This window comes from Streptococcus sp. SCPM-O-B-15304 (M98) (assembly GCF_058200215.1).
In genome coordinates this window covers 1-180,373 of sequence record NZ_JBYQGQ010000004.1, presented here as the reverse complement: position 1 = coordinate 180,373, position 180,373 = coordinate 1, and the positions used below count along the sequence as shown (strand labels likewise).

General features: G+C 40.5%; 171 protein-coding genes, 1 tRNA gene, 1 rRNA gene, 1 other RNA gene, 8 pseudogenes and 1 riboswitch. Of the genes and pseudogenes, 137 read left to right on the top strand and 45 right to left on the bottom strand.

Annotated elements, in window-relative coordinates; all coding sequences use genetic code 11:
• The first annotated feature begins 58 nt into the window (after positions 1-58).
• Both rrf and AC3E7H_RS04085 read left to right on the top strand, forming a co-directional pair.
• A 5S ribosomal RNA gene (gene rrf / locus AC3E7H_RS04090) occupies positions 59-174 on the top strand.
• 5 nt (positions 175-179) lie between these two features.
• Positions 180-253: transfer RNA gene (locus AC3E7H_RS04085), tRNA-Asn, on the top strand.
• 142 nt (positions 254-395) lie between these two features.
• On the opposite strand, the pseudogene AC3E7H_RS04080 reads toward AC3E7H_RS04085, so the two are convergent.
• A pseudogene (locus AC3E7H_RS04080) lies at positions 396-1,284 on the bottom strand (IS30 family transposase).
• A gap of 303 nt (positions 1,285-1,587) precedes the next feature.
• Here AC3E7H_RS04080 and comW point away from each other — a divergent pair.
• The 16 genes and pseudogenes from comW to AC3E7H_RS04000 all read left to right on the top strand — a co-directional run bounded on the left by comW (position 1,588) and on the right by AC3E7H_RS04000 (position 12,885).
• A complete protein-coding gene (gene comW / locus AC3E7H_RS04075; protein ID WP_000572525.1) occupies positions 1,588-1,824 on the top strand; it encodes a sigma(X)-activator ComW in 237 nt (78 codons plus the stop codon).
• Between the two features lie 231 nt (positions 1,825-2,055).
• Complete coding sequence (locus AC3E7H_RS04070; protein ID WP_490676148.1) at positions 2,056-3,342, top strand: adenylosuccinate synthase; 1,287 nt, start codon at positions 2,056-2,058, stop codon at positions 3,340-3,342.
• A gap of 332 nt (positions 3,343-3,674) precedes the next feature.
• The gene (gene tadA, locus AC3E7H_RS04065; RefSeq protein WP_049509164.1) at positions 3,675-4,142 is read left to right on the top strand and encodes a tRNA adenosine(34) deaminase TadA; all 468 of its coding nucleotides are present in this window, start codon (positions 3,675-3,677) and stop codon (positions 4,140-4,142) included.
• Between the two features lie 32 nt (positions 4,143-4,174).
• An RNA gene (gene ffs / locus AC3E7H_RS04060) (signal recognition particle sRNA small type) lies at positions 4,175-4,272 on the top strand.
• Positions 4,273-4,485: 213 nt separating this feature from the next.
• On the top strand, positions 4,486-4,929 hold the full coding sequence (locus AC3E7H_RS04055; RefSeq protein WP_490676146.1) for a dUTP diphosphatase: 444 nt from the start codon (positions 4,486-4,488) through the stop codon (positions 4,927-4,929).
• Position 4,930: 1 nt separating this feature from the next.
• Positions 4,931-5,470: a histidine phosphatase family protein gene (locus AC3E7H_RS04050; protein ID WP_049509165.1), complete on the top strand. Its 540-nt coding sequence runs from the start codon at positions 4,931-4,933 to the stop codon at positions 5,468-5,470.
• Between the two features lie 10 nt (positions 5,471-5,480).
• A pseudogene (locus tag AC3E7H_RS04045) lies at positions 5,481-5,642 on the top strand (DNA repair protein RadA); the annotation flags it as partial.
• A pseudogene (locus tag AC3E7H_RS04040) lies at positions 5,638-5,940 on the top strand (isochorismatase family protein); the annotation flags it as partial. The pseudogenes AC3E7H_RS04045 and AC3E7H_RS04040, both read left to right, overlap by 5 nt.
• An 18-nt stretch (positions 5,941-5,958) precedes the next feature.
• Positions 5,959-6,474: a histidine phosphatase family protein gene (locus tag AC3E7H_RS04035; RefSeq protein ID WP_049503832.1), complete on the top strand. Its 516-nt coding sequence runs from the start codon at positions 5,959-5,961 to the stop codon at positions 6,472-6,474.
• Between the two features lie 10 nt (positions 6,475-6,484).
• Positions 6,485-7,849: a DNA repair protein RadA gene (gene radA / locus AC3E7H_RS04030; RefSeq protein WP_414261317.1), complete on the top strand. Its 1,365-nt coding sequence runs from the start codon at positions 6,485-6,487 to the stop codon at positions 7,847-7,849.
• A 71-nt stretch (positions 7,850-7,920) separates the two neighbouring features.
• A complete protein-coding gene (locus AC3E7H_RS04025) occupies positions 7,921-8,616 on the top strand; it encodes a TIGR00266 family protein (protein WP_490676145.1) in 696 nt (231 codons plus the stop codon).
• A gap of 162 nt (positions 8,617-8,778) precedes the next feature.
• Positions 8,779-9,273 (top strand): beta-class carbonic anhydrase, encoded by a 495-nt coding sequence (locus AC3E7H_RS04020; RefSeq protein ID WP_490676144.1) that lies wholly within the window; start codon positions 8,779-8,781, stop codon positions 9,271-9,273.
• Positions 9,274-9,489: 216 nt separating this feature from the next.
• Positions 9,490-10,458: a ribose-phosphate diphosphokinase gene (locus AC3E7H_RS04015; RefSeq protein ID WP_000010179.1), complete on the top strand. Its 969-nt coding sequence runs from the start codon at positions 9,490-9,492 to the stop codon at positions 10,456-10,458.
• A gap of 300 nt (positions 10,459-10,758) precedes the next feature.
• The gene (abpA, locus tag AC3E7H_RS04010) at positions 10,759-11,391 is read left to right on the top strand and encodes an amylase-binding adhesin AbpA (RefSeq protein ID WP_490676143.1); all 633 of its coding nucleotides are present in this window, start codon (positions 10,759-10,761) and stop codon (positions 11,389-11,391) included.
• Between the two features lie 74 nt (positions 11,392-11,465).
• Positions 11,466-12,305: a class B sortase, LPKTxAVK-specific gene (gene srtB, locus AC3E7H_RS04005; protein WP_049509171.1), complete on the top strand. Its 840-nt coding sequence runs from the start codon at positions 11,466-11,468 to the stop codon at positions 12,303-12,305.
• A gap of 142 nt (positions 12,306-12,447) precedes the next feature.
• Complete coding sequence (locus AC3E7H_RS04000; RefSeq protein ID WP_000191085.1) at positions 12,448-12,885, top strand: CoA-binding protein; 438 nt, start codon at positions 12,448-12,450, stop codon at positions 12,883-12,885.
• A 134-nt stretch (positions 12,886-13,019) separates the two neighbouring features.
• On the opposite strand, the gene AC3E7H_RS03995 is transcribed toward AC3E7H_RS04000, so the two are convergent.
• The 4 genes from AC3E7H_RS03995 to mobC all read right to left on the bottom strand — a co-directional run bounded on the left by AC3E7H_RS03995 (position 13,020) and on the right by mobC (position 15,570).
• Positions 13,020-14,030 (bottom strand): YeiH family protein, encoded by a 1,011-nt coding sequence (locus AC3E7H_RS03995; RefSeq protein ID WP_490676142.1) that lies wholly within the window; start codon positions 14,028-14,030, stop codon positions 13,020-13,022.
• Positions 14,031-14,505: 475 nt separating this feature from the next.
• Entirely contained in the window at positions 14,506-14,859 is a 354-nt protein-coding gene (locus tag AC3E7H_RS03990) for a type II toxin-antitoxin system RelE/ParE family toxin (RefSeq protein WP_049526778.1), read from the bottom strand.
• A complete protein-coding gene (relB, locus tag AC3E7H_RS03985; RefSeq protein WP_000213598.1) occupies positions 14,849-15,133 on the bottom strand; it encodes a type II toxin-antitoxin system RelB/ParD family antitoxin in 285 nt (94 codons plus the stop codon). The genes AC3E7H_RS03990 and relB overlap by 11 nt, the downstream gene beginning before the upstream one ends.
• Positions 15,134-15,402: 269 nt before the next feature.
• Positions 15,403-15,570, bottom strand: a complete 168-nt coding sequence (mobC, locus tag AC3E7H_RS03980; protein ID WP_490676147.1) for a plasmid mobilization relaxosome protein MobC — start codon at positions 15,568-15,570, stop codon at positions 15,403-15,405.
• A 256-nt stretch (positions 15,571-15,826) separates the two neighbouring features.
• Here mobC and AC3E7H_RS03975 point away from each other — a divergent pair, with 256 nt between their 5' ends.
• From AC3E7H_RS03975 to purB, 22 genes and pseudogenes are all read left to right on the top strand, one after another.
• On the top strand, positions 15,827-16,996 hold the full coding sequence (locus AC3E7H_RS03975; RefSeq protein WP_375555449.1) for a pyridoxal phosphate-dependent aminotransferase: 1,170 nt from the start codon (positions 15,827-15,829) through the stop codon (positions 16,994-16,996).
• A complete protein-coding gene (gene recO, locus AC3E7H_RS03970; protein ID WP_490676141.1) occupies positions 16,993-17,763 on the top strand; it encodes a DNA repair protein RecO in 771 nt (256 codons plus the stop codon). The genes AC3E7H_RS03975 and recO overlap by 4 nt, the downstream gene beginning before the upstream one ends.
• Positions 17,760-18,752 carry a phosphate acyltransferase PlsX gene (gene plsX / locus AC3E7H_RS03965; RefSeq protein WP_320692676.1) on the top strand — a complete coding sequence of 331 codons (993 nt, stop codon included), beginning with the start codon at positions 17,760-17,762 and terminating at the stop codon, positions 18,750-18,752. The genes recO and plsX overlap by 4 nt, the downstream gene beginning before the upstream one ends.
• A 5-nt stretch (positions 18,753-18,757) precedes the next feature.
• Positions 18,758-18,994 (top strand): acyl carrier protein, encoded by a 237-nt coding sequence (locus AC3E7H_RS03960; RefSeq protein ID WP_000130002.1) that lies wholly within the window; start codon positions 18,758-18,760, stop codon positions 18,992-18,994.
• A gap of 457 nt (positions 18,995-19,451) precedes the next feature.
• A complete protein-coding gene (locus tag AC3E7H_RS03955; protein ID WP_049504573.1) occupies positions 19,452-19,595 on the top strand; it encodes a class IIb bacteriocin, lactobin A/cerein 7B family in 144 nt (47 codons plus the stop codon).
• Between the two features lie 17 nt (positions 19,596-19,612).
• Positions 19,613-19,762, top strand: a complete 150-nt coding sequence (locus AC3E7H_RS03950; RefSeq protein WP_001052545.1) for a class IIb bacteriocin, lactobin A/cerein 7B family — start codon at positions 19,613-19,615, stop codon at positions 19,760-19,762.
• A 12-nt stretch (positions 19,763-19,774) separates the two neighbouring features.
• A complete protein-coding gene (locus AC3E7H_RS03945; RefSeq protein WP_000793176.1) occupies positions 19,775-19,951 on the top strand; it encodes a hypothetical protein in 177 nt (58 codons plus the stop codon).
• 208 nt (positions 19,952-20,159) lie between these two features.
• Complete coding sequence (locus AC3E7H_RS03940; RefSeq protein ID WP_000735877.1) at positions 20,160-20,315, top strand: hypothetical protein; 156 nt, start codon at positions 20,160-20,162, stop codon at positions 20,313-20,315.
• Between the two features lie 223 nt (positions 20,316-20,538).
• Positions 20,539-22,692: pseudogene (gene comA, locus AC3E7H_RS03935) on the top strand (peptide cleavage/export ABC transporter ComA).
• 12 nt (positions 22,693-22,704) lie between these two features.
• The gene (locus AC3E7H_RS03930) at positions 22,705-24,054 is read left to right on the top strand and encodes a bacteriocin secretion accessory protein (protein WP_490676140.1); all 1,350 of its coding nucleotides are present in this window, start codon (positions 22,705-22,707) and stop codon (positions 24,052-24,054) included.
• 168 nt (positions 24,055-24,222) lie between these two features.
• Entirely contained in the window at positions 24,223-24,930 is a 708-nt protein-coding gene (gene purC, locus AC3E7H_RS03925; RefSeq protein ID WP_490676139.1) for a phosphoribosylaminoimidazolesuccinocarboxamide synthase, read from the top strand.
• Between the two features lie 63 nt (positions 24,931-24,993).
• Positions 24,994-28,719, top strand: coding sequence for a phosphoribosylformylglycinamidine synthase (locus AC3E7H_RS03920; RefSeq protein WP_490676138.1), 3,726 nt, complete (start codon positions 24,994-24,996; stop codon positions 28,717-28,719).
• Positions 28,720-28,887: 168 nt separating this feature from the next.
• Complete coding sequence (purF, locus tag AC3E7H_RS03915; RefSeq protein ID WP_490676137.1) at positions 28,888-30,330, top strand: amidophosphoribosyltransferase; 1,443 nt, start codon at positions 28,888-28,890, stop codon at positions 30,328-30,330.
• Positions 30,331-30,366: 36 nt separating this feature from the next.
• The gene (purM, locus tag AC3E7H_RS03910) at positions 30,367-31,389 is read left to right on the top strand and encodes a phosphoribosylformylglycinamidine cyclo-ligase (protein ID WP_490676136.1); all 1,023 of its coding nucleotides are present in this window, start codon (positions 30,367-30,369) and stop codon (positions 31,387-31,389) included.
• Positions 31,389-31,943 (top strand): phosphoribosylglycinamide formyltransferase, encoded by a 555-nt coding sequence (gene purN, locus AC3E7H_RS03905; protein ID WP_490676135.1) that lies wholly within the window; start codon positions 31,389-31,391, stop codon positions 31,941-31,943. The genes purM and purN overlap by 1 nt, the downstream gene beginning before the upstream one ends.
• A gap of 82 nt (positions 31,944-32,025) precedes the next feature.
• Positions 32,026-33,573, top strand: coding sequence for a bifunctional phosphoribosylaminoimidazolecarboxamide formyltransferase/IMP cyclohydrolase (purH, locus tag AC3E7H_RS03900; protein ID WP_075227942.1), 1,548 nt, complete (start codon positions 32,026-32,028; stop codon positions 33,571-33,573).
• 121 nt (positions 33,574-33,694) lie between these two features.
• Complete coding sequence (gene purD / locus AC3E7H_RS03895; protein WP_075227941.1) at positions 33,695-34,960, top strand: phosphoribosylamine--glycine ligase; 1,266 nt, start codon at positions 33,695-33,697, stop codon at positions 34,958-34,960.
• A gap of 199 nt (positions 34,961-35,159) precedes the next feature.
• Positions 35,160-35,651 carry a 5-(carboxyamino)imidazole ribonucleotide mutase gene (gene purE, locus AC3E7H_RS03890; protein WP_075227940.1) on the top strand — a complete coding sequence of 164 codons (492 nt, stop codon included), beginning with the start codon at positions 35,160-35,162 and terminating at the stop codon, positions 35,649-35,651.
• Positions 35,638-36,729: a 5-(carboxyamino)imidazole ribonucleotide synthase gene (gene purK / locus AC3E7H_RS03885; protein ID WP_075227939.1), complete on the top strand. Its 1,092-nt coding sequence runs from the start codon at positions 35,638-35,640 to the stop codon at positions 36,727-36,729. The genes purE and purK overlap by 14 nt, the downstream gene beginning before the upstream one ends.
• Positions 36,730-37,680, top strand: coding sequence for a ketopantoate reductase family protein (locus AC3E7H_RS03880; RefSeq protein ID WP_075227938.1), 951 nt, complete (start codon positions 36,730-36,732; stop codon positions 37,678-37,680).
• Between the two features lie 9 nt (positions 37,681-37,689).
• Positions 37,690-37,917 carry a phosphoribosylaminoimidazole carboxylase gene (locus AC3E7H_RS03875; RefSeq protein WP_075227937.1) on the top strand — a complete coding sequence of 76 codons (228 nt, stop codon included), beginning with the start codon at positions 37,690-37,692 and terminating at the stop codon, positions 37,915-37,917.
• Between the two features lie 55 nt (positions 37,918-37,972).
• Entirely contained in the window at positions 37,973-39,271 is a 1,299-nt protein-coding gene (purB, locus tag AC3E7H_RS03870; protein WP_075227936.1) for an adenylosuccinate lyase, read from the top strand.
• A 46-nt stretch (positions 39,272-39,317) separates the two neighbouring features.
• Here the strand turns inward: purB and strH are convergent, their stop codons facing one another.
• Together strH and AC3E7H_RS03860 are read right to left on the bottom strand one after the other, a co-directional pair.
• Positions 39,318-43,139, bottom strand: coding sequence for an LPXTG-anchored beta-N-acetylhexosaminidase StrH (strH, locus tag AC3E7H_RS03865; protein ID WP_490676134.1), 3,822 nt, complete (start codon positions 43,137-43,139; stop codon positions 39,318-39,320).
• Between the two features lie 271 nt (positions 43,140-43,410).
• A complete protein-coding gene (locus AC3E7H_RS03860) occupies positions 43,411-44,127 on the bottom strand; it encodes a GntR family transcriptional regulator (RefSeq protein WP_045762517.1) in 717 nt (238 codons plus the stop codon).
• A gap of 324 nt (positions 44,128-44,451) precedes the next feature.
• Between AC3E7H_RS03860 and AC3E7H_RS03855 the strand changes: the two genes are divergently transcribed.
• The 8 genes from AC3E7H_RS03855 (at position 44,452) to AC3E7H_RS03820 (ending at position 52,338) form a co-directional block, all read left to right on the top strand.
• Positions 44,452-46,239, top strand: coding sequence for a glycoside hydrolase family 35 protein (locus tag AC3E7H_RS03855; RefSeq protein WP_490676133.1), 1,788 nt, complete (start codon positions 44,452-44,454; stop codon positions 46,237-46,239).
• Complete coding sequence (locus AC3E7H_RS03850) at positions 46,236-46,712, top strand: PTS sugar transporter subunit IIB (protein ID WP_070458000.1); 477 nt, start codon at positions 46,236-46,238, stop codon at positions 46,710-46,712. Before AC3E7H_RS03855 ends, AC3E7H_RS03850 begins: the two co-directional genes overlap by 4 nt.
• Before the next feature lie 26 nt (positions 46,713-46,738).
• Positions 46,739-47,644, top strand: coding sequence for a PTS mannose/fructose/sorbose/N-acetylgalactosamine transporter subunit IIC (locus AC3E7H_RS03845; protein WP_373094634.1), 906 nt, complete (start codon positions 46,739-46,741; stop codon positions 47,642-47,644).
• Positions 47,631-48,452, top strand: coding sequence for a PTS system mannose/fructose/sorbose family transporter subunit IID (locus AC3E7H_RS03840; RefSeq protein ID WP_000185292.1), 822 nt, complete (start codon positions 47,631-47,633; stop codon positions 48,450-48,452). The genes AC3E7H_RS03845 and AC3E7H_RS03840 overlap by 14 nt, the downstream gene beginning before the upstream one ends.
• A gap of 3 nt (positions 48,453-48,455) precedes the next feature.
• Positions 48,456-48,863, top strand: a complete 408-nt coding sequence (locus tag AC3E7H_RS03835) for a PTS sugar transporter subunit IIA (RefSeq protein ID WP_000045704.1) — start codon at positions 48,456-48,458, stop codon at positions 48,861-48,863.
• Positions 48,864-48,981: 118 nt separating this feature from the next.
• Positions 48,982-50,148, top strand: a complete 1,167-nt coding sequence (locus tag AC3E7H_RS03830; RefSeq protein WP_000888261.1) for an SIS domain-containing protein — start codon at positions 48,982-48,984, stop codon at positions 50,146-50,148.
• A gap of 10 nt (positions 50,149-50,158) precedes the next feature.
• Positions 50,159-51,154: a tagatose-bisphosphate aldolase gene (gene lacD / locus AC3E7H_RS03825; protein WP_490676132.1), complete on the top strand. Its 996-nt coding sequence runs from the start codon at positions 50,159-50,161 to the stop codon at positions 51,152-51,154.
• 146 nt (positions 51,155-51,300) lie between these two features.
• The gene (locus AC3E7H_RS03820) at positions 51,301-52,338 is read left to right on the top strand and encodes an aldose epimerase family protein (RefSeq protein ID WP_320692669.1); all 1,038 of its coding nucleotides are present in this window, start codon (positions 51,301-51,303) and stop codon (positions 52,336-52,338) included.
• 41 nt (positions 52,339-52,379) lie between these two features.
• On the opposite strand, the gene rnjA is transcribed toward AC3E7H_RS03820, so the two are convergent.
• Both rnjA and AC3E7H_RS03810 read right to left on the bottom strand, forming a co-directional pair.
• Positions 52,380-54,059 carry a ribonuclease J1 gene (rnjA, locus tag AC3E7H_RS03815; RefSeq protein WP_000331998.1) on the bottom strand — a complete coding sequence of 560 codons (1,680 nt, stop codon included), beginning with the start codon at positions 54,057-54,059 and terminating at the stop codon, positions 52,380-52,382.
• A gap of 1 nt (position 54,060) precedes the next feature.
• Positions 54,061-54,294: a DNA-dependent RNA polymerase subunit epsilon gene (locus AC3E7H_RS03810; RefSeq protein ID WP_000639568.1), complete on the bottom strand. Its 234-nt coding sequence runs from the start codon at positions 54,292-54,294 to the stop codon at positions 54,061-54,063.
• A 399-nt stretch (positions 54,295-54,693) separates the two neighbouring features.
• On the opposite strand from AC3E7H_RS03810, the gene AC3E7H_RS03805 reads away from it, so the two are divergent.
• The 14 genes from AC3E7H_RS03805 (at position 54,694) to dltD (ending at position 66,828) form a co-directional block, all read left to right on the top strand.
• Positions 54,694-54,900, top strand: a complete 207-nt coding sequence (locus AC3E7H_RS03805; protein ID WP_000487063.1) for a hypothetical protein — start codon at positions 54,694-54,696, stop codon at positions 54,898-54,900.
• A 111-nt stretch (positions 54,901-55,011) separates the two neighbouring features.
• Entirely contained in the window at positions 55,012-55,695 is a 684-nt protein-coding gene (gene tsaB / locus AC3E7H_RS03800; protein WP_490676131.1) for a tRNA (adenosine(37)-N6)-threonylcarbamoyltransferase complex dimerization subunit type 1 TsaB, read from the top strand.
• Positions 55,692-56,129 carry a ribosomal protein S18-alanine N-acetyltransferase gene (rimI, locus tag AC3E7H_RS03795; protein WP_000569843.1) on the top strand — a complete coding sequence of 146 codons (438 nt, stop codon included), beginning with the start codon at positions 55,692-55,694 and terminating at the stop codon, positions 56,127-56,129. The genes tsaB and rimI overlap by 4 nt, the downstream gene beginning before the upstream one ends.
• Positions 56,119-57,129 carry a tRNA (adenosine(37)-N6)-threonylcarbamoyltransferase complex transferase subunit TsaD gene (gene tsaD, locus AC3E7H_RS03790; protein ID WP_000655065.1) on the top strand — a complete coding sequence of 337 codons (1,011 nt, stop codon included), beginning with the start codon at positions 56,119-56,121 and terminating at the stop codon, positions 57,127-57,129. Before rimI ends, tsaD begins: the two co-directional genes overlap by 11 nt.
• Positions 57,130-57,195: 66 nt before the next feature.
• On the top strand, positions 57,196-57,807 hold the full coding sequence (locus AC3E7H_RS03785; RefSeq protein ID WP_007554427.1) for a hypothetical protein: 612 nt from the start codon (positions 57,196-57,198) through the stop codon (positions 57,805-57,807).
• 117 nt (positions 57,808-57,924) lie between these two features.
• Complete coding sequence (locus AC3E7H_RS03780) at positions 57,925-58,620, top strand: AzlC family ABC transporter permease (protein ID WP_000659759.1); 696 nt, start codon at positions 57,925-57,927, stop codon at positions 58,618-58,620.
• Positions 58,610-58,933 carry an AzlD domain-containing protein gene (locus AC3E7H_RS03775; protein WP_000253953.1) on the top strand — a complete coding sequence of 108 codons (324 nt, stop codon included), beginning with the start codon at positions 58,610-58,612 and terminating at the stop codon, positions 58,931-58,933. Before AC3E7H_RS03780 ends, AC3E7H_RS03775 begins: the two co-directional genes overlap by 11 nt.
• 102 nt (positions 58,934-59,035) lie before the next feature.
• Positions 59,036-59,878: an amino acid ABC transporter substrate-binding protein gene (locus AC3E7H_RS03770; RefSeq protein WP_000720340.1), complete on the top strand. Its 843-nt coding sequence runs from the start codon at positions 59,036-59,038 to the stop codon at positions 59,876-59,878.
• 153 nt (positions 59,879-60,031) lie between these two features.
• A complete protein-coding gene (locus AC3E7H_RS03765) occupies positions 60,032-60,886 on the top strand; it encodes a MetQ/NlpA family ABC transporter substrate-binding protein (protein ID WP_000694516.1) in 855 nt (284 codons plus the stop codon).
• Between the two features lie 122 nt (positions 60,887-61,008).
• Positions 61,009-62,382, top strand: coding sequence for a M20 family metallopeptidase (locus AC3E7H_RS03760; protein WP_000231835.1), 1,374 nt, complete (start codon positions 61,009-61,011; stop codon positions 62,380-62,382).
• Positions 62,375-63,436, top strand: coding sequence for a methionine ABC transporter ATP-binding protein (locus AC3E7H_RS03755; protein ID WP_000085697.1), 1,062 nt, complete (start codon positions 62,375-62,377; stop codon positions 63,434-63,436). The genes AC3E7H_RS03760 and AC3E7H_RS03755 overlap by 8 nt, the downstream gene beginning before the upstream one ends.
• 1 nt (position 63,437) lies before the next feature.
• Positions 63,438-64,130 carry a methionine ABC transporter permease gene (locus tag AC3E7H_RS03750; protein WP_000818851.1) on the top strand — a complete coding sequence of 231 codons (693 nt, stop codon included), beginning with the start codon at positions 63,438-63,440 and terminating at the stop codon, positions 64,128-64,130.
• Positions 64,131-64,453: 323 nt separating this feature from the next.
• Positions 64,454-65,608: a D-alanyl-lipoteichoic acid biosynthesis protein DltB gene (gene dltB, locus AC3E7H_RS03745; protein ID WP_001105735.1), complete on the top strand. Its 1,155-nt coding sequence runs from the start codon at positions 64,454-64,456 to the stop codon at positions 65,606-65,608.
• A gap of 47 nt (positions 65,609-65,655) precedes the next feature.
• Entirely contained in the window at positions 65,656-66,828 is a 1,173-nt protein-coding gene (dltD, locus tag AC3E7H_RS03740) for a D-alanyl-lipoteichoic acid biosynthesis protein DltD (protein WP_000593506.1), read from the top strand.
• Positions 66,829-67,007: 179 nt separating this feature from the next.
• On the opposite strand, the gene AC3E7H_RS03735 is transcribed toward dltD, so the two are convergent.
• Positions 67,008-67,577: an MptD family putative ECF transporter S component gene (locus tag AC3E7H_RS03735; RefSeq protein WP_000739521.1), complete on the bottom strand. Its 570-nt coding sequence runs from the start codon at positions 67,575-67,577 to the stop codon at positions 67,008-67,010.
• Positions 67,578-67,708: 131 nt separating this feature from the next.
• On the opposite strand from AC3E7H_RS03735, the gene AC3E7H_RS03730 reads away from it, so the two are divergent.
• The 14 genes and pseudogenes from AC3E7H_RS03730 (at position 67,709) to AC3E7H_RS03665 (ending at position 78,119) form a co-directional block, all read left to right on the top strand.
• On the top strand, positions 67,709-68,560 hold the full coding sequence (locus AC3E7H_RS03730) for an Rgg/GadR/MutR family transcriptional regulator (RefSeq protein WP_490676130.1): 852 nt from the start codon (positions 67,709-67,711) through the stop codon (positions 68,558-68,560).
• 189 nt (positions 68,561-68,749) lie between these two features.
• Positions 68,750-69,997 carry an MFS transporter gene (locus AC3E7H_RS03725; protein ID WP_000771486.1) on the top strand — a complete coding sequence of 416 codons (1,248 nt, stop codon included), beginning with the start codon at positions 68,750-68,752 and terminating at the stop codon, positions 69,995-69,997.
• Between the two features lie 80 nt (positions 69,998-70,077).
• Positions 70,078-71,367, top strand: a complete 1,290-nt coding sequence (gene hisS / locus AC3E7H_RS03720; protein ID WP_000775837.1) for a histidine--tRNA ligase — start codon at positions 70,078-70,080, stop codon at positions 71,365-71,367.
• Positions 71,368-71,463: 96 nt separating this feature from the next.
• A pseudogene (locus tag AC3E7H_RS03715) lies at positions 71,464-71,931 on the top strand (hypothetical protein).
• A gap of 9 nt (positions 71,932-71,940) precedes the next feature.
• Positions 71,941-72,147: a helix-turn-helix transcriptional regulator gene (locus tag AC3E7H_RS03710; protein WP_001176235.1), complete on the top strand. Its 207-nt coding sequence runs from the start codon at positions 71,941-71,943 to the stop codon at positions 72,145-72,147.
• On the top strand, positions 72,147-72,347 hold the full coding sequence (locus tag AC3E7H_RS03705; protein ID WP_001046147.1) for a hypothetical protein: 201 nt from the start codon (positions 72,147-72,149) through the stop codon (positions 72,345-72,347). The genes AC3E7H_RS03710 and AC3E7H_RS03705 overlap by 1 nt, the downstream gene beginning before the upstream one ends.
• The gene (locus AC3E7H_RS03700; RefSeq protein ID WP_000947004.1) at positions 72,347-72,544 is read left to right on the top strand and encodes a hypothetical protein; all 198 of its coding nucleotides are present in this window, start codon (positions 72,347-72,349) and stop codon (positions 72,542-72,544) included. Before AC3E7H_RS03705 ends, AC3E7H_RS03700 begins: the two co-directional genes overlap by 1 nt.
• A gap of 2 nt (positions 72,545-72,546) precedes the next feature.
• Complete coding sequence (locus AC3E7H_RS03695; protein WP_000657663.1) at positions 72,547-72,897, top strand: PspC domain-containing protein; 351 nt, start codon at positions 72,547-72,549, stop codon at positions 72,895-72,897.
• A gap of 14 nt (positions 72,898-72,911) precedes the next feature.
• Positions 72,912-73,634, top strand: coding sequence for a DUF3169 family protein (locus AC3E7H_RS03690; RefSeq protein WP_485716652.1), 723 nt, complete (start codon positions 72,912-72,914; stop codon positions 73,632-73,634).
• 55 nt (positions 73,635-73,689) lie between these two features.
• Positions 73,690-74,256, top strand: a complete 567-nt coding sequence (locus AC3E7H_RS03685; protein WP_490676129.1) for a DUF3169 family protein — start codon at positions 73,690-73,692, stop codon at positions 74,254-74,256.
• A 156-nt stretch (positions 74,257-74,412) separates the two neighbouring features.
• A complete protein-coding gene (locus AC3E7H_RS03680) occupies positions 74,413-75,054 on the top strand; it encodes a CPBP family intramembrane glutamic endopeptidase (RefSeq protein WP_490676128.1) in 642 nt (213 codons plus the stop codon).
• 18 nt (positions 75,055-75,072) lie between these two features.
• Positions 75,073-75,288: a hypothetical protein gene (locus AC3E7H_RS03675; RefSeq protein ID WP_490676127.1), complete on the top strand. Its 216-nt coding sequence runs from the start codon at positions 75,073-75,075 to the stop codon at positions 75,286-75,288.
• A 148-nt stretch (positions 75,289-75,436) separates the two neighbouring features.
• Positions 75,437-77,200 carry an aspartate--tRNA ligase gene (aspS, locus tag AC3E7H_RS03670; RefSeq protein ID WP_060955103.1) on the top strand — a complete coding sequence of 588 codons (1,764 nt, stop codon included), beginning with the start codon at positions 75,437-75,439 and terminating at the stop codon, positions 77,198-77,200.
• On the top strand, positions 77,178-78,119 hold the full coding sequence (locus AC3E7H_RS03665) for a YitT family protein (RefSeq protein ID WP_075232323.1): 942 nt from the start codon (positions 77,178-77,180) through the stop codon (positions 78,117-78,119). The genes aspS and AC3E7H_RS03665 overlap by 23 nt, the downstream gene beginning before the upstream one ends.
• 63 nt (positions 78,120-78,182) lie before the next feature.
• Here the strand turns inward: AC3E7H_RS03665 and AC3E7H_RS03660 are convergent, their stop codons facing one another.
• From AC3E7H_RS03660 to AC3E7H_RS03640, 5 genes are all read right to left on the bottom strand, one after another.
• Positions 78,183-79,169, bottom strand: coding sequence for a LacI family DNA-binding transcriptional regulator (locus tag AC3E7H_RS03660; RefSeq protein ID WP_490676126.1), 987 nt, complete (start codon positions 79,167-79,169; stop codon positions 78,183-78,185).
• 9 nt (positions 79,170-79,178) lie between these two features.
• Positions 79,179-79,979 (bottom strand): DUF1189 domain-containing protein, encoded by an 801-nt coding sequence (locus AC3E7H_RS03655; RefSeq protein WP_371620685.1) that lies wholly within the window; start codon positions 79,977-79,979, stop codon positions 79,179-79,181.
• 208 nt (positions 79,980-80,187) lie between these two features.
• Entirely contained in the window at positions 80,188-81,030 is an 843-nt protein-coding gene (locus AC3E7H_RS03650; RefSeq protein ID WP_049531176.1) for a sugar ABC transporter permease, read from the bottom strand.
• Between the two features lies 1 nt (position 81,031).
• Positions 81,032-82,321 carry a sugar ABC transporter permease gene (locus AC3E7H_RS03645; protein WP_320692643.1) on the bottom strand — a complete coding sequence of 430 codons (1,290 nt, stop codon included), beginning with the start codon at positions 82,319-82,321 and terminating at the stop codon, positions 81,032-81,034.
• A gap of 123 nt (positions 82,322-82,444) precedes the next feature.
• Positions 82,445-83,716: an extracellular solute-binding protein gene (locus tag AC3E7H_RS03640; RefSeq protein ID WP_320692642.1), complete on the bottom strand. Its 1,272-nt coding sequence runs from the start codon at positions 83,714-83,716 to the stop codon at positions 82,445-82,447.
• A 416-nt stretch (positions 83,717-84,132) separates the two neighbouring features.
• Between AC3E7H_RS03640 and malQ the strand changes: the two genes are divergently transcribed.
• The 3 genes from malQ to AC3E7H_RS03625 all read left to right on the top strand — a co-directional run bounded on the left by malQ (position 84,133) and on the right by AC3E7H_RS03625 (position 88,418).
• The gene (malQ, locus tag AC3E7H_RS03635; RefSeq protein ID WP_490676125.1) at positions 84,133-85,650 is read left to right on the top strand and encodes a 4-alpha-glucanotransferase; all 1,518 of its coding nucleotides are present in this window, start codon (positions 84,133-84,135) and stop codon (positions 85,648-85,650) included.
• Positions 85,651-85,672: 22 nt separating this feature from the next.
• Positions 85,673-87,931: a glycogen/starch/alpha-glucan family phosphorylase gene (glgP, locus tag AC3E7H_RS03630; protein WP_490676124.1), complete on the top strand. Its 2,259-nt coding sequence runs from the start codon at positions 85,673-85,675 to the stop codon at positions 87,929-87,931.
• Positions 87,932-88,211: 280 nt separating this feature from the next.
• Entirely contained in the window at positions 88,212-88,418 is a 207-nt protein-coding gene (locus tag AC3E7H_RS03625) for a hypothetical protein (RefSeq protein WP_083280541.1), read from the top strand.
• A 108-nt stretch (positions 88,419-88,526) separates the two neighbouring features.
• On the opposite strand, the gene AC3E7H_RS03620 is transcribed toward AC3E7H_RS03625, so the two are convergent.
• Positions 88,527-89,375 carry a putative RNA methyltransferase gene (locus tag AC3E7H_RS03620; protein WP_490676123.1) on the bottom strand — a complete coding sequence of 283 codons (849 nt, stop codon included), beginning with the start codon at positions 89,373-89,375 and terminating at the stop codon, positions 88,527-88,529.
• Between the two features lie 150 nt (positions 89,376-89,525).
• On the opposite strand from AC3E7H_RS03620, the gene AC3E7H_RS03615 reads away from it, so the two are divergent.
• Positions 89,526-89,804, top strand: a complete 279-nt coding sequence (locus AC3E7H_RS03615; RefSeq protein ID WP_000910910.1) for a DUF6110 family protein — start codon at positions 89,526-89,528, stop codon at positions 89,802-89,804.
• A gap of 1 nt (position 89,805) precedes the next feature.
• Positions 89,806-91,869, top strand: coding sequence for a heavy metal translocating P-type ATPase (locus tag AC3E7H_RS03610; protein WP_490676122.1), 2,064 nt, complete (start codon positions 89,806-89,808; stop codon positions 91,867-91,869).
• A 77-nt stretch (positions 91,870-91,946) separates the two neighbouring features.
• Here AC3E7H_RS03610 and tyrS read toward each other — a convergent pair whose 3' ends face one another.
• Positions 91,947-93,203 (bottom strand): tyrosine--tRNA ligase, encoded by a 1,257-nt coding sequence (gene tyrS, locus AC3E7H_RS03605; protein WP_414339551.1) that lies wholly within the window; start codon positions 93,201-93,203, stop codon positions 91,947-91,949.
• A 335-nt stretch (positions 93,204-93,538) separates the two neighbouring features.
• On the opposite strand from tyrS, the gene mutL reads away from it, so the two are divergent.
• The 4 genes from mutL to AC3E7H_RS03585 all read left to right on the top strand — a co-directional run bounded on the left by mutL (position 93,539) and on the right by AC3E7H_RS03585 (position 97,447).
• Entirely contained in the window at positions 93,539-95,488 is a 1,950-nt protein-coding gene (gene mutL / locus AC3E7H_RS03600; protein WP_490676121.1) for a DNA mismatch repair endonuclease MutL, read from the top strand.
• A 120-nt stretch (positions 95,489-95,608) separates the two neighbouring features.
• Positions 95,609-96,202, top strand: a complete 594-nt coding sequence (ruvA, locus tag AC3E7H_RS03595; RefSeq protein ID WP_490676120.1) for a Holliday junction branch migration protein RuvA — start codon at positions 95,609-95,611, stop codon at positions 96,200-96,202.
• A gap of 9 nt (positions 96,203-96,211) precedes the next feature.
• Positions 96,212-96,772 carry a DNA-3-methyladenine glycosylase I gene (locus AC3E7H_RS03590; RefSeq protein ID WP_490676119.1) on the top strand — a complete coding sequence of 187 codons (561 nt, stop codon included), beginning with the start codon at positions 96,212-96,214 and terminating at the stop codon, positions 96,770-96,772.
• Positions 96,773-97,447: a CPBP family intramembrane glutamic endopeptidase gene (locus AC3E7H_RS03585; protein WP_049526445.1), complete on the top strand. Its 675-nt coding sequence runs from the start codon at positions 96,773-96,775 to the stop codon at positions 97,445-97,447. It begins immediately after the preceding gene.
• A 44-nt stretch (positions 97,448-97,491) separates the two neighbouring features.
• Here AC3E7H_RS03585 and AC3E7H_RS03580 read toward each other — a convergent pair whose 3' ends face one another.
• From AC3E7H_RS03580 to AC3E7H_RS03565, 4 genes are all read right to left on the bottom strand, one after another.
• Entirely contained in the window at positions 97,492-98,529 is a 1,038-nt protein-coding gene (locus tag AC3E7H_RS03580) for a S66 family peptidase (protein ID WP_490676118.1), read from the bottom strand.
• 149 nt (positions 98,530-98,678) lie between these two features.
• The gene (locus AC3E7H_RS03575) at positions 98,679-98,942 is read right to left on the bottom strand and encodes a SemiSWEET family transporter (protein WP_049496815.1); all 264 of its coding nucleotides are present in this window, start codon (positions 98,940-98,942) and stop codon (positions 98,679-98,681) included.
• A 200-nt stretch (positions 98,943-99,142) separates the two neighbouring features.
• On the bottom strand, positions 99,143-99,817 hold the full coding sequence (locus AC3E7H_RS03570; RefSeq protein ID WP_006153110.1) for a DUF1129 domain-containing protein: 675 nt from the start codon (positions 99,815-99,817) through the stop codon (positions 99,143-99,145).
• Positions 99,818-99,829: 12 nt separating this feature from the next.
• On the bottom strand, positions 99,830-100,774 hold the full coding sequence (locus AC3E7H_RS03565) for a magnesium transporter CorA family protein (RefSeq protein ID WP_000815631.1): 945 nt from the start codon (positions 100,772-100,774) through the stop codon (positions 99,830-99,832).
• Positions 100,775-100,916: 142 nt separating this feature from the next.
• Here AC3E7H_RS03565 and uvrA point away from each other — a divergent pair, with 142 nt between their 5' ends.
• The 10 genes from uvrA to AC3E7H_RS03515 all read left to right on the top strand — a co-directional run bounded on the left by uvrA (position 100,917) and on the right by AC3E7H_RS03515 (position 112,379).
• Positions 100,917-103,748, top strand: a complete 2,832-nt coding sequence (uvrA, locus tag AC3E7H_RS03560; RefSeq protein ID WP_490676117.1) for an excinuclease ABC subunit UvrA — start codon at positions 100,917-100,919, stop codon at positions 103,746-103,748.
• Positions 103,741-104,802, top strand: coding sequence for a M24 family metallopeptidase (locus tag AC3E7H_RS03555; protein WP_490676116.1), 1,062 nt, complete (start codon positions 103,741-103,743; stop codon positions 104,800-104,802). The genes uvrA and AC3E7H_RS03555 overlap by 8 nt, the downstream gene beginning before the upstream one ends.
• Before the next feature lie 52 nt (positions 104,803-104,854).
• Positions 104,855-105,008: riboswitch (M-box (ykoK) riboswitch) on the top strand.
• 298 nt (positions 105,009-105,306) lie between these two features.
• Positions 105,307-107,967, top strand: coding sequence for a magnesium-translocating P-type ATPase (mgtA, locus tag AC3E7H_RS03550; RefSeq protein WP_490676115.1), 2,661 nt, complete (start codon positions 105,307-105,309; stop codon positions 107,965-107,967).
• A 135-nt stretch (positions 107,968-108,102) separates the two neighbouring features.
• Complete coding sequence (gene spx / locus AC3E7H_RS03545) at positions 108,103-108,501, top strand: transcriptional regulator Spx (RefSeq protein WP_000591165.1); 399 nt, start codon at positions 108,103-108,105, stop codon at positions 108,499-108,501.
• A 66-nt stretch (positions 108,502-108,567) separates the two neighbouring features.
• Complete coding sequence (locus tag AC3E7H_RS03540; RefSeq protein WP_000737513.1) at positions 108,568-109,140, top strand: SP0191 family lipoprotein; 573 nt, start codon at positions 108,568-108,570, stop codon at positions 109,138-109,140.
• Positions 109,141-109,236: 96 nt separating this feature from the next.
• Positions 109,237-109,503: an IreB family regulatory phosphoprotein gene (locus AC3E7H_RS03535; RefSeq protein WP_000507060.1), complete on the top strand. Its 267-nt coding sequence runs from the start codon at positions 109,237-109,239 to the stop codon at positions 109,501-109,503.
• Between the two features lie 3 nt (positions 109,504-109,506).
• Positions 109,507-109,926: a Holliday junction resolvase RuvX gene (gene ruvX / locus AC3E7H_RS03530; protein WP_007555486.1), complete on the top strand. Its 420-nt coding sequence runs from the start codon at positions 109,507-109,509 to the stop codon at positions 109,924-109,926.
• A 15-nt stretch (positions 109,927-109,941) separates the two neighbouring features.
• Positions 109,942-110,247, top strand: a complete 306-nt coding sequence (locus AC3E7H_RS03525) for a DUF1292 domain-containing protein (protein ID WP_000017624.1) — start codon at positions 109,942-109,944, stop codon at positions 110,245-110,247.
• Positions 110,248-110,604: 357 nt separating this feature from the next.
• Positions 110,605-111,846: a bifunctional folylpolyglutamate synthase/dihydrofolate synthase gene (locus tag AC3E7H_RS03520; protein WP_490676114.1), complete on the top strand. Its 1,242-nt coding sequence runs from the start codon at positions 110,605-110,607 to the stop codon at positions 111,844-111,846.
• A 95-nt stretch (positions 111,847-111,941) separates the two neighbouring features.
• On the top strand, positions 111,942-112,379 hold the full coding sequence (locus AC3E7H_RS03515) for an SP_0198 family lipoprotein (protein WP_490676113.1): 438 nt from the start codon (positions 111,942-111,944) through the stop codon (positions 112,377-112,379).
• A 129-nt stretch (positions 112,380-112,508) separates the two neighbouring features.
• On the opposite strand, the gene AC3E7H_RS03510 is transcribed toward AC3E7H_RS03515, so the two are convergent.
• Complete coding sequence (locus AC3E7H_RS03510; protein ID WP_000162891.1) at positions 112,509-113,321, bottom strand: Cof-type HAD-IIB family hydrolase; 813 nt, start codon at positions 113,319-113,321, stop codon at positions 112,509-112,511.
• Positions 113,322-113,517: 196 nt separating this feature from the next.
• Between AC3E7H_RS03510 and AC3E7H_RS03505 the strand changes: the two genes are divergently transcribed.
• From AC3E7H_RS03505 to AC3E7H_RS03475, 7 genes are all read left to right on the top strand, one after another.
• On the top strand, positions 113,518-114,939 hold the full coding sequence (locus AC3E7H_RS03505; RefSeq protein WP_315640334.1) for an NCS2 family permease: 1,422 nt from the start codon (positions 113,518-113,520) through the stop codon (positions 114,937-114,939).
• Positions 114,940-115,025: 86 nt separating this feature from the next.
• Positions 115,026-115,469 carry a tRNA (adenosine(37)-N6)-threonylcarbamoyltransferase complex ATPase subunit type 1 TsaE gene (tsaE, locus tag AC3E7H_RS03500; protein ID WP_490676112.1) on the top strand — a complete coding sequence of 148 codons (444 nt, stop codon included), beginning with the start codon at positions 115,026-115,028 and terminating at the stop codon, positions 115,467-115,469.
• Positions 115,459-115,980, top strand: coding sequence for a GNAT family N-acetyltransferase (locus tag AC3E7H_RS03495; protein WP_000455485.1), 522 nt, complete (start codon positions 115,459-115,461; stop codon positions 115,978-115,980). The genes tsaE and AC3E7H_RS03495 overlap by 11 nt, the downstream gene beginning before the upstream one ends.
• A 4-nt stretch (positions 115,981-115,984) precedes the next feature.
• Positions 115,985-117,022, top strand: a complete 1,038-nt coding sequence (gene lytR, locus AC3E7H_RS03490; RefSeq protein ID WP_045762589.1) for a glycopolymer--peptidoglycan transferase LytR — start codon at positions 115,985-115,987, stop codon at positions 117,020-117,022.
• Between the two features lie 79 nt (positions 117,023-117,101).
• Positions 117,102-118,370, top strand: a complete 1,269-nt coding sequence (locus tag AC3E7H_RS03485; RefSeq protein ID WP_490676111.1) for a competence/damage-inducible protein A — start codon at positions 117,102-117,104, stop codon at positions 118,368-118,370.
• Between the two features lie 41 nt (positions 118,371-118,411).
• A complete protein-coding gene (recA, locus tag AC3E7H_RS03480; protein WP_045762591.1) occupies positions 118,412-119,566 on the top strand; it encodes a recombinase RecA in 1,155 nt (384 codons plus the stop codon).
• A gap of 286 nt (positions 119,567-119,852) precedes the next feature.
• Positions 119,853-120,047 (top strand): PspC domain-containing protein, encoded by a 195-nt coding sequence (locus tag AC3E7H_RS03475; RefSeq protein WP_049502854.1) that lies wholly within the window; start codon positions 119,853-119,855, stop codon positions 120,045-120,047.
• A gap of 201 nt (positions 120,048-120,248) precedes the next feature.
• Here AC3E7H_RS03475 and AC3E7H_RS03470 read toward each other — a convergent pair whose 3' ends face one another.
• Positions 120,249-120,803 (bottom strand): GNAT family N-acetyltransferase, encoded by a 555-nt coding sequence (locus AC3E7H_RS03470; protein ID WP_049528497.1) that lies wholly within the window; start codon positions 120,801-120,803, stop codon positions 120,249-120,251.
• A 108-nt stretch (positions 120,804-120,911) separates the two neighbouring features.
• Between AC3E7H_RS03470 and AC3E7H_RS03465 the strand changes: the two genes are divergently transcribed.
• Positions 120,912-122,282, top strand: a complete 1,371-nt coding sequence (locus tag AC3E7H_RS03465) for an MATE family efflux transporter (protein WP_490676110.1) — start codon at positions 120,912-120,914, stop codon at positions 122,280-122,282.
• A 97-nt stretch (positions 122,283-122,379) separates the two neighbouring features.
• The gene (locus tag AC3E7H_RS03460) at positions 122,380-123,096 is read left to right on the top strand and encodes a YebC/PmpR family DNA-binding transcriptional regulator (RefSeq protein WP_000532896.1); all 717 of its coding nucleotides are present in this window, start codon (positions 122,380-122,382) and stop codon (positions 123,094-123,096) included.
• Between the two features lie 221 nt (positions 123,097-123,317).
• On the opposite strand, the gene AC3E7H_RS03455 is transcribed toward AC3E7H_RS03460, so the two are convergent.
• Complete coding sequence (locus AC3E7H_RS03455; protein ID WP_000810312.1) at positions 123,318-123,992, bottom strand: CD20-like domain-containing protein; 675 nt, start codon at positions 123,990-123,992, stop codon at positions 123,318-123,320.
• Positions 123,993-124,203: 211 nt separating this feature from the next.
• On the opposite strand from AC3E7H_RS03455, the gene AC3E7H_RS03450 reads away from it, so the two are divergent.
• The 16 genes from AC3E7H_RS03450 to AC3E7H_RS03375 all read left to right on the top strand — a co-directional run bounded on the left by AC3E7H_RS03450 (position 124,204) and on the right by AC3E7H_RS03375 (position 136,737).
• A complete protein-coding gene (locus AC3E7H_RS03450; RefSeq protein WP_414320171.1) occupies positions 124,204-124,665 on the top strand; it encodes a MarR family winged helix-turn-helix transcriptional regulator in 462 nt (153 codons plus the stop codon).
• Entirely contained in the window at positions 124,649-126,418 is a 1,770-nt protein-coding gene (locus AC3E7H_RS03445) for an ABC transporter ATP-binding protein (protein ID WP_490676109.1), read from the top strand. The genes AC3E7H_RS03450 and AC3E7H_RS03445 overlap by 17 nt, the downstream gene beginning before the upstream one ends.
• On the top strand, positions 126,408-128,168 hold the full coding sequence (locus AC3E7H_RS03440) for an ABC transporter ATP-binding protein (protein WP_490676108.1): 1,761 nt from the start codon (positions 126,408-126,410) through the stop codon (positions 128,166-128,168). Before AC3E7H_RS03445 ends, AC3E7H_RS03440 begins: the two co-directional genes overlap by 11 nt.
• A gap of 67 nt (positions 128,169-128,235) precedes the next feature.
• Entirely contained in the window at positions 128,236-128,592 is a 357-nt protein-coding gene (locus AC3E7H_RS03435; RefSeq protein WP_490676107.1) for a DUF2200 domain-containing protein, read from the top strand.
• Positions 128,593-128,594: 2 nt separating this feature from the next.
• On the top strand, positions 128,595-129,098 hold the full coding sequence (locus tag AC3E7H_RS03430; RefSeq protein ID WP_490676106.1) for a phosphatase PAP2 family protein: 504 nt from the start codon (positions 128,595-128,597) through the stop codon (positions 129,096-129,098).
• A 118-nt stretch (positions 129,099-129,216) separates the two neighbouring features.
• The gene (locus AC3E7H_RS03425) at positions 129,217-129,663 is read left to right on the top strand and encodes a LytTR family DNA-binding domain-containing protein (RefSeq protein WP_004250544.1); all 447 of its coding nucleotides are present in this window, start codon (positions 129,217-129,219) and stop codon (positions 129,661-129,663) included.
• A 4-nt stretch (positions 129,664-129,667) separates the two neighbouring features.
• Entirely contained in the window at positions 129,668-130,342 is a 675-nt protein-coding gene (locus AC3E7H_RS03420) for a LiaF transmembrane domain-containing protein (RefSeq protein ID WP_490676105.1), read from the top strand.
• Between the two features lie 106 nt (positions 130,343-130,448).
• On the top strand, positions 130,449-130,637 hold the full coding sequence (gene rpmB, locus AC3E7H_RS03415) for a 50S ribosomal protein L28 (protein WP_001140948.1): 189 nt from the start codon (positions 130,449-130,451) through the stop codon (positions 130,635-130,637).
• Positions 130,638-130,787: 150 nt separating this feature from the next.
• Positions 130,788-131,153: an Asp23/Gls24 family envelope stress response protein gene (locus tag AC3E7H_RS03410; RefSeq protein WP_000216431.1), complete on the top strand. Its 366-nt coding sequence runs from the start codon at positions 130,788-130,790 to the stop codon at positions 131,151-131,153.
• Between the two features lie 2 nt (positions 131,154-131,155).
• The gene (locus AC3E7H_RS03405; RefSeq protein WP_490676104.1) at positions 131,156-132,823 is read left to right on the top strand and encodes a DAK2 domain-containing protein; all 1,668 of its coding nucleotides are present in this window, start codon (positions 131,156-131,158) and stop codon (positions 132,821-132,823) included.
• A gap of 224 nt (positions 132,824-133,047) precedes the next feature.
• On the top strand, positions 133,048-133,239 hold the full coding sequence (locus AC3E7H_RS03400) for a hypothetical protein (RefSeq protein WP_490676103.1): 192 nt from the start codon (positions 133,048-133,050) through the stop codon (positions 133,237-133,239).
• A complete protein-coding gene (locus tag AC3E7H_RS03395; RefSeq protein ID WP_004250555.1) occupies positions 133,236-133,430 on the top strand; it encodes a hypothetical protein in 195 nt (64 codons plus the stop codon). The genes AC3E7H_RS03400 and AC3E7H_RS03395 overlap by 4 nt, the downstream gene beginning before the upstream one ends.
• A complete protein-coding gene (locus tag AC3E7H_RS03390; RefSeq protein WP_490676102.1) occupies positions 133,417-134,301 on the top strand; it encodes an ABC transporter ATP-binding protein in 885 nt (294 codons plus the stop codon). The genes AC3E7H_RS03395 and AC3E7H_RS03390 overlap by 14 nt, the downstream gene beginning before the upstream one ends.
• Position 134,302: 1 nt before the next feature.
• Positions 134,303-135,040: an ABC transporter permease gene (locus AC3E7H_RS03385; RefSeq protein WP_490676101.1), complete on the top strand. Its 738-nt coding sequence runs from the start codon at positions 134,303-134,305 to the stop codon at positions 135,038-135,040.
• The gene (locus tag AC3E7H_RS03380; protein WP_490676100.1) at positions 135,040-136,137 is read left to right on the top strand and encodes a sensor histidine kinase; all 1,098 of its coding nucleotides are present in this window, start codon (positions 135,040-135,042) and stop codon (positions 136,135-136,137) included. Before AC3E7H_RS03385 ends, AC3E7H_RS03380 begins: the two co-directional genes overlap by 1 nt.
• Positions 136,138-136,737 (top strand): response regulator transcription factor, encoded by a 600-nt coding sequence (locus tag AC3E7H_RS03375; RefSeq protein ID WP_006154868.1) that lies wholly within the window; start codon positions 136,138-136,140, stop codon positions 136,735-136,737. It abuts the gene before it with no gap.
• A gap of 134 nt (positions 136,738-136,871) precedes the next feature.
• On the opposite strand, the gene AC3E7H_RS03370 is transcribed toward AC3E7H_RS03375, so the two are convergent.
• From AC3E7H_RS03370 to AC3E7H_RS03325, 10 genes are all read right to left on the bottom strand, one after another.
• Positions 136,872-139,532, bottom strand: coding sequence for an SNF2-related protein (locus tag AC3E7H_RS03370; RefSeq protein ID WP_075227871.1), 2,661 nt, complete (start codon positions 139,530-139,532; stop codon positions 136,872-136,874).
• A gap of 17 nt (positions 139,533-139,549) precedes the next feature.
• On the bottom strand, positions 139,550-140,800 hold the full coding sequence (locus AC3E7H_RS03365; RefSeq protein ID WP_075227870.1) for a ParB N-terminal domain-containing protein: 1,251 nt from the start codon (positions 140,798-140,800) through the stop codon (positions 139,550-139,552).
• A 16-nt stretch (positions 140,801-140,816) separates the two neighbouring features.
• Entirely contained in the window at positions 140,817-142,478 is a 1,662-nt protein-coding gene (locus AC3E7H_RS03360) for a DNA cytosine methyltransferase (RefSeq protein ID WP_075227869.1), read from the bottom strand.
• 260 nt (positions 142,479-142,738) lie between these two features.
• Entirely contained in the window at positions 142,739-144,889 is a 2,151-nt protein-coding gene (locus tag AC3E7H_RS03355) for a hypothetical protein (protein ID WP_075227868.1), read from the bottom strand.
• Positions 144,890-144,899: 10 nt separating this feature from the next.
• Entirely contained in the window at positions 144,900-145,859 is a 960-nt protein-coding gene (locus AC3E7H_RS03350) for an FRG domain-containing protein (RefSeq protein WP_075227867.1), read from the bottom strand.
• A 115-nt stretch (positions 145,860-145,974) separates the two neighbouring features.
• Positions 145,975-148,626 carry a valine--tRNA ligase gene (locus AC3E7H_RS03345; protein WP_490676099.1) on the bottom strand — a complete coding sequence of 884 codons (2,652 nt, stop codon included), beginning with the start codon at positions 148,624-148,626 and terminating at the stop codon, positions 145,975-145,977.
• Positions 148,619-149,197: an AAA family ATPase gene (locus tag AC3E7H_RS03340; protein WP_075227865.1), complete on the bottom strand. Its 579-nt coding sequence runs from the start codon at positions 149,195-149,197 to the stop codon at positions 148,619-148,621. Before AC3E7H_RS03340 ends, AC3E7H_RS03345 begins: the two co-directional genes overlap by 8 nt.
• Positions 149,197-149,757 carry a GNAT family N-acetyltransferase gene (locus AC3E7H_RS03335; protein WP_075227864.1) on the bottom strand — a complete coding sequence of 187 codons (561 nt, stop codon included), beginning with the start codon at positions 149,755-149,757 and terminating at the stop codon, positions 149,197-149,199. Before AC3E7H_RS03335 ends, AC3E7H_RS03340 begins: the two co-directional genes overlap by 1 nt.
• Positions 149,735-150,322, bottom strand: a complete 588-nt coding sequence (locus AC3E7H_RS03330) for a flavin reductase family protein (protein ID WP_075227863.1) — start codon at positions 150,320-150,322, stop codon at positions 149,735-149,737. The genes AC3E7H_RS03335 and AC3E7H_RS03330 overlap by 23 nt, the downstream gene beginning before the upstream one ends.
• A gap of 337 nt (positions 150,323-150,659) precedes the next feature.
• Positions 150,660-151,055 carry a helix-hairpin-helix domain-containing protein gene (locus tag AC3E7H_RS03325; RefSeq protein ID WP_000047728.1) on the bottom strand — a complete coding sequence of 132 codons (396 nt, stop codon included), beginning with the start codon at positions 151,053-151,055 and terminating at the stop codon, positions 150,660-150,662.
• Between the two features lie 215 nt (positions 151,056-151,270).
• Here AC3E7H_RS03325 and uppS point away from each other — a divergent pair, with 215 nt between their 5' ends.
• The 5 genes from uppS to AC3E7H_RS03300 all read left to right on the top strand — a co-directional run bounded on the left by uppS (position 151,271) and on the right by AC3E7H_RS03300 (position 157,474).
• Positions 151,271-152,023 carry an undecaprenyl pyrophosphate synthase gene (uppS, locus tag AC3E7H_RS03320; protein WP_000466754.1) on the top strand — a complete coding sequence of 251 codons (753 nt, stop codon included), beginning with the start codon at positions 151,271-151,273 and terminating at the stop codon, positions 152,021-152,023.
• A gap of 8 nt (positions 152,024-152,031) precedes the next feature.
• Positions 152,032-152,835 carry a phosphatidate cytidylyltransferase gene (locus tag AC3E7H_RS03315; protein WP_000613843.1) on the top strand — a complete coding sequence of 268 codons (804 nt, stop codon included), beginning with the start codon at positions 152,032-152,034 and terminating at the stop codon, positions 152,833-152,835.
• A gap of 21 nt (positions 152,836-152,856) precedes the next feature.
• On the top strand, positions 152,857-154,113 hold the full coding sequence (rseP, locus tag AC3E7H_RS03310) for an RIP metalloprotease RseP (protein WP_000579736.1): 1,257 nt from the start codon (positions 152,857-152,859) through the stop codon (positions 154,111-154,113).
• 17 nt (positions 154,114-154,130) lie between these two features.
• Entirely contained in the window at positions 154,131-155,984 is a 1,854-nt protein-coding gene (locus AC3E7H_RS03305) for a proline--tRNA ligase (protein ID WP_000814014.1), read from the top strand.
• Between the two features lie 110 nt (positions 155,985-156,094).
• Positions 156,095-157,474 carry a glycoside hydrolase family 1 protein gene (locus tag AC3E7H_RS03300; RefSeq protein ID WP_485680937.1) on the top strand — a complete coding sequence of 460 codons (1,380 nt, stop codon included), beginning with the start codon at positions 156,095-156,097 and terminating at the stop codon, positions 157,472-157,474.
• A 74-nt stretch (positions 157,475-157,548) separates the two neighbouring features.
• Here AC3E7H_RS03300 and AC3E7H_RS03295 read toward each other — a convergent pair whose 3' ends face one another.
• The 8 genes from AC3E7H_RS03295 to AC3E7H_RS03260 all read right to left on the bottom strand — a co-directional run bounded on the left by AC3E7H_RS03295 (position 157,549) and on the right by AC3E7H_RS03260 (position 166,348).
• Positions 157,549-158,223, bottom strand: a complete 675-nt coding sequence (locus AC3E7H_RS03295) for a rhomboid family intramembrane serine protease (protein WP_485680936.1) — start codon at positions 158,221-158,223, stop codon at positions 157,549-157,551.
• Positions 158,207-158,746, bottom strand: coding sequence for a 5-formyltetrahydrofolate cyclo-ligase (locus AC3E7H_RS03290; RefSeq protein ID WP_490676098.1), 540 nt, complete (start codon positions 158,744-158,746; stop codon positions 158,207-158,209). The genes AC3E7H_RS03295 and AC3E7H_RS03290 overlap by 17 nt, the downstream gene beginning before the upstream one ends.
• Positions 158,747-158,749: 3 nt before the next feature.
• Positions 158,750-159,880 carry an N-acetyldiaminopimelate deacetylase gene (locus tag AC3E7H_RS03285; protein WP_485680934.1) on the bottom strand — a complete coding sequence of 377 codons (1,131 nt, stop codon included), beginning with the start codon at positions 159,878-159,880 and terminating at the stop codon, positions 158,750-158,752.
• A 61-nt stretch (positions 159,881-159,941) separates the two neighbouring features.
• Complete coding sequence (dapD, locus tag AC3E7H_RS03280) at positions 159,942-160,640, bottom strand: 2,3,4,5-tetrahydropyridine-2,6-dicarboxylate N-acetyltransferase (RefSeq protein WP_000127452.1); 699 nt, start codon at positions 160,638-160,640, stop codon at positions 159,942-159,944.
• A 63-nt stretch (positions 160,641-160,703) separates the two neighbouring features.
• On the bottom strand, positions 160,704-161,636 hold the full coding sequence (locus AC3E7H_RS03275) for a DMT family transporter (protein WP_490676097.1): 933 nt from the start codon (positions 161,634-161,636) through the stop codon (positions 160,704-160,706).
• An 87-nt stretch (positions 161,637-161,723) separates the two neighbouring features.
• Positions 161,724-164,261: a penicillin-binding protein PBP1B gene (gene pbp1b, locus AC3E7H_RS03270; protein ID WP_490676096.1), complete on the bottom strand. Its 2,538-nt coding sequence runs from the start codon at positions 164,259-164,261 to the stop codon at positions 161,724-161,726.
• A gap of 148 nt (positions 164,262-164,409) precedes the next feature.
• Positions 164,410-165,306: a UTP--glucose-1-phosphate uridylyltransferase GalU gene (galU, locus tag AC3E7H_RS03265; protein WP_001174607.1), complete on the bottom strand. Its 897-nt coding sequence runs from the start codon at positions 165,304-165,306 to the stop codon at positions 164,410-164,412.
• Between the two features lie 25 nt (positions 165,307-165,331).
• Positions 165,332-166,348: an NAD(P)H-dependent glycerol-3-phosphate dehydrogenase gene (locus tag AC3E7H_RS03260; protein ID WP_490676095.1), complete on the bottom strand. Its 1,017-nt coding sequence runs from the start codon at positions 166,346-166,348 to the stop codon at positions 165,332-165,334.
• Between the two features lie 239 nt (positions 166,349-166,587).
• Between AC3E7H_RS03260 and leuS the strand changes: the two genes are divergently transcribed.
• From leuS to AC3E7H_RS03205, 11 genes and pseudogenes are all read left to right on the top strand, one after another.
• Positions 166,588-169,089 carry a leucine--tRNA ligase gene (leuS, locus tag AC3E7H_RS03255; protein ID WP_490676094.1) on the top strand — a complete coding sequence of 834 codons (2,502 nt, stop codon included), beginning with the start codon at positions 166,588-166,590 and terminating at the stop codon, positions 169,087-169,089.
• Positions 169,090-169,272: 183 nt separating this feature from the next.
• Positions 169,273-169,728 carry a MarR family winged helix-turn-helix transcriptional regulator gene (locus AC3E7H_RS03250; RefSeq protein WP_075227850.1) on the top strand — a complete coding sequence of 152 codons (456 nt, stop codon included), beginning with the start codon at positions 169,273-169,275 and terminating at the stop codon, positions 169,726-169,728.
• A 56-nt stretch (positions 169,729-169,784) separates the two neighbouring features.
• Positions 169,785-171,017 (top strand): acyl-CoA thioesterase/BAAT N-terminal domain-containing protein, encoded by a 1,233-nt coding sequence (locus AC3E7H_RS03245; RefSeq protein ID WP_485739536.1) that lies wholly within the window; start codon positions 169,785-169,787, stop codon positions 171,015-171,017.
• A 141-nt stretch (positions 171,018-171,158) separates the two neighbouring features.
• The gene (locus AC3E7H_RS03240; RefSeq protein WP_490676093.1) at positions 171,159-171,572 is read left to right on the top strand and encodes a YjdF family protein; all 414 of its coding nucleotides are present in this window, start codon (positions 171,159-171,161) and stop codon (positions 171,570-171,572) included.
• Positions 171,573-171,693: 121 nt separating this feature from the next.
• The gene (locus AC3E7H_RS03235; RefSeq protein ID WP_049528384.1) at positions 171,694-172,386 is read left to right on the top strand and encodes a GNAT family N-acetyltransferase; all 693 of its coding nucleotides are present in this window, start codon (positions 171,694-171,696) and stop codon (positions 172,384-172,386) included.
• Positions 172,387-172,397: 11 nt separating this feature from the next.
• Positions 172,398-172,820, top strand: coding sequence for a GNAT family N-acetyltransferase (locus AC3E7H_RS03230; protein ID WP_049528502.1), 423 nt, complete (start codon positions 172,398-172,400; stop codon positions 172,818-172,820).
• Positions 172,821-173,096: 276 nt separating this feature from the next.
• Entirely contained in the window at positions 173,097-173,960 is an 864-nt protein-coding gene (locus tag AC3E7H_RS03225) for an ABC transporter ATP-binding protein (RefSeq protein ID WP_490676092.1), read from the top strand.
• A complete protein-coding gene (locus tag AC3E7H_RS03220; protein WP_485773962.1) occupies positions 173,960-174,814 on the top strand; it encodes an ABC transporter permease in 855 nt (284 codons plus the stop codon). Before AC3E7H_RS03225 ends, AC3E7H_RS03220 begins: the two co-directional genes overlap by 1 nt.
• Positions 174,815-174,980: 166 nt before the next feature.
• Positions 174,981-175,979, top strand: a complete 999-nt coding sequence (gene ruvB, locus AC3E7H_RS03215) for a Holliday junction branch migration DNA helicase RuvB (RefSeq protein ID WP_006151318.1) — start codon at positions 174,981-174,983, stop codon at positions 175,977-175,979.
• Complete coding sequence (locus tag AC3E7H_RS03210; protein ID WP_490676091.1) at positions 175,960-176,532, top strand: nucleotidyltransferase family protein; 573 nt, start codon at positions 175,960-175,962, stop codon at positions 176,530-176,532. Before ruvB ends, AC3E7H_RS03210 begins: the two co-directional genes overlap by 20 nt.
• 472 nt (positions 176,533-177,004) lie before the next feature.
• Positions 177,005-177,268 (top strand): annotated as a pseudogene (locus AC3E7H_RS03205) (accessory Sec-dependent serine-rich glycoprotein adhesin); the annotation flags it as partial.
• Positions 177,269-177,282: 14 nt separating this feature from the next.
• On the opposite strand, the gene AC3E7H_RS03200 reads toward AC3E7H_RS03205, so the two are convergent.
• Complete coding sequence (locus tag AC3E7H_RS03200; protein WP_490676150.1) at positions 177,283-177,714, bottom strand: hypothetical protein; 432 nt, start codon at positions 177,712-177,714, stop codon at positions 177,283-177,285.
• A 66-nt stretch (positions 177,715-177,780) separates the two neighbouring features.
• Positions 177,781-178,062 carry a hypothetical protein gene (locus AC3E7H_RS03195; RefSeq protein WP_490676149.1) on the bottom strand — a complete coding sequence of 94 codons (282 nt, stop codon included), beginning with the start codon at positions 178,060-178,062 and terminating at the stop codon, positions 177,781-177,783.
• 52 nt (positions 178,063-178,114) lie between these two features.
• Here AC3E7H_RS03195 and AC3E7H_RS03190 point away from each other — a divergent pair.
• Positions 178,115-179,191, top strand: a pseudogene (locus AC3E7H_RS03190) (hypothetical protein); the annotation flags it as partial.
• Between the two features lie 74 nt (positions 179,192-179,265).
• Here AC3E7H_RS03190 and AC3E7H_RS03185 read toward each other — a convergent pair.
• Positions 179,266-180,373, bottom strand: a pseudogene (locus AC3E7H_RS03185) (adhesive domain-containing protein); the annotation flags it as partial.

Sequence of the window (180,373 nt, the reverse complement as noted above, 5' to 3'; positions counted from 1 at the left end):
TGTGAAGGTTTTCTTGAAATTTGATAGATATTCAATTTTGAGTATGTATTACTCAAAGTTAAGTGACGATAGCCTAGGAGATACACCTGTACCCATGCCGAACACAGAAGTTAAGCCCTAGAACGCCGGAAGTAGTTGGGGGTTGCCCCCTGTGAGATAAGGAAGTCGCTTAGCTTTAATCCGCCATAGCTCAGTTGGTAGTAGCGCATGACTGTTAATCATGATGTCGTAGGTTCGAGTCCTACTGGCGGAGTATGTAGACGTTCCGAGGGACGTCTTTTTTTATCTTTCAGGGGTCATCTTGATCCTTTTTAATTTTGCTTTTTATTAATATTTAATATCTTTTATAAGTTTGTTAGATTTGAGTGTTTTATTTTAAGTAATTTTTATTCCTTTTAATAGGTCTTAAAAGACTTTCTAGGCATTCTATTTCTTTTATCAGCGATAGCTGATAAATAATGTTCAGAAATATTAGTAAAATCCGTTTGTTTCGGTTTTCCATTTTTTCTTAATAAGCCATTAGAATGTTCATTGAGCCCCCGTTGACCAGGACAGTCTGGACCCGCAAAGAAAATATCAATGTCATGCGCATTGGAAATAGATTTCCAATTAGAAAATTCTTTCCCACAATCAAAAGTTATAGACCTAAAAAGGTGGCTAGGGACTTGAGACAACCATTGATTAATAGAAGTCTCAATATCACTTGCTCTCCGTCCATTGGTTTTCAGTGCGATGATGATTTTGAGCAGCGTTCTACTAAGGTAATAACTGCACTTTTGTGCTTTTCTCCCACAATTGTATCCCCTTCTAGATGACCGAATTCCGTCTTAAAATCGGGATAACTGTCTGCTCTCTCACGTAAATCTCTACGAACGCTTGTTTTCCTTATTTTTCGCTATGATCATTTGCTTTTCTGGAGGTCCTCTTTCTTAAAAATACCGCGGTCTGCTAGTCGATAGAGAGTTCTCATAGAATAAGAAATCCTATCTAGATGAGCTCTGTTAATGATATCAAGGCTCCAGCTTCTACTTCTAAATGAGTTTGAATAAAGTTTTTTTCTGCTTGCGAAAGACTTGTTTTATTCTTGCCACAGCGATTCTTATTGACTTTATATCGCTTATAGTAATCATAAGCAGAGTGCCCCTCTTTCAGATAGTTGATGACATTGTAGATTGTCTGTTTTGATCTTCCTAGTGAGTTCGCAATATCTAAAACTTTTATGTTTTCTTGAAAGTAAGCCTTTATCATTACGAGTTCGTTTGTGGTAAGATGTATATAGGTTATTTATGTTAGTTCCTATCAGACAAATGTGGTAGTTTATCTGAGCCTAACAAAAATGGCTTTTTCTGTCTAGTTTAATTTTACAAATTGGAATTATAAAGTATACTAGCATAATTCCTACAGTATTTTTTTCATTACAGAAATTTTAGATCTTTTTTTGAAATGTAGGATTGTCCACCTGATTTGTTAATTTTTTTATCTGTTATTTATTTGAATATTCATTATAGTACATGATAGAAGTATCTTCCCTGGTTCTTCTATTTTTTTGTTATACTCATTTTATCAATAGAAATGGAGTCAAATAAAATGATTGAACAGATTTATGAACAATATCTTGATTTTTATGATGTTATTGAAAAGGAATATAGTTATTTAGTAGATAATGATTTAGAATGGGAAGTTTTTCATCTTCGATTTTTACTCTATTATTTAGTTCGGTACAAGCTTGATACTATGCATCCTTTATTTTCTTACCACTATAGAGCTTGCTACCGTTTGTACATTGAACAGTTATTGATTTCAAATGATTGGGTTGGGAGATAATTTATAAATTCCATATTTCCGAACGATTTCATAGTTTTTTCTTTTCAAAATATAAATTTACAATATTTTTTTAATATTAATTTTCTAGTTTTCTCTAGTTCCCTAATGTTTCTGGTCTTTGGTCTTGAAAAAATAGAGAATCTTTATTATAATAAATTGTAAGATATAATTGCAGGTGAGATTCCTGCCATGTATGTGAGAAAGGAAGAGCCTAAGGGCTCAGACAAGATTATGACTTCAGTTGTTGTTGTAGGTACCCAGTGGGGTGATGAAGGTAAAGGGAAGATTACAGACTTCCTTTCAGCTAATGCAGAAGTGATTGCACGTTACCAAGGTGGCGATAATGCTGGTCACACAATTGTGATTGATGGAAAGAAATTTAAGTTGCACTTGATTCCTTCTGGAATTTTCTTCCCTGAAAAAATTTCTGTCATTGGGAATGGGATGGTTGTAAATCCTAAGTCACTTGTGAAAGAGTTGAGCTATCTTCATGATGAAGGTGTTACAACAGATAATCTACGTATTTCTGATCGTGCGCATGTTATTTTGCCGTACCACATCGAGTTAGACCGTCTGCAAGAAGAAGCTAAGGGTGAAAATAAAATTGGTACTACTATCAAGGGTATCGGACCAGCTTATATGGATAAGGCTGCTCGTGTTGGAATCCGTATTGCAGATCTTTTGGATAAAGAGATTTTCCGTGAACGTTTAGAACGCAATCTTGCTGAGAAAAATCGTCAATTTGTAAAATTGTATGATAGCGAACCTATTTCATTTGATGATATTTTTGAAGAATATTATGAGTATGGCCAACAAATCAAGCAATATGTAACAGATACTTCTGTTATCTTGAATGATGCACTTGATAATGGCAAACGTGTTCTCTTTGAAGGTGCACAAGGGGTCATGTTAGATATTGACCAAGGAACTTATCCGTTTGTTACTTCTTCAAACCCTGTTGCTGGTGGTGTGACAATTGGTTCTGGTGTTGGTCCAAGCAAGATTGACAAGGTTGTAGGTGTATGTAAAGCTTATACAAGTCGTGTTGGTGATGGTCCATTCCCAACTGAATTGTTTGATGAAGTGGGAGAACGCATTCGTGAAGTAGGTCATGAGTATGGTACTACAACAGGTCGTCCACGTCGTGTAGGTTGGTTTGACTCAGTTGTGATGCGTCATAGTCGCCGTGTTTCTGGCATTACAAATTTATCTTTGAACTCTATCGATGTTTTGAGTGGTTTGGATACAGTTAAAATCTGTGTTGCTTATGATCTTGACGGTCAACTCATTGACTACTATCCAGCTAGTCTTGAACAATTGAAACGTTGTAAACCTATTTATGAAGAATTACCAGGTTGGTCAGAAGATATCACTGGAGTACGTACTTTGGAAGATCTTCCTGAAAATGCACGTAACTATGTTCGTCGTGTTAGCGAATTGGTTGGCGTTCGTATCTCTACTTTCTCAGTAGGTCCTGGTCGTGAACAAACAAATATTTTAGAAAGTGTTTGGTCATAAGAGATTTTTTAAGATTTGTTTAAGATAGTTCAGCTATACTATAGACAGTTACAAGAAGACCTCCTAACTTGTTGTAACAAATATCCTAAACTTTTCTTTTTCATAATAATCTCCCTATAAAGTCACCGCATTCGGTGGCTTTTTTTATGTAGTGAAACATGGTATAATGATAAAATTGATGATAGTCAGTGAAAATTAAAGAGTAAATTAGTTATGAATCGATAAAAATATTATTTTGAAGTTGCAGATGTTAGTATTACATTAATGCTAAGGGAATTCTGATATATTTGGAAGAGATTTTAAAAGATAATAAGCAGGAAAAGAGAGAAGCTATGGATTATACAGTTGAAGAAAAAGAAGCATTTATGAGAGAGGCCTTAAAGGAGGCAGAGATTGCTTTAGAGAATGATGAAATCCCGATTGGTTGTGTGATTGTCAAGGATGGGAAAATCATCGGGAGAGGTCATAATGCGCGCGAGGAATTGCAACGTGCAGTCATGCATGCGGAAATTATGGCCATAGAGAATGCTAATTTGAGGGAAGAGAGTTGGCGTTTACTCGACTGCACACTTTTTGTGACTATTGAGCCTTGTGTGATGTGCAGCGGGGCGATTGGGCTTGCTCGTATCCCTAAGGTAGTTTATGGGGCTAAAAATCAGAAATTTGGTGCAGCTGGAAGTCTGTATGATATCTTGACAGACGAGCGTCTTAATCATCGTGTGGATGTTGAGACGGGGATTTTAGAGAGTGAATGTGCAGGTATTATGCAGGAATTTTTTAGAAATCGACGGAAAAAATAATTTCTCTTTTAAAATCTTTGGGAATGTGGTATAATAACTAATGGAGCAACAGTTCTGCGTGAAGCGGGTCAGGGGAGGAATCCAGCAGCCCTAAGCGAAGTGAATTGTGTGCTCTTTTTTTGTGCTTTAAAGAAAATAGTTTAAGTGTGGCTAAATAGGAATGAGTTTGTTAATAAAAGGGAAAATAAGGGACATTTGAAATATCTTTAAATTTTTTTGTATGATTTTATTGTTTGCTTTTTGATAGGACACTTTTCTTTATTTTATATAGAAGATTTTTCGTGCTTTTTTCGAATAAATAAGATAAAATAGCCTAGAATAAAAGATTAAAAAGAGGGAAAATATGAAAATTCGTGGTTTTGAATTAGTTTCTAGTTTTACAGATGAAAATTTATTGCCGAAGCGCGAGACAGCGCATGCGGCTGGGTATGACTTAAAGGTCGCAGAGCGAACAGTGATTGCACCAGGAGAGATTATTCTCGTCCCAACTGGGGTCAAGGCCTATATGCAAGCGAGTGAGGTGCTTTATCTCTACGACCGTTCCTCTAATCCTCGCAAAAAAGGTCTGGTCTTGATCAACTCTGTGGGGGTTATTGATGGAGACTACTATGGCAATCCAGGAAATGAAGGCCATATCTTTGCTCAGATGAAAAACATTACCGACCAGGAAGTCGTTCTTGAAGTTGGGGAACGTGTGGTTCAGGCTGTCTTTGCTCCATTTTTGATTGCGGATGGCGATGCGGCAGATGGCGTGCGGACTGGTGGATTTGGATCAACTGGGCACTAAGATGAAGATTATCTTTGTACGTCATGGGGAGCCAGATTATAGTATGCTTGATAAACTTGAAAATCCGCAACTCTATAGTGGTTTTGGTCGTGATTTAGCACCATTGACAGGAAAAGGTCGCAGTCTGGCAAAAGAAGCTGCTAAAACTGCATGTTTTGGAAAGGCAGAGATTATTATTTCATCGTCTGTGACGAGGGCTTTAGAAACAGCACATTATATAGCAGTTGAAACAGGATTGGACTTATTTGTGGAGCCGTTTTTTCATGAGTGGCGTCCAGACTTAGATGGCACTAACTCTGATTTAACTAGTGTATTGGTAGCTCATGAATATTATCTAAAACATCAAGGAGGTTTATCTGAAGATTCTCCCTATCGCTATGAAACTGATCTAGAGATGCGTCATCGTTTTTTAAGAGCTTTGGAAAAGTATAAAAATTATAAAACTATTATCATTGTAACTCACGGAATGCTCATGCGCCAGTTTGTGCCAAATGATAAGATTGATTTTTGCCAAGTGATTGAATGTGAGATAGAGATATAGAAAGAGGTTTATTATCGCAAAGAAAAAGGCGACATTTGTGTGTCAAAATTGTGAGTATAATTCCCCTAAGTATTTAGGGCGCTGTCCAAACTGTGGGTCTTGGTCTTCTTTTGTTGAGGAGGTTGAGGTTGCAGAGGTCAAGAATGCGCGTGTGTCCTTGACGGGGGAGAAAAGACAGAAAGAAGAAATTTGCGACCGGCTTGCTGCTTGTATCTTCTCGTATCTTTGAGAAGCGTCGGGCTTCTTGCTTTACTAATCTAGATTTAAAAGATTTTTTAGAGGAAAACGGTGCTAAAAGCATAGAGTTTATAGGGGTAGATGGCAATGGCTGTGTTAAGGCTTCCGTTTTGGCAGCTACCAAGGAGAATTATCAGGTTTCTGTCGATTTGTCTGCTGTCGGAGTTGCCAACCAGAAGAAATTCTCTAAAACACTGAAGCAGTGGCAAGATTGCGGAATCAAGATTGGATAGTTTTATGGGGATCTTAATATGAAAATTATTTTTATCCGTCACGGGGAGCCAAATTACCGTGAGTTAGAGGAGCGTTCCTATACTGGATTCGGGATAGATTTGGCACCCTTATCTGAGAAAGGAAAACAACAAGCTCAGGAGCTTTGCAAAAATCCTTTGTTTGGCTCAGCTGATATCCTGGTGTCTTCTGCAGTGACGCGAGCTTTAGAAACGGCTTTTTATGTATCCTGTGCTACTGGCCTTCCTTTGAGGGTAGAGCCATTATTGCATGAATGGCAGGTTTATGAAACAGGTATAGAGAACTTTGAAACAGCTAGATGTCTGTTTTTAGAAAACAAGGGGGAGTTGCTCCCAAATTCTCCTGTTCAATATGAGACAGCTGTAGAGATGAAGTCTCGTTTTCTAGAATGCATGGCTAAGTATCGGGAACATCAAACTGTGGTAGTTGTAGCCCATCGCATGCTCATGAGCCAATTTGTACCAGATGAGAAGGTTGATTTTTGCCAAGTGATTGAGTGTGAGATAGAGATATAGAAAGAGGTTTATCATCGCAAAGAAAAAAGCGACATTTGTATGTCAAAATTGTGGATATAATTCACCCAAGTATCTAGGGCGCTGTCCAAACTGTGGGTCTTGGTCTTCTTTTGTAGAAGAGGTTGAGGTTGCCGAGGTCAAAAATGCGCGTGTGTCCTTGACAGGGGAGAAAACCAAGCCTATGAAACTGGCTGAAGTGACCTCCATCAATGTCAATCGAACAAAGACCGAAATGGAGGAGTTCAACCGTGTGCTTGGAGGCGGAGTGGTACCAGGAAGTCTTGTCCTTATCGGTGGGGATCCAGGGATTGGGAAATCAACCCTGCTCTTACAAGTCTCAACCCAGCTGTCTCAAGTAGGGACAGTTCTCTATGTCAGTGGGGAGGAGTCTGCTCAGCAAATCAAACTCCGTGCAGAGCGTTTAGGTGATATTGATAGCGAGTTTTATCTCTATGCAGAGACCAATATGCAGAGCGTGCGGGCAGAAATAGAGAGAATTCAGCCAGATTTTCTCATCATCGACTCTATACAGACCATCATGTCTCCTGAGATTTCTGGAGTTCAAGGTTCTGTGTCTCAGGTGCGTGAGGTGACTGCAGAACTCATGCAGCTGGCCAAAACCAATAACATTGCCATCTTTATTGTAGGGCATGTGACCAAGGAAGGAACCTTGGCGGGTCCTCGTATGTTGGAGCATATGGTGGATACGGTTCTTTACTTTGAAGGGGAACGCCACCATACCTTCCGTATCTTGAGAGCAGTCAAGAACCGTTTTGGCTCGACAAATGAAATTGGGATTTTTGAGATGCAATCAGGTGGCTTGGTTGAGGTGCTCAATCCTAGTCAAGTTTTCCTAGAAGAACGTTTAGATGGAGCAACTGGTTCGTCCATCGTGGTGACTATGGAAGGGACGCGTCCGATTTTAGCAGAGGTACAGGCCTTGGTGACACCGACTATGTTTGGAAATGCCAAGCGGACTACAACAGGCCTTGATTTCAATCGTGCTAGCTTGATTATGGCTGTTTTGGAGAAACGGGCAGGTTTGCTTCTCCAAAATCAGGATGCTTATCTCAAATCTGCTGGTGGTGTCAAATTGGATGAGCCTGCTATTGATTTGGCAGTTGCGGTTGCTATAGCTTCGAGCTATAAGGACAAGCCAACCAATCCTCAGGAATGTTTTGTAGGAGAATTAGGTTTGACTGGAGAAATTCGGCGCGTGAATCGTATCGAGCAACGCATCAATGAAGCTGCTAAACTTGGATTTACAAAAATCTATGTACCTAAGAATTCCTTGACAGGTATTAAGCCACCTAAGGAAATTCAGGTGATTGGAGTGACGACTATCGGAGAAGTCTTGAAAAAAGTATTTTCCTAATAGTCTTACTCAGTTTTAGATTGCAAAACACTTTATAGCCAATATTTATTAAAAACAAGGAGGAATTTCTGATGAAATTTTCTATGGACAGTCATATGCAATTTCCTTTGGTAGAGTTATCGCTCAACCAAGGAGAAACAGTCTTTATCCAGCGCGGTAGCATGGTTTACCACACACCTAATGTCAGCCTCAATACCCAACTTAATGCCAGCGGTTCTGGTTTGGGACGTTTTGTCAAAGCTGTGGGACGTTCTATGGTTTCTGGTGAAAGTACTTTCATTACTCAAGCTATTGCAGAGTCTGACAACGGACATCTTGCTTTAGCACCAGATACTCCTGGTCAAGTGATTGCTCTTGAGCTAGGTGAAAAGCAGTATCGATTGAATGATGGGGCTTTTCTGGCTCTTGATGGGACGGCTTTCTATACAATGGAGCACCAATCTATTGGGAAAGCACTTTTCGGAGGTCAAGGTGGTCTTTTCGTAATGACTACTCAAGGTCAGGGAACTCTTTTGGCCAATGCTTTTGGCTCTATTAAGAAAATTGAGCTACAAAACCAAGAAATAACCATCGACAATGCCCATGTGGTAGCTTGGAGTCAATCTTTGGACTATAATATCCACTTAGAAAATGGCTTCTGGCAGTCTATTGGTACAGGCGAAGGAGTGGTGAATACCTTCCGAGGTACCGGTGAGGTCTATGTACAAAGTCTCAATCTTCAAAGCTTTGCAGGCTCTCTTAACAAGTATATCCAAAAAGGTTCATAATAATAAAAAAACTAGGGCAGAAACCCAAGCTAGAAGCTGGATGTCTCTGTCCTGGTTTTTTAATAAGGAGGTTGACAGCTGACAAGACAAAGAAAAGATGGTAAGATAGAAGATAAATAATTTGGTGTTCAAATTATCTTAAAAGTAAGAAAGTGTGTTGTCATGTCGTATTTTGAACAGTTTATGCAAGCCAACCAGGCTTATGTTTCCCTACATGGACAGTTAAATCTGCCAATCAAGCCGAAAACAAGAGTAGCCATTGTGACTTGTATGGACTCACGTCTGCACGTTGCACAAACTTTGGGATTAGCACTTGGAGATGCTCACATTTTACGGAATGCGGGAGGTCGAGTGACAGACGATATGATTCGCTCACTCGTGATTTCTCAGCAACAAATGGGAACAAGAGAGATTGTGGTTCTTCATCATACAGACTGTGGTGCTCAGACATTTCAAAACGAAGAGTTTCAAGAACATTTAAAAACTGAATTAGGGGTTGATGTCTCGGGTCAAGATTTTCTCCCTTTTCAAGACGTTGAGGAGAGTGTTCGTGAGGATATGCAGTTACTTCGGGAATGCCCATTGATTCCAGATGATGTCGTTATTTCAGGGGCTGTTTATGATGTGGATACAGGCAGTATGAGAGAGGTATACTAACTTTTCCTTTGTGAGTTCCTATCTCCCTATGAGATAGAATGTCTAAGTTGTCACATTTCAGCTTGAATATAAGGAATATAAATGAGCACAAGACAAGGGGATAAATGTCCATTCTTGTCTTATTTTTTATTGAAAAATCAAGAAAAAAGCGCTACAATGGTAGTTGGAAAAATGTTGTGAAAAAACACAAGCGATACATAAATATTGGAGGAAATCATGTCTTTTTCTGATTTAAAGCTGTTTGCCCTTTCTTCAAATAGAGAATTGGCAGAGCGTGTGGCGCAAGAGATTGGGATAGAGTTGGGAAAATCGACTGTACGTCAATTTTCAGATGGAGAAATTCAAGTTAATATCGAAGAATCGATCCGTGGGAAACACGTCTTTATCCTACAATCAACTAGCTCACCTGTAAATGACAATCTGCTAGAAATTTTGATTATGGTAGATGCTTTGAAACGCGCCAGTGCAGAATCTGTCAACGTTGTTATGCCTTACTATGGCTATGCACGTCAGGATAGAAAGGCGAGAGCGCGTGAGCCAATCACTTCAAAACTTGTGGCAAATATGCTGGAAGTAGCTGGAGTGGATCGTTTGTTGACGATTGACTTGCATGCTGCACAGATTCAGGGATTCTTTGATATTCCTGTCGATCACTTGATGGGTGCTCCTTTAATTGCAGACTACTTTGAGCGTCGTGGCATGGTTGGTTCTGACTATGTGGTTGTCAGTCCAGACCATGGTGGTGTGACTCGTGCTCGTAAATTGGCAGAGTTTTTGAAAACTCCGATTGCCATTATTGACAAACGTCGTAGCGTGGACAAGATGAATACCAGTGAAGTGATGAACATCATTGGTAAGGTAGAAGGCAAGACTTGTATCTTGATTGACGATATGATCGATACAGCTGGAACTATTTGCCATGCGGCGGATGCTCTTGCAGAAGCTGGTGCTGTCGAAGTTTACGCAAGCTGTACGCATCCAGTTCTTTCAGGGCCTGCTATGGATAATATCCAAAAATCAGCTATTAAAAAATTAGTTGTTTTGGATACTATCTACCTACCAGAAGAGCGTTTAATTGATAAGATTGAGCAAATCTCTATTGCACATCTCTTGGCAGATGCTATCATCCGTATCCATGAAAAACGTCCTCTATCTCCATTATTTAGTATTGAGAAAAAAATCTAACGAATTCGTTGGATAAGACACAACTCCTAACAAAGTGATAGACCTTGTTGGGAGTTTTCTTAATTAGATCAGAAAAATGTGAAAATTTCACTAATTGTTCGTTTTTTAGTCCATTTTTTTCCTTAATCTTTCGAGAATATTGCTTGTTTTTTAAGAATATAATAAATTTTACTCGTTTTTTACCAGAAATTTTAAAAATAGTTTAAGAAAAAGCTTGACAACTCTAATATATGTGATATAATTTGAGGTAATAAGGATTATCCTTATAATTAAATTTTAAAATTAAAGAGGAGATAAAACATGAAGAAAGTTTTATTATCATCAGTAGTAGCTCTTGCAGTATTCTCAGCAGCAGCTCCAGTTTTTGCGCAAGGTGAAAACCCAAATGCTTCTAACCAATTGATCCAAAAGAAATATGTTTCTTGGCGTGATGCAGCAGATGAAGCTAACACTCAAGTAGCAGCGCATGATGCTGAAATTCGTGCAGAAGTTGCAACACAACCTTCTGTAGTGGCAGCTCAAGCAACTCTTAATGCAGCTAAAGATTACACTGGTCATGACCATGATGTAAAACTTGCTCGCGCTCAAGAAGACTTTGATCGTGTTTACAACGAAGCTTACAATACTGTTCGCAACCGTTACATCCAAGTTCTTCAACAAAAATACGTTGAAGCTGCTAAAGCTCAACGTAACTTCTACGATGAAACAGCTGTAGAAGCTAACCGTACAAATGAACAACGCATTGCTGATGATCAAGCAGCACAAGGTACAGCTGCATCAGCTGACCAAGCATCAGCTGATCAAGCTGCAACTAAACCAGAAGATGGTAAACCAGGTGCAGCAGACCAAGCTAAAAAAGCAGACGCTGCAGCTAAAAAAGCTGGAGCAAAAGAAGCTAAAAAAGCTCTTCCAAAAACACACGCTGCTAAATAATTTTATTTAAAAAGTAGCCAATCACTGAAACTTGGTTTCAGTGATTTTTTTGGTAAAAAAAGAGGGAGGAAAAGATGAGTAGACGTTCTACGACAAAGAAATCACCAATTACTAAAATAATTGCTTCAATCGTTGCAGTAGCTATCGTTGCTTTGGGAGGCTTCTTTATCTATAAAAGCTTCCTAGCTCCAAGTGGAGATAAGCAAAATGATGCAAAGGTTACTCAGGAAGCTCCAAAACAAGCCTATACTGCTAGCGCAGAAGAAAAGGAATACCTCGCAAATAAATTTAAAGGCTTGCTTGCAACAAACTCTGAGACGGTTGGTTACGTATATATTCCTGGTACCCAGTTAGATGAACCAGTTGTTCAAACAACGGATAATGCGACTTATTTAGATAAGCGCTTTGATGGCGTTAATGAGCCTTTAATGGGGGCAGTCTTTATGGACGCCGATAACAAGAAGGATTTTAGCGATCGATTGACTTGGTTATTTGGTCACGCTCGTGGTAGTAAAGTGGCTGACCACCGTATGTTTAAAGATGTGAATTACTTCAGTCGCCAAGAATATTTTGATGCACATCCTTATGTAGTCATTGAAACTCCAGAGAGAAAGTATTATTATGAAGCTGTTGCTATGATTATTGTTCCAGAAGAAACAGCTTTTTACCGTACTTCTTTTGATGATGATGCGGATTTTGAGAAACAGCTAAATATTATTTATGATACTGCAGAGGTTAAGAAACCAAATGTTAAGGTATCAGCTAAGGATAAATATCTTGTTCTTTCTACTTGTCGTGAAGAAGATGATACGATTCGTGCCAATCTCTACCTTCGACAAATTCCTGACTCAGAGATGAGTGACTTTGTCAAACAACATGGAGAAAGCCTTCAGTATAAACCAACAAGAGAATAATCTTTAAATAAAATTTTTATGAATCCTCCTCAAATTGAATGAAATTGTTTAATTTTGGGAGGATTTTTTGATTTTATAGTAAATTTCTGCAAACCCTTTCAAAATATGCTATACTGATGAAAGATGAAAAAGGAGGGTTTTTATGACTCAAGAATTTATCAATCCAAGTGATGGCGTAATCCGTCAGTATCTAGAAACCAGTAAGACTCTAGCAGTAGTGGGCTTGTCTGACCGTGAGGAGACAACTAGCAATCGAGTGACAAAGGAAATGCAGGCTCGTGGCTATAAAATCATACCAGTAAACCCTAAGGCTACAGGTGGGGAAATCTTGGGAGAAAAGGCTTATGCCAGTCTAGCTGAGATTCCTTTCCCTGTAGATATCGTTAATGTCTATCGTCGTAGTGAGTTTCTACCAGATGTGGCACGAGATTTTCTCAAGGCTGATGCTAAGATTTTCTGGGCGCAACTAGGACTTGAAAGTCTAGAAGCGGAAGAAATCTTGCGTACTGGAGGTTGCGATGATATCGTGATGAACCGTTGTATTAAGAGAGAACATACACGCTTAATTCTTGAACAATAAAAAGGTAGCTTGCGGGCTACCTTTTGTGTTATACTCAATGAAAATCAAAGAGCAAACTAGGAAACTAGCCGCAGGCTGTACTTGAGTACGGCAAGGCGACGTTGACGTGGTTTGAATTTGATTTTCGAAGAGTATTAGAAAATACCGATGAGCGTTTGCATACCGAGACTAGTCAGGATGATGGCAATCCAGCAGAGAGCTCCGAGAAGAATGGATTTACCGCTGGACTTAATCATAGCGATGAGGTTGGTTTTGAGACCAATAGCACTCATAGCCATGATGATGAGGAATTTGGAGAGTTGTTTGAGAGGTGAAAAGAAGCTATTGCTGACACCTAAGGAAGTAAGGACTGTGGTTAGCAGAGAAGCTAGGATGAAGTAGAGAATGAAAACAGGGAAGATTTTTTTAAGTTTTACCCCTTGGTTGTTTCCTTGTTGACGACTTTGCCAGTAAGAGAGGAAGAGAGTGATAGGGATAATAGCTAGGGTACGGGTCAATTTGACAATGGTGGCAGACTCAAGAGTGTTTGTATTGTATAGACTATCCCAGGCGCTGGCAGTAGCTGTTACAGAGGAAGTATCATTGACCGCAGTTCCTGCAAAGAGAGCAAAACCTTCGTTGGAAAGATGGAGCCAAGAACCTAGAGTTGGGAAGATAAGAGCTGCCAAGACATTGAAGAAAAAGATAACAGAAATGGCTTGTGCGACTTCTTTTTCCTTGGCATGGATGACAGGAGCAGTCGCTGCAATGGCAGAACCGCCACAGATAGAGGAACCGACACCGATCAAGGTAGCTAGCTTTGTATCTAGGTCAAAAAAGCGCTGGAAGAGATAGGCTATAATCAAAGCAATTGAAATAGTTGAGAGGATGACTGGGAGGGAAGATTTTCCAACTGCGAAAACTTGAGAGATATTGAGTCCAAACCCAAGCAAGATAACTGCATACTGAAGCAATTTCTTGGAGCTGTAAGTCAAACCAGCATCTAGTTGTTTATAGGAAGTGAGAAATGGGTGGAGAATCATGCCAATAAAGATGGCAAAGACAGGTGCCCCGACAACAGGCAAGAAGCCTCCTAAAATCCAAGAAATGATAGATATGATAAGACAGACCAAAAGTCCAGCCCAATTTTTTGATAGAAATGACATAAAAACCTCCGAAAATAAATACTCCTTATTATAATCTTATCTGTCAGAAAAGTAAAGAGAAAGTAAAGTTTAATAATTATTTGACAAGTTTCTCAAATTTATGTGATTAGAACTGTAACGAAGTCTTGGAAAAAACAGAAATACCAGAGCTCCACCTCTGGTATTTCTGTTTGTCTAGTCATATTAAAACTAAACTCAGGTTATATTTTTTTGTCGCACTTATCTAACCACTTTCTGACTATCCACTCAGAAATGACATTACCGATCTAGTAATCAATAATGGTGCTAGAATAGTTGTAACGAAGATTAGCAAAACCGTATTTTACAAAGGTATACTCTGTAATATTTAAATCCTTATTAAATCAACGTTTCTAAAGAAAAAGTAGCTGTAAAATATTATATATACAGCGTACTGTTAAACCAAGACGGTACCAAAAATTAAGGTTTCGGAGCTTATAAAATAAAGAAAGATGTCTCAATCAGTTGAGCTTCTTTTATTACCATTTTGTAGCAAAGTGACATAGTCGCTTTTTATGTGGAATAGGTGAGATAAAAAAACAGTGTTTTGTTTTTGGTCGATGAAGTAGAGTAAGACATACTGACCGATAATTTTTCCTCGTGTAGGGTACTTACTATTAATCTTTATACCAATTTTTTCATCGGCGTCAAAACCAGCCTCAGGAAAGACTTCTAAACTTTTTAAGCCATCTAAAATTTTACCCACAGTATTTTTAGCAGACTGAGATGATAAAAGAACAGTAGTGATGTAATCATGAATACTGTCAATAGCTTGGCTCACTTCATCAGAAATAATTACTTTATAAGCCATAGCGTGCCCTCATACTGTCTAGGGAAGTCCCTTTTCCTGCTTCATACTCTCTTAAGGCTCGTTCGGATTGAGCTTGTAATTCCTCAATCAACTGTTCACGGTGTAAATCTTCTGCAGTCTTGATTGGCAAGTCCTGTTCGAGGACAATCTGCTCTATAAAAAGAGTGATAGCATCCGTCATGGTCATTCCTTTTTCCTTGATAATGGCTCTAGCTTGTTCCATTGCTAACTCATTGATTTTAAAATTGTATTGCTTAACAAGTGATGTAGTCATGGTATATCTCCGTTCTATATCGTGTATATCCAGTATATATTTTTTGAACTTTTTTTGCAAGAAAAAAAACTCTTGAATATACTCCAAGAGTGAAACGAATAGGACCAGTGGTGGAGTGGGTTCTTTACAGACTAAAGCTGAAGGTAGTGCCGAACCTGAAGCTGAATTATCAGTAACATTTAAGCAAACTGTTACCAGTCGCCCGACATCATCTTATCCTTAGTTATAAATTTAGGATAAATAAGAGAGAATATCAACAATAATTCTTATTACAACCAACTGTCCTGTACCTTTGTTTGATTTTCTTGTTTTTGAATAAATTGTTTGACTATATCTTTCAAATATTTCTGCAATTCAAGAATCTGACTAAATTCATTTAGACTAGCCTGATTATCTTCGTTTACTTTTTTTGTGATCTGATTTATATTGACCCCTATCCGATTTATTTCCTTACGTAACTTCTCAATACTCGTCGAAAATCTCCTAATACGTTGTCATCTTCGGCTTACCTAACTTTAGTTATGCTTTCACCTCGATTCCTAGTTTCATGAGATTTTCATTGAGTATTCTAAAAACATAGTGTTGTAATGAATTTTAATGAACATACATCAGTTGCTTATGCTAGTGTGATTTTGCGGTCAGAGAGCTTTTGTAGTATAATAGACATATGTTCTTTAAGCAAGGAGGGTATCTATGGACTTAACCAAGCGATTTAATAAACAATTAGATAAGATTCAAGTTTCCTTGATTCGTCAGTTTGACCAGGCTATTTCTGAGATTCCTGGGGTTCTACGTCTGACATTGGGAGAGCCTGACTTTACAACTCCAGACCATGTCAAGGAGGCGGCTAAGCGCGCCATTGACCAAAATCAATCCTACTATACAGGGATGAGTGGTTTGATGACCTTACGCCAGGCAGCTAGTGATTTTGTAAGAGAAAAATACCAGCTAGACTATAATCCTGAAAATGAAATTTTGGTCACAATTGGTGCGACAGAGGCTCTATCAGCTACTTTGACAGCTATTTTAGAAGAGGGAGACAAGGTTCTCTTGCCAGCTCCTGCCTATCCTGGTTATGAACCAATTGTTAATCTAGTTGGCGCAGAGATTGTCGAGATTGATACGACTGAAAATGGTTTTGTCTTGACTCCTGAAATGCTGGAGAAGGCAATTCTGGAGCAGGGTGACAAGCTCAAGGCAGTCATTCTCAACTATCCAGCCAACCCTACTGGAATTACTTATAGTCGCGAACAGTTGGAAGCCTTGGCTGACGTTTTACGCAAGTATGAGATTTTCGTAGTCTGTGATGAGGTTTACTCAGAGTTGACTTATACAGGGGAAAATCATGTCTCTTTGGGAACAATGCTGAGAGATCAGGCCATTATCATTAACGGTCTATCCAAATCACATGCTATGACAGGTTGGCGTTTAGGCTTTATCTTCGCACCAGCAAATTTCACAGCCCAACTCATCAAGAGTCACCAGTACTTGGTAACTGCTGCGAATACTATGGCGCAACATGCTGCAGTAGAAGCCTTAACAGCTGGTAAAGATGATGCAGAGCCGATGAAGAAGGAATACATCCAGCGTCGGGATTACATTATCGACAAGATGACTGCCCTTGGTTTTGAGATTATCAAACCTGACGGTGCCTTTTATATCTTTGCTAAGATTCCAGCAGGCTACAATCAAGATTCCTTTGCTTTTCTGAAGGATTTTGCCCACAAGAAGGCTGTAGCCTTTATCCCTGGTGCAGCTTTTGGTCAATATGGAGAAGGTTATGTGCGCTTGTCTTATGCAGCTAGCATGGAAACCATCAGAGAAGCTATGAAACGTCTTGAGGAGTACATGAGAGAAGCATGATTCAGTCTATTACGAGTCAGGGGTTGGTGCTCTACAATCGTAATTTTCGTGAGGATGACAAGCTAGTCAAGATTTTTACAGAACAGGTCGGCAAGCGGATGTTTTTTGTCAAACATGCCGGTCAGTCCAAACTGGCTCCAGTTATTCAACCTTTGGTGCTGGCTCGTTTTCTTTTGCGAATCAATGATGATGGACTTAGTTATATTGAAGACTATCATGAGGTGATGACCTTCCCAAAAATCAATAGTGATCTCTTTGTCATGGCCTATGCGACCTATGTGGCAGCTTTGGCTGATGCGAGTTTGCAGGACAATCATCAGGATGCTCCCTTGTTTGCTTTTTTACAAAAGACTTTAGAGCTGATGGAAGAGGGTTTAGATTATCAGGTCTTGACCAATATTTTTGAAATTCAAATTTTGACACGGTTTGGGATCAGCCTCAATTTTAATGAGTGTGTTTTTTGCCATCGGGTGGGTCAGGCCTTTGATTTTTCTTTCAAATATGGTGCTTGCTTATGTCCTGATCATTACCATGAGGACGAGAAACGTTGTCATCTGAATCCAAACATTCCCTATCTGCTCAGTCAATTTCAAGCTATCAACTTTGAGACTTTGGAGACTATTTCTCTCAAGTCTGAAATCAAGCAAGAATTGCGTCAGTTCATGGATCAAATTTATGAAGAGTACGTCGGAATTCACTTAAAATCAAAGAAATTTATTGATTCCCTAGCCGATTGGGGACAATTACTAAAAGAGGAAGACAAATGAAAAAAATCGCAGTAGATGCAATGGGTGGCGATTACGCACCTCAAGCCATTGTTGAGGGTGTCAATCAAGCCCTTGCTGACTTTTCAGATATTGAGATTCAACTTTACGGAGACGAAAGCAAAATCAAGCAATATCTAACAGCTACAGAACGCGTCAGTATTATCCATACAGATGAAAAAATTGATTCGGATGATGAACCAACAAAAGCCATCCGTAAGAAGAAAAATGCCAGTATGGTATTGGCTGCTAAGGCTGTCAAGGACGGTGAGGCTGATGCTGTGCTCTCTGCAGGAAATACAGGTGCTTTGTTAGCGGCAGGATTTTTCATCGTTGGTCGCATCAAAAATATCGATCGTCCAGGGCTTATGTCAACCTTACCAACAGTTGATGGGAAAGGTTTTGACATGCTGGACCTCGGTGCCAATGCAGAAAACACAGCCCATCACCTTCATCAATATGCCATCCTAGGTTCTTTCTACGCTAAAAATGTTCGTGGAATTGCAAAACCACGAGTTGGTTTGCTTAATAACGGGACAGAGAGCAGCAAGGGAGATCCACTCCGCAAGGAAACTTATGACTTGCTAGCAGCTGATGAGAGTTTGAACTTTGTCGGTAATGTGGAAGCGCGTGATTTGATGGAGGGTGTTGCAGATGTTGTCGTGGCAGACGGTTTCACGGGAAACGCTGTGCTAAAATCCATCGAAGGTACAGCCATGGGAATCATGGGCTTGCTAAAAAATGCTATTACAGGTGGTGGACTTCGAGCAAAACTTGGTGCTCTTCTTCTCAAGGATAGCCTTAAAGGCTTGAAAAAGCAGCTCAACTATTCAGATGTTGGGGGTGCAGTCTTGTTTGGTGTCAAGGCGCCTGTTGTCAAGACTCATGGCTCAAGTGATGCCAAGGCTGTGTACAGTACGATTCGTCAGATTCGTACCATGCTTGAGACAGATGTAGTTGCGCAAACTGCGCGTGAATTTTCAGGAGAGTAATATATATGACAGATAAAGAAATTTTTGACCGTGTCGTGACCATTATCCAAGAACGCCAAGGGGAAGACTTTGTAGTCACAGAGGCCTTGAGCTTGAAGGATGATTTGGATGCTGATTCGGTAGATTTGATGGAATTTGTACTAACCATTGAGGATGAATTCGGAATCGAAATCAGTGATGAAGAAATCGATCACCTCCAAAGTGTGGCAGATGTATTGAAAGCCATTAAAGATAAAATCTAACATATAACAACATGCAAGTCATGTTGTTTTTTGTTTCTCGAAAAAAGATAAGATTTTGAAATTTTACAGTTGAGTTTACGAATAAAGAGATGAGAACAAAAAAGGAGGATTACTGATGTATGTGACAGGTCTTTATCCGTGGTTGATCAAGTGGTTTTTAAAATAAATTTGACTTAGTTGTTTATTTTGAAATTATTTTATCGAATAGATAAGTAAGAAGAAAAGGAAAGGAGTTTGATTAATGTATTTACCAATTTTACTTCCATGGTTTATCAAATTGTATTTTAAATAAATTAAATTTATTCATTCATTTTAAAATGATTTCTCGAATAGACAAGTGAGAAGATAAGGAAGGAGAGAAAAAATGATTTCAGTTATTTATCCAATTTGGCTTTTAAAATGGTTTAAAGGTTAACAATCACAAACAAAAAAACTATAAAAATAAAGGAGAAAACAAATGACAAACTTTGACAAAATGGAACAGAACTTTGCAGCTCTTACGGAAGAAGAGCTGATGGAAGTGGATGGGGGGTCGGTTACCGCTGTAGTTGTAGGAGGTATCTTACTAATTGGTGGTATTGCTTGGGGCTATTTTATGTAATAATAAGGAGAGAAAAAATGAATTTAAATAAATGGACGGAATTGACAGAAGAAGAATTGATGAATACAGCAGGTGGATCAATTACCATAGCCACGGTTGGTGCAGGATTGGCAATTTTCCTTGGTGGTCGATTAATTGGTCAAGATTTAAAACGTAAATTTGGATAGAAGTGAACTTGTATGAAAAATCTAAAAAATGTAATGGGAGCCTTTTTAATTATTTTTGGAGTGCTTTGTATATTGGGGGATTTACATGTAATCACCTTTAATGTTGAAAAATATTTCCAAACAGAGTTATTTGTTCCGATGCTTATTTTGATGATGAGTTATTTAGATTCAGGTAAAGACAAGGTTTAAAGAGAACTATTATTAGTATGTGGCAAATGCTATTGAATAATCATCATTTAGTTACTATCAATGAAATAAGAACTAAAAAAATGGAGAAATAAATGAATATCTCAGAAGAATTTGCGGCTATAATTATATCAGCCTCAGGAATAGTAGGACTTTTGGTTGGAGTAGCTATTGGATTAGCTAGTATTATTTAAAAAGGAGTAGATGGAATATGAAAAAACTGAATAAAAAATTTGCTATTATGACAGAGGAAGACTTGGCTGTAACTAAGGGAGGTTTCATTGTTACTACTTCTACAGCAGTAGCTTGGGGAGTTTTAGGAGGAACTTCTTATATGTTTGGACGTTATCTGGGAAGTAGACGTTAATTTAAAAATTTGTGGCAAATCGTAAAAAAATTGAAAAAGGTAAGAAATATTAATCATTATATTTTCTAGGTAGGACGTTTGTTCTACCTATTTTTATGTAGGAAAAAGTGCTGTTCAGGTGCAGTTATTGTTTTTTTAGAAATAATTTTCTTTTTGCTTCTTTGTTTGGATAAAATAATCTTACAAAGTTTTCTTTGGAGATTGTTAGGAAAAGGAGTAGGATATGAAATTTAGTAAACGGCATTATCGTCCTCAGGTAGACCAGATGGACTGCGGTGTGGCTTCATTAGCCATGGTCTTTGGTTATTATGGTAGTTATTATTCTCTGGCTCACTTGCGAGAGTTGGCCAAGACGACCATGGATGGGACTACGGCTTTAGGTTTAGTCAAGGTTGCTGAGGAGATAGGTTTTGAGACGCGAGCAATAAAGGCGGACATGACCTTGTTTGATTTGCCGGATGTAACTTTTCCTTTTGTGGCTCATGTGCTTAAGGAAGGGAAATTGCTCCATTATTATGTGGTGACTGGGCAGGACAAGAACAACATTTATATTGCTGATCCAGATCCTAGTGTTAAGCTGACCAAGATATCTCGTGAGCGCTTTGCCAAGGAGTGGACAGGAATCGCTATTTTTATGGCTCCATCTCCGAATTATAAGCCTCATAAGGAACAAAAAAATGGTCTGCTTTCCTTTATCCCTATATTAGTGAAACAGCGAGGTTTGATTGTTAATATCGTTTTGGCGACCCTCTTGGTGACCTTGATTAACATTGTGGGTTCTTATTATCTGCAGTCAATCATTGACACTTATGTACCAGATCAGATGCGCTCGACACTGGGAATTATTTCGATAGGGCTAGTCATCGTTTATGTCCTTCAGTAAATCTTATCTTATGCCCAGGAGTATCTTTTACTTGTTTTGGGGCAACGCTTGTCCATTGATGTGATTTTGTCCTATATCAAGCATGTTTTTCATTTGCCCATGTCCTTTTTTGCGACACGACGGACAGGGGAAATCGTGTCTCGTTTCACGGATGCGAATAGTATCATCGATGCACTGGCTTCAACTATTCTGTCAATCTTTTTGGATGTATCTACTGTCTTGATTATTTCAGTAGTTCTATTTTCGCAGAATAGCAATCTCTTTTTCATGAGTTTACTAGCTCTTCCTATCTACACAGTGATTATCTTTGCTTTTATGAAGCCCTTTGAAAAGATGAATCGGGATACCATGGAAGCCAATGCAGTCCTGTCATCTTCTATTATCGAGGATATTAACGGTATTGAGACCATTAAGTCTTTGACCAGTGAAAGTCAACGTTACCAAAAGATTGACAAGGAATTTGTGGATTATCTGAAAAAATCTTTTACCTATAGTCGGGCAGAAAGCCAACAAAAGGCTCTGAAAAAAGTTGCCCAACTCTTGCTCAATGTTGGTATTCTCTGGATGGGGGCTCTCTTAGTCATGGATAATAAGATGAGTTTGGGCCAGTTGATTACCTATAATACCTTGCTTATTTACTTTACAAATCCTTTGGAGAATATCATCAATCTGCAAACCAAACTTCAGACAGCGCAGGTTGCTAATAACCGTCTCAATGAAGTTTATCTGGTTGCATCTGAGTTTGAGGAAAAGAAAACAGTCTCAGATTTGAGCTTGCTAGAAGGAGATATGGATTTCAAGCAGGTTCACTACAAGTATGGCTATGGTCGAGATGTCTTGTCAGACATCAATCTAACCATTCCGCAAGGTTCTAAAGTGGCTTTTGTGGGAATTTCAGGATCGGGTAAGACGACCTTGGCTAAGATGATGGTTAATTTTTACGATCCAAGTCAGGGGGAGATTAGTCTGGGTGGCGTCAATCTCAATCAGATTGATAAAAAGGCTCTGCGCCAGTATATCAATTATCTGCCTCAGCAACCCTACGTTTTTAATGGAACGATCTTGGAGAATCTTCTCCTCGGAGCTAAGGAGGGGACGACTCAGGAGGATATCTTGAGAGCAGTGGAGTTGGCAGAGATTCGGGAGGATATTGAGCGGATGCCACTGAATTACCAGACAGAATTGACTTCGGATGGGGCAGGGATTTCAGGTGGGCAACGTCAGAGGATCGCTCTGGCGCGTGCTCTCTTGACTGATGCGCCTGTCTTGATCTTGGATGAGGCGACCAGCAGTCTAGATATTTTGACCGAGAAGCGAATTGTCGATAATCTCATGGCTTTGGATAAGACCTTGATTTTCATCGCCCACCGTTTAACCATTGCTGAGCGGACAGAGAAGGTTGTCGTTTTGGATCAGGGCAAGATTGTCGAAGAGGGTACACATATGGATTTACTGGCTCAGGGTGGTTTTTATGCCCACTTGGTGAATAGTTAGAGAGGAGAAAAGATGCAATCAGAATTTTTAGAAAGTGCTGAGTTTTACAATCGTCGTTACCATAATTTTTCTAGTTATGTGATTTTTCCAAGTTTTATCTTATTTTTGTTCCTGATTGTTTTTTCAATCTTTGCACAAAAGGAGATAAGCTTGACAGCTGGAGCTACGGTAGAACCTGCTCGTATCATTGCCACCATTCAGTCTAGTAGTAATAGTAAGATTGTTGCCAATCATTTGGCTGAAAATAAGTTTGTCAAGCAAGGGGATCTTCTCGTTCAATACCAAGAGGGAGCAGAAGCAGTTCAGGCTGAGAATTATGCTAGTCAGTTGGAAATGCTCAAGGATCAGAAGGTTCAACTGGAGTATTTAAAAGCAAGCCTTCAATCAGGAAGTGATCAATTTCCTGAAGCAGATAAATTTGGCTATCAGCATAGTTTTTTAGATTATCTAAATCAAGCTGCTAGTCTGCGGAGTCAGGTTGAGCAACAAAATGCTAGTATATCATCTCAAAATGCAGCAGCCAGTGGTAGTCAGACAGAGTTAGGCAATCTCATCGGTGAAACCCAGTCCAAAATTAAAGAATATCAGCAAGCCAAGTCTGCTATTCAAGCTGATGGAGTCTTAGAGAGTGATCATCCAGCTTATGTCATTTATCAGTCTTATCAGTCAACAAAAGAGCAGGGATCGGAAGCCAAACAGCAGGCCTTATCTCAGCTAGATGCTCACATCACTCAGTTGGAGTCAACTCTTGCAGGTTATCGAGTACAGTATGCAGGTTCAGGAGCCCAGCAAGCTTATGCATCTGGATTAGGAAGTCAGTTGGAGTCATTAAAATCCCAGCAACTAGCCAAGGTAGGCCAGGAATTAACGCTCTTGGATCAGAAAATTCTTGAAGTGGAGTCAGGTAAAAAGATTCAAGGAAATCTTTTAGAGAAGGGGAAAATTACAGCAACAGAAGATGGTGTTCTACATTTGAATCCTGAGCATAGTCGATCTACCATCATTCCAGAAGGAACTATCCTTGCTCACCTTTTTCCGCAGTTGGCTAGGGAGAGGAAGGCAAAACTGACAGCTTATATTAGTTCTAAGGAAGTGGCTGATCTCAAGCATGGAAATGAGGTACGATTTACAACAGTAACGGATGCCAATAAGCAGCTAGTGTTGACATCCAAGATTACGAATATCGATACCAGTGCGACTCAGACAGAAAAGGGCAATTTCTTTAAATTAGAGGCAGAGACGGATTTGAATGCTGAACAAGCAGAAAAACTTCGTTATGGACTTGAAGGTCGTTTGACTATGATTACAGGTAGGAAGAGTTTTTTACGCTACTATCTGGACCGCTTTTTGAAACGAGAATAAGGTTCGCATTCTAATTCAAATCAATCTTAGAAAATCGCAAATGAAAATTCGTTTGCGATTTTTCTGTACTTTTTCAGATATGATATCAAATATAGTTCGTGAAATATTTGATTTTTAGTGTCTATTGTGTTAGAATGATGTAAAGTAATACGAAAGGCGAACAAGAAAATGTCCAGTAAACTTATTTATACGGGAAAAGCTAAAGATATCTATACTACAGAAGACGAAAATGTGATTAAGTCGGTCTACAAGGACCAGGCAACCATGCTGAATGGAGCTCGTAAAGAGACCATTGAGGGTAAAGGTGTGCTGAATAATCAGATTTCGTCTCTTATTTTTGAAAAATTGAATGCTGCTGGTGTGGCGACACACTTTATCGAACGTATTTCTGACACAGAACAATTGAATAAAAAAGTAAAAATCATTCCTTTGGAGGTTGTACTTCGTAACGTGACTGCAGGTTCTTTCTCAAAACGTTTTGGTGTGGAAGAAGGTTTGGATTTGGAAACTCCAATCGTTGAATTTTACTACAAGAACGATGATTTGGATGACCCATTCATCAATGATGAGCATGTGAAGTTCTTGGATATTGCCAATGATGAGCAAATTGTTTATATCAAGGAAGAAACGCGTCGTATCAATGAATTGCTGAAAGATTGGTTTGCACAAATTGGTCTTCGCTTGATTGACTTCAAATTAGAATTTGGTTTTGATAAGGACGGCAAGATTATCTTGGCAGACGAATTCTCACCAGATAACTGCCGTCTTTGGGATGCGGAAGGTCATCACATGGATAAAGATGTTTTTCGTAGAGATTTGGGCAGTTTAACGGATGTTTACAAGGTCGTTTTAGAAAAATTGCAGGGCTTGAAGTAACTTGTTTGAAAGGGAAAACCTTCGTCTTCGATAACCTATTTGAATAGAAATAAAGGAAATAAAATGGATAAACGTATTTTCGTTGAGAAAAAAGCTGATTTTCGTGTGAAATCGGACTCTTTAGTAAAAGAATTGCAGCATAATCTTCAGTTGAAAACTTTGAAGGATCTTCGGATTGTTCAAGTTTACGATGTTTTTGGTTTGGCAGAGGACTTGTTTGCGCGTGCGGAAAAACATATCTTCTCTGAGCAAGTGACTGATACTGTTTTGGACGAGGCTGCGGTTAAGGCTGATCTTGAGAAGTATGCTTTCTTTGCGATCGAAAGCTTGCCTGGTCAATTTGACCAACGTGCGGCATCTTCACAAGAAGCTTTGCTGTTGCTTGGTAGTTCAAATGATGTAACAGTGAATACAGCGCAACTTTACTTGGTTAACAAGGATATTGATGCGAATGAGTTGGAAGCTGTCAAGAACTACCTCTTGAACCCAGTGGATTCTCGTTTCAAAGATATCACTGTTGGCATTGCGAAACAGGATTTCTCTGAGTCTGACAAGACCATTCCAAACTTGGATTTCTTTGAAAGCTATACGGCAGAAGATTTTGCCAAGTATAAGGCTGAGCAAGGCTTGGCAATGGAAGTGGATGACCTTCTCTTCATCCAAGATTACTTCAAGTCTATTGGACGTGTACCAACTGAGACTGAGTTGAAGGTTTTGGATACTTACTGGTCTGACCACTGCCGTCACACAACTTTCGAGACAGAGTTGAAAAACATCGACTTCTCAGCTTCTAAATTTGAAAAACAATTGCAAGCGACTTATGACAAGTATATTGCCATGCGTGATGAGTTGGGACGTACAGAAAAACCTCAAACCTTGATGGATATGGCGACTATTTTTGGTCGTTATGAGCGTGCTAATGGTCGTTTGGATGACATGGAAGTGTCTGATGAAATCAATGCCTGCTCAGTTGAAATTGAAGTGGATGTCAATGGTGTCAAAGAACCATGGCTTCTCATGTTCAAGAACGAAACTCACAACCACCCAACTGAGATTGAACCATTTGGTGGAGCGGCTACTTGTATCGGTGGTGCCATTCGTGACCCATTGTCAGGTCGTTCATACGTTTACCAAGCCATGCGTATCTCAGGTGCTGGTGATATTACAACACCAATTGCTGAAACTCGTGCTGGTAAATTGCCACAACAAGTGATTTCTAAAACAGCGGCTCACGGTTATTCTTCATATGGTAACCAAATTGGTCTTGCAACAACTTATGTTCGTGAATACTTCCACCCAGGTTTCGTTGCTAAGCGTATGGAGCTAGGTGCAGTTGTCGGTGCGGCTCCTAAGGAAAATGTGGTCCGTGAAAAACCTGAAGCAGGTGATGTGATTATCTTGCTTGGTGGTAAGACTGGACGTGACGGTGTCGGTGGTGCGACAGGTTCTTCTAAAGTTCAAACGGTTGAATCTGTTGAAACAGCTGGTGCTGAGGTTCAAAAAGGGAATGCCATTGAAGAACGCAAGATTCAACGTCTTTTCCGTAATGGAGAAGTGACACGTCTAATCAAGAAATCAAATGACTTTGGTGCTGGTGGTGTCTGCGTGGCTATCGGTGAATTGGCAGATGGGCTTGAAATTGATCTAGACAAAGTGCCATTGAAATACCAAGGCTTGAACGGTACCGAAATTGCCATCTCTGAATCTCAAGAACGTATGGCGGTCGTGGTTCGTCCCAAAGATGTGGACGCCTTCATTGCAGCATGTAATAAAGAAAATATTGATGCTGTTGTCGTTGCGACAGTGACTGAAAAACCAAATCTTGTCATGCACTGGAATGGTGAAACCATCGTTGATTTGGAACGTCGTTTCCTTGATACAAACGGTGTACGTGTGGTTGTAGATGCTAAGGTGGTTGACAAGGATGTCAAGCTTCCAGAAGAACGTCAAACATCTGCTGAAACCCTTGAAGCTGATACTCTTAAAGTCTTGGCTGACCTTAACCATGCCAGTCAAAAAGGTTTACAAACCATCTTTGATAGCTCAGTTGGTCGTTCAACAGTTAATCATCCACTCGGTGGTCGCTACCAAATCACACCAACGGAAGCTTCTGTACAGAAATTGCCAGTTCAACATGGTGTGACAACAACTGCTTCTGTCATGGCGCAAGGATTCAACCCTTATGTAGCAGAATGGTCTCCATACCATGGCGCTGCTTATGCGGTTATCGAAGCAACTGCTCGTTTGGTTGCTGCTGGTGCAAAATGGTCTAAGGCTCGTTTCTCTTATCAAGAATACTTCGAGCGAATGGATAAACAAGCAGAGCGTTTTGGTCAACCAGTGGCTGCTCTCCTTGGATCCATTGAAGCTCAGATTCAACTTGGTTTGCCATCTATCGGTGGTAAAGACTCTATGTCTGGTACCTTTGAAGAATTGACCGTACCACCAACCTTGGTTGCTTTTGGTGTGACAACAGCAGATAGCCGTAAGGTCCTATCTCCAGAATTTAAGGCTGTTGGTGAAAATATTTACTATATTCCAGGTCAAGCTTTGGCACAAGAAATTGATTTTGATCTTATCAAGTCTAACTTTGCTCAATTTGAAGCAATTCAAGCTGACCATAAAGTCACATCTGCATCAGCTGTCAAATATGGTGGTGTGGTTGAAGCTCTTGCCCTTGCAACATTTGGTAACCATATTGGTGCAAACGTTGAATTAGCTGGCCTTGACACTAGCTTGACAGCTCAATTGGGTGGATTCGTCTTCACATCGCCTGAAGACATTGCAGGTGTTGCCAAGATTGGACGAACAGTAGCTGACTTTACACTTACTGTCAATGGTGTAACACTTGATGGACACAAACTTGACAGTGCCTTCCAAGGTAAATTGGAAGAGGTTTACCCAACGGAATTTGCACAAGCAACTGAGTTGGAAGAAGTACCTGCAGTGGCATCAGATGCTGTAATCAAAGCTAAAGAAACAGTTGAGACACCAGTGGTTTACATCCCAGTATTCCCAGGTACTAACTCTGAGTACGATTCAGCTAAGGCCTTTGAAAAAGAAGGTGCAAAAGTCAACTTGGTACCATTCGTGACATTGAATGAAGAGGCAATTGTCAAGTCTGTTGACACTATGGTTGACAATATCGAAAAAGCTAATATTATCTTCTTTGCAGGTGGCTTCTCAGCAGCCGATGAACCAGATGGATCTGCTAAATTTATCGTGAACATCTTGCTCAATGAAAAAGTGCGTGCAGCTATCGATAGCTTCATCGAACGTGGTGGTTTGATTATCGGTATCTGTAATGGATTCCAAGCCCTCGTTAAATCAGGTCTTCTTCCATATGGTAACTTTGAAGATGCAAGCAGCACGAGTCCAACCCTCTTCTACAATGATGCCAACCAACACGTGGCTAAGATGGTGGAAACACGGATTGCCAACACGAACTCACCATGGCTTGCTGGAGTAGAAGTTGGTGACATTCATGCCATCCCAGTATCACACGGTGAAGGCAAATTTGTCGTGACAGCTGAGGAATTCGCAGAGCTTCGTGACAATGGTCAAATCTTTACCCAATATGTTGACTTCGAAGGGAAGCCAAGCATGGATTCAAAATACAATCCAAATGGTTCTGTCAATGCGATCGAAGGTATCACAAGTAAGAACGGTCAAATCATTGGTAAGATGGGTCACTCAGAACGTTTCGAAGACGGTCTCTTCCAAAATATTCCAGGAAATAAAGACCAGCACCTCTTTGCATCAGCGGTTAAATACTTTACTGGAAAATAAGATTTGCAGATTTTCTAATAGATAAGCATCAGTAAATGTAAAAACAAGTAGATGTAACTTGCGATAATTGAAAATGATTTGTTGTTGCGAGTGAAACGAGCTTCTACCGTATCATTCCGCTGTAGTATCGCTAAGGAATGATACAGAAATAAAAATTAGGTATAGAAAATGACATACGAAGTAAAATCTCTTAATGAAGAATGTGGTGTTTTCGGCATCTGGGGCCACCCAGATGCTGCCAAAATGACCTATTTTGGACTCCATAGTCTTCAGCACCGTGGTCAGGAGGGGGCAGGAATCCTCTCCAATGACCATGGACAATTGAAGCGTCATCGTGATATGGGGCTTTTATCAGAAGTCTTCAAAAATCCTGCTAATTTGGATAAATTGACAGGAACTGGAGCGATTGGACACGTGCGTTATGCGACTGCGGGAGAAGCTTCTGTAGACAATATCCAACCTTTCCTCTTTCGCTTTCACGATATGCAGTTTGGTTTGGCTCATAACGGGAATCTGACCAATGCAGAATCGCTCAAGCAAGAATTGGAACAAAGAGGGGCAATCTTTAGCTCGACTTCTGATTCAGAAATCTTGGCTCACTTGATTCGTCGTAGCCACAATCCAAACCTGATGGGCAAGATCAAGGAAGCGCTCAGTCTTGTTAAAGGTGGTTTTGCTTATCTCTTGATGTTTGAAGATAAGCTAATTGCAGCGCTTGATCCAAACGGCTTCCGTCCTCTGTCAATCGGGAAAATGGCCAATGGAGCAGTTGTGGTTTCCTCTGAAACCTGTGCCTTTGAAGTCATCGGTGCGGAGTGGATTCGCGACGTAAAACCAGGCGAGATTGTCATTATTGATGATAGTGGTATCCAGTATGATAGCTACACAAACGATACTCAGCTGGCAATCTGTTCCATGGAGTACATCTACTTTGCCCGTCCCGACTCTAACATCCACGGTGTCAATGTCCATACAGCTCGTAAGAGAATGGGAGCTCAATTAGCACGTGAGTTCAAGCACGAAGCTGATATCGTAGTCGGGGTGCCAAACTCCTCACTAAGCGCAGCGATGGGCTTTGCCGAAGAATCAGGTCTGCCAAATGAAATGGGGCTCATCAAGAACCAATATACGCAACGGACCTTTATCCAGCCGACTCAAGAATTACGGGAACAAGGAGTGCGAATGAAGCTCTCTGCTGTATCTGGTGTTGTGAAAGGCAAACGTGTGGTCATGATTGATGACTCCATTGTACGTGGAACAACATCACGTCGTATTGTCCAACTCTTGAAAGAAGCGGGGGCATCAGAAGTTCACGTTGCCATTGGGAGTCCTGCTCTTGCCTATCCATGTTTCTACGGAATTGATATCCAGACACGTCAGGAGTTGATTGCGGCTAATCATACCGTTGAGGAAACTTGCCAAATCATTGGTGCGGATAGTCTGACTTATCTTTCTATTGATGGATTGATTGACTCTATTGGGATTGAAACAGATGCGCCAAATGGCGGTCTCTGTGTGGCTTACTTTGATGGGAAGTATCCAACTCCTCTCTATGATTATGAAGAAGAATATCGTAGAAGTTTGGAAGAAAAAACGAGTTTTTACAAATAAAATTCCCCATTGAAGGAAAGGAAAAGGAATAAACAAATGACAAATAAAAATGCTTATGCCCAATCAGGTGTGGACGTTGAAGCGGGTTATGAAGTTGTTGAACGGATCAAAAAACACGTGGCACGTACGGAGCGTGCAGGTGTCATGGGAGCTCTTGGTGGTTTTGGTGGCATGTTCGACCTTTCAAAAACAGGTGTCAAAGAGCCAGTTTTGATCTCGGGTACAGATGGTGTTGGTACTAAGTTAATGCTGGCTATCAAGTATGACAAACACGATACCATCGGACAAGATTGTGTGGCTATGTGTGTCAACGATATCATCGCTGCAGGTGCTGAGCCTCTTTACTTCCTTGACTATATTGCAACAGGTAAAAATGAACCAGCTAAACTAGAACAAGTTGTTGCGGGTGTGGCTGAAGGTTGTGTACAAGCAGGTGCGGCCCTCATCGGTGGGGAAACTGCTGAAATGCCTGGTATGTATGGTGAAGACGACTATGACTTGGCTGGTTTCGCAGTAGGTGTGGCAGAAAAATCTCAAATCATCGACGGTTCAAAAGTAGCTGAAGGGGATGTGATTCTTGGGCTTGCTTCAAGCGGTATCCACTCAAATGGTTACTCACTTGTTCGTTGTGTCTTTGCTGATTACACAGGTGAAGAAGTCCTCCCAGAATTGGAAGGGAAGAAACTTAAAGACGTTCTTTTGGAACCAACACGTATCTACGTCAAGGCTGTTTTGCCACTCATCAAAGAAGAATTGGTGAATGGTATTGCCCACATCACAGGTGGTGGTTTTATCGAAAATGTGCCACGTATGTTCGCGGATGACTTGGCTGCTGAAATTGACGAAAGCAAGGTTCCAGTTCTTCCAATTTTCAAAGCCCTTGAAAAATATGGTGAAATTAAACACGAAGAAATGTTTGAAATCTTCAACATGGGTGTCGGTCTTATGCTTGCGGTTACACCAGAGAATGTGGAACGTGTCAAAGAACTTCTTGACGAACCTGTTTATGAAATTGGTCGTATTGTGAAGAAAGATGGCGCAAGTGTGGTGATTAAATAATGACTAAAAGGATTGCTGTTTTTGCCTCTGGTAACGGCTCAAACTTTCAGGTGATTGCGGAACAATTTCCAGTAGAATTTGTTTTCTCAGATCACCGAGATGCCTATGTCTTAGAGCGTGCCGAAAAGCTAGGGGTTTTATCTTATGCCTTCGAACTCAAAGAGTTTGAGAACAAGGTAGACTATGAAGGAGCCATTGTCGAACTCTTGGATGAACACCAGATTGACTTGGTTTGTCTTGCAGGCTACATAAAAATCGTCGGCCCAACATTGCTAGCAGCTTATGAAGGCCGTATCATCAATATTCATCCGGCTTATCTCCCTGAATTTCCAGGAGCTCATGGTATTGAGGATGCTTGGAATGCAGGCGTAGACCAGTCTGGCGTGACTATTCACTGGGTGGATTCTGGTGTTGATACCGGTAAGGTCATCAAACAAGTCCGTGTGCCACGCCTTGAAGGGGATACCCTTGATACTTTCGAGACTCGCATCCACGAAACAGAGTACAAACTTTATCCAGAGGTCTTGGATAGTTTGGGGGCTGCACGAAAATAAGGAAGCCCTCGAGCTGAAAGAAAATTTTCGACTGTAGCACTGTAGCAAAGAAAGAACTTTTTTAAAAAGGAAAAGAAAGAACATGACTAAACGAGCACTTATTTCAGTCTCAGATAAAGCGGGCATTGTTGAATTTGCCCAAGAACTTAAAAAACTTGGTTGGGATATCATCTCAACAGGTGGTACCAAAGTTGCCCTTGATAATGCTGGTGTTGATACCATTGCCATTGATGATGTGACTGGTTTCCCAGAAATGATGGACGGTCGTGTGAAGACCCTCCACCCAAATATCCACGGAGGGCTTCTCGCTCGTCGTGACTTGGATAGCCACTTGGAAGCGGCTAAGGACAACAAGATTGAGCTCATTGACCTTGTGGTGGTCAACCTTTACCCATTTAAGGAAACTATCCTTAAACCAGATGTGACTTATGCTGATGCAGTTGAAAATATCGATATTGGTGGGCCATCTATGCTTCGTTCAGCAGCGAAAAATCATGCCAGTGTTACAGTTGTGGTAGATCCTGCTGACTACGCTGTGGTTTTGGACGAATTGGCAGCAAACGGCGAAACCTCTTATGAAACTCGCCAACGTTTGGCAGCCAAAGTATTTCGTCACACAGCGGCTTATGACGCCTTGATTGCAGAATATTTCACAGCTCAAGTCGGTGAAGGCAAGCCTGAAAAACTCACTTTGACTTATGACCTCAAGCAACCAATGCGTTACGGTGAGAACCCTCAACAAGACGCAGACTTCTACCAAAAAGCCTTGCCAACAGACTACTCTATTGCATCTGCTAAACAGCTTAACGGTAAGGAATTGTCCTTCAACAATATCCGTGACGCTGATGCAGCGATCCGCATCATCCGTGACTTCAAAGATAGTCCAACCGTTGTGGCTCTCAAACACATGAACCCGTGCGGTATAGGTCAAGCTGATGATATCGAAACTGCTTGGGACTACGCTTATGAGTCTGACCCAGTTTCTATCTTCGGTGGTATTGTCGTTCTCAACCGTGAAGTGGACGCTGCGACAGCTCAAAAAATGCACGGCGTTTTCCTTGAAATCATCATTGCACCAAGCTATTCTGACGAAGCGCTTGAAATCTTGACAACCAAAAAGAAAAACTTGCGCATCCTTGCCTTGCCATTTGATGCTCAAGATGCTAGTGAAGTGGAAGCAGAGTACACAGGCGTGGTCGGTGGCCTCCTCGTTCAAAATCAGGATGTTGTCAAAGAAAACCCAGCTGACTGGCAAGTGGTAACCAAACGCCAACCAACTGAGACAGAAGCGACTGCCCTTGAGTTTGCTTGGAAAGCTATCAAGTATGTCAAATCAAATGGAATCATCGTGACTAATGACCACATGACACTTGGCGTTGGCCCTGGTCAAACCAATCGTGTGGCTTCCGTCCGTATTGCTATTGACCAAGCTAAAGACCGTCTTGACGGCGCTGTCCTTGCTTCAGATGCCTTCTTCCCATTTGCGGATAATGTGGAAGAAATCGCCAAAGCTGGTATCAAGGCCATCATTCAACCAGGTGGGTCAGTACGTGACCAAGAGTCTATCGAAGCTGCTGATAAATACGGCTTGACTATGGTCTTCACAGGCGTGAGACATTTTAGACATTAAGAAAATAAAAGGGAAGAAAACAGTTTCTTTCCTTTTTTTGCTTTAAAAGCGAAACGAAACAAGATTAAAACGAACGTTTATGGTATAATATTAGTAAATAATTCGCAAAAGAGGTTGTAAGATGAAGCTGTTAGTTGTTGGTTCGGGTGGTCGTGAACATGCGATTGCTAAGAAGTTACTTGAATCAAAAAACGTTGAAAAAGTCTTTGTAGCTCCTGGGAATGACGGGATGACTCTAGATGGTCTGGAATTGGTAAATATCTCTATTTCCGAACATTCTGCCTTAATCGAGTTTGCAAAAGTCAATGATATCGCTTGGACCTTTATCGGTCCAGATGATGCCCTTGCAGCTGGAATTGTAGATGATTTCAATGCAGCAGGGCTTAAAGCTTTTGGTCCAACAAGATTAGCAGCAGAGCTGGAGTGGTCTAAGGATTTTGCCAAGGAAATCATGGTCAAGTACGGCGTTCCGACAGCAGCCTACGGCACATTCTCAGATTTCGAGGAAGCCAGGGTCTATATCGAAAAGCAGGGGGCACCAATCGTAGTTAAAGCAGATGGTTTGGCCCTTGGGAAAGGTGTCGTCGTTGCGGAGACAGTTGAGCAAGCCGTCGAAGCCGCTCATGAGATGCTTTTGGACAATAAATTTGGCGACTCTGGTGCGCGTGTGGTTATCGAGGAATTCCTTGACGGGGAGGAGTTCTCTCTCTTTGCCTTTGTCAATGAGGACAAGTTCTACATCATGCCAACAGCTCAGGACCATAAACGAGCCTACGATGGCGACAAGGGGCCTAACACTGGTGGGATGGGTGCATATGCGCCAGTTCCACACTTGCCACAGAGAGTGGTTGACACAGCAGTTGACACCATTGTCAAGCCAGTTCTCGAAGGGATGATTAAAGAAGGTCGTCCGTATCTTGGTGTCCTTTACGCAGGGCTTATCTTGACAGCTGATGGACCTAAGGTCATCGAGTTCAACGCTCGTTTCGGAGATCCTGAAACTCAGATTATCCTGCCTCGTTTGACATCTGACTTTGCGCAAAATATCACGGATATTTTGGATGGCAAAGAGCCAGCAATTACTTGGATGGATAAGGGTGTAACACTAGGCGTTGTTGTAGCCTCAAACGGCTACCCACTCGCTTATGAGAAAGGTGTCAAGCTTCCTACCAAGACAGAAGGCGACATCATCACTTATTATGCCGGAGCTAAATTTGCTGAAAATGGGGGAGACCTTCTTTCAAACGGAGGCCGTGTTTACATGCTGGTCACCACGGCTGATACCGTCAAAGACGGCCAAAACATTATCTACAGCCAACTCAACAAACAAAACACAGAAGGCCTCTTTTACCGAACAGATATTGGAAGTAAGGCTATAAAAGATTAACAGATACTAAATTTGTCAATGGCGAGTGAAAGCGAGCCAAAGTAAGATAATGGTCGCCGTGGTGAAAAGACCAGAACAATTTCTGTTCTGGTCTAGGGAAAATTTGAGACTTGGGCTCAAATTTTAGGAATGAAACCGAGGGGTTGCTTCCGTCCTCACCACCTAAGACCATTATCAAAAAAGAAAAAAAGGGAAAATTATGACTAAACCAATTATTTCCATCATCATGGGCTCAAAATCCGACTGGGCAACTATGCAAAAAACCGCTGAAGTCCTAGACCGCTTCGGTGTAGCCTACGAAAAGAAAGTTGTCTCTGCCCACCGCACACCTGATCTTATGTTCCGCCATGCTGAAGAAGCTCGTAGCCGTGGCATCAAGATCATCATCGCAGGTGCTGGTGGCGCAGCCCATTTGCCAGGGATGGTAGCAGCCAAGACAACACTTCCAGTCATTGGTGTGCCAGTCAAATCACGTGCTCTTAGTGGTGTGGATTCGCTCTATTCGATTGTTCAGATGCCAGGTGGGGTTCCTGTAGCAACCATGGCTATCGGTGAAGCAGGTGCGACTAACGCTGCCCTCTTTGCCCTCCGTCTCCTCTCTGTAGAAGATAAGTCCATTGCGGACGCACTTGCTAACTTTGCCGAAGAACAAGGAAAAATCGCAGAGGAGTCTACAAATGAGCTCAACTAAAACTATTGGTATCATCGGTGGTGGTCAGCTAGGTCAGATGATGGCTATTTCTGCTATCTACATGGGACACAAGGTTATCGCGCTGGACCCTGCGGCAGATTGCCCGGCCTCTCGCGTGGCGGAGATTATCGTGGCTCCTTATAATGATGTGGACGCTCTTCGCCAGTTGGCGGAGCGTTGCGATGTCCTCACTTATGAGTTTGAAAATGTGGATGCCGACGGTTTGGATGCCGTTATCAAGGATGGTCAGCTTCCACAAGGGACAGACCTACTCCGAATCTCTCAAAATCGAATCTTTGAGAAGGACTTTCTTTCTAACAAGGCTCAAGTCACTGTGGCTCCTTACAAGGTTGTGAAATCTAGCCAAGACTTGGAAGATATCGACTTGTCGAAAAACTATGTCCTTAAGACGGCGACTGGTGGTTACGATGGTCATGGACAAAAGGTTATTCGTTCAGAAGCAGACTTGGAAGAAGCATACACTTTAGCGGACTCAGCAGACTGTGTCTTGGAAGAATTCGTCAACTTTGACTTGGAGATTTCAGTCATTGTATCTGGTAATGGCAAGGACGTGACAGTATTCCCAATTCAGGAAAATATCCACCGCAACAACATTCTTTCAAAAACCATTGTGCCTGCTCGCATTTCTGACAGTCTAGCTGAGAAAGCTAAAGCCATGGCTGTGAAGATTGCTGAACAACTCAATCTTTCTGGTACGCTCTGTGTGGAAATGTTTGCGACAGCTGATGACATCATCGTCAACGAAATTGCACCACGCCCCCACAATTCAGGGCACTATTCGATTGAAGCCTGTGACTTTTCACAGTTTGATACCCATATTCTAGGCGTTCTCGGAGCACCATTGCCAGACATCAAACTACATGCACCAGCAGTCATGCTCAATGTTCTCGGCCAGCATGTCGAGGCTGCTGAAAAATATGTGACAGAAAATCCAAGCGCCCACCTCCATTTGTATGGTAAAATAGAAGCGAAGCACAACCGCAAAATGGGACATGTGACTTTGTTTAGTGATGAACCGGATAAGGTTGAGGAGTTTGGGAAAGGGATTGATTTTTAAGTGAAAATAGCGATTCTAGGACTCGGAGTGATCGGGACCACTTATGCCTACGCCTTTCAAAAAGCAGGCCATCAAGTGGAACACGTACTGAGAGATAGTAAGAAAAACAATGCACCGAAGGAGTTGTCAGTTGATCTGCTAGATGGTCGCTATCATTCCAAAGGTGAGAACAAGCATGATACTTATGAGGTTCATGTGGCAGAAGCTCATTCGGAATATGATTTTATTTTTCTCAGTGTGCGTCATGGACTTGTCAAAGAAGCTGTGGAAACCTTGCGAAAAAACAATATCAAAGGCACCCTTGTTTTCTTTTGTAATTTCTGGGATAATCGAAAAGAGGTCCAAGAGTGGGCAGGGGATTACAACTATATTTTGGCCTTTCCGACAGCGGGTGGTCATATGCAGGAGAACCATTTGGATGGTGTCTTGTTCGACCATTTAATGCTAGAAGGTGAGCAAAAAGCACACATTTCTAACTATGCTGATCTGACGGCTTTACTAGTTTCTGCAGATTTGAAGTGGGAAGTGCCTCATGATATGGTCGAGTGGATTTGGATTCACATGGCGATTAACGCAGGTGTCACTTCGACAGCTGCTCGCTCAGGAAATTTGGAAAATCCAGAAGAACTGGCTTTGAACTTGATGAATAGTTCATCGGAATTATCATTGGCCATCAAGGCCATTCGAGAAGCTTTGAAAGTCGTAGAAGCGCGTGGCGTGAATTTGAAACTTTACAAAGCAGAACTATTGCCATACAAAATTCCCGCTTGGATAGCCGGCAAGGCCATGAAAGTCATGTTTGCGAAAAATGAGCTGACCCGAAAAATTATGACTTTGCACAATGATAAACAGGACATCTTCTATTGTTGTCAAAGTGTTTATCAGACCGGTCAGGTGTTAGGTGTGAAGATGCCTATTCTGGAAGCAAATATGAAGGGCATTTCGATTTAGGAGTTTTTTATGATACAACTCATCGTCAACGCATTTGTTGAAAAAGAGAAGACCGGAGCAGTCGTCGAAGTCTTGTATGCTAGTAGTGATCACGAAAAGGTGAAAGCTAAGTATGAAGAGTTGCTTGCTCAATATCCTGAAAACTATCTAGCTATCTATGATGTCCCGCTGGATACGGATTTGAATACACTCAATCACTATCCATCTGTATGGATTGGGAAAGAAGAATTTGAATAAAGTGATTGCCGCTTGCTAACTGATGTGAAACATCAAAAGAAAGGAAAATAAAACAATGATCGAACGTTACTCTCGCCCTGAGATGGCGAACATTTGGACTGAAGAAAATAAATACCGTGCTTGGCTTGAGGTGGAAATCTTAGCTGACGAAGCATGGGCTGAGTTAGGGGAAATCCCTAAGGAAGATGTAGCTTTGATTCGTGAAAAAGCGGACTTTGACATCGACCGTATCTTGGAAATCGAGCAAGAGACTCGCCACGATGTGGTGGCTTTCACGCGTGCGGTTTCTGAGACTCTTGGTGAAGAGCGCAAGTGGGTTCACTATGGGTTGACTTCTACCGACGTGGTGGATACTGCCTACGGTTACCTCTACAAACAAGCCAACGACATCATCCGCAAGGACCTTGAAAACTTCCTCAACATCATTGCTGACAAAGCGAAAGAGCACAAGTTCACCATCATGATGGGGCGTACCCACGGTGTTCACGCTGAGCCTACAACTTTTGGTCTTAAATTGGCAACTTGGTACAGCGAAATGAAGCGCAACATCGAGCGTTTCGAGCATGCGGCTGCTGGTGTGGAAGCTGGTAAGATTTCTGGTGCGGTCGGTAACTTTGCTAACATCCCACCATTCGTTGAAAAATACGTCTGCGACAAATTGGGTATCCGTGCCCAAGAAATCTCTACACAGGTTCTTCCTCGTGACCTTCACGCTGAGTACTTTGCAGTTCTTGCTAGCATCGCAACTTCTATCGAGCGTATGGCGACTGAGATTCGTGGTCTTCAAAAATCAGAACAACGTGAAGTAGAAGAGTTCTTTGCAAAGGGTCAAAAAGGTTCTTCAGCTATGCCTCACAAACGTAACCCAATCGGTTCTGAAAACATGACAGGTCTTGCGCGTGTGATCCGTGGTCACATGGTAACAGCTTATGAAAATGTATCACTCTGGCACGAGCGTGATATCTCTCACTCATCAGCTGAGCGGATCATTGCACCAGATACAACCATCTTGATTGACTACATGCTCAACCGTTTCGGAAACATCGTTAAGAACTTGACAGTCTTCCCAGAAAACATGATCCGCAACATGAACTCTACATTTGGTCTTATCTTCAGTCAACGTGCGATGCTTACTTTGATTGAAAAAGGTATGACTCGTGAGCAAGCTTACGACCTTGTACAACCAAAGACAGCTCAATCTTGGGATAACCAAGTAGACTTCAAACCACTTCTTGAAGCAGATCCAGAAGTAACTTCACGTCTCACTCAAGAAGAAATCGACGAAATCTTCAACCCAACTTACTACACCAAACGAGTGGATGACATCTTCGAACGCATCGGTTTGGGTGACTAACAATAAAACAAAAAAGCGAGACTTTTGTCCCGCTTTTTATTTGTGCTTAATCTTTTTTCTTGCTAAGTCCGTAAGCTGTGAGAGCAGTCATAAGACCAGTAGCAATCAACCATTCTGAACCTTGGCTTCCTGTTTCAGGAAGTTTATTTTCTTTTGCTACAGGAGCTGGGCCTTGAGGAAGAGCTTTGTTTTCCTCAGCAGGAACAGATGCTGGAGCTGGTTCACTTGGAATTTCTAGTTTTGGTTTTTCTTCAGCGATAGCTGCTTGACCATGTTCATCACCGACGTGAGTGACAGGGTTGCCAACTTCGATTACTTGAGCGACTGGTTCTTGAGCGACAACACTAGTAACCAATGTTTTAACTTCAGATCCATCAACAGCAGTAGTCACAGAGTAGAAATGGCTACGACGACCGTTGACACCTGCAGTTACAACACGAGTTTCTCCCTTAGGCAATGCATCAGTTTCACGAGTGATGGTTGTAAATGGAATTTCTTCATCTTCGATGACTACACGAGGTTTATTTACAACAGGAGCTTGACCTTTTTCGTCTCCTACATGTGTCGCTAATGTTCCAACTTCGACAACTTGATTGACAGCTTCTTTCGTTACTTGTCTTTCAAGAACTGTTTCTGTTTGCTTGCCATTTTCAGTCACAACTGAAAGATAGATAGTCCGTTCACCTTTGACACCTTCAGTGATGACTTTCTCTTGTCCTGCTGGAAGGTTAGGATTTTCTTTCTTAACAATCTCAAACGGAATTTCTTCTGTCTTAACAAGAAGCTCTGGTCGGTTTTCAACTGTAGCAGCAGTTTCACTCTCATAGAGGCTTCCTGAGTGAGTTGCAGCTGGTTTGAGACCCAGTCTAGCAGCTTTGAGATTAGCTACAAGTGTGTCCAATTCAGCTTGTTTGTTACGATTGAGGTTGTAGTTAAGAGCATCTTTAGCAGCCTTGAGAGCGTCGAGGCTTTCTGTGCTGTATCCTTCTAAGTTTTCAGGGATTTGAGCAAGTTCTTCGCGTAGTGCTTTGTAGTCAGCACGGAAGTAGTCTTTGTTGTGGTCTGCAAAGGCAGTCATGAGTTCAAAGATTTCTTCTTCCTTGTATTCTGCGCTTGGTCTATCAGCCCAGATAGCTAACATACTACCAACAGTAGGTAGGTCAACTTCAGGATATTTAGTTGATGCTAACTGGTTAAATGGAGTTTTTTCAGTATTTTCAATAGCTTTCTTGAGGAAGCCACCGCCATCTTCTGGTTTTTGACCGAGAATGTAGTACCAGTCTCCATTCGTGTTTAGGAATTTATAACCTTTGCTTGCTAGATATTGAGGAGACGCAAGGTTGTAACCCCACCAGCCTTTAGACCAGTAAGAGATGATAACGTCTTTATCAAACTCAACATCATCCTTGTCTTCGTAGTAGAAGCCATCGTTAAAGGCCATTGGTTGAAGACCTTTTTCTTTAGCCATGGCAGCTAGGCTATTAGCGTACTCAGCAAATTTGCCGTAGAGACCATACCACTTGAGGTAGTACCAACCTTGAGCATTGGTAGCATCGTTAGCATACTCATCTGTACCATAGTTAAAGATTTTAGTCTTACCAGCAAAGAAGTCCATGTACTTGCCGATAAGGGCTTTTGTAAAGTTCATCGCTTCTTCGTTTTCAAGGTCCATAGTTGTTTTTGAAACCTTGTCAAAGTTGGCTTGAGGGTTTGCGATGCCTAATTTTTCCATAGCGACAAGCATAGCATCCATATGACCTGGGCTATTGATAGCTGGGATTAGTCCAATCCCTTTGTCCTTAGCATACTGGATAAGCTCAGTGATTTCAGCTTGGTTCAAAGTAGTTCCGTTAGGATCATCGTAGTAAGATTTTGTTCCTTCGATGATGGCCTTTTTCACATCGTCGCTTGCATAAGTCTTGCCATTTGCTGAGATACTCATATCATCAAGTAGGAAGCGAAGTCCATCATTTCCAAGGAGCAAGTGAAGGTCAGAGTAGCCGAGCTCACTAGCCTTGTCAACGATGCGTTTAAGTTGGTCAAGTGTGAAGTATTTACGTCCAGCATCGATAGAGATGACCTTGTTCTTAGCTAGTTTTTCAACTTCACGTTTAGCATCTTCTTCTTTTTGAGCTTCTGGAGTGAAGGTCAAGTTGCTAACAGCTTCTTGGAGTTTTGCGATCGCTTGGTCAATAGTATCTTGTTGAGCACGGCTGAGGTTGCTATCGAGAGCACGGATGGCTTTTTCAGCATCTTTAACGGCTGCAATACTTTCTTCTGTGTAGCGAGTAAGGTCTGTTGGAACTTCTTTCAGAGCTTGTTCAGCAGACTCGTAGTCAGCAGCGAAGTATTCAGCATTTGAGTTTGCGAATTGACGCATGAGTTTGAAGAGACGAGATGGAGAGTAGCGAGCAGATGGAGTATCAGCCCAAGCTGCTACCATACCACCAATAATAGGAACGTCAGCTCCTTCTGTTTTTGGTACAGAAGTGATCGGTGTGCTCTTAATGCCGTTCAATCCTTGATCAAGGTTGTACCAACCTTGTCCGTCAGCATTACGGCCGAGAACATAGTACCAAGCATCGTTAGTATTGAGGATTTCATGTCCTTTTTCAGCTAGTAACTTAGAAGAAGCGACATCGTAACCACCCCAGCCACCAGTCCACATAGAGACGATGATGTCCTTGTCAAAAGTACCAAAACTTGTATCGCTATTATAGTAGATACCGTCGTTGAAGGCCATAGGTTTTAGACCGTGAGATTTGACGATACGAGCTAGGTCATTTGCATAGGCGATGAATTTGTCATAACCCTTGTCTGGGAATCCATCTTCTGGATACCATTTATAGGCTTGAAGAACGCTCCATCCTTTGGCATCAGTAGCATCATTAGCGTACTCATCCAAACCGATGTTGAAGATTTCAGACTTACCAGCAAAGTAGCCGGCATACTTATCAATCAAAGCTTTTGTGAAGGCAACAGCTTTTTCATTGTCAAGGTCAACAGTACGCGCTGATTCTTTACCAAAATAGTTAAAGTTAGGCTTTTCAATACCCAATTCTTTCATAGCATTAAGGATAGCGTCCATGTGGCCAGGACTGTTAACAGATGGGATAAGTCCAATACCTTTATCCTTAGCATAGTTAATCAAGTCGGTCATTTGGCTTTCAGTTAGATGATTGCCGTTTGGATCGTTGTAGTAGGCATTAGTTCCATTTTCAACAGCGCGTTTGACATCGTCGCTCGCATAAGTCTTGTCTCCTACAGTTAGGGACATATCATCTAGCATAAAGCGCAAGCCGTCATTTCCGACTAGGAGATGAAGATCAGTATAGCCATAGTGTTTGGCTTTGTCGATGATTTCTTTCAGTTGTTCAGGAGAGAAGTATTTACGCCCTGCATCGATTGAAACGATTTTCTTTTTAGCCAGTTTTTCATTGACTTGAGCTGCTTTCTCTGTAGCGACTACAGGAGCTTCAACTTTAGCAATTTCTTTATTATCTTCTTTTTCAGCCTTCTCGACTTCTTTAACTACTTCTGGTTCAGCTGGAGCGACTTGATTTGCAACAGTTTTTTCTACGACAGGTACAGGAGTAGCTTCAACTTTTGGTGCTTCAGTGTTTGTTACAGGTGTCGCTGGAGCTGCAGGAGCTACGGCTTCTGGTGTAGGACTAGTTTCAAGTTTTTCTTCGCTGGCCTGTGGAGACGATTCACCTGTAGCTTGGATAGTAGGTTGATTCTCTGTTGTAGTAGGTACGACTCCATCAGCGGCAACAGCTTGCGCATGAAAGGCAAAGCCGATCAAGACAGAAGCCGCTCCGATTGCGTATTTACGAATAGAGAAACGCTGTTTATTTTCTGGTTTCATTAAATAACCTCCTAATTTATTGTTTTGGTAGCGTTTTCACAAACTGATTCCATTGTATTATCTGAAACTAGTAAAGTCAAGTTTTTTAATAAAATACCTATAAAAAATATAAGAAGTTATTTAATTTGAACTAATTTTCAATTTTTACTCTGTTTTTAGTAAAATTTCTCCAAATTATAGTTTAAAGTCATTTGATATTTCCTACTAAAAGCTAGCGTGCTATAATGAAAAACAGAAAAGCCTGAAACGATTGTCTCAGACTTTTTAATGTTTAGTGATCGCGATCACATGAGATAAATTTAATCTTATAGAAATCAGAACGTTTGTAAGTTTCAATGTATTCCAACACTTGGCCAGTTGACTCAAGTTTAGTTGTCTTGGTTTGGAGAACAGTTGGGAACTGAGAGTCGATTCCTAGGATAGAAGCAGCATGTTCTGGAGTTGGAAATACAATTTCATTGATTTCTTCAAAATGCTCGTCATTCATGTGAATGTGGTAGTCCAATTTGAAACGATTATAGATAGAACTATAGTATTCAAGATTTGGATAGTTTGCATTGATGTATTGTTCAGGGATATAAGATGTGTGGTAGATATAAGTAACACCGTTAGATTCACGGATACGTTCGATTTTGTAATAAAATTGATCGCCACGCAATCCCAATTTTTCTAAGTAGTTAAGATCGTTACCGCGTTCAATAGAAAGAACAGTGACTTTATCGTCCTTGGTTTCAAAAATTTCTACATCAGAAAATTCTACGAGTTTGTGCTTGCGAGCGCGAGCCACAAAGGTTCCTTTTCCTTGTTGGCGGACAATATAACCGTCTTTAGCAAGGTCGTTTAAGGCGCGAACAACAGTGATTGAACTTACGTCATACATTGCAATCAACTCTGCTTCAGTGTAGAACTTGTCGCCACTTGCAAATTGACCTGAAATGATTTTATTTTTCAATTCATCTTTGATATATTGATACTTTGGAATTGCCATATTTTCACCTCATTTTTTCCTTCTCCATCTTCGATTCTACCATAAATAGTTTGAAAATGATAGTAAATAATGTAAAAAAATAAAATAATATTCTAAGTGATTGACTTACATATTATTTACGGTTATAAACTCATACATTTATGCAATCTAGATCGAAAATATTTAAGAAAAAAATTTTTTACAAGAATTTTAGAAAACAATTCAGTAAAAAAAAGAAAAATTTTAAATAATTTTCGAAAAATCTATTGACAAGATGGATTCATTAGTTTATCATTTAATATAACAACAAATGAAAGCGCAAACGAAAAAGTATGGGGTGGTAAAATGACAAGGTTTAAAATTGAGGATGATTTTTACCTAGATGGGAAACCATTCAAAATTTTATCTGGTGCCATTCATTATTTTAGAATTCCTGAAGAAGACTGGTATCATTCATTGTACAATCTCAAGGCTTTAGGCTTCAACACTGTTGAAACTTACGTCGCTTGGAATTTGCATGAGCCAACTGAAGGAAACTTCAATTTTGAAGGCAATCTTAATATTGAAAAATTTCTTCAGACAGCTCAGGACTTAGGCTTGTATGCTATTGTTCGACCATCTCCCTTTATCTGTGCAGAGTGGGAATTTGGTGGTTTACCAGCATGGCTTTTAACTAAAGACATGCGAATCCGCTCCTCTGATTCAGCCTTTGTTGAAATGGTAGGACGTTACTACGATCATTTACTTCCGCGTCTTGTTTCAAGATTGTTGGACAATGGTGGTAACATCCTCATGATGCAGGTTGAAAATGAGTACGGTTCATACGGTGAGGACAAGACCTACTTGCGTGAGATTCGCCGATTGATGGAAGAACGTTCAGTGACTTGTCCGCTCTTTACATCTGATGGTCCATGGCGAGCAACTCTGAAAGCTGGTACCTTGATTAAAGATGATCTCTTTGTGACAGGGAACTTTGGTTCAAAAGCAAACTTTAACTTCTCGCAAATGCAAGAGTTCTTTGATGAGCATGACAAGAAATGGCCACTCATGTGTATGGAATTCTGGGATGGATGGTTTAACCGATGGAAAGAACCAGTCATCACGCGTGAGCCAGAGGAGTTAGCAGAAGCCGTACATGAGGTACTAGAGCAAGGCTCTATCAACCTTTACATGTTCCACGGTGGAACCAACTTTGGTTTTATGAATGGTTGTTCAGCTCGAGGAACCATCGATTTACCACAAGTAACATCTTATGATTATGACGCTCTTCTTAATGAAGCGGGCAATCCAACTGCTAAATACCTGGCAGTTAAAGAAATGATGGCGACTTACTATCCTGAGTATCCACAATTAGAGCCACTTTACAAAGAGAGTATGGAAGCTGAAAACATTCCACTGGTCGAGAAAGTTTCTCTTTTCGAAACCTTGGATAGCCTGACAAGTCCAATTGAAAGTCTCTATCCTAAGAAAATGGAAGAGTTGGGACAAAGCTATGGCTACCTACTCTATCGTACAGAAGCTAGTTGGGATGCAGAAGAAGAACGCATCCGTATCATTGACGGTCGAGATAGAGCTCAGCTATTCGTAGATGGGAAATGGGTCGCAACTCAGTACCAGACTGAAATTGGAGAAGATATCTTCTATCAAGGAAAAAAGAAAGCGCTCTCTAGATTTGACATCCTTATTGAAAATATGGGGCGTGTCAATTACGGGCATAAGTTCCTAGCAGATACACAACGAAAAGGGATTCGTACAGGTGTCTGCAAAGACCTACACTTTATGCTGAACTGGGAACACTATCCGCTTCCACTAGATAATCCTGAAAAGATTGATTTCTCAAAAGGATGGACAGAAGGGCAACCTGCCTTTTACGCCTATGACTTTGAAGTTGAGGTGCCAAAGGATACCTACTTAGACTTATCTGAGTTTGGTAAAGGGATTGCCTATGTCAATGGCCGTAATCTAGGACGTTTCTGGAATGTTGGTCCAACCTTATCGCTTTATATTCCGCACAGCTATCTCAAGGAAGGTGCTAACCGCATCATTATCTTTGAAACTGAAGGGGAGTATAAAGATCACATACATTTAACTCGTAAACCTACACTAAAACATATAAAGGGGGAAAATTTATGACAATTGTAGGATGCCGTATCGATGGACGTTTGATCCACGGACAAGTAGCAAACCTTTGGTCTGCTAAACTTAATGTTTCACGTATCATGGTCGTTGACAATGAAGTTGTTAACAACGATGTTGAAAAGAGCGGATTGAAGCTTGCAACACCACCAGGTGTAAAACTTAGTATTTTGCCAGTTGAAAAAGCTGCAGCCAATATCCTTGCTGGTAAATACGATAGCCAACGTCTTTTGATTGTAGCACGCAAACCTGACCGTTTCCTCGGTTTGGTAGAAGCAGGTGTGCCACTTGAAACTGTCAATGTCGGCAACATGTCTCAAACACCAGAAACACGTGCGATCACACGTTCTATCAACGTTGTAGATAAAGACGTAGAAGATTTCCACAAATTGGCGGAAAAAGGTGTTAAACTTACTGCTCAAATGGTTCCAAACGATCCAGTTTCAGACTTTTTGAGCTTATTAAAATAGGAAAAAATTTTTAGGAGGTCATTGTTATGATACAATGGTGGCAAATTTTACTTCTCACTCTGTACTCAGCTTATCAAATCTGTGATGAGTTGACGATCGTTTCTTCTGCAGGTTCCCCTGTATTCGCTGGTTTCATTACTGGTTTGATCATGGGAGATTTGACAACTGGTTTGTTTATCGGTGGTAGCTTGCAGTTATTCGTACTTGGGGTAGGTACCTTCGGTGGTGCTTCTCGTATCGACGCAACTTCTGGTGCGGTTCTTGCGACTGCTTTCTCAGTTTCACAAGGTATTGAGACTGACCTTGCGATCACTACAATCGCTGTACCAGTAGCGGCACTTTTAACTTACTTCGACGTACTTGGTCGTATGACTACTACATTCTTCGCACACCGTATTGATGCTGCGATCGAACGCTTTGACTACAAAGGAATCGAACGTAACTACCTTCTTGGTGCGCTTCCATGGGCTGCTTCTCGTGCCCTTCCAGTATTCTTCGCCCTAGCTTTCGGTGGAGAATTCGTACAAGCAGTTGTAAACTTTGTTAAAGAATTCCAATGGGTTGCAGACGGTTTGACTCTTGCAGGTCGTATGCTTCCAGGTCTTGGATTCGCTATCTTGCTTCGTTACCTTCCAGTTAAACGTAACCTTCACTACCTTGCTATGGGATTCGGTTTGACAGCTATGTTGACTGTACTTTACTCATACGTAACAGGTCTTGGTGGAGCAGTTGCTGGTCTCATTGGCACTCTTCCTGCTGACGTTGCTGAAAAAATTGGCTTTGCCAACAACTTCAAAGGTTTGTCTATGATCGGTGTCTCTATCGTAGGTATCTTCCTTGCAGTTGTTCACTTCAAGAACAGCCAGAAAGTTGCTGTAGCAGCACCTTCTACACCATCAGAAAGTGGGGAAATTGAAGATGACGAATTCTAATTACAAACTAACAAAAGAAGATTTTAATCAAATTAACAAACGTAGCTTGTTCACTTTCCAATTGGGATGGAACTACGAACGTATGCAAGCATCAGGTTACCTTTACATGATCTTGCCACAATTGCGTAAAATGTATGGAGATGGAACTCCTGAGTTGAAAGAAATGATGAAAGTTCATACTCAATTCTTCAACACTTCACCATTCTTCCACACAATCATCGCTGGTTTTGACCTTGCTATGGAAGAAAAAGATGGCGTTGGCTCAAAAGATGCGGTTAACGGTATCAAGACAGGTTTGATGGGACCATTCGCTCCTCTTGGAGATACTATCTTTGGTTCACTGGTACCTGCTATCATGGGATCTATCGCTGCAACAATGGCTATCGCTGGTCAACCTTGGGGTATCTTCCTTTGGATCGCAGTTGCAGTAGCGTATGACATCTTCCGTTGGAAACAATTGGAATTTGCCTACAAAGAAGGGGTTAACCTTATCAACAACATGCAAAGCACTTTGACAGCTTTGATTGAAGCTGCATCTGTTCTTGGTGTATTCATGATGGGTGCTCTTGTAGCAACAATGATCAACTTTGAAATTTCATACAAATTGCCAATCGGTGAGAAAATGATTGACTTCCAAGATATCTTGAACTCAATCTTCCCACGCTTGCTTCCAGCAATCTTCACAGCATTCATCTTCTGGTTGCTTGGTAAGAAAGGTATGAACTCAACTAAAGCAATCGGTATTATCATTGCTCTTGCTGTTGGACTTTCATTCATCGGTAAATTCTTACTTGGAATGGGCGCATAATTTATGAGTAAATCATTGATTTTAGTGAGCCATGGACGTTTCTGTGAAGAACTTAAAGGTAGCACAGAAATGATTATGGGTCCACAAGAAAATATTCATGCAGTTGCTCTTCTTCCAGAAGATGGACCAGAAGATTTCACTGCAAAATTTGAAGTTGCTGTCGAAGGTTTGGATGATTTCCTAGTCTTTGCTGACCTCCTTGGTGGAACACCATGTAATGTGGTGAGCCGTCTGATTATGGAAGGTCGTGACATTGAACTTTATGCAGGAATGAATCTTCCAATGGTTATCGAGTTTATCAATGCGAGCCTAACCGGTGCTGATGCAGATTATAAGAGTCGTGCTTCAGAAAGCATTGTCAAAGTTAATGATTTATTGGCTGGCTTTGACGATGACGATGAAGATGAATAAGGTGTAATAACAGAAATACTGTTAGAACATATTTCATAGAATATAAATGGGAATGGGGCTTACTCCCATTCCCATATTTTAAATAAAAAACAATATAATAATAGATTAGAGGAACTCAATGCTAGATTACACAAAAGAAGAATTGCTTGAGTTGGGGGCAGAAATCACAACTCGCGAAATTTACCAACAACCAGACGTTTGGAAAGAAGCTTTTGAAGCTTATCAAGCACGACGAGATGAAATTGCAGCCTTTTTACAAGGAATTGCTGACAAACATGACTACATCAAGGTTATCCTGACTGGTGCTGGAACTTCTGCTTATGTAGGTGATACTCTCGTTCCTTACTTCAAGGAAGTTTATGATGAACGTAAATGGAATTTTAATGCTATTGCGACAACTGATATCGTAGCAAACCCACAAACTTATTTGAAAAAAGATGTGGCGACTGTTTTGGTATCATTCGCGCGTAGCGGGAACTCACCTGAGAGTGTGGCAACAGTTGACTTGGCCAAGTCATTGGTTGATGAACTTTATCAAGTGACTATTACTTGTGCTGCTGAAGGAAAATTGGCTCTCCAAGCGCATGGTGATGACCACAACCTCTTGTTGCTACAACCAGCTGCTTCTAACGATGCTGGCTTTGCTATGACTTCAAGCTTCACTTCAATGATGTTGACAGCACTTTTGGTATTTGATCCAACAGAATTTGCAGTTAAAGCTGAACGTTTTGAAGTGCTTTCTAGTCTTGCTCGTAAAGTTCTTGACAATGTGGCAGATGTGAAAGAGTTGGTTGACCTAGACTTTAACCGAGTGATTTACTTAGGTGCAGGTCCATTCTTCGGACTTGCTCATGAGGCACAACTGAAAATTTTGGAATTGACTGCAGGTCAGGTTGCCACAATGTATGAAAGTCCAGTCGGCTTCCGTCACGGCCCAAAATCTCTTATCAATGAAGATACTATAGTTTTAGTTTTTGGTACTACAACGGACTATACTCGTAAGTATGACTTAGACTTGGTTCGTGAAGTTGCAGGGGACCAAATCGCTCGTCGCGTTGTTCTCTTGAGTGACCAAGCCTTTGGCCTTGAAAATGTTAAGGAAGTAGCGCTTGGCTGCGGTGGCGTTTTGAATGATGTTTACCGTGTCTTCCCTTATATCGTTTACGGTCAGTTATTTGCTCTCTTGACTTCGCTTAAGGTTGGAAATAGACCAGATACACCATCACCTACAGGTACAGTAAACCGCGTCGTTCAAGGTGTCATTATTCACGAGTTTGAAAAATAAGGAAGAATCTATGAGTAAATTAACATTAAGCCCAAATAAACGTGCATGTTTGGAAAAACTCTCTGATGAGAATGGTATCATCTCAGCTCTTGCCTTTGACCAACGTGGTGCTTTGAAACGCCTTATGGCTCAATACCAAACAGAAGAGCCAACAGTAGCTCAAATGGAAGAACTTAAAGTCTTGGTAGCAGATGAATTGACAAAATACGCTTCATCTATGCTTCTTGACCCTGAATACGGACTTCCTGCAACAAAAGCTCTTGATCCAAATGCAGGTCTTCTCCTTGCTTATGAAAAAACAGGATACGATACAACAAGTACAAAACGCTTGCCTGACTGCTTGGATGTTTGGTCTGCAAAACGTATCAAGGAACAAGGTGCAGATGCTGTGAAGTTCTTGCTTTACTATGACGTAGATAGCTCTGACGAACTCAACCAACAAAAACAAGCCTACATTGAACGTATCGGTTCTGAGTGTGTAGCTGAAGATATTCCATTCTTCCTTGAAATTTTGGCTTACGATGAAAAGATTGCGGACGCAGGTTCTGCTGAATACGCTAAAGTAAAACCACACAAGGTTATTGGTGCGATGAAGGTCTTCTCAGAACCACGTTTTAACATCGATGTCTTGAAAGTGGAAGTTCCAGTTAACGTGAAATACGTTGAAGGATTTGGCGATGGAGAAATCGTTCATACACGTGAAGAAGCAGCTGCTTTCTTCAAAGCACAAGACGAAGCAACTAACCTTCCATACATCTACTTGAGTGCTGGTGTATCAGCTAAACTCTTCCAAGAAACTCTTGTATTTGCCCACGAATCAGGTGCAAACTTCAATGGTGTTCTTTGTGGACGTGCAACATGGGCTGGATCTGTTGAAGCTTACATCAAAGATGGAGAAGCAGCTGCTCGCGAATGGCTTCGTACAACTGGTTTTGAAAACATCGATGAACTTAACAAGGTTCTTCAAACAACAGCTACTTCATGGACTGAACGTGTAGAAGCATAGATCAGAAATAGAAGGAATTACTTTTGTTAAGAAAATATTTATGGATTCTTGACAAAGGTGTTTGTAAATCATACAATAAAACCATAGGACGTGAATGCGCTTTCTATGGTTTGTTTACTTAATTGAAATAGAAAAAGGAGAGAAGGATGAAAGCATACACAGAACGTGTATTTGGGAAAGTTGATGGCAAGGATGTCCTCGCTTACCGTTTTGAAACGGAAGCAGGCTATCAACTGGAAATCATGACCTATGGAGCGACAATTTTACGTTATGTAACTCCAGATAAGACTGGCAATTTTGCCAATGTTATCCTAGGTTTTGACGATTTCGAAAGCTATGTGGGAAATAGCCCTAAACATGGAGCAAGTGTAGGTCCAGTTGCAGGTCGTATTGCAGGTGCGACATTTGAACTCAATGGGAAGACCTATGAACTCGAAGTCAACAATGCTAGCAACTGTAACCACAGTGGCTCAACTGGTTGGGATTCTAGCTTGTTTGAGCTAGTCGAAGTGAATGATCATGGTTTGACTCTTTACACAGAAAGAGCAGACGGGACTGGAGGTTTCCCTGGAAATCTTAAGATCTGGATTAGCTACAACTTGGAAGAAAGTGGTGCCTACGAAGTTAGTTACAAGGTAACGACAGACCAGGATACCTTGGTCAATCCAACTAACCATAGCTACTTTAACTTATCTGCTGATTTCACGCAGACAGTTGACCGTCATGTATTCCAACTGAATACTGAAGGTATTTACCCAATCGCTCCTGATGGTGTTCCAGCTAAAACCCCAGATGCTAACCGTGATGTGATCAAACATATCTACAATGGTGCTTTGTTGAAGGATATCTTTGCAGAAGAAGATGAGCAAATCCAACTCGTATCTGGTTTGGACCATCCATTTGCTCTTCCTGCAAGACATGACAATGCTGGATTCCTCTATGACCAAGGTTCAGGTCGCTTCTTGCTCTTCAAGACAGAGGCTCCTTGCTTTGTGGTCTACACAGCAAACTTTGTGGACGAGAGTGTCATCATTGCTGGTCAGCCAATGATTCAGCACAATGGAATTGCTCTAGAAGCGCAAGCTTTACCAGATGCTATTCATAGTGACCTTAAAGATCAAGTCATTCTCAAAGCAGGTGAAACTTTCACCAGCAAAACTCGTTATGAGCTTATCGTGAAATAACAAAAATTCTCTGAAGTCATAGGATTTCAGAGAATTTTTTCTTATTCTTCATCTGGTGTGAGAATCATCGGAATGATGATTGGTTCACGTTCAGTATTTTCGTAAAGGAATGGTCGAATGGCATTTACTATGGCGCCATTGACAGATTGGATGCTGGCATCTTTGTTTTTCAAAGCGATACGAATAGCATTGAAAAGGATGCGTTGGCTTTGACGAATCAAGTCACCAGATTCGCGCATGTAGACAAATCCACGGCTGAGAATATCTGGTCCAGATAGGATCATCTGAGACTTGAAGTCAACGGTTGCGACAGCAAGTACGACACCATCTTCAGATAGATCGCGACGATCTTTAAGCACAGCTGCACCGATTTCACCGATACGATTTCCATCGACGTAGATGTCTTGGGCATTGAAGTGGCCTGCGATACGGGCAGAGTTTGCAGTGAGGGCAAGCACATCACCATTACTCATGATAAAGATATTGTCCTTCTCTACGCCAGTATCTACGGCAAGTCCAGCGTGGACTTTCTGCATGCGGTATTCACCGTGAACAGGCATGAAGTATTTTGGCTTAATCAAGCGGAGCATGAGTTTTTGCTCTTGCTGACCACCGTGTCCAGAAGTATGGATGTTGTTAATTTTACCATGGATAACTTCAACCCCAGCTTCAGAAATGATGTTAATCAATTTGTTGACGCTAGTGGTGTTTCCTGGAATTGGGCTAGATGAGAAGATGACAGTATCGCCAGGTTGGAGTTGCACTTGACGGTGAGTTCCGTTAGCGATACGAGAGAGAGCGGCCATAGGCTCACCCTGACTTCCCGTACAGAGGATAAGAATCTCACCCGCAGGATAGTCTTTGATTTCATTTGGCTCGATGAAAGTTCCCTTAGGAGCCTTGATGTAACCAAGCTCAATCCCGTTGACAATGGCCTTTTCCATAGAGCGTCCAAAGACAGCAATCTTACGCCCTGTCTTAACGGCAGCTTCCGTTGCTTGCTGGAGACGGAAGATATTTGAGGCAAAGGATGCAAAGATGATACGTCCTTCGATACCTTGGATAATCTTCATAATCGACTGGCCGACAACCTTTTCAGAGTTTGTAAAGGTTGGTACTTCAGCATTGGTCGAGTCAGAGAGTAAGCAAAGCACTCCATCTTCACCTAGGGCTGCCATACGGTGCAAGTCTGCAGGTTCCCCAACTGGTGTAAAGTCAAACTTGAAGTCTCCCGTACAAACGATTTTCCCTTGAGGGGTATGGATGACGATTCCCAATGGCTCTGGAATCGAGTGGGTTGTTCTAAAGAAAGTTGCTTTAAGATTTTTAAAAGTCAACTCCGTGTTGTGGTTGATTTCGTGAAGTGTAGCATTGCGCAAAAGTCCATGCTCTTCGAGTTTTCCACGGATTAAGGCAAGGGCCAGTGGACCAGCATAGATAGGGATGTTTGCTTGCTTGAGCAAGAAGGGAATCCCTCCGATATGGTCCTCGTGTCCGTGTGTAATCAAGAGAGCCTTGACGCGGTCGATATTTTCTACAATATAAGAGTAATCAGGGATAACGTAGTCGATACCAAGTAGGTCATCCTCAGGGAATTTAATCCCTGCATCAACGATGATGATTTCGTCTTGGTATTCGATACCATATGTGTTTTTTCCGATTTCTCCTAGACCACCAATGGCAAAAACGCCAACTTCTTCTGGTTTAAGAGTGTAGGCCATATTAGAACTCCGTAATTTCGAATGCGCCAGTTTCTTTTTCGTAGTCTAGCAATTTGTCAGACAAGAGTTCGATATACTCGATATTATATTCTGGACGATTTTCTTCGACAAGTTGGCGAGCAGCGATACGTCCTTCAAGTTCTGAACTAGCATCGATGTCTAAGTATAGTGAGCGTGTTGTTTCACGACGTGGGCTACGGTCTTTTGTTTCTTGATAAAAAACTTTGTAAATCATATGTTTCCTTTCTGTTTTCAGGTCAGCTATATTCAAAAATGCTCAGTTTGAAGCTAGTTTGATTCCAGTTCATTTTTTGTCTTCATTGACCTTGATTCGTTACAATTATCTCAATTATAACATAAAAAGAGGAATTAGTAAAAGCAGGAAACATGAAAGTAAGGAGCTTGAAATGGGTTTCATTATACCTTGTATAAGTATTTGAAGACATCCGATTCAAGTGCTATAATAAAGTTAGAAAAGAGGTTTTTCTTGATTAAGGAGGACTAGCTATGCTTGATTTTATGTTTCACCTATTTGGATGGAAATTCTACATATTGCTACAACTGCTTGGGCTCCTTTTCGTTAGATGATGATTTTGAAATATTTGCCTTTAGAATTGGAGAAAGGGGGCTCTCTATGTTTCAACTAGCTATCGCGATTCGTCTCTTGATATTTGCTGTTTTTGTTGCTTGTGTTTACGGTGGCAATCTACTATTTGTTCGGTTGGAACATAGAAAAACAGCTATACACTGGAAAATTCTCTTTGTAACACTGTATTCCATTTTCCTCCTTCTTGTAACCTATGTGGTCTGGCTTGTATTTTACTTTGGTTTGAATGCTTAAGTTCTTGTCCTGCCTGTTTGGCAGGGCATTTTTGGTTTCAAAACAAAGAAAATTCCCATGTGTCGGCTTTTGTAGTATAATAGTAAACAGACAAAAAGATAGGAATGTGTTATGAAAGTATTAGCTTTTGATACGTCCAGCAAGGCTCTTTCTCTTGCTATTTTAGAGGACAAGCAGCTTCTTGCCGAGACGACAATCAATATCAAAAAAAATCACAGTATTACCCTTATGCCAGCCATCGATTTTTTGATAGCTAGTCTAGATTTGACGCCCAAAGATTTGGATCGAATCGTTGTAGCAGAGGGGCCAGGTAGCTACACAGGTTTGCGAATCGCGGTAGCAACTGCCAAGACATTGGCTCATACCCTGAACATTGAGTTAGTGGGGATGTCTAGCCTTTTGGCTCTGGTACCAAGCCAGCAAGTAGGTCTTGTAGTACCTTTGATGGATGCGCGTCGCAACAATGTTTACGCAGGATTTTATGAAAATGCTCAGCCTGTCTTTCCAGAGGCGCATCTGTCCTTTGCAGAAGTTTTGGAGCAAGTCAAAGATGCTGAACAAGTCACTTTTGTTGGTGAAGTGGGAGCCTTTGTGGAGCAGATTCAAGAACAACTACCACAGGCTAACTATCAGGAAACCTTGCCAAATGCAGCGAATCTAGCCCTCTGGGCTTGGGATAAGGAAGCAGACTCCTTGCATGACTTTGTGCCAAATTACCTCAAGCGTGTAGAAGCTGAGGAAAACTGGCTTAAGAATCACACCGAGTCTGGCGAGTCTTACATTAAACGCCTATGATAGAAATTAAACGAATCCAACAACAGCCTGATTTGGCACAAGTCATCTATGCTGTCATGGTAGATGTATACCCAGTCAGTCCTTGGACTCTGGAACAAATCCAAGCAGACCTGTCCCAAGACCAGACCTGGTATGCTCTAGCTTATGATGGGGAAGAAGTGATTGGCTTTCTAGCTGTGCAGGAGAATCTATTTGAAGCAGAAGTCCTGCAAATTGCTGTCAAAAAAGCCTATCAAGGTCAGGGAATCGCGTCAGCCTTGTTTGCTCAATTAACGACAGATAAGGAGATTTTCCTCGAAGTCAGAAAGTCAAATCAACGAGCACAGGCATTTTATAAGAAAGAAAGAATGGCAGTCATCGCTGAGAGAAAGTCCTACTACCATGATCCAGTTGAGGATGCCATTATCATGAAGAGAGAAATAGATGAAGGATAGATATATTTTAGCATTTGAGACATCCTGTGATGAGACCAGTGTCGCCGTACTGAAAAACGATGACGAGCTCTTATCCAATGTCATTGCTAGTCAAATTGAAAGTCACAAACGTTTTGGGGGCGTAGTTCCTGAAGTGGCTAGTCGTCACCATGTTGAGGTCATTACAGCCTGTATCGAGGAGGCGCTGGCAGAAGCAGGGATTACAGAAGAAGATGTAACAGCTGTTGCGGTTACTTATGGACCAGGCTTGGTCGGAGCCTTGCTTGTTGGTTTGTCAGCTGCCAAGGCCTTTGCTTGGGGACATGGACTTCCGCTGATTCCCGTTAACCACATGGCTGGCCACCTCATGGCAGCTCAAAGTGTGGAGCCTTTGGAATTCCCCTTACTAGCTCTATTAGTCAGTGGTGGACACACAGAGTTGGTCTATGTTTCTGAGGCTGGTGATTATAAGATTGTTGGTGAAACCCGTGATGATGCGGTTGGTGAGGCCTATGATAAGGTCGGACGTGTCATGGGCTTGACCTATCCAGCAGGTCGGGAGATTGATGAGTTGGCTCACCAAGGTCAGGATGTTTATGATTTCCCACGTGCCATGATTAAGGAAGACAATCTGGAGTTTTCATTTTCAGGTTTGAAGTCTGCCTTTATCAATCTTCACCACAATGCCGAGCAAAAGGGAGAAAGCTTGTCCAAGGAAGACCTATCTGCTTCTTTCCAAGCTGCAGTCATGGATATTCTCATGGCAAAAACTAAAAAAGCCTTAGAGAAATACCCTGTTAAAACCCTCGTTGTAGCTGGTGGTGTAGCAGCAAACAAAGGATTAAGAGAACGCTTGGCAGCTGAAATCACTGACGTCAAGGTTATCATTCCACCTCTGCGTCTTTGCGGGGACAATGCAGGCATGATTGCCTACGCAAGCGTTAGTGAGTGGAACAAAGAAAACTTTGCAGGATTGGAGATAAATGCCAAACCTAGCCTCGCTTTTGATACTATAGAATAAAGAGTTAGCCTAGAGTTAACTCTTTTATCTTGGACAAATGACCGATTTTTTTTGTATAGTAGAAATATGAAATTTACAAAAATAATCAGTAGTCTGCTTGTACTTGGAACTTTCCTCCTGATTCTAATAGCTTGTCAGACTTTTTCCAAGACGCAACTGGTCGTGTTTGAGTCACTTTCATTTTATATGCCTACGAAGTCTTTTGAAGAAGCGTTTGGAGAACCAAATGAAGTAGTGGAAGAAACAGCAACTGGCTATCGAGATACTTGGCATGCAGAAGACCCTTATCTCTATAAAACAGGGCGTCTTTTTTATAATTATGACAAGGTTAATTGGAAGAATTATAGCGGTCGAGCAATCTTCACCTTTTCAAAATCGCATCGTTTACAAGAAGCGACGATTTATTTTCCGATGCCTTCTAAAGCGCAACAGAAAGAAATATTTTATCACATGACCCAAGATATAAAAGCAGAAATCGAAGCTCTACCAAACTTTCAGTCCTTGAAAGTTGATGCCTTGGCAGGTGATGATGTTGGTTATCGATTTAAGGTCAAGTTAAAAGGGCAGAGAGAAGAACTCTGGGTTGATGTTTACCCGATAGAAAATGAATATGTTGAAAAACCTGAAGTTGACAAATATCCTATTCGAGTGGATCAATTTCGAATGTATCCTGGATGAGTACTTTTTACTAGCTTCAAACTCTAAACTTTTTTCTATTTTACGAATATGTTATAATAATTTTTGCTGTGACTGTTTGGAAAACAGTTGCTGAAGGAATGATTAGTGAGGAAGTCTATGAAAGAAAAAGGATTTTGGGAGGGTGTGCAGGCTGCGGTACCGACTGCTCTGGGCTATGTTAGCATCGGTCTTGCCTGTGGGATTATCGGTTCGCCCTATGTGACACCAGTAGAAATGGGTCTGATGAGTCTCTTTGTTTATGCTGGGAGCGCTCAGTTTGCCATGATAGCTTTGATTGCAGTTCAAGCTCCAGTAGCTGCTATTGCGATGACGGTCTTTTTGATTAATCTGCGTCTCTTTTTGCTGAGTTTGCATGCATCGACCTATTTTCGTCATACCAGCCTCTGGCACAATATCGGCATGTCCAGCCTCTTGACCGATGAGACCTATGGCGTTTTGATGGGCGAGTTGGTGCGTACGGATAAGGTCAATCCTATGTGGATGCACGGAAACAACCTTAACAGCTATGTGGCTTGGTTTGTCGGAACTGTTGTCGGAACTGCTCTAGGTGGACTTCTACCAAATCCAGAAATGTTTGGCTTAGATTTTGCCCTAGTGGGGATGTTTATTGGGATTTTTACTTCCCAGTTTCAGATTATGCAAAAACGGATTCCTTTGCGCAATCTCTTCATAATTTTAGCAGTTGTAGCTGTATCTTTCTTTTTGCTCTTGACGGTGGTGTCTCAGTCATTAGCTGTCTTGTTTGCGACCTTGCTAGGTTGTACTATGGGGGTGGTCTTGGATGGTCAGTAAGTATGTTTTATTAGCAATTGTCTTTTCTGGCTTGGTGACTTGGATTCCAAGAATGATTCCTTTTATCCTAGCCAAGTACAAGGGTTTGCCGCCTATCGTAGAGCGCTTTTTGAAATTTCTACCAGTTTCTATTATCTTTGCCTTGATTCTTTCAAGTGTGGTGACAGGAAAAGTTGGAAGCCTTCCGCAAATAAAGTGGTTAGACTTTTTAGCAGTCTTTCCAACGGCCTTTGTAGCCTTTCGTTACCGCAATCTGGTAGGGACTGTTCTCTTTGGAGTGGTCTTGATAGCAGTCCTACGTTTGGTCTTTTAATCAGCCATAAAGAAAACCTATCACAAATATAGAAATCATATAATAGCGTAATTCCTTTTTTTCTGTTAAAATAAGACTATATTCTATTTTGGAGGAAATATTATGAAGAAAATTATTAAATATTCATCACTTGCTGCTCTAGGGCTTGTAGCCGCAGGTGTATTGGTAGCTTGCTCAGGCAGTGAAAAGAAAGATGCTGCATCTGGTGAAGCAACATCTGGTAAAAAAGAAATTATCGTTGTAACCAATGCTACACCAAAACCATTCAACTATGAAGAAAATGGCGAATTGACTGGTTACGAGATTGAAGTGGTTCGCGCTATCTTTAAAGATTCTGACAAGTATACTGTCAAGTTTGAGAAGACAGAGTGGTCAGGTGTTTTTGCAGGACTTGATGCTGATCGTTACCAAATGGCTGTTAGCAACATCAGCTACACTAAAGAACGTGCTGAAAAATACCTTTATGCAGCTCCAACTGCTAAAAACCCTAACGTTCTTGTAGTGAAAAAAGATGACTCTAGCATCAAATCGTTTGATGATATCGGTGGAAAATCAACAGAAGTTGTTCAAGGAACAACATCTGCTAAACAGCTAGAAGACTACAACAAACAACACTCAGATAACCCAACTATCCTTAACTACGTTAAAGGGGACTTCCAACAAATCATGGTACGTTTGAGTGATGGCCGATTTGACTACAAGATTTTTGATAAAATCGGTGTAGAGACAGTCATCAAGGACCAAGGTTTGGATAACTTGAAAGTTATCGAACTTCCAAGCGACCAACAACCTTACGTATACCCACTTCTTGCCAAAGGTCAAGATGAGTTGAAGGCATTTGTGGACAAACGCATCCAAGAATTATATAAAGATGGAACCCTTGAAAAGCTATCTCAACAGTTCTTTGGCGGTTCTTATCTGCCAGCAGAAGCTGATATTAAATAAATTTTTAAATCATCCATTCTCTGGTAGATGGATGATTTTCCATTCTGTAGGTATATAGTTTCAAACTATAGGTCTTCCTATCTATTAACAATTTGCGAAATCAAATAAAGTATGAGATACTATTACGGTATTATTTTTAAAGGAGAAAGAATCATGAAAATCAAAAAATGGTTAGGCGTAGCAGCTATCGCTACAGTAGCAGGCCTTGCACTTGCAGCTTGCGGAAATTCAGACAAGAAAGCAGACAATACAACTACAGTTAAAATTGCGACTGTTAACCGTAGCGGTTCAGAAGAAGCACGCTGGGACAAAGTCCAAGAATTGGTTGAAAAAGACGGAATTAAATTGGAATTCACAGAGTTTACAGACTACTCACAACCAAATAAAGCAACTGCTGATGGTGAAGTAGACTTGAACGCTTTCCAACACTACAACTTCTTGAACAACTGGAACAAAGAAAACGGTAAGGACCTTGTAGCGATTGCAGATACTTATATCTCACCAATCCGCCTTTACTCAGGTAAAAACGGGGAAGAAAACAAGTACACTAAAGTGGAAGAAATCCCAAATAACGGTGAAATCGCAATTCCAAACGATGCTACTAACGAAAGCCGTGCCCTTTACCTTCTTCAATCAGCAGGTTTGATTAAATTGGATGTTTCAGGAACTGAACTTGCTACAATCGCAAACATCAAAGAAAATCCAAAGAACTTGAAAATCACTGAGTTGGATGCTAGCCAAACAGCTCGTTCATTGACATCAGTTGATGCAGCAGTTGTAAACAACACTTTTGTTACAGAAGCAAAATTGGACTACAAGAAAGCACTCTTTAAAGAGCAAGCTGACGAAAACTCAAAACAATGGTACAACATCATCGTTGCGAAAAAAGATTGGGAATCATCACCTAAAGCTGATGCAATCAAGAAAATTATCGCAGCTTACCACACTGACGAAGTGAAAAAAGTCATCGAAGAAACTTCAGACGGCTTGGATCAACCAGTTTGGTAATAAACACAGGGAGGTGGGAGAGATTTTTTCCACCTCTTGCTTTTATATAGAGACTAAAGAAAAGGAACATCCACTTGTATTGATTCCAAAGGTACAAGTCCTAGTAGAAAGGTAGAGAGAAAATGGTTTTCCCTAGCCAAGAAGAACAAATTGAAAAGTTTGAAAAGGATCATGTGGCGCAACATTACTTTGAAGTTTTGCGGACCTTGATTTCTAAAAAATCAGTCTTTGCCCAACAAGTCGGCTTGAAAGAAGTGGCTCGTTATCTAGGCGAGATCTTCAAGCGTGTAGGTGCAGAGGTCGAGATTGATGAGAGTTATACGGCACCCTTTGTCATGGCGCATTTTAAAAGTTCACGCCCAAATGCCAAGACTATCATTTTCTACAACCACTATGACACAGTACCTGCGGATGGCGACCAAGTCTGGACAGAGGATCCATTTACGCTTTCTGTCCGTGATGGCATCATGTATGGACGCGGGGTTGATGATGACAAGGGACATATCACTGCCCGCTTGAGTGCTCTTAGAAAATACATGCAGCATCATGATGATCTACCAGTCAATATCAGTTTCATCATGGAAGGCGCAGAGGAATCTGCCTCTATGGACTTGGACAAATATCTAGAAAAACATGCGGACAAGCTTCGTGGTGCAGATTTATTGGTCTGGGAACAAGGAACCAAAAATGCCTTGGAACAGCTAGAAATCTCTGGTGGGAACAAAGGAATTGTGACTTTTGATGCCAAGGTCAAGAGTGCCGATGTGGATATCCACTCTAGCTATGGCGGTATTGTAGAGTCAGCGCCTTGGTATCTGATTCAAGCCTTGACTAGTTTGCGAGCTGCAGATGGACGTATTTTAGTTGAGGGCTTGTACGATGAGGTTCAAGAGCCTAATGAACGAGAGTTAGCCTTGGTTGAAACCTATGCTCAACGCAATCCAGAGGAAATCAGCCAGATTTATGGCTTGGAATTGCCACTTTTACAAGAGGAACGTACAGCCTTTCTAAAGCGTTTCTTCTTTGAACCAGCACTCAATATCGAAGGGATTCAGTCTGGTTATCAGGGGCAAGGAGTTAAAACGATTCTACCAGCAGAGGCTAGTGCCAAGCTAGAAGTTCGTTTGGTTCCTGGCTTGGACCCACATGATGTTTTGGATAAAATCCGGAAACAACTAGACAAAAATGGCTTTGATAAGGTAGAATTATACTATACCTTGGGTGAGATGAGTTATCGAAGCGATATGAGTGCACCATCTATTCTCAATGTTATTGAGTTAGCCAAGAAATTCTATCCACAGGGCGTATCTGTCTTGCCGACTACAGCTGGGACAGGACCTATGCATACGGTCTTTGATGCTTTAGAAGTACCTATGGTTGCCTTTGGTCTAGGAAATGCTAATAGCCGAGACCATGGTGGAGATGAGAATGTACGAATCGCCGATTATTACACCCATATTGAATTAGTAGAGGAGCTGATTAGAAGCTATGAGTAGAGATATTATCAAGTTAGATCAGATCGATGTGACTTTTCACCAAAAGAAAAGAACCATCACAGCGGTCAAGGATGTGACTATTCACATCCAAGAAGGGGATATCTACGGAATCGTTGGATATTCTGGAGCAGGGAAATCAACCCTAGTTCGTGTTATTAACCTCTTGCAAAAACCATCTGCAGGTCGAATTACTGTAGATAATGATGTAATTTTTGATGGTAAGGTTACCTTAACTGCTGAGCAATTACGACATAAACGTCAAGATATCGGGATGATTTTCCAACACTTCAACCTCATGAGCCAGAAAACAGCAGAGGAAAATGTAGCCTTTGCTCTCAAACACTCTGGACTCAGCAAGGAAGAAAAGAAGGCTAAAGTAGCTAAGTTGTTGGACTTGGTGGGCTTGGCTGACCGTGCCGAAAACTATCCTTCACAACTATCTGGAGGTCAAAAACAACGTGTGGCTATTGCGCGTGCCTTGGCCAATGATCCAAAAATCTTGATTTCAGACGAGTCAACTTCAGCTCTTGATCCAAAGACAACGAAACAAATCTTGTCACTCTTGCAAGAATTGAACCGTAAACTAGGTTTGACCATTGTCTTGATTACACACGAGATGCAGATTGTCAAAGACATTGCTAACCGTGTGGCAGTGATGCAGGATGGTCGCTTGATTGAGGAAGGTAGCGTTCTTGAAATCTTCTCTGATCCTAAGCAACCATTGACTCAGGACTTTATCTCAACTGCGACAGGTATTGATGAAGCTATGGTCAAGATTGAGAAACAGGAAATCGTAGAGCACTTATCTGAAAACAGCATTTTGGTACAACTCAAGTATGCAGGCGCTTCTACAGATGAGCCGCTTTTGAATGAATTGTACAAGCACTACCAAGTAACAGCCAATATTCTCTATGGAAACATTGAAATTTTGGATGGTACTCCTGTAGGTGAACTTGTGGTTGTCTTGTCAGGAGAAAAAGAAGCCTTGATAAGCGCTCAAGATGCCATTCGTCAGGCTGGTGTGCAACTAAAAGTATTGAGGGGAGGACAGTAAGATGGCAGAATTGATTAAAGCATACTTACCAAACGTCTACAAGATGGGTTGGTCTGGTCAGGCTGGCTGGGGGACAGCAATCTACTTGACCCTTTATATGACGGTTCTTTCCTTCCTCATCGGAGGTTTCCTAGGGCTGGTTGCAGGGCTTTTCCTTGTCTTGACAGCTCCAGGTGGTGTCTTGGAAAATAAAGTTGTTTTCTGGATTTTAGACAAGATTACCTCTATCTTCCGTGCGGTGCCATTTATCATTCTCTTGGCTGTCTTGTCACCCTTCTCTCATCTAATCGTAGGGACAAGTATCGGACCAAATGCGGCTATTGTACCCCTATCTTTTGCAGTCTTTGCCTTCTTTGCTCGTCAGGTACAGGTGGTATTGGCAGAGCTAGATGGCGGTGTCATCGAGGCAGCTCAAGCTAGCGGAGCTACTTTCTGGGACATCGTAGGTGTTTACCTATCAGAAGGTCTACCAGACTTGATCCGTGTGACAACTGTGACCTTGATTTCACTAGTTGGTGAAACAGCTATGGCGGGAGCGGTCGGAGCAGGTGGTATCGGTAACGTAGCTATCGCCTATGGATTTAACCGTTTCAATCATGATGTAACAGTCCTTGCGACACTCATCATTATCCTGATTATCTTTACAATTCAGTTCTTGGGAGACTTTTTGACCAAGAAATTAAGTCATAAATAAAAAAAGAGCCAGCTAGCTCTCAGATTGAAGAAAAAGTCAATTTTGGACAATTTTCTTCAATCTTTTTCTTTTATTAGAGAAAATAAAAAAACTCTTAAAAATAGCATGTTTCAGCATTTCTAAGAGTTTTCAAGATGTAGTAAAATTACCGAAAGGGTTTGTCTACCTTCTGAGAGCCGTGTGGTTCTTTTTATAAACTATATTTGTTATTCAAGTGGAATAAACTTTTGGAAGTATGGTATAATGAGAAAGCATATTTCGATATGACTAAGGTAGTAATCTATCTGTAGAGAATTATGAAATGATAAAGGAGTTCGGCTAGTATGAATTATTTTGAGGGGAATGAGTTTTTCCTTCTACTATTTGTAGTTTTACTGATTGGCTTTGTTTTAAACTACTTTGGCAAGCGTAGGGATTATTATATTTTAAGTCTGTCAATTTTATTTGCAGGAGCCATCTATGGTAAGAGTAAAGCTATGGTTGTTTATCTACTGGCATTTATCATTTACCAGTATTTTCTGGTTTTCATAGCACAAAGAATGGATTCAAAACGGTTGAAGCCACTGGTTATGTTATCCATTTTACCTTTAGTAGTCAATAAAGTCTTTGCCTTAACCCAGCTACATTTGTTGGCTTTTATTGGGATTTCTTATATGTCCTTTAAAACTATCCAAATCATGCTGGAAATATCGGATGGTTTAATCAAAGAAAAAATCAGTGTAAAAGATTATCTTCAGTTTCTACTCTTTTTCCCTACAGTTAGTTCGGGACCAATCGATCGTAGCAGAAGATTTCTAAAAGAGATCAATGAAGTCATGCCTAGAAAAGACTACCTAGAGTTAGCAGGTGATGGTATTTATCGCATTGTTCTAGGCCTTCTCTACAAGGTGGTTCTATCAACCTATGTTTACCAGATGCTACTTGCTCTAAGCAATACTGGTACAGTTGTCTACTCACTCAAATATATGTACTTGTATACATTCTATCTGTTCTTTGACTTTGCGGGTTATAGTTTGATGGCTGTTGGAAGCAGTAATATTTTGGGCATTCAGACACCGATGAATTTCAATAAACCTTTCTTGAGTGTTGATATCAAGGATTTCTGGACTAGATGGCACATCACCTTGTCAACTTGGTTGAGAGACTTTGTATTTTCAAGAGTTTTGATGCAGGTTATCAGAAAAAAATGGTTTAAGAATAGATTGCACAATGCAGTCTATGCCTATATGGTCAATATGCTGGTCATGGGATTTTGGCATGGAATTAGTGTTAGCTATATCGCTTATGGATTTTACCATGGAGTTCTGATGTCTGGATTTGAAATTTATCAAAAGAAAAGCAATTTTTATAAGCAACATAAAAATAAAACTTGGTACAAACTAATGAGTTGGTTTGTGACCATGAATTTAGTTATGGTTGGTTTCTTTATCTTTTCAGGTGAACCCTACAAAATCTTACTGACGATTTTAAAGAGATAAGAAATTGAAAAGAGGTTGGAAGAATCGAAGGGATAGGATAAAACGAGATGATTAAACTAAAAGCATTTTTGCTATCGCTAGTGCTTGTAATTGCGACGCTTGCCCTTTTAAATGTGACATACGTCAAGAAGATTGATGATTATTATAAAGTAAAGGATAACAGTATTCGCTATAGCACTTCGTATGAAAAGTATAAAAGTAGGGATATTTTAACAAGCAATATTACTCCCAATACATTTGTTTTATTGGGATCATCTGAGTTGGTTGCGACGATAAATGAAGATTACCATCCCAATAAAATTTTTAACTACAATGATTTTAATATCATGCAGATAGGAACCAGTTATTCTCAAAATATCATTCAAGCTACAACCTTGGGCTCGATTGAAGGAGCTATGACTAAGCGAAAAGTGGCTATAATAGAGTCGGTTCAGTGGTTTGAAAAAGACGGGACTCATCAAGATGCCTTTTTGAACAAGGCTTCTCAGGAACATATTTTCCATATGCTAGGTAATGATAAGATTAGTAAGGAAACGAAAGAAAAACTAATCAATCGCATTATCGAAATTACAAAGGGGAACAAGCAACAAAATGACATCTACAAAAAATACAAAAGTTATTTCATAGATGGGAAAGGAACCATTATTGATAAAAAACTATTAGAGTTCGATAATGCGATTTATTCCTTTAAACTCAAACAGACTTTTTATCAAAAACATGCCAAATCAGATTATCCTTCACTAGGGGATAAAACCCCAGACTATGATTGGGAAAAAATGACGAATCAGTTTGTAGAAGAGGTCAAAAAGAAAACAGACAATAATGATTATGCTGTTGATAACAACTATTACAATACTTATTTGAGAGATCGCTATGCTTCATTAAAAGATTCTAATAAAGATTTGAGCTACCTGGAGTCGCCAGAATATTCAGATATGGAACTCTTCTTGACAGTTGCTAAGGAATTGGGAATTGAAGTTGAAGTCATTATCTTTCCTGTAAATGGTAAATGGAATGATTACACAGGTGTTTCACGAGAGATGCGTGAAGAAACTTACAAAAAAATAGAAAAAATTGCCAAAAACCACGGTGCTACTGTGTTAAACTATGGAAATAAGGAATATGAAGATTACTTTTTATTTGACGTGATGCACGTTGGGGTGAAAGGATGGATGGAAGTTGAAAAAGAACTTTACAAATTTGCAAACGAAACTAACTAACACACATCGTTTACTATTGTGGACCTTGTTTTTCTACACGGTTATTTTAAGCATCGTGATTTATTCTCTTGTCACAGATTTTTCCAACATCCAAGAATTCATTTACAGTGAATTTTAAATATTTCATTAAAAAAAAGCCCCTTGTCTCAAATAAATATTAGAGACAAGGGGCTTTTTTGTTACTGTTTATGTGTTAATTTCTTACTCAGCGCTTGTCCAATAAGGGAACCGAGTAGAGCACCGATAAGGACGCTTGCTACAAAGAGAAGAATGGTAGTGAGATTTGGCGCAACCATGATGCGATCAATATAGTCCTGAGATTTTCCACGAGCAACTAGGGTTGCTATGTAAGCTTGAGGTGTCAACCACATAAGTAGGATGGGACCAGTAGTACCAAAAGCAAAAACTAGGAAGGAAAGAAGGTTCTTGACCTTATCTTTGTAGTGGCCAAGATGAGCAATGCCATCTGCTGCAAGACCGCATATGATTCCTGGAAGAAAGGCACCAGCACCATGCTTGCTTCCGAGGAAAAAGAGAGAGATAACGAGCCCAATCGTAGTAATAGCTCCAAAACGAGGCACTTTTTCTAAAAGGATCATATAGACGCTACCGCCCACAAGAGCAGAAAAGGCAGGGGCGTAAAACATATTTCCAGTGTGGTCGACAAGGTTTCCTAGTAGAACACCCACTCCGATACAGAGAAAGTAGACAAGAGCAGCTACAAGGGTCGTCAAGATATTCTTTTTCATAAGTTCTCCTTCGTATATCTGATGTTATTCATTGTATCATGCCTAGCTCAGATTGTAAATGCTAGCTTGGAACTAGTATTTATTAGGAAATGTGGTAAAATAGGAAAAAATAAAAGACGAGTGGTAAGAGGATGAAGAATTTAGGAAAAGTTTTTAAAGAGTTACGAGAATCAAGAAAAATTTCCTTGAGAAAAGCAACAGGTGGACGCTTTTCAGCATCCTTATTGTCGCGTTTTGAAAATGGTCAGAGTGAAATATCTGCTCCAAAGTTAATCACAGCTTTGGAGAATATTCATGCGAGTATGGAAGAATTGTTATTTTTGGCGAGAGGTTTTCATCAGGATGCCTATTCTGAATTTAGAAACAGAATAGTTGAGGCTATTGACCCTCAAGATTTGACATCCTTGCGCACTCTCTACCAGAGAGAGTATCAACAACTTCCTTTTTCAAAAGATAGACAGCAACACATTCTCAATGCGATTTTAATAAAATCCTATATGAAAGCTATTGATGAGACGGTTACATTGACTGCTGAGGAAGAAAGAGTCCTACATGATTATCTATTTTCTGTCGAAATTTGGGGGCACTATGAACTGTTGTTCTTTTCTTCTTGCTCTCCTCTTTTGTCAATCCAGCTTTTTACAAAGTACACTCGAGAAATGTTGCGGAAGTCAGATTTCTTGCAAGGAGTTGGGAAAAATCGAAATATGATGCATACCTTGCTCCTCAATGCTTTTATGGCCTGTATTGAAATTGATGATTTTACCAATGCCCTCTATTTTAAAAAACAAATTGAAAAGAACTTCTTTGAAGAAAATGAAACCTATTTTCGAATAGTCTACCTATGGGCAGAAGGTTTGCTTGATAGTAAGCAAGGAAGAGCAGAGGAAGGGCAGAGAAAGATGGAGGACGCTGTCCGTATTTTTGAAATGATTGGTTGTAGCAGATCTGCTGACTATTATAGAAGTGCCATGGAGTGTTGAATATCTGCAACTAGATAAAATAACTTGAAACGATAGGACTATGAAGATACTTATTAGCATTAGACAAATTCTATCGTTTTCGTTATCAGTTTAGTCTGTTGCATATATTCAAAAATGTCTTCTCGTAAGATTCTTGATGCTATACTAGAGCTACCATAAAAGTAGTATGTGAGAAAGAGAGGAATCTATATGAAACTATTACTAAGAAATCAAGCTTACAGAGTTTTGAGTTTATCACGATTTTTCAATGCTTTTGGAGCTTCCATTTTTAATTTAGTGTTTGTGGTCTATGCCTCGACTTTGCCAGAGGCTTCTGTTGCCGTTGCAATGGCGAATGTTGTGATGATGCTTCCAACTCTTTTTACAGTTTTTGTGGGAATTCGGGCAGATTATACCAAGGACAAGGTCAAATGGATGACCTATGTCGGTTTATTTCAGGCGGTTTTATTTTTTCTAGCAGCCCTAGTTGTTCAGCAAGCTAGTTTCTTTGCCTTTTCGACCCTTTGTCTCATCAATGTCATTAGTGATGTAGCTAGTGATTTTGCGGGTGGCTTGCGAATGCCTCTCGTTAAAGAAAAGGTCGCGGAGCAAGATTTGATGGAGGCTTACTCATTTTCCCAGTTTATCACCTATATTTCTGCTATTGGCGGCCAAGCTTTTGGAGTTTGGCTATTAGGGGTGTCAACACAGAACTTTTCGCTTGTAGCGGGAATCAATGCCATATTTTTCCTAGTGTCAGCTCTCATTCTCTTTTTAGGAAGGGCTGAATTAAGCTTATCAACTCCATTTGCTGATAGTAAATCACTGAAAAATGAGAAGCTTTCTATCAAAGATCAGTTTTTAACGATTTACCGAAACCTACGTCTCGTTTTTCTTAAAAGTGGACAGAAAAACTTTGGTTTTATGCTCTTTGCTATCTTGCTTATCAATGCTTTGGGTGGTGCCTTAGGTGGTATCTATAACATCTTCCTTTTAAATCATTCCTTACTGAATTTTTCCTACAAGGATGCATTGTTTATCTTACAATTGATTACCTTATTAGCAGTCATCATCAGTAGCCTTACGGGAAATGACTATTTTGGGAAGCAATCTTTGCCTAGATTGATGATGTGGGTTACATTAGGAGCCAGTCTAGTTGGTCTATCTAATTTGGTAAACCAAGTCTTGCTCGGGATGCTTTTCGTCTTTTTTACCATGTATATCTCTGGTAAAATTTCCCCCAAAATTAGTGCTATGTTGCTGAAAAATCTCGCTCCGGAGGTTCTCTCTCGTACCAGTAATTTTTTAGGTTTGTTGTTTACTCTATCTATACCAGTGGGGACGGCCTGTTTTTCACTGGTGGCGGTATGGGATATACAGTTGACTTGGATGCTTTTCGTAGGTCTTTCTCTGATAGCTATTCTTCTGACAAGTCTCAATCTCAAAAATGAAATTTAGGTGTTAGTCTTCTTTTCACACTGTCCCAATCCCCTCATTTATGGTAAAATAGGACTATTAAGTTATAAAGAGGATTCTCTATGAAATTACAAAAACCAAAAGGAACGCAGGATATTTTACCTGCTGAGTCTGCCAAATGGCAGTACGTTGAAGGATTTGCGCGTGAAATTTTCAAACGCTACAACTATGCAGAAGTACGCACGCCTATTTTTGAACATTATGAGGTCATCAGTCGTTCTGTTGGAGACACAACTGATATCGTAACCAAGGAAATGTACGATTTCTATGACAAGGGTGACCGTCATATCACTCTCCGTCCAGAAGGAACAGCACCGGTCGTTCGTTCTTATGTGGAAAATAAACTCTTTGCACCAGAAGTTCAAAAACCAAGCAAGTTCTACTACATGGGGCCAATGTTCCGCTATGAGCGCCCACAAGCAGGTCGCTTGCGTCAATTCCACCAGATCGGTGTGGAGTGCTTTGGTTCTAGCAATCCAGCGACAGATGTGGAAACAATCGCTATGGCAGCCCACTTCTTGAAAGCAATCGGTGTTCAAGGTGTGAAACTACATCTTAACACTCTTGGAAATCCTGAAAGTCGTGCGGCTTACCGTCAAGCCTTAATTGACTACTTGACACCTATGAAAGATAGCTTGTCTAAGGATAGCCAACGTCGCTTGGAGGAAAATCCTCTCCGTGTCTTGGACTCTAAGGAAAAAGAAGACAAGGTGGCGGTAGAGAATGCGCCGTCTATCTTGGATTACCTGGATGAAGAAAGCCAAGCTCACTTTGATGCTGTTCGTCAAATGTTGGAAAATCTTGGAGTAGACTATATCATCGATACCAATATGGTTCGTGGTTTGGACTACTACAACCACACGATTTTTGAGTTCATCACTGAAATCGAGGGCAATGCCTTGACAGTCTGTGCAGGTGGTCGCTACGATGGCTTGGTTGCTTACTTTGGTGGTCCTGAGACTGCTGGATTTGGTTTTGGACTTGGTGTAGAGCGTCTGCTTCTCATCCTTGAAAAGCAAGGTGTGTCTCTCCCTATCGAAAACGCCCTAGATGTCTATATCGCTGTTCTCGGTGAAGGAGCTAATCTTAAAGCCTTGGAGTTGGTGCAAGCTCTTCGCCTACAAGGTTTCAAAGCAGAGCGTGATTACCTCAATCGCAAGCTTAAAGCTCAGTTTAAGTCAGCCGATGTTTTTGCTGCTAAGACTCTTATCACTCTTGGAGAGAGCGAGGTCGAAAGCGGACAAGTGACAGTCAAGAACAACCAAACTCGCGAAGAAGTTCAAGTTTCACTTGAAACTATTAGCCAAAACTTCTCAGAAATCTTTGAAAAACTAGGATTTTATACTCAATGAAAATCAAAGAGCAAACTAGGAAGCTAGCCGCAGACTGTACTTGAGTACGGCAAGGTGAAGCTGACGTGGTTTGAATTTGATTTTCGAAGAGTATTAATAACAGATAAACTGGTCAGGATCTTACTCCTGACCTTTTTCTTTTGCAAAATGACAAAAATACTAAACTTTTTGACAAAGATGATTGTCAAAAATAAAAAGATGTGTTACAATGAAATCAAGTTAAGAAAAGTATAGCAGAAAGGAACGATTATGTGGGCATTGGGATTTGTACCTCTTGTGATTATGTTTTGTATCTACTATTCCCAAAAGGTAAAGAAACTAGAGAATAAAATCAAAAGAATTGAGCAAAAAGAGAAAGGAAATACAGAAATGTCAAGATTATTAAAAGAAATGATTGGGAGAACGCCGGTCATCGTTGGACAATTATTTGGAACAGATAACTGGGAAGTTGTGGATGTTGATGAGGAATGGGTCAAGCTACGACGTGTAGATAAAAAGGGAAAAGAAAAATTCAAACTACAACGCATTGAGGATATCCAAACAATTCAATTTGACGGAGAGTAGGTGTGTAACATGCAACTAAAAAATCGTCTAAAAGAGCTTCGGGCTCGCGATGGCCTCAATCAAACCGAACTGGCCAAGCTAGCTGGCGTGTCCAGGCAAACCATCAGTTTGCTAGAACGGGATGAGTACACGCCATCCATCGTCATTGCTCTGAAGATTGCTCAGATCTTCAATGAGCCAGTCGAGTCAGTTTTTCGCTTAGAGGAGGATGAGTGATGAACAAGTATAAAGTGGTTTATTATCTATGTATCGTTGTGTTTATCGTGAATCTTTTGGCTATGATTGGAACCCTATTTGGTTGGTTTACGATCATTGAAAGTAAGTATCTCTTCTGGATAAATTTAGTGTTACTATTAGTCTTTAGATGGGTAGAGAGAAAGATAAAATTCAAAGAGCTCGTAAAAGGAGAGAAATGATGTTGAGATATAAACTGTTCTATTATGTAGCACTTGTAGCTCTATTGGTCGGCGTGTTTCTAATTATTGGGACAGACTTAGGCTGGTTTAATCTGTATCAAAGTGAGCAATCCTTTTGGATTTACTTTGGTCTCATCCCAGTAGTTGAATGGATTGAAAAGAAATCAAAAAATGTAGAAGTTGTAAGAGGGGAATAATTATGAAAGAATTTTTAGCAGGTTTTCAAGTAGATACTGAGAACAAAGAACTTGCAGGTGTCTGTGCAGGTTTAGGAAATTATTTTAACATTCAAGCCAATATCGTTCGTTTGGTGACAGTCTTGTTGTTTCTCTCTTCAACTGAGTTCGGAATTATAACAGTAACTCTCTATGCTTATCTAGCAGGTTGGCTAAGTAAAGAGCCCTTAGAAGATGGAGCAAAAAAAGCAAGAAATCAAGCTATTCTCTTATTTGTTGTTTGTTTGCTTTTGGTGTCGCTTGGAGCAGAAGGTTTGACAGCTATTTTTGAATCAGGTAAAGCCTTTGGTCAGTGGTTGGCTGGATTGTTTTAGAAAGAGGTTAAAATATGGAAAAGAAACGAGTACTATATTTCTTATTATTGTTTATATCAGTATTTATTACAGGTATGTTTATGGGACGTGCTTTGGCAATGGGAGTCAGTTTCAATCTAACAGATTTGATTCCTTGGTTTTCTGGCTCTAGTTTATTATTGGCATTGATTAGTATCCTTTTGGCTTTCAATTTCCTAAAGAAAAGTAGGGAATTTCACTCCTTGTATCAAGAGGAAATGGATGATAATCTGAATGAAACCTATTATGTGCAAATGTATCGAAATCTTGAGTTTGGAACAATTGCTTCTAACATAGTTTCAGTTACGACTTTGTTAGCATTTTTTATATCGGCGACTGAAGTGCTTATACTTGGTAATAGTTATCTAACTTTAGCACTCTCTTTTCTAGGGTTGATGTTGCTATTTGCTGTTCAAAAACATCTTTTGAAGACAATTTCTATTGTTCGTCAGTTTGATTTGGCATTTTTCTCCATGCCAAAGGATGTGTTAGATTATGTCAATTCTTACGATGAAGGAGAGCGACAAGCTAATTTGGAACAGAGTTTTCGGATTTTATTTCAATTAAACCAATATATTTTACAAGGTTTGTATATTTTTATTACTATCGTTTCTGTGCTTACAAGAGAAATTCAGCTACTAGCCTTCTTACTTGTCGGAGCTATCCATGTTTATATCAATGTGATGCAGTTGCCTATGGTGAAACGTTATTTCAAATAGGAAAGATCACTTAAACTATTTAAGGTTATTGGCTAGTTTAGATAGAGGTCAGAAAATGAATAATAATCGTAGATGGTTGAGAGTAGTAATGTGTATGTTAAGTGCTTTTGTAGTAGCCTTTGCCTACACTCTTAGAGGGATAGTTGAACAGATTCAAATGGAACAAGTCTTACCTACTATTTATGGAATCGCTCTTGTTATTGGAGGACTTTCCTTCGTTTTAGCCATGTATTATCTTGGTAAAAGCCGCGAAGTTTATACTCTTTATCAAAGAGCGACAGAGGAAGAAGATAGTAACCAAACCTATGTAAGAGCTTATCGTTACTTAGATTATGGTTCAGTTTCTTCCAATGTTTTGATGATAGCAATGATGACCAGTGGGATTATACTGATTTCTCCGATATTTAAGAATACCTTGCTAATTCTTCCTACTCTTATTCTATTATGCTTATACATTATTGTTGCCAATTACTTGTTGCGAACTATTTTTATCGTTCGACACTATAAACTGTCTGCTTATTACACTCCAAAAGATATTTTAACCTATCTTAACAGTTATGATGAGGGAGAAAAGCAGGCAGAGATGGAGAGTGCCTTTTTAACTCTGTTTAGGCTGGATTAAATTTTACTGCCCGCACTCTATATTTTATTGATAGTATTATCAGTTATTTTACGAGAAATACAAGTAGTTGCCTTAGTTCTTTTGATTATCATCCATCTTTATATAACTATTGCACAATTAAGAAAAACAAAACGTTATTTCAAATAGGAGAATCTTATGAAAACACTTCAAAATATCGGTTGGTATAGTCTTACTTTCTTATCATTTATTATGGTCTATAGTTTTATTCAGGGCGTAGGCTTAGAAGCCATGAAAATGGGTGCGCCTGAATATGTTGCTGTCCCAATTTATGTCTTATTAGCAGGAATTTTCACCTTCGTTACCTACAAGTGGTATAAGACAGGAACCGTTACGATTGAAAAAACAGCCCTTAACAAATACATCTGGTTGCCTGCCTTGGTATGGGCCCTTGTCATTGTTGCTCAATTCTTTTTGCCAAATGATCCATCAGTCAATCAACAGACTGCAGAACAATTGACTCATAGTCAACCTCTCTTCTCTTTCTTTATGATAGTGGTCTTTGCGCCCCTGACAGAAGAGTTAACCTTTAGAGGTATGTTGGCCCGCTATGTCTTCCCTCAACAGGATAATGTCAAGCAGACAGCTCTCTTTCTACTTGTAACAAGCATCATCTTTGCCCTCGTTCATTTCCCTGGAACTCCACAACAATTCCTAGTGTATGGTTCCCTCGGTTTGAGCTTGGGGTTGGCTTATATCAGCAAGGGTGGACTGGCTTACAGCATTGCTTTACATGCTTTAAATAATTTAATCGGATTTTTAATGATTCTCATGCTATAATAGACTCAGGAGGAAGTCATGAAACGAGTGATATTATTAGCAGTGATTCAGGCAATTGTTCTCTTCTTTATCATTGGAGCGCTTGCCTATGCTTTTAAAGGGGATTTCTTTTATAACAATCTAGCAGTTATCTTTGCACCAATTGCAGGTATTATGCGATTTGCGACAGCCTATGCAACGGAGATTGTTCTCCCTAAAAAGGCTGCAGAGATTGCTGAAAAGCGTAAAAAATAAAGAAATTCCAAGTAAAATAAGATCCAGCGAATGACTTTGCTGGATTTTTTCATTTATAGCAGGATTCTTCTCAACTTTTCTGATGATTTTCATGAAGAGCCTGCGCTTTTATGGTAAAATAGTAACAGAATAAAAGAGGAGAGAAAACATGAAACGTAGTATGTATGCTGGTCGTGTTCGTGAGGAGCACATCGGACAAGAAATTACCTTGAAAGGCTGGGTTGCCCGTCGTCGTGACCTTGGTGGTTTGATCTTTATCGATCTTCGCGACCGTGAAGGAATCATGCAGTTGGTTATCAACCCAGAAAAAGTATCTGCAGAGGTGATGGCAACAGCTGAAAGCCTTCGTAGTGAATTTGTCATCGAGGTGACTGGTCAAGTTGCTGCACGTGAGCAGGCCAATGATAAGTTGGCGACTGGAGCAGTTGAACTGAATGTAACAGCTCTTACTGTACTTAACACAGCTAAAACAACACCATTTGAAATCAAGGATGGCATTGAAGCAAACGATGATACGCGTCTACGTTACCGTTACCTTGACCTTCGTCGTCCAGAAATGTTGGAAAATCTTAAACTTCGTGCCAAGGTAACGCATTCTATCCGCAACTACTTGGATGAGTTGGAATTTATCGATGTGGAAACACCATTCCTTTCTAAATCAACACCAGAAGGGGCGCGTGACTATTTGGTGCCATCTCGTGTTAATAAAGGGCATTTCTATGCTCTTCCTCAAAGTCCGCAGATTACAAAACAGTTGTTGATGAATGCTGGGTTTGATCGTTACTACCAAATTGTTAAATGTTTCCGTGACGAAGACTTGCGTGGTGACCGCCAACCTGAATTTACTCAGGTCGACTTGGAAACTTCATTCTTGACTGAGCAAGAAATCCAAGACATCACAGAAGGCTTGATTGCGCGCGTGATGAAGGAAACAAAAGGCATCGAAGTAACACTGCCATTCCCTCGAATGAAGTATGATGATGCTATGGCTCTTTATGGTTCTGACAAGCCTGATACTCGTTTTGAAATGTTGCTTCAAGACTTGACAGATCTTGTCAAGGGTGTTGATTTCAAGGTCTTCTCAGAAGCACCTGCCGTTAAAGCCATTGTAGTTCAAGGCGCAGCAGACAACTACTCTCGTAAAGACATCGACAAGATGACAGAAGTAGCTAAACAGTATGGTGCCAAAGGTCTTGCTTGGGTCAAGGTAGTTGATGGAGAATTAAATGGACCAGTTGCGAAATTCTTGACTGGTATCCAAGCAGACTTGACAACAGCGCTTGGTCTTGAAGATAAGGACTTGGTTCTCTTTGTGGCTGATACGCTTGAAGTAGCTAATGCAACTCTTGGTGCCCTTCGTGGACGTATTGCTAAAGAACTAGGCTTGATTGATAATGATAAATTTAACTTCCTTTGGGTTGTTGACTGGCCAATGTTTGAATGGTCTGAAGAAGAAGGCCGTTATATGAGCGCCCACCATCCATTTACCCTTCCTCAAGCAGAAACTGCTCACGAGCTCGAGGGTGAATTGGCTAAGGTTCGTGCCATTGCCTATGATATCGTCCTAAACGGTTATGAACTTGGTGGCGGTAGCCTTCGTATCAACCAAAAAGAACTGCAAGAACGTATGTTCAAAGCTCTTGGTTTCTCAGCTGAAGAAGCCAATGACCAGTTTGGTTTCCTTTTGGAAGCCATGGACTATGGATTCCCACCACACGGTGGTTTGGCTATCGGTCTTGACCGTTTTGTCATGTTACTCGCTGGAGAAGAAAATATCCGCGAAGTCATCGCCTTTCCTAAGAACAATAAGGCAACTGACCCAATGACGCAAGCACCATCAACAGTAGCTCTTAAACAACTAGAGGAACTTAATCTACAAGTAGAACAAGATGAAACAAACGAAACTAACTAAAAAGTGGTACCATTATCTTCGCCGCTTTGCTTATCGAGTAAAGATTTTGCGTGTTTTACAAAGTATCTCTCGAGAAAAATACGATGAAAAAATCTCAGCTTCTCTGGTATATGGTTTTCTATCAGCAGTAGCCGTCAATTTCTTTTTCCAACCAGGGCACGTTTATTCAAGTGGCGCGACAGGTTTGGCCCAGATTATTTCTGCTCTTAGTAATCACTGGTTTGGTTTTCATTTCCCGATATCGGTAGCCTTTTATGCCATCAATATTCCTCTCATGATTTTGGCTTGGTATCAAATTGGACATAAGTTCACGATTTTTACCTTTATCACGGTATCCATGAGCTCGCTCTTTATCCAGTTTGTGCCTGTGGTGGTCTTAACAGAGGATCCAATCATTAATGCCCTTTTTGGGGGTGTTGTCATGGGACTGGGGATCGGATTTGCACTACGTCATAACATCTCCAGTGGTGGAACAGATATTGTCAGCCTAACCATTCGTAAGAAGACTGGTCGTAACGTCGGAAGTATCTCTTTCTTGGTCAATGGCACAATCATGTTGATTGCAGGAGTGACCTTTGGTTGGAAATATGCCCTTTATTCCATGATTACCATCTTTGTATCAAGTCGTGTGACAGATGCAGTTTTCACCAAACAAAAACGCATGCAGGCTATGATTGTCACTAGCAATCCAGATGCCGTCATTGAGAAGATCCATAATAAATTGCACCGTGGAGCAACTATGATCCATGATGCTGAAGGAACTTATAATCACCAGCGTAAAGCTGTTTTGATTACGGTTATCACTCGTGCAGAGTTCAATGATTTTAAACTGATCATGAAGCAAGTTGATCCAACAGCCTTTGTTTCTGTTTCAGAAAATGTTCATATCCTAGGCCGATTTGTTGAAGTCGAAAACTAATCAATTATAAAAATAGATTACAAAAAACCAACTCTAAGCAAAAGATGTTAGAGTTGGTTTTTCTTATTTTTCAATGATTTCATGTGCAATCACTTGACGATAGCAGATTTGACGATTTTCTTTGACATCATTGATGATTTGAAGAATCGTCTCAAACGAAGTGCGACCAAGAGCAAGACTATTAATATTGACATAGGCCGCTAGGTTTAATCTTGGATTAACAGAGTCAAAGCTGAGAACAGGGACATTAAGCTGATGTTCGTTGAGGTAGTTACAAACACCTTCAGCTAAGAGGCTATCTATTGTGATAATAGCATCGGTTTTTGGATCGTATTCAAAAAGTTGTTTGCTAAAATTATAACCCTTTTCTTCAAGGAATTCATCTGCAAAGAAGGTACGATGACTATCAAGGTCTAGTTTGTGTTCTTGAAGGGCTTGCTGGTAACCTGTTAGACGATCCTGCGTAACGTAGAGTTTCTTGGCACCACCGATGAAAGCAATGCGACTGCATCCTTTTTTGATAAAGTATTCTGTCGCATCAAAATCAGCTTGAATATTATCATTGTCAACAAGCGAAATGAAGGGTGATAGTGATTTGCCAAGGATGAGGAAGGGAAATTGTTCTTCTGTAACGAGTTTAACCAAGGGGTCATTTTCTTGGGCATACAAGAAGATAAGACCGTCTACACGCTTTCCATAGACCATCTGTGAAATTGCATTTAAGCGCTCTTTTTCGTCTTTTCCAGTTGCAATCTGGATAGCATAGTGATTTTCTGAAGCAATTTGTGCAATCCCTCTAAGGACAGAAGGAAAGAAAGGATTTTGATAGAAAACGTCTGAATCATCTGGAAGAACCAAGCCGATAACCTGCGTATAACTACTAACCAGGCTTCGGGCATTGAGGTTAGGATGGTAGTTGAGTTCCTTCATAGCCTTTCGAACTCGTTTTTTGGTTTCATCGCTAATGGTTGATTTGTTTTGAATAACACGGGTTACGGTTGAGGGTGAGACCCCTGCAGCCTTGGCCACGTCTTTAATCGTAACAGGCATAATAATCTCCTACTTATGGTAGTCTGGATCACGGAAATGCGTTTTGTAAAAGATAGTGACCAGGTATAGAACAAATAAAATATTTTGAACAGTAATTAAAGTTGCCATATTTTGGCCTAGGAGACCGAGAATCATGGCAAGTAAGGTTGGTAATCCTAAACAGTTCAAAATGAAATGATAGCACTCTTTGTAGCTTTTAAATGAAAAGAGACGCGATTTTTTCGTGAAGTAGAGCAAGAGGCTAGCACCTAAAGCAACAATAAAAAAATTAAGTCCAAAGAGGAAGCTAGAACCAAGCACAAGAAAGAGACTAATATAGACGCGATTCTGTTGATACCAGTCTTTAGAAATGGCTTGTGTTAAGCTTTCCTTGCTTTGGAAGCTCTCAGTCGTTATCGCGTGATAGCGAATGCTGGTCAATTCTTTTCCTTGCTTGCTGATGATGAGTTTCTCAGGTTCAAAGTTCAGAAGTAATTCCTCAGGGAAGTTTGAACTAGAAGGGTCTCCGATTTGGATAGAAGCTTGATGAGGAGATGAACCTGTATAGCTCAACTTACCATCTACAATCTTTGCATTGGCAGCTAAATCCTGAACCACACTATCCGTCAAAGGAGTATAGACATCATCGATGAAAGTTTCTAAAGGATAAGTCTCCTGAGAACTGTTCTGGATGGCAATAGGGACCATAGACAAACTAATCAGGAAAATACTGGTAAAAATCAGTTGAAACCAGTTGAGACCAAAACGTTGAGATAGGGGCTTACGAAATCCCCAAATACTATTAAAATAAGAAAATGGATATGGTAACATAAATCTCTTTCTATAGGCATTTTTCTATATGAGTATTATATAGAGAAATGTATTTTATTTCAAGCAGGGATAGTAGAATCCTTGGTAAAAGTGAATGTTTGTTATGATTCGTCCACTAACTAACAAGGTAATCTCAGCAAGCTCTTGTTTCTCACCAGACAATCGATGTACAAGGTCAAAAATGAAAAAGGGTGGCGGGGGGGGTATATTACCCCTTGTCGCCACCGCTTGTAAGTCCTGAAACGAAGTTCTTTTGCAAGAAGAAGAAAAGTGTACAGATTGGAAGGGCGATGAGGATAGCACCTGCTGAGAAGTAGGCAATCTTCATGTTCTTCACATTGCTAACGAAGGTCTGTAGACCAACGGCAACTGTAAAGTATTCTTTTTCACGAAGCAAGAAACTAGAGAGGATATAGTCTCCGAAAGGTCCCATGAAGGCCCAGAGTGCTTGTACAGCAACCATTGGACGAACAAGAGGGAGAACGATTTGCCAGAAGCGGCGGAAATGTCCTGCACCATCAAGTTTTGCAGACTCATCAAGAGACATTGGCACGGTGTCAAAGTAACCTTTCATCAACCAAGCATTCATAGGGATACCTCCACCAACGTAGAGGAAGATGAGGAACCAGCTATGGTTAAGGGCATTCAACATGAGGGCCATAACGAAGAAGGCAGTCAAAGCAGCCATTGTAGGCACCATTTGGATAATCAAGAAGAAGACCAAACTTTGTTTACGAGCCAAGAAGTTGTAACGGCTATAGGCGTAACCAGCAAGTACGATAATACTTGTTTGTACAACCATAGTGATCAAAGCGATGATCAAAGTGTTGAGGTACCATGTACCGTACAAGGTTTCTGTAAAGAGCCCTTTGAAGTTATCAAAATTGAAGTCGATGTTAGTATCGAGTTTAAAGGCTGCGACGTTACCTGCCTTGAAGGCTGACATGATAGTAATCAACAGTGGATAGATAATCACGATTGAAAGGCCAATCAAGTAGAGGTAAGTAAGGGTTTGAGTCAGTCTACGTTTGAGTTTGATTGAGTTATTCATCTTAGACGTCCTCCATATCAAATGCGTGTAGTTTCTTGAATGCAATCATAGAGATTGAGATGACAATGATAGAGATAATCAAGGTAACAGCTGCCGCCATAGAGTATTGAGGAGATGTACCCGTTGTCAAACGGTAGATCCATGAGATCAAGATATCGGTTGAACCAGCTCCACCACCGACACTACCAGGACCACCGCCATTGAAGAGGTACATGATAGAGAAGTTGTTGAAGTTGAAGGTGTATTGGCTGATCAAAGTAGGTGCCGCAACAGCCAAGATCATTGGGAAAGTGATGTTGCGGAATTTTTGCCAAGCGTTTGCACCGTCGATATAAGCTGCTTCATACAAGTCGTTTGGAATAGACTGTAGGATACCGAGAGTAAGGACATAGATATAAGGGAATCCAAGCCAACCTTGCATCATAATCAAGGCAACCTTAGTCCAAGTAGGGTCTGTTTTCCAAGGGATGAGTGCCCCGTCAAGGAATGGAAGAACCTTAGCAAAAAGTGGCAAAACTTGGGTATTGATAGCACCAACACTATCGTTGAACATGTTTGAGAATGTCAAGATAGTGATGAAGGCTGGAACCGCCCAAGGCAGAAGGAAGATAACACCAAAGATACGTTTCCCCTTGATGAATGGTTGGTTGGCAATAATAGCTGTGAAGATACCGATTACAATCTGTAAAGTTGATGCAGACAAAGCCCAGATAATAGTCCAAGAAAGAACAGAACCGAAGGCTGAACGGAAGGTACTCAAGCTCCAGATATTTGTGAAGTTAGTCAAACCAACCCAGTCTAACAATTTGTTTGGTGGTAAGTGTTGGAAATCGTAGTTAGTAAAGGCAATCATCAAGGTTACAATAACCGGGAAGATAATCGCAAATGTCATGGCAACGTAAGATGGGATAATGAGCAAGTATGGGAATCCATTTTCATAGATACCTTTAATCATATCCTTAAGTGTCAATGGGACAGGGATGCCATTATTGATACGTTTTGCAATAGTGTGAGCGTCTTTAATATTGAGAATATAAAAGGCTAGATAAACAATTACAAAAATAGAGTGAAATGCACCACGAATCAACATGAAGAGAGAGTTGTCACGGCCAGGTTTTTCCCCAAGTGTGATCAAGTTGCTCAATTCAGGTGCTGCAAGTGCTATAAAATAGAGGACAAAAACTACTGTTACAGCAAGGAAGATAAAACCTTTAGCTTTTTGTTTATTATAGATTTGCCCCAACCCAGGAATCAATGAAAGCAAGGCTGCTTTTTTTGGTTGTTGTTCCATGAGTGCTCCTTTCATAAGATACGAGCGTTGAGCTCGATGCTAATCAGTAAAACTACTGAAAACATTGTCAGTGTATCTAAAAATCAAGGGAGATGTTTGAATTATCTCCCTTGAAGCAATCAATTAGTTACCAAATTTTTGTTGGATTGTTTCTTTGATCAATGTTACAGCATCATTAGCAGCTGTTTTAGCATCTTTCTTACCACTTACAGCTTCAAATAGCATTGTTTTAGCTGGGTCCCAAACAGCTGACATTTGAGGGATGTTTGGCATTGGTTGAGCGTTTTGGAACTGTTTGATAACAGCTGTTGTCAACTCATCGTTTTTACCTTCAGCATATGAACGAGCCTCAGTGTTAGCTGGGATTTCGTTAGTTTTATCATAGAAGGCTTTTTGTTCTTCAGTTGAAACAAGGAAGTCTACAAATTTTTGAGCAGCTTCAAGGTTCTTAGTACTTGATGGGATGATCCAAGCTTTACCACCACCGAATGTTTCATAGTTTTTACCGTTTGGAAGAGTTGGGATAGTCGCAACACTGTAGTTTACTTTAGCATCTTTGAAGGCCTGAGCTTTCCAAGGACCATCAATGATAGCAGCTGTTTTACCTTCTTGGAATTGAGTTTGGATTAGGTTTGGAGCTCCTTCCGTATCTTGCATACCTTTAGGCCATTTTTCGTACCAAGTTTTAGCGTAGTTGATAGCAGTGATAGCTCCTTCGTTTGCAAGTCCGATATCTTTAGGATCTTTACCGTTGTCACCAAATACGTAACCGCCGTTACCAGCAAGAAGTCCGTATGCATAGTAGAAGTTTGTCCAGTCAGCAAGGAAGGCAGTTGTTTTACCATCTTCACCAGCGAAGGCATATTTGCTATCTTTAGCAAGGTTTTCCAAGTCAGCAAAAGTTTTTGGAGCTTCTTTAATCAAGTCTTTATTATAGTACAAAACAAGTGACTCGATAACAGCAGGAGCACCGTAAACTTTACCGTCAGCAGCTGTTACAAGAGATTTAGTTTTATCATCTGTTTTAGCACCGTCGCTCAATTTCACTTCTGAAAGTTGTCCGTCTTTACCAAGGCTACCTACTCGGTCGTATGGTGCCATCATAACGTCAGCAGCTTTACCAGATTGGTTATCTAGAGAAAGGTTATCGAGACCACCCATTTGGTCTCCTGTTTTGATAGTAACTTTTACTCCAGCTTCTTTTTCGTAAGCTTGTGCAGCTGATTCAGCAAATGCTTTATATTGGTCTTCAACGTATAAAGTAAGTTCTTTACCTTCAGATGAACCAGAATCAGCCGCTTTATCAGCAGTTTTGCTTCCGCAAGCTACCAAAAGCAAGCTAGCAAGAGTAGCAGTACCAAGTACAGCTGCGCTCTTCATGAATTTAGTTGACATAGTGTATTCCTCCTAAAGAATAACAAATTTTAATTTCGAGGAAACGCAAACGTTTTCCCTTATGACCCTAGTATAGCACAAACGGAAAACGGTTGCAAGCATTTTTTTGAAAAAATTTTAAAAAGCTTGTTGCTGGCTAATTCCTAAAATTGTTTGTATAATAGAAGAGAAATAGGAAATCATGCAAATTTCAATTCAAAAATAATTTAAGGGAAACGATTGCATGATTGAGCTACTGATTAAAAGGGTGTTAAAAATAAGAATATAGTAACTTAAAAGTTTATCAATAAAAAAATAAATCATAAAAGTTTTTTAAAAACGCTTGCATTTCTTTTTGAAATGGGTTATACTTTACTTAGCGCAAACGTTTGCGCACAAATTTGAAACAATTAATTAAAAACACTTGAGGTGCTATTATGAAAAAACGTCAAAGTGGTGTGTTGATGCACATCTCATCACTTCCAGGAGCTTACGGAATCGGATCATTTGGTCAAAGCGCCTATGATTTCGTTGACTTCTTGGTTCGTACCAAACAACGTTACTGGCAAATCCTTCCATTAGGAACAACAAGCTACGGAGATTCTCCTTATCAATCTTTCTCAGCCTTTGCTGGGAACACTCATTTTATCGATCTTGATATTTTGGTAGAGCAAGGCTTGTTAGAAGCAAGTGATCTTGAGGGAGTAGACTTCGGTAGCAACCCAACTGAAGTTGATTATGCTAAGATTTATTACGCACGTCGTCCGCTTCTAGAAAAAGCAGTTAAACGTTTCCTTGAAGTTGGGGATGTCCAAGATTTTGAAAAATTTGCTCAAGACAACCAATCCTGGCTTGAACTTTTTGCAGAGTATATGGCTATTAAAGAGCATTTTGATAACTTGGCTTGGACAGAGTGGCCAGATGCAGATATTCGTGCGCGTAAAGCTTCTGCTCTTGAAAGCTACCGTGAACAATTGGCAGACAAACTTGTTTACCACCGTGTAACCCAATATCTCTTCTTCCAACAATGGTTGAAATTGAAAGCATACGCTAACGAAAACCACATCGAGATTGTGGGGGATATGCCAATCTATGTTGCTGAAGATTCAAGCGATATGTGGGCAAATCCACACCTCTTTAAAACAGATGAAAACGGGAAAGCAACTTGCATCGCAGGATGCCCACCAGATGAGTTTTCTGCGACTGGTCAGCTTTGGGGGAACCCAATCTATGACTGGGAAGCAATGGATAAAGATGGCTACAAATGGTGGATTGAACGCTTGCGTGAAAGCTTCAAAATCTACGATATCGTGCGTATCGACCACTTCCGTGGATTTGAGTCTTACTGGGAAATTCCAGCTGGTTCTGAAACAGCAGCACCTGGTAAATGGGTGAAAGGACCTGACTACAAACTCTTTGCAGCGGTTAAAGAAGAACTTGGTGACTTGAACATCATCGCTGAAGACCTTGGTTTCATGACTGATGAAGTTATTGAACTTCGTGAGCGTACTGGATTCCCAGGAATGAAGGTCCTTCAATTTGCCTTCAATCCAGAAGACGAAAGTATCGACAGCCCACACTTGGCACCAGCTAACTCTGTTATGTATACAGGAACACATGATAACAACACTGTTCTTGGTTGGTACCGTGATGAGATTGATGATCCAACTCGTGAGTACATGGCACGCTACACAAACCGTAAAGAGTACGAAACAGTGGTGCATGCTATGCTTCGTACAGCCTTCGCATCAGTAAGTTTCATGACGATTGCAACTATGCAAGATTTGCTAGAGTTGGATGGTTCAGCTCGTATGAACTTCCCATCTACTCTTGGTGGAAACTGGTCATGGCGTATGACAGAGGAACAATTGACTCCTGCTGTCGAAGAAACTTTGCTTGACTTGACTACAATTTATCGCCGTATCAATGAAAATTTGGTAAAATTAAAGAAATAAGACATTATCAGGAGACATAAAAATGTTACCATTAAAAGAATTTGTACAAAATCGTTACAATAAATCTATCGCAGAATGTAGCAATGAGGAGCTTTACCTTGCTCTTCTTAACTACAGCAAACTTGCAAGCAGCCAAAAACCAGTGAACACTGGTAAGAAAAAAGTTTATTACATCTCAGCTGAGTTCTTGATTGGTAAACTCTTGTCAAACAACTTGATTAACCTTGGTCTTTATGACGAAGTTAAAAAAGAACTTGCTGACGCAGGTAAAGAGTTGATCGAAATCGAAGAAGTAGAATTGGAACCATCGCTTGGTAATGGTGGTTTGGGACGTTTGGCAGCCTGCTTTATCGACTCAATCGCTACACTTGGATTGAACGGTGACGGTGTTGGTTTGAACTACCACTTTGGTCTTTTCCAACAAGTGCTTAAAAACAACCAACAAGAAACTATTCCTAACGCTTGGTTGACTGACCAAAACTGGTTGGTTCGTTCAAGCCGTAGCTACCAAGTGCCATTTGCACACTTTACATTGACATCTACTCTTTACGATATCGATGTACCTGGTTACAAAACTGCTACGAAAAACCGCTTGCGTTTGTTTGACTTGGATTCAGTTGATTCATCTATCATTGAAGATGGCATTAACTTTGATAAGACAGACATCGCTCACAACTTGACTCTTTTCCTTTACCCAGACGATAGCGACAAACAAGGTGAATTGCTCCGTATCTTCCAACAATACTTCATGGTTTCAAACGGTGCACAATTGATCATCGATGAAGCAATCGAAAAAGGAAGCAACTTGCATGACCTTGCTGACTACGCAGTTGTACAAATCAACGATACTCACCCATCAATGGTGATTCCTGAATTGATCCGTCTTTTGACTGAACGTGGTATCGAACTTGATGAAGCAATCTCTATCGTTCGTAGCATGACTGCTTACACAAACCACACAATCCTTGCTGAAGCCCTTGAAAAATGGCCTCTTGAATTCTTGGAAGAAGTGGTTCCTCACTTGGTACCAATCATCAAAGAATTGGACCGTCGTGTTAAAGCAGAATACAAAGATCCAGCTGTTCAAATCATTGATGAAAACGATCGTGTACACATGGCCCACATGGATATCCACTATGGATACAGCGTAAACGGGGTTGCCGCTCTTCACACTGAAATCTTGAAGAACTCAGAGTTGAAAGCTTTCTACGACATCTACCCAGAAAAATTCAACAACAAAACAAACGGTATCACATTCCGTCGTTGGCTTATGCATGCGAACCCAAGCTTGTCTCACTACTTGGATGAGATTCTTGGTCGCGAATGGCACCATGAAGCTTCTAAATTGGAAGACCTTCTTTCATACGAAGACAAGGCTGCTGTCAAAGAAAAATTGGAAAGCATCAAATCTCATAACAAACGTAAATTGGCTCGTCACTTGAAAGAGCACCAAGGTGTGGAAATCAATACAAACTCTATCTTTGATATCCAAATCAAACGTCTTCACGAGTACAAACGTCAACAAATGAACGCTTTGTATGTTATCCATAAATACCTTGACATCAAGGCTGGTAACATCCCTGCTCGTCCAATCACAGTCTTCTTTGGTGGTAAAGCAGCTCCTGCCTACACAATTGCTCAAGACATCATCCACTTGATCCTTTGCTTGTCAGAAGTGATTGCTAATGACCCAGCAGTTGCACCACACTTACAAGTGGTTATGGTTGAAAACTACAACGTTACTGCAGCAAGCTTCTTGATTCCAGCGTGTGATATCTCTGAACAAATCTCACTTGCTTCTAAGGAGGCTTCAGGTACTGGTAACATGAAATTCATGTTGAACGGAGCTTTGACTCTTGGTACTATGGACGGGGCTAACGTGGAAATCGCTGAGTTGGTTGGAGACGAAAACATCTACATCTTTGGTGAAGATTCAGAAACTGTTATCGACCTTTACGCTAAATCAGCATACAAATCAAGCGAGTTCTACGCTCGTGAAGCGATCAAACCATTGGTTGACTTTATCGTGAGCGACGCTGTTCTTGCAGTTGGTAAGAAAGAACGCTTGGAACGTCTTTACAATGAATTGATCAACAAAGACTGGTTCATGACTTTTCTTGACTTGGAAGACTACATCAAAGTGAAAGAGCAAATGCTTGCAGACTACGAAAACCGTGATGCATGGTTGGATAAAGTCATCGTCAACATTGCAAAAGCAGGATTCTTCTCATCTGACCGTACAATCGCTCAGTATAATGAAGATATCTGGCACTTGAACTAAGATATACAATTTAATAGTTATTACACTATCTAGTAAAAAAGCGAGTTTCAATTGAAATTCGCTTTTTTTTGAATGTTGTGGATTTGAGGTTGACTGGTCTCAAAAGAAAAAATAATTTGTCAATAATTTCTAGACTTAAAAATCAGACCTAGAGGACACTAAGAAGGCTGGTTGTACTACCATTAAGCCTAAGGTTCTTCTTAGCTGTTACCTCAAATTTCTTGTATTCGTTTACAAACAGTATTATAATAGTATTATAGTAAAGAAAGAAGGTGTTCTTATGTGGAAAAAATATTTTTCAAAATATAAATGGACTGATTTATTTTGGATTCTTTTTGTAATTTGGTCCTGCCTTTATATGGGTAATAGTTTCTCGTTTCCGCTTACTCATCAAGAAATCTCTTTTCATGGATGTTGTTATGGGGTATCACTTGCCTTATATCACTTGCTATTTATTGATAAATTTGTCATTTCAAATCGAAAATAAATAGAGAGGTCATAATTTTTTATACTTTTCGGAAAGACAGTGAAAAATCGCGATTTAAACCCGCATCTCGAGAAGAGGTGTGGGCTTGGTTTTATCTCATAAACTAGTTTACAGGGCTTTCCCGGCAAGAATCTCTGCTTCGATGGTGATCTCTGTCAGTTGGCTCCAATCAATCTTGCTTTGGTTAACGTGAAAGAGTAGGGGTGTCATGCTGAGTAAGGCTTGCCTTTGCTCTGCTGTGATAGACTTGGTCAGAGAAGCTATCTGACTAGATTGGATGCTGAAATGTTCCTGGAAATGCTCCTTGATATCTTGATTAGAATAATCCTTGTTTGTCAGCTGGTCCTGTACCCTTTGACGGATTTCCTTGAGGTGATTTTCAGTTGGGATAACCTTTATCAAGATACCGTCTTTGGATAAAACGCGACGAAATTCTCCATAGTTGGCAGGCGAAAAGATATCAAGCAGGATATCCATGCTAGCGTCTTTTATAGGAAGACGAGCCAGGTCACCAACGAACCAATTGACTGCCCAGTTGGGTTCGCTCTTGGCAGCGATTTGAACGGAATCTTTGGAAATATCAAAGGCATAGAAGGTTTTGTCAGGATGACTTTCTTGGAGCTTGCGAGAATAGAAACCTTCGCCACAACCGATATCTAAGATTGTGGTGCTAGTTTCTGAATTTGCTAACAAGTCAGATACAGCATCTAAAATAGCTTGGTAAAAGCCAGCTTCTAGGATTTGTTGGCGATTTTGAAAGTTTTCCTTGTCGTAGTTGGCAGATTGCTTGATTTGAGGTGCCAGATTGACATAGCCGAATTTCGCCAAGTCAAAAGAATGACGGTTGCAGCACTTGAGACTAGTCTCTACCAGAGTCAGATTTTCTCGACAGATAGGGCAGGCAAAGGCAGTCGCAGAAGCAAAACGCTGGAGTTTAGGTTTGAGATTTGTATTCATAGTTTAAGTGTATCAAAAGAGGCAAATGAAAGCAACTTTAGGATGATTTGTAATAGAATTAAATAGTAGTATAATTACTTTTTAAAGTACCAAAATTAAATTGCTTTTATATCTAAATTGCTATATAATAATATCTAGGAGGAAATAAGTATGTTAAAAGAAGTATTAACCGTTGCAAAAGTTGCGAAAAAATCATCACTCTTTTTAGGTGGTGTCGCATTTGGTACCCTTGGTTTGAAAATCTTAGCAAGTAAGGAAGCTAAAAAAGGTTATTCTAAAGCTTTGGCTAAGGCTTACAAGTTGAAAGACGGGCTAGATGCATCTGTTTCTGTTGTGAAACAACATGGAGACGATGTCTTGCAAGATGCCAAATATTTGTATGAGCAAGAGAAAAAAGAAGAGCAATTAGATAGCCTTATAGGGGAATAGTATGTCTTTTAAAGTGCTACATAGAGGATACCAACATATCCGACTATCATCTTCTTTTTCACTCACCTTGGATATTCAAGACTATCTTCGTTCCTTGGTGAGAGATGAAAAGGGGATTGAGTCTATCCAGTTTTACATGGATCAACAGCACTTTACTCTACGCATAAAAGAAGGCTTCTCTGTATTAGACAATGCAGAAGCCTTTTTAAAAAGAATTGATAAAGGGAAAGTTTCTGAGTTGATGACTCTTCCCATTCGTAGAGAAGAGAGTGCTTATTCTATTGTTTCAGGTGCAGCGATTAAGCGTATGATTTTTCGTAGTTTTGTGCCGTATCCTATTCGCTATATATGGACTTGTTATCAGGCTTTGGGTTATATTAGAGAAGCCTATCAAACACTAGCGCGTAAGGAACTAACGATGGAGGTCTTGGACTGTTCGGCGATTTTATTGTCCTTGTTTATGAACCAATCCAAGACAGCTAGCAATATCATGTTTATGCTTGATTTGGGGAATCATTTAGATCAGTGGTCCTTGAAAAAAACTGCAACAGATTTAGAACAAAGCCTTCTTGCAAAAGAGAGCGACGTATTCTTAGTACAGGGGGATATGGTCGTTAGTATCAAGAGTTCCGATGTTCAAATAGGAGATGTCTTGGTCCTATCTCAAGGAAATGAAATTCTGTTTGATGGACAAGTAGTTTCAGGTTTAGGTATGGTCAACGAAAGTTCCTTGACGGGAGAGAGTTTTCCAGTTGAAAAAAGAGAGTCTGATTTGGTTTGTGCAAATACAGTATTAGAAACTGGAGAGTTACGCATTCGTGTAACCGATAATCAGATGAACAGCCGGATTTTACAACTGATTGAGTTGATGAAGAAATCTGAAGAAAACAAGAAAACGAAACAACGCTATTTCATCAAAATGGCGGACAAGGTCGTCAAATATAATTTCTTGGGGGCTGGTCTGACTTACCTATTAACAGGTTCTTTTTCTAAGGCTATTTCTTTCCTATTGGTCGATTTCTCCTGCGCTTTGAAAATCTCTACTCCTGTAGCTTATTTGACAGCTATCAAGGAGGGGTTGAATCGTGAAATGGTGATTAAGGATGGAGATGTTCTGGAGAAATATCTGGAAGTTGATACTTTCTTGTTTGATAAGACGGGAACAATCACAACTAGTTATCCTATAGTTGAAAAGGTGTTACCTTTTGGGGACTATAGTGAGGAGGATATTCTCAGAATCAGTGCCTGTCTTGAGGAACACATTTATCATCCTATTGCTAATGCCATCGTCAAGCAAGCTGAGATGGAGGGGATTGAACATGAGGAAATGCATGGGAAACTCCAATATATCGCAAGCAAGGGAATCAAATCTCATATAGATGAGCAACCAGTTCTTATTGGAAATTATGTCTTGATGCAGGATGAGCAAATTCATATCAGTTCAGAACAAAATGCTTTAATTGAAGAGTACAAGAGTCACTACAATCTCTTATTCTTGGCTTATCAGAATGAATTGATTGGAATGTTCTGCATTCATACTCCTTTGAGAAAAGAAGCAAAAGCAGCCTTGGAGAAACTTAAGGCGCAAGGGAAAAAATTGATTCTGGCAACAGGGGACACCTTGGTTAGAACAGAGGAATTAGTCAAAGATTTGCCCTTTGATCAGGTCTATACAGACTTGAAACCTGATGGGAAATTTGAGTTAGTAGAGGAACTGCAGAAAGCAGGTCACACTATTTTGATGGTTGGGGATGGGTTGAACGACTCAGCGGCTCTAACCCTATCAGATATCGGTGTGGTGATGAATGAGAGTGCAGATATTTCTAAGCAGATGAGTGATATCTTATTGTTAGATAATCGCTTGGATTTCTTCCAAGAGTTGGATTGGCTATCATCATCTTTGCAAACACTCATCAAGAAGAATATTCAAGATACCGTTGTCGTAAATAGTAGTTTGATTGGCTTTGGCTTGTTTAATTGGCTCAGTCCTTCAAACCTCTCTATCTTACATAATCTAACAACCTTGCGCATTGTACTGCGTAGCCTGTCTATTAAAAATAGATAGATGAGAGTTATTAACAGCAAAAAGGAGTTACCTTTCTCGAGGGTAACTCCTTTATTTATAGGTAAATGTTGAACAATTTAGTAAGTCAATACAAAGTATTTTTTCTTACCACGACGGATAACAGTCAGTTCGTTTTCTAACTTATCTGCGTCACTCAAGACATAGTCAAGGTCTTGGATGCGGTCACCGTTGACGTAGATGGCTCCGTTTTGGACGTCTTCACGGGCTTGGCGTTTTGAGTTAACTACACCAGATGAGACGAGCAGTTCCACGATATTGTGGTTTTCGTCTGTTTGAACTTGGTAGTTTGGCACTCCACGAAGTCCTTGTTTGAGCTCTTTGACAGAAAGGTTCTTGATGTTTCCTGCAAAGAGTTGCTCAGTGATGTTAAGAGCTTCTTTGTAGGCTTCTTCTCCATGTACAAGTGTTACGACTTCACGAGCGAGGACTTTTTGAGCCAAGCGTTCGTGTGGAGCTGCTTCAAATTGTTTGCGGATGTCTTCAATCTCATCAAGTGACAAGAAAGTAAAGATTTTCAAGAAGCGAACAGCGTCAGCGTCCATAACATTCATCCAGAATTGGTACATTTCGTATGGAGAAGTCTTTTCAGGGTTGAGCCAAACAGCGTTCCCTTCAGATTTACCAAATTTCTTACCAGTTGCGTCTGTGATGAGTGGAACAGTGATTACGTGACCAGTCTTGTCAGCCTTACGACGAAGCAATTCTGTACCAGCTGTCATATTTCCCCATTGGTCAGAACCACCGATTTGGAGGGTTACATTGTGCTCTTGGTTAAGGACAAAAAAGTCGTACCCTTGCATGATTTGGTAGGCAAACTCAGTGTAAGAAATCCCTGTTTCAATCCGTTTTTTAACAGACTCCTTGCTCATCATGTAGTTGACAGTGAAGTATTTTCCGATATCACGGAGGAAGTCAATGAAGCTGATGCTGCCAAACCAGTCGTAGTTGTTGACCATGACAGCTTTATTTTCACCATTTTCAAAATCAAGAAAGCGAGAAAGTTGTCCTTGGATAGACTTGACCCAGCCATCTACTGTGTCTTTTGTTTGGAGACTACGCTCAGCATCTTTGAAGGACGGATCTCCGATGAGACCAGTAGCACCGCCAACGAGCGCATAAGGTTTGTGACCTGCTAACTGCAAACGACGACTTGTCAAGATTGCGACAAGGTGACCTAGGTGAAGGCTGTCAGCAGTTGGATCGTAGCCAGTATAATAAGAAACTTGACCTTCTTCTAGGGCTTTACGCAAAGCTTCTTCATCAGTCGTTTGAAAAATCAAACCACGCTCTTTTAGCTCATCAAAAATGTGCATGTGTCTTTTCTCCTTTTTAAAATATTGTTTCTACCTATTTTACCACAAACTTGGCAAATAACCTAGTAAAATCGGGAAGAAAGTTGCTGCTTGGACTTTTTTGGAAACGAATGAAATATGGTATAATAGCACTAGCTTATACTCAATGAAAATCAAAGAGCAAACTAGGAAACTAGCCGCAGGTTGCTCAAAACACCGTTTTGAGGTTGTGGATAGAACTGACGAAGTCAGTAACACATATACGGCAAGGCGAGACTGACGAGGTTTGAATTTGATTTTTGAAGAGTATTATTTTCAGAGAAATAGATAAAAACAGTTGAGAAAGGGGCTGAAAGATGTCTCATATTATTGAATTGCCAGAAGTCTTGGCCAACCAGATTGCAGCAGGAGAAGTGATCGAACGTCCTGCCAGCGTAGTTAAAGAGTTGGTTGAAAATGCTATCGATGCTGGTTCTAGCCAGATTATCGTTGAGATCGAAGAAGCTGGTCTTAAGAAAATCCAAATTACCGATAATGGTCACGGGATTGCCCACGATGAAGTCGAGTTAGCTCTCCGCCGTCATGCGACCAGTAAAATTAAGAATCAAGCGGATCTCTTTAGGATTCGGACTCTTGGTTTTCGTGGTGAAGCTCTGCCTTCGATCGCATCTGTTAGTGTACTGACTCTTTTGACAGCAGTAGAGGGTGCAAGTCACGGGACCAAGCTAGTGGCTCGCGGGGGAGAAGTAGAAGAAATTGTGCCTGCGACCAGTCCTGTGGGGACCAAGGTTTGTGTGGAGGACCTCTTTTTCAACACACCGGCTCGTCTAAAGTATATGAAGAGCCAGCAGGCAGAGTTGTCTCATATCATCGATATTGTCAATCGTCTGGGGCTAGCCCATCCTGAGATTTCCTTTAGTCTAATTAGTGATGGCAAGGAAATGACACGAACAGCTGGTACGGGTCAACTCCGCCAAGCCATTGCTGGAATCTACGGTTTGGCTAGTGCCAAAAAGATGGTTGAGATTGAAAATTCTGACCTAGACTTTGAAATTTCAGGTTTTGTCTCATTGCCTGAATTGACACGGGCTAATCGCAACTATATCAGTCTCTTTATCAATGGCCGTTATATCAAAAATTTCCTGCTCAATCGTGCCATTTTAGATGGATACGGTAGCAAGCTCATGGTGGGACGTTTTCCACTAGCCGTTATTCACATCCATATCGATCCTTATCTGGCGGATGTCAATGTGCATCCAACTAAGCAAGAAGTGCGAATTTCCAAGGAAAGAGAGCTGATGGCGCTAGTTTCAGAAGCTATCGCAAAGAGTCTCAAGGAACAGACCTTGATTCCAGATGCCTTGGAAAATCTTGCTAAGTCTACGGTTCGCAATCGTGAAAAAGTAGAGCAAACCATTCTCCCGCTTAAAGAAAATAATCTTTACTACGAGCAAACGGAGCTGACAAGACCGCCTCAAGCTGAGGTAGCAGACCATCAGGTGAATCTGACTGAAGAAAGACAGGATTTGAACCTCTTCGCTAAGGAAACCTTGGATCAGCTGACCAAACCAGCAAAACTGCATTTTGCAGAGAGAAAGTCTATCAGTTACGACCAACTGGATCATCCTGAGTTAGATATGGCTAATTTGGATAAGGCTTATGACAAGCTGGAGCGAGAAGAATCTTCAAGCTTTCCGGAGTTGGAATTTTTCGGTCAGATGCATGGAACCTATCTCTTTGCCCAAGGTAGAGATGGGCTTTACATCATAGACCAACACGCAGCTCAGGAGCGGGTTAAGTATGAGGAGTATCGCGAAAGTATTGGCAATGTTGACCAGAGCCAGCAGCAACTCCTAGTGCCCTATATCTTTGAATTTCCTGCGGATGATTCCCTTCGCCTCAAGGAAAGAATGTCTCTTTTAGAGGAAGTTGGCGTCTTTCTAGCAGAGTACGGGGAGAATCAATTTATCTTGCGCGAACATCCCATTTGGATGGCAGAGGAGGAAATTGAATCTGGAATCTATGAGATGTGCGACATGCTCCTCTTGACCAAGGAAGTTTCAATCAAGAAATACCGAGCTGAACTAGCCATTATGATGTCCTGCAAGAGGTCTATCAAGGCTAACCACCGTATCGATGATCACTCGGCTAGACAACTCCTCTATCAGCTTTCCCAATGTGACAACCCCTACAACTGTCCACACGGACGCCCTGTTTTGGTCCACTTTACCAAGTCAGACATGGAAAAGATGTTCCGTCGCATTCAGGAGAATCACACGAGCCTACGAGAATTAGGCAAATACTAATACTCTTCGAAAATCTCTTTAAACTGCGTCAGCCTTACCTTGTCTAACTTAAGTTATGCCTACGGTTAGCTTCCTAGTTTACTCTTTGATTTTCATTGAGTATAAATTGAAGGAAAAATTATGTACGAATATCTAAAAGGTATTATTACCAAAATTACTGCTAAATACATCGTTCTAGAAGCAAACGGCATCGGCTACATCCTACACGTAGCCAACCCTTATGCTTACTCAGGACAAGTCAATCAAGAAGCACAAATCTATGTCCATCAAGTCGTTCGCGAAGATGCTCATCTACTTTACGGTTTCCGTTCAGAAGACGAGAAAAAACTCTTTCTCAGCTTGATTTCGGTGTCGGGCATTGGCCCTGTATCAGCTCTGGCTATCATTGCAGCTGATGACAATGCAGGGCTTGTTCAAGCCATCGAGACCAAGAATATAACCTACCTGACCAAGTTCCCTAAAATCGGGAAGAAAACAGCCCAACAGATGATCTTGGACCTAGAAGGTAAGGTGGTTGTGGCAGGCGATGACCTCCCTGCTAAGGCTACAGTTCCATCTAGCAGTGACAACCAAGAATTGGAAGAGGCTATGGAAGCCATGTTGGCACTGGGCTATAAGGCGACTGAGCTCAAGAAAATCAAGAAATTCTTTGAAGGAACTTCTGATACAGCTGAAAACTACATCAAATCTGCCCTTAAGATGTTGGTGAAATAGGAGGTTCCTATGCCAAAACGTTGTGGCTGGGTAAAAATGAACAACCCTCTATATGTAGCCTACCACGATGAGGAATGGGGTCAACAACTTCATGATGACCGTGCTCTTTTTGAGTTACTCTGCATGGAGACCTATCAGGCTGGTCTTTCTTGGGAAACGGTGCTCAATAAACGCCAAGCCTTCCGTCAAGCTTTTCATGGTTACCAAATTCAAGCGGTCGCAGAGATGTCGGATGAAGAATTGGAAGCTTTGATGGATAATCCAGCCATCATCCGCAATCGTGCCAAGATATTTGCGACACGTGCCAACGCCCAGGCCTTTCTACAATTGCAGGCAGAATTCGGAACTTTTGATGCTTATCTTTGGTCTTTTGTCGGTGGGAAGACGATTGTGAATGATATCCCGGACTACAGTCAAGCACCAGCCAAAACGCCTTTGTCCGAAAAAATATCCAAGGAACTCAAAAAACGTGGCTTCAAGTTCACAGGACCAGTCGCTGTTTTATCCTTTCTACAAGCTGCAGGGCTAGTTGATGACCATGAGAATGATTGTGAATGGAAGGGGAATTAAATGATGTCTAACAAATATAAGGGAATTCTGATTTTTGCGATTCTCTATACAGTCCTTTTTGTGTTTGATGGTATACGAGTATTTGATGCTCCATTACCTTCTTCTGCAGGGACATATTTAGTCTATACCATCATGTTTGTGTATGGTTGCTTCTTATTTAAGTCCCTATTGCTCCAAAAGTGGGAAGAGATTAGAAAGGCTAAAAGAAAATTCTTCTTTGGCGTCTTAACAGGATGGCTCTTTCTCATTCTGATGACTGTTGCCTTTGGATTTGTATCAGAGTTGTTGAGGCAGTTTTTCGGGCTGGTCGGACAAGGTCTAAACCAGTCGAATATTCAAAGTACCTTTCAAGAACAACCACTACTGATAGCGGTTTTTGCCTGTGTCATAGGACCTTTAGTGGAAGAGCTCTTTTTCCGTCAAATTTTATTGAGATATTTTAGGAAAAGTCTGCCAACTTGGCTGAGTGTCTTTTTGGTCGGCCTTGCCTTTGCGCTTGCTCATATGCACAGTTTGTCTTTATCAGAGTGGGTCGGTGCAGTCGGATACCTAGGTGGGGGCCTTGCCTTTTCTATTATTTATGTGAAAGAAAAGGAGAATATCTACTATCCCCTACTTGTTCACATGTTAGGCAATAGCCTCTCCTTTATTATTTTAGCTATCGGTAGTATGTGATGAAAATGCTAGTAACGATACTGAAAAAAGCTGAGAAATTCATCTCAGCTTTCTTTGTTATAGTCAAATCGAATGACTTGCTCCGTTGCGTCTACATGGGCGTGGACTCCAAAGGGAACAATTGCTCTTGGTGTGGCATGGCCAACGTTTAGATTATAGACAATCGGGATATTGCTGTCAATGATATCCAATAGTGCCTCTTTATAGTCGTCATAGAAAGTTTCATCCATAGGTTTTCCGACCAAGAGTCCACTGATAACCTCGAATATACCAGTTTCCTTTAAAGTCCGCAACATCTTTTTGAAGTCGTCAGGTTCAGGCTTTTCTTCACTTGTTTCTAGCAAGAGGATTTTTCCTTCCCAGTCTGACAAGTCAGGGAAAAGTTTGTATTTTTGGCAGAGCTCCGTGCTGTCTGCGTATCGAGAGTTGTCAAAGATATCGTAGAGAGATTCGAGGCAACCACCGAGGATTTCTCCCTCGAACTGGGCATTTCCTTGTAACAAGTCAAAACCTGTATTTGCATGACTGACACGAGGTGTCCCCAGAGCCTTGGAACTGAAGTCAGTTCGTTCCTCATACCAAACGTCACTAGGGCGGATTTCGGAGATTTTTCCAGTCTCAATCAATTCTTTAAAGTAGTGGCAGCTATATGGCAACATTTCTTTGTCTAACTCACAAATGTCTGCTAGAAATGATTGGCCGTAAAAAGTCTTGATGCCTAGTTTATGCAACATGAGGTGGTTCATGGTCGTATCCGAGAAGCCAAGAAAAATTTTTTGTTTGATTACTTTTTCTAGTTGGTCATTTTCAAAAAGATAGGGTAATAAACGATAGGTATCGTCTCCACCGATGGCGCATAGGATCATGTCGATGCTATCATCAGAAAAGGCTTGAATCAAATCCTCCGCACGAGCTTCAGGATGGTCCTTGATAAACTCTAAGCCTTTTAGTGAATGGGGTAAAAAGATAGGATTGAGTCCGAGGCCCTTGAGACGTTGAATACCCAAGTCCACTTCGTGTTTGACAAAGTCTTCTCCGATAATCCCACTAGATAAACTTATAATACCAATAGTAGAAACCATATCTCATCCTCCTAGAAATAAATTGATGCTATTGTATCACAAAAGAAGAGGAGAAACAACAAGAATTAGAATCAGAAAAAGGCTTTTAGATCAAGAAAGTAAGCAAAAAAGCAACCAATTAGGTGGTTGCTTTTATAGTAGTTAATTTCTTATAGAGCAGTAAGGAAGGTCAGTCCTCCAAGGACAACCCCGGCCGAGTTTGGAATGATTAGAATCCAGTCTTTCTTAGGCTCTTTTGTCCATCCATAAATGACCCAGATTAAGCAAGAGACTGCTGCTGATAAAGGTTGAAATGGTTGAGCTTTGTTTCCTTGTAAATTGGCAAAAATTTGAGGGATGTAGGCTATAAATACAATAATTCCGATAAAGGCACCAATTGAACCAACAATTTGATTAATTCTCTGTTTAGTCATATATATTTCTCCTTATTACTTTATTAGTATAACAGAAAAACAACTTGGATTCAAGGATAAAACCTCGGGATTCTAAGGGAGGCCTTTATATTAGAACGTTTTTAGAAAATGTAGCTACTTTCCTTTGGAGAATCGAAAAATGATTTGGAACTACAAAAAAAGTAGTCTGTCTACAAAACACACTACTTTTATTGTTTATCTTAATATCTAGCTGGTCCTGCACTTGCGCTCTTGATGTTGAAACGTTTCTTGAGGTAGAAACGTAGGGCAAGGAGAGCTCCTCCAATCACCAACAAAACAAGAGGTGGTAAGCTGATGTTGATGGCTTGTGGAAGGAAGTTACTCAAGAAGAGGATGAAGACCCAGGCAAACATGGTTGCTAGCATGACCAAAAGTGATTTCCAGAATGGTGGGCGTTGGCTACGGTCAGTATCTGGTCCGTAGTAGCGGTAAATGAAGTGGTAGAGAAGATAGAAGGCAACTCCACCAAAGGCCCCTACACTGATAAGTGTTACCAATCCGTAGGCCACAGGTTGGTTTGAGAAGAAGCTCATCAAGGCGCTAACTACTGCAAATAATCCTGTGATGAAAAGGGCTGAATCCAACATCATCAATTTTGGATCGTCGTTTTCTTTTGGATGTTCTTTTTCGAATTGCTCTTTTTCGCTGAAACTATGAGCCCAGTGAGTTGGTGCTCCGTAGATAGAACGAGCTGTCACTCCTTTTGGTTGCTCCTCAAGGATATGAGGAATGACTTCTTCAAGGATAGCCTTGATTTCGGCATCGGTTTTCCCGTCCTTGAGAAATTGCTGGGTTGCAATATGGATAAATTCTTGGTTTTTCTTTGTTAATTCTTTTAAATCAATCTGTGACATAATAACTCCTGTTTAGAACCATTTTTTATGGATGAGGTAAAGAGTGAGAGAAACACTCATAGCAAAGGCGATAAAGACGATGAGCCAGAAAGCATGCGGTTCTCCGTTTAAAGGGATTTCATTGTCCTTAAAGTTCATTCCGTAAGCTGAGAAAATCATAGTCGGGATAGACATAACGATGGTCACGAGGGCCAAGGTTTTCATGATATTGTTCTGGTTGTTTGAAATGATAGAGGCAAAGGTCTCTGTCATAGAGTGAAGGACGTTTCCATAGATATCCGCCATCTCGATGGCCTGTTGCGTTTCAATCAATGTGTCTTCAAGTAAGTCTTCGTCTTCAAGGTATTTCTTAATATTGCTAGTTGCGCTGGTCAATTTTTTAATCACGCGCTCATTTGTCTTAAGTGAAGCTTTGAAGTAGACGATGGTCTTTTCCAACTCCATGAGTTCAATCAGTTCTTCGTTTCGAGTAGACTTATGAAGTTGACTCTCAATCTGCTCACTCTTACGTTCAATCGAACGGAGGGCTGTCAAGTAAATCTCCGCATTGCGGTATAGGATTTGGAAGATGAAGCGCGAACGCATGAAGGTATAGAAATTTCGAAGCCTACGATTGATAAAGACATCAAGAAGTGGTAGAGGCTCCAAGCAAGTGGTAATAATAGCCTCTTCTGTGATGATAATCCCCAAGGGAATAGTCACATAGTAGGTCTGGTTGTTTCTTTCCTCTGTGATTGGGACGTCTACGATAATCAAGGTGTACTCATCTTCGATGGTGATACGTGACATCTCTTCCGCATCGAGCGGTGCACGGAGGTCAGCGATATCAATATCAAAGGCCGAGGCGATTTCCATCGATTCGCTTTGAGTAGGATTGACGAGATTGATCCAAGTGCCCGGCTGGAGCGTATCAATCTCTTTAAATTCAGTTGTAGTTGAGAGAAAGACTTGCTTCATATCTCCTATCCTTTCCTAATCTAATCCGTGTTACAGTGATTTTTGACACCGTACTATTATACTACAAATTCGGCTTTTTTGGTAATAGAATTTCACTTTTTTTGGTATAATGGAAAGCAACAATGAACTAGAAAGAAGTAATATGCAAGATAAGATTGTCATCCATGGGGCACGCGCCCATAATTTAAAAAATATAGATGTGGAAATTCCGCGTGACAAGCTAGTTGTGGTGACGGGACTATCTGGATCAGGAAAGTCTAGTTTGGCCTTTGATACCCTTTATGCAGAAGGGCAACGCCGCTACGTTGAAAGTCTGTCAGCCTATGCTCGTCAGTTCTTGGGCAATATGGAAAAGCCAGATGTGGATTCTATCGATGGTCTCAGCCCTGCCATTTCCATTGACCAGAAAACGACCAGTAAGAATCCTCGTTCGACGGTCGGGACAACGACGGAAATCAACGACTACCTACGTCTCCTCTATGCTCGTGTAGGAACACCCTACTGTATCAATGGGCACGGAGCTATCAAGGCTTCGTCTGTCGAACAGATCGTAGATAAGGTTTTGGAATTGCCAGAGCGCCAGCGTCTGCAGATTTTGGCTCCTGTTGTTCGTAAGAAAAAGGGGCAGCATAAGACGCTGATTGAAAAGATTCAAAAGGATGGTTACGTACGTGTCCGTGTCGATGGAGTTGTCTACGACGTGACTGAAGTTCCTGAACTTGAAAAGAATAAACAACACAACATTGACGTGGTGGTAGACCGTATCATTATCAAAGAAGGTATCCGTAGTCGTCTCTTTGATTCGATTGAAGCAGCTCTCCGTATCGCTGAAGGTTATGTCGTTATTGATACGATGGATGATTCAGAGTTGCTCTTTTCAGAACACTATGCTTGTCCAGTTTGCGGCTTTACGGTTCCAGAGTTAGAACCTCGTCTCTTCTCCTTCAATGCACCCTTTGGCTCCTGTAGTGAGTGTGATGGTTTGGGGATCAAGTTAGAGGTTGATACGGACTTAGTCGTACCAGATGCTAGCAAGACCCTTGGTGAGGGAGCATTAGCGCCTTGGAACCCTATCTCTTCAAACTATTATCCAAATATGCTGGAACAAGCCATGACAGCCTTTGGAGTGGATATGGATACTCCTTTTAAGGACTTGTCTGAGGAGGAGAAACATCTCATTTTCTATGGTTCAGATGGGAAAGAGTTTCATTTCCACTATGAAAATGAATTCGGTGGAGTTCGTGATATCGATATTCCATTTGAAGGAGTGATTGGTAATATCAAGCGTCGCTATCATGAAACCAATAGCGACTACACTCGTACACAGATGCGTCTCTATATGAACGAGCTGACTTGTGGTACTTGTCATGGTTATCGTCTTAATGACCAAGCCTTATCTGTTCGAGTAGGGGGAGAAAAAGGACTCCATATCGGCGAAATTTCAGACCTCTCCATTGCAGACCATTTGGAGGTCATTGATCAACTAACCCTATCTGAAAATGAAGCTATCATTGCTCGTCCGATTCTTAAGGAAATCAAGGATCGCTTGACCTTCCTCAATAACGTGGGCCTTAACTATCTGACGCTTTCTCGTTCAGCAGGAACATTATCAGGAGGGGAGAGTCAACGTATTCGTTTGGCGACTCAGATTGGTTCCAATCTCTCAGGTGTCCTTTATATCCTGGACGAGCCGTCAATCGGTCTTCACCAGAGGGACAATGACCGTTTGATTGCCAGTCTGAAAAAGATGCGTGACTTGGGGAACACCTTGATCGTGGTAGAACACGATGAAGATACTATGCGAGAAGCTGATTATCTGATTGACGTCGGTCCTGGAGCGGGTGTCTTTGGTGGAGAAATTGTTGCGGCAGGAACGCCTAAGCAAGTAGCTCGCAACAGCAAGTCCCTTACCGGACAGTATCTATCAGGAAAACGCGCGATTCCAGTGCCGTCAGAACGTCGCGTTGGAAATGGACGTTTTATCGAAGTGACAGGTGCGCGTGAGAACAACTTACAAAACATCACCGCTCGCTTCCCACTCGGAAAATTCATTGCGGTGACAGGTGTCTCTGGCTCAGGGAAGTCGACCCTCATTAACAGCATCCTCAAAAAGGCTATTGCACAAAAGCTCAATCGCAATTCAGACAAGCCTGGTAAGTTTAAATCCATTACAGGAATCGAGCATATCGATCGTCTGATAGACATTGACCAGAGTCCAATTGGAAGAACTCCGAGATCCAATCCAGCTACCTATACAGGTGTCTTTGATGACATTCGAGACCTCTTTGCTCAGACAAATGAAGCCAAGATTCGTGGCTACAAGAAGGGTCGTTTCAGTTTCAATGTCAAGGGTGGGCGCTGTGAGGCCTGCTCGGGTGACGGGATTATCAAGATTGAGATGCACTTCTTGCCAGATGTTTACGTAGCCTGTGAAGTCTGTCATGGGACTCGTTACAATAGCGAAACCCTGGAAGTTCACTACAAGGAAAAGAATATCTCGCAAGTCTTGGATATGACCGTCAACGATGCGGTGGAATTTTTCAAACACATTCCGAAAATTCAACGCAAACTCCAGACGATCAAGGATGTAGGTCTAGGCTATGTGACCTTGGGACAACCTGCCACAACTCTTTCTGGTGGAGAAGCGCAGCGTATGAAGCTGGCTAGCGAGCTCCACAAGCGTTCGACAGGCAAGTCTTTCTATATCTTAGACGAACCAACAACAGGTCTCCATACCGAGGATATCGCTCGTCTACTTACTGTTTTGTCTCGCTTTGTCGATGATGGCAATACAGTTCTCGTGATTGAGCACAATCTAGATGTCATCAAGACAGCAGACCATATTATCGACTTAGGACCAGAAGGTGGTGTTGGTGGTGGTACCATCATTGCAACAGGAACCCCAGAAGAAGTAGCGGCCAATGAAGCTAGCTATACAGGACAGTATTTGAAAGGAAAGTTACATCATGAATAAACGTGTGCAAGCATTTCTCGATAAAATGCAAGAAAAAGAACTAGATGGAATCATTATCAATAACCTTAAAAATGTCTACTATTTGACAGGATTTTGGGGTTCAAATGGAACAGTCTTTATCAGTCGTGACCGTCAGGTCTTGGTGACAGATGCCCGCTATATTATCGCTGCTAAGCAGGAAGTTACTGGTTTTGAGATTTTTGCAGAACGTGACGAGTTAGCTACTATCGCAAAAATTGCTAAAGACATGGGTCTTTCTCGTATCGGGTTTGAAGATGAAATCTCGGTTTCTTATTACCACCGCATGCAAGCTGCTTTTGAAGGTTTGGAATTAATTCCTCAGACACAGTTTGTTGAAGCGCTTCGCATGATTAAGGATGAAACAGAGATTGCGACGATTCGCAAGGCTTGTTCCATTTCTGACCAAGCTTTCCACGATGCCCTTGACTTTATCAAGCCAGGGAAGACTGAAATTGAAATTGCCAACTTCCTTGATTTCCGTATGCGTGAGCTGGGAGCGGCAGGTTTGTCTTTTGACACAATCTTAGCGAGTGGCATCAACTCTTCTAAACCCCATGCCCACCCAATGCACAAGCCAGTAGAACTAGGCGAAGCTATCACTATGGACTTTGGGTGTCTTTATGAGTATTATGTGAGTGATATGACTCGTACCATCTACCTAGGCCATGTCAGCGACGAACAAGCAGAAATCTACAACACCGTTTTGAAGGCTAATCAAGCATTGATTGACCAAGCTAAGGCTGGCTTAGGTTTCCGTGACTTTGACAAAATCCCTCGTGATATCATTGTGGAAGCAGGCTATGGACAATACTTTACACACGGTATCGGACACGGTATCGGACTTGATATCCACGAAGAGCCATACTTTAACCAAACTTCTACAGAAGTTATTAAATCGGGTATGGTCTTAACTGATGAACCCGGTATTTATATCGAAGGTAAATATGGAGTTCGTATCGAAGATGATATCTTGATTACAGATACCGGTTGCGAGCTATTAACCCTAGCTCCAAAAGAATTGATTGTAATCTAAAAAAATGAGATAAATCGTTGACTTTTATTAGTTAAAGGTTTATACTGAAAGGCGAAAACGGTAGGTGAGGCTACCATAGGGATACGGATGACTACCGCAAAGCAGTGGAGACACTACTCGTTGGTTAACAGTCCTGGTCGCGAAGGTCAAGACTAAGCTCATTACATTGCCCTATGGAGTTAAAGCTTGAACGAAAACAGATCATAAGTTTTTTAGTCCTGCCATTTTATGGCAGGATTTTCTGCTGTTTTAAAACAAAGAAAGGAGACAAACGATGCAAATTGACGATCATCCAGAACCGCACATACACAGCCAATCGCTGATTTGTGTCGTTCTGTCCCTATAAAGTGATTGGTCTCTGTGTATGATACTCTTCGAAAATCAAATTCAAACCACGTCAACGTCGCCTTGCCGTACTCAAGTACAGCCTGTGGCTAGTTTCCTAGTTTGCTCTTTGATTTTCATTGAGTATGAAATCACCATTCATACAGATAGGAGAAACCAATGAAAACTACAAAAGAAAGATTAGCAGCAGCTATTCAAACTCCATTTAAAGATAGTCTAGCTTTTTACCATACAAGTCTAAAAGGCTTAGACCAAGAACAAGTCGAAGAAAACCGTGACCTATATGGTGAAAACACCATTACCAAGGGTCAAGAGGATTCCATCTTTAAAAAGATTTATGAGTCCATTATCAATCCTTTCACAATCATTTTGCTTGTGATTGCCTTTATCTCTCTCGTTACAAATGTCTGGCTTGCCAAACCTGGTCAAGAAGATCCAACGACATCTATCATTATCGTTGTCTTGGTTTTGATTTCAGGAGGCATCCGTTTTGTCCAAGAATTGCGAAGCGATAAGGCAACAACCAATCTTTCAAAAATGATTGTCAACACAGCAACTGTTATTCGCGATGGTCTTGAACAAGAGTTACCTATCGATGAGTTGGTTGTGGGAGACCTCGTGAAATTGAGTGCGGGAGATATGATTCCTGCAGATGTTATCTTGTTTGAATCCCGCGACTTTTTTGTTCAACAGTCAGGTTTGACTGGAGAAAGCGATGCAGTCGAAAAGCTTGCTTTAAATAAAGCCACTAGTCAAAATATAGAGAGTCTTTTAGAAGCAGAATCTTTGGCATTCATGGGGACAAACGTTATCTCAGGAAGTGCTACAGCTATGGTTCTCGCTGTTGGTGATGACACCATGATGGGAGCTATTGAGCAAACTCTCAACACCTATGATGAGCCAACTTCTTTTGAACGTGAAATGAACAGCATTTCTTGGCTCTTGATCCGCTTGATGCTTGTCATGGTTCCGATTGTGTTTTTTGCAAATGGGTTGACCGATGGAGACTGGCTAGAGGCTGGAGTCTTTGCCTTGAGTGTCGGTGTCGGACTGACACCAGAAATGCTTCCAATGATTATCACAGCCAGCTTGGCCAAAGGTTCCATTATCATGGCCAAGGAAAAGGTGGTTATCAAAAAACTCAATGCTATTCAAGACCTAGGAGCAATCGATATCCTATGTACGGACAAAACAGGAACTCTAACGCAAGATGAGATTGTCTTAGAATATCCCTTGGATATCCATGGTGATTTGGATATGGCGGTCTTAAGAAGAGCTTATCTAAATTCACATTTCCAAACAGGTTTGAAAAACTTGATGGACCGTGCCATTATCAGTAGAACTGAAAAAGAATCCAAAGAACACGCTATTCTACAAGATTTGGATAAAATCTTCCAAAAGATTGATGAACTGCCTTTTGACTTTGAACGCAGACGCATGAGTGTCATCGTCAAAGACGACAGCAATGTCGTTAGTATGGTTACTAAAGGTGCTTTGGAAGAAATGTTGAACATTTCGACTCATGTGGAATATCGCGGAGAAATCATTCCCCTAACCGAAGACATTCGCCAAGAAGTATTAGCAGAAGTTGGTCAATTAAACCGTCAAGGTTTGCGTGTTTTAGGTGTTGGTTACAAGTCAGGTCTACGTGAAGATTATGCCTATGCTGTGACTGATGAAAGTGACATGATCCTTACAGGTTACCTTGCCTTTTTGGATCCGCCAAAACCATCTGCAGCACCAGCCATTCAAGCTCTACTTGAGCATGGTGTCAAAACAAAAATTTTAACTGGGGATAACGAAAAAGTAACCCAAGCCATTTGTGAAAAGGTTGGTTTGGACGTTGAGCATATGCTCTTAGGGGCTGACATTGACCAAATGACAGATCAAGAATTGGCAGAAGCGGTTGAAAGTGTAACAGTATTTGCTAAATTGTCTCCTGATCAAAAAGCCCGTATCATTCTACAGTTAAAGAAAAATGGTCACGGTGTTGGTTATATGGGTGACGGTATTAATGACGCTCCATCCATGAAGGTGGCAGATGTCGGTATTTCTGTAGATACAGCAGTAGACATCGCCAAGGAAACTGCGGATGTTATTTTGCTAGACAAGGATCTCATGGTTCTTGAAACTGGTATCGTTGAGGGTCGTAAGGTCTACGCCAACATGACCAAGTACATCAAGATGACCGTTAGTTCAAACTTTGGGAATATCTTCTCACTCCTTGTTGCGAGTATTTTCTTACCATTTTTACCAATGGCTCCTGTTCATCTCATTGTCCTAAACCTAGTCTATGATTTGTCTTGTGTGGCATTGCCATTTGATAATGTGGATCAAGACTTCCTTAAACAACCCCATACATGGGAAGCAAAATCCATTACGCGATTTATGGTTTGGATGGGACCAATCTCATCTGTCTTTGATATTTTGACCTTTATCTTCCTCTACTTTATCATTGTTCCTTTGGTGACAGGCCATCACTATGTTCATGGATCTGAATCTGCCCTTCAGTTTATTATCTTGTTCCAAACAGGATGGTTCATCGAATCTATGTGGTCTCAAACCATGGTCATCCATATGCTTCGTACAGCAAAAGTTCCTTTTCTACAAAGCAGACCAGCTTGGCTTGTGATTTTGATGACTCTGATTGCAGCCTTTTTCGTAACCAGCCTACCTTATGGACCACTAGTAAATATCCTTCGTCTAGCACCCTTAGGATTTCCTTACTTCTTGTTCTTAATCTGTATTATTTTCTTGTATATGTTTAGCGTTACAGTTATTAAGAAATTTTACATTAAGAAGTATAAAGAATGGTTATAGTTCGTATTTTGTCAAGAAAAAAGTTCAAAAATTGCCAAAAAAGTTAAAAATTTTTAAAAATAGGTCGCAAGTCCGATGTTTTTTATGGTATAATAGTCTAAACTGATAGTAACATGTAGCGAAAGGGGTAGGTACATGATCAAAATTTATACAGTCTCAAGTTGTACTAGCTGTAAAAAAGCGAAGACCTGGCTCAATGCCCACCAGTTAAGTTATAAAGAACAAAACCTCGGTAAGGAAGGAATCACGAGAGAAGAACTACTTGATATTTTGACAAAAACAGACAATGGAATTGCAAGTATCGTATCATCGAAAAATCGTTATGCAAAGGCTCTTGGTGTTGATATCGAAGATTTGAGTGTCAATGAAGTGCTCAACCTAATCATGGAAACACCACGTATCTTGAAAAGTCCGATTCTTGTAGATGAGAAACGCCTACAAGTCGGCTATAAAGAAGACGATATCCGTGCCTTTTTGCCACGCTCTGTCCGTAATGTGGAAAATGCAGAAGCGCGTTTACGTGCGGCTCTATAAAACATCAAGGCTGGGAGTGACTCCTGGCCTTCTCTAATATTTAAATTGGATAACATGTGAGGATTTATGAAAAAGTTAGTTATTGGAACATTCGCAGCACTATTTTTGCTCGTTGGATGTGGTCAGAAAAAAGAAACAGCAGCTTCAACTACTGAGAGTTCTCAAGAAGCCCTACAGTCGACCTTGCCCGTATTAGAAAATGCAACCAAGAATACAGTTGTTACCAAGACCTTGGTTTTGCCAGCTGATGAGAGTGGAGCACAGCAAACTCAAATCATTACCTACAAAGGCAATCAATTTTTAAGCTTGACCATTCAGCAAAAGCGTCCAGTATCAGAAGATTTAAAAAATTATATTTCTGAGCGAGGATTAGATGAAGCTAAAAAAGCTCTAAAAGAAGCTGAGGACAAGGATGAGTCTGTTCAAGCGGCTCGAAAAATTTCAGGATTTACCATCGAAACGACTCTTTTAAATGAGAAAGAGATGGAAACCAAGACTAGCTATGATTTCCAAACACTGGATCTCAAAAAAGCAAGTGAAAACGAATACTTGAAGAATGTTGGACTGGAAAATCTATTGAAAAACGAACCAGAGGACTATATTGCTAATCGTGTTGCAAATGGGGCAACAGTCCAGTAAAAAGTCAGAGAAAATCAGCAGAATCAGACTGTGTGATTTGTAGAACGACCGCGAATGTGCTATAATAGTACTATTCTAAGGAAAGAGGGTGTTAGAATGGGATTTACTGAAGAAACCGTACGTTTTAAATTGGACGATTCCAATAAAAAAGAAATCAGTGAAACATTGACAGATGTCTATGCTTCTTTGAATGAAAAGGGCTATAACCCTATTAACCAGATCGTGGGCTATGTTCTCAGTGGAGACCCAGCTTACGTTCCTCGTTATAACAATGCACGAAATCAAATCCGTAAGTATGAGCGAGATGAAATCGTTGAAGAATTGGTTCGCTACTACCTTAAAGGACAAGGAGTCGATCTATAATCTATGAGAATTATGGGATTGGACGTTGGTTCCAAAACGGTAGGAGTAGCGATTAGCGATCCGTTAGGTTTTACGGCACAAGGGCTTGAAATCATCCAAATCAATGAAGATCAAGGTCAGTTTGGTTTTGAACGCCTCAAGGAACTCGTTGAAACCTATAAGGTAGACCGTTTTATTGTTGGTTTGCCTAAAAATATGAACAATACCAGCGGACCGCGCGTGGAAGCCAGTCAAGCCTATGGAGCCAAACTAGAAGAACTCTTTGGTCTACCGGTAGAGTATCAAGATGAACGCCTAACTACGGTCGCTGCAGAACGTATGTTGATTGAGCAAGCAGATATTAGTCGCAATAAGCGTAAAAAAGTTATTGATAAACTAGCTGCTCAATTGATTTTGCAAAATTATTTAGATAGAAAATTTTAAGACAGAGGAGAAACTATGTCACACGATCACAACCACGATCACGAAGAACGTGAACTTATTACACTTGTAGATGAGCAAGGAAACGAAACTTTATTTGAAATCCTTTTGACTATTGACGGAAAAGAAGAATTTGGTAAAAACTATGTCCTTCTTGTACCAGTTAACGCAGAAGAAGATGAAAACGGCGAAGTTGAAATCCAAGCTTATTCATTCATCGAAAATGAAGATGGAACAGAAGGTGAATTGCAACCAATCCCTGAAGATTCAGAAGATGAATGGAACATGATTGAAGAAGTCTTCAACAGCTTTATGGAGGAGTGATACAGTCTGGGAGACTGTATCACCCCAACTCCTAGAAATTAGAAAGAGTTGGAACATCCAGTGGATGTTTTTACCCCTGCTTCTAGAAATAAGAAAAAGCAGGAACGTTCGGGGGAACGTTTTTAGCCTTACGCTAAAAGTAAAGACCGTAAGTCTGGGAGACTGTATCAGCCCAGTTCCTTGAAATAAGAGAGAACTGGTAAGTCCGGGGGATGTTTTTACTCCTGCTTCTAGAAATAAGAAAAAGCAGGAACGTCCGGGGGACATTTTTCTCCCATACTAGAATTAAATACTAGCTAATGAAGTAAAAAGCGAAGAGAATCTTCGCTTTTTTATTAAGGATTAAGGAGATTAAGCGTGTTTGAAGTAGAAAAATGGCTTCATAGTCGAATCGGTTTGAATTTTAGATCAGGTTTGGGGCGGATGCAGAGAGCGGTAGACTTGCTGGGGAACCCTGAGCAAGCCTATCCTATTATCCATGTGACAGGGACAAATGGAAAGGGTTCAACCATCGCCTTTATGAGAGAGCTCTTTCTTTCTCATGGTAAGAAGGTGGGGACCTTTACTTCGCCCCACATTGTTAGCATCCATGATCGGATTTGTATCAATGGTCAACCTATATCGGATGCAGACTTTATCCGTTTAGCAAATCAAGTTAAGGAAATGGAGCAAAGACTTCTAGAAACACACGATCAGCTATCTTTTTTTGAGTTGTTAACCGTGATTGCTTTGCTTTATTTTAAAGAACAAGAGGTGGATCTAGTTCTATTAGAAGTTGGGATTGGTGGACTTCTTGATACCACTAATGTGGTGACTGGAGAGATTGCAGTTATTACTTCAATCGGCCTAGATCATCAGGAGACCTTGGGCAATAGTCTGGAAGAAATCGCTGAACAGAAAGCAGGAATTTTTAAGCCAGAAAGAGTAGCAGTGATTGCAAACTTAGCTCCTGAAGCCCAGCTCGTTTGTCAAAAGATAGCAGAAGATTTAGATGTAACTCTCTACCAAGCTGACCGAGATTTTTCTTTCAAATCAGGAAATTTTTCTTCTTCTTCTCTAGCGGATTTGACCCAATTAAAACTGGGTTTGGAAGGAGCTTATCAAGAGGAAAATGCCGCCCTTGCTTTGCAGGCATTTCTGTTGTTTATGACAGAGAGAGGTGAAAAGGTCAATGAGGAAGCTATCCGGTATGCTCTGAAAACAACCAGTTGGGCTGGGCGTCTAGAAGCTGTTACGGAGCACATTTATCTAGATGGTGCCCACAATCTACCAGCCTTGGAGCGGTTAGTTGAATTTATCCAGGAAAAAATTCAGCAAGGTTATCAACCTCAAATCCTTTTTGGAGCTTTAAAGCGTAAAGATTACAGTGGTATGCTTGGTTATCTGACAGATCATTTACCTGATACAGCTCTCTATGTGACGAGCTTTGACTATCAGGGATCTTTGGAGGAGAAAGATTTGAGCGACTATCATAGAGTTGCTTCCTATCGAGACTTTATAGATGATTTTGAAAAGTCTGCAGGTGAGAAAGACTTACTGTTTGTTACAGGTTCCCTCTATTTTATATCTGAAGTTCGTGCCTACCTTATAAAAACATAGTTGCTTGATTGACCTTGTTTCCTTTATTTGATATAGTATAAGTAGAATAGTTCTGCAGTTTTTCTGCCTTTAGCTCCTGAAAGAAAGGAGACATTATGTCACTAAGAAAATTTACACTTTCTCTTGCTACTGTGGCAAGTCTTAGTCTTTTAGTTGCTTGTTCGTCAACAGCTAAATCGACACCTTCATCCCAAGCAAGCACTAGCTCTGAGGCGAGCACTAGTCAAGTGTCAGAAACCAGTGCTTCTAGTTCTACTACTAGTGCAAAGACTGACACGACTACTAATATAGATGGGACCTACAAGGGCCAATACGAGGGTGATAGCATTACTCTTGTAGTCACTGGAAATACCGGAACGTGGACAGAAGTTGAAGCGAACGGAGATCAAGAGGTTAAGAAGGTGACCTTCGAACCAGAAAATCAGAAAGTCATCATTGGTGATGACGTCAAGATTTATGTGGCAGAAGAGAACCAGATTATTATCGATGACATGGACCGCGATGTTTCTGATCGTATCGTTTTAAAGAAATAGACATCATTTGTTGGGATTTGGATCTGTAAAAGACGGATTCAAATCCTTTTTTCATTGACTTTGAGCTCAAAAAAATTCCATACTTTTAAGGTCGCTAATGTCTACCACAAAAGTATAGAATGAGTGAAATTAAAGAAATCGTTCTTGTAAAAACTGAGCGACGCCATCTTCTTCGTTGGTTAATGGTAATTGCTCGTCTGCGAAAGGTAACAGAGCAGGATTTGCGTTTTTCATAGCATAGCCTTTACCTGCAAAGGAAAGCATCTCTTGGTCATTGTGTTCGTCACCAAAGGCAATTAAATTCTGTTTGTCTATATTCATGACATTGAGAAGATATTCAAGGGCAAAAGCCTTGTGAACTCCTTTGGGAGTACATTCAAGGATATTTAAGGGACCGCCCCAAGTATTAATATTGAGTTGATGCTTGTAAAAGCTGTTCATCTCTTCAGCCAGTGCATATTTATCGTCTGCCCTAGTTTGTAATAAAATACAGTTAGGCCCCTTGGTCACTAAATCAGACTGGAATTGATTTTCTGGGCGAAAGTTTTCAACACCAAATAATTTAGGGTCGGCAATTTCTTTGTCCGGGGCTGTAATGTAAAACTTTTTACGGTATTCACCTGCGATAAAGTCTGCCTCAATATCCTCTTTTCGTTTCACGATATCCAAGAGGTATTTTTTGTCCACGGTCAGACACTTTTCATGTTTCCAAGTCTTACCTGGCAGATGAGTGAGTGAACCGTTGAAGTTGATCATAGGGGTTTCAAGTTCAAGTTGGTCATAAAAATCTTTGGCCATACGGTAAGGGCGACCAGTTGCGATAACAACTTGGTGGCCTTTTTTAGAGATTTTCTTAATCGTTTCAATAGTAAAATCAGAAAGTTTGCTTTCAGAGTTGAGCAAGGTTCCGTCCAAATCGACGGCAATCATTTTTTTAGTCATAAAATCCTCCCGAATCTAGTTTCAGATAAGATGTTTTCTATTATATCAGAAAGTGACTAGAAAAGCTGATAATAAGCGAAAATAAAGAGAATAATATCTCATAAGAATTTTTAAAATTAGAAAAAACATCTTGAAAAGATGAATGATTGGTGATATAATGGTAGTATTGTTCGTAAAATGACAAAGGAGATTAAAAATGGACAAACTATTTAAACTAAAAGAGCACGGGACAGATGTCCGTACAGAGGTTCTTGCTGGTTTAACAACTTTCTTTGCAATGAGTTATATTCTCTTTGTAAACCCTCAAATGCTTTCACAAACAGGAATGCCTGTTCAGGGTGTATTCTTGGCGACAATTATCGGTTCTGTTGTGGGAACTTTGATGATGGCCTTCTATGCTAACTTGCCATATGCGCAAGCTCCAGGTATGGGACTAAATGCCTTCTTCACATTTACCGTCGTATTTGGGATGGGTTATAAATGGCAAGAAGCTCTTGGAATGGTCTTCATCTGTGGGATTATTTCATTGATTATTACATTGACCAATGTTCGTAAAATGATCATCGAATCTATTCCTACAACTCTTCGTTCAGCGATTTCAGCTGGTATTGGGGTTTTCCTTGCTTATGTTGGGATTAAGAATGCTGGTCTCTTGAAATTCTCGATTGACCCAGGTACCTATACAGTAGCAGGTGAAGGAGCAGATAAGGCTCAAGCAGCACTTACTGCAAACTCAGCAGCTGTTCCAGGATTGGTAGACTTCAATACACCAGCTGTCTTGGTAGCTCTTGCAGGTATTGCCATTACTATCTTCTTCGTTGTTAAGGGGATCAAAGGTGGTATCATCCTTTCTATTTTGACAACGACAGTTCTTGCGATTGCTGTTGGTCTTGTTGATTTGTCTAGCATTGACTTTGCAAGCAATAATCTTTCATCAGCAGTTAACGACCTAGGAACTTTGTTTGGTGCTGCTCTTGGTTCAGAAGGATTGGGATCTCTGATTTCAAACACTTCTCGTTTGCCAGAAACCTTGATGGCCATTCTTGCTTTCTCATTGACAGATATTTTTGATACTATCGGTACTCTTATTGGTACCGGTGAAAAAGTTGGTATCATTGCAACAAGTGGTGAAAACCATGAGTCAGCTAAATTGGATAAGGCTCTTTACTCTGACTTGGTGGCAACTTCAGTAGGTGCCATTGCTGGTACTTCAAACGTTACAACTTATGTTGAGTCTGCAGCGGGTATCGGTGCTGGTGGACGTACTGGTTTGACAGCTTTGGTTGTTGCCATCTGTTTTGCCCTATCAAGCTTCTTTAGCCCACTTCTAGCAATCGTTCCAACAGCTGCAACTGCACCAATTTTGATCATCGTCGGAATTATGATGCTCTCTAACTTGAAAAATATTCCTTGGGATGATATGGCTGAAGCTGTTCCAGCTTTCTTCACATCTATCTTTATGGGATTCAGCTACTCAATCACACAAGGGATTGCTGTTGGTTTCTTAACTTATACTTTGACGAAGGTTGTCAAAGGTCAAGTGAAAGATGTGCATGTCATGATTTGGATTTTGGATGCCTTGTTTATCTTGAACTACATCAGTATGGCTCTTAACTAATGACAAAAACTAAAAAAAGAGGGGAGTCTCCTCTTTTTTTGTTGATGGAAATATCACAAAATAAAACTTTTTGGTATAATAATTACATGTACACAAAAAATGAAGATGAGTTGGTTGCACTTGGGGAAAAGCTAGGGTACTTGTTAGAAAAAAATGATGTGTTGATTTTGACTGGTGAATTAGGTGCTGGGAAAACAACGCTAACAAAGGGTCTGGCTAAGGGATTAGGCATTCATCAAATGATTAAGAGTCCTACTTATACCATTGTTAGAGAATATGAAGGACGTCTACCCTTGTATCACTTAGATGTTTATCGCATCGAAGGGGATGCAGATTCTATCGACTTGGATGAATTTCTTTTTGGTTCAGGTGTAACGGTTATTGAGTGGGGACATCTATTGGGGGAAAATCTTCCATCAGATTATCTGGAGTTAGAAATCCTTAAAAAAGATGAGGGCCGAGAAATCGTCTTTCATGCTCATGGCCAAAGAGCGACAGAACTTTTGAAAGGATTGACGGATGGAGTATGATCTTTTAATCCGTGAAGCGGAAGCCCAGGATGCTTCAGCGGTCATTGCTCTCTTAGATCAAATTGGTCAAGAGTCTAGTTATACCAGTCTGGATGAAAATGGGATTGCAATGAGTGAGTCTGAAATGCAACATTTTTTGGATAAGCAGGCCCAGTCGGATAATCAAATTACCCTACTCGCTTTTTTGAATGATGAGTTAGTAGGAATCATCAATACAACAGCTGATCAACGTCCGCGAGTCCGTCATATTGGAGATGTCTTTTTAGGAATAAAAAAAGCTTACTGGGGAAATGGTCTCGGTAGTATCTTGATGGAAGAAACTATTGAATGGGCCAAATCAAGCGGTAGTATTCGACGGTTACAATTGACAGTTCAAAAAAGAAATCTTGCTGCGGTGCATCTGTATGAAAAAATGGGCTTTAACATAGAAGGATTACAGGAACGTGGTGCTTGTATAGAAGGAGGAGAGTTTCTAGATGTTTACCTAATGGGTCAACTGATAGACGAATAAGAGTATGGCAAAAAAGATAATCGGAATGTTTTTAGGCTTTGTTCTTGTGACAGTACTTGGTGTGGGAGCTTATGCCTATACGATCTACCAACAGAGTACGCAGACTTTGGCTAAAACCTATAAAAAAATCGGAGAAGAAACCAAGGTCATTGAAGCGACCGAACCTCTGACGATTTTGCTTATGGGAGTGGACACAGGGAATGTTGAACGTACAGATCCATGGGCTGGTAATAGTGATTCAATGATCTTGGTGACGGTGAATCCTAAAACCAAGAAGACAGTCATGATGAGTTTGGAGCGTGATATTCTCACACAAATCCAGCAGCCAGATGGTAGTGTAATGGAGGCAAAACTCAATGCCGCCTACGCCAATGGTGGAGCAGAGTTGTCTATTTCAACGATTCAAAAAATGATGAATATCCATATCGACCGATATGTGATGGTCAACATGCATGGACTTCAAAGAATGGTTGATGCAGTAGGTGGAATTACAGTGAACAACACTCTAGGTTTCCCAATCTCTATCCAAGATCAGGAACCATTTAATACAATTTCTATCGGTGTTGGTGAACAGAAGCTAAATGGTGAAGAAGCCCTTGTTTATTCACGTATGCGTTATCAGGATCCAGAAGGAGACTATGGTCGTCAAAAACGTCAGCGTGAAGTGATTCAAAAAGTTGTCGAGAAGATTCTTAGTTTGAACAGTGTGAGTCACTATCAAGAGATTCTGAAGGCTCTTAGTGACAATATGCAGACAAATATCGAAATTACAACGACAACCATTCCTCAGTTGATGGGTTATCAAGATTCGTTTAAGAATATTGAGTCTCAACAATTGCGTGGAGAGGATGCAATGCTTCAAGGGACATCTTACCAAATCGTGACATCTGAGCATATGTTAGAGATGCAAAATCTTTTACGCCGTTCGCTCGGGCAACCAGAGGTTACGAATTTGGAGACTAACGTAGTCTTGTATGAGAATCTTTATGGTCAGGGTCAGTTGCCTCAATCTACTAGTGTTGCAGTAGAAGAGTTAGAATAATAGGAAACTATTCATCAAATCGTAGGAATTATCCTGCGATTTTTTCAAAGAAATCCGAATAGGTAAGTAGGAGGAAAAAATGAAAGCAGAAATTATAGCTGTTGGAACAGAGATTTTAACAGGACAAATTGTCAATACCAATGCGCAATTCTTGTCTGAAAAGTTGGCTGAAATCGGTGTAGATGTCTATTTTCAGACAGCTGTAGGAGATAACGAGGCTCGTCTCTTATCCTTGTTAGAAATTGCTCAGAATCGCAGTAGTCTAGTCATTTTAACAGGTGGCTTGGGGCCAACGGAAGATGATTTGACCAAGCAAACTTTGGCCCAATTTTTAGGACGTGACTTGACTTTTGATCCTCAGGCTCAGGCTAAGCTAGATGACTTTTTTGCTCACCGACCAGACTATGCTAGAACTCCAAATAATGAACGCCAGGCTCAAATCGTTCAAGGTTCAACTCCATTACCAAACGAAACAGGACTGGCAGTCGGTGGCATGATCGAGGTGGCTGGGGTAACCTACGTCGTTCTACCAGGGCCTCCAAGTGAATTGAAACCTATGGTCTTAAATGAGTTGCTTCCAAGATTGACAACGGGATCTAAGCTCTATTCACGTGTGCTTCGTTTCTTTGGCATTGGTGAAAGCCAGCTAGTGACCATTCTATCAGATTTGATTGACCAGCAGACGGATCCAACCTTGGCGCCTTATGCTAAAACTGGGGAAGTGACCCTTCGATTATCGACCAAGGCTAAGAGTCAAGAAGAAGCGGATCGTGTTCTAGATACTTTAGAACAAAAAATCCTTGAAAGAGAAACTTTTGAGGGTGTTTCACTTCGAGAAATTTGCTATGGCTATGGGGAAGAAACCAGCTTGGCTAGCCTGGTAGTAGAAGAGTTGAAAAAGCAAAAGAAAACTATCACTGCAGCAGAAAGCTTGACTGCAGGTCTTTTTCAAGCTACTTTGGCTGATTTCTCAGGTGTATCTGCTATCTTTAAAGGTGGTTTTGTGACCTATAGCCTTGAAGAAAAAGCTAAGATGCTTGATATTCCACATGCTGAATTGGAAGGGCATGGAGTTGTCTCAGCCTTTACTGCTGAAAAAATGGCTGAACAGGCGCGAATCAAGACTCAGTCAGATTTTGGAATTAGTTTGACAGGAGTGGCTGGACCAGATAGCCTAGAAGGTCATCCAGCAGGTACAGTCTTTATCGCTTTGGCGCAAGCTTCGGGGACAGAAGTTATCCAGGCCAATATCGCAGGTAGAAGTCGTGCAGATGTTCGAGAAATTGCAGTCTTACATGCTTTTAACCTAGTTCGCAAAGCTTTATTAAGTGCTGGAGATTTGTTATAATAGAAGAAGGTCTAAGGACTATTAGAATACAGGAGAATAAAATGGCGAAAAAACCAACAAAAAAATTAGACGAAATTGGCAAAAAATTTGGTGCTGATCGTGAAAAAGCCTTGAACGATGCTCTTAAATTGATTGAAAAAGACTTTGGTAAGGGGTCAATCATGCGCTTGGGGGAACGTGCAGAGCAAAAGGTCCAAGTGATGAGCTCAGGTTCTTTGGCTCTTGATATCGCACTCGGATCAGGTGGTTATCCAAAGGGACGTATCATTGAAATCTACGGGCCAGAATCATCAGGTAAGACAACGGTTGCCCTTCATGCGGTAGCGCAAGCACAAAAAGAAGGCGGAATTGCAGCCTTTATCGATGCGGAGCACGCGCTTGACCCAGCCTATGCAGCAGCACTTGGTGTTAATATCGATGAATTGCTCTTGTCACAACCAGACTCAGGGGAGCAAGGTCTTGAAATTGCTGGGAAATTGATTGATTCAGGTGCAGTTGATCTTGTTGTTATCGACTCAGTTGCTGCCCTTGTACCTCGTGCAGAAATCGATGGAGATATCGGAGATAGCCACGTTGGTCTTCAAGCTCGTATGATGAGCCAGGCTATGCGTAAACTCGGGGCATCTATTAATAAGACTAAGACAATTGCTATCTTCATCAACCAATTGCGTGAAAAAGTAGGGGTTATGTTTGGTAATCCAGAGACAACTCCTGGTGGACGTGCCCTTAAATTCTACGCTTCTGTCCGTTTGGATGTTCGTGGAAGCACACAAATCAAGGGAACTGGTGACCAAAAAGATACGAGCGTAGGTAAGGAAACCAAGATTAAGGTTGTTAAAAACAAGGTGGCTCCACCATTTAAAGAAGCCTTTGTTGAAATCATGTATGGTGAAGGAATTTCAAGAACCGGTGAACTTTTGAAGATTGCAAGTGATCTTGACATCATTAAGAAAGCAGGAGCATGGTATTCTTACAAAGACGAAAAGATCGGTCAAGGTTCTGAAAATGCTAAGAAATACTTGGCAGATCACCCAGAAGTCTTTGACGAGATTGACCACCAAGTTCGTGTCAAGTTTGGCTTGATTGAAGATGATGCAGTAGCTGATGAAAAAGTTGCACCTGCGGAATCAGAAGTAGCTAACCAAGAAGTGACTCTTGATCTTGGCGATGATCTTGAAATCGAAATTGAAGATTAAAAAGTAAAAGTGGCGGAGGAATCCCCACTTTTTCTGTTCTATGGACTAAGGAACTGATACTCAATGAAAATCAAAGAGCAAACTAGGAAGCTAGCCGCAGGCTGTACTTGAGTACGGCAAGGTGAAGCTGACGTGGTTTGAATTTGATTTTCGAAGAGTATGAAACAATGAGAGCTTAAGAATTGCTAAAGCTAGCATCTTCAGATAAAAAGTAGAAAGACTATTGAAAAAGATTTGATTTGATGATAAAATAAATTAAAAGAAAAATTAGTATTAGGAGATTATTATGGAAAAACGTTTAGTTCGTAATGTTCAAGATAAAAAGATTGCTGGTGTTTGTGCAGGTCTTGCTGACTACTTAGATATGGACCAAACATTGGTTCGTGCTATTTGGATTCTCTTCACATTGCTAGGTGGATCAGGAATTCTTGCTTACCTCATTCTTTGGCTCATCATGCCAGAAGCTGGAACAGAAGCGTAAACTTAGTGCATCTTTATAAGATAAATCATGATAAGGCTGAGACAAAATTGTTTCAGCCTTATTTATTATGAGCTAGGGATAGTTTTTTTCAAATTTTCATCTTATTTGGGAAAAATAAAAAATCACCTGCAACAGGTGATTGTAAATCGGTTATAGAGAAAATTACAAATCTTTAATGGAGATTCAAGGTTGTAATCTAGATTAGTGTTCACTAAAGCGACGGTACTCGATGTGGAAGTCAAAGTAATTCTCTTCTTGCAATTTTTGAAAGATATTGCGATAGGCTTCTTCATCAAAATGGTCACCACGATAGAGAATTTCAAAGCTCATACCCTCGTATTCTAAAAAGGCATTGGCAGTTTTAAAACCATTTTGTAGGTAGAAGTCCATGCGAGCTTTTCGTTGTTCGAGGTTATCACAATCCTCATCCAAACGCTCCACTTCAAGAATCATGGTACGTTGGTAAAAATCAATGAGTTTTTCAATGATTTCTCTCCCGTAGCCATGACTACGGAGATGGGGCATAATGGCAAAAAAGCTAATGTAGAAAGCTTTTTGGTTGGAAATGGCAAAAGCGAAGCCGACAAATTCTTCCTCGTTATAGAAAGCGAAAAAGTGAGCGTCATCCCTATCTTGGTAACTTAAAAATTCTTCCAAGGAGACGCGTTCTTCTTCAGGAAAGGCTTCCTTGTTTAATTGGTCAACTTTCTCAAGGTCTGGGAATACATCTGTAATTAACTGGCTTGTTAAGCTCATACATAGCCTCCTTTTCTGTCACGATTATACCAGATTGTTTGTATCTAGGCAACGCTTTCTTATCCAAACTCCCTTGTTCCCCTACTAGAAAGCTGATATAATAGCCTTATGAATAAAAAATCAACAGTGGACCTGATTCATGGTCCCATCCTTCCTGCGCTAATTAGTTTTGCATTACCGATTCTACTGTCCAATATATTTCAGCAACTTTACAATACAGCTGATATTTTGATTGTAGGGCGTTTTTTGGGACAAGATTCCTTGGCGGCAGTCGGAGCTACGACAGCCATTTTTGATTTAATTATCGGTTTTGCCCTCGGAGTTGGAAATGGGATGGGAGTTGTTATCGCTCGTCTTTACGGTGCTCGTAATTTCGCTAAGATTAAGGAAGCTGTCGCGGCGACTTGGATTTTGGGTGCCATCCTGAGTGGTCTTGTCATGTTGATGGGTTTTTTCGGTCTTTATCCACTCTTACAGTACCTAGAAACACCTGCAGAAATTCTCCCTCAGTCCTATGAATATATCTCCATGATTGTTAGCTGTGTGGGAGTGAGCTTTGCTTATAATCTTTTTGCAGGTTTGCTACGCTCTGTTGGCGATAGTCTTGCTGCGCTTGGTTTTCTTATTTTCTCAGCCATCGTTAATGTCATTCTGGATTTGTATTTTATTACACAATTGCAGTTAGGTGTTCAATCTGCTGGTCTTGCAACCATTATATCCCAGGGTTTGTCAGCTATCCTTTGTTATTTCTATATCCGAAAGAGTGTTCCAGAGCTCCTTCCTAGGTTGAAGGATTTTAAATGGAATAAGGCCCTCTATGTCGACCTCTTGGAACAGGGGCTAGCCATGGGCTTGATGGGTTCAATCGTCTCTATCGGAAGTGTTATTTTGCAATTCTCTGTCAATAGTTTTGGAGCAGTCATTATCAGTGCTCAGACAGCAGCACGCCGAATCATGGCCTTTGCCTTATTGCCAATGACGGCAATTTCTGCCTCTATGACCACTTTTATCTCTCAAAACTTTGGTGCAAAACGTCCAGATCGCATTGTCCACGGTCTTCGACTAGGGAGTTATATCAGTATGGCTTGGGCAAGCTTTGCTTGTGTATTCCTATTTTTTGCAAGCCCTAGCCTAGTTTCTTTCCTGGCAAGTTCGACAGACGGTTACTTGATTGAAAATGGGGCTTTGTACCTACGCATCAGTTCTGTATTCTATCCGTTTTTGAGTCTTTTATTGATCTATAGAAATAGCTTGCAGGGTCTCGGTCAAAAATTCTTGCCACTTGTATCAAGCTTTATCGAGTTTTTTGGTAAAATTATTTTCGTGGCTTGGATTATTCCTTGGACAGGTTATACAGGTGTGATTCTATGTGAGCCCCTTCTCTGGCTAGTTATGACTGCCCAACTTTACTTCTCACTTTCCAAACATCCATGGATCAAAGAAGGCAAAAAACTCTTGGCTACTGGCGGGAAATCCTAGCTTAATTTACAAAAGAAAAATCCATTTCCTCTAGTGAAAATCAGGTAGACTTGTGTTATAATAAGAAAGATTAAAATGTGAAAAAAGGAGATTCCTAATGGGACGTAAATGGGCCAATATCGTAGCTAAGAAAACGGCTAAAGATGGAGCTAACTCTAAAGTATATGCAAAATTTGGTGTAGAAATCTATGTAGCAGCTAAAAAAGGTGAGCCAGATCCAGAACTAAACACTGCTTTGAAATTCGTTATCGATCGTGCCAAACAAGCGCAAGTACCAAAACACGTTATTGATAAAGCAATCGATAAAGCAAAAGGAAACACAGACGAAACCTTTACAGAAGGACGTTACGAAGGATTCGGACCAAATGGTTCTATGTTGATCGTTGATACCTTGACTTCAAACGTTAACCGTACAGCTGCCAATGTGCGTGCTGCCTTTGGTAAAAACGGTGGGAACATGGGAGCTTCAGGTTCTGTATCTTACCTCTTTGACAACAAAGGTGTTATCGTTTTTGCAGGTGATGATGCTGATGCTATCTTTGAACTCTTGCTTGAAGCAGATGTCGATGTAGACGATGTAGAAGCAGAAGAAGGAACAATCACTGTTTACACAGCTCCAACTGATCTTCACAAGGCTATCGTTGCTTTGCGTGAATCTGGTATTGAAGAATTCCAAGTAACTGAATTGGAAATGATTCCTCAATCAGAAGTTGAGTTGTCAGGTGAAGATTTGGAAACATTTGAAAAACTCTACGGAGTCCTTGAAGACGACGAAGACGTACAAAAAATCTACACAAACGTAGACGGATTCTAAGAATAAAAATAACCCCTTTGAAAATTCAATATTTTCAAGGGGTTTGTTTATCCTGTGATGACAAAAGGGCAGGAAAGAGACGAAAATCTCTTTTGCTCAAAACGTTATTAGTAATCTATGATTGTCCATAATCCAATGGATTGTGGAAATATCGTGGTGTTGGGATTTAGAAATCGAGACTTGGTCTATCGATTGCTATTCCCAGTACCTTTTTAGTTATGTTAAACTTTCACTCCAGAATCAGATTGTTCTTTTCGGTCCAGTCCGACAGCAAATTTACGGATTAGAAGAAACTGGCCATTTTCCTGCTTAACAAACGTGAGCACAACTGTCTTAGGGTCTGAACTGATGGAGAGATAGGTGATTCTTTTTATTTCATAGTCTCCCATAACTGAATCTGTTTCTGAATCTGGGATTCCGTGTTTTCTGATAATATCTTTGTAGTTGCTGCCACCTTTCCCACTATCAGAAGTGTCCCCTTCTACCAAGGCATCAAACTGTTCCTGGCTCCAAGTGAAGTATTCAGTATCCTCCTCGTCATCTTCCTCGCCTATACTACTATCAGGAAGTTCACCATAATCCTCAGCATCAGTTGAAGAAGTGATGTTTCTATAGGGGTGACTAAAGGTTCTGGCGAAATCAGTAAAGATATTAGTAGATAGAACTTGAGTTATTAAAACAAGGACAATGGAAATAAGACCTAAGGTTGTCCCGATGATAGCCAATGTTTTACGGTTTCTGAGATTGATGGCAATGCCAAAAACTCCTAAAATCAAAGTGGCAATGGCAAGGAAAAATGATAGGATGTTGACGATAGGTATCCAAGAACCAAGAAGCGCCAGGGCTCCAAAGATGATGGCAAGGATTCCTAAGAGTTTCTGTTCTTTTTGTTTCATGTGTGAATTTCTCATTTCTAGTAAACTGGATTCGTATCTTTGTGAGATAGTGTTTATTATAGATAAAATAAAAGCTGATGTCAATTTATACCGATATAGTTCTCATGGAAACTTTTTTCTTGACATCTTTTCTGAAAATGATAAAATAATTCTCATGGAAACTTATTTAGTTCCTAGGAGAACTAAATGCAATGGTTAGAAAGGAGTAAGCATGGATAAACCGATGTTGGTCTTTAAACGTTTTGGGCATCAGGTTCACCTCATGGTGCAAAAGGAAGCCAAGCGTTGTGGTATTGAATTTATGGGTGGACCGCAAGGACAGGTCCTCCGTTTTTTAGATCGTCGTGAGCATGATCAAGAGTTGACGCTCATTAAGGATATTGAACAAGAACTCAATGTCACCAAGTCAGTTGCTAGTAATTTAGTCAAGCGCATGGTGCAAAATGGTTTGGTAGAGTTGGAGGCAAGTCCAAGTGATAAACGAGCAAAATTTGTTCATTTGACTGAAAAATCTCGCTCTCAAATGAAGCAGGTCAAGTCTTTCTTTGATCGAATTGACCGCAGTTTACTCGATGGAGTATCTGAGGAAAAACTAGCTATTTTTGAGGAAGTCATGGGGCAACTACAAGCCAATGTAGAAAAAATAGGAGGGGAAGATGAAGAAACTCGCTAAGCGTATCACAGGAAAAGAGTGGGGAATGATTCTCTTGACCATACTCTTTACCTGTTTCTCGGTCTATCTAGAGTTAGAAGTACCGACTTACATTTCAGAAATTACAGCATTACTTGGGACACCAGGGACGCAGTTGGATGCACTTTGGTCACCAGCTATGAACATGATGGGCTTGTCACTCTTAGCCTTTCTATCATCTGTCACAGTTGGATTTTTTGCGGCTCGTGTTGCAGCATCCTACACGGCTCATCTGCGTAGTGATATTTTTAATCGTGTCTTGGATTATTCTCAGACAGAAATCAAACGTTTCTCTATTCCTAGTCTGTTGACTCGGACGACCAATGATATTACGCAGATTCAAATGCTCTTTACTATGGGACTCCAAGTGGTCACTCGAGGGCCTATTATGGCTATCTGGGCCATTGGAAAAATCCTTGGCAAATCTGAATACTGGCTCTGGGCAGTAGTGGTTGCTGTTATCGTCAATGTTCTGATGACAACTGTTCTCATGACGCTAGCCTTTCCAAAACAATCTGTCATCCAGAAATTGACAGATAAACTCAATAGTATCACTCGTGAAAGCTTGACAGGGATTCGAGTGGTTCGTGCTTACAATGCCGAAGATTATCAAGATAAGAAATTTGAAGAGGCCAATGATGAGGTCACTCGTCTCAATCTCTTTGTCAACCGTTTGATGGCTATTATGAATCCCATTATGATGGCGATTTCGAGTGGTTTGAGTCTAGCTATTTATTGGATTGGTGCCTATATCATCAATGATGCTAGCCTGACAGACCGTCTACCACTCTTTAGTGATATGGTGGTTTTCATGTCTTATGCCATGCAGGTCGTGATGGGCTTCTTGCTCATGGGAGCCCTCTTTATCGTCCTTCCTCGTACCTTGGTTTCTGCAGGACGTATCAATCAGGTGCTAGACTTGCATTCTTCTATTGAAAATCCTAGTCAACCACAGACGGCAGATTCATCTATTCAAGGTCAAGTGGAATTCCGTGATGTAACCTTCCGTTATTCTAAAAACTCAGAAGCAGTTGTGGAACATGTCAGCTTCAAGGCAGAAGCTGGTCAAACGGTCGCCTTTATCGGTTCAACTGGTTCTGGTAAATCTACGCTTGTGAACCTCTTGCCTCGTTTTTATGATGTATCAGATGGGGAAATCCTAGTAGACGGCGTCAATGTACAGAACTATGACTTGGAAGACTTGCGGAATAAAGTCGGCTATATCCCACAAAAAGCTGTTCTCTTCTCAGGAGATGTCAAGGGGAATCTAGACTTCGGTAAAAGTCAAGAAAGCCCACTAAGCGAGACTGCTATGTGGCAAGCTCTTGAGTTGGCTCAGTCTAAAAACTTTATTGAAGATAAGGAAGCAGGTCTAAACTCGGAAGTGGCCCAAGGTGGGACCAACTTTTCAGGAGGACAAAGACAACGTTTGGCCATTGCGCGTGCCTTGGCTCGTAAGCCAGAGATTCTCATTTTTGATGATTCATTCTCAGCCTTGGACTACAAGACAGACCGTATCTTGCGCCAAGAACTAGCTGAAAAAACCCAATCTATGACCAAGTTGATTGTTGCCCAACGTATCTCAACAATCATGGATGCTGACTTGATCTTAGTCTTAGATCAGGGTAAAGTTGTGGGACAAGGCACCCACAAGGAACTTCTTGCAACCAACGAAGTTTACCAAGAAATTGCCTATTCACAACTATCGAAGGAGGAATTGGAACATGGAAAATAAGAAAATGTCCTTATGGAAACAGTGTAGACCTTTTCTAGCAGGTCTCCAACTTCCCCTACTAGTTGCAGTTGTGGCTGCTATATGTTCAAGTATTATCACTGTTTATGGACCAACTAAGATTAAGGAAATCACCAACTTGATTTCAGACGGTTTGGCTACAGAAATCGATTTGGTAGCTGTGTCTAGCATCGCCAGCTTTTTAGCTGTTTTGTATGTGCTTGGTGCCATTCTCAACTATACACAAGCCTATATCTTTTCAACGAGTATCCAACATTTTTCAAAACGCTTGCGGACAGCTATCGCTGAAAAAATTAACCGTCTGCCACTTGCTTATTTTGACCGTCATTCTCAAGGAGATACTCTCTCTCGTGTAACCAATGACGTCGATACGGCGGCTCAGTCCCTCAACCAAAGTCTGGGAACGGTTCTCTCAGCTAGCTTTCTACTGATTGCTGTTTTGATTACCATGTTTGGCATGAACTGGATTTTGGCATTGGTAACAGTTGTTTCAACACTTGTAGGTTTTGCAGCTGTTTCAGTCATTATGGCCAAGTCACAAGGTTATTTTAAAGCCCAACAAAACAATCTAGCAGCTGTAAACGGCTATGTGGAAGAAATGTACTCAGGTCACAATGTGGTGACCAGCTATAACGCTGTGGATACTACTAAAGAAACATTCGCAGGATTGAATCAAGACCTACATGATAGTATTTGGAAATCTCAATTTATTTCTGGAATCATGATGCCAGCAATGATCTTTGTTGGGAACTTTAGCTATGTTTTGGTGATCATCGTCGGTGCAGTTCTAGCTCTTGAAGGACATATCAGTATCGGTATCATCGTAGCCTTCATGGTTTATGTTCGTACCTTCTCACAACCCTTATCACAGATTGCCCAAGGGATTACAAGTTTGCAACAAGCCAGTGCAGCCATGACACGTGTTTTTGAGTTTCTAGGAGAAGCTGAGATGGAAGATGAATTTCATAAGGAAACACAATTAAGCAACATGAAGGGTGAAGTGGTCTTTGACCGAGTTTCCTTTGGTTATACTCCTGAGCGAACCATCATTCATGACTTTTCTGCGACAGCTCATGCGGGTCAAAAGGTTGCCATTGTCGGACCGACTGGAGCTGGGAAGACGACTATTGTTAATCTCTTGATGAAATTTTATGAGATTGATAAGGAAAGCATTCGCATTGATGGTGTGGATACCAAGTCTATGAAACGTTCAGAAGTACACGATGCCTTTTCAATGGTCTTACAGGATACTTGGCTCTTTGAAGGAACCATTCGTGATAATCTTATCTACAATCAAACTGGGATTAGTGATGAACGAATGATTGAAGCAGCAAAAGCAGTAGGAATCCACCACTTTATCATGACCCTACCAGATGGATACGATACTGTTTTAGATGATACAGTGACCTTGTCAGTCGGACAGAAACAGCTCTTGACTATCGCTCGTGCCCTTCTCAAGGATGCTCCGCTCTTGATTCTTGATGAAGCGACATCCTCAGTCGACACACGTACAGAGGAGTTGATTCAGAAAGCCATGGACCGTTTGATGGAGGGACGTACGTCCTTTGTCATTGCCCATCGTTTGTCAACTATTCGTAATGCTGATTTGATTCTTGTCATGAAAGATGGAAATATCATCGAGCAAGGAAATCATGAGGAGCTTATGGCTCAGGGTGGTTTCTATGCTGACCTCTACAATAGTCAATTTACAGAAGACCAAGCAGAAGAATAATAATCCAAAAGAAGGCTTGACGGCCTTCTTTTTCTTCTTTATACTGGTATAATAGAAAGAGGAAAGTATGAGTCAGAAATTATACAATATGAAATTTTCTGCGGTCTATCCAGCCTTGATTGCAAAGGTTGAGCGAAAGGGTGGAAGGGCAGAGTCCGTTCACCAAGTGACCAGTTGGCTGACAGGTTATGAAGTGAGTGATATTGTTGCTTGTCTGGATAGGGACCTTACCTACGGAGATTTTTTTCGACAGGCACCGTCTTCTGCTCCTGAACGGATTGCGATAACAGGAAAGATTTGTGGGGTTCGTATTGAGGAAATTGAGGATCCTCTGATGCAGGAAATCCGTCGTCTGGACAAATTAGTAGACTGGCTTGCCAAGGGAAAAACAGCCCAGCAGGTCCTAGAAAAGTATGAGAAATAGACATGAAAAACTATCAAGAGTGGTACGATAAGAGGAAATCAAGTCTTCTTCGACATCCACAACTATTGCAATTGATGCGAGTCTTTAATCGTATGATGACAGTTCTGATGCCCTTAGCTTACTTGACCTTGTTGGGGACAAACTTTTTAAGTAAAGGGGTTGGGAACGACCTTTATGCTTATATCTTAGTGCCAGCTTCTGGCTTTGTCCTATTGACGCTTGTTCGTAAGTGGATCAATCAACCACGTCCTTATGAAACCTGGGAAATTGTCCCGCTACTAGACAAGGACAGCTCTGGAAATTCAATGCCCAGCCGCCATGTTTTTTCAGCAACCATCATTTCCATGGCTTGCTTACATGCAAATCTGCCTGTGGGGTTGGTTTTGTTGGTCTTATCAGCTCTTCTCGGCTTTGTGCGGGTTTTAGGTGGTGTTCATTATCCCAAGGATGTTTTAGTTGGCTACGCCTGTGGCCTCCTTTGGGGAATTCTTTTCTTTATTTTGTAAGAAGCAAAGCAAGTGGGCTTGGCCTCGTAACCACTTACGGGGCAAAAATGACCACTTGCTTTTTTGCTCTTGTAAAGTCTTCTGGCCTTTGGTATAGTAGATGCAGAAAGGAGATAGGATGAAGTTACGAATCGAGATTGATAGTGAATTAACTGAGACAGAGATTGTCATCAAGGCTGCAGCCCTAACAGATGAAATAGCTGACTTGCAACGACTGTTGCAAGAAACCAAGGCTCCTAGGTTGATCTTTTACAAGGGGACGGGTGAGTACTACTTAGACTTGGCAGAAATCCTCTTCTTTGAGACAGAAGGTAGCAAGATTTACGCCCATACCCAGAAAGAAGCCTACGAGGTTCGGCTCAAGCTTTATGAGTTGGAGTCTATCCTGCCACGCTATTTCAGTCGAGTGTCCAAGTCGACCATTGCTAATATTCGGCAAGTTTACTCGGTTGACAAGTCCTTTTCAGGGACAGGAACTATTTCCTTTTATCAGACTCACAAGGAGGTGCACGTGTCACGGCACTACCAATCCCTCCTAAAAGAAAATCTAAGAAACATGAGGTAAGAACATGAAAAAGAAAGCATTTGGTATTGTGTTGCTAGTATTGGCAGCTTTAGTGTTATTGCAGGGGAATTTTGGAATCCCTTCTCTGGGAGGGCACATTTGGCCTTTGATTGGTATTGGATTTTTTGCCTACCAATCAGTTGAGGCTTTGCTTCGTCGTCATTTCACTTCAGCCTCCGTTACAGCCCTAGTGGCCCTCATGATTGCTAATCATTTTTATAACATTTTACCGATTCCCAATCAATCACTGTTCTGGGCGAGTGTTCTCATCGTGCTTGGAGTAAGTATGCTGACTCATACTAACAGAACTTGGAATGGAAAAAAATGGTGGTATGACGGTGAAAAGACCATTCTGACAGACAAGGAAGTCGCTTTTGGGGCGGGTACATTTTACAAGCAAGACCAAGAATTGGTAGAAGATGAGTTTGAGGTCGGTTTTGGGAATGCCAAAATCTATTATGACAATGCAGAGATGTTAGGAGATAGCGCAACCTTGAAGATAGAAGTCGGATTTGGGAATGCAGTTATCTATGTGCCTCAACACTGGAGAGTAGATCTAAAGGTAGAGACTTTTTGTGGAGCAGCCAAGGCAGATGCCCCTGTAGCCCCAACCAGCAAAACTTTGATTATCCGTGGGGACGTTGCTTTTGGGAAATTAGGAGTTGTTTACGTTAAATAAAAAAATCTTCCAATCCCCTTGCCAAAAAAGAGAAAGTGTGATAACATAGTACAGTATGTGGTGCTAGCACATCCGCTATATTAGATCTAATAGGAGGAAAACACAAATGGCTAAAGTATGTTACTTTACAGGTCGTAAGACTGTATCAGGAAACAACCGTTCACACGCGATGAACCAAACAAAACGTGCCGTAAAACCAAACCTTCAAAAAGTTACTGTACTTATCGATGGTAAACCTAAAAAAGTTTGGGCTTCAGCTCGTGCTTTGAAATCAGGTAAAGTAGAACGCGTTTAATAAAGAGTAAAAGGCCATCAGGTCTTTTTCTTTTGCTCTAAGCTCAAAAAGTCTCGTCAAAGGAGCAAATATCCGCCGATACAGTATTCTGCTTTTACACTTGGCTTGAAATATGATAAAATAGAGTATCAACTAGTTGAGGTAGAAAAAATGACTGTAAAAATTAATACAAAAGATGGTCAAATCGAACTAACAGATGAAGTGATTGCTACCGTTGTAGGCGGTGCAGCAACTGAGATTTTTGGTGTGGTCGGTATGGCAAGTAAGAAAGCCCTCAAAGATAATTTCCAAGCCCTCCTTGGGAAGGAAAATTATTCTAAAGGTGTCGTTGTAAAAGCGGCCGAAGATGGTAGCATTGCAGTTGATGTATATACCGTGTTGAGCTACGGAACTAAGATTAGTGAAGTCTCAAAAAACATCCAAGAGCGTGTACGCTTTAGTTTGGAAAACCAACTTGGCATCACTGCTCAAACTGTGAATGTCTACATTCAAAATATCAAAGTTGTAGGAGAATAATCGTGTCAAATATTACTACAAGCTTATTTCAAGAAATGGTACAGGCTGCATCTACTCGTTTGAACAAGCAAGCCGAATATGTCAACTCATTGAATGTCTTCCCAGTTCCAGATGGAGATACAGGAACAAACATGGGAATGACTATCGAAAATGGTGCTAAAGAAGTAGCAGACAAACCAGCTTCAACAGTTGGTGAGGCTGCAAGTATCTTGGCTAAAGGTCTGTTGATGGGTGCGCGTGGGAACTCAGGAGTTATCACTTCTCAGCTTTTCCGCGGATTCTCACAAGCCATCAAAACCAAAGAAGAGTTAACAGGAAAAGACCTAGCTCTTGCCTTCCAATCTGGTGTTGAAGTAGCCTACAAGGCTGTTATGAAGCCAGTTGAAGGAACAATCTTGACTGTATCACGTGGTGCTGCCATCGGTGCTAAGAAAAAAGCCGAGCAAACAGACGATGCCATTGAGGTTATGCGTGCAGCTTTGGAAGGAGCTAAAACAGCCCTTGCTAAGACTCCGGACATGCTTCCAGTCTTGAAGGAAGTTGGTGTTGTGGACTCTGGTGGTCAAGGTTTGGTCTTTATCTATGAAGGCTTCCTTTCAGCTCTTACTGGTGAATATAGTGCGTCTGAAGACTTTGTCGCTACTCCAGCCAACATGAGTGAAATGATCAATGCCGAACACCACAAGTCTGTAGCTGGACATGTGGCAACAGAAGACATCACCTTTGGTTACTGTACGGAGATCATGGTTGCTCTTAAACAAGGCCCAACTTATGCTAAAGAGTTTGACTACGAAGAATTCCGTAACTACTTGAACGAACTTGGGGACTCATTGCTTGTTGTCAATGACGATGAAATCGTTAAAGTTCACGTCCATACAGAAGATCCAGGTCTTGTCATGCAAGAAGGTCTTAAATATGGTAGCTTGGTTAAGGTTAAAGTCGATAACATGCGTAACCAACACGAAGCACAAGTGGAAAAAGAAGCAGCTCAAGTCAGCAAGCCAGCTGAAGAAAAAGAATACGCCCTTATCGCAGTAGTAGCTGGACAAGGCTTGGCAGACATCTTCCGTGCTCAAGGTGTGGACTATGTTATCGAAGGTGGACAAACCATGAACCCTTCGACAGAAGACTTTATCAAGGCTGTAGAGCAAGTCAATGCTCGCAACATCATCTTCTTGCCAAACAACAAAAATATCTTTATGGCAGCTCAATCTGCAGCAGAGGTATTGGAGCAACCAGCAGTAGTGGTAGAAGCTCGTACCCTTCCTCAAGGATTGACTAGTCTTCTAGCATTTGACCCAAGCAAGTCTATCGAAGAAAACCAAGAACGCATGACTGCAGCCCTTGGCGATGTTGTCAGTGGTAGTGTAACAACAGCCGTTCGTGATACGACTATCGATGGTTTGGAAATCCATGAAAATGACAATCTGGGTATGGTTGATGGTAAGATCCTCGTATCAAACCCTGATATGCACCAAACTCTGACTGAAACTTTGAAACATATGTTGGATGAAGACAGTGAAATCGTAACCTTCTATATCGGTGAAGATGGAAGTGAAGAATTGGCTAACCAAATCGCCCAAGAAATCACAGAAGAATTCGAAGATGTTGAAGTAGAAATCCACCAAGGTCAACAACCAGTGTATCCATATCTTTTCAGTGTGGAATAAGAATGAAATAGAAAACGAAAGAGGTCGGGAAAAGATTCCCGATCTTTTTGGTTTGCAATGAGTTTTGGACCCAGTAGCTGATAGGTGCTAGAAAATCAATCCAATCTAGTAATTTCTGTTCCATCATTTTTAATGACATTTGTCATATTTCCTCATGACAGAAGCTTCTAGTGATTCTACCTTTAAAGAATTATACTAGATGTATCAAATGGAGGAAGAAAAAAATGAAACATAAAGTAATTATCGCAATGAGTTTAGTAGCAGCAGGAGTCATGACTTATCTCATGTTTTCAGGATTGGATGAAGGTTTCTATCGTTTTCCTTGGGAGCTATTTGCAGGATTTGGCATGATGTCTTGGTTGATCCGAGAAGGTTTGAAATTGGTCTCAGATGTGAAAAAGGAGTTTGAAAAATGAAAAAAGCGATTCTCTATCTCTTTATTGGACTGTCACTAGTGGTATGGTTGGTCGAAATGTTTACAGGTTGGTTTGATCAAGCCTTCCTTCACCAAGTCATTCGCGGTGCTTGGGGATTAGGATTTATGATTTTTATCGCTTTTCCGATGGGAAAGGAGTGGCTGAAAGGAGAATACCATGAACATGATTAAGGTAGAAAGCCTAAATAAAAACATCAAGGGCAAGGCTATTTTGAAGGATATTTCCTTTGAGGTAGCTGAAGGTGAATGCGTCGCATTGATTGGACCCAATGGTGCTGGAAAGACAACACTCTTGGACTGTTTGCTTGGAGATAAACTGGTCACCAGCGGTCAAGTATCCATCCAAGGCTTGCCAGTGACGAGTTCTCAGTTAGACTATATTAGAAGCTACCTGCCTCAAGAAAATGTTATCGTTCAGAAATTAAAGGTCAAAGAGTTGATTGCTTTCTTTCAAAGCATTTACCCAAATCCCTTGAGCAACCAGGAGATCGATCAACTATTGCAGTTTGACAAGCAACAAAAAGAACAATTGGCAGAAAAATTATCAGGTGGGCAAAAGCGTCTCTTCTCTTTTGTCTTGACCTTGATTGGGCGACCAAAGCTTGTCTTTTTAGATGAACCAACTGCTGCCATGGATACTTCAACCCGTCAACGCTTTTGGGAAATTGTTCAGGAGCTAAAAGCTAAGGGAGTTACCATTCTCTATTCGTCCCATTATATCGAAGAGGTAGAACATACAGCGGACCGAATCTTGGTCTTGAATAAGGGAGAGTTGATTCGCGATACAACACCTCTAGCCATGCGCAGTGAGGAGATTGAAAAGCACTTTATCCTTCCTCTAGCATACAAGGAAATCATTGAGCAGTCTAACTTGGTTGAAAACTGGGTACAAAAACAGGATGCCCTGCAAGTAGTCACACGCGAAGCAGATGCTTTTTGGCAACTGTTAGTGCAAGCAGGATGTAGGATTCAAGAAATTGAAGTCAATAACCGTAGCTTGTTGGATACAATCTTTGAAGAAACACAAAAGAGAGATGACTAAGATGAAACGATGGATCGCACTAAACAAGATAGAATTTCTATTGACCAAACGACAATTGGTCTATTATCTGTTATCCGTAGGGATGCCGACAGCCTTCTATTTATTCTTTTCAGGTATGTACCAGGACACACCAGGTGGACCGGCTAATTTTATGCGCGACTACCTCATCTCCATGACGGCTTTTTCCATGATGTCGACAGCTATCTTTTCATTCCCAGTTGTTTTACATACCGATAAGATCAACAACTGGCAGAAAATATTACGTCATAGCCCTGTAAATATGGTAGAATATTATCTATCAAAGATAACAAGTATGATGGTTGATTATTTGGTCTCAATTCTGGTTGTTTTCTCAGTTGGGCATTTTGTAAGAGGTGTGGATATGTCTCTTGGAAACTGGGTTGGGGCTGCGCTCTTGCTGATAGTAGGAAGTGTTGCCTTTGTAGCGCTTGGCTTGACCTTGACACTCTTGCCTTCTAGTCAGCTGATGTCAGTCGTGGGCAATCTTCTCTATCTAGGATTGGCTGTTTTAGGCGGACTCTGGATGCCTATCTCTTTATTTCCAGACTGGATGCAAGCAATCGGGAAGTGCCTACCAACTTATCAGTTGATGGAGTTGCTCAAGACCTTCTTAAACGAGGATGGCATCAATCTATCAGCTACAGTTTATCTACTTGTTTTTTCAGCAGTTTTATTTGGTTTGACCATTTACCTTCAAGGTCATAAGGAGAATGCTTAATGCTTGAAAGACTAAAAAGCATACACTATATGTTTTGGGTCAGTTTAATTTTTATGATTTTCCCCATCCTACCTGTAGTGACTGGGTGGCTTTCTGCCTGGCATTTATTGATTGATATTCTATTTGTAGTGGCGTATTTGGGTATTTTAACAACTAAGAGCCAGCGCCTATCTTGGCTTTTCTGGGGGATCATGCTGACTTATGTAGTTGGGAATACTGCCTTTGTTACTGTTAATTATATCTGGTTTTTCTTTTTCCTATCCAATCTCTTAAGTTATCATTTCAACGTAGGTGGTTTAAAGTCTTTACATGTCTGGACTTTTCTTCTTGCTCAAGTCCTTGTTTTGGGCCAACTTTTGATTTTTCAGAGAATCGAAGTTGAGTATCTATTCTATCTACTTGTAATTCTTGCTTTTGTCGATTTAATGACTTTTGGCTTGGTTCGGATTCGTATTGTGGAGGATTTGAAAGAAGCTCAGGCCAAGCAAAATGCCCAGATAAATCTATTGCTTGCTGAAAATGAACGTAGTCGTATCGGTCAGGATTTGCATGATAGTCTGGGACATACCTTTGCGATGCTGAGTGTCAAGACAGATTTGGCCTTGCAGTTATTTCAGATGGAGGCTTATCCACAGGTGGAAAAGGAATTAAAAGAAATTCACCAGATCAGCAAGGATTCCATGAATGAAGTGAGAACTATTGTGGAAAATCTGAAATCACGGACTCTAGCTTCAGAACTTGAGACTGTTAAGAAGATGCTGGAGATTGCTGGGATTGAGGTTGAGGTTGACAATCAGTTGGACAAGGCTAGCTTGAGCCAGGATGTGGAGTCGACAGCCACCATGATTTTGCTAGAACTGGCGACCAATATCATCAAACATGCCAGCGCTGAAAAAGCCTATCTAAAACTGGAACGCACAGATCAGGAATTGGTCCTGACAGTTAGAGATGACGGGAAAGGATTTGCAACTGTAAAAGGAAATGAACTTCATACAGTCCGTGATCGGGCAGCAGCCTTCTCAGGTCAAGTAGGGCTGGTCAGTTTGAAAGATCCCACAGAGGTGCGCGTGCATCTGCCTTATAAGGAGAGAAAGTAGATGAAAGTATTAGTTGCAGAAGACCAAAGTATGCTGAGAGATGCCATGTGCCAGCTCTTAAGCTTTCAACCAGATGTGGAGACTGTCTTGCAGGCGAAAAATGGAGCTGAAGCTATTGAGGTTTTGGGGAAAGAAGCAGTAGATATTGCCATCCTTGACGTCGAAATGCCAGTCAAGACAGGGCTAGAAGCGCTCGAGTGGATCAAACAAGAAGTGCCTGAAACAAAGGTGGTTATCGTTACGACCTTTAAACGTCCAGGCTATTTTGAACGAGCGGTCAAAGCAGGAGTCGACGCCTATGTATTAAAAGAGCGAAGCATCGCCGAACTCATGCAAACCCTGCATACGGTGTTAGAGGGACGCAAGGAATATTCTCCAGAGCTGATGGAAGTCATGATGACTCATCCCAATCCCTTGACCGAGCAAGAAGTCGCTGTCCTACATGGAGTTGCCCAAGGCCTGTCCAACCAAGAAATTGCGGATAAGCTCTACCTCTCAAACGGCACCGTCCGTAATTACATGACCAATATCCTCTCTAAACTAGGCGCCAGCAACCGAACCGAAGCAGCCAAAACTGCCGAAGAAGAAGGCTGGTTGTGAGGGGATAAATAAAAATCTCCTGAATAAATCAGGAGGTTTTTATTTATTTCTTATTACGCACAGAGTATATTAATGGCAGAAAAAAACTATCTGAGTCAGAAAATTTGAAAATTTCGAGAGTAAAAAAGTTCATTTTAGTTCTGGTGTGATAAAATACGTTTTCTTTCTTCATCTATAATACTAATTGCTTCATCAATTTCATTCTGAGAAAATTCTGGTGATAGGGTATTACTATCAATAGCTTTGTACATTATGTTAGACTTAGATTCCAGTTTCTTATAAATCTGTTGGTCAATATAACCTGGATCACCACTATCATCTGGTTCACATTTGGTTTGTAGATAATAATATCGTGTGTATTGGTTATCTTCTAATCCTAATCTATGAATCCTATCTCTAGATTGAAGCATAAAAGTTAGATTAAAATTGTATTCAAAATATAAAGCATCATGAACTTCTTTATGCAAAGATACTGATTCACCTAGAGTTTGAGGATTAGAAATCATAACCATGGTATTACCAAATCGAAAATCATCAATGAGATTCTGTCTATCAGAAACGTCCGTACCACCATACACTAAATTAGCTTTCACTCCAATTTGATCTAACCTATTTTGTATTTTTTTCATGGTATCAACAAATATTGCCCAGACTATGACTTTTTTCCCCTCAGATATGAGCTTTTGAATTTTTTCAATACCTTTCTCAAATTTAGGAGAAATCATACTAGAAAAGTCAAACTCATCATATCCTTTGGCTTCTTTGATTACTGAGTCAGAAGTATTCTGTAGTCGATTATTAAATATTTCTTCCGATATTTCAACGGTGTCATCTTGATCATTATCATCTGCAAACCACATATCTTTATATTCAATCTTTTTGTTAAGTAATTCAGGATTTGTGGATGCTTGTATTAAACGAATCAATCTAGCCAAACTCGAAGATTCGTTATAGTATATGGACTGTGCTAATTGTTTCTGCTCTTCGCTAGGTTCCACAACCAAAAATTTATCTGGATCTGGTTTAGGTACTCCTAAATCGTTTTTGTTTAAGCGCCAGAAGAATGGAATTAAAGCTTTATTAATTTCTTCAATTTTCCTAACACTAGGATTTTTTAATTCATCTAAATTCCATCTAAAAAAGGAATTATACTCATTTGAATACAATAGATGGAGGAAATTATAGATATCTTGATAAGAATTAGGTATAGGTGTCCCAGTTAAAACAAACTTAAATCTTGAATCCTTAACTAGTTCTAAAGCAGCTTGAGCACGAACTCCAAAAGGATTTTTTATTCTATGAACTTCATCAAAGACAATCATTGTCTTAATTGACAACAATTCCTGCAACTTCTCTTTGTATTTTGTCAGCGATTCATAATTCACTAATACAAGATTTGATGTTTTCCAGTTCAAAGATAAATCGTAATCAAAATCTTTGGAACTTTGACAATCAATTACTTCTAACTGTTTCTTGTTTCCAAAAACTTGTTTAAATTCTTCTTTCCAACTGTTGAAGGCATTAATAGGACAAATAACCAATAAATTATCTACATGCTCACTTTCAACTTTCGAGGAATTCAAAAATGCAAAAACGGCCAAAATCATAGCAGTTTTACCAGAACCTGGCACAGAAAAATTCGCAGCTCTAGCCATCCTGTATTCGTAGAAGGCTGCCTCAAGTTGCAATTTTTTAAACGGCCGTACAACCTCTGAACTAACAACAGAAACAAACTCTTCAAACTTTTCTTGTTCCCTATGAATTGTATATTGTTCAGGTGATTTTAAATAAATTCCCAACTTACGATATTGTTCAATCGAGTATTGATTTGACTTTAGGTATTCTTGTACTTCCTCTGATACTTCAACTATAATATTTTTTCTATCACATCTTTTCCTTGTTTCTTTAATAATGTAATTTATATCCATATAAGAAAATTCTGGTTTGATAGTGGAATTATCATCTTCAAAATATTTATTGGACAAATCCGATCCAGGCTTTAGTTTTCTATCTGAGCTTGTGATCTGTATAGAAGAGTTATCTTGACGTACAATTATATTTCCACTTTTTAAATAAAAATAGATATTATTTTCTGACTGATTTTCTTTAACTTTATTTAATGTGGAATATTGCTGGTATTTTTTTATTTCATCATAAACAATTCTTGTAGCATCAATTGTCAGAATATCTTTCTCTTCATTTTTCCACAATCGGTCAAATCTATTTTTGTTAGCTAATATTCGTGTTTGAACATTCGTACTTGAATCCCAAGAAACATCTACAGAAATACTTTCATAATTGTATTCTAACCCGTTTCTAGTTTCGTTAACAGATCCGTTAAAAAAGACAGTTTCATCATCTGAATCAATAAGACCAAATTTATCATGAAAAATCCCTCGTCCTCTAGGAATAACTGCAAATTTGACCTCTGCATGATTACATGCAATCATGAATGCTAAATTACCTAACGATTCTTTCGTTTGATCATTTAGAATAGTTTGTCTTAACTGAGTAGGCAAATCTACTAAACTATTTTTAAGAGCATATCCTTCTTGAATTTTTTTAAAATCTTCTTCAGAGATATCTGTAGAAATTATAAATTGAGCAAATCCATTATTTCCAAATAATTTATCCAACCCCTTTGAATATAACCCTAGTCCTTCGCTAGAAAAATAGGCTGAGACTCTTCTATAAATAGTAGCTTCAGATAGTACAGGTTCATAGAATTCTTTAACCAAATTTTCACTTTGATATGTTGGTTGTATTAGGTTTTTAAGTTTTAGAGAAAATACCATTTCTTTTCCCCTTTTCTCTATTTGGATAATTTAAATGCTAAATCTCTAATTTCTTGAAGAATTTCTTTCGCCTCAAAAAATTCTTTTTCATACAGTTCTTTTAAATCTTCAGAAGATAAATCTTCTAATGTATCTCTAATTTCCTGCAATTTTACTAAGGATTGTCTGCGATTTGCTGTTATTTGGCCTTTGTTTGATAATCTGTTAGTTGTTTGTAATAATTTACTTGATATTTCTGCTATCTCAAGATTGTTATTTAGATTATTTTTTAAATCACTTGCCTGATCTATTGGATTAGACTCAAAAAAATCAATAATATTATCTACATGCTCATCAGTAGCACTTATGAAATGTTCTTTCATTTCAGGATTATCTAAAATATTATATTTGACATCTCGAATTTTTCTGGTAATATCTCTATCACCAACTTCAGACTTCGCAATCTGTACTGCTAAAATAGTTAGTACATTTTGAGTTATCGTCTCTTTATCTTTTTTTAATTTGTTAATTGTTCTTTCAATATCTTCCAGAGGTCCATCTAACTTCAATTCTCTAGCAAGATAAAATTTATCAATAGGATTTTCGTTGGGAGCGACTATAGATAAGAACTTGATAATCAATTTAGCGAGTCGTAAGTCTTTGTTAATCCCCTTAGTGTTACCAGCACCACTAGCTTTTTTGTATTCCTCAGGAGTCATTAGTTTTTGAACTTCAATTGTATTGTAAACATCAAAAATACGATCAATTGGATCATAACTAACTCTTTCTTCACGGCCAAGCTGCAAATCTAATTCTAACTCTTTTATTTTCTTTTCATCAATTTTATTACTGATATCAAATGAAAGTATAACAGCTTCGAAGTATTGTTGGATTTTTGTTTCTTTTTGTATTCTACGGAGAGCTGTAAATCTACGATTTCCATCAATAACTCTTCCGTCGGAAAGAATTACACCAGGTTCTTGTTGTCCTTTTTCAGAAATAGAAACTTGAGTATCCTTTAAAGCTTGCTTTTTAGACTCAAAAATAAATTTTTCAAATATTTCATTATATTTTGACTCTCCAATCTCTGGTGTTAATTTTCCATGATTTGATATGTATTGATGGTAAACTGTATTAATACGACCATTTTGATCATTATAGTATAAATATTCTAACGGGAATTTATAGACTGGGTAGTCGTTTGTTTCACTCCCAATAGTCAGACGTTTTGTTAAAGTTGTTTTTTCAATATTTCCATTTTTTATCAATTCATTTAAATCATGATTCATTTTCATTCTCCATTCATTATTTTCCGTAAATTATTATCGGGACTAGGTAAATAGACATTAACTGGCTCAATGGAATCTTATCCTTAAGTTGAGTGAACTCTGTTCCAGAGACATCAACCTCAATGTCTTCATTTTCTATATGGTTGTATATTAATTTGCCAATATAATTGATGATATAATATGGATGTGAAATATCATCCAGAAAGTACCCATACTTCTTGTTTTCTAAATTTAATTGTTTGGTCGAGTATTTTCTAAGAATTTCATTATTTTTCAGTTCCTCTATTAAATCAGGTTTTAATTTACGAAGAAGTTTTTTGGCTTCCATTTGATTAGAACGGGAGATAATTATACTTTTGAACCCTTTACCTGTTCCAGCATGCGCGATTACACCCCAATTCCCAACTTTTCCATTAACTTTATTAGTTAAGTCAACAGTCATATTTCCTGACTTAATAGGAAATTGTCTAAATAATGCTTTTTCACTTCGCTTGGGAGGATTATTGAAATCTTTAATCTTTTTATTATCCAAATATTTGAATTGACTTAGATCTTTATCAATATTCTTAGCAGGTAAAAGTGGTGAATTTATTAATTCTAAAATTTTCACAGCTAAAGCGAAAGATAATTGAACGCAAACAGCATTTCCTATTTGTCTCCACTTTGTAGGCTCATCACCGAAGAATTGATAGTCTAATGGATACCCCATAATACAAGCTGCTTCTCTGATAGTTGGCAATCGATACTCGCCGTCACCTTTTCTATTACAATTTGAGTTATATAGAATAGCCTCTCTAGTACTAGCTGACTGTGTAGCCATAATTGTCCGGCTTGGCTTATTCATATTTTCTGGAAATGACATCTTCCCCATATAAGGATGTCTTTGCTTTAAATCCCTAGCTTTTTGCCACTGTACTTGATAGACGCCTGTATCATAAAAATGGTCTTTAAAATCTTTAATACTTACCTTTTCGATGGGATAGTTGGGATCCACAATAAAATCACAGGATGAATGGGCTAATGGGGTGGGAAAGTTCTTAAATAATTTATTTAGAGTTACTTTCTCTTGTTTTAATTTATCAGGGAAAGGGAAATTTCCTGTTTTTGTTATTTCTCCACTGACAAAACGTCTCCTTGATTGAGCTGCTCCATAATCGTCCGCGTGTAAAATACCACCATTATACTTGGATCTTATTGCAATAGATTTGGGATTTAAGTTTTGAGACAGAGCCCATTCTGCTAAATCTAAGTCTTCAAATGTGTATTCTTCTTGGACATAGTTTTGTGAATTTGGGACATTCTCCATTAACCATGCTTTTAACTTGGAATTCTTTTGAAATTTCTTTACGGCAATTACTTTATAAAAAGTTTTAATTAAATTAATACCTGAATCTTTATTAGCATTTCCTCCTTGATTAGAAAGAGAAAACAACTGGCATGGTGGACTACCAATGATGATATCTGTATCGGGCAACTTATTTATTTCTTCTATATTCTCAAAATCAAGTACACTTTTTATATTATCATTTAATCCGTGATTAAAATTATGTGTGGTAATCGCAGGTTGCCAGTTATCAATTCCCATTATTACATCGTAACCTGCTCTTCGAAAACCTTCAGAAAAACCACCTGCCCCACAAAAAAAATCAATTACAGTTAAACGGTTTAATTCTTGCATATTATCTATAAATCTTTCTATATTTCTAACTATTTTTAATATTTACTTCATCAAAAAAGCATTGTATTTCAAAGAACATCAATCTATGACCAATTAATTTAGGTAAAAGCTTAAAAATATTCTATGATACGTCTCAGCAATGAAACACCCAAAAGATAGATTTTCTGAGTGATAATCTCAGGTTTCATTTCATTTACAATGATGTACACTAGTTCATCAAAATCATTTTTAAATAAAGTTATTCATTTCTTGAAAAGATTTTAATTGTTTATAATATTTTTAATATAGTCTTTTGAAATCCAAAAAGTTTGTTTTGGAAGTTGTTCTCCGTTTGTAAATAAAAATAAATCCTCTTTATTTATCGCTTTTGGCTGTACATAAATAATATCTCCGTTTTTTACAGTAGGAAATTTACTAGTTTCACCTTCAATAAATGCATTAATTGTTTCTTTGTACAATTGTTGTACCTTCTCACTATATTCATCTAACAGATTAAAGTTAAAGTCACGCTTTATAGTTATATGTGTTATTAATTCTTTTCCTGTGCTATCTTCTTCAACATCAATTACATATATGTTATACTTTTTGATTAATTCGTTGTATAAGGTAGACTCAGAAAAAGTTTTAAAATCACTTTCTTTGATTTCCTTATCATTAGTAAGTCTATCTTCTATACTTAAATTTTGATAGAGTTCAGAAAAAGTTTTAGAAGACAAGTAAAAACTTTCCATTATATTACCATTTACCCTTCTGATGACTCTAATATTATCCATTTGTATTTTATCATAGTTAAATTTTAATATTAAAGATTGATATTTTGAATCAGGATTGTCATTTAAAAATTTAATTAATTTATTAATATACACATCATCTAAATTTTTATTAACAACATTATTTTCTATCTGTTTTTCATATTCATCAATTATTTCATTATATAGGTTATCGTTCTTAAAACTGTTATAATTATATTCTTTTTTTGAAATAATCTCTTTAAATTTCTCAAAATAAACTTCGAAGATTCTTTCTTTTCCTTCAGCATCTGCTATATTTTCATAATGCTTAATCACAAAACTCTCAAAGTAATTTTTTGCATATCTATCTATTAAATCTTTTTCTGTGGTTTCTCTATTTTTCTTTTTCCACCAAGATTCTACTTCGTTTAGAAATACAATTTTTTGAATTATTTCTTCAGATTTTGATTTTAGTCTTATTTCATCTCCTTCCTGCAATACAATTTCCGAATAAATCAAGCCAATTTGAGTTTCTAAATCACCTTTATTAAAGTTTTTACTTTGACCTGGTTTGTTGTCCACGATCAAAAATTGTTTTACAAATTGCAATGGAGTGAGTCCTCCATCTCGTTCAACTTCACCAGTTTTTAAAATATGTATCTCTGAAAGCAATTTATTTAGATTCATAACTTTTTCGGAAATTGCTATGAAATCTTCATCTGTAATTGGATTTTGTGTGTTCAATCCTCTCGTAATAAAGTTAGAATATTTGTTTTTCCCTTGAATTACTGTAAGTTTTACTTTTATTTGAGAAATTAATGATTCCAATTTTTTCAATTTTTCTTCATCCGATTGATACTGGTATTTTAATTCGCTATAGACTAAGAAGAAATTTGTTATTGTCTGTGCACCATTAATTACACTACAAAAATTACGATTCAATTCAATCTCATCATTTTGAAAATTAAAATTACTAGGATTTTCGTTGTCTACAAATACAGTAATTCCATTATGACTAAACCAGAACAATGGAGGGTCATAATCATTTTGGTCTCCTACATTATCAGAAGTATCATCAATTATTGATAAGTATTTACTAAATATAGAGCGAATAGTTGATTTATTTGAAATTATTCCATCCCTAACATTTCTTCTAAATAACTTCACCCCCGTGCAGTTATATAGCTTTTTAATTTCAGACAAAGAACAATTAACAACTATCGCTGACAAGTTTTCGTTTCGTTCAGGTGATTCTAAATAGTTTATTCCATCATCTTCTACTTGGATAGTAATATAATCTGAATCCTGAAAATATACAGAATTAAATAAAGCAAAGTTATTCTCAATTTTATTTTTCTTTGTAGCACTATCTTCTTCTTGTTTAAGCTTCTGTATTGTTTCACGCTCTTCTTCCCAACTATTAAAAGAAACAAATATATCACGTTCACTTAATTGCGCATGAGTCATTTCTGCAAGTAATTTTTCATATTCAAAATCTTCACTTTTAAAACTTCCATGAAATTGATAAATAAGAACATCCTTATAACTATCGTCATCACTCATATCTTTAAATAATACTAGTCTATTCTCATCAATTTTTTCAATTTGTGATTCATCAATTTCAGAAATAGAAGGTAAGATTCCTTCTTTTACCCAATTGTCTATCTGTAAATCATTCATTTTCTTCCCTCTAATCTTTCAAACTAATTTTTAATTTATTGAACTCATTTTGTATTTTTTTAAGAATCTCTTTTTTTACATCAGCATCTATGGTCAAATTTTTAACATATTCTTCTAGATTCCTTCTTTCCTTTCGTAGCAACCTTAGTATATTTTTTCTATCAACTTCTAATTTAGAATGTATCTCAAATGATATTCTTTCTAAAGCAGTATCAATTTCCTGTATATAAAAATTACTGTTTTCTAAAAAAATATCATCCTTAGATATTGAGTATAACCGTTTTTTTATTAAATCTCTTTTTTTATCTTTTTCTGGATAAATTGTAGACTCATTAATATTGAAAAAAATATCTAGCTCTTTAAGAATTTCAGCTTTATCTTTAGCTTCAATTCTATATCTCTTATAGTAAATAGTTGGAATTTTTTTTATTTTTTGGCCTGGAAACAAAATAAATCCACCGCTTTGAGATTTAATTCTACTATTACTTTGGATATGTGAAAGAACTTTGAAATTTTGATAATAAGGCTCAATTTCTCCATTAATTAATTTTTCATAATATTTGTTAATATAATTCGAACTGGGGGAGTAGGCTTTAGGGAATCTAAATATATAAATATATCCATCTTTATATTTTGAGGATGAAGATGCAAAAAAAATTGATGGTAATATACTAAAAGTAATATCAAGTAACCTGCTTAGTGCTAAAAAATGTTGCCCTTCAATTGCTTTTGACAGAGGATTCAAATTTTTATCATCAACTATTTTATAATCAGTTATCAAATTGATTAGTTCTTTATCTGGTATACTACCTTCAATTTTCTTCTCTCTAAACAATGTAGGTGTCAGCTTTGTAGCTTTATAGTCTTCTGCTTCACCTCTAAAACAAAAGGTAAATTCTTGATTATCATCTTTATCTTCAAATTCTTCAATTTTTGAATAGATTTCTTCAATAATTTTTTGTAAAATCATGACTCACTTCCAATTCTATTTCTAGTTTCATCATTTTCTCAAAATATAATTTTAAGCATGATAATATTTTCTCCATTATACCAAAAAAACACGGCATTCCGCCGTGTTTGTATGTTTATTTCACCAACTTCTTCATCTCATCAATACGTGCTACGGTCGCGTCGTATTTAGCTTGGTAGTCGGCTTGTTTGTCGCGTTCTTTTTGGACGACTTCTGGTTTGGCATTGGCTACGAAGCGTTCGTTAGAGAGCTTCTTACCGACCATATCCAGTTCTTTTTGCCATTTAGCCAGTTCCTTGTCGAGACGAGCTAGTTCTTCTTCGACATTGAGGAGGTCTGCCAGTGGCAAGTAGATTTCTGCTCCTGTGATGACGCTTGACATAGCGAGTTCAGGTGCAGGAATGTTTGAAGCGATTTCCAAGTGTTCTGGATTTGTGAAGCGTTTGATGTAGTTGACATTGCTGTTAAAGAAGGCTTCCAAGTCGCTATCGCTTGTCTTAACAAGGATGGTGATTGGCTTGCTTGGTGCTACGTTTACTTCCGCACGCGCATTACGAACAGCACGGATCAAGTCTTTGAGGCTTTCGACACCTGTGTGGGCCGCAAGGTCTTCAAAGGCTGGGTTGACAGTTGGGTATTCCGCTGTGACGATAGAGCCTTCAGAGATTTGTCCAAAGATTTCCTCTGTCACGAATGGCATGATTGGGTGAAGGAGACGAAGGATCTTGTCCAAGGTGTAAAGGAGAACGGAACGTGTGATGACTTTCTCTTCTTCGTTGTCGCTATAAAGGACTTCCTTAGTCAACTCAACGTACCAGTCCGCAAACTCGTCCCAAATGAAGTTATATAGGATGTGTCCAGCTACACCAAACTCAAATTTATCAAAGTTAGCAGTAGCTTTTCCGATGGTTTCATTGAGGTTGTGGAGAATCCAGCGGTCTGTGACATTTCCAGCTTCCTTCTTAACAACTTTTTCCACATTAGCAGTTGCTTGCTCGAGGGTCAAGCCTTCATTGTTCATAAGGATGTAGCGAGAGATATTCCAGATCTTGTTAATGAAGTTCCATGAAGCATCCATTTTCTCGTAAGAGAAGCGCACGTCTTGTCCTGGTGCAGAACCGTTTGAAAGGAACCAGCGAAGGGCATCGGCACCATATTTCTCGATGACATCCATTGGGTCAATCCCGTTACCGAGAGATTTAGACATCTTACGTCCTTGCTCGTCACGGATAAGACCGTGGATAAGAACGTTTTGGAATGGTTGACGGCCAGTGAATTCCAAGGATTGGAAGATCATACGAGACACCCAGAAGAAGATGATGTCGTAACCTGTTACCAAAGTTGAAGTTGGGAAGTAACGTTTGAAGTCTTCTGAGTCGACATCAGGCCAGCCCATGGTTGAGAATGGCCAAAGGGCCGAACTGAACCAAGTATCCAAGACGTCTTCGTCTTGAGTCCATCCGTCCCCTTCTGGAGCTTCTTCGCCGACATACATTTCACCCTCAGCATTGTACCAAGCAGGGATTTGGTGACCCCACCAGAGCTGACGAGAGATTACCCAGTCATGGACATTTTCCATCCATTGGAGGAAGGTATCGTTGAAACGAGGTGGGTAAAATTCTACCTTGTCCTCTGTGTCTTGGTTAGCAATGGCATTCTTGGCCAATTGGTCCATCTTGACGAACCATTGCGTAGACAAGCGTGGTTCAACCACTACACCTGTACGCTCTGAGTGACCAACACTGTGGACACGTTTTTCGATTTTAACGAGGGCACCGATTTCTTCTAACTTAGCCACGACTGCCTTACGAGCTTCGAAACGATCCATACCTGCAAATTCGAAGGCCAAGTCATTCATAGTCCCGTCATCGTTCATGACGTTAACTTGTGGCAAGTTATGGCGTTGACCAACCAAGAAGTCGTTTGGATCGTGGGCAGGAGTGATTTTCACGACACCAGTACCAAATTCAGGATCTGCGTGTTCGTCCCCAACGATTGGAATCAATTTATTAGCGATTGGAAGGATGACGTTTTTACCAATCAAGTCCTTGTAGCGTGGGTCTTCTGGATTGACCGCAACCGCAACGTCCCCAAACATAGTCTCAGGACGAGTAGTCGCCACTTCAAGGGCGCGTGAACCATCTTCTAGCATGTAGTTCATATGGTAGAAGGCACCTTCCACGTCCTTATGGATCACCTCGATATCAGAAAGGGCTGTACGAGCTGCTGGGTCCCAGTTAATGATAAATTCACCACGGTAGATCCAACCTTTCTTGTAAAGGTCCACAAAGACCTTGCGCACGGCTTTTGACAAACCTTCGTCAAGAGTGAAACGCTCACGAGAGTAGTCTACAGAGAGTCCCATCTTGCCCCATTGTTCCTTGATGGTAGTGGCATACTCGTCTTTCCATTCCCAGACCTTACTCAAGAAAGATTCACGACCAAGGTCGTAACGACTAATGCCCTCACCACGCAAGCGCTCCTCAACCTTAGCTTGGGTCGCAATCCCCGCGTGGTCCATCCCTGGAAGCCAAAGCGTATCAAAGCCTTGCATACGTTTTTGACGGATGATGATATCTTGCAACGTTGTATCCCAAGCGTGACCAAGGTGGAGTTTACCAGTTACGTTTGGTGGTGGAATAACGATAGAATAAGGCTTAGCCTTTTTATCGCCTGAAGGCTTGAAAACATCTTCATCAAGCCATTTTTGGTAACGACCAGCCTCAACCTCGGCTGGATTGTATTTAGGTGAAAGTTCTTTAGACATGTGTTTGTCCTTTCTCTATTGTTTTCATTTTTTCTTGAATCTGCTTTGCAACTTCTTCTGCAGACAGATTCGTATTATTAATTTTAAGGTAGTGGTGAAGATCACTCGGTTGCTTTTGAGAATTATGTTGATTCGTTTTATCAGTATCTAAAATCTCTCTTTCAGATACCTCAAAATTCCGTTTCAAAGGTTTGTATTTCAACCGATTCTCCGTCCGATTGCGACGTAAGCGCTCCTCAAGGCTTGTTTCCAATTCAACAAAAAGAATCTCTTGATGATACTCATTTAACAAATCTTGAATGTCCTTCAAATACATCAGATGGTATTGATTTGAAAAATCAGTTACACCTGTTAAAATCACCGACCGATGATGCCTGGCGCTTGTTCCAAGAAAAGAAAAGTTAACGCTACGAACAAATTCCCACATTTCTTCCGTAAAATCCTGATAGATTTCGAGTGCGAAATCTATTGGTTGATGGTTGAAAAAGAGAGTCGCACCGGTGAGTTTTGAAAGTTCCTGACCAATGGTCATTTTCCCTGAGGCTGGAGCTCCAATGATGAAAACATGCATCAATCCGCCTCCCACTCACTCCTCAGCAAGCCGTATCTCAAATCATCACAACGATTGCCTTGGGCATCTTTGCGATCCCTTATGCGAGCTTCAAGGGTGAAACCAAGTTTCTCAGCGACTCGTTGACTTTGGACATTGTAACCAAAACAAGTTAGTTCAATCTTGTGAAGACTCAATTCTTTAAAAGCTAGGTCGATTAAAGCACGCGCTGCTTCTGGCACATAGCCTCGACCCCAATAGTCTGGGTGCAAGGTATAGCCAATCTCTAGCACATCATCTTCGTGGCGATGGGGGAAATCGACAGAACCAATGATTGTATCGGTCCCTTTAATCACAATTCCATAGCCTGCTGGGAGATTATCCTTTTGATTACGCTCGGGAAGGATATGTTCTAGGTAATAAATCTCATCTTCCAAGGTCTTGACAGGTGGAAAACCTGCTGGGTAAGAGACTTCTGGACGACTAGCATAGTCAAAGATATCCTCAGCATCCGGCACGGTACGGACTCGCAAGACCAGACGCTCGGTTTCGATTCGTTCAGGTAATGTTGCTATTGTCATTCTTTTGCCTCGCTTTCTTAATAAAGCTTCCCATGGAATCGACTCGGTCATCTAGATAACGATAAACGCGCTGGTGGCCGTCCCCCATAAAGTAAGTCGGCGCAAAACGGTCATTTTTAAAATGTCCCTTGTCATCCAAGAGCTCTGGATCAGCTAGTCGCTCGAGAATTTTGGCAAAGATATGACAGATGCCATCTTCCTCGATAATCCGATCAACCTGGCAATCCAAAACGACTGGACAGGCCTCCAAAATCGGAGCCTGAGTTCGTTCAGAAATCTCGTAGTCAAGCCCTAGGTGTTTCAATTTCTCCCGATGGCTGATAAAGCCAGCCTGCTCCATCTGGATCATGAGGTTTTCGTCAGGGATGTTGACAGTGAACTGTTGGTAATGCTTAATCTGGTCAGCTGCATTTTCCTCAGCACCAACACCTATGACCAACCAATCTCCCAGACTATAAGAGGAACTGCAGGTCGTGATATTGTGCCCAAAGTTCTGGTCCTGATAGCCCAAAATGAAGATAGGAAAACCATAGTAGAGCTTACTTGTTTTAAAAGATTGTTTCATGACAACCTCCTTTGGCTAGGGGTGCAAAATAAAAATCGCCCCTGTCATCAATCTGACAGGGACGAATGTGTTAATCCGCGGTACCACCCAATTTCGGGCAACGCCCGCAACTTTTGTCTTCTTGTTTCTCTTTGATTAGGCTTGCAACTCGCTGCCTAGTCCTAAAAGGAAACAAAAAGATTTATATTTCATTTTTAAATTTCATCCATTAGCAACCAGTTTTGACACATTTGTGGACTTCTCAGCACCGCCACTTTCTGTAAAATGTGGGACTCAAAACACCTCTAATGGCTTTATTTTAACAAGTTTTTGACGGAAAAGCAAGGAACAAGAAAGATTACTTGAACTTAATGCCGTTTTCTTTTAATTTCTTGATAGTTGCTGGACCGATTCCTTTCAAGGCAAGGAGTTCTTTTTCTGTCCAGTTTTTAAAGTCAGCAGCAGACTTGATTCCTTCATCGTAGAAAGTTTTAGCGCGATCTACTGAAAGTCCACCTAGGTTGGCTGCGAATTCCTCTACAGAGCTTGTAACCTTTTGAGCTTGTTCTTTGGTTGCTTCTACAGTTTTTTCAACCTTTTTAGAAACGGCTTTCCCTGCATCGCTTGCTGCTTTTTCAGCGTGCTTCACAACTTTTTTTGTTTCTTCGACAACCTTGTTTACAGTGTTTGAAAATGCACCTGAGCGACGTAGGCTGTTTCTCAATTGTTTTTTACGTTGGAGTGTCTTTGACATGATAAAATCCTTTCAATAAAAAATCCCTGTGGCTGAACAAGGATCGAATCTCTATGGTTTTATTGTATCAACTTTCTTTAGGAATTGCAAGGCTTGATATACTGGAAATATAGGAGATATATGGGAAATTTCGCCGTAGAATGATAGGCAATAATAGAAGAAAAGTGAAAAATATGGTATAATGAAACGATAGATTTTTGAATAGGAATACAATCATGTTTGGATTTTTAAAAAAAGATAAAGCAACAGAAACCCCCACAATGGTGCCAGACCACATCGGTGTGATCATGGATGGGAATGGCCGTTGGGCTAAAAAACGGATGCAGCCACGAGTCTTTGGCCATAAGGCTGGGATGGATGCTTTGAGAAAGGTAGCTATTGCTGCTAGTGATATGGGCGTCAAAGCCTTGACAGTCTATGCCTTTTCAACTGAAAACTGGACCCGTCCAGATCAGGAAGTCAAATTTATCATGAACTTGCCTGTTGAATTTTATGATAAGTTTGTTCCTGAATTGCATCAGAAGAACATGAAGATTCAAATGATTGGGGAGACTGAGCGTTTGCCGAAGCAGACTTTTGATGCCTTGAAAAAGGCAGAGGAGCTGACTAAGTTAAATACAGGCTTGATTCTCAATTTTGCCCTTAATTATGGTGGACGAGCTGAGATTACACAAGCGGTCAAGTTGATTGCACAGGATGTTTTAGATGCTAAGATTAATCCTGGTGATATCACAGAGGAGTTGATTGGGGAATACCTCTTTACGGGTCATTTGCCAAAAGTTTTGCGTGATCCTGACTTGATTATTCGGACCAGCGGTGAACTTCGTTTGAGTAATTTCTTGCCATGGCAGGCTGCTTATAGCGAGCTCTATTTCACGGATGTCTTGTGGCCTGACTTTGATGAGGAAGCCTTGAAAGAAGCTATCATCGAGTACAATCGTCGCAACCGTCGTTTTGGAGGAGTTTAGGAGATATTATGATACAGGATTTACAAAAGAGAACCCTTTTTGCTATCTTGGCCTTGGCTATCTTTATCCCAATCTTGGCGATTGGTGGCTTATGGCTCCAGATTGCCATGGGGATTGTGGCTATGTTGGGAGTCCATGAGTTGCTTCGTATGAAGGGGTTAAATACCATGACGCCTGAAGGGCTCTTGACTTTACTAGCAACCTTTTTTCTGACTATTCCTTTGGAAAACTACCTGAAGTTTTTGCCCGTGGATGGGAACGTTGTTGCTTATAGTGTCGTGATTCTCATTTTGCTAGGAGCAACAGTTTTTAGCAAGAACTATACTATTGAGGATGCTGTTTTTCCGATTGCCATGAGTTTTTATGTTGGCTTTGGCTTTAATGCTTTGGTCGATGCTCGTATCGCAGGTTTGGATAAGGCGCTTTTGGGACTTTGTATGGTCTGGGCAACCGATAGTGGCGCCTATCTAGTAGGAATGAAGTTTGGTAAGAGAAAGCTAGCTCCGAGAGTTTCCCCTAACAAGACCATAGAGGGTGCTATGGGAGGTATCTTGGCTGCTATGCTAGTGACTTTGATCTTTATGCTAGTTGATAGTACCGTTGCTTTACCTTATGGGATTTACAAAATGATGGTCTTTGCTATTTTCTTTAGTATAGCTGGTCAGTTGGGGGATTTGATCGAAAGTGCTATGAAACGTCACTTTGGTGTCAAAGACTCAGGCAAGTTTATCCCGGGTCATGGTGGGGTACTGGATCGTTTTGATTGCATGCTGGCTGTGTTCCCGATTATGCACCTCTTTGGCTTATTTTAAGGAAAGGTAAATAGAAATTAAATGATAGGATTACTAACATTTATCCTAGTTTTTGGGATTATCGTGGTAGTTCACGAGTTCGGGCATTTTTACTTTGCTAAGAAGTCCGGGATTTTGGTTCGTGAATTTGCCATCGGGATGGGTCCCAAAATCTTTGCCCATATCGGAAAAGATGGGACTGCTTATACTATTCGTCTCCTGCCACTGGGTGGTTACGTTCGGATGGCAGGTTGGGGTGAAGATACGACAGAGATTAAGACTGGAACCCCTGCAAGTCTAACATTGGCAGCGGATGGTAAGGTTAAGCGTATCAATCTCTCTGGGAAAAAGGTTGACCAGACTGCTTTACCCATGCAGGTCACTAAGTTTGATTTTGAGGATAAACTCTTTATTAGAGGCTTGGTCTTGGAAGAGGAAAAGACTTTCTCAGTTGACCATGATGCGACCATTGTGGAAGCTGATGGAACGGAAGTTCGTATCGCTCCCTTAGACGTCCAATATCAAAATGCGACTGTCTGGGGCAAATTGATTACTAACTTTGCTGGTCCTATGAATAACTTTATCCTAGGAGTTATCGTCTTCTGGATCTTGATTTTCATGCAAGGTGGCGTTCGTGATACGCAAACGAACAATTTCAATATCATTCCAGATAGCGCATTGGCTAAGGTTGGAGTTGAAAATACGGCCCAAATTACTAAGGTCGGAAGTTATGAGATTTCAAACTGGTCAGATCTGATCCAGGCGGTTGATGCAGAAACCAAGGACAAAACAGCTCCCGTTTTGGATGTGACAGTCTCTGAAAATGGAACTGAAAAACAAGTGAGTGTGACACCTGAGGAAAGCCAAGGGCGTTATATTTTGGGTGTCCAGCCGAGACTCAAATCAGATATCTGGTCTATGTTTATGGGTGGATTTACAACTGCGGCTGATTCAGCCTTGCGAATTCTCAATGCTTTGAAAAGCTTGATCTTCCAACCAGATTTGAATAAACTAGGCGGTCCCGTTGCTATCTTTAAGGCAAGTAGCGATGCTGCCAAGAACGGACTGGAAAATGTCTTGTACTTCTTGGCTATGATTTCCATCAATATCGGAATTTTCAATCTGATTCCAATTCCTGCGCTCGACGGTGGAAAAATCGTGCTTAACATCATTGAAGCTATTCGCCGCAAACCACTAAAACAAGAAATTGAAACCTATGTCACTCTGGTCGGAGTTGTCATTATGGTCGTTTTGATGCTCGCCGTGACATGGAACGACATCATGCGTACCTTCTTTTAAGAAATAGAGGAGTCATTATGAAACAAAGTAAAATGCTTATCCCAACGCTTCGCGAAATGCCAAGCGATGCTCAAGTTATCAGTCACGCCCTTATGTTGCGTGCTGGTTATGTTCGTCAAGTATCAGCAGGTGTTTACTCATACCTACCACTTGCTAACCGTGTTATCGAAAAAGCTAAGAAGATCATGCGTCAAGAGTTTGACAAGATTGGTGCTGTTGAGATGTTGGCTCCAGCCCTTCTCAGTGCAGACCTTTGGCGTGAGTCTGGCCGTTATGAAACCTACGGTGAGGACTTGTACAAATTGAAAAATCGTGAGAAGTCAGACTTTATCTTGGGGCCAACTCACGAAGAAACTTTCACAGCTATTGTCCGTGATTCTGTCAAGTCTTACAAGCAATTGCCACTGAACTTGTACCAAATTCAACCTAAATACCGTGATGAAAAACGTCCACGTAATGGACTTCTCCGTACGCGCGAATTCATCATGAAAGATGGTTATAGCTTCCACGCTAACTACGATAGCTTGGATGTAACTTATGATGAGTACAAGGCAGCCTATGAGCGTATCTTCACTCGTAGTGGTTTGGACTTTAAAGCCATCATCGGTGACGGTGGAGCTATGGGTGGTAAGGATAGCCAAGAGTTTATGGCCATCACACCTGCTCGTACAGACCTTGACCGTTGGGTTGTTTTAGACAAGTCTGTCTCATCATTTGATGAAATCCCTGATCAAGTGCAAGAAGAAATCAAGGCAGAATTGCTCAAATGGATGGTTTCGGGTGAGGATACCATTGCCTACTCAAGTGAATCAAGCTATGCAGCTAACTTGGAAATGGCAACCAATGAGTACAAACCAAGCAATCGTGTTGTGACTGAAGAAGAAGTATCTCGCGTGGAAACACCAGGTGTTAAATCTATCGATGAAGTCGCATCCTTCTTGAATGTCTCTGAAGAGCAAACAATCAAGACCTTGGTTTATATCGCAGATGAGGAGCCAGTTGTGGCCCTACTTGTTGGCAATGACCAGCTCAACGAAGTCAAATTGAAAAACTACCTTGGAGCAGATTTCTTGGAACCTGCAACTGAGGCAGAAGTGAAAGAATTGTTGGGAGCTGACTTTGGTTCCCTTGGCCCAGTAAATCTTCCAGAAAATGTTAAGATTATTGCAGATCGCAAGGTACAAGATAGCCGCAATGCTGTTGTAGGTGCCAACGAAGATGGTTACCACTTGACTGGTGTGAATCCAGGTCGTGACTTCACTGCCGAGTATGTGGATATCCGTGAAGTTCGTGAGGGAGAAATTTCTCCAGACGGACAAGGTGTTCTCAACTTTGCGCGTGGTATCGAAATTGGTCACATCTTCAAACTTGGAACTCGTTACTCAGCAAGTATGGGTGCAGATGTCTTGGATGAAAATGGCCGTGCTGTGCCAATCATCATGGGTTGCTACGGTATCGGTGTCAGCCGTCTCCTTTCAGCAGTTATGGAGCAACACGCTCGTCTCTTTGTTAACAAAACGCCTAAAGGTGAATACCGTTACGCTTGGGGAATCAATTTCCCTAAAGAATTGGCACCATTTGATGTACACTTGATTCCAGTTAATGTCAAGGATGAAGCAAGTCTTGAATTGACTAATCGTATCGAAGAAGCCTTGGTAAATAAAGGCTACGAAGTCTTGACGGATGACCGTAACGAACGTGTCGGTGTTAAATTCAGCGATAGCGACTTGATTGGTCTTCCAATTCGTATCACTGTTGGGAAGAAAGCAGCTGATGGTATCGTAGAAGTCAAGATCAAGGCGACAGGGGATACAATCGAAGTTCACGCAGATAACTTGCTTGAAACTCTTGAAATCCTAACAAACAAATAAAATCTATAATCAGAAGAAAAACAAGACAAAAATGTAACTAGTTTTTGCCTTGTTTTTTCTTTATAATGAGATAAAATAAACATCAAAAGAGTAAATAAAGAGGTAGAGCTATGCTAAAATTTCCAAAGGATTTTGTCTGGGGTTCCTCAACTTCTGGGCCACAGACAGAAGGGCGAGTGCCTGGTGACGGAAAGGGAGATAATCTCTGGGATTATTGGTACCAAGTGGAGCCAAATCGCTACTACAATGGCATTGGACCAGACAAAACATCGACCTTTTATGAAAATTGGGAAAAAGATATCGAACTATTGTTAGAAACAGGTCATACAGCCTTTCGGACTTCAATCCAGTGGTCTCGTATTTTCCCACAGGGTCGTGGAGAAGTCAATCCTCAAGGTGTGGCTTTTTACCGTCAGGTCTTTGAAGCTATTAAGGCCAAGGGCATTCGTCTTTTAGTCAATCTTTATCACTTTGATCTACCTTTTGCCCTTCAAGAAGATGGGGATGGCTGGGAAAATAAAGCAACTATCAAGGCTTATGAAGACTATGCTCGTTTCTGTTTTGAAACTTATGGAGACTTGGTAGACCAATGGATTACCTTCAATGAGCCTATCGTTCCTGTAGAGTTTGGCTATTTCTATGATGCCCATTACCCTCATAAGGTGGATGCCAAAGCTGCGGTTCAGGTAGCCTATAACACCCAACTGGCCAGCACTCTTGCAGTCAAGGCTTGTCACGAAATGTTGCCGAGTTCTAAGATTGGGATTGTCCTCAACTTGACACCAGCCTATCCACGTAGTCAGCATCCTGCGGATGTCAAAGCTGCACGCATTGCTGATCTCTTCCAGGCACAATCTTTCCTAGATCCGTCAGTTTTGGGAACTTATCCAGAAGAATTGGTGGAGATTTTAGCTGAGCATGATTTGCTGCCAGATTCTACGGCTGAGGAGTTGGAAGTTATTCGTGAGAATACAGTTGACTTCCTGGGAGTGAACTACTATCAACCTTTGCGTGTCATGGCGCCGCGTTTTGCTAAGCATCCTGACAGCCCGCTCTTGCCAGAGCATTTCTATGAGCCTTATGTTATGCCAGGTCGTAAGATCAATCCGCACCGCGGTTGGGAAATCTACGAGCAAGGAATTTACCATATCGCTCAAAACATCAAGGAAAACTATGGCAATATCGAGTGGATGTTGACAGAGAATGGGATGGGCGTTGAAGGTGAAGATAAATTCCGCGAAAATGGTATGATTCAGGATGATTACCGAATCGATTTTGTCAAAGGTCACCTTCGTGAACTTCATCGCGCCATTGAAGACGGTGCTAACTGTAAAGGCTACTTGATCTGGACCTTTATCGATTGCTGGTCATGGCTCAACAGCTATAAAAACCGTTATGGTTTGGTCGAGCTTGACTTAGAAACACAAGAACGCCGTCTGAAAAAATCAGGCCACTGGTTCAAAGAACTCAGTGATAACAATGGGTTTTAAACTACTTTTCAAATAGATTCAAAAAAACCATTGAAACTTCTCAATTTGAGAACTTCCAATGGTTTTTCTTGTTCTTAGAATAGTCCGATAAAAAGTAGTAGAGCTGATAAAGCAATAAAGGCTAGGGATGCTAGACCACGTTGGCTTGGGCTGTAAATCTTTCGTTCTCCTCGAACTGGGAAGACGATAGCTAGTAATGCACCCCCGACAGCACCCCCGACATGCCCAGCAAGGCTGATACCAGGGATTAAGACACTACCTACTAGGTTGATGACTAAGAGGGAGAGGTAGGATTGACCAAGCTGTTGAAGATAGGGGTTGCGTGAGGCATAACGGAGAACGACAATAGAAGCGAACATACCGTAGAGGGCAGTTGAAGCGCCTGCGGTAATGGCATCAGGGCTAAAAACTAGGACAAAGAGATTTCCCATCATACCTGATAGAAGGTAGATAAAGAAAAACTGTTTGGAGCCAAAGATTTGCTCCATCTGACGTCCCAAAAAGTAGAGGGACAGCATATTGACTAAAAAGTGCTCCAAGCCAATGTGTACAAAGGTTGCGGAGAATAAGCGCCAGACTTGTTCAGGCATGGCCTTGATTGCTGGGGGATAAACAGCTCCGAATTTATACAAGGTGGCTGCACTTGTGTAGTTAAAACCACTGGTTAAAAACATGAGTATAAAAACCAGGCTTGTCACGAGAAGAAAGAAGCTCGTGACAGGATAACGACGATCAAAAATTTCTTTCATAGATGAGTACCTCCTCAACAGGAATATCGTAGTGCTCAGGTTGAAAGTCCTGAATCTGACAAGGATAAAGTGTACTAATGGTATGACCTGGGAAAGGCTCCAAGTAGCGGTCGTAGTAGCCACCACCGTAGCCAACCCTATATCTTGAAGGATTGAAAGCCACACCAGGAACATGAATCAAGTCAATCAGAGAGGGTTCAATGATTGAGAAGTTTCCTTTGGGTTCAAGAAGTCCAAAAGAATTTCGTTCGAGTTTCTCTGGTTCATATAGAACAAAGTCCATTTTCCCATGTGGATAAGTTTTGGGAATGAGAATCGTCTTTCCACCTTTCTGAGCTTGTTCGATAAGTTTAGCTGTCTGAAATTCATGGGGAAAAGACAGGTAAGTGGCGATAGTCTTTGCTTCCTTATAAAAAGGATGTTGAAAAAACTGATCTGTGAGCCAATCGTTCATGCTCTGCTTTTCTTCTTTGGAAAGATATTTAAGTTCTTGCAAGACCTGCTTGCGTAGGGCTTTTTTCATTGTTTACTCCGCAGCTTTCTTGGCTAAAAAGCTTGATACAGCCTCAACACCGACAGCCAGAGCTTCTTCCTTAGGACTCATCTTTGGATGGTGAAGGGCATAGGGACTATCAATTCCAAGCCAGAACATGACACCAGGAACCTTTGATAGAAGATACCCAAAGTCTTCCCCTGTCATGGCAGGTTCGATGTCGATTAGTTCAATTCCCTCTTTTTCATCAAAGAAGGTCATCAATTCACAGGCTAGTTCAGGGTTGTTTTCGACTGGTAAATAACCTCCCTGCTTGAGTTCAACTTCCACATCCATATCAAAAGCAGCTGCGACACCTTCAGCGATAGCTTTGACACGTTTTTGAACCAAGAGACTCATGCTGTGTGTGAGAGCTCGAATGGTTCCATGCAAGAAAGCTGTATCAGCTATGACATTATTGGTTGTACCAGCTTGAAAAACACCGAAAGTGACGACAGCTCCCTCGATAGGATCGACATTACGGCTGACAACTGACTGAACTTGGGTCACAAAATAGCTCGCAGCAACCAGAGCGTCGTTTGCTTCATGTGGAAAGGCAGCGTGACCGCCTTTACCCTTGAAGCGAATCTTGACTTCACATGTTCCTGCAAAGAGTGTATGGGTATTGGTCGCAATCTGTCCAACTTTTAAGTCGGGACGGACATGAAGTCCATAGAATTGGTCAGGCAACCAGTCACCAAAGGCATCATCTTCATACATGAGCATACCGCCTGCCTCATTTTCTTCCGCAGGTTGGAATAGAAAGAGGAGATTGTTTTTGGGTTGGTTTTCTAAGGCGCGTTCGAGACTTCCAAGGGCAATGGTCATGTGAAAATCGTGTCCACAAGCATGCATGCGGTCTTGGTGTTGAGAGGCAAAAGGAAGACCTGTTTGTTCAACAATCGGGAGTCCGTCGATGTCTGTCCGCCAACCGATAGTACGTTCTGGGTGACTTCCCTGCAAGTAAACTAAAATACCTGTTCGCCAAGTACGAATCTGAACAAAATCCTTACCAGCTGTTAATTTCTCAATAACATTGAGTAAATAAGCGTGAGTCTTGAATTCTTCTAAACCAATCTCGGGAATTTGGTGAAGATCGCGTCGAGTTTGAATCAAATCTAACATAGTTAATTTCCTTCTATTGATACGAGAAAGAGGCTGGAAATATTTCCGCCTCTATTACTAATTACAAGGTGCGAAGCGCATCTTCTAGCGCTGTTTTTTGTTGGGTTTGGCTATCGATTTCTTTGATAACACGAGCTGGGACACCAGCTACCACAACATTTTCTGGAACATCTTGAGTGACGATGGCTCCTGCTGCAACAACAGAACCGCTACCGATTTGAACACCTTCGATAACCACAGCGTTAGCACCGATGAGAACATTGTCACCGACACGAACAGGCTCAGCACTAGCTGGCTCGATAACGCCTGCAAGAACAGCACCTGCACCAACGTGGCTATTTTTACCGACAATAGCGCGTCCGCCAAGGATAGCTCCCATATCAATCATCGTGCCAGCACCGATTTCAGCACCGATATTGATAACAGCTCCCATCATGATAACAGCATTATCACCAATCTCAACTTGGTCACGGATGATAGCGCCTGGCTCGATACGAGCATTGATATCACGTTTATCAAGGAGAGGCACAGCTGAGTTGCGGGCGTCTTGTTCAACAACATAGTCCTTGTTTTCTGTAAGTCCATCAAGAAGTGGAGCGATATCTTTCCAGTCTCCAAAGAGAACATTCCCAAGCTTGATAACAGAGGCAGGGATAGCTCCGGCAAGTTGTCCCTCAAAGGTCACTTTTACACTTGTCTTTTTCTCAGCATTTGCGATAAATTGGATAATTTCTTGTGCATTCATTTTTGTAGCAGTCATAGGTGTCTCCTCACTCTTTGTAATGCTTACTATTCTACCAAAAAAGGCTTCAATTTTGAAGCCTTAAGTGTTAAAAGAGGATTCTTTCAGTTTGTTTTTTGATTCTTCAATGGATAGAAAGATCATTGGGATGATAATCAAAATCATAGCCAGTAGCAGATACCCATCCAAGACTAAACCTAGAAAGAGAACGCTTAGAATAGCAGATGATAAAGGTTCGCTTGCACTAACGACTGACACCACCAAGGGAGAAACGAGCGAGACAGCCTTCATCGATAGGAAGAAAGCAAAGGCTGTTCCCAAAAAGGCAATAGTCAAACAAATACAGATACTGATGGCATCAACCTGGAAGCTAATCTTATAAACAGGGTAGAGAAAATTACTAAAAATCCCAGCGATAATCATTCCCCAGCCAACAGTAGGCACAAACCCATAATTTTTAGCAAAACGCTGGGGTAATATAACATTGAACATGACACCTAGTGCACTGAGAAGTCCTGTCAGTAAAGCAAGAGGAGTGATGGATAGCTTAGACAAATCTCCTTTGGTAGCCATCAAAAAGACCCCAACCATAGCGACCAAGACATAAAAAATAGCACTTTTAGAAGCTTTTTTCTTGTAGATGATGCGATTGTAAAAGAGAATAAAGATAGGACTGATAAATTGTAGGATGGTTGCAGTTGTAGCGTTGGAGTACTCCACACAGAGATAGAAGAAATACTGAACGGAGAAGATCCCTAAGATAGCATAGGCCAGAAAAGGAAGGTAATTGTTTCGATTTCTCCAGATCTCGAAAAGCTGGGACCGGAGTTTAAGGCTAGATAAGACGATTACGAAACTACCAGCGACGAGTAGACGCATAGAAGTAATCCACCCTGAAGATACTTGATAATGTGAAAAAAAGTACTCTCCTAAAATTCCGCAGATCCCCCAGATCAAGCCAGATAGGAGAGAATAAATGGTTCCCTTAAAAATATTCTTTTGATATTTATTCATGTTGCTATTGTACCATGAAACGAAGAAAGAAAAAAGAGAGTGGAGAAAAATCATTTCTTTCCCACTCTCAATAATTGTGCTGTTTAGTTAGCGCCGTTGATTGCTACTTCTGTTATTGGAACTAGAGCTACTATTACTGTTCCCGTTACTATTAGAAGTATTATTACGATTATTATTGTTGTTATTATTATTGTTACTGCTATTGTTACTGCTATTGTTTGATGAGGAAGAAGATGCTTTAGGCAGACTTCCTAAAATGGTGTTCCAAGCACTTTGGTAGTCTGAATCGCTTCCACCAATAGCGAATTTATAAGTGGTAGTCGGAGCACCAGCTTGGTTTGCCCAGTAGCTAGTCACCGTTTCTCCGCTCAGATTAATTTCTTTTCCATTAATAGTCACCTTTCCTGGCTTTTGACCAGTTGATTTGAGGACTTGTGATGAAGTGACACTTGAATCGAGTTTGAAACGTTCTGAACCCCAAGCAGAAGGGGCTGCTTGCTGAATGGCATTTACCAGATGAGCCATATATTTTGCATTGCGGTAGTAAGCTCCCTGGGCTAGAGAACTGTTGTCATCATGTCCAACCCAGCCTCCTAGGGTTAATTTTGGAGTAGAGACCATGAGCCACATATCTCCTTCTTCATTGGTTGTACCAGTTTTTCCGATCCAGTCAGCACCTGCTAGACTGGAATTGATGGAAGCCAGATCCGTTTGGAAGCTTGTAGTAACTCGAGATGAAAGCACATCTCTTAGCAAACTCTGCATAATGGTTGCGGTAGCTTTAGAGTATACTTGGATGGGTTTAGCCTGATGTTCATAGAGAACCTCACCACTCGTTTTCTCAATTTTTGAGATCATGTATTTCTTATGATAGGTACCATTATTAGCGAGTGTTTGGTATCCATTGGTATGCTGGGCTACAGTAACCTCAATTCCTCCTCCCATAGGAAGACTTTCAATACCATATTCTGGGATTTCATAGCCCATTTTTTCCATATAAGAACGGACATCAACCCCTTTTTCACGGAGCATTCGGTAGGTCCAGTAGGCTGGGATGTTCCAAGAATAGTTTAGAGCTTCTTTAAGGTCTATCATGGCTGTTCCAGGACTGTTGACATGCATGATCGGAGTTCCGTTAGAGAAGTTTGTTGGATAGTTAGAGAGGATGCTAGCACTTCCCATAAGCCCTTGGTCGATAGCAATACCGTAGGCCAAGAGTGGCTTGGTAGTGGAGGCAGGAGAACGTTTGGTATCGAAGGCATGATTGTTTTGATTGGTCTGATAATCTCGTCCACCTACAAACCCTAAAATCGCCCCAGTTTGATTGTCCATCAAGACATTCCCGACTTCAGGTTGACCCGAGCTATCATTTAGAAGGTATCCGTAGTTTGTTACGGCATTTTGCATAGCAGTATGAATCGTTTTATCGATGGTAGTTGTAATACGGTAACCACCGTTTTGGATTTCTTTTTCGGCCAATTCTTGATAAGATTTTCGGATCGATTCGTTCTGTAGTTCTTGGTCAGAAACATTGTCCTTTTGCACCAGATAATCATACATAATCTTGGTAGCCTCATCGAGCGCAGTGAAGTAGAGGAAGCCTTTAGAGGTAACGCTAGCATTTTCTGCTGGCAAGAAATCTTGCTTAATATCATAAGCCTTGTAGGTTTCGTAGTCTTCTTGACTTAGCACTCCAGTTCTGTACATATTGTAGAGAACATCTTTTGAGCGCTTAATACCGAGTTCAATATCTTCCTCGCTCTTCATCTCACCAGTAGATTCATAAGGTGAGTAGGAAATAGGGCTTTGTGGTAAACCTGCTAGGAAAGCCGCTTGAGGAATGGTTAGTTTGCTTGCATCCACCCCAAAAATCCCTTTGGCAGCTTGTTGAGCACCTGCGATATTTTGACCTTTATTGTTACGACCAAAAGGAGCAACATTGAGATAGGTTGTTAGGATTTCGTCCTTGCTCATGGCTCTTTCTAAGGCCAAGGCATCCACGATTTCACTGGCTTTACGAGCAAGTGTAGGAGCATCACCAACCACTTGTTGTTTGATGAGCTGTTGTGTTAGGGTAGATCCTCCACTGGAAGAACCAAGTCCGATGAATTTTCCTAGACTGGCGCGAATAACCGCTTTAGGAACGACACCGTTGTGCTCCGCAAAGTGTTCATCCTCGGTTGCAACGATAGCTTGCTTGAGATTATCTGAAATGGCGTCTGATGACACAGATGTGCGAAGTAGATCGCTTTCAATAGCGCTAATCATGGAACCATCTGCATAGCGAATTTCAGAGATGGACGAAATATTATTGACCTGCTTGATCAAATCCTCTGTTTGAGGGACACTAACTTGATCAAAGAGAGAAACAGCATAACCCAAGGCAACCCCTGTTCCAAGGAGACCGCCAATAAAAGCTAGGATGAAAAGTGTGTTAAAAGTTGCCTTTATTCCAAGTAAAATTTTTGCAAATAAAGCCCAGATATCGAATGGTGTTTGCGTTTGCTTTTTCTTCTTAGAAATTTTTCCACTCTTTTTCTTTGTATTCATTTTAGAAATTGTTAATTTTAGAGACCCAAGTAAGGCCAGTCCTTTTTGTTTGATTCTTGTTACATGTTTGTTCATAGAATTCCTCACTCTTTATTATTATACCATAAAAGCATCTCTTGCAAGAAATTAGGCTTAGAACAGGGCTTTGAATAGGGATTGGAGTTCGAAATTTAGATATCAAAAAAGCCAGATTTAAGTTAAATCTGACTGTTTGACAAATTGTTTATTTTTCTCCTGAAAGTTCTTTTCCAAGATCAATCAAGTAGTCCTTCAAGTGGTCTTTGACTTGTGGGTGTTTAAGAGCGTATTCGATAGATGTCTTCATAAACCCAAATTTGTCTCCGACATCGTAACGAGAACCTTTAAACTCGCGAGCAAATACTCGTTGGGTTTTGTTAAGTGTATCGATAGCGTCTGTTAGTTGAATTTCATTTCCGGCACCTGGTTTTTGACTTTCAAGGATACCGAAAATCTCAGGTGTGAGAAGGTAACGACCGATAATAGCTAAATCACTTGGTGCGTCTTCAGGCGCTGGCTTTTCAACGAAGGTTTCAACACTGTAAAGACCGTCATTTCCTTCACCCTGAGGAGCGATAACACCGTATGAAGAAACTTCTTCATGTGGGACAGGCATTACGGCAATAGTAGAAGCATGAGTCTTCTCATAATCATTCATGAGCTGCTTGGTCAATGGCACAGCTTTGTCATCAGTGATATCCATGAGGTCATCTCCAAGCATGACCACAAAGGGTTCGTTTCCGACGAAAGCTTTGGCTTGTAAGACGGCATCTCCGAGTCCACGTGGGTGTGTTTGACGGATGAAGTGAAGGCGCATGCCAGTTGTTTCGTCAACTAGTTTCAAAAGGTCGGTTTTTCCTTTTTCCTTGAGGTTGTATTCCAACTCGAAGTTTGAGTCAAAATGATCTTCGATAGAGCGTTTTGACTTCCCTGTTACGACAAGAATATCTTCAATTCCAGATTTAAGAGCTTCTTCGACGATGAACTGGATGGTTGGTTTATCGACAATTGGCAACATTTCTTTGGCCAAAGCTTTGGTAGCAGGAAGGAAGCGAGTTCCAAGTCCTGCAGCAGGGATAACGGCTTTTCTAACTTTTTGCATCATGAGATTCCTTTCTAAATGTGGGTTAAGACCACTCGTTCTCTGCCTTGAACTCATTGCTCATGAGTTCGGAAACGGCATCCTTAATATTAACATTTTCATAAATCACTTGGTAAATGGCTTGGGTGATTGGCATATAAACTCCAAGTTCTTGCGCTAATTCGTAAGCAGCTTTGGTTGTTGAAATACCTTCAATGACCATTCCCATATTTGCCTCGATATCTGCCAAGGCTTCACCACGACCAAGAGCATCTCCAGCACGCCAGTTGCGTGAGTGGACAGAAGTACCTGTAACAATCAAATCCCCAACTCCAGAAAGACCACTGTATGTTAATGGATTTGCTCCAAGTTTAACCCCCAGACGAGTAATTTCTGCCAGACCGCGCGTGATAATAGCAGCTTTTGCATTATCACCAAATCCAAGTCCATGAAGGGCACCTGCACCAACAGCGATAATATTTTTAAGAGCACCAGCTGTTTCCACTCCGATAACATCCGTATTGGTATAAAGGCGGAAGTAGTGGTTGCTAAAGAGTTTTTGAACATATTGAGCAGTCTGTAAATCTTTAGAAGCAGCCGTAATCAAGGTGATGTCGCGCACAATCGTTTCTTCTGCGTGACTAGGACCAGATACAACCACAATTTCACTACGCAACTCTTGAGGGATTTCTTCTTCTAGAATGGTTGAAAGGCGTTTGTGACTATTTGGCTCGAGGCCTTTTGAAGCATGCATGACAACCACTTTATGATCCAAAACAGCAGCCACTTGTTGAGCTACCAATCTGGTCACCTTGGTTGGCACCACAAACAATACAGCATCAACCCCCTTTAAGGTTTCTGCCAAATCATGATAGGCAACAATTTTATCGTCTAATACAGTATCCTTAAAATAGCGTTTGTTAGTATGTTGTGTATTAATTTCATCAATTTGGTCAGGAATATTTCCCCAGATACGTACTTGGTGTCCGTTGTCATTTAGAACTTGTGACAGCGCAGTACCCCATGAACCAGGCCCTAAAACAGCGATGGTTTGTTTGTCCATATTTTCCTCCTTCTGAGAAAGCACTTTCCTATATTCTACCATAAAAAGCCCTATCTTGCATCTATAGAATTCATTAAGAAATTTTTGTCAGACTATTTATGTATCTGAGAAAGAAATTGAAAAAATGACAGTAGAATAATAGGGTGTTCATAGGTCAAAACAATAAAATCACGAAAAGAGAAACAATATTTCCCCTAAAAATGGTATAATAGGAGCATCACGAAAATTGGAGAGACGCTATGAGTTTTTACAATCATAAAGAAATCGAGCCTAAGTGGCAAAAATACTGGGCTGACAATCACACTTTTAAGACAGGAACAGACGCTTCAAAACCTAAGTTTTATGCGCTTGATATGTTCCCTTACCCATCTGGAGCGGGTCTTCACGTAGGACACCCAGAAGGTTACACAGCGACTGATATCCTCAGCCGTTTTAAACGTGCGCAAGGCTACAATGTCCTTCACCCAATGGGATGGGATGCTTTTGGTTTGCCTGCAGAGCAATACGCTATGGATACAGGTAATGACCCAGCAGAATTTACAGCGGAAAATATTGCCAACTTCAAACGCCAAATCAATGCGCTTGGATTTTCTTATGACTGGGATCGTGAAGTCAATACAACAGATCCAAACTACTATAAGTGGACTCAATGGATTTTCACTAAGCTTTACGAAAAAGGCTTGGCCTATGAAGCGGAAGTACCAGTCAACTGGGTGGAGGAATTGGGAACAGCCATCGCCAACGAAGAAGTCCTTCCTGACGGAACATCTGAGCGTGGAGGCTATCCAGTTGTCCGCAAACCAATGCGCCAATGGATGCTTAAAATCACGGCTTATGCAGAGCGCTTGCTCAACGACTTGGATGACCTGGACTGGCCAGAGTCTATCAAGGACATGCAACGCAACTGGATTGGAAAATCAACTGGTGCTAATGTCACCTTCAAAGTAAAAGGAACAGATAAGGAATTCACTGTCTTTACGACACGTCCAGATACCCTTTTTGGTGCGACCTTCACTGTTTTGGCGCCTGAGCATGACTTAGTAGATGCCATCACAAGTCCTGAACAAGCTGAGGCTGTAGCTGCCTACAAACACCAAGCCAGCCTCAAGTCTGACTTGGCTCGTACCGACCTTGCTAAGGAAAAAACAGGGGTTTGGACTGGAGCTTATGCTGTCAACCCGGTTAACGGTAAAGAAATCCCAATCTGGATTGCCGACTACGTTCTTTCTAGTTATGGAACAGGTGCTGTCATGGCTGTTCCTGCCCACGACCAACGTGACTGGGAATTTGCCAAACAATTTGACCTACCAATCGTAGAAGTGCTGGAAGGTGGAAATGTAGCAGAAGCTGCTTACACAGAAGATGGCCTTCACGTCAACTCTGACTTCTTGAACGGTCTTAACAAAGAAGATGCTATTGCCAAGATTGTGGCTTGGCTGGAAGAAAAAGGCTGTGGTCAAGAGAAGGTAACTTACCGTCTCCGCGACTGGCTCTTTAGCCGTCAACGTTACTGGGGTGAGCCAATTCCAATTATTCATTGGGAAGATGGAACTTCAACAGCTGTTCCAGAAAGTGAACTCCCACTTGTCTTGCCAGTAACCAAGGACATCCGCCCTTCAGGTACTGGTGAAAGCCCATTGGCCAACCTGACAGACTGGCTGGAAGTGACTCGTGAGGATGGTGTCAAAGGTCGTCGTGAAACCAACACCATGCCACAATGGGCAGGTTCAAGCTGGTACTACCTCCGCTATATCGATCCACACAACACTGAGAAATTGGCTGATGAGGACCTCCTCAAACAATGGTTGCCAGTCGATATCTACGTGGGTGGTGCAGAACACGCCGTTCTTCACTTGCTTTACGCTCGTTTCTGGCATAAATTCCTCTATGACCTTGGTGTCGTTCCAACTAAAGAACCATTCCAAAAACTCTTTAACCAAGGAATGATTTTGGGAACAAGCTACCGTGACCACCGTGGGGCTCTTGTGGCAACTGACAAGGTTGAAAAACGTGACGGTTCCTTCTTCCATGTGGAAACAGGGGAAGAGTTGGAGCAAGCACCAGCCAAGATGTCTAAATCTCTCAAGAACGTTGTCAACCCAGACGATGTGGTGGAACAATACGGTGCCGATACCCTTCGTGTCTATGAAATGTTTATGGGACCACTCGATGCTTCCATCGCTTGGTCTGAAGAAGGTCTGGAAGGAAGCCGTAAATTCCTTGACCGTGTTTACCGTTTGATTACAAGTAAAGAAATCGTTGCGGAAAACAATGGCGCTCTTGACAAGGTTTACAACGAAACCGTTAAATCTGTTACAGAGCAAATCGAGTCTATGAAATTCAACACAGCCATTGCCCAACTCATGGTCTTTGTCAATGCAGCAAACAAGGAAGACAAACTCTATGTAGACTACGCCAAAGGATTTATCCAATTGATCGCCCCATTTGCACCTCACTTGGCAGAAGAACTCTGGCAAACAGTCGCAGCAACAGGTGAGTCTATCTCTTACGTGACTTGGCCAACATGGGACGAAAGCAAATTGGTTGAAGACGAAGTCGAAATCGTTGTCCAAATCAAAGGAAAAGTCCGTGCTAAACTTATGGTCGCGAAGGACCTTTCTCGCGAAGAATTGCAAGAAGTGGCTCTGGCTAACGACAAAGTTAAGGCAGAGATTGATGGCAAAGAAATTGTGAAAGTGATTGCGGTACCGAATAAATTAGTTAACATTGTTGTTAAATAACCAATTTATTTGCTCATTTGCAACCTCAAACAGTTCCCCAAACTGTTTGAGCCAACTAAACTCGTAAATATCGTAACGAAATAAATTTAAAAGTCCTTCAGAGTTCAGCTCTGGAGGTTTTTTTAGGCTCAGCTTGACAATACATAGCATTTTTGTTAATATCATTAACAAAAGAGAGACGCTATGAGTAAGAAAGAACTGCATAAGTTTAATAATCGTTTTAACAGCTTTGCTTTAGCTTTTGAACAGTTGAAAAAAGCTCAGCATAGGAACAGTATTGATAAATCAATCACTATTAATGAAGTCCATTTGATCGACCTGATAGGTCGCAATCAGCCTGTGAATCTAGTGAAATTATCTGAGTTACTTGAAGTGTCTAGGAGTGCTATTACTCAGAGTGTTAGACGTTTAACCAAGAAAGACCTCGTTGCTTTTAAATTTGCATCGGATAATGAAAAAAATAAATATCTGATATTATCCAAAAAAGGTGTTGACGTTTTTAATATCCATAAAGAGCAGCAAGAACATATTGAAAAGGCCATTTTTTCAGTTTTAAGAAACTATAGTGAGGAGGATCTTCAAATGGTTATGAAACTGATGGATGATGTTGAACAGGTATGGCAAGAATTGCCGTGGTAAAAATCACGGTAATTTTAAAACTATATTGTTAATTATATTAACAAAAAGAGGAAGATATGAATATACAAATTGAACTGATCTCAGAGTCTGATTTAGCAGACGAATCTTTTAATATTGTCATCGATGGCTTAAAACCAAGAGAAACCTATCGAGTCGAAATGTATTTATCTGATTATTATTGTATCAATGCTCCGATGCTTTTAGCTCATGATGTTTTATGGAAATCAACAGCGACTTTTGTATCAGATAAGAATGGTATTATTGATATTTCACAAACTCCATCTTGTTCTGGCTCTTATGAAGATATTGTAACAATGGGGTTATTCTTTAATGCCAAGCCCCTGACCAATAGGAAAAAGAAACTTCCAAACTCTCTTTCTAAAATTCCCTTATTAGATCACTTTTTTGTGGAAATCAAAATTATACAAGGTAATACTGTCGTCGCAGAGAGAACTTTCACAAGACATTACATGAGTTCGCAAATTAGTCATCAAGATATTTACGGGAAACATTTTCAAGGGAGACTCTTTTATGATAAAAAGGCAATAAGAGCACCAGCATTGATTATTGTGAGCGGTAGTGAAGGAAGGATTGAAAAGGCACAGAATATAGCTCAGCTTCTATCTTCTAGAGGTTATATTTGCCTAGCAGTTGCCTACTTTGGTTTAGAGGGGTTGCCAAAACATTTGGAACGTATTCCTTTAGAGTGCCTTGTGGAAGCAAAGGATTATCTACGTCAGCATCATCAAGTAGATAGTGAAAGAATTGGAATCTATGGACGTTCTAAGGGAGCAGAGTTAGTTTTAGCTGAGGAGAGCATTTTTAATGACGTTCAATGTTTGGTACTAAATTCACCCTCTGATGTGGTGTATGAAGGGATAGAAGGGAAATGGAACTCCCATACTTCTTCTTGGACGTATTTGCAAAGAGAACTTCCCTATCAAAAGTTTCGATTTAGAGATTATCTGTTTAGTAAACTTTTTAGAAAAAGCTTCCCTAAAGATCGTACTGCTAAGATAGATATTGGTCAAATGCATTCACCAATCTTATTGCTCGGAAGTACTGTTGATGAAATATGGGATGCCTCGTCAGCAATTGATGATATCGTCTCAGATTATAAAGGACACCACATTACATTTAAAAAGTATCATGAAACAGGTCACATGTTGACAGTGGCTTATCAACCAAATCACCGTTATCGAAAAGATTGGCGTTTATTGATGAGAGAGAGTAAGGATTCTTGGCTAGCTACGATTCATTTTTTTGATAGGCATTTGAAGAAGAAATAAAAATAGATTATAAATATGCTATAATAGTTCCAACTAAGATAAAAACACAGTTCTGGTTGGTAGTCCAGACGCAGGCAAGCCTGTCAGTAACCTTCCTCCTTGGTTGTCCATTCTTAGGGATAGATTTAAGGAGGTGCTGTCGTGGAAACAATTTCAATTGGATTGACAGTTTATTTTGAAGATGGATTTTGGCATGGTTTGTTCGAACAAGTGTATCGAGAAACTTATCAAGTTTGTCGTGTGACATTTGGTCAGGAGCCAAAAGATGATGAAATTCTAGAGATGTTACAGACTCAGTTTACTCAATTATCTTTTAGTCCAGAAACTACAGTTAAGCAACATGTAAAAATCAAGAATCCTAAACGATTACAGCGAATGGTGAGGAAACAAGTAAATCAAAAAGTTTCTTCTAAGTCGAAAGAACTATTGCAGTTGCAGTATGAGGCAAGGAAAAAGATTTCAAAACATCAATCTAGTGTCCAAAAACAATTGTTCAAACAAGAGAAATTTGAACGCAAACAGCAAAAACGTAGAGAGAAGCACAAGGGGCATTAACTCACTCGTTTCCATATTTGATCAATCCTCCATAAAGTGGAGGATTTTTTGTAGATTACCTGTGAGATGTGATATACTATTCACATCTTTAAACTTATAAGAGTGAGATAAGGAGAAAACTATGCCAGTAAATGAATATGGTCAGATGATTGGTGAACCTGTAGACGATACACCTGGAGTTTTACCGTCGCTTGTACGGATAGAAGGACAGTATACGATTATCGAAGCTCTGTCAGTGGAAAAGCATGCGGAGGATTTGCTGGCTGTTTATGGCCCAGATACCCCTCGTGACATGTGGACCTATCTCTTTCAACCACCAGTAGAAAATCTTGAAGAATTAATTGTTGCTTTAAAGCAGATGATTGAGCGCAAGGATCGCTTCTATTATGCGATTATTGATAAAGCGACTGGAAAGGCGCTGGGGACTTTTTCTCTCATGCGTATTGACCAAGCTAATCGCGTGGTTGAAGTTGGCGCGGTGACCTTTTCGCCGGCTCTTAAACAGACCAGGATGGGAACAGAAGCCCACTATTTGCTTGCTCGTTATGTCTTTGAAGAGCTTAACTATCGCCGTTATGAGTGGAAATGTGATGCGCTAAATCTACCTTCTAGAAAAGCAGCAGAACGTTTGGGATTTATCTACGAAGGTACTTTCCGTCAAGCGGTTATTTATAAAGGGCGTACCAGAGACACGGACTGGATGTCTATGATTGATAAGGACTGGCCAAGGGTTAAAGCTCGTTTTGAATCGTGGTTGAGTCCAGATAATTTTGATGAAAATGGGGAACAGTTGAAATCCCTTAGAGAATGTTAGAAAGGTTTGCTATGATTAATATTACAAAAGAATCCTCTGTTTCAGTTGATGACGTTTTACCGCTCTACCAGGCAGTTGGTTGGACAAATTATACCAATCAGCCCCAAATGTTGGCTCAGGCTCTGACTCATTCACTGGCCATTTATCTAGCACGTGATGGTGAGAAAATCGTTGGTTTAGTGCGTTTGGTTGGAGACGGATTTTCATCCGTTTTTGTCCAGGATTTGATTGTTTTGCCTAGCTATCAGCGCCAAGGGATTGGAAGTTCTATGATGAAAGAAGCCTTAGCTGACTATAAGGGTGCCTACCAAGTACAACTAGCGACTGAACAGACAGAAAAAACATTGGGGTTTTACCGTTCTCTGGGGTTTGAAACCTTATCTACTTACGATTGTACAGGAATGATTTGGGTGGATCGAAAAAAATTAAAATAATTTTTTTATCTTAAGTTAACTTTAAGTTTACTCATGTATCATGTAATCATTAAGTAAAGACCTCCTAACTTTATTTAATAGAAATCCTAAACTTTTCTTTTTCATAATAATCTCCCTAAAGAAGCCACCAAATCAGGTGGCTTTTTTTATGTTCAAATGCAGAAGTTTTAAGGTAGAATTGACCATATAATCATCTATTTCGACCACATAGCACCAAACTATATTTTTTCTTTTTCCTTTTTGTTAAACTGAGAGTGTGAAAAGGAGGAAAGAAATATGATTTTACAAGCAAAAGGTCTCACTAAGAACTATGGAGACCATATAGCAGTTAGAAATATAAATTTAGAGTTTAAAAAAGGAAGTTTTAACGCAATCTTAGGACCTAATGGGGCTGGCAAATCGACCACGATTTCAATGTTAATCGGACTTAAACGAGCAACTAATGGTCAAATCATCTATGCGCCCAATACTAGGATTGGAGTTGTTTTTCAAGCAAGTGTATTGGATGAAAAGTTGACAGTCAAAGAAAACCTAGCCATTCGTGCCCAGCAGTATAAGGGGATTAAAGGTGGTCGTGTGGAAGATTTAATCAATCAACTAGGGTTGACTGCTTTTCAGAAACAACTTTATGGAACTTTATCAGGAGGACAGAAACGTCGAGTTGACATTGCTCGGGCTCTCCTATCCAATCCCGATATTTTATTTCTAGATGAGCCTACGACTGGACTAGATATTCAGACTCGCAAATCCATTTGGGATTTATTGTATCGTCTACAAAGAGATGAAGGGATGACTATTATCTTAACGACTCATTATCTGGATGAAGCAGATGAGGCAGATCAACTTTATATTATAGATCATGGAAAGGTTATTGCCCAAGGTTCTGCTGCTGAGATTAAAAGTGAGTACGCTTCCAATCTTTTAAAAATTTGTTTTAAAGACAAGCAGGTGGAGAAATTCTTACCTAAAAATATGCCTGTGGAAAAGGAAAATGAGTTTGAGTATAGTCTTTATCCTAAGAGCCAATTGGAAGCTATTGATTATTTGACCCAAGTTCGTGAGAAGATTGCTAGCTTTGAATTTCGTCCAGGAACTATGGATGATGCCTTCATAGCCCTTACAGGAAGAGAGGTGCGCTAATGTTAGCCTTATTAAAACGTGATTTTTTATTGTATTTTCGTAATCGTTCAGGAGTCTTTTTCTCATTACTGGGAGCTTTGATTTCCTTTCTACTCTATATCATTTTTTTGCAGAAAAATTTGATGGATGCCTGGTCCCAACTTCCTGATAATAAGAGCCTTTTAAATAACTGGCTGATGGGTGGAACCTTGGCTGTGACTGGGATTACAACCAGTTTTACAGCTTTGTCCCAGATGGTACAAGACCGTGAAAATCAAGTGGATCAGGATCTCTTTTTGACAGACTTAGGGAGCTGGGGCTTGCAACTGTCTTATCTTATTAGTAGCCTTATCATTTCCTTTGTTATGCAAGCCTTTATGCTTATTGTTATGAGCCTTTATTTTCAAGAAATTCCAGCTATGAGTAAGCTATTTGAAATAAGTTTAATCATGCTGCTAAGTAGTCTCCTTTCAACATTGGTAAATGTACTCTTGATTTATCATTTCCAGTCAGTAGATAGTCTGGGTAAATTGGCTACCATTGTAGGTACAGCTTCAGGATTTTTAGTAGGAACTTATGTACCAATGGGAATTCTTCCTAACTTCGCTCAAGTTCTCATGAAGTGCACACCAGCTACCTATCTTGCTTCTCTCTATAGACAGGTCTTAATGAAGGAGCAATTAGAAACTACATTTATGGGGAATAGTAGCTTATTAGAAGAGTTTCAAGAAAAATTAGGAATCCGGCTTAACTGGCAGAACCTTTTAACAAAGGAAGAAACATACTTAATAGTGGTGAGTATCTGCCTCTTAACTTTTCTGCTTTGGCTAGTAGTAGTTAAAATCTCTAGCAAAAAAATTAAATTTATAGGTTAAGCTAACTTTAAGTTTACTCATGTATCATGTAATCATTAAGTAAAGACCTCCTAACTTTATTTAATAGAAATCCTAAACTTTTCTTTTTCATAATAATCTCCCTAAAGAAGCCACCAAATCAGGTGGCTTTTTTGTTTGTGGGCTGGATTTTTGCTATAATAGGAGCATGAGTAGAATTTTAGATAATGAAATCATGGGTGATGAAGAGTTAGTAGAGCGTACCCTTCGTCCCCAATATTTACGTGAATATATCGGACAAGACAAGGTCAAAGATCAGCTTCAAATCTTTATCGAAGCAGCAAAAATGCGTGATGAGGCGCTGGACCATGTTCTTTTGTTTGGCCCTCCAGGTCTCGGGAAAACAACCATGGCTTTTGTCATTGCCAATGAACTGGGAGTCAATCTCAAGCAAACGTCTGGTCCTGTCATTGAAAAAGCAGGTGATTTGGTAGCGATTTTGAATGACTTGGAACCAGGAGATGTACTCTTTATAGACGAGATTCATCGCTTGCCCATGTCGGTAGAAGAGGTACTATACAGTGCCATGGAAGACTTCTACATTGACATCATGATTGGTGCAGGAGAAGCTAGCCGTAGTGTCCATCTAGATTTGCCACCTTTTACCTTGATTGGGGCAACGACACGAGCTGGGATGCTTTCAAATCCTCTCCGTGCCCGTTTTGGGATTACAGGCCATATGGAATACTATACCCATGATGACTTGACAGAGATTGTCGAGCGGACAGCAGATATCTTTGAGATGGAAATCACTCATGAAGCTGCATCTGAGTTAGCTTTACGCAGTCGTGGAACTCCTCGTATCGCCAATCGTCTCCTCAAGCGCGTGCGTGACTTTGCCCAAATTATGGGCGATGGCTTGATTGATGATGTGATTACGGACAAGGCCTTGACTATGCTGGATGTAGACCATGAAGGCTTGGACTATGTGGACCAGAAAATCCTTCGCACCATGATTGAGATGTACGGTGGGGGTCCTGTCGGTCTAGGTACTCTTTCGGTTAATATTGCGGAAGAGCGTGAGACGGTAGAGGATATGTATGAACCTTACCTGATCCAGAAAGGTTTTATCATGCGAACTCGTTCAGGACGGGTGGCGACGGCCAAGGCTTATGAGCATTTGGGGTATGAATATATTGAAAAATGAGACTGAAATTTTAGACTCTTTCAGAGAAAATCCTGAAATGATGGCTATTTTGACCATCATCCGTGACCTGGAATTAAATGATTCCTGGTTAGCAGCTGGTTCGGTTCGAAATTTTATCTGGAATCTCTTATCAGACAAGTCAGCTTTTGATCGTGATACGGATGTGGATGTGATTTTCTTTGACCCAGACGTGAGTTACGAAGAAACGCTGGCTATAGAAAGTAAGTTGAGAGAGGATTTTCCCCAGTATCAATGGGAGCTGAAGAATCAAGTATATATGCATCAGCATAGTCCCCATACGCCTCCCTATGTGAATTCCTGTGATGCCATGAGTAAATATCCTGAATGTTGTACGGCGATAGGTCTTCGCTTGCATTCTGATGCAACTTTGGAGCTCTTTGCCCCTTATGGTTTGGAAGATATTTTGAACTTTCAGGTTGCTCCGACCCCTCATTTCTTAGAAAATGAAGACCGGATGAAGCTCTATCAAAAACGTTTATCTAAGAAAAACTGGCAAGAAAAATGGAAAAATCTTACATTTAAAATAACTTAAGGAAACTTTAAGTTAGGAGTTGTATACTTATCTCAGAAGTTAAGAAGACCTTAACTTTAACTCCTAAAACTTTTTCATAATAATCTCCCTATAAAAATTAAGTCGCCCAATCAGGTGGCTTTTTTTGATGGATCGAAAAAGCGCCATATCCGTATATAACTTTTCAAAATATATTATTTATGTCTGTAAAGGAATTTATAACTTAGTATTTCTAAAAAATACGAACCTTATAATACATTTTGTTCTACATATATAGAAAGTGACTCTGGTGTTTAGTATTAATATATATTTTTGTTAAAATGTTTGGACAATAGGGATTAGAGTGTGCTATAATAAAGTGTTTAAGAAAATAACCCTGTCCGAATTTTTAAACAAAATAACATCGGTTAATATATTTAACGAAAGACTAGAGCTTTAAATTGAAGACTGATTTTAAGTTTAATTATTTTGATGGTTTGTTTTTTTAGAAAAAATGAACTTAAGGAGAAATTTCATGTTTTTTAGACGTCAAGAAGGACGGTATAGAGAAACTGATCGTGTTACCCGATATAAGTTGATCAAGTCGGGTAAACATTGGTTGCGCGCCTCAACGTCACTATTTGGCTTGTTTAAAGTTTTACGTGGTGGTATTGATACAGCCCAAGTTACGACTGAAGTGGTAGAAGATCGTGTATCAACTTCCATAACAGGATTAGATATCCTCAAGGGGATAGCCGCCGCAGGGGCGGTGGTTGGTGGTGGAGTTGCTACTCACACGCAAGTCCATGCCAATGAACAGGTTGCTGTAGAGAAGGTGGTTGATGGAACTGACAACTTAGTCACTTCTGACCAAGCTGTCTTGGGAACTGTAAAGAAAGATGATGAGCAACAAGCTTCTGTTTCAACATCGAACTCTATCAGTGAGAGTCTCTCAATCTCTGCTTCTACAAGTGCCTCGATTTCGGCCTCAACAAGTGCATCAGAGTCCGTAAGTGCTTTAACCTCAGCTAGCACGAGTGCCAGTGTATCATCTTCAACTTCTGCTAGTACCTCATCTTCATTGAGTGGTTCTACCTCAGCCTCAGCTAGTACTTCGACTGTTGCAGACAGTTCTCTCTCTGAGGCTTCGCATGTAGAAGGTTCACAGACGGCTACTAGCGAAGATGCTATCAGTAATGACGGAGCATCCGGAGCTACAGTCAAGGCTAGCGATGTTCAGGTCAACCCTAGCCTTTCTAGTGCTCTGTCAACTGCAGAAAACTTCACAAGTCAAAACGCGAGTCTGACAGCTACGACAACAACCACTCTTGCTGCAAGTGCAGATGCTGTTTCAACTGCTAAGAAGACAGAAGAAAATCGTAAAAAACTTGCGAAACTATCAGCTGAAATGGGTGAATATCTAGCTAAAGCTGCTGGTCTACCAAATACCGATTCAGCTATCACTAAGGTGAATGCTGCTGTAGTAGAGATTGAAAAAGCACTTGCAGATCCAACTGGTGATTTGACAGCAGTCGTACAGAGGGCAACTTCGGCTCGTAACTCTATCGCCAATGCTGTTTTGCGTGCAAATTCAGGTCAGCGTGATAGCCGTAATGGACAGGCAATGCCGACAGGGGAAAATCTCAGAGGCTTTGCACCTGTAACGCTAAATCAGCATACGACAGCTGAACTTGTTGAGGGAACGTTTGCAAGCAGTAATCGTGAGGTCCTTTGGCGTATCAATATGCATTCGCAGAGTCCGCTTAACTACGCAGGTCTGATCGCACAAGTGGATAAAAATACAACCATCACTCGAGTTCTTTTCAATGGAGAAGCGATGGAAAAACGTGGTGGTTCTGGAAATGAGTATGTCTTTAATAAGCGACATGATTTGAATAGAAACTTAGATGCGACTATTTTAATCTATGCAACGGTGAATAATAATTCTAGTGAAGCTACTTTGAGTGCCCAGGTGGCTACAAGTAGTAGACCGTTCGAAAGCGCTTCAACTGCTGGAAACTATACCCGAGTAATGAATGGTAGGGTTCCAACAGGAACAGGTCAGCGATTGGGCAGTAAACCACCATCTATTAAATTACCAAAAGAGATTACCTATTATAATGACGATAATATCGAAACTGTAAATATGCCAATGAGTGATGATGTCGGGATGACGCGCCTAGATGCTGCCAAAAATAATCCGGTCATTACTGGCTTGAGTGCACCTAACTATCCAGCAACTAGCAGAAATGGTTTTGGAGATCTTGGAACATATGATAGATATGGTAAGTTTACAGGATACCAGACATCATATAATGTACAAATTGTTGGGATGATTGGTCGAAATAACGGAATAGGAAAACCTGGTCGTGCAGATGGAGCTTGGGAACCGTATAAACCTGGTGCATATGTTCTTGAATATACAGTGAAAGATACTGACAATCAAACCGATACAGCTCGAATGACTGTTCGTATCAAAGGCTTCAATGAACGTCAAGATCCTGTTAGTGGCGCGACAGTAGATGTTAAAAATCCTTCCGCACTAACACAAAAAGAAAAGGATCAAGTTCTTGAAAACTTTAAGCAGGCCAATACAAAGATTCTTTCGAGCACAGATTATGTAAAAGGTAAAGAAATTGGTTCGCTTGCTGTATCTGATAGTGGTGTGATTACAGTTACTTACCGTGATAAGACAGTAGATACTGTGAAAAGTAGCTTGAAGGACTTGACGTCTGAAAGTATCTCAGTTAGCAAGTCTATTTCTACAGCTGCGAGTCAAAGTGCCTCAGTAAGTACAAGTGCCTCAAAATCAGCTTCAACAAGTGCGAGCCAAAGTGCTTCAACAAGTGCATCTAAGTCAGCGTCGACAAGTGCAAGCCAAAGTGCTTCAACAAGCGCATCTAAGTCAGCGTCGACAAGTGCAAGCCAAAGTGCTTCAACAAGCGCATCTAAGTCAGCGTCGACAAGTGTGAGCCGAAGTGCCTCAACAAGCGCATCTAAGTCAGCGTCGACAAGTGCGAGCCAAAGTGCCTCAACAAGCGCGTCTAAGTCGGCGTCGACAAGTGCAAGCCGAAGTACTTCAACAAGTGCGTCTAAGTCAGCGTCGACAAGTGCAAGCCAAAGTGCCTCAACAAGTGCATCTAAGTCAGCATCGACAAGTGCAAGCCGAAGTGCTTCAACAAGCGCGTCTAAGTCAGCGTCGACAAGTGCAAGCCAAAGTGCCTCAACAAGTGCATCTAAGTCAGCGTCGACAAGTGCAAGCCGAAGTGCTTCGACAAGCGCATCTAAGTCAGCGTCGACAAGTGTGAGCCGAAGTGCCTCAACAAGCGCGTCTAAGTCGGCGTCGACAAGTGCAAGCCGAAGTGCTTCAACAAGTGCGTCTAAGTCAGCGTCGACAAGTGCAAGCCAAAGTGCCTCAACAAGTGCATCTAAGTCAGCGTCGACAAGTGCAAGCCGAAGTGCTTCAACAAGCGCGTCTAAGTCAGCGTCGACAAGTGCGAGCCAAAGTGCCTCAACAAGTGCAAGCACATCAGCAAGCACGTCAGCTTCAACAAGCGCGTCTAAGTCAGCGTCGACAAGTGCAAGCCAAAGTGCCTCAACAAGTGCATCTAAGTCAGCGTCGACAAGTTCAAGCCGAAGTGCTTCAACAAGCGCATCTAAGTCAGCGTCAACAAGCGCAAGCACATCAGCTTCAACGAGCGCAAGTACATCGGCTAGCACGTCGGCTTCAACAAGTGCAAGTACGTCAGCAAGCACGTCAGCATCAACGAGCGCAAGTACATCGGCTAGCACGTCGGCTTCAACAAGTGCAAGTACGTCAGCAAGCACATCAGCTTCAACAAGTGCAAGCACGTCAGCTTCAACAAGTGCAAGCACATCAGCT

Excerpts from the sequence above, each read along its gene's own strand:
- plsX (WP_320692676.1), top strand. The coding sequence starts at position 17,760 with ATGAAAAAAATCGCAGTAGATGCAATGGGTGGCGATTACGCACCTCAA.
- AC3E7H_RS03290 (WP_490676098.1), bottom strand. The coding sequence starts at position 158,746 with ATGAAAAAAGCCCTACGCAAGCAGGTCTTGCAAGAACTTAAATATCTT.
- AC3E7H_RS03410 (WP_000216431.1), top strand. The coding sequence starts at position 130,788 with ATGACTGTAAAAATTAATACAAAAGATGGTCAAATCGAACTAACAGAT.
- AC3E7H_RS03580 (WP_490676118.1), bottom strand. The coding sequence starts at position 98,529 with ATGGTTTCTACTATTGGTATTATAAGTTTATCTAGTGGGATTATCGGA.
- AC3E7H_RS03770 (WP_000720340.1), top strand. The coding sequence starts at position 59,036 with ATGAAGAAAATTATTAAATATTCATCACTTGCTGCTCTAGGGCTTGTA.
- AC3E7H_RS03920 (WP_490676138.1), top strand. The coding sequence starts at position 24,994 with ATGGATAAACGTATTTTCGTTGAGAAAAAAGCTGATTTTCGTGTGAAA.
- AC3E7H_RS03755 (WP_000085697.1), top strand. The coding sequence starts at position 62,375 with ATGAGTAGAGATATTATCAAGTTAGATCAGATCGATGTGACTTTTCAC.
- purC (WP_490676139.1), top strand. The coding sequence starts at position 24,223 with ATGTCCAGTAAACTTATTTATACGGGAAAAGCTAAAGATATCTATACT.
- purM (WP_490676136.1), top strand. The coding sequence starts at position 30,367 with ATGACAAATAAAAATGCTTATGCCCAATCAGGTGTGGACGTTGAAGCG.
- AC3E7H_RS03385 (WP_490676101.1), top strand. The coding sequence starts at position 134,303 with ATGAAACGATGGATCGCACTAAACAAGATAGAATTTCTATTGACCAAA.
- AC3E7H_RS03210 (WP_490676091.1), top strand. The coding sequence starts at position 175,960 with ATGAATATATTGAAAAATGAGACTGAAATTTTAGACTCTTTCAGAGAA.
- AC3E7H_RS03525 (WP_000017624.1), top strand. The coding sequence starts at position 109,942 with ATGTCACACGATCACAACCACGATCACGAAGAACGTGAACTTATTACA.
- AC3E7H_RS04070 (WP_490676148.1), top strand. The coding sequence starts at position 2,056 with ATGACTTCAGTTGTTGTTGTAGGTACCCAGTGGGGTGATGAAGGTAAA.
- AC3E7H_RS03285 (WP_485680934.1), bottom strand. The coding sequence starts at position 159,880 with ATGTTAGATTTGATTCAAACTCGACGCGATCTTCACCAAATTCCCGAG.
- AC3E7H_RS03700 (WP_000947004.1), top strand. The coding sequence starts at position 72,347 with ATGTTGAGATATAAACTGTTCTATTATGTAGCACTTGTAGCTCTATTG.
- AC3E7H_RS03710 (WP_001176235.1), top strand. The coding sequence starts at position 71,941 with ATGCAACTAAAAAATCGTCTAAAAGAGCTTCGGGCTCGCGATGGCCTC.
- AC3E7H_RS03305 (WP_000814014.1), top strand. The coding sequence starts at position 154,131 with ATGAAACAAAGTAAAATGCTTATCCCAACGCTTCGCGAAATGCCAAGC.
- AC3E7H_RS03390 (WP_490676102.1), top strand. The coding sequence starts at position 133,417 with ATGAACATGATTAAGGTAGAAAGCCTAAATAAAAACATCAAGGGCAAG.
- AC3E7H_RS03955 (WP_049504573.1), top strand. The coding sequence starts at position 19,452 with ATGACAAACTTTGACAAAATGGAACAGAACTTTGCAGCTCTTACGGAA.
- AC3E7H_RS03930 (WP_490676140.1), top strand. The coding sequence starts at position 22,705 with ATGCAATCAGAATTTTTAGAAAGTGCTGAGTTTTACAATCGTCGTTAC.
- AC3E7H_RS03455 (WP_000810312.1), bottom strand. The coding sequence starts at position 123,992 with ATGAAACAAAAAGAACAGAAACTCTTAGGAATCCTTGCCATCATCTTT.
- AC3E7H_RS03360 (WP_075227869.1), bottom strand. The coding sequence starts at position 142,478 with ATGCAAGAATTAAACCGTTTAACTGTAATTGATTTTTTTTGTGGGGCA.
- AC3E7H_RS03485 (WP_490676111.1), top strand. The coding sequence starts at position 117,102 with ATGAAAGCAGAAATTATAGCTGTTGGAACAGAGATTTTAACAGGACAA.
- AC3E7H_RS03435 (WP_490676107.1), top strand. The coding sequence starts at position 128,236 with ATGAGTCAGAAATTATACAATATGAAATTTTCTGCGGTCTATCCAGCC.
- purF (WP_490676137.1), top strand. The coding sequence starts at position 28,888 with ATGACATACGAAGTAAAATCTCTTAATGAAGAATGTGGTGTTTTCGGC.
- AC3E7H_RS04020 (WP_490676144.1), top strand. The coding sequence starts at position 8,779 with ATGTCGTATTTTGAACAGTTTATGCAAGCCAACCAGGCTTATGTTTCC.
- purH (WP_075227942.1), top strand. The coding sequence starts at position 32,026 with ATGACTAAACGAGCACTTATTTCAGTCTCAGATAAAGCGGGCATTGTT.
- AC3E7H_RS03325 (WP_000047728.1), bottom strand. The coding sequence starts at position 151,055 with ATGTCAAAGACACTCCAACGTAAAAAACAATTGAGAAACAGCCTACGT.
- purB (WP_075227936.1), top strand. The coding sequence starts at position 37,973 with ATGATCGAACGTTACTCTCGCCCTGAGATGGCGAACATTTGGACTGAA.
- AC3E7H_RS03430 (WP_490676106.1), top strand. The coding sequence starts at position 128,595 with ATGAAAAACTATCAAGAGTGGTACGATAAGAGGAAATCAAGTCTTCTT.
- AC3E7H_RS03570 (WP_006153110.1), bottom strand. The coding sequence starts at position 99,817 with ATGTCACAGATTGATTTAAAAGAATTAACAAAGAAAAACCAAGAATTT.
- rseP (WP_000579736.1), top strand. The coding sequence starts at position 152,857 with ATGATAGGATTACTAACATTTATCCTAGTTTTTGGGATTATCGTGGTA.
- purD (WP_075227941.1), top strand. The coding sequence starts at position 33,695 with ATGAAGCTGTTAGTTGTTGGTTCGGGTGGTCGTGAACATGCGATTGCT.
- ruvB (WP_006151318.1), top strand. The coding sequence starts at position 174,981 with ATGAGTAGAATTTTAGATAATGAAATCATGGGTGATGAAGAGTTAGTA.
- AC3E7H_RS03945 (WP_000793176.1), top strand. The coding sequence starts at position 19,775 with ATGAAAAATCTAAAAAATGTAATGGGAGCCTTTTTAATTATTTTTGGA.
- AC3E7H_RS03295 (WP_485680936.1), bottom strand. The coding sequence starts at position 158,223 with ATGAAAGAAATTTTTGATCGTCGTTATCCTGTCACGAGCTTCTTTCTT.
- mutL (WP_490676121.1), top strand. The coding sequence starts at position 93,539 with ATGTCTCATATTATTGAATTGCCAGAAGTCTTGGCCAACCAGATTGCA.
- AC3E7H_RS03640 (WP_320692642.1), bottom strand. The coding sequence starts at position 83,716 with ATGTCAACTAAATTCATGAAGAGCGCAGCTGTACTTGGTACTGCTACT.
- AC3E7H_RS03220 (WP_485773962.1), top strand. The coding sequence starts at position 173,960 with ATGTTAGCCTTATTAAAACGTGATTTTTTATTGTATTTTCGTAATCGT.
- AC3E7H_RS03395 (WP_004250555.1), top strand. The coding sequence starts at position 133,236 with ATGAAAAAAGCGATTCTCTATCTCTTTATTGGACTGTCACTAGTGGTA.
- AC3E7H_RS03585 (WP_049526445.1), top strand. The coding sequence starts at position 96,773 with ATGATGTCTAACAAATATAAGGGAATTCTGATTTTTGCGATTCTCTAT.
- pbp1b (WP_490676096.1), bottom strand. The coding sequence starts at position 164,261 with ATGAACAAACATGTAACAAGAATCAAACAAAAAGGACTGGCCTTACTT.
- AC3E7H_RS03735 (WP_000739521.1), bottom strand. The coding sequence starts at position 67,577 with ATGAAAAAGAATATCTTGACGACCCTTGTAGCTGCTCTTGTCTACTTT.
- AC3E7H_RS03725 (WP_000771486.1), top strand. The coding sequence starts at position 68,750 with ATGAAACTATTACTAAGAAATCAAGCTTACAGAGTTTTGAGTTTATCA.
- srtB (WP_049509171.1), top strand. The coding sequence starts at position 11,466 with ATGAGTAGACGTTCTACGACAAAGAAATCACCAATTACTAAAATAATT.
- AC3E7H_RS04000 (WP_000191085.1), top strand. The coding sequence starts at position 12,448 with ATGACTCAAGAATTTATCAATCCAAGTGATGGCGTAATCCGTCAGTAT.
- AC3E7H_RS03345 (WP_490676099.1), bottom strand. The coding sequence starts at position 148,626 with ATGTCTAAAGAACTTTCACCTAAATACAATCCAGCCGAGGTTGAGGCT.
- AC3E7H_RS04025 (WP_490676145.1), top strand. The coding sequence starts at position 7,921 with ATGAAATTTTCTATGGACAGTCATATGCAATTTCCTTTGGTAGAGTTA.
- rpmB (WP_001140948.1), top strand. The coding sequence starts at position 130,449 with ATGGCTAAAGTATGTTACTTTACAGGTCGTAAGACTGTATCAGGAAAC.
- AC3E7H_RS03315 (WP_000613843.1), top strand. The coding sequence starts at position 152,032 with ATGATACAGGATTTACAAAAGAGAACCCTTTTTGCTATCTTGGCCTTG.
- AC3E7H_RS03535 (WP_000507060.1), top strand. The coding sequence starts at position 109,237 with ATGGGATTTACTGAAGAAACCGTACGTTTTAAATTGGACGATTCCAAT.
- AC3E7H_RS03230 (WP_049528502.1), top strand. The coding sequence starts at position 172,398 with ATGATTAATATTACAAAAGAATCCTCTGTTTCAGTTGATGACGTTTTA.
- AC3E7H_RS03245 (WP_485739536.1), top strand. The coding sequence starts at position 169,785 with ATGAATATACAAATTGAACTGATCTCAGAGTCTGATTTAGCAGACGAA.
- dltD (WP_000593506.1), top strand. The coding sequence starts at position 65,656 with ATGATTAAACTAAAAGCATTTTTGCTATCGCTAGTGCTTGTAATTGCG.
- AC3E7H_RS03705 (WP_001046147.1), top strand. The coding sequence starts at position 72,147 with ATGAACAAGTATAAAGTGGTTTATTATCTATGTATCGTTGTGTTTATC.
- AC3E7H_RS03250 (WP_075227850.1), top strand. The coding sequence starts at position 169,273 with ATGAGTAAGAAAGAACTGCATAAGTTTAATAATCGTTTTAACAGCTTT.
- AC3E7H_RS03515 (WP_490676113.1), top strand. The coding sequence starts at position 111,942 with ATGTCACTAAGAAAATTTACACTTTCTCTTGCTACTGTGGCAAGTCTT.
- lytR (WP_045762589.1), top strand. The coding sequence starts at position 115,985 with ATGGCAAAAAAGATAATCGGAATGTTTTTAGGCTTTGTTCTTGTGACA.
- AC3E7H_RS03950 (WP_001052545.1), top strand. The coding sequence starts at position 19,613 with ATGAATTTAAATAAATGGACGGAATTGACAGAAGAAGAATTGATGAAT.
- spx (WP_000591165.1), top strand. The coding sequence starts at position 108,103 with ATGATCAAAATTTATACAGTCTCAAGTTGTACTAGCTGTAAAAAAGCG.
- purK (WP_075227939.1), top strand. The coding sequence starts at position 35,638 with ATGAGCTCAACTAAAACTATTGGTATCATCGGTGGTGGTCAGCTAGGT.
- AC3E7H_RS03625 (WP_083280541.1), top strand. The coding sequence starts at position 88,212 with ATGTGGAAAAAATATTTTTCAAAATATAAATGGACTGATTTATTTTGG.
- AC3E7H_RS03425 (WP_004250544.1), top strand. The coding sequence starts at position 129,217 with ATGAAGTTACGAATCGAGATTGATAGTGAATTAACTGAGACAGAGATT.
- uppS (WP_000466754.1), top strand. The coding sequence starts at position 151,271 with ATGTTTGGATTTTTAAAAAAAGATAAAGCAACAGAAACCCCCACAATG.
- ruvX (WP_007555486.1), top strand. The coding sequence starts at position 109,507 with ATGAGAATTATGGGATTGGACGTTGGTTCCAAAACGGTAGGAGTAGCG.
- AC3E7H_RS04015 (WP_000010179.1), top strand. The coding sequence starts at position 9,490 with ATGTCTTTTTCTGATTTAAAGCTGTTTGCCCTTTCTTCAAATAGAGAA.
- AC3E7H_RS03365 (WP_075227870.1), bottom strand. The coding sequence starts at position 140,800 with ATGAATCATGATTTAAATGAATTGATAAAAAATGGAAATATTGAAAAA.
- recA (WP_045762591.1), top strand. The coding sequence starts at position 118,412 with ATGGCGAAAAAACCAACAAAAAAATTAGACGAAATTGGCAAAAAATTT.
- mgtA (WP_490676115.1), top strand. The coding sequence starts at position 105,307 with ATGAAAACTACAAAAGAAAGATTAGCAGCAGCTATTCAAACTCCATTT.
- malQ (WP_490676125.1), top strand. The coding sequence starts at position 84,133 with ATGAAAAAACGTCAAAGTGGTGTGTTGATGCACATCTCATCACTTCCA.
- AC3E7H_RS03835 (WP_000045704.1), top strand. The coding sequence starts at position 48,456 with ATGAGTAAATCATTGATTTTAGTGAGCCATGGACGTTTCTGTGAAGAA.
- rimI (WP_000569843.1), top strand. The coding sequence starts at position 55,692 with ATGATAGAAATTAAACGAATCCAACAACAGCCTGATTTGGCACAAGTC.
- AC3E7H_RS03555 (WP_490676116.1), top strand. The coding sequence starts at position 103,741 with ATGAATAAACGTGTGCAAGCATTTCTCGATAAAATGCAAGAAAAAGAA.
- AC3E7H_RS03810 (WP_000639568.1), bottom strand. The coding sequence starts at position 54,294 with ATGATTTACAAAGTTTTTTATCAAGAAACAAAAGACCGTAGCCCACGT.
- AC3E7H_RS03575 (WP_049496815.1), bottom strand. The coding sequence starts at position 98,942 with ATGACTAAACAGAGAATTAATCAAATTGTTGGTTCAATTGGTGCCTTT.
- AC3E7H_RS03225 (WP_490676092.1), top strand. The coding sequence starts at position 173,097 with ATGATTTTACAAGCAAAAGGTCTCACTAAGAACTATGGAGACCATATA.
- AC3E7H_RS03875 (WP_075227937.1), top strand. The coding sequence starts at position 37,690 with ATGATACAACTCATCGTCAACGCATTTGTTGAAAAAGAGAAGACCGGA.
- AC3E7H_RS03860 (WP_045762517.1), bottom strand. The coding sequence starts at position 44,127 with ATGGCAATTCCAAAGTATCAATATATCAAAGATGAATTGAAAAATAAA.
- AC3E7H_RS03355 (WP_075227868.1), bottom strand. The coding sequence starts at position 144,889 with ATGAATGATTTACAGATAGACAATTGGGTAAAAGAAGGAATCTTACCT.
- AC3E7H_RS03940 (WP_000735877.1), top strand. The coding sequence starts at position 20,160 with ATGAAAAAACTGAATAAAAAATTTGCTATTATGACAGAGGAAGACTTG.
- AC3E7H_RS03440 (WP_490676108.1), top strand. The coding sequence starts at position 126,408 with ATGGAAAATAAGAAAATGTCCTTATGGAAACAGTGTAGACCTTTTCTA.
- AC3E7H_RS03610 (WP_490676122.1), top strand. The coding sequence starts at position 89,806 with ATGTCTTTTAAAGTGCTACATAGAGGATACCAACATATCCGACTATCA.
- AC3E7H_RS03460 (WP_000532896.1), top strand. The coding sequence starts at position 122,380 with ATGGGACGTAAATGGGCCAATATCGTAGCTAAGAAAACGGCTAAAGAT.
- AC3E7H_RS03505 (WP_315640334.1), top strand. The coding sequence starts at position 113,518 with ATGGACAAACTATTTAAACTAAAAGAGCACGGGACAGATGTCCGTACA.
- AC3E7H_RS04055 (WP_490676146.1), top strand. The coding sequence starts at position 4,486 with ATGAAAATTCGTGGTTTTGAATTAGTTTCTAGTTTTACAGATGAAAAT.
- AC3E7H_RS03850 (WP_070458000.1), top strand. The coding sequence starts at position 46,236 with ATGACAATTGTAGGATGCCGTATCGATGGACGTTTGATCCACGGACAA.
- hisS (WP_000775837.1), top strand. The coding sequence starts at position 70,078 with ATGAAATTACAAAAACCAAAAGGAACGCAGGATATTTTACCTGCTGAG.
- AC3E7H_RS03690 (WP_485716652.1), top strand. The coding sequence starts at position 72,912 with ATGGAAAAGAAACGAGTACTATATTTCTTATTATTGTTTATATCAGTA.
- purE (WP_075227940.1), top strand. The coding sequence starts at position 35,160 with ATGACTAAACCAATTATTTCCATCATCATGGGCTCAAAATCCGACTGG.
- AC3E7H_RS03805 (WP_000487063.1), top strand. The coding sequence starts at position 54,694 with ATGTTTCAACTAGCTATCGCGATTCGTCTCTTGATATTTGCTGTTTTT.
- AC3E7H_RS03845 (WP_373094634.1), top strand. The coding sequence starts at position 46,739 with ATGATACAATGGTGGCAAATTTTACTTCTCACTCTGTACTCAGCTTAT.
- AC3E7H_RS03995 (WP_490676142.1), bottom strand. The coding sequence starts at position 14,030 with ATGTCATTTCTATCAAAAAATTGGGCTGGACTTTTGGTCTGTCTTATC.
- AC3E7H_RS03730 (WP_490676130.1), top strand. The coding sequence starts at position 67,709 with ATGAAGAATTTAGGAAAAGTTTTTAAAGAGTTACGAGAATCAAGAAAA.
- AC3E7H_RS03400 (WP_490676103.1), top strand. The coding sequence starts at position 133,048 with ATGAAACATAAAGTAATTATCGCAATGAGTTTAGTAGCAGCAGGAGTC.
- AC3E7H_RS03335 (WP_075227864.1), bottom strand. The coding sequence starts at position 149,757 with ATGACAATAGCAACATTACCTGAACGAATCGAAACCGAGCGTCTGGTC.
- AC3E7H_RS03445 (WP_490676109.1), top strand. The coding sequence starts at position 124,649 with ATGAAGAAACTCGCTAAGCGTATCACAGGAAAAGAGTGGGGAATGATT.
- AC3E7H_RS03660 (WP_490676126.1), bottom strand. The coding sequence starts at position 79,169 with ATGCCTGTTACGATTAAAGACGTGGCCAAGGCTGCAGGGGTCTCACCC.
- AC3E7H_RS03590 (WP_490676119.1), top strand. The coding sequence starts at position 96,212 with ATGCCAAAACGTTGTGGCTGGGTAAAAATGAACAACCCTCTATATGTA.
- AC3E7H_RS03680 (WP_490676128.1), top strand. The coding sequence starts at position 74,413 with ATGAAAACACTTCAAAATATCGGTTGGTATAGTCTTACTTTCTTATCA.
- AC3E7H_RS03975 (WP_375555449.1), top strand. The coding sequence starts at position 15,827 with ATGGACTTAACCAAGCGATTTAATAAACAATTAGATAAGATTCAAGTT.
- recO (WP_490676141.1), top strand. The coding sequence starts at position 16,993 with ATGATTCAGTCTATTACGAGTCAGGGGTTGGTGCTCTACAATCGTAAT.
- ruvA (WP_490676120.1), top strand. The coding sequence starts at position 95,609 with ATGTACGAATATCTAAAAGGTATTATTACCAAAATTACTGCTAAATAC.
- AC3E7H_RS03340 (WP_075227865.1), bottom strand. The coding sequence starts at position 149,197 with ATGCATGTTTTCATCATTGGAGCTCCAGCCTCAGGGAAAATGACCATT.
- AC3E7H_RS03675 (WP_490676127.1), top strand. The coding sequence starts at position 75,073 with ATGAAACGAGTGATATTATTAGCAGTGATTCAGGCAATTGTTCTCTTC.
- galU (WP_001174607.1), bottom strand. The coding sequence starts at position 165,306 with ATGCAAAAAGTTAGAAAAGCCGTTATCCCTGCTGCAGGACTTGGAACT.
- AC3E7H_RS03775 (WP_000253953.1), top strand. The coding sequence starts at position 58,610 with ATGGTCAGTAAGTATGTTTTATTAGCAATTGTCTTTTCTGGCTTGGTG.
- uvrA (WP_490676117.1), top strand. The coding sequence starts at position 100,917 with ATGCAAGATAAGATTGTCATCCATGGGGCACGCGCCCATAATTTAAAA.
- AC3E7H_RS04050 (WP_049509165.1), top strand. The coding sequence starts at position 4,931 with ATGAAGATTATCTTTGTACGTCATGGGGAGCCAGATTATAGTATGCTT.
- AC3E7H_RS03495 (WP_000455485.1), top strand. The coding sequence starts at position 115,459 with ATGGAGTATGATCTTTTAATCCGTGAAGCGGAAGCCCAGGATGCTTCA.
- AC3E7H_RS03855 (WP_490676133.1), top strand. The coding sequence starts at position 44,452 with ATGACAAGGTTTAAAATTGAGGATGATTTTTACCTAGATGGGAAACCA.
- AC3E7H_RS03275 (WP_490676097.1), bottom strand. The coding sequence starts at position 161,636 with ATGAATAAATATCAAAAGAATATTTTTAAGGGAACCATTTATTCTCTC.
- AC3E7H_RS03330 (WP_075227863.1), bottom strand. The coding sequence starts at position 150,322 with ATGAAACAATCTTTTAAAACAAGTAAGCTCTACTATGGTTTTCCTATC.
- AC3E7H_RS03540 (WP_000737513.1), top strand. The coding sequence starts at position 108,568 with ATGAAAAAGTTAGTTATTGGAACATTCGCAGCACTATTTTTGCTCGTT.
- AC3E7H_RS03665 (WP_075232323.1), top strand. The coding sequence starts at position 77,178 with ATGAAACAAACGAAACTAACTAAAAAGTGGTACCATTATCTTCGCCGC.
- abpA (WP_490676143.1), top strand. The coding sequence starts at position 10,759 with ATGAAGAAAGTTTTATTATCATCAGTAGTAGCTCTTGCAGTATTCTCA.
- aspS (WP_060955103.1), top strand. The coding sequence starts at position 75,437 with ATGAAACGTAGTATGTATGCTGGTCGTGTTCGTGAGGAGCACATCGGA.
- tsaB (WP_490676131.1), top strand. The coding sequence starts at position 55,012 with ATGAAAGTATTAGCTTTTGATACGTCCAGCAAGGCTCTTTCTCTTGCT.
- rnjA (WP_000331998.1), bottom strand. The coding sequence starts at position 54,059 with ATGGCCTACACTCTTAAACCAGAAGAAGTTGGCGTTTTTGCCATTGGT.
- AC3E7H_RS03830 (WP_000888261.1), top strand. The coding sequence starts at position 48,982 with ATGCTAGATTACACAAAAGAAGAATTGCTTGAGTTGGGGGCAGAAATC.
- tsaE (WP_490676112.1), top strand. The coding sequence starts at position 115,026 with ATGTACACAAAAAATGAAGATGAGTTGGTTGCACTTGGGGAAAAGCTA.
- AC3E7H_RS03760 (WP_000231835.1), top strand. The coding sequence starts at position 61,009 with ATGGTTTTCCCTAGCCAAGAAGAACAAATTGAAAAGTTTGAAAAGGAT.
- AC3E7H_RS03820 (WP_320692669.1), top strand. The coding sequence starts at position 51,301 with ATGAAAGCATACACAGAACGTGTATTTGGGAAAGTTGATGGCAAGGAT.
- dltB (WP_001105735.1), top strand. The coding sequence starts at position 64,454 with ATGAATTATTTTGAGGGGAATGAGTTTTTCCTTCTACTATTTGTAGTT.
- AC3E7H_RS03375 (WP_006154868.1), top strand. The coding sequence starts at position 136,138 with ATGAAAGTATTAGTTGCAGAAGACCAAAGTATGCTGAGAGATGCCATG.
- AC3E7H_RS03990 (WP_049526778.1), bottom strand. The coding sequence starts at position 14,859 with ATGGCTTATAAAGTAATTATTTCTGATGAAGTGAGCCAAGCTATTGAC.
- glgP (WP_490676124.1), top strand. The coding sequence starts at position 85,673 with ATGTTACCATTAAAAGAATTTGTACAAAATCGTTACAATAAATCTATC.
- relB (WP_000213598.1), bottom strand. The coding sequence starts at position 15,133 with ATGACTACATCACTTGTTAAGCAATACAATTTTAAAATCAATGAGTTA.
- AC3E7H_RS03450 (WP_414320171.1), top strand. The coding sequence starts at position 124,204 with ATGGATAAACCGATGTTGGTCTTTAAACGTTTTGGGCATCAGGTTCAC.
- AC3E7H_RS03420 (WP_490676105.1), top strand. The coding sequence starts at position 129,668 with ATGAAAAAGAAAGCATTTGGTATTGTGTTGCTAGTATTGGCAGCTTTA.
- AC3E7H_RS03655 (WP_371620685.1), bottom strand. The coding sequence starts at position 79,979 with ATGTTACCATATCCATTTTCTTATTTTAATAGTATTTGGGGATTTCGT.
- dapD (WP_000127452.1), bottom strand. The coding sequence starts at position 160,640 with ATGACTGCTACAAAAATGAATGCACAAGAAATTATCCAATTTATCGCA.
- AC3E7H_RS03645 (WP_320692643.1), bottom strand. The coding sequence starts at position 82,321 with ATGGAACAACAACCAAAAAAAGCAGCCTTGCTTTCATTGATTCCTGGG.
- AC3E7H_RS03350 (WP_075227867.1), bottom strand. The coding sequence starts at position 145,859 with ATGATTTTACAAAAAATTATTGAAGAAATCTATTCAAAAATTGAAGAA.
- tadA (WP_049509164.1), top strand. The coding sequence starts at position 3,675 with ATGGATTATACAGTTGAAGAAAAAGAAGCATTTATGAGAGAGGCCTTA.
- AC3E7H_RS03840 (WP_000185292.1), top strand. The coding sequence starts at position 47,631 with ATGACGAATTCTAATTACAAACTAACAAAAGAAGATTTTAATCAAATT.
- AC3E7H_RS03260 (WP_490676095.1), bottom strand. The coding sequence starts at position 166,348 with ATGGACAAACAAACCATCGCTGTTTTAGGGCCTGGTTCATGGGGTACT.
- AC3E7H_RS03235 (WP_049528384.1), top strand. The coding sequence starts at position 171,694 with ATGCCAGTAAATGAATATGGTCAGATGATTGGTGAACCTGTAGACGAT.
- AC3E7H_RS04035 (WP_049503832.1), top strand. The coding sequence starts at position 5,959 with ATGAAAATTATTTTTATCCGTCACGGGGAGCCAAATTACCGTGAGTTA.
- comW (WP_000572525.1), top strand. The coding sequence starts at position 1,588 with ATGATTGAACAGATTTATGAACAATATCTTGATTTTTATGATGTTATT.
- AC3E7H_RS03650 (WP_049531176.1), bottom strand. The coding sequence starts at position 81,030 with ATGAATAACTCAATCAAACTCAAACGTAGACTGACTCAAACCCTTACT.
- lacD (WP_490676132.1), top strand. The coding sequence starts at position 50,159 with ATGAGTAAATTAACATTAAGCCCAAATAAACGTGCATGTTTGGAAAAA.
- AC3E7H_RS03465 (WP_490676110.1), top strand. The coding sequence starts at position 120,912 with ATGAATAAAAAATCAACAGTGGACCTGATTCATGGTCCCATCCTTCCT.
- AC3E7H_RS03620 (WP_490676123.1), bottom strand. The coding sequence starts at position 89,375 with ATGAATACAAATCTCAAACCTAAACTCCAGCGTTTTGCTTCTGCGACT.
- AC3E7H_RS03300 (WP_485680937.1), top strand. The coding sequence starts at position 156,095 with ATGCTAAAATTTCCAAAGGATTTTGTCTGGGGTTCCTCAACTTCTGGG.
- AC3E7H_RS03510 (WP_000162891.1), bottom strand. The coding sequence starts at position 113,321 with ATGACTAAAAAAATGATTGCCGTCGATTTGGACGGAACCTTGCTCAAC.
- tyrS (WP_414339551.1), bottom strand. The coding sequence starts at position 93,203 with ATGCACATTTTTGATGAGCTAAAAGAGCGTGGTTTGATTTTTCAAACG.
- AC3E7H_RS03685 (WP_490676129.1), top strand. The coding sequence starts at position 73,690 with ATGAATAATAATCGTAGATGGTTGAGAGTAGTAATGTGTATGTTAAGT.
- AC3E7H_RS03380 (WP_490676100.1), top strand. The coding sequence starts at position 135,040 with ATGCTTGAAAGACTAAAAAGCATACACTATATGTTTTGGGTCAGTTTA.
- AC3E7H_RS03960 (WP_000130002.1), top strand. The coding sequence starts at position 18,758 with ATGACAGATAAAGAAATTTTTGACCGTGTCGTGACCATTATCCAAGAA.
- strH (WP_490676134.1), bottom strand. The coding sequence starts at position 43,139 with ATGAAACCAGAAAATAAACAGCGTTTCTCTATTCGTAAATACGCAATC.
- AC3E7H_RS03750 (WP_000818851.1), top strand. The coding sequence starts at position 63,438 with ATGGCAGAATTGATTAAAGCATACTTACCAAACGTCTACAAGATGGGT.
- tsaD (WP_000655065.1), top strand. The coding sequence starts at position 56,119 with ATGAAGGATAGATATATTTTAGCATTTGAGACATCCTGTGATGAGACC.
- AC3E7H_RS03565 (WP_000815631.1), bottom strand. The coding sequence starts at position 100,774 with ATGAAGCAAGTCTTTCTCTCAACTACAACTGAATTTAAAGAGATTGAT.
- AC3E7H_RS03475 (WP_049502854.1), top strand. The coding sequence starts at position 119,853 with ATGGAAAAACGTTTAGTTCGTAATGTTCAAGATAAAAAGATTGCTGGT.
- purN (WP_490676135.1), top strand. The coding sequence starts at position 31,389 with ATGACTAAAAGGATTGCTGTTTTTGCCTCTGGTAACGGCTCAAACTTT.
- leuS (WP_490676094.1), top strand. The coding sequence starts at position 166,588 with ATGAGTTTTTACAATCATAAAGAAATCGAGCCTAAGTGGCAAAAATAC.
- AC3E7H_RS03615 (WP_000910910.1), top strand. The coding sequence starts at position 89,526 with ATGTTAAAAGAAGTATTAACCGTTGCAAAAGTTGCGAAAAAATCATCA.
- AC3E7H_RS03785 (WP_007554427.1), top strand. The coding sequence starts at position 57,196 with ATGAAATTTACAAAAATAATCAGTAGTCTGCTTGTACTTGGAACTTTC.
- AC3E7H_RS03765 (WP_000694516.1), top strand. The coding sequence starts at position 60,032 with ATGAAAATCAAAAAATGGTTAGGCGTAGCAGCTATCGCTACAGTAGCA.
- AC3E7H_RS03370 (WP_075227871.1), bottom strand. The coding sequence starts at position 139,532 with ATGGTATTTTCTCTAAAACTTAAAAACCTAATACAACCAACATATCAA.
- AC3E7H_RS03470 (WP_049528497.1), bottom strand. The coding sequence starts at position 120,803 with ATGAGCTTAACAAGCCAGTTAATTACAGATGTATTCCCAGACCTTGAG.
- AC3E7H_RS03695 (WP_000657663.1), top strand. The coding sequence starts at position 72,547 with ATGAAAGAATTTTTAGCAGGTTTTCAAGTAGATACTGAGAACAAAGAA.
- AC3E7H_RS03780 (WP_000659759.1), top strand. The coding sequence starts at position 57,925 with ATGAAAGAAAAAGGATTTTGGGAGGGTGTGCAGGCTGCGGTACCGACT.